This is a genomic window from Geodermatophilus sp. URMC 64 (genome assembly GCF_053502555.1).
The window spans coordinates 2474145-2698997 of record NZ_CP199955.1; the positions used below are offsets into that span (position 1 = coordinate 2474145).

Here is a 224853-nt window from a genome sequence, read left to right on the forward strand (position 1 = left end):
CTCGGGCAGAGCGCGGTACGTCGACCTGGACGCCGCGGCCAGCTCGCGCGCGCTGGCCGTCGTCGCCGAGCGGGTGGCCGAGGCGCTGCCGCTCTACGCCAGCGTCCACCGCGGCGCCGGCTACCTGTCCCAGGTGTCGACGGCGCTGTACGAGTCCGCCCGGGAGACCATCGGCCGGTTCGTGGGCGCGCGCCCGGACGACGTCTGCGTCTTCACCCGGCACACCACCGACGCGGTCAACCTGCTGGCCGGCTGCGTGCCCGCCGACGGCGCCGTCCTGGTGCTGGACTGCGAGCACCACGCCGACCTGCTGCCGTGGCAGCGGCGCGGACCGGTCACCGTGCTGCCGACCGGGCCGACCGTGGTCGCGACGCTCCGGTCGATCGGCGACGAGCTGGCCCGCCGCCCGTACGCGCTGGTGGCGGTGACCGGTGCGTCCAACGTGACCGGTGAGTCCCTGCCGCTGGCCGAGGTGGTCGCGCTGGCCCACGCCGCCGGCGCGCGGGTGTTCGTGGACGGCGCGCAGCTGGTGCCGCACCGCCTCTTCTCGCTGGCCGCCTCGGGCGCCGACTACGTGGCCTTCTCCGGGCACAAGGCGTACGCGCCGTTCGGGACCGGCGCGCTGGTCGGCCGGCGGGACTGGCTGGACGACGGCCCGGCGTACCTCGCCGGCGGGGGAGCGGTGGCGTCGGTGACCGTCTCGTCGACGGAGTGGGCCGCGGCGCCGCACCGGCACGAGGGCGGCTCCCCCAACGTGCTGGGTGCCGTCGCGCTGGCGGCGGCGTGCGACGCGCTCGCCGCCCTGCCGGCCGGGGCCCTCGAGCGGCACGAGCGGGAGCTGCGCGGTCGGCTCGTGGAGGGGCTGTCCGCGCTGCCCGGCGTCCGCGTGCTGCGGATCTGGCCGGACTCGGCCGAGCCGACCGGGATCGTGTCGTTCACCGTCGAGGGCGCCGACCCCGGGCTGGTGGCCGCCGTCCTCTCCGCCGAGCACGGCATCGGGCTGCGCGACGGGCGGTTCTGCGCGCACCCGCTGCTCGCCCGGCTCGGCGTCCCGGACGGCGCGCTGCGGGCCAGCGTCGGCGTGGGCAGCACGGCTACCGACGTCGACCGGCTGCTGACCGCGCTGGCCGCGTTCCTGACCGACGGCCCGCGGGCGGCGTACGAGCAGGCGGGCGGGCGCTGGCGGCCGGTGGACGACCCGCGCCCGGCGTCCGGGGGGGCCCCGGCCGCGCTGCTGCGCGCCGCGGGCTGCCGTCCCGTCGGCTGAGGCCGGGCTCAGCCGCGGCCGATGTAGGGCATCGCCGTCGCGTGGACGGTCAGCTGCGCGACGTTGGCGTCGAGCGGCAGGCTGGCCATGTAGACGACGGCGCGGGCGACGTCCTCGACGGCCATCCGCGGCTCGGGGCGCACGCTGCCGTCGGCCTGCAGCACGCCGCCGGCCATCCGGTCCGTCATCGCGGTCGCCGCGTTGCCGACGTCGATCTGGCCGCAGGCGATGGAGTACGGCCGGCCGTCGAGCGCGGTCGACTTGGTGAGCCCGGTGACCGCGTGCTTCGTCGCCGTGTACGCCGCCGACATCGGGCGCGGGACCTGAGCGGAGATGGACCCGTTGTTGATGATCCGGCCGCCATGCGGCTGCTGTGCCCGCATGACGCGGAACGCCTCGCGCGTGCAGAGGAAGACGCCGGTGAGGTTGACGGCCACGACGTCCTGCCAGTCGGCGAGGGAGACGCCGTCGACGGGGACGGCGGGGCCGAACCGGCCGGCGTTGTTGACCAGCAGGTCGACCCGGCCGTGCGCGTCGACGGTGCCGTCGAACAGTGCCCGTACGGCGGCCTCGTCGGTCACGTCCGTGGGCACCGGGTGCAGGCGTCCGGCGGGGCCCCGGGCGGCCACGGCTTCCAGCGCCTCGAGGCGCCGGCCGGCTAGCACGACCCGCCACCCGTCGGCGGCGAGGGCCAGGGCGGTGGCCGCGCCGATGCCGCTGCCCGCGCCCGTCACGACCGCGACCGTGTCCCGCACGCCACCCTCCTCGCCGCCGGCGCCCATCGTGGCAGCGGCGCGGCCGTGGGGCAGGCTGGAGCCGTGATGGGTGCGGACGCGGCGAGCGCCTTCCTGATCGGCCGCCTGGCGCAGGAGGGCCGGCAGCCGCTCGCCGTCCTCCGGGCGTCGTCCGGGCCGCTGCCCGGCGTCACCGGCGTGCACGTCTTCGCCGTGGAGGGCGATCGGCTCTGGCTGGTGCAGCCCCGCCTGCTGGGCGAGCCGGCGATCGCGTCGGTGCCGCTGCGCGACGTCGGCGAGGTCACCCTGCGGACCGGTTCCGGGCGCAACGGCCGAGAGGTCGTCTCGCTGCGGCTCCGGCTGCCCGCCGGCTCCCTGACGTTCCGGGCCCTGGACGACGCGGCGACGTGCGCCCGGTTCGTCGACGCGCTGCGCGACGGAGGCGTCGCGGTGTGACATGGCTCACGCTCGCGCGTGTCGCCACGGGGTATGGACGGACGTGCCACATGGTGGTCGGGGTCACACCCGACCCCGACTCCCTCTGAACGACCGGAGAGACCACCGATGCTCGATCCGACCCTCACCACGACGCCCTGCGACGTCGGCTGCCACGTCCTGTGCTGCGAGGCCTGCCACTGCGGCTGCCACGACGGCGAGGACTGAACCGCGAACGGTGCGGTCGCGGCGCGCTCCCGGTTGGGGGGCGCGCCGCGACTTTCGCTCAGGGCCGGAAGGCGGCGGCGGTCATTCCGACGCGGGCAGGCCCGGCGGGTTGGTCTCGGCGGCGTCGATCGACTCGCTGGTCAGCCCCCAGCGCTCGAGCACCTTCTCGTAGCTGCCGTCGGCGATCACGCCGTTGAGCGCCTCGGTGATGGCGGGGGCGAGTCCGTTGCCCTTGGCCGTGGCGACGGCGATCTCCGCGGTGTCCGGCCAGCCGCCGTTGAACTGCCCGACCACCGTGAACTCATCGGGCGTGGTCGCGGCCTTGTAGGCGGCGGTGGCGTTCGGCCCGAAGGTCAGGTCGATCCGGCCGGACTGCAGGGCGAGGGTGGTGTCGGAGTCGTTCTGGTAGTACTGCACGTCCACCGGCTCGAGGCCCTTGGCCTGGTTCGCCTCGTCCCACTCGAGCAGGATCTTCTCCTGGTTGGTGCCCGAGCCGACCGCGATGCGCAGGCCGGCGACGTCCTCGGGCTTCTCGATCCTGATCTCGGAGCCGGCGGTGGCGAGGAAGCCGAGGGTGTCGACCCGGTAGGAGGAGAAGTCGAACAGCTGCTTGCGCTCCTCGGTCACGGTGACGTTGGAGATGGTCACGTCGACGTCGCCGGACCGGGTGGCCAGCGGCCAGTTCTCCCACGCCGTGGGCACGATCTCGAGTTCCAGGCCGAGCGCGTCGGCGATCAGCTGGGCGGTGTCGGGGTCGCTGCCGATGGCGGTGGCGTTGTCGTCGGCGTAGAAGGCGAGCGGCGCGCTGAAGGGCGTGGTCGCCACCTTCAGGACGCCGTCGTCGACGATGCCCTCCGGGAGCAGGTCGATGGCCTCCTGGTTCGGCTCGGTGTGGACGCGGTCCTGGTCCGGGCTGGTGTCGACGACGAGCGCGGAGGGGCCGGCTGCCTCCTCGGCGGCGGCGCTCTCGATGTCGCTCGAGCTGGTGCACGCCGTCAGCGCCAGCGCGGCGGCAGCGGCCAGGACGGCGACGAGAGGCCCTCGTCGGGTACGCGTGATCACGGTCGTTCTCTCCTCGGCTGGGGCGCGCGGGCGCGCGCCACTGACGGGCGGCGCGGGCTGCGCCGTCCGGGGATCGGGGGGCCTTCAGAGGACGCGGGCCAGGAAGGCCTTCGTCCGTTCGTGCTGCGGGTCGTCGAGCACCTGCTCGGGAGGGCCGGACTCGACGATCCGGCCGTCGTCCATGAACACGACCCGGTCGGCCGCCCGGCGGGCGAAGCCGATCTCGTGCGTGACCACGATCATCGTGGTGCCGCTGCGGGCCAGGTCCTCGATGACGCCGAGCACCTCGCCGACCAGCTCCGGGTCCAGCGCCGAGGTCGGCTCGTCGAACAGCAGGACCGACGGCTTCATCGCCAGCGCCCGCGCGATGGCGACCCGCTGCTGTTGGCCGCCGGAGAGCTGCCGGGGATAGGCCTTCTCGCGGCCGGCCAGCCCCACGCGGGCCAGGAGCTCGCGGGCCTCGGCCGCCACCTCGGCGCGGGCCCGGCCCTGCGCGGAGACCGGCGCCTCGACGACGTTGTCCAGCGCGCTGAGGTGCGGGAAGAGGTTGAAGGACTGGAAGACGAACCCGAAGCGGGTCCGCTGCCGCAGCACGTCCTTCTCCTGCAGCTCGTGCAACCGGTCGCCGTCCCGGTGCGCCTTGCGGCGGTAGCCGACCAGCTCGCCGTCCAGGGCGACGAAGCCGCGGTCGACCTTCTCCAGGTGGTTGATGCTGCGCAGCAGCGTCGACTTGCCCGAGCCGGACGGACCGAGGATCACCGTGACGGTGCCCGGCTCGACGACCAGGTCGACGCCGTGCAGCACCTCCACGCCGGCGTAGGACTTGTGCACCCCGTGCACCTCGACCCGCCCGGGCCGGGTCTGGACGGCGGTCATCGGGTGCCGCCCAGCGCCCGCACCCGGGTGAGGCCGGCGCCGAGGTTGCCCCGCAGCCGCTGCAGCGGCGTCGGGGGCAGCGTGCGGACCGCGCCGCGGGCGTAGTAGCGCTCCACGTAGTACTGGATCACCGTCACGACCGTGGTCAGGACGACGTACCAGACGGCGGCGACGACCAGCATCGGCAGCACCCGCTGGGTGCGGCCGTAGATGACGCTCACCGTGTAGAACAGCTCGCCGAGGGCCAGCACGTAGACGATCGAGGTGCCCTTGAACAGGCCGATCACCTCGTTGACCGCCGTCGGCACGATCGAGCGCATCGCCTGCGGCAGCACGATCCGGGTGGTCTGCCGGCGCCGCGGGATGCCCAGCGCCGCGGCCGCCTCCAGCTGCCCCTGGTCGACGGAGAGGATGCCGGCCCGCACGATCTCCGCCGAGTACGCCGCCTGGTGCAGGCCCAGGCCCAGGATCGCCGCGCCGAACTTGTCGATCAGCGAGAGCGTGTCGAAGGAGAAGAAGCTCGGCCCGAACGGGATGCCGACGTCGAGGCTCTGGTACAGGTAGGCGAGGTTGTACCAGAGCAGCAGCTGCAGGATCAGCGGCACCGACCGGAACACCCAGGTGTAGCCCCAGCTCACCGCCTGCAGCAGCGGCGAGCGGGACAGCCGCATGAGCGCCAGCACCGTGCCCAGCGCGAAGCCGAGGACGGCGGTGATCAGGGTCAGCTCGATCGTCGTCACGACGCCGTGCACGATCGAGCGCTCGGTGACGTAGGCGCCGACGATGTCCCACTCCCACTTCGGGTTGGTGACCAGCGAGTGGACCACCATCGCGAGCAGGACGGCGACGACCGCGGTGGCCACCCACCGGCCGGGGTGCCGGGCGGGCACCACACTGAGCCGGTCGAAGGGCGTGCCCGTGGGCGGCGCGACCACCTCGGGACGGACCTCGAGCGCGGTCATGCGAGGTCTCCCTGCGTCTCGGGTGCGAGGTGCTTCTCGAAGGCGTACAGGCGCTGGTCGACCGGCAGGGCGCGCAGCGTCTCGGAGTCGGTGGGGCGGGGGACGGCGGGGTCGAACAGCGGGGTCCAGCCGGCGGCGAGGTAGAGCGCCTTCGCCTCGGGCTGGCGCGGGCCGGTGGTCAGGTACATGCGCGTGTAGCCGCGGACGGCGGCCCGCCGCTCCAGCTCGGCGAGAACGTGGCGGCCCAGGCCGCGGCGGCGGTGCAGGGCAGAGGTCCACATCCGCTTGACCTCGGCGGTGCCGGGGTCGGCGTGCCGGCGGAAGGCGCCGCCGGCGACCGGGGCGCCGTCCTGCAGGAGCAGCACCAGCTCGCCGTCCGGGGGCAGGAACTCCTCGGCGGGGTAGCGGGTGAGCTCCTCGGCGGCGCCGCCGAACAGGTCGCCGTAGCGGGTGTCGTACTCGACGGTGAGCTCGGCGAACAGCGGCGCGGCGAGCGGGTCGTGCGGGTGGACCGGCACCACGTCGAGTGCGGGTTCGACTGCGGTCATGCGGGAACTCCAGGAGGACGGCGCGACGGAACCGCGCGGGCGGACGAGTGCCCGGGCGCAGCGGGGGGGAGCGGCGGAAGGCCGGTCAGCGGGGCGTCAGCGACAGAGGGCGCTGTCGGTGCGCAGCAGGTCGACGGCCGGGCGGCCGACCAGGTCGATGGAGACGTGCCGCACGCGCGGCGTGCCGTCCGGTCCCACGGGATGCTCCTCGGTCGTGTACTGCGGTTTGCGAGCGCCTCGCGCGTTCGCCAGGTCGTCACCCGGGGCACCCCGTCGCAGTGGAGGGTTGCCGGCCAGCGAGCCGGGGCTTGATGCTGGCGCTCAGGACCTGCCGGGACCATAGGCCCGACCCGGGATAGTCGTCAAACTCGATCGGTTTGATAGATATTGGGCCGGGGAACAGCCTGCCGTCTGCCCCGGCGGCACGAGCGGGAGAAGGGAGCAGCCCGTGCACCGGACCGTCCTGGCCTCGCGGCGGCACGTCGACCTGCTCCGCACCGCCAGCGCACAGTGTCGTGCTCCGCGATCCCTGCGCCGCAGCCGCCGCCACGACCCGGAGACCGTCCCCGCATGTCCGTTCCCGCCCGTCCCCGACTGAGCTCCCGCCCCCCGACGCTGTGCGTCGTCGGCGCCGGCCCGACCGCCATCGGCGTCCTCGAGCGGCTGGTCGCCAACGCGCCGGACCTCGCCGACGGCCGCCGGCTGCAGGTGCACCTGGTCGACCCGCACCCGCCCGGCGGCGGGCGCGTCTGGCGGGCCGAGCAGCCCTCGCTGCTCTGGGCGAACTCGCTGGTCGCCGACGTCACCGTCCTGCCGGACGCCTCGGTCGAGGTCGAGGGGCCCGTGGGAGAGGGGACGACGCTCTGGCAGTGGATCGAGCGGTTCGCCCGCGGCCGTCCGGACCACGACCCGGTCGGCGCCGAGGCCCGCCGGCTCGGACCGACGTCCTTCCCCTCCCGGCCGCTGGTCAACGCCTACCTCGGCTGGGCGCTGGACACCGTCGTCGACTCGGCCGGCCCGTGGGCCGACGTGCAGCTGCACGCGTCGTCGGCCGTCGACGTCCGCGTCACCGACATCGGCGCCACCGTCGTCCTCGCCGACGGGCCGGTGATCGAGGCCGACGTCGTCCTGCTGGCCCAGGGGCACCTCGACGCGCACCCGACCCCGGCCGAGCGGGCGGTGGCGCACCGGGCCGCCGAGGCCGGGCTGACCTACCTGCCGACCGGCTACACCGCCGACCTGGACCTCTCCCGGCTCGAGCCGGGGCAGGACGTGCTGGTCCGCGGCGCCGGCCTGGCGTTCGTCGACCTCATGGTGCTGCTCACCAGCGGGCGGGGCGGCACCTTCGCCCGGGACGACGACGGGCGGCTGGTGTACCGCCCCTCCGGTCGCGAGCCCCGGCTGCACGTCGGCTCGCGGCGCGGCGTCCCCTACCGGTCCAAGCTCGGGTACGTGTGGCCCGGCCCGCCCGTGCCCCAGCGGTTCTTCACCCCGGCCGCGGTCGACGAGCTCTTCGGCGACCGGCTGCTCGACCTGCGCGCGGACCTCGCCCCGGTGATCGCCCGCGAGCTCGGTTGGGCGCACTACACCGAGCTGTTCCGGGCCCACCCGCAGCGCACCGCGATGCCGTGGGAGGAGTTCGCCGAGCGCTACGCCGCGTCGCCCGATGCCACGGCGCTGGTCGCCGAGGCGGTGCCCGATCCACGCGACCGGTTCGACCTGGCCGCGCTCGACCGGCCGCTGGCCGGCCGGCGGTTCGACGGCGCCGACGCCCTGCAGGAGTGGCTCCGGGATCACGTCCGCGCCGACCTCGCCCGCGCCGCCGACCCGGCGTACAGCATGGACGCCGCCGTCTTCACGTCGCTGCTGTTCTGCCACGGCACCGTGGCCGCCCTCGTCGGCGCCGGGCGGCTGACCCCCCGCTCGGAGGCCGAGGACCTCGGCGGCTGGTGGATGAACCTGTTCAGCTACCTGGCCAGCGGCCCACCGGCACCGCGGCTGGAGGAGCTGCTCGCGCTGTCCGAAGCGGGACTCGTCCGGTTCCTCGGCGCCGACGTTCAGCTCAAGCTCGACGACGCCGCCGGGGTCTTCCGGGCCCGCTCGGCGTCGCACGACGAGGTCACGGAGGCCCGCGCGCTGGTGGAGGCCCGGCTGCCGGTGCCGGACGTGACCGGCACGCCCGATCCGCTGGTCACCCGCTTGCTGCTGCGCGGGACGGGCACGGAGAAGCTGCTCGCCGACCCGTCCGCCGGGGGCAGCCGGGGGACCGGCCGGCTGCATGTCGACGCCGAGCACCGGGTGGTCAGCGCGACGGGCACGCCGCAGCAGCGGCTCTTCGCTGCCGGCTACTGGACCTCGGGTGGCCAGGTCGCCGCGTTCGCCCGGCCGCGGACCAATGCCCCGTTCTTCCGCCAGAACGACGCGCTGGCCCGCACCCTCTGGCGCGGCCTGACCGCCGCCCCGGTCGCCGCGGTGGAGGTGGCCTGATGACGACGCCTCCCGGCAGCACCGCCGACGCCTTCCGCGAGGTGATGGCCGGCGTGCCCACGCCGGTCTCGGTGGTGACCACGCTTGTCGACGAGCGGCCGCACGGCACCACGGTCAGGGCGTTCACGTCGCTGTCGATGACGCCCCCGATGCTGCTGGTCTCCCTCGGCCGCCGGTCGGAGCGCGCGCAGCTGGTCGACGGCGGCGACCACGTCGTCGTCCTCGGGAACGTGGTGCGCGCGACCGCCGACGGCGGGCCGCCGCTGACCTACCACGCCCGCACCTTCGGCACCCACTCGGTCGTCCCGGCCGCCTGACCACGCTTGGAGATCCCGTGACCCACCTCCACCTCGCCGTCGCCCTCGACGGCGCCGGCTGGCACCCCGCCGCCTGGCGCGAGCCCGACGCCCGCCCGCGGGAGCTGTTCACCGCCGGCTACTGGGTCGACCTGGTCGGCGAGGCCCAGCGCGGCCTGCTCGACTTCGTCACGCTCGAGGACGACCTGGCGCTGCAGTCCACCGACCGCACCGGCGACGACGCGCGCACCGACCGGGTCCGCGGCCGGCTCGACGCCGTCCAGGTCGCCGCCCGGGTCGCGCCGCTGACCGAGGGCATCGGGCTCGTGCCGACCGCCGTCGTCACGCACACCGAGCCGTTCCACGTGTCCAAGGCGATCGCCACGCTGGACTACGTGAGCACCGGCCGGGCGGGCGTCCGGGTCAAGGTGGCGTCGTCCCCGCACGTGGCCGCCCACTTCGGCCGGCGCGACCCGTCGGAGTTCGACCTGCGGGGGCTGTTCGACGAGGCTGCCGACTGGGTCGAGGTGGTGCGCCGGCTCTGGGACAGCTGGGAGGACGACGCCGAGATCCGCGACGTCGCCACCGGGCGCTTCGTCGACCGGGAGAAGCTGCACTACATCGACTTCGCCGGCCGCTACTTCTCGGTGAAGGGGCCGTCGATCACGCCGCGGCCACCGCAGGGGCAGCCGCTGGTGACCGCGCTGGCCCACCAGTCGATCCCGTACGAGCTGGTCGGCCGCAGCGCCGACGTCGGGTTCGTGACGCCGCGCGCCGCGGCCGACGTGGGCCCGATCCTGGACGAGATCCGAGCCGCGCAGACCGCGGCCGGCCGGTCCGAGGAGACCGTGCACGTCTTCGGCGACGTCGTGGTGTTCCTGGACGACGACGCCACGACGGCGACCGCCCGGCGGGCACGGCTCGACGAGACCGCCGGCGAGGAGTACCGCAGCGACGCGCTCGTCTTCGCCGGGTCGCCGGCCGAGCTCGCGGACCTGCTCGTGTCGTGGGCCGAGGCCGGGCTGACCGGCTTCCGGCTGCGGCCGGCGACCCTGCCGCACGACCTGCGGCAGATCACCTCCGGTCTGGTGCCCGAGCTGCAGCGGCGGGGGCTGTTCCGCACCGCCTACGAGGCCACCACCCTGCGCGGGCTGCTCGGCCTGCCCCGCCCCGCCAACCGATACGCGACCGTCTGAGGACATCCGATGCCGAAGCAGATCCACCTCGCCGCGCACTTCCCCGGCGTCAACAACACCACGGTGTGGAGCGACCCGGCCGCCGGCAGCCACATCGAGTTCTCCTCGTTCGTCCGGTTCGCGCAGGCCGCCGAGCGCGGCAAGTTCGACTTCCTGTTCCTCGCCGAGGGGCTGCGGCTGCGGGAGCAGAACGGGCAGATCTACGACCTCGACGTCGTCGGCCGGCCGGACACCTTCACCGTGCTGGCCGCCCTCGCCGCCGTCACCGACCGGCTCGGGCTCACCGGGACGATCAACTCCACCTTCAACGAGCCGTACGAGGTGGCCCGGCAGTTCGCCACGCTCGACCACCTCTCCGGCGGCCGGGCGGCGTGGAACGTCGTCACCTCGTGGGACGCGTTCACCGGGGAGAACTTCCGGCGCGGCGGGTTCCTCCCGCAGGACCAGCGTTACGACCGGGCACGCACGTTCCTGCAGACGACGATGGAGCTGTTCGACTCCTGGCGCGGCGACGAGATCGTGGCCGACGCGTCGTCCGGGGTTTTCCTCGGCGATCCGGACGCCGGGCGCTTCGCGCACTCGGACGCCCATTTCGACATCTCGGGTCGCTTCGACGTGCCGCGCAGCCCGCAGGGCCGGCCGGTGATCTTCCAGGCGGGCGACTCGGAGGAGGGGCGGGAGTTCGCGGCGTCGTCGGCCGATGCCATCTTCAGCCGGCACTCCACCAAGGAGGCGGGCCAGGCGTTCTACGCCGACGTCAAGGGTCGGCTGCCGAAGTACGGACGACGGCGGGAGGACCTGCTGATCCTGCCCGCCGCGACGTTCGTCATCGGCGACACCGACGCCGAGGCCGCCGAGCTCGCGCACGAGGTGCGCCGGCAGCAGGTGTCCGGGCAGACGGCGCTGCGGTTCCTCGAGCAGGTGTGGAACCGCGACCTGTCCGCCTACGACCCGGACGGGCCGCTGCCCGACGTCGACCCGGCGGTGGGGGAGGACCACGTCGCGAAGGGGCGCGCGCAGGTGCGCATGTACCGCGACCCGCTGGCCACCGCGCGGCAGTGGCGTGAGCTCGCCGCGGAGAAGGGCTACTCGATCCGGGAGCTGATGATCGAGGTGCAGAGCCGGCAGTCGTTCATCGGCAGCCCGGCCACGGTGGCCGCGACCATCGACGACCTGGTGCAGTCCGACGCGGCCGACGGCTACATCCTCGTTCCGCACATCACACCCGGCGGGCTGGACCCGTTCGTCGACCGCGTCGTGCCCCTGCTGCAGGAGCGGGGCGTCTTCCGCGCCGACTACACGGGGACGACGCTGCGCGACCACCTGGGCGTGGGACCGGCCTAGACGATCAGCGGCAGGCGCGGGTCCGGGTGGTCGCGGCGTCCCGACGCGGCCCGGACCCACGCCTCGTCGTCGGTCAGGTCGGCGGGCCGGCCGGCCACCGTCCGGCGGGCCAGCAGTTCGTCGAGGATCCGCGCGGTGAGGGCGATGCCCTCGGGAGTGGCGACCGTCGGCCGGTCGAGCGCGTCGGTGACGTCGATGCCGTGGACGACGGCCTCCACGACGCGGGTCGGCACCCACTCCTCGAGGGTCATCAGCGCGAAGAAGCCGGAGCCGATGGTGGTGCGGTCGTGCTCGCGGATGCCGTCCAGGCTGCGGGCGAACGTGCTCTTCGTCTGCCGCACCAGGCTCTCGCGGGTCTGATCGGCGGCGTGCTTGACGGCGTAGTCGTAGACGACCGGGGCGACCTGGCTGCGGTCGGCGATGAAGAAGGACACCCGGTCCCGGCCGGGCTGGCCCTCCTGCACCGTGTTGAGCAGGTTGAGGGTGAGCCCGATCGAGATGTCGATGTGCCCGACGAGGTCGGACACCCGCCAGTGCGGGACGCCGCCCTCCGGGACCAGGTGCGTCTGCCGCGTCCAGTCCTCGTCGGTGAGCCCGTCCAGGACGGCGGACACCGCCGCCAGCTCGCGCTCCAGCAGGTCGGTCATGGGATCCGTCATCGGAGGGCCCCTTCCGCGCACGGGTGGGCCGGGACGCTCGTCGCCTCCTGTGCGGCTGTCAAGGGTGCCGGCTCACCAGTCGCCGTCCGGCGGGGTGAACTGGCTGACGGTGAACTCGGCCCCCTCGGGGTCGCGCAGCAGCGCGGTCTTGGTCCACAGGCTCTCGTCGGAGCGCAGCACGGTGGCGCCGAGGCGTTCGGCGGCGGCGGCGCTGTCGTCGCGGTCCTGGACCGTGAAGGTCACGTGCCACTGCGCCGGCTCGCCGGGCTCGACCACGAGCAGTCCGCCGATCACGTCGGCGAAGCCCGCCGGGGCGGAGGCCTGGCGCTCGTGGATCCCCGGATCGACGGTCGCCGCGAGGAGGTCGCCGTAGCCAGGCACCTGGATCATCGTCCCGGCGCCCTGCTCCATGTCGACGGCGACCCAGCCGAACAGCGGCGCGTAGAAGGCCATCGCCGCGTCGCGGTCGGGGGTGTGCAGGTCGCTGAAGTTCCACGTCGCGGGCGCGTTGGTGAGCTGCGCGCCGAGCCGCCGGCCCGCCTGCCACAACCGGAACCGGGCTCCGAAGGGATCCGCGCAACTCGCCCCCCGGCCGGCCGGTCCGGCGTCGGCAGGCGGGGCGAGGACAGTTCCGCCCCGCTCGGGGACGGCGGCCACCGTGGCATCGACGTCGTCCACGGCGACGTAGGTGTTCCACTGCGCCATCGAGCCGGCCCGCGCCGGGGCCAGCGCGGCGACGTCCCGGCCGTCCAGGGTGGCGATCAGGTACGAGCCCGGCGCGTCCGGTGGCATCGCGTCGGTCAGGGTCCATCCGAAGAGCCCGGCGTAGAACGCGCGACCGGCGTCGAGGTCGGGCAACTCGCAGTCGATCCAGCAGGTCACGCCGTGCGGGTAGGTCCGTTGCTGGGCCATGGTCACCTCCGGAGTGGTCGGCGGGGAGGCTAACGACGGGTGCCGACAGTCCGGGTCGCTCGACGCGGGCCCCCGACGGAATCTGTGGACAGCCGCTTGACCTGGGGGTTCAGGTCGTGCAAGTTGCCGTTCAGAGGTATTCTTCGTACGTCTGTTCGAGTGGCGAGGAGGTGTCGTGAACGGCGTGCTGACGGCGCTCGAGGAGCGGGCCTCCGACGACCTCCACGCACAGTCCTCGACGCAGCTGCTCGAGCGGACCCGCGGCCTGGTCGAGGTGATCAACCGGGCGCAGGCGGAGCTGGCGCGCACGGTGCGGACCGCGGACAGCAGGCAGGTGTTCGCCGGGGACGGGATGGCGACCGCGCAGTCGTGGCTGCGCGGGCACTGCCGGCTCTCGGGTGCCGCCGCCGCGCAGGTGGTGCGCAACGGCCGGGCGCTGGAGCAGCTGCCCGCGGTGGCCGCGGCGCACGCGGCCGGGGAGCTCACCGCCGATCAGGTGGCCGTGATCGCCAGGATCACCGGGCCGCGGGCGGCCGCGCTGATCGTGCAACGGGACGGCGACCTGGCCGGCATCGCCGGCGTGCTCGCCCGCTTCGCCGCCGGGCACAAGCACGAGGAGCTGGTGCGGCTGGTGCACACCCTGCTCGAGCGGCTCGACGAGGACGGCCCCGAGCCCGATCCGACCGAGGAGCGGTTCCTGTCCTTTGCCAAGCACGCCGACGGGTCGGGCACCGGCCGCTTCCACCTCGACGCCCTCGGCATGGAGAAGCTGCAGGCGGCGATCGAGTCGATCCTGCAGGCCCACCGGCCCGCCGGCGACGAGCGCACCCGGTCCCAGCAGCAGGCCGACGCCCTGGTCCAGCTCTGCGACATTCACCTCGGCTGTGGCACGCTGCCGCTGCTGCGCACCGTCAAGCCGCACGTCGCGGTCAAGATCGGTTCCGCCGACCTGGCCGACCCGGAAGTCGGCAGGGGTGCGGCGAGCCTGGGCTTCGGCGGGGTGGTCTCCGCCGCCCGGGCCCGGCAGGTCGCCTGCGACGCCGAGCTGCGCCGCTACCTGCGCACCGCCGAGGGTGAGCTGCTCGACCTGGGCCGGGCCCAGCGGCTGGTCACCCCGGGCCTGCGCACGGCGGTCGAACTCCGCGACGAGACCTGCGTGTTCGCCGGCTGCGGAGCGCCGCACCACTGGTGCGAGGTTCATCACGTGATCCACTGGCTCTTCGGCGGCGAGACCGACCTGGAGAACTCCGGGTTGCTGTGCGAGCGGCACCACACCCAGGTGCACCACGGCTTCCGGATCGAGCGAGATACCGCCGGCCGATGGCACACCTACCGCCCCGACGGCACCGAGATCCTGGTGATCCGGCCACCCGCCGACGACCCGAGGCTCGCCCGCGCCGGGTGAGTCCGCTGCGGTGTGAACAGCACGGCGCCCGAGCCGAACGCCCGACCTGAAGGGTGCATGCCGGCGCGGCCGTGCGCGGGCAACCTGAGCCGGACCCGGCGATGAGCGGCGCGCCGATCTCCGGTCCACCCTGCATGACGCACGAGACGGTCATCTCCGCGGACGGAACGTCCATCGCCTACGAGGTCTTCGGTTCCGGCCCACCTTTGATCACGGTGTGCGGGGCGACGTGCGACCGCGCCCTCATGCGTCCCACTGCGCAGGCGCTCGGTTCGCACTTCCGGACCGTGAACTACGACCGCCGAGGTCGCGGCGACAGCGGGGACACCTTTCCCTATGCGATCGATCGCGAGATCGAGGACATCGCCGCACTGATCGACGAGGTCGGCGGCTGGGCCCACCTCTACGGACACTCCTCGGGAGCCGGCCTGGTCCTCCATGCCGTCGCGGCTGGCGTGGCCGCGCGCGCGTTCGTCCTCCACGATCCGCCCTACTCGCCCGAGGACGAGACGGCGCAGGACGAGGCGCGACGCTACGGGCGTACCCTCCGCGACCTGCTCGGGGAGAACAGGAACGCGGAGGCGATCGAGACGTTCTGCCGCCTCACCGGGATGCCTGACGAGATGATCGACGAGATGCGGGCGACATCCCGATGGGCGGAGCTCACCGCGCTCGCGCCGACGCTGGCCTACGACTCAGCGGTGATGGGTGACATCGAGACCGGGGGCGAGGTCCCGGAAAGCCTCGCAGCCCGAGCGACACGGCCCGGCCTCGTCCTCGTCGGCGGCGACAGCCCGCCGTTCATGCGAGAGGTGAGCAGGCGACTGGCCGACCTGCTGCCCGACGGCCGTCACCGGGTCATCGAAGGTCATGGCCACGTCGTCCCGCCGCAGGTGCTCGCCGCCGTGCTCGCGGAGCACCTGCGCGGGGGCGAGGACCTCCTCGATCAGCGGTAGCAGTAGGAGTCGCTGGACGCGTCGCCACCCTGCAGGCGGGTCTGGTGCGGCCGCAGCCCGCGCCAGTCGTCGCCGGCCGGGAAGAAGCGCTCGTCGATGCTCAGCCCACCCGCCGAGGCGTCGGTGTCGATCTTCGCCATCCACGAGCCGACGCCGGCGGGGAAGAACTGGTCGTCCCAGGCGCCGTAGAGCGAGTTGGTGATGTAGATGCGGCGGCCGTCGCGGCTGACCTCGACCATCTGCGGGCCGCCGGCCAGCGGCTGGTCCGGCGCCGCCGGGTGCGCGGTCCGGCGCACGATGCCGCCGAGGTGCACCGAGCCGACCTCGCGCGGGTTCGCCGGGTCGGAGACGTCGTACTGCTTGAGCTCACCGGTGCCCCAGCACGAGACGTAGAGCATCTTGTCGTCGACCGAGAGATCGATGTCGGTGACCAGCGGCGGAACGGCGCCGAACGGCTTGAGCGCCGGCGGGAGGTCGTCGGGGTCCGCCGGCTCGGCGGGGATCGTGATGACCTTCTCGGCCTTCCACTCCTCGCCGTCGCGGAACCAGCGCCACACCGAGGCGGAGAGGTCCGCGGTGGAGACGACGACGCCGACGAAGCCCCACGTCGCCTCGGGGTCGTGCGACGGCCGAAGCTCCAGCACCATCTGGTGCTCGGTACCGAGGTCGACGGTCTGCTGGTGGCGGCCCTCGGCGAGGTCCCAGAAGTGGAGCGCGTGGCCGTACTTGCCGCCCAGCAGCAGCTCGGGCACCAGCCCGTTCTCGACCATCGCCGGCGTGCCCCACTCGCTGGAGATCAGCGTGTTCTGGTTGAGGTGCCACCAGGCGTCGTAGGCCAGGTACTGCGGCCCACGGTCGGTCTCCCAGGCCCGCAGGACCTCGAAGGTGTTGTGGTCCAGGAGCGCGATACCGCCAGGACCCTCGGCCCCGTCGGCGCCGCCCAGACAGGTGAGGAAGACGCCGTCGGGTCCGCAGTGCAGGGTGTGCGGCCGGGAGTAGCCGGCCTTCTCGGCCAGTTCCTTGGCCTCGATCATCTTGTGCAGGCGGGGTGAGCGCGGGTCCGGGTGGGTGTCGTAGACATGGATGTTGGAGCTGCGCAGCCCGGGCAGCAGCAGGTACCGGCGCTGCAGGCCGTCGGAGCCCATGTCGTGGCCCTCGTGCTTGAGTGCGCTGGAGCAGGCGTTCCAGCCGAAGTGGTGCAGCTCGTCGCCGATCGTGTGGTCCAGGTCGACCCAGCCCACGATCTGCCCGTACGTCGGTGACGCGGCATCCGTGTCGAGAACGGTCAGCGCGTCCGGCTTCTCGCCCGCGCGGTCGAACGCCACCACGTAGGCGAGCTGCTCGGTCGGCGCCGCGATCGCCTCGGAGGGGCTGCGGTAGAAGGTCGGGTCCATCTGGTGTGTCGACGCGGTCATCGCCGGCCACTCCTCGCCTGCTCGGGCTGGGTTTTCCCGACCAAGCTAGTGCGGAATCACCGCGGCCGTCCATGGCCGCGGAGCGCCGTTCTCAGCAGCCCGACGGGGCCTCGCGTACTCGCCCCTCGACCAGGCAGGTGACGCCGGCGACGTGCGAGCGCGCACCGTCGAGATGCGCCTGGACGTGCTCGAGCACCGAGCTCTCCCCGCGTGGCAGGGTGACCAGGATCGGCCGGTGCGCGCGGACGGCGGGGTGCGCGAACGCCTGTCCGACCAGGCGGGCGCCGATGTCGGCGGACAGCCCGGGGGCGTCGGCCCAGAAGTCGACGACGACCCGCTCCTGCTCCTCGGCCACCTGCGCCTCGGCGAGCCGGCCGGCGTCGGTCACCACGGAGACGCCGGTGCGGCTGGTGAGCAGCTCCCACGGGCGGCCGTCCGGTGCCTCGCCGCGGATCCGGCGGGGGAACGTCGCGACCGGGCTGGGGGCGACCACGACAGCGGGCATGCGCTACCTCCGGCAGCGGTAGGTGCGAACAGGGGACCGAGGCGACGGCACGGCATCCCCGGCGAGCCGTCAGTGAGCTCGGTGCGCACCAACCGTGCCGAACGACGCGCCCGGGGGGCAGGGTCCTTCGTCCCGGCTCACCCGAAAGGTCAATCACACCGGATCGAGCCGTCACCGCGTCGCCCAGCGGCGGGTGGGCGCGGCCAGGTGCAGCGCGAACCCGACGAGGTTCAGCGACTGAAACAGGTAGGCCTCCGTCTCGTGCACCCAGAGGATCTTGTAGACGCCGAAGCAGAACAGCGCCGACAGCAGAACGAGCCCGACGACCCAGCCGCGCCGCGAACCGCGCAGCAGGCCGAACCCGCCGTACCACCAGCCGACGAGGGCGGCGGAGAACGCGGGGACGGCGACGTACGCCCAGGGGCCGCCCTCCAGGAACGAGAACACGATCCCGGCGACCGCGGTGACGCTGCCCAGCAGGATCGAGAAGACGGCGGAGACGGCCGGCAATACGGGGATCCGGGGGCGCGTGGCCGGCGGGGTGGGGACGGCGCGGGTGGTGGTCACGGAGCTTCTCCTCATCGTTCGCCGGGGCCGATCCCCGGATGGCGCCGACGTTCGCCGTCCCGCCGTCCCGGACGGATCGGCGCCCGCGTCCCGATGCAGGTCGGGACGCGGTGTCCCATGACGCCGGGACATCCGTCGGCCACCATGACCGCGTGCAGTCGACGGTCGTGGTGGAGCAGCGCCGGGCACCGGCGCTCGCCCCCGTGCTGGCCGCGGTGCTCGTCGCCGCCGTCGCGGTCGAGCTGATCGCGCCGGCCCTCGGCCCCGGCGGCTACCGGACCGGCTGGCTGTGGTGGACCTCCGGGCCGGTCGCGGCGGCGGCGTTCGGCACCCCCGCCGTGCTGCTGCTGCGCCGCGACCCCCGGTCGGTGACCGGCGCCTGGCTGGCCGTCGTCGCCGTCCTCAGCGTGGTCGCCCAGGCGGCCGCCGCGTGGGCGTGGCTGGCCCTGGTCGGTCGCCCCGAGTGGGACCTGCCCGGCGGGGAGCCGCTGCTGTGGGTCGCCGGGATCGCGTGGCTGCCCGGCTACTTCCTGCTGCCCACCGTGCTGCTGCTGCTCGCCCCGGACGGCCGGCTGCCGGGGCCGCGCTGGCGCCCGGTGCTGGCCGGCGCGCTGGTCGCGATCGCCCTGGTGACGGTCCTCAACGCCGTGACGCCGTACCGCACCGGCGCGGGCGTGGACACGATCATCCCGGACCAGCCGGCGTCGCTGACCAACCCGCTGGCGGCGCCGGCGCTGGCCGGGGCGCTGGGCTGGAGCGTCGCGCTGCTGCCGCTGTCCGCCGCCGCGGCCCTGGCCGCGCTGGTCGTGCGGTGGCGCCGGGCCGGCGACCGCGAGCGCCGGCAGCTGCGTGTGGTGCTCACCGGCGCGGTCGCCACCGTCGTCCTGATGGCGGCCACGTTCGCGGTGCCGCACCCGTGGTTCCTGCTGGTCGTCGCGCTCGCCCTGGTGCCGTACCCGCTCGCGCTCGGGGTGGCGGCCGCCCGGCACGGCCTCTTCGACCTCGACCTCGTCGTCCGCCGGTCGGTCGTCTTCGGCCTGCTCAGCGGGTGCGTCGTCGCGGCGTACGTGCTGGCCATCGTGGGCCTCGGCGGCGTCCTCGGCCGGACGACGGGGGCGCCGCTGGTCGCCACCGCGGTCGTCGCGGTCGGCGCCGCGCCGCTGCACGCGTGGCTGCAGCGCCGGGTGGACCGGTGGCTCTACGGCCACCGCTCCGACCCGGCCGGCGCGGTCCGGGGGCTCGCCGAGCGCTGGCAGGCCGGCACCTCCCTCGACGACGTCGCCTGCGACCTCGCCACCGGGCTGCGGCTGCCTTCGGCGCGGATCTCGACCGCGTTCGGCCCGGCCGGCGCGTGGGGCACCCCGCGCGAGCCGCTCACCCGGGTGCCGCTGCGGCACGCCGGCACGGTGGTCGGCGAGCTCGTCGTCGGCACCCGCGAGCCGGGCCGGCCGCTCCCGCGCCGCGACGTCGCCGCGCTGGAGGAGATGGCCACCTACGTCGCGGTCGTCGTCCACGCGCTGGCGCTGACCGAGGACCTGCAGCGCTCCCGCGAGCGGATCGTCGTGGCCCGCGAGGAGGAGCGCCGCCGGCTGCGCCGCGACCTGCACGACGGCCTCGGCCCGGAGCTGGCGTCGATCGCGCTGCAGCTGGAGACCGTCCGCGACCTCGCCGACGGGCCGGGCACGCCGGCCGGGGCACTGGTCGAGTCGCTGCGCGGGCAGCTGCGGGGCGTCCTCGGCGAGGTCCGGCGGATCGTCGACGACCTGCGCCCGCCGGTGCTCGACGACCTGGGCCTGGCCGAGGCGCTGGCGCAGCTGGGCGGCCGGTTCACCGGCTCGAGCACGGAGGTGGACGTCGACGTGGCCGACCTGCCGCCGCTGAGCGCGGCGACCGAGCTCGCGCTGCTGCGCATCGCGGGGGAGGCGCTGACCAACGCCACCCGGCACGGCCGGGCCACCCGGTGCGCGGTGACGCTGGCCGTGGAGGACGGGCTGCTCGCGCTGACCGTCAGCGACAACGGCCGCGGGCTGGCCGGCGAACCCGAGCGGCCCGGGGTCGGGCTGGCCTCGATGCGGGAGCGGGCGCTGGAGCTCGGCGGCTCGTGCACCGTGGAGTCGGTTCCGGGGGAGCGGACGACGGTTCGGGCCCTGCTGCCGCTGGAGCGGACGTCGTGAGCCTGCGCGTGCTGGTCGCCGACGACCACCCGCTCTACCGCGACGGCATCGTCGCGGCGCTGGCGGCGATCGGCACCGCCGAGGTCGTGGGCACCGCCGCGGACGGCGAGGAGGCGGTCGCGCGGGCGCTCGAGCTGCGGCCCGACGTCGTCCTCATGGACCTCTCGATGCCCGGCGTCAACGGCGTGGAGGCCACCCGGCGGATCACCGCGGAGTGCCCGGAGGTCGCCGTCCTCGTGCTCACCATGCTGGAGGGCGACGACTCGGTGCTCTCCGCGGTGAAGGCCGGCGCGCGCGGCTACCTGGTCAAGGGCGCCGACCGGGCGGAGATCGCCAGCGCACTGGACGCCGTGTCCCGCGGCCAGGCGGTGTTCGGCAGCGGCGTGGCCGAGCGGATGCTCGGCCGGCTCACCGATCCGCCCCGCCGGGGCGCCTCCGCGGTGTTCCCGCAGCTGACCGAGCGGGAGGCCGAGATCCTCGACCTGCTCGCCGAGGGCCTGGGCAACGCGGCGATCGCCCGCAAGCTCTTCCTGTCGGAGAAGACGGTGCGCAACCACGTCAGCAACGTGCTCGCCAAGCTCCCGGCGGCCGGTCGGCAGGAGGCCGCCGAGATCGCCCGCGCCGCGCGCCACTGACCGCGCGACACGATGATGGCCTGCGTCACCGGGTGCCGGGGCGCGGCCGGTGCCGGACCTCTGACGCGGAGGAGCAGGCCTGTGTCGACCAACCCCCTCGTGCGCAACGGCTGGTACGTCGGCGCCTGGTCCGACGAGGTCGGCCGGACGCTGATGCAGCGCTGGATCTGCGGCCGGCCGGTGTGCTTCTACCGGCTCTCCGACGGCAGCGTGAACGCCATCGAGGACCGCTGCCCGCACCGCCGCTACCCGCTGTCCCTCGGCCGGCTCGAGGACGACGTCATCACCTGCAACTACCACGGCTACAAGATCGACGGCTCCGGCACCTGCGTCGGCGTCGCCGAGCAGCCGGACACGCCGCGGGCCTCCGTGCACCGCTTCCCGCTCGTGGAGCGCGACGGCATCGTGTGGATCTGGCCCGGGGACGCCGACCGGGCCGACCCCGCCGACATCCCCGACGTCTCGTGGCTCTCCGACGAGAACTGGACCCACGTGCACGGCGTGGTGCCGCTGAGGTCCCGGCAGATCCTGCTGGTCGAGAACCTGCTCGACCTGACCCACGAGACGTTCCTGCACCCGGGCAGCATCGGCAACGCCGCGGTCGCCGCGACCCCGATCGACGTGACCAGCGAGGGCAACCGGGTCTCCTTCGTCCGGCACATGATCGGCATCGAGGCGCCGCCGTTCTACCGGTCGTCGATGGGCGTCACGACCGACATCGACCGGTGGCAGGACGGCGACTTCTACGCTCCCGGTGTGTTCGTCCTGAACATCCGGATCGCGCCGACCGGCACCGAGGAGCCCGAGGGCTTCCACATGAAGGTGCTCTACGGCATGACGCCGGAGACCGAGACGACGACGCACGACTTCTTCGCCCTCGGCCGCGACTACAGGACCGACGACGCCGAGCTGTCGAGGTTCCAGCTGGACCAGCAGCTGGCGGTCATGCAGGAGGACGTCGACGCCCTGGAGATCCAGGAGGTCATGGTTGCCTCCGACCCGGGCATGATCGAGTCGTCGATCCGCTCGGACGTCGCCGGCATCCGCAGGCGGCGGCTGGTCGAGAAGATGGCGAAGGCGGAGGCCGCCGCGGCGGGCCCGGCATCCGGGGCTCCCCCGGGCCGCCGTCCCCATGCCGCGGCGGTGGCCGGCCAGTGACGACCTACGTCCTCGTCCACGGCGCCTGGCACGGCGGCTGGTGCTGGGACCGGGTGGCGCCGCTGCTGCGCGCCGCCGGCCACCAGGTGCACGCGCCCACGCTCACCGGGCTCTCCGAGCGGTCGCACCTGCTCTCGCCGCTGGTCGGGCTCGACACCCACGTCGAGGACGTCGTCCGGCTGATCGACACGCTCGGGCTGACCGACGTCGTCCTCGTCGGGCACAGCTACGCCGGGCAGATCGTGACCGCCGTGGCCGACCGCCGGCCCGACGCGGTCGCGAAGCGGGTCTACCTCGACGCGTTCGTCGGCGCCGACGGCGAGGCGGCGCGCGACCTGCTGCCCGGGACCGTCGAGCACCACTGGGCGGAGTCGGCGGCCGAGCAGGGCTTCGGCTGGCTGGTGCCGGTGCGCAAGCTGTCGGTCCTCGGCGTCACCGAATCCGCCGACGTCGACTGGCTGACCCCGAAGCTCACCCCGCACCCGTGGAAGACCTACACCGACCGGCTGCACCTGACCGGGGCCGTCGACCGGGTGCCGGCCGCGTTCGTCGAGTGCGTGTCGTGGATGCGGGTGTTCGCCGCCCAGGCCGACCGCGCACGGGCGCGCGGCTGGCCGGTGCACGAGCTCGACACCGGTCACGAGGCGATGGTCACCGCCCCCAAGGCGCTGGCCGACGTCCTGCTCGAGCTGGCCGTCTGACTGCAGGAGGAGAAGCCGTGGAGTTCCTCGTCCGGTCCGAGAACCGGCTGCCCGCCGACACCCCGCCCGAGCGGCGGGAGGAGCTGCGGGCGGGGGAGCGCGCGCGGGCGATGGAGCTGCGCGCGGCCGGGATCCTCAAGCGGCTGTGGCGGGTGCCCGGCCGCAACGCGACGATCGGCCTCTACGAGGCCGCCGACCCGGCCGAGCTGCACGACGCGCTGATGTCGTTGCCGATGGCGCCGTGGCTCGACGTGCACGTCGAGGCGCTGGCCACCCACCCCCAGGAGCGCAAGTGACCACCCGCGAGCTGCGCATCTCCTTCCGCCAGCACGACGGGGAGATGGTCGGCCGCTGCTGGTGCGGGCGGACCTTCACCAGCCCCCACCCACGGGAGCTGTGGGAGTGGCTCGACGACCACGAGCACGAGCACGAGCACGCGCCCGCGCCCGCGCCCGCGCCGAGCCCGGCGGAGGTCCGGTCGTGACGCGCTTCGAGGTGCCCGGGACGCCGGTGTTCGACGGGCAGACCAGCCGGCGCGGCTTCCGGATGAACAAGCTGTTCATGAGCCTGCGCGACGCGGCCGCCCGGGAGCGGTTCCTGGCCGACGAGGCCGCCTACTGCCGCGAGTTCGGGCTGACCGCCGAGCAGGAGAAGGCGGTCCTGGACCGCGACTGGCAGGCGATGATCGACCTCGGCGGCAGCATCTTCTACGTGTACAAGCTGGCCATGATGGACGGCCGGTCGATGCAGTACCTCGGCGGCGTGTTCAGCGGCATGACCGAGGAGGAGTTCGTGGCGGCGATGCGTTCGGGAGGACGGCGGGATGGCTGAGGTGATCTGGGGCCTGGCGACCTCGCACGTGCCCTCGATCGGCGCCGCGATGGACCGGGGCAGGACCGAGGACCCGACCTGGAAGGCGCTCTTCGACGGCTACGCCCCGGCGCGGGCGTGGCTGGCCGAGCACACGCCGGACGTGGCGATCGTCGTCTACAACGACCACGCCAACGGCATCGACCTCGACATCGTCCCGACCTTCGGGATCGGCACCGCGGAGCGCTACGAGGTGGCCGACGAGGGCTTCGGCCGCCGCCCGGTGCCCGACGTCGTCGGCGACCCGGACCTGTCCCTGCACCTGCTGGAGAGCCTGGTCGACGAGGGCTTCGACCTCACCGTCTTCCAGGAGCTCGCCGTCGACCACGGGTTCACCGTGCCGCTGTCGGTGTGGACGCCGGACCCCGGCGAGGCCTGGCCGTGCCCGGTGATCCCGCTGCTGGTCAACGTCATCCAGTACCCGCAGCCCACGGCCGCGCGCTGCTACGCCCTCGGCCAGGCCCTGGGCCGGGCGATCCGCAGCTACGACCGCGACATCACGGTCGGGATCCTCGGGACGGGCGGCATGTCGCACCAGCTGGCCGGCGCCCGGGCGGGCTTCATCAACCCCGAGTTCGACGCCATGTGGATGGAGGCGATCGAGAAGGACCCCGCCCGGCTCGCCGCCCTCTCCCGCGAGGAGCTGATCCGGCAGGCCGGCTCCGAGGGCATCGAGCTGATCATGTGGCTGATCATGCGCGGCGCCCTGAACGAGCAGGTGGCGAAGGTGCACTCGCACTACTTCGTGCCGGCGTCCAACACCGCCGCCGGCCTTGCGCTCTTCGACAACCGGGCGCCGGTCCTCGCCTGAGGCCCATAAGAACGTACAGCCGGCACACAGCTTCGGCACGGCCCGCTTTCACGCCGCTCGCTCACGATCGCTGCACACGCAGTGACGCAGAGGAGTGACGTGAGCGAGAACGACAGCGCCCACAGCGGTTCGCGCCGGGAGCCGGGCACCACACCACAGCCGGCCCCGGCGCCCACCTGGCAGCCACCCCAGGCGCCGCCGCAGGCCGGCCCGACGCCGGAGCCGCCCCGGACCGGTCGCGGCCGGGCCGCGGTGGCCGCGGCCGCCCTCGGCCTCGTGGCCGCCGGCGGGCTCGGCGGCTTCGTCATCGGGCAGGCGTCGTCCGGCAACGCCGCCACCGACACCGGGGTCGTGCAGGACGTCGACCCGAGCCAGGAGGGCGGGGTTCCCGGGCAGTTCCCCGGCGACCACGGCAGCCGGCCGGACTTCGGCACCGGCACGCCGCCGGACTTCGACGGCGACGTCGACGGGGACGACGACGGCGCGGCGACCGCGCCCGACGGCACCGATCAGGGCACCGCCGGCACCGACCAGAGCACCACGTAGCCGTGGCCGTCGTGACCGCGCCGTACGCCTCGGTGCCCGCCTCGGCGTACGGCCCGTCCTCATCGCGGGCCCGGCTCGACGCCGCCGTCCGCACCGGCGCGGCCGTCGCGCTCTGGCTCGGCCTGCTGCTGGTCACCTACTGGTGGGCCGCCGGCGGGGGAGTGCAGGACCTGGCGGGCTGGGAGACCGGGCTGACCTCGGCCGGCCGGCTGACCGGGCTGCTCGCCTCGTTGCTGCTGCTCGCGCAGGTGCTGCTCATGGCCCGCGTGCCGGTGCTCGAGGCGGCGTTCGGGCAGGACCGGCTGGCCCGGCTGCACCGCCTGACCGGGTTCACCTCGTTCACCCTGATGCTGGCCCACCTGGTGCTCATCACCTGGGGCTACGCGGCCGGCGAGCTGACCCGGACACCGGCGACGCTGTGGGAGCTCACCGTCGACCACCCGGGCATGCTGCTGGCCGTCGCCGGCACCGCCTGCCTGGTCATGGTGGTGGTCACCAGCGTCCGGGCGGCCCGCCGGAAGCTGCGCTACGAGTCGTGGCACCTGCTGCACCTCTACGCCTACCTCGGTGTCGGGCTGGCACTGCCGCACCAGCTGTGGACGGGGCAGGAGTTCCTCACCTCACCCGCGGCGACGGTGTTCTGGTGGGGCCTGTGGATCCTGGCCGCGGGCGCGGTGCTGGTCTGGCGGATCGGCCTGCCGCTGGTGCGCAGCGCGCGGCACCGCCTGCGGGTCACCTCCGTCGTCCCCGAGGACGACGGCGTCGTCTCCGTCTACCTGACCGGGCGGCGGCTGGACCGGCTGCCGGCCCAGGCCGGGCAGTTCTTCTCCTGGCGCTTCCTCACCGGACGCGGCTGGAGCCGCGCGCACCCGTACTCGCTGTCCGCCGCACCGGACGGCCAGAGCCTCCGGATCACGGTCAAGGAGCTCGGCGACGGCAGCGCGCAGCTGCGCGACCTGCGCCCGGGCACGCGGGTGCTCGTGGAGGGCCCCTACGGCCGGCTCTCCGCCCGCGCCCGCACCCGCCGAAAGATCGCGTTCGTCGCCGCCGGCGTCGGCGTCACGCCGCTGCGCGCGCTGGCCGAGGGGATGGACTACGCGCCGGGTGAGGCGGTGCTGCTCTACCGCTTCCCGGAGCGGCCGCTGCTCGAGCGGGAGCTGTGCCTGCTGGCCGCCGAGCGGGGGCTGGACCTCGTCCGGCTGCCCGGCCACCGGCGGGCCCCCCGCTCGTGGCTCGGGACGGGCATCGGCCCGGCCGACGACCTGACCGCGCTGCGCTACTGGGTGCCGGACATCGCCGAGCGCGACGTCTACGTCTGCGGCCCGGAGGAGTGGGCCGAGGACGTGCGCCGCACGACCGAGGCCGCCGGGCTGCCGCCGGAGCGCTTCCACGTCGAGAGCTTCGGGTGGTGACCGGCGTGAGACGCATCGTGCTGTGGGCGATGAGCACGCTCACCGTGCTCGTCCTGCTGTTCGGCTACCGGACGTCGACGTCGTCGCAGCTGACGACGGGGGCCGTGGTCGCCGCTCCGGACGCGGGCTCGGGCTTCTCCGCGTCCACGGAGCCGGGCACCGCCGACTCGGGCACGGGGCGCACCGTGACCGGCCCGTCGGCCGACACCCGGTGGGGCCCCGTCCAGGTGCAGATCACCGTCGCGGACGGCGTCCTCACCGACGTGACCGTCGTCGACTACCCGCGCGAGCTCGGCAAGGACCGGCAGATCAACGCCCGCGCGCTGCCGGTGCTGGTGCAGGAGACGATCGACGCGCAGAGCGCCGACATCGACATGGTCACCGGCGCCACGGTGACCAGCGAGGGCTACCTCGAGTCGCTGCAGGGCGCGCTGGACGAGGCGGGCCTGTGAGCGCACCGGCGGTGGCGCCGCCGGTGGCCCGCTTCGCGGAGCAGGTCATGGGGATGCCGATCAGCCTGGCACTGCGCGGCCCGCACGCCACCGACCGCCGCGTGCTCGCGGCGTGGGCCGAGGTGGTGGCGGTGCTCCGGGAGGTCGACCGGGTGTTCAGCACCTACCGCGCCGACTCCGCCGTCTCCCGGCTGGGCCGCGGCGGGCTCGCCCTCGCCGACTGCCCGCCCGAGGTGGGCGAGGTGCTCGCGCTCGGCGCCGCGGCCGAGGCGGCGTCGGGCGGGGCGTTCGCCGTCCGCCGGGCCGGGCCGGACGGCGCCGTCGTCCTCGATCCGAGCGGTGTGGTGAAAGGGTGGGCGGCCGAGCGCGCCGCCGCCGCGCTGCGGGCGCTGCCGGACACCGACTTCTGCCTCTCCGCCGGCGGGGACCTGCTCTGCCGCACGCTGGACCCCGGCGCGCCGCCGTGGCGGATCGGCGTCGAGGACCCGCACGACCCGAGCCGGCTGGTCGCCGTCGTCCCGGTGCACACCGGCGCCGTCGCGACGTCCGGGACGGCGCACCGCGGCGCGCACCTCGTCGACGCGCGCACCGGCCGCCGTCCCCTCGGGGTCGCCTCGGTCACCGTGGTCGCGGCGTCGCTGACCGACGCGGACATCGATGCCACGGCGGCCTATGCGCAGGGCACCGACGCGGCCCGCTGGCTGGACACCCGGCCCGGGCGGGCCGGGCTGGTGGTCTGGGCCGACGGCTCGACCACCGTCTTCGGGGACCGGGAGATCGTCTAGGCCGGGCGGCCGCGGCCCTCGCGCAGCAGCTTGACCAGCGCGTTGGTCGAGGAGTCCGAGTCGTACTCCGGCGCGCCCTCGCTCTGCAGCATCGGCGCCAGCTGGTTGGCCATGACCTTGCCGAGCTCGACGCCCCACTGGTCGAAGGGGTTGATGCCCCAGATCACGCCCTGGGTGAAGACCCGGTGCTCGTAGGCGGCGACCAGCTGGCCGAGGGTGGACGGCGTCAGCTTCGGCGCGACGATCGCGTTGGACGGCCGGTTGCCCGGCATGACGCGGTGCGGGACCACCGCCTCCGCCGTCCCCTCGGCCGCGACCTCCTCCGCCGTCCGGCCGAAGGCGAGCGCCCGCGGCTGGGCGAGGAAGTTGGACAGGAACAGGTCGTGCATGCCGTCCAGGTCGTGATTGGGCTGCGCGAAGCCGATGAAGTCGGCCGGGACCAGCACCGTGCCCTGGTGCAGCAGCTGGTAGAAGGCGTGCTGGCCGTTGGTGCCCGGCTCGCCCCAGACGATCTCGCCGGTCGCGACGTCCACGCCCGAGCCGTCGAGCCGCACCGACTTGCCGTTGGACTCCATGCACAGCTGCTGCAGGTAAGCGGGAAAGCGGGCCAGGTACTGCGAGTACGGCAGCACGGCCTGGGTCTGGGTGCCGAAGAAGTCGATGTACCAGACGCTGATCAGGCCCAGCAGCGCCGGAAGGTTCTCCTCCCACGGCGCGGTGCGGAAGTGCTCGTCGACGGTGTGGAAGCCGTCGAGCAGCGCCCGGTAGTGCTCGGGGCCGATCGCGACCATGAGCGACAGGCCGATCGCCGAGGTGAACGAGTACCGGCCGCCGACCCAGTCCCAGAAGCCGAACATGTTGGCGGTGTCGATGCCGAATTCGGCGACCTTCTCGGCGTTGGTCGAGACGGCGACGAAGTGCTTGGCGACCGCCTTGTCGTCCCCGCCCAGCCCGTCGACCAGCCAGCGCCGGGCCTCCGTGGCGTTGGTCAGCGTCTCCTGGGTGGTGAACGTCTTCGACGCGACGATGAACAGCGTGCTCGCCGGGTCGAGGTCGCGGGTGGCCTCGGCCAGGTCGGTCGGGTCGATGTTGGAGACGAACCGGAAGGTGATCGACCGCTCGGAGTAGTCGCGCAGCGCCTGGTAGGCCATCGCCGGGCCGAGGTCGGAGCCGCCGATGCCGATGTTCACCACCGCGCGGATCCGCTCGCCGGTGTGCCCGGTCCACTCGCCGCCGCGGACGCGGTTCGCGAAGTCGGCCATCCGGCCGAGGACCTCGTGCACGTCGGCCTGCACGTCCTGCCCGTCGACGGTCCGCCCGCCGGTCGCCGGGTCCCGCAGGGCCACGTGCAGGACGGCGCGGTCCTCGGTGGTGTTGATGTGCTCGCCGGCGAACATCGCCTCGGTGCGCTCGCGCAGCCCGGCCCGGTCGGCGAGGGCGCCGAGCAGCCGGACCGTCTCGCGGGTCAGCCGGTTCTTGGAGTAGTCGAGGGTCAGGTCCCCGGCGCGGACGACGAGGCCGCTGCCGCGGTCGGGGTCCTCGGCGAACAGCTCCCGGAGGTGGCGGTCCCGGATCTCCCCGTGGTGCGCCGCCAGTGCCTGCCACTCCGGGGTCTCGCTGATCCGCATGCGCCAACCCTTCCGCACGGGCCGTCGGGCGGCCACCGATGACTTCCCGCGCGGCGGACGGTCCGAACCGGTGCAGGCGAGGAGAGGACGGCGACCATGGGAACGACCGGACCGCTGGACACCGAGTTCAGCGCCGTGCTGCGGCAGAGCCCGGCCAAGGGCGGCTGGACCTACGTGCAGATGGACGGCTCGGCCGAGTACTTCGGCACCCGCGGCCTGGTGAAGGTGCGCGGCACCGTCGACGGGCACCCGTTCCGCAGCTCCTTCATGGCGCTGGGGGACGGGACGCACAAGCTCCCGGTGCGCGACGACGTGCGGCGCGCGATCGGCAAGGGCCCCGGCGACACCGTCACCGTCCGCCTGGAGGAGCGGCTGGCCTAGAGCGCCGCCCGCCCGCCACGATGGGCGGACGGCGGAAGGGGAGCGGCATGGGCGGCGGCATCTACGACACCGACGGGACCGACCCCGAAGAGGCGACGGGCCTGCTCGAGCCCGAGGACACGCTCACCGACGACAACGCGCTCGACACCGGCTGGTCCCCGGCCGACCGCCCCCGGGCGGTCACCGACTGGGGCATGACCGAGCGCGAGGAGTCGGCCGGCGAGAGCCTCGACGGGCGCCTCGCGCGCGAGCTGCCCGACACCGTCGACGAGGACGACGGTGACGGGCTCGGCGACGTCGTCGGCACCGACGGCGAGCTGCGCGACGACGAGGTCGGCGACCGGCGCGCCGGCCGGCTCAGCGAGGGCGACGACGGCTACGGCGACGACGAGCCCGAGCTCTGGGCCGAGGACGACGGCATCGACGGTGCCGGGGCGTCGGCCGAGGAGGCCGCCGTCCACGTCGTCCGCGACGACGACCGCTGATCCGCGAGGGTCAGGCGGCCTGCAGCGGCGGGTGCGCCTCGGCGGCGGAGCCGTGGGTGAGGGAGAAGCGGAGCTCGAGGAGTTCGTTCACCGCCGACTCGGCGGCCTCGCACGCGGTGACGATCTCCCCGCACGGTGTCAGGTAGAAGCGCGCGCGGGCCACGTTGAGGTCGGTGAAGGCGGCGAGGATCCGGCGGTCGATGTCGGCGACCAGGTCGACAGGCTTCGGCATGGCAACTTTCCAAGATGGGGAGCGTCGGCCCGTGTGTTCGACCCGTGGCTCGTCGCGCGCTGACTACCCCCTCCGCGGCCGCTTGACGCTTTCTCGCGCGGGCGGATCCGGGTAAGGCTGCGCGCATGGGAGCGCGCAACGCGGCGGTCGCGGCCGCGGACCAGTGGATCGACCCCGACGACGGCGTCCGCTATCCGGCCGGTGAGGTGCACGCGTGGGAGCGGGGCCGCAACGAGACGGTCTGCGGGCTGGCGCTGTCCCGGTCCCGGCTGACCCGCTTCCCGCACGTCGGCTGGGCCGACGTCCAGCCCGAGTCCGGCCGGCACGCGGAGGGCGTGCAGGCCGTGTGCCGCCGCTGCCGGGCCGCCCAGGGCGGCCGCCGTGACGAGCGCGGCTGGACGCGGACCAACCCCCGTCCCTGAGCGCGGCCCTCAGAGCTCCTGCACGTCGAAGGTCCGCGACGGCGCGACGAACTCCTCCTGCGCGTCGACCAGCAGGATCTCCCGGGACCCCGCCGCCTCGGTGCGGGCGAGCAGCCCGAACACCGACGCCGCGGCCCGGCCGAGGGCCGCGCCGGCGGAGCGCGTCTCCAGCCACGCGGCGAGGAAAAGCGCCGCGATCGCGTCGCCGGCCCCGTTGACCGACACCGACAGCCGGGGCGTGCGGACGCGGTAGTGCCGCCCGCCCTCGGAGGCCAGCAGGTCGACGGCGTCGTCCGGGGTGTCGTCGGTGATCAGCGACGTGGTGAGGACGACGCGCGGTCCCAGCGCGTGCACCGCCGCGACGGCCTCCCGCACCTCGGCGAGCGAGCGCGTGGCGGCGCCGGCCAGCAGGTCGAGCTCGAAGTGGTTCGGGGTCACGATGTCCGCGGCGGGGACGGCGACCTCGCGCAGCAGCTCCTCGATCCCGGGCCGCACGAACACCCCGCGGCCGACGTCACCGATGACCGGGTCGCAGCAGTACACCGCGGCGGGGTTCGCTGCGCGCACCTGCTGCACGGTCTGCACGACCGCGTGCCCGATGTCGGCCGAGCCGAGGTACCCGGACAGGACGGCGTCGCAGCCGCCCAGCACGCCGCGGTCGGCGATGCCCGCCACGATCTCCTCGACCGCCTGGCCGTCGAAGACCCGGCCGCGCCACTCGCCGTAGCCGGTGTGGTTGGAGAACTGCACCGTGTGCACCGGCCACACCTCGATGCCGAGGCGCTGCAGCGGGAACACCGCCGAGGAGTTGCCGACGTGCCCGTACGCGACGTGGGACTGGATGGAGAGAACGGACGTCACGGGCGGCAACGGTGGCACACGGGCTACCGGGCCTGCTCGGCGCCCGCCGCGTCCGCCACCGCCGCGCTGATCAGCTCGCCGATCTGGCGCTCCGCCCGCTCCCGGTCCAGCCCGAGGCCGGCGAGCACGCCGGTGCCGTCCTCGGCGTCCAGCAGTGCCAGCAGGATGTGCTCGGTGCCGATGTAGTTGTGCCCGAGCCGCAGCGCCTGGCGGAACGTGCCCTCGAGGACCGACTTGGCCAGGTCGTCGAACGGCACCATCTCGGGGGCCGGTGCGGCCGCGCGGGCGGGCAGCGTCCTCTCCGCCACCTCCCGCACCCGGTCCAGCGACAGTCCCTGTGCGACCATGATCCGGCCGGCGATGGCCTGCGGCTCCGCCAGCAGCCCGAGCACCAGGTGGCCGATGGCGATCCGGTCGTTCCCGTGGGCCTTCGCCTCGTTCTGCGCGGTGACGACGACGTTGCGGGCCCGCGGCGTGAACCGGCCGAACCCGGCGTTCGGGTCGAGAGCGGCGGACTCCGCGGCGCCGCGCTGCACGAACCGCTTCTGCGCGGCCTGCTTGGTCACGCCCATGCTGGCCCCGATCTCGGTCCACGAGGCGCCGGTGCGGCGGGCGCGGTCGACGAAGTGGCCGATCAGGGCGTCGGCCACCTCGCCGATGTGGTCGGCGACGAGCACGGCGTCGGTCAGCTGCTCGAGCGGATCGGTGTGCGCGGTGGTGATGGTCTGGATGAGGTCGTCGAGCCGGACGGCGCCGGACAGCGGGGGTTGCGTCATGTCGTCAACCCTAGGTTGACGGTGCGCGGCCGTCAACATCGGGTTGACGCCCGGCTGGTGCTGGTCCGGAGCGCGGGTCCGGGTGGAGGCTGGCCGCCATGGCGGACGACGGACCGGACCTGCGGGCGCTGCAGCCCTTCGTCGGGCACTGGAGCGTGGCGGCCGAGTTCCCGTCGGGGGACGTGTCCGGCGTGCGCGGGTGGACCACCTTCGAGTGGGTCCTCGGCCGGCGCTTCCTCGTCCAGCGCTCCGGCGCCGACCACCCGGACGCCCCGGAGGTGCACGCGCTGATCGCGCCGGACGACCGCCGTCCGGACGGGTTCGTGCAGCACTACTTCGACTCGCGCGGCGTCGTCCGGCTGTACGCCATGACGTTCGACGGCAGCACGTGGACGCTGACCCGGCTCGAGCCCGACTTCTCGCCGCTGGACTTCCGGCAGCGGTTCACCGGCACGTTCGCCGACGGCGCGGACACCATTCGCGGGCGGTGGGAGACCTCCGACGACGGCGTCGAGTGGCGGCTGGACTTCGGGCTCACCTACCACCGGACGGCGTGACGCGGGCGTTCGGCGCGGCCGCGGCGCTCAGCGGCGGGTGAGCAGGGCGGCGATCTCGTGCGCCGACTCGACGGTCGGCGCGCCGGCGAGGGCGTGCTGCAGGACCCGTTCCTCGCGCAGGTGGGCGCGGGTCGCGCGGTGGCGGGCGAGGGCGGTGCGCAGGCGGTTCATGGCGGGTTTCTCTCTCGGATTCAGGAGGCGGCGGCCACGGGGGCGGGCGCGATCGGGCTGCGCACGGTGTAGACGCCGGAGTCGGGGGTGAGGGTGGCGCCGGGCAGCAGCCGGCGGATCAGCCGGACCATGCGGTCGTTGTCGGCCTGCACGGTCGCGGTGAGTTCGCGGATGCCGCGCCGGGCGGCCAGCCGGGTCAGCTCGCCGAGCAACTGCCGGCCGAGGCCGACGTTCTGCCAGTCGTCCTCGACGACGACGGCGAACTCGGCCGACGTCGGATCGGTGGGGGAGCGGTCGTAGCGGGCGACGCCGACCACCTCGCCCCCGACCACGGCCACGACCGCGTCGCGCGCGTCGTGGTCGACGTGCACCAGGTGGTGCACCAGCGACGTCGGCAGCCGGTGCACCGGGGCGTGGAAGCGGCGGTACCGGGTCTCGGCCGACAGCCGCGGCCAGAGCCGGTAGAAGCGCTCCTCGTCGTCGTCCTGGATCGGCCTGGTCGCCACCGCGATGTCCATGTCGGACCTCCTGGGTTCGTGCTATGAACTCTGCTCCCGTGGAGCTTGGTTCGTCAAGCGAACTCAGAAGATTTATGCTGGGTCCCGTGAGCGAGCTGCTGGAGCTGGACCGGTCGCGGTGTTCGGTCGCCGGGACGCTGGCCGTCGTCGGTGAGAAGTGGAGCCTGCTGGTGCTGCGCGAGGCCTTCCTCGGGGTGCGCCGGTTCGCCGACTTCCAGCGCATCCTCGGGGCGCCGCGCGCCGTCCTGACCGACCGGCTGGCCACCCTGGTCGACCAGGGGATCCTGCGCCGCGTGCCCTACCAGGCCGAGGGGGAGCGGCAGCGCCACGAGTACCGGCTGACCCGCAAGGGGATCGACCTCTACCCGACCCTGGTCGCGCTCATGGAGTGGGGCGACCGCTACCTGGCCGACGGCGCCGGGATGATGGAGCTGCGGCACCGCGACTGCGGCGCCCCGGTGCACCTCACGCTGACCTGCGAGGACGGGCACGCCCTCGACAGCGCCCGCGAGGTGACCCCCGTCCCGCGCTGACCGGGGTCAGCCGGAGCGCCGCCACTTGCGGCCGTCGCGCCGGATCAGCTCGCGCGCCTCGGGCGGCCCCCAGGTCGCGGCCTGGTAGAGCGGGATCGGCCGCGCGTCGGTGTCCCAGTACTGCAGCACCGGGTCGACGATCTTCCAGGACCGGCTGACCTCGTCGGCCCGGATGAACAGCGTCGGGTCGCCGATCAGCGCGTCGAGGATGACCCGCTCGTAGGCCTCGATCGCCTGCTGCTCGAAGCTCTCGTAGGAGAAGTCCATCGAGGCCTTCTGCACCCGGAAGGCGTGGCCGGGGACCTTCGCGCCGAAGCGCAGGGAGAGCCCCTCGTCGGGCTGGACGCGGACGATCAGCGCGTCGGGTTCCAGGTCACCGGAGCTGCCCGGGAACAGCGGCAGCTGCGGCGGCCGGTGGAACTCCATCGCCACCTCGGTGACCCGCGCCGGCAGCCGCTTGCCGGTCCGCACGTACACCGGCACCTCGTTCCACCGCCAGTTGGCGACCTCCAGGCGCATCGCCACGAACGTCTCGGTGGAGCTCAGCGGGTCGACCCCCGGCTCCTCGCGGTACCCGGGCATGAGGTCCTCGCGGGTGCCGCCGCGCGTGTACTGCCCCCGGACGGCGTTGGCCGCGATCTCCGCCTCCTCCTCGAGCGGCCGGATCGCCCGCAGCAGCTTCACCTTCTCGTCGCGGATCGCCTCCGGGTGGAAGGACGTCGGCGGCTCCATGAGGAACAGCGAGAGCACCTGCAGCACGTGGTTCTGCACGATGTCGCGCATCGCGCCGGTGGTCTCGTAGAACCCGCCCCGGTCGCCGACGCCGAGGGTCTCGGCGACGGTGATCTGCACGTTGTCGACCCAGGTCCGGTTCCAGATCGGCTCGAAGATGGAGTTGGCGAACCGCAGCGCCAGCAGGTTCTGCACCGTCTCCTTGGCCAGGTAGTGGTCGATGCGGAAGATCTGCTCCTCGGTGAAGGCCGAGGACAGGTCGCTGTAGAGCTCGCGGGCGCTGGTCTCGTCCCAGCCGAACGGCTTCTCGATGACCGCGCGGACGAACGAGTCGCCCTCCGGCACGGAGAGGCCGGCCTTGCCGAGGCTGAGCGCGATCGGCCCGAACAGCCGCGGCGGGGTGGAGAAGTAGTAGACGCGGTTGCCGCCGGTGCCGCGCGACCGGTCGCACTCGCCGAGCACCTCGGCCAGCCGGGAGTAGGTGGCCGGATCGTCGTAGCCGCCGGACACGTACCGCGCCCCGGCGGCGAGCTCGGCCCAGCGCGCGTTGTCGGCGCCGGGCACCTTGTCCCGGCAGTAGGCCGCGAACTCCTCGTCGCTCATCGGGGTGCGGGCGACGCCGATCAGCGCGACCTCCGGCGGCAGGCCGCCGTACTCGGCGAGCCGCTCGAGGGCGGGCAGCAGCTTGCGGGCGGTCAGGTCGCCGGAGGCGCCGAAGATCACCAGCGCGCAGGGAGGGGACCGCCGTTCCTGGTCGGTGCTCATCTACCTCTCCCCCGTCAGGGACGACGACGGCCATCGCGCCGTCCGTGCGGTCTTTCTACCGTGCCCGCATGGCCTTCGGGATCCCGGTCCGCGTGGCGGGCGCCGTCGCCGCTGCGGTCGCCGTCGGCGCGCTGCGGCAGTCCCCGCTGCTCGCCGCCGTGCTGGCCCGCGTGTCCCGGCCGGTCCTGTTCGCGGTGCGGACGACGGCGCCGCGGGTGGCGCTCACCTTCGACGACGGGCCGCACCAGGAGCTGACCCCCGCGCTGGCCGGCGTCCTGGCCCGGCACGGGGCGACGGCGACCTTCTTCCTGCTCGGCTCGCACGCCGCCCGGGAGCCGCGCCTGGTCGCCGATCTGGTGCGCGCCGGGCACGAGGTCGGGAACCACCTGTGGGACGACCGGCCGAGTGCGCTGCTGTCTGCCCGCGACTTCCGCTGCCACCTCGCCGCGACCGACACCGTGCTGCGGCGGGCCGGGGCGCGGCCGGTCTTCCTGCGGCCGGGCTCGGGCTGGATCCGCCCCGGCATGCTGCGCGCCGCCCGCCGGTACGGCTACCGGACGGCGCTGGGCAGCATCGCCGTCCGGGATCTGGAGGTGCGCGACCTCGACCGGGAGCTGCGCTTCGTGCTCCGGCGGGTCCGGCCGGGGTCGATCGTCGTCCTCCACGAGGGCTACGACGAGCGCGCGGGCGTCGTACCGCTCACCGACCGGCTGCTGACCGCGCTCGCCGAGCGCGGGTTCCGCCCGGTCACCCTGTCGGAGCTGGCCGGATCGCGCGCACCATGACCCATGGCCTTCGACCCGGACCGGCTGCTGCGGCTGTGGACCGACCACCTCCCGGACGACGACGCCGCGGCCGCGGACGCCTTCCGCGAGCTCTACACCGACCCGGTGACCGTCAACGGCTCGCCGCTGACCGCCGCGGACCTGGTCGCCCGGGCCCGCGCGCTGCAGGGCGTGTTCGAGGCCCCCGAGCGCGAGGTCCTGGACGTCGTGGAGGGGGACGGCAAGGTGGCCCTCGCCTTCCGGATGGCCGGGCGGCAGGTGGGCACGCTGAACACCGCCGCCGGTCCGCTGGCGCCCACCGGGCAGCACCTGGAGCTGCGGATCATCGACGTCCTGACCCTCACCGACGGCCGGATCAGCGCGATCCGCATGGTCGCCGACGAGCTCGGGGCGCTGGCCTCGGTGGGCGCCGTCCGGCTGCCGCTGTGAGGGTCAGCCGGTCTGTTCCAGCGTGAAGCGGACCGTCTGCAGGCGGATGCCGTCGCCGTCGAAGACGAACGTGTCGACGCCGTCGGAGCAGCGGGCGGCCTTGGACACCGCCGACCACGTGATGAACAGCGCGTCGCCCTCGAAGATCTGCAGCGGCACGTCCCAGGTGGCCTCGGGCAGGGCCTTCAACAGCTCGGTGAAGGCCTCCCGGACGCCGTCCTTGCCCCGCCGGACACCTTCCGGGGTGATGAACACGGCGTCGTCGGTGTAGTCGGCGACGATCTCGTCGACGTCGCCGGCCATCAGGGCGCTCGCGTGGTGGGCGAAGATCTCCTGCGGGGTGCGGGCCATGCCGTTCTCCTCGGTCTCGGGCGGGGCGACGGTGCGGGCGCATTCTCCGGCGGGGGAGGGGGCCGGCACCAGGGCCGAGCCGGAACGGGCCGGCGACCGTGCTCAGCGCGGCTCGGGGTCCCCGAGCACCTCACGCAGGCGCTGCGCGAAGGCGTCCGGCTCCCCGTGCTGGCCGTACTCGCCGCCGAGGAACCCGCCGTGACCGCCGGGGAAGACGACCGGCTCGGACCCGAGCGCCGCGGCGACCGCGTCCGCGCCGCGCGCCGCCATCGTCTGGCCGGAGGCCGCGCCGCGGGCGATCACGATCCGGGTGCCGGCTGTGCGCAGGGCGTCGACGTCGGGCTGGTAGCCGGTGCAGGTGCGCAGGTTCTGGCCCAGGAGCGCGTCGTCCCGGCCGCCGTCGTCCTCGGCCGGCAGGCCGAACTGGGCGGGGTCGACCGGCGGGTACCGGTAGCCGTCGGGCAGCACGCCGTCGTGGCCGGCGAGGACCATGAACTTGGCCATCGCCGGGCCCATCCCGCTGCGCTGATAGGTCCGGTGCATGTCCTCGATCGCCGCGGTGAGGGCGTCGCGGTCGGGCAGCACCCGGGCCAGCGGGGGCTCGTGGGCCACCAGGGTGCGCACCTGCTCGCCGTGCTGCGCCACCCATGCCAGGGCGTTGACCGCGCCGCCGCTGCTGGCGAACACGTCGACCGGCCCGCCGCCGATCGCCTCGACGATCAGCCGCAGGTCGCCGGCGTGGTGGTCGGGCGTGATCTCGCCGGAGCCGTCGGTGCGGCGGCTGCGCCCGGTGCCCCGGGGGTCGTAGGTGACGACCGTCCGGTCGGGGAAGTGGCCGGCCAGCGTGCCGAATCCCTCCGCGCCCATCGGGGAGCCGATCAGCAGCAGGGGTATCCCGTCGTCGAGCGTGCCGCGCACGTCGTAGGTGAGGGTGGCGCCGGGGGCGTCGAGGGTGTGCGTGCTGATCGCGGTGGTCATCGTCGACTCCCTGCGCATGGAAGTGGAGTGCGGTACAGCCGTGTCGACCGTCGGCCGCACCCGATCTCATCGGTGTGGCGGCCGTCGTCCCCGTGGCTAGAGTCGCCGGGATGGCACGGCCGACCGCGCAGGTTTACCGGCGCTTCGGTGAGGTGGACGCGGCCGGGACCTCGCCGCTCTACGAGCGCGTCGCCGTCGCCCTGAGCGAGTCCGCCGAGGCGCTGCGCGCCATCGAGACCGCGCCGGCGCGCACGCGTCATCCCACCGTGATCCTCGCCGCGCTGCACGACCTCGCCCTCGCCGGACGTGCCCCGGCACTGGCCGCTGCCTATGCCGCTGGGGACGGCGACGCCGCTGCTCGCGCGGCGATCGACGCGCTGCTGCGGATGACCGACTCGGTCGTGGCCGTCGCCGTCCGCCGGAAGGTGCGGGCCGACGAGACCGGACGCTGCGCCGTGCTGTACCCCGCCATCGCGGAGGCGGCGCGCCGGGTGGGCGCGCATGCGGTCGGGCTGATCGACGTGGGCTGTTCGGCCGGGCTGAATCTCACTGTGGATCGCGTCGGCATCACGTACAGCAACGGACAATCGCTGGGCGACCCGTCGTCTCCCGTGCAGCAGTCGGCGTCGATCGTCGGCGACCGGCCCGTCCCGACCCGGGCGATACCCGACGTCGTTGCCCGGATCGGCGTCGACCCGGATCCGATCGACGTGACCGACGCGGACGACGCCCGGTGGTTGCGCGCGTGCCTGCCGCCGGATCAGCCGGAGCGGATCGCGAGGCTCGAAGCGGAGCTGGCGTTGGCGACTACGGCCCCGCCCCTGCTGCTGCGAGGAGACGCCGTCGACGTGCTGCCCGACGCCCTCGCCCGTGTTCCCGCGGACGCCCTGCCCGTCGTCACCACGACCTGGGCGCTGTCGCGCTTACCGCTCGAACGCCGCCTGCGCTTCCTCCACCGCCTCGACGAGGCGGCGACCGACCGGCCGGTGGCGTGGGTGTCGGTGGAGGGGGTGGGCGTGGCGCCGGCGATACCGACGTTCGGCGATCGCCGCGCCTCCGGCCACAGCATCATCGGGCTGGCCGTTTTCGAGCACTCGGCTCTGCACGCCGAGGCCGTCGGCCGCTGCTGGTCGCGGGGTCGCCTGCTGGCGTGGCTGGCCGACGCTTAGTAGTTCGTCGGCGCAACCGTCACTGGGGATGACGCCGCAGCCACATGCGCATCCGGATCGGCCACCGCTCCGAGATACGCGGTCTCGTGGCTATCCGGCCCGGGAAGCCACGAGACCGCGCATCTCGCCGCGCGGATGGGCTGTCCCTGAGGCGCCTTCAGGGCGCGGATCGCGTCGAACGCGCCAGCGCTACCGAGCCGACGCCGCGGCCGGTTCGAGGGCGGCCCGGCAGCGGACGGCGTCGAACGGCTGGCCGGAGCTGTCGAACAGCGCCGCTGCCGCGGTGTACAGCCGGGCGGCCTCGACCGAGCGCCGTCGCCACTCGCCGTCGGGTACGGGGGGCCGTCGACGGCCACGCGGAAGCCCGCGAGCAGCTGCGCGGAGACCTCGCGAGCCCGGCCCCTAGACCGCCTCGGCGGTGGCGTGGAGGCTCTCCAGGAACTCCAGCTCGTCGACCATGGTCGATGACAGCTCCATGAGCAGCCGGCGGATGCTGGGCAGGTCCCAGTCGTGGGCGGCGATGCGCTCGACGACCCGCAGCATCGGGAGCGACAGCGCGTCCCGCTGGCTCGCGGAGCCGGCCAGCGCCTCGAGCTGCGCGCGCCCCGGGTGCGGCGCGGCCAGCACCGCGCCGGCCAGCAGTTCCGCGTCGCGCAGCGCCGCGGTGATGCCGTGGGTGGACAGCGGGTCCTTCCAGTAGCCGGCGTCGCCGACCAGGGCCCACCCTGGCCCGTACGGGGTGCGCAGGTGGCCGGGGACGCCGCGGACGTGCCGGATCCGCCCCACCGCGCGGGCCGCCGACAGCGGGGGGCCGAGCGGGCCGGGACCGGCCAGCGCCCGCAGCGCGCCCTCGGGTCCGCGCTCGTCCACGAGGGGCCGCACCGTCTCCGTCCGGCCGCCGGCGAACACGCACGTCAGCCCGTCGTTCGTGGGGATCGCGCCCACGCTGACCCCCGGGCGGTAGAGCCAGGAGTAGCCGTCGACCGGGAGGCCGGCGACGTAGCCGTAGACGATCTCGGTCGCCGCCGTCCCGGTGAACCGGTACGGCGCCGCGACCGCGTCGGCCACCAGCGAGGCCCGGCCGTCGGCGCCGATCACCAGCGGCGCGGACTCCAGCCGCAGGTCGCCGTCCCGGTCGCGCAGGGCGACCCCGGTGACCCGGCCGTCCGGGCCGCGCAGCAGCCCGGTGACCGGGGTGCCGTGACGGACGACGGCGCCGGCGCGGACGGCGGCGTCGACCAGGATCGCGTCCAGCACGGTGCGCCGCGGGGCGTAGAGCGCGTCCACCCCGGAGCCGGGCCGCACCGAGACGGTGACCTGCTCCTCGCCGTAGGAGAACTCGATGCGCCGGATCGGCGGGGTGCCGGCGGCGCGGACCTCGGGCAGCACGCCCCAGCGGTCCAACTGGAGGACCCCCGCCCGCATGAGCGCGTGGGTCGAGACGGTGTCGCTGCCCGGCCGCGCGCGGTCGACGCACAGCACGCGCATCCCGGCCCCCGCCAGCAGCATCGCCGTGGACGCACCGGCGACGCGCGCGCCGACGACGACGGCGTCCCACCGGGGGCTCATGCCGCACGCTCCATCGGGCGCGTCGCGCCCAGACCGTCGAGCACGCGGTCCACGACCAGCGCGGCGTCGTGCCGCACGCCGTCGAGGAAGGTGGAGCTGCGGCGGGTCTGCCGGCGCATGCCGACCACGTGCAGCCCGGGCGCCGCGGTGCTGCCGGCGACGTGCCGGATCTCGCCGGCGGCGTCGAGCACGGGCACGTGCAGCCACGGGTAGCTGCGGCGGTAGCCGGTCGCCCAGACCACCGAGCCGATCCCGGCGGCGGCCAGGTCCAGCTCGGCCGGCGCCGCCGAGGTGTCGGCAGCGGTGGGCGCCGGCGGGGGCGGGTCGAGCTCGTCGTCCAGACCGACCGCGCGGGCGTAGGCGTCGATCCGGCGCAGCTGCGCGGCCAGGCGCGCGTCGGCGTCCGCCGCCGTCCTGGCGAGGTCCGGGCCGAACCGGACCCGGGCGCCCTCGATGCCGGCCAGCCGGCCGCCGAGGACGACCCCGCGCCCCTGCAGCGACGGCAGGTCGACGTCGCGCCGGTCCGGGCGCCCCACCAGCTGCAGCGACGGCTCGGACGCGGCCCGCCCGGCCGGCGCGACCCGCTGGTCCAGGACGCCCATGACGGACAGCCACCAGGCGATGTCCATGCCGCGGTAGGTCCGCGGCAGCCGGGTGTGCGCGCCGACGGCCAGGACGACGGACCGGCCGGTCGCGGCGATCTCGTCGGCGACCTGGACGCCGGACGCCGAGGCGCCCACGACCAGCACGCCGCCGGGAGGCAGCGCGGCGGGGCTCGCGTACGTGGCCGCGGTCTCCTGGGCGATGCCCGGGTCGAGGCCGGCCCCGGCGGCGGGCACGAACGGCCGGTCGCACCAGCCGGTCGCGACGACGACCGACCGGGCGCGCCAGGAGCCGGCGGAGCTGTCGACGCGGTAGCCGCCGGGAGCGGGCCGGACCGACTCGAGCTCGGCGCCGGGGACGACGGGGGCGGCGAAGGACCGCGCGTAGGCGGTGAGGTAGCCGGTGACCTCGCGGGCGGTCATGAACCCGGTCGGGTCGTCGCCGGCGTAGGACCAGCCGGGCAGCCGGCTCATCCAGTTCGGGGTGAGCAGCCGCAGCGACGCCCAGGGGCGGGAGCGCCAGCTCTCAGCGGGGCGGCCGCGGTCGAGCACGACGTGCTCGATGTCCGCGTCGGTCAGCAGCCGGCTGACCGCCAGGCCGGCCTGGCCGGCACCGAGGACGGCGACGGGGACGGAGGTCATCGCAGGCTCCAGGAGGAGTGGGGCGGCCGGCCCGGACGGCGGGCCGGCCGCTGGGGGACGAGCAGGGAGGCCGATCAGCGGGTGGTGACGTCGACCCGGACGTCGGTGCCGTTGGAGAGCACGTCCCAGACCGCCGAGCGGCGGCGGGACTGCTCGACCAGCGCGGCCAGCTCCTCGGGGGAGGCGTCGCCCTCGACGGTGAAGTGCACGCGGATCTGCGTGTAGCCGTTCCGGACCTCGTCGGACAGGCCGAGGATGCCGAGCAGGTCGATGTCGCCCTCGACGGTGGACTCCACCTTGCGCAGGTCGATGCCGCGCGCGGAGGCGATGTTGGCCATCCCCGCGGTCAGGCAGGCGGCGATGGCGTGCAGCAGGAACTCGACCGGCGTCGGGGCCTTGCCCGTGCCGACCAGCACCGCCGGGTGGTCGGCGTCGTAGACGAACGGCTCGGTGCGGCTGACGTCCTCCTGCCCGGCGCCGTAGAAGACCTGGATGGTGCTGCGGCTGTTCGTGCCGCTGATCCAGGTGTTCGTCGCGCGGAACCGGAAGTCGGCGAGCTCCGGAGCGCCGCGGACGGCGTCGATGGTGGCGAACAGGGTGGGGACGTCGACGCCGTTGCGGGCGGGCCGGCTCATGGTCTGCGTCATCTCGGGCTGCTCCTCGGTGCGGGAGGATTCGGGACGGCGCGGACGCTAGGGAGGCCGCCTTCCCCGGCCCTTCCGCCGCGGGGACGCCGCGCGCCGGCCGCGGAAGGTCCGCGGAAGGAGCGACCGGCACGGTCCGTCCACCGCGAAGGACAGGAGGCGGCGTGACATGCGCGTGGGGGATTGCGCGAGCCGGACGAGGACGGTCCGCGCCGAGGACATCGAGCTGTTCACCCAGCTCACCGGGGACACCAACCCGGTGCACTACGACGCCGAGCTCGCGGCGCGCTCCCGCTTCGGCGGCATCGTCGTCCAGGGCGGGGTGACCAGCGGGCTGCTCAACGCGCTCGTCGCCGAGGACCTGCCCGGCCCGGGCAGCGTCTTCCTCACCGTGCAGTGGAACTTCCGGGCGCCGGTCCGGCCCGGCGACGTGCTCACCGCCCGCGCCGAGGTGACCAGCGTCCGCGAGGACAAACCGGTCACCGGCCTGGCCACCACGATCACCAACCAGGACGGCGTCGTCGTCCTCGACGGGACGGCGGTGGTGTGGCGGGACCCGGTGGTGGCCGCCGAAAGCTGAGGGCCGCTCGACCGGTGCCGGAACGCGTTCGGCTGTACGGTCCATCCCAACCGTTCGAGGGACGCCGATGGCACTGCTGCGCCGAATCGATCCCGCCCGCGCGCTGCGGGCGGGCATCCGGCTGGCCACGACCTCGGCCACGGTGGCCGCCGTCCCCGCCGTCGTCACCGCGGGCCTCGTCGGCGACACGGCGCGGGCCGGCGTGCGGACCGCGCGCTCGGTCGCGCAGTCCGCCGTCCGGGCCGTCGGCACCGTCGTGACCGGTGCCGACCCCATGCCCGACGGGCACGTGCACTCCCTCATCGATGCCGCCCGCGGCATGGTCGAGCCGCCGACGACCCGGTCCTCGCCGCGGGTCTGGGCCGACCGCGGGCACGTGCAGGTCGAGCTGTGCGCGCCCAGCCCCGAGGATGCGCCGGAGACCCGCCGCATGCTGCGGCGCGCGCTCGAGCGCCTCGACGGGGTCTCCTGGGCGACGGTCAACGAGGTCGCCGGGCGCGTGCTGGTCGCCGTGGACCAGCGGCGGATCAGCCCCGAGGACGTCGTCGACGTCGTCACGGCCGTCGAGCAGGCCCGGGGCGCCCGAGGCATCTACCCGCTGCGCGAGGACCACCCGGCCGACGTGGAGCCGGTGCTGGCCGCGCTGCTCAACGCGGCCGTCGACGTCGTCGGCGTGGGGATGGCCTACGCGGGCAAGTTCCTGCCGATCCCGGCTCTCAGCCGGCACGTGACCCTCGCCGTGGCGCTGCTCGACAGCCAGCAGTGGATCAAGACCCGCCTGGCCGACCGGATCGGGCCGGTCGGCACCGACCTGGTGTTCACCGGCACCAGCGCGCTGCTGCACTCGCTCACCCAGAGCCCGACCGTGCCGGCGCTCAACGCGGTCGCCGCCGTGCAGGAGGCGCTGGAGACGCGGGCCCGCCGGCAGGTCTGGTGCCGGCGCGAGCACGAGCTGTGCGGCCCCGAGCCGGAGCAGCCGGACGACGACGAGCAGACCGACGCGCGGCCGGCGCCGGGGCAGCGCCCGAGCCCGCTGCCCGACGGCCCCATCGAGCGCTACCGGTCCCGGCTGGGCCCCACGGAGCTGGTCGCCGCGCTGGCGCTGCTGCCGCTGACCCGCCAGCCGGGCCGCTCGGCGGACCTGATGAAGGCGCTCACGCCCAAGGCGGCGATCCAGGGCCGGGACTCCTTCGCGGCGACCCTCGACCTGCTGCTCTGCCGGCGCGGCGTGCTGCCGATGGACGGCTCGGCCTACCGCCGGCTCGACCGGATCGACACCGTCGTGGTCGACGGCGACAGCCTGTGCACCGGCCCGCCGGTCGTGCTCGAGGCGACCGCCGAGGCCGACGGGTGGGACGACGCCGCCGTCTGGTCAGCCGCGGCGCGGCTGCTGGGAGCCGACGACTCCGACGAGCGGGTCGCGCGCAACGGCCACGCGCTGCGCCTCGGCCCGCCGCGGGAGTCGCCGGACGCGCCCGGCGGGCAGTTGCGCGCCGTGTACGAGGGACGGCGGCGGGTCGGCACGGCCACCGTCGCCGCCGAGCTGGACCCGCACGCCGAGGCGCTGCTCACCGCCGTGGGCCGGGCCGGGCACCGCCTGGTGCTCTCCGCGCACGTCGGCACGCGGGAGATCGCCGGCCTCGCCGACGAGGTGCCGGACCCCGGCGAGCCCCTGCTGAAGACGGTCCGGCGGCTGCAGGACGACGGCCAAGGCGTGCTCCTGGTCTCCGACGCCGACGGGCACGCGCTGCTGGCCGCCGACGTCGGTGTGGCGCCGGTCCGCCCGGGGCGCGCACCGGCCTGGGGCGCGGATCTGGTGACCGGGCCGGGGCTGGCCACCGCCTGCTCCCTCGTGTCGGCCACCGTCGACGCGCGCAAGGTCAGCCGGCGGGCGGTGGAGAGCGGGCTGACCGGCAACGTGCTCGGCGCCCTGCTCGCCGCGGTCGGCAGCGCGCGGTACGGGCAGGCCAAGGCCACGGCGCCCGGCAAGTCCGCGATCATGATCACGATGGCCGACGGCACGTGGACGGCGGTCCGGGTGGCCCGGCGCCCGCCGCCCCCGGCGACGGTGCACACGCCGTGGCACGCGCTGGACGCCGAGGACGTGCAGCGCCGGCTGGCCGACCTGCCCGACGAGCCGGAGCGGGCACCGTCGCGGCTGCCGTCGGTGGTCCAACGGGCGGCCCGGCGCCCCGCGCTGCAGCTGCCGCTGCGCTACGCCCGCACGGTGGGCGCGGAGCTCGCCGACCCGCTCACCCCGGTGCTGGGCACGGGTGCGGCGGCGACCGCGATCCTCGGCGAGGCCACCGACGCGATCCTCGTGGGCAGCGTGACGGTCGGCAACGCGCTGATCAGCGGGTGGCAGCGGCTGCGGGCGGAGACCGCGCTGGAGTCGCTGCTGCTCGAGCAGGACGTCTGCGCCCGCCGGGAGTCCGACGGCGGCCCGGAGGAGGTGCCCGGCAGCGCGCTGCGGGTGGGGGACGTGCTGCTCGTCGAGGCCGGCGACGTCGTGGCCGCCGACGCCCGGCTGCTGGAGGCCACCGATCTCGAGGTCGACGAGTCCAACCTGACCGGCGAGTCGCTCGCGGTGGCGAAGTCGGTCCCGGCCACGCCGGGCGCGGAGGTCGGTGACCGGACCTGCATGCTCTTCGACGGCACGACGGTGGTGGCCGGGTCGGGGCGTGCGGTCGTCGTCGCGGTCGGCGAGGCCACCCAGGCCGGCCGGGCGGCCCGCGCCGCCGGCGGCGCCGCCCCGCCGGCCGGCGTGCAGGCGCGGCTCGGTGAGCTCACCCGCAAGGTGCTGCCGCTGACGCTGGCCGGCGGCGCGGCGGTGACCGCGCTGGGCGTGCTGTGGCGCCGTCCGCTGCGCGACGCGGTCCGCGACGGCGTGGCGGTCGCGGTGGCCGCCGTCCCGGAGGGGCTGCCCCTGGTGGCGACCGTGGCGCAGCAGGCCGCGGCGCAGCGGCTGTCGCGGCGCGGCGCGGTGGTCCGCAGCGCCCGCGTGCTGGAGGCGCTCGGCCGCGTCGACACGGTCTGCTTCGACAAGACCGGGACGCTCACCGAGAACCGGCTGGCGGTCACCCGCCTGGTGCCGTGCGCCGACGGCGACCTCGACGAGGACGGCCTGCTCCGGCTCGCCGCCGCCGGGATGGGCTCGGGCGACGAGGCCGCGCACGAGACCGACCGCGCCGTCCTGGAGGCGGCCCGGGAGCGCGGCGTGCTGCCCGACGGCGAGCCGGAGGCGAGCCTGCCGTTCGCGGCCGGCCGCGGGTTCTCCGCCGCGCTGCGCGACGGCCGGCTGGTGGTCAAGGGCGCCCCCGAGGTGGTGCTCCGCCGCTGCGGCGCCGCCGACGAGGTGCGCGACCAGGTCCAGGGCCTGGCCGGCAAGGGGCTGCGGGTGCTCGCGGTCGCCGACCGGTCGCTGGACGGCGAGCCCGGCGATCTGCAGGAGGCGGCCGAGGACCTGACGCTGCGCGGCCTGGTCGCGCTGGCCGACACGCTGCGCGACTCCTCGGTGGCCGCCATCGAGCAGCTGCGCGCCTCCGGAGTGCGGGTGCTCGTCGCCACCGGCGACCACCCCGAGACCGCCGCCGCGATCGCCGCGCAGGCGGGCATCCCCGACGCCGACAAGGTCGTCACCGGCGGCCAGCTGGCGCGTGCCACCGACACCGAGCGCGCCCGGCTGGTGCAGGAGGCGGCGGTCTTCGCCCGGCTCTCCCCGGAGCAGAAGGTGCTGCTGGTCGGCGCGCTGCGGCGGACCGGCGCGACCCTGGCGATGACCGGGGACGGCGTGAACGACGCCGCGGCGATCCGGCTGGCCGACGTGGGCGTCGGGGTGTCGGGGGCCGAGTCGCCGGCCGCGCGCACCGCCGCCGACCTGGTGCTCACCGACCTCGACCTCACCCGGCTGGTCGACGCGATCGCCGAGGGCCGGGCCATGTGGGCGCGGGTCCGCGACGCCGTCTCGGTGCTGGTCGGCGGCAACGCCGGCGAGGTGTCGTTCACCGTGCTGGGCACCGCGTTCGGCGGCCGCGCCCCGCTGAACACCCGTCAGCTGCTGCTGGTCAACCTGCTCACCGACATGTTCCCGGCGCTCGCCGTCGCGGTCGCCTCGCCGCGGGTCGCCAACGGCGACGACGGCGAGGGACCGCTGGCCGGGCATCCGCTGAAGGCGGTGCTGGAGGCGGGCCCGCACCGCGACTTCACCGCCGAACTGCGCCGCATCGTGCTGGTGCGCGGCGCGGCGACCACGGCCGGGGCGACCGGCGCGTGGGCGGTCGGCCGGCTCACCGGCCTGCGAGGGCGGGCCGGCACGATGGGCCTGGCCGCGCTGATCGCCACCCAGCTCGGGCAGACCGCGTGGATGGGCCGGCGCAGCCCGCTGGTGCTGGTCACCGCTGCCGGGTCGCTCGCCGTCCTCGGGGTCGTCGTCCAGACCCCCGGCCTGTCCCGCTTCTTCGGCTGCACGCCGCTCGACCCGCTGTCCTGGCTGGTCGTGCTGGCCTCGGCCGCGGCGGGCACCGCCGGCGCCGAGGTGGTGCCGGCGGTGCTGGCCAAGCGACGCACCGCGAACGACTCCGCAGGAGGTGCCCCGATGACCCAGCCAGGCGACGAGCAGCCCCGCCCCGACGACCGGGCCCGGGACGACGAGGAGCGCGACGTCCGGCACGCCGGCGGCGGGCGGACCGCGGGGGAGACGTCGGTCGACGACGACCTGGGCCGCGGCGACTGATCCCGCTCAGGCCCCGCCGAGAGCCGCCCGCGCCTCCTTGCCCACCTCGTCCATCACGGCCCGGGCCTGGTCGAGCACGCCCGACATCCAGAAGAAGCCGTGGATCATGCCCTCGTAGTTGCGGTAGGTGACCTGCACGCCGGCCTCCTGCAGCCGGTCGGCGTACTCCTTGCCGTCGTCGCGGAGGGGGTCGTAGCCCGCGGTGAAGATGAACGCCGGCGGCAGGCCGCCGAAGTCCCGCGCTCGTAGCGGCGACACGTAGGGGTTGTCGGCGTCGGTCTCGCTGCGCACGTAGTGCTTCCAGAAGTACTCCATGCTGCCGCGCTGCAGGAGGTACCCCTCGGCGTTCTCGTGCGCCGACGGCCGGTCCCAGCCGTAGTCCAGCGCCGGGTAGATCAGCAGCTGGTAGGCGATGCGCGGCCCGCCGTGGTCGCGGGCCTTGAGGGCGACCGCGGCGGCCAGGTTGCCGCCGGCGCTGTCGCCGGAGACGCCGATCCGCCGCGGGTCGATGCCGAGCTCCTCGGCGTTGTCGAAGACCCACTCGGTGGCGGCGTAGCAGTCGTCGAAGGGGATCGGGAACTTGTGCTCCGGCGCCTTCTGGTAGTTCACGGCGACGATCACGCAGCCGGTGCGGTTGGCCATCGCGCGGCTGGCGGAGTCGCAGATGTCGATGTTGAGCACCACCCAGCCGCTGCCGTGGAAGTACAGCAGCGCCGGCAGCGGCCCCTCGCCCTCCGGGCGGTAGATCCGCACGGGCAGGTCGGCCGTCGGTCCGGGGATGTACGTGTCGGTGACGGCCGCGACGTCCTCCGGCTCACCGCCGAGGTCCTTGAACGCCCGGGCGGCGATGCGCGCCTCGGCGGGCGTCAGCGCCTCGAACGGCTGGGCTCCGGCAGCGGCCATGCCGGCCAGGAGGGCTTCGCACTGGGGGTCGAGGGCCATGCTGCGTTCCTCTCGCGCAGTCGGGGGACGGGGATCCGACCCTGGCGCGGTCGCGGAACGCTGTCAATCGCCGGGCAGCACCCGCACCTCGGCCGCCGGCAGCGTCGTCCACCAGCGGGCGTAGCGGCGGTAGACGGCGGGGTCGCGGCCGGCGAGCAGCGCGGTCAGTCCACGCGCCTCCTCCGCGAGCCCGTCCCAGGCCGCCTCGGGCAGGGGGTGGAACGCGGTGGCCTCGATGCCGCCGTCCACGGGGCGCCACACGCCGGCGACGTGGCCGTCGACCAGCAGGGGAGGCAGGACGTCGCCGTTGCTGCGCATCACGAGCGTGCGGTACTCCGGCGGGATAACCCGGCTGCGGTCCACGTGGCCGAGCAGCACCAGGTCCCACATGCCCAGCAGCCGCGGCGGTGCCGGGACGTCGTCGTCCGGCAGCGGCGCACCGGGGACGTCGAGCAGCTCCTTGCCGTCCGGTCCGGCGTGGCGCACCAGCTCGTCGGACAGCGCGGCGAATGCCGCCCGGGTGCGCGACCGAGGCAGGATCGCGAACTCGGTGAAGTCGGCCTCCGACGCCGGACCGAAGGCAGCCAGGTACCGCCGCACGAGCACCGGCATCAGCTCCTCCGGCTCGGCCTCGTAGGGCGGCGCCGCCCGGTACACCGGCTTGGTCCCGAACGACCACGGCTTGCCCGCCAGGACGTGCCACAGCGGCGCGAAGGTCCGCAGCGCCCACCACACCCCGCGGGTCGGCGCGCCGTCGACCTGCCCGGCGAGGAACTCCTCGATCTCCGCGGCGCTGCGCGGTTGCGCGGTGAACTCCAGCAGCCGCGGCACCAGGGCGTCGGCGTCGTCCTTGGTGAGCCCGGACGACGTGAACCGCGGATCGCCCAGCCGCGACGCCCGCAGCGGGTACCACATCGCGTTGTGGAAGGCCGGGTAGTCCTCGGCGTGCACCGCGTGCAGCGTGATCCGCATCAGCTGCGCCTTGACCAGGGTGGCGTCGGCGAACGCGGCGTCCAGCTCCGACGGATCGAAGTCGGCGACCCGGTTCCACAGCGCCAGGTACGGCGACGCGGGCTCCTGCGCCTGGAGCCCGACGATGCGGCGGACGGCGTCGGGCACCCCGAGGGGCTCACGGCGCAGCAGCAGCTGCCGGGCGAGCAGGGCGCGGTTGAGCTGCCGGGCGGTGAGTGCCATCGCCGCGTCATCCTGCCTGTTCTGCTCAGACCGGGGGAGGAGGCGAATCCCGACGCACGCTCGGTCATCTGCTCGCGGGGATGGCGATGACACGACCGCACGCGATCGTCTGGATGGGTCCGCCACGCTGTTCATGCAGGCGCGAACGACGTCCAGATCGTTCGTACCGACCGGTACGCCGGTCGCTATCGGCAAAGTCGATGGCCCCAAAGATCCGGTGTTGCGTCTGCATGCCCGTCGCCGGGCTTCATTGCACGGCATGTCCAAGAACCGAGGTCTGGGAGCCAGCGCTTGATCCGGCGCCGTTCATCCCCGCTGTGAAGACAGGTTTGGAGGAACCGGCGCCTCGGTCATGGCCCCTGCAATTCCGACCATGCTTTCGTCCTCCAGCCCCCCGGAGTCCCCTTCGAACAAATGGTCACAAGGATGACCCTCGCGTTGGACCTGATGCATCAAGTACGGCACAGCTGGCCACCAGGTCCCGTCGCCGTATGGATCGGCGAGGACGCGTCCGAGCACGACTTCTCGCCGCGTCGCGGTCAACTCCTCCACCATGCTGCCTGGAATGATCGGCCAAGTCTGGACGTGGACTTCTCGGCCGGCGCACTGCGTCGTCAGGGCGAAGGATCCTTGTGAGTTCAGTTCGCTGATCGGCAAGCGGTCGTCCCGAGCCAGCACGAGATCGACACCGACCCGGAGTAGGTCGAATCTACCCGCTGGGAATGGAGCCACTACAGAAGTCTCCGTGGATTCGTCCGGCACCAGAGTTGACTGGTCCCACACAATTTGACCGAACTGGATGAGCTCCGGTGGCGTCAGTTCGGTTCCAGCGTTGGACCGAGCGCCGGGGCCGTAATTGGACCGAGTCACCGCGTCCACCTTGACAGAATCCATCGCCGACCCAGAGGGATTCACGGAGGAGACAGCGGATCCGGAGAGCGTGTACAGGGATCCGATGAGTCGGACGCTGGTGGTACTGATGTTCTCTACCGTGATCACAAGGGTGGTGATGGCCTGACCGTTGCTTTCCTCGATCTTTCCTATCTCGGCCTTGATCGACACGCTGGGCACTGCATGCGTAGGTAGATAATGGGCTGAGTACCAGGCCAGCGGAAGCGCCACCACTGCTGCGGTGAGGGTCGCTGCTGCACCGATCCACGCGGCACGGTCTCCTCTTCCCCCTCCGCCCGGGGCGGGATCTCCGCGAGGCATGTCCGAACTTCGGGCAAGCCGGAGGGTCAGGATCGCAACGGTTGCTGTGGCCCCTGAAAGGACCGCGACCCAGACGAGGTGGGGCTGCCGCGGCCACGGCCTCATGACCGCGGTGACCGCCCAAAGGCTGATCAGAAGAAGAGCGAGCGCAGCGACGCTGCCCCCGCGCCTGGCCCTGCTTCGCTTCGTCAAACCTGCTGCTATGGCAACGAGTGCCAGGAGGCCCGCGGCCAAGAGCACGGCCCCCGTGAGTCGCGCGGCGATCCCTGCAGCGGCGACCATGTCGTAATAACCGATGACCGTCACGGCGAGAGCTGCTAAAGCGAGTATGAGCAGGCATGCTCCCCAGCGGATCGCCCACGTCGGCCACGTCCCGTCCTGGTCGTGAGTTGATGGCGTGGCTCCTGGGTCGCCCGCTTGGACGTCCGCACCCATCTGGGAAGGTGCGTGTTCTTGGTCGCTCATGTGTGAACTCCCTTGTGGAAGCACCGACGCGGTCCGTGCTGCGATGGAAATGCCGAGTCACGAATGTAGTCAAGCCGCCGCGGGGGTCAGACTGGCACCTTGTGGACTGTGCCGCCAGAGGCTTTCCCGGGTGCCGATCGTTCTGGTTGACTCATCCCAGGAGCGCAGGGCTGTCAGGTGTTTTGCTTCCCGCCGAGGTGATCCGAAGAGAAACCAGGTGGACCGGGGTCACGGAAGGCAACGTCCACCGATGCGGTCCGGGGTCGCCGTGGCCGTGGCCGATTCAACCGGTCGGGTCCCTTGGTGACATGCTTTCTTTTCCCCGCATGGGCGATGATCTCCCACGTTCTTTGACCATTCCCTCCATCAGGCTGGCTGCGCTGGCTCTGTAGCTTCCGCTCGAGACGACGGGCAACTGCCGCGGAAGCCGCCTGGGGACGCACAAGTTCCAGTCCCGCAATGTCCAGGAGATGCCTGGAACCCGCGGAGGTCACCCGGCCGTTCTCGCGGGTATGGAACTCACCTGCCCGAAGTGCCACGGCCCGATGCGCACCTACGAGCGCAACGGCGTCCACGTCGACCAGTGCGCGGACTGCCGCGGCATCTTCCTCGACCGCGGCGAGCTCGAGCGGCTGATCGACGCGGAGAACGCCTGGCACGACCAGGACCGGGCGGGCAGGTCGTCGTCCGCGTCGTCGTACTCGTCGTCGTCCGGGCACGCGGGGGCCGGTGGCGGGTTGGGGGCGGTGGTCAACGAGGTGCTCGGCGCCACCCGCGGCCACAAGTCCAGCAGCTACAGCCACGGCTACGACGAGTACGGCCGGCCGTACGGCCACGGCCACCCGAAGCGCAAGAAGTCCTTCCTGGACCAGCTGTTCGACTGATTCGCTGACGGGGTGACCGAGAACCCCGGCATCGACCCGTCAGTCCCGCCCAGCGGCCCCGGCTGCGTGGAGTGCGAGGCCGTCGAGGGCTGGTGGCTGCACCTGCGCCGCTGCGCGCAGTGCGGCCACGTCGGCTGTTGCGACTCCTCACCGGCGCAGCACGCTAGCGCGCACGCCCGGTCCTCCGGGCACCCGATCGTGCGCAGCTACGAGCCGGGGGAGACCTGGTTCTGGGACTACACCCGGGAGGAGTACGTCTCGGGCCCGGACCTGGCACCCCCGGCCGCGCACCCGATCACCCAGCCGGCGCCCGGTCCGGTCGGTCGGGTGCCGCTGGACTGGCAGCGGCACCTGCACTGACCTTCGGCGCGTACCGCAGGTGCAGGACGCCGGTCGGCAGGGTCCGGCTGCCCAGCAGCTCGAGCGGCACGGTCGGCGTGTCCTCGAACAGGCGCCGGCCCCTGCCGACGGCGATCGGGTGCACCAGCAGGTTCAGCTCGTCGACCAGGCCGCCCGCGAGCAGCCAGCGCACGGTCGTCGCGCTGCCGGACATCCCGATGTCGCCGTCGGTCCCGTTCTTGAGGTCCTGCACCCGGCGGACGGCGTCCTCGCCGCCCAGGACCGTGGTGTTGCTCCAGAGCGGGCCCTCGATCGGGCGGTGGGTGAGCACGTACTTCGGCAGGCCGTTGATGTGCGAGGCGAACGGGACGTCGTCCCCCTGGGACGGCCAGTACGCCGACCACTCGTCGTAGAGCCGCCGGCCCATCAGCATCGCCCGCGTGGTCTGCATGCTCTCGCCGACGACGCGACCCATCTCGTCGTCGAAGTAGGGGAAGTGCCACTCGTTCGGCGCCTCGACGACGCCGTCGAGGGCGATGAAGAAGCTCGAGACGATCCTGCCCATGTCGTCCTCCCGGGGTGGCCGGCGGGTCGACAGTCCAGACGCCCCGGCTACCGCGAAGTCATCGCTGCCGGTTCGGTGAGCGGCAGCAGCACCTGGAAGCGGGTCTCGCCGGGGCGGGAGTCCACGCGCAGGTCGCCGCCGTGGCGGTTGACCACGATCCGCCACGAGACGTCCAGGCCGAGGCCGGTGCCCTGGCCGACCGGCTTGGTGGTGAAGAACGGCTCGAAGATGCGCCGGCGCAGCTCCTCGGGGATGCCGGGGCCGGTGTCGGCCACCTCGACCAGCGCGCAGTCGCCGTCCCGGGCGGTCCGCAGGGTGAGGGTGCCGTGGCCGTCCATGGCGTCGAGCGCGTTGTGGATCAGGTTGGTCCAGACCTGGTTGAGCTCGGCGACGTAGGCTGGCACCGGCGGCAGGCTCCGGTCGTACTCCCTGACGACGGTGACGCCGGAGGGGATCTTGGCGCCGAGCACCACCAGCGTGGCGTCGAGCCCGGCGTGCAGGTCGGTCTCCTGGTGCGGGCTGCGGTCCATCTGCGAGTACTGCTTGGCCGCGTCGACCAGCGCCGAGATGCGGTGCGTGCTCTCCCGGATCTCCGCCATCAGCATCTCGGTCTCGACCGTGTAGGCCAGCCACCGCAGCGCCGGTTCGAGGAAGCCCTCCTCGACCGCGTCGGCCACCTTCTCCAGGTCGGCCGGGCCGAGCCCGGCCGGGACGAAGACGGCGGCCAGGTTCCAGGGCTCGGCCACGTCGCGCTCGTCGAGCCAGTCGCCGAGGGCGTCCTCGCGGTCGGCGCGGTCCAGGGCGGTCAGGTCGGGCGCGCTCGCCAGCCCGGCGACGAAGGTCTCCTGCAGGTCGGTGAGGCACCGCAGCACCCGGCCGTCGATCCGCCCGTCGGCGAGCATCGCGAGCTTGTGCCGCATCCCGGCGAAGCGGTCCTGCAGCGCGGCGGCGGCGCGGGCGGCCGCGGTCGCGGGGTTGTTCAGCTCGTGGGTGAGCCCGGCGGTGAGCTTGCCCAGCGCGAGCAGCCGCTCCCGCTGACCGACCAGTTCGTTGCTGTTGCGCACCCCGACGAACAGCCCCTGCAGCAGGTGGACGGCCATCGGGAACCACTGCCGGAAGATCGTGGCGAACTCGGCGGCAGGCAGCGCGAGGAAGCGGCAGTCGGTCACCGCGCGCACGGTGGCCGGATAGGTCTGGCTGATCTGGTCGCCGAAGTAGAACTGGACCGCGCCGGAGTAGACCCCCGGCTGCGCCGTCCGGACCGTCTCCACCTCGTCGTTGCCCACCCGGCGCGACATCGTCATCGTCCCCGAGAGCAGCACCCAGAAGCACTCCGCCGGCGCACCCTCGGCCGAGACGACGCTGCCGGCCGGGTGCTCCACGACGTCCCCGTGCTCGGCGACCCAGCCGAGCTTCTCGTCGTCCAGGTCGGCGAAGAGGAACAGCTCCCGCAGCTCGGCCGGGGTCAGGTGCTCGTTCATCGCTCCTCCAGGTACCGGTGCACGAGGGTGACGGCCATGGCGCCCTCGCCGACGGCGGAGGCGACCCGCTTCACCGACGCGGCCCGCACGTCCCCGGCGACGAACACCCCGGGCAGGCTGCTCTCCAGGAAGTACGGATCGCGGTCGAGGGACCAGCCGGGCGGCCGTCGGCCGTCGGCGAGCAGGGCCGGGCCGGTGGGGATGAACCCGCGCTCGTCGCGGATGAGGACGCCGTCGAGCCAGTCGGTCCGCGGCGCGGCGCCGATGAAGATGAACAGGTGGCTCGCCTGGAGGGTCTCCTCGGCGCCGGTGGCCGCGTCGCGCACGGTGAGCCGCTCCAGGTGCCCGTCGCCGTGCACCCCGGCCACCGACGTCCCGGTGTGGACCTCGATGTTGTCGATGCCGGCGAGTTGCTCGATCAGGTAGTGCGACATCGAGGCCTCCAGGGAGGGGCCCCGGACCAGCAGGCGGACGCGCTTGGCGTACCGGGAGAAGAACACCGCGGCCTGACCGGCGGAGTTGGCCCCGCCGACGATGAAGACGTCCTGGTCGGCGCAGTCGGCCGCCTCGGTCATCGCGGAGCCGTAGTAGACACCGCGCCCGGTCAGCTCCCGGCACCCCGGCGCCTCGAGGCTGCGGTACATGACGCCAGTGGCGAGGACGACGGCGTGCGCGGCGATGCTCGTGCCATCGTCGAAGTGCACCGTCCGCGCCGAGCCGGTCGACTCCAGCGCCACGACGTCGCGGGCGGTGAGCAGCTCCGCGCCGAACTTGACGGCCTGCCGGCGGGCGCGGTCGGCCAGCTGCGCACCGGACACCCCGTCGGGGAAGCCGAGGTAGTTCTCGATCCGGCTGCTCTGCCCGGCCTGGCCGCCGGTGGCCCGCTTCTCCACCAGGACGGTCCGCAGCCCCTCGGAGGCGCCGTACACCGCCGCGCCGAGGCCGGCCGGGCCGCCGCCTATGACGACGAGGTCGTAGAAGTCGGTGCGGGGGTCGACGTCGAGCCCGACCGCGGCGGCCAGCTGGGCCGCCGAGGGCGCGCGCAGCACCTGCCCGTCGGGGGTGAGCACCACCGGGACGTCGTCGGCGGTGGCGCCGGCCGCGGCGAGCAGCCGCTGGCCCTCCGGCTCCTCGGCGCTGTACCAGCGGTAGGAGACGGCGTTGCGGGCCAGGAAGTCGCGGGCCTTGTACGAGGGCGCCGACCAGCGGTGGCCGACGATGCGCACGTCCTCGACCGGGGCGTCCGGGCTCTCCTCCCAGGCCCGGATCATCGCGTCGACGACCGGGTAGAGCTTCTCGTCGACCGGTTCCCACGGCTTGAGCAGGTACTGGTCGACGTCCACGACGTTGATCGCGCGGATCGCGGCGTCGGTGTCGGCGTACGCGGTGAGCAGCGCGCGGCGGGCACGGGGGAAGACGTCCATCGCCTGCTCGAGGAACTCGATGCCGTTCATCTGCGGCATGCGGTAGTCGGCCAGCAGCACGGCCACCGTGTCGCCGCGGAGCTTGAGCTCACGCAGCGCGTCGAGGGCCTCCGCCGCCGACGACGCGCGCAGGACGCGGTACTTCTCCCCGTAGTGGCGGCGCAGGTCCCGGGCGACGGCCCGCGACACACCGGGGTCGTCGTCCACGCTCAGCAGTACGGGTCTGCCCACGTCGTCCTCCCGTCAGGGTCTGTCGCCTGCGGGGCGCGGGGGGCGACGCCGCTCGGCGTGCGGCGACGGTGCCGACTTCGCCTCCATCCTGCTCGGCGCGCGGGGGAGCCGGAACCCTTTTAGCCTGCCGCCGTGACGCGGCGGCTGGTGGTGATCGGGGGCGACGCGGCCGGCGGCAGCGCGGCGTCGCAGGCGAAGAAGCGGCAGCGCGACCTCGACGTGGTCATGTTCGAGCGCGGACGGGCGACGTCGTACTCGGCGTGCGGCATCCCGTACTGGATCAGCGGCGCGGTCGCCGACGAGGCCGCGCTCGTCGCCCGCACGCCGGAGCAGCACCGGGCGGCCGGCATCGACGTCCGCATGCGCACGGAGGTCATCGGCATCGACCTGGACCGCCGCGCCGTCCGCTGGCGGGACCTGGACGGCGGCACCGAGGGCACCGAGCCCTTCGACGACCTGGTCTACGCGACCGGCAGCGTGCCGATGCGGCCGCCCGTGCCGGGCATCGACGCCCCCGGCGTCTACGGCGTCCAGGTCCTCGACGACGGCGTCGCCCTGCGGGCCGAGCTCGACAGCGGCCGGGTGCGCCGCGTCGTCGTGGTGGGCGGCGGCTACATCGGGCTGGAGATCGCCGAGGCCTGCCGGGTCCGCGGGCTCGACGTCACCGTCGTCGACATGTCGGCCACACCGGTGGGCACCTTCGACCCCGACGTCGGGCAGTTCATCGCCGACGCGGTCCGCGACGAGGACATCCACCTGGTCCTCTCGGACGGCGTCGCCGCGATCGACGTCGGACCGGACGGGCGGGCGCGGGCGGTGGTGACCGCGAGCGGCCGGGAGCTGCCCGCCGACCTGGTCGTCCTGGGCCTCGGCGTGCGCCCGAACGTGCGCCTGGCCCAGGAGGCCGGCATCCCGCTCGGCACCTCCGGCGGCATCGCCGTCGACGCGCGGATGCGGACCCAGGCGCCCGGCGTGTGGGCGGCCGGCGACTGCGTCGAGTCGCGCCACCGGCTCTCCGGCCAGCGGGTGGTCGTGGCGCTCGGCACGCACGCCAACAAGCAGGGCCGGGTCGCCGGCGTCAACATCGGCGGCGGCTACGCGACGTTCCCCGGTGTGATCGGCACCGCGATCACCAAGATCTGCGACACCGAGGCCGCCCGCACGGGGCTGTCGACGGCGGAGGCCGAGGCGGCGGGCTACTCCTTCGTGACCGCCGTCGTCGACTCCACGACGAAGGCCGGCTACTTCCCGGGCGCCACGCCGATCCGCGTGAAGATGATCGCCGAGCGGCGCAGCGGCCGGCTGCTCGGCGCGCAGATCGTCGGCCGGCGGGCGGCGGCCAAGCGGATCGACGCGCTGGCGATCTGCATCTGGAACGAGATGACCGTCGACGAGATCCTCTCCCTCGACCTGTCCTACGCCCCGCCGTTCTCGCCGGTGTGGGACCCGGTGCTCATCGCCGCCCGGAAGGCCTTCGAGGCCGTCGAGGCCGACGTCCGGGAGCTGTAGCCGTGGACGCGGTCCGGGTGTACGTCGCGCTCGGCGACTCCATCTCGATCGACGACTACGCGGGCGGCCCGGGCCGCGGCGGCGCCAGCCTGCTGTTCCGCAACCGGGACGAGGACTTCCCCGACTGGCGGGGCGGCGACCTGGTGTCGGCCGACCCGGCCGTGCGCTTCGCGCTGCTGGCGACCGACGGCGCGACGACCGCGACCGTGCTCGACCGGCAGCTGCCGCGACTGGCGGGGCTCGGCGTCCGCCCCGACCTGGTCACGCTGACGATCGGCGGCAACGACCTGCTGGCCGCCTACGGGGACACGGGAGCGGCGCACCGGGTGATCGCGGCGGTCCGGGACGGCGTGGACCGCGCGCTGGCCGGCATCGGGGCGCACCTGGCCGACGGCGGCCGCGTCGTCCTCGGCACCGTCTACGACCCCAGCGACGGCACCGGCGACACCGCGCGGCTGGGGCTGCCTCCGTGGCCGGAGGGCGTCGCGGTCATCGGGCAGCTCAACGACGCGCTCCGGGAGGTGGCCGCCGGGCACGGCGCCGCCGTGGCGGAGATCGCGCGGGAGTTCCACGGCCACGGCCTCCTGGCCGGGGACCCGACCCGGCCCGAGCCCCGCCCGGAGCAGCGCGATCTGTGGTTCTGCTCGCTGATCGAGCCGAACGCCTGGGGCGCCGACGGCGTGCGGAGGGCCTTCTGGGCGGCGCTGAACGGCCCGGTCTGAAACCGGGTAGGAGCACCGCCGTGCCGACGCGGCGGGCCTTCCTCCTGGCCGGTGCCGCGGTGCTCGCCGGCTGCGGCATCCGGTGGCCGCCGCCGGACAGCGGCGGCGCCGCGGTGCTCCGCGCCCGCCCCGCGGCCACCGTGCCGGAGCCCGGTCCGCTGGCCGAGCCGGGCACCCATCCGCTGGGCCTCGTCCGCGACCGGGACCCGCTGCTGCACGTGCCACCCGGGCTGCCGCCGGGCCGCCCGGCGCCGCTCGTGGTGTCGCTGCACGGCGCCGGGGGCGACGCCGCCGCCGGCCTGGGCCTGCTCGAGGCCGTCGCCGACGAGCGCGGGTTCCTGCTGCTCGCGCCCGCCTCACGGGGCCGCACGTGGGACGCCGTCGGCGGCGTGTTCGGCCCGGACGCCGCGCTGACCGACCGCGCCCTCGAGCAGGTCTTCTCGGGCGTGCCCGTCGACGGCGACCGGCTGACGGTCGCCGGGTTCTCCGACGGCGCCTCCTACGCCCTGGGCCTCGGGCTGGCCAACGGCGACCTGTTCGGCCGGGTGATCGCCTTCTCGCCGGGGTTCGCGCCGATCACCCCGCGGACGGGCCGGCCGGAGGTCTTCATCTCGCACGGGACCGAGGACGGCGTCCTGCCGCTCGCCGAGACCAGCCGCCGGATCGTCCCGGCGCTGCGCGAGGACGGCTACCGCGTGACGTACCGGGAGTTCGACGGTGGGCACGAGGTGCCACCCGACATCGTCCGGGAGGCGGCCGACCTGCTGGCGTGAGCCGCGACCCTAGGCTGCCGGACCATGCCGCTGTTCTCCTTCGAGGGGCGCAAGCCCCAGGTCCACCCCGACGCCTGGATCGCCCCGACGGCGACGCTGATCGGCGACGTCGTCGTCGAGGCCGGCGCGTCGGTCTGGTACGGCGCCGTCCTGCGCGCCGACTTCGGCCGCATCTGGATCCGGGCCGGCGCGAACATCCAGGACAACTCGGTGCTGCACGGCGGCGACGACCCGGAGACCGACATCGGCCCGGGCGTGACGGTGGGCCACATGTGCGTCGTCCACGGGGCGGTGATCGGCGCGGAGGCGCTGATCGGCAACGGCGCGACCGTGCAGGACGGCGCCCGCATCGGCGCCCGCACGCTGATCGGCGCCGGCAGCCTGGTGCCGCCGAACGCGGAGATCCCCGCCGAGGTGATGGCGCTCGGCGCGCCGGCGAAGGTGCGCGGTCCGCTGACCGCGGGCGCGGCCTTCTGGGTCGACGGCAACCCGTCGATCTACCAGGAGCTGGCCCGCCGGCACGCCACCGGGATCGAGCAGGTGGGGTGAGCCCGGTGGACCTCGACCGGCACCTCTACGGGGACCCGGCGGCGCCGGTCCGCGTCGTCGAGTACGGCGACTTCGAGTGCCCGTACTGCCGGGCGGCCGCGCCGGTGCTGCGCGAGCTGGTCGACACCTCGGGCGGGCGGGTGGCGCTGGTCTTCCGGCACTTCCCGCTGTTCACCGTGCACGCCTTCGCGCTCACCGCGGCGCTGGCCGCCGAGGCGTCCGGCGACCGCTTCTGGGCGATGCACGACCTGCTCTTCGCCCACCAGGACCGGCTGACCGACGCCGACCTCGCCGGCTACGGCGCCCAGGTGGGCGCCACCGGGGTCGTGGGGGCGCCCGCGCAGGCCTTCCGGCCGGCCGTCGAGGCCGACTACCGTTCCGGCGTCGCGGCCGGGGTCCGGGGGACGCCGACGCTGTTCATCGGCGACCAGCGGCACACCGGCGCGCCCCAGCTGCGGGACCTGCGCGCCGCCGTCGGCCTCGGCTGAGCCCCGGCTGAATCAGGCCAGCGTCGGGTCGCGCCACGGACCGACCGGCAGCTCCGGCGGCTCGACGTCGTCCTCGATGGTGCACAGCGGCAGCCGCTCGCCCAGGTAGCGCAGCAGCAGTGACCCGATGACCGCCGCTAGCAGCGAACCGGCCAGCACCCCCACCTTCGCCTCCTGGCGCAGTGCCTCGTCGGTGAAGGCCATCTCGGTGATGAACAGCGCGATCGTGAAGCCGATGCCGGACAGGGCGGCGCCGCCGATGAGGTGGCCGTAGCGGACCCGACCGGGCAACTGGCCCCAGCCCGACCGGAGCGCCAGCCCGGCGCCCACCGAGATGCCGAGCGTGTTCCCGAGCAGCAGCGCGGCCACGACGCCGATCGTCACGCTCGACGTGACCGCGGCGGACAGCGACTCGCCGTCCAGCCGGACCCCGGCGTTGGCCAGCCCGAACAGCGGTACGACGAGAAAGGCGGAGAGCGGGTGCAGGTCGTTCTGCAGCCGGTCGTTCGCCGGGACCGTCGCCCGCGCCGCCGCCGTCGCCAGCCGCGCGCGGGAGGCCTCGGCCCGCTCCAGCAGCGCCCGCCCGTAGAACTGCAGCCGGTCCCGCTGGTCCTCCTCCACGGGGGTGGCGGGGACGATGAGACCGACCAGCACACCGGCCAGCGTCGCGTGCACCCCGGAGGCGAACACCGCGCACCACAGCGCCAGCCCGACCAGCAGGTACGGCGCCAGCTGCCACACCCCGACCCAGCGCAGTCCGAGGAGCACGAGGACGAGGACACCGCTGGCCACGAGTGCGGGCACGGACACCGACGGGGTGTAGAAGACCGCCATCACGGTGATCGCGCCGATGTCGTCGACGATCGCCAGGGTCAGGAGGAACACGCGCAGCTGGTCGGGGCAGCGCGGGCCGAACAGCGCCAGGACGCCGATGAGGAACGCCGTGTCGGTCGACACCGGGATCCCCCAGCCGGCGGCCGCCGGCCCGGATCCGACGAAGGTCAGGTAGACGAGGGCCGGCAGCACGAGCCCTCCGACCGCGCCCAGCGCCGGGACGATCACTCTGCGTCGGTTGCGCAGCTCCCCGACGGTGACCTCACGGCTGATCTCCAGCCCGACGACGACGAAGAACAGCGAGATGAGTGCGTCGTTGACCACGTGCCGCAGGTCCAGGTCCGCCGTCCAGTCGCCCACGCGCAGGGAGACCTCGGTGGACCAGAACGCCTCGTAGCCGTCGCCGGGCAGGTTCGCCCACACCAGCGCCACCACGGTGGCGGCCAGCAGCAGCACCGCGCTTCCGGCCTCGTCGGCGAGGAACCGGCCGAAGCTCGCCGACCGGTAGGGCCGCGGGACGCTGATCCGCAGCGCCGGCCCGGGGCGGGAGGGGGCGGGGAGCTCCGTGGTCACCCGCCGATCCTCCCGCCCGGGAGGACGAGTGCGTCAGTGCTTTGTGGCGAGATCCCGCTCGGCGGCCTCGGCGTCCCGCTGACCCGGCCCGGCGTTCGTGCCGGACTCCGGTTGCTCGTGCTCGTCGAGCATCGTCGTCTCGTCGAACGGCGCCTCGCCGGAGAGCGCTGCGTCGAGGCATCCGCGGTCGAGCTGATCGGTCCAGGTGGCCACCAGCACCGTGGCGACGGCGTTGCCGGCGAAGTTGGTCAGCGCCCGCGCCTCGGACATGAACCGGTCGATGCCGACGATGAGGCCGACGCCGTCCAGCAGCTCCGGCCGGTGCGCGGACAGGCCGCCGGCGAGGGTGGCCAGCCCGGCGCCGGTGACGCCGGCGGCGCCCTTCGAGGCGATGATCATGAACAGCAGCAGGCCGATCTGCTCGCCGATCGACAGCGGGTCGCCGAGGGCCTCGGCGATGAACAGCGAGGCCATCGTCAGGTAGATGGCGGTGCCGTCGAGGTTGAACGAGTACCCGGTCGGGACGACGATGCCGGCCACCGGCTGGCTGACGCCGGCGTGCTCCATCTTCGCGATCAGCCGCGGCAGGGCCGTCTCCGACGAGGACGTCGACAGGATGAGCAGGAACTCCCGGCCCAGGTAGCGCAGCAGCGTGAAGATGTTGACCCTGCTGACGAATCTGAGGATGAGCCCCAGCACGATGAACACGAACAGCGCGCACGTGACGTAGAAGCCGATCATGATCACGGCGAGGCTCTTCAGCGCCTCCCAGCCCGTCTCGCCGACCACCGCCGCGATGGCGCCGAACGCGCCGATCGGGGCCACCCACATGATCATGGCCAGCACGCGGAAGACCAGTTTCTGGAAGAAGCCGACGGCGCGCAGGATCGGCTCGCCGGAGCGGCCCATCGCCTGGATGGCGAAGCCGACCAGCAGGGCGATGAGCAGCGCCTGCAGCACCGAGCCCTCGGTGAGCGCGGAGATCAGGGTGGTCGGGATCAAGCCGAGGATGAAGTCGGTCGTCCCGCCGCTGGCCTCGGCCTCCCCGGCCAGGTCGGCGCCCTGGCCGCGCAGCTCGTCGGAGAGCTGCAGCCCGTCGCCCGGGTGCAGGAGGTTGCCGACGACGAGGCCGATGGCCAGCGCCACGGTCGACATCAGCAGGAAGTAGCCCAGGGCCAGGCCGCCGATCCGGCCGACCGCGGCCGCCTTCCGGATCGCGCCGATGCCGAGCACGATCGTGCAGAAGATGATCGGCCCGATGAGCATCCGGATCAGCGCGACGAACGCCGTCCCCAGCCACTTGAGGCCCACGGCGAAGTCGGGAAAGGCGAACCCGACGACGATGCCGAGGACGACGGCGGCGATGACGGCGATGTAGAGCCAGTGCGTGCGGTCCCGGCGCTTGGTCTCCGGGGAGTCCGTCGATGCAGGGTTCGCGGCCATGGGCCAACGCTGCTCGGGGCCCGGGTGACCCGCAACCGGGAGTGCGGAATGCTCTGGTTCCCCGCTCCCGCGACCGAGAAGAGGCGTGCATGTCGCTGCTGTCCACCGTCGCCGAGGCGCTCGGCGCCGGCCGCGTCGAGATCGTCGACCTCACCGCGCCGCTGTCGGCCGGGACACCGGTCATCCAGCTGCCCCCGGAGTTCGCCCAGACGGCGCGCTTCGAGCTCGAGGAGCTGTCCCGCTACGACGACCGGGGCCCGGCCTGGTACTGGAACAACTTCCGCACCGGCGAGCACACCGGGACGCACTTCGACGCCCCCAACCACTGGGTCACCGGCAAGGACGGCGAGGACGTCGCGTCGGTGCCGCCGTCCCGGCTGGTCGGCCCGGCCGTCGTCCTGGACTTCTCACGGGAGGCTGCCGAGAACCCGGACTTCCTGCTCGAGGTGGACCACATCCGGCAGTGGGAGGCCACCCACGGCCCGCTGCCCGAGGGCGGCTGGCTGCTCTACCGCACCGGGTGGGACGCGCGGTCGGCCTCGCAGGAGGAGTTCCTCAACGCCGACGAGACCGGCCCGCACACGCCCGGGGTCTCCCCGGCGTGCGCCCGCTGGCTGGCCGAGGAGGCACCGATCATCGGGGTGGGCGTGGAGACGGTGGGCACCGACGCCGGCGCGGCGCACTCGTTCGACCCGGCGTTCCCGTGCCACGCGGCGCTGATGGGCAGCGGCAAGTACGGGCTCACCCAGCTGCAGAACCTGGCGCAGCTGCCGCCCACCGGCGTGCTACTGGTGGCCGCGCCGCTGCCGATCGTCACCGGGTCCGGAGCGCCGGCGCGGGTGCTGGCGCTCGTCGAGCGCTGATCCGTCCGGTGAACGTCGCGGAGGCAGTCGGCGGGGCACTCGTCCGCTGCGGGATCTCGCAGGTCTTCGGCGTGGTGGGCTCCGGCAACTTCGCCGTCACCAACGCGATGGTCGCCGCCGGGGCGCGGTACGTCGCGGCGCGGCACGAGGGCGGCGCGGCGACGATGGCCGACGCCTACGCCCGGATGAGCGCCGGGGTCGCCGCGCTCAGCGTGCACCAGGGCTGCGGGCTGACCAACGCGATGACCGGCATCACCGAGGCGGCCAAGAGCCGGACGCCGCTGGTCGTCGTCGCCGCGGAGGCCACCTCGCCCCGGTCGAACTTCTTCGTCGACCAGGCCGGGCTGGCCGCGGCGGTGGGTGCGGTGCCGATGCGGATCACCGCCGCCGGCACGGCCTCCGCCCAGGCCGCGGTGGCGGTCGCCACGGCCGTGCACGAGCGGCGGGTGGTGCTGCTCAACGTGCCGCTCGACGTGCAGGCCGAGGACGCGCCGGACCGGCCGGAGCCGCGCATGCCGGCGGCCCGGCCGGTCGCGGCGGTCGACCCGGCGGACGTCGACCGGCTGGCCCGGGCGCTGGCCGCCGCCGAGCGGCCGGTGTTCGTCGCCGGCCGGGGCGCCCGGGGTGCGGGCTGCCGGCGGGCGCTGGAGGAGCTGGCCGAGCGCTGCGGCGCGCTGCTGGCGACCTCCGCGGTGGCCAAGGGCCTGTTCACCGGCAACCCGTGGTCCCTGGACGTCTCCGGCGGGTTCGCCTCGCCGCTGGCCGCCGAGCTCATCTCGGGCGCCGACCTCATCGTGGGCTGGGGCTGCCAGCTCAACATGTGGACGATGCGGCACGGCCGGCTGATCGCCGACGACGCGGTCGTGGTCCAGGTCGACGTCGATCCCGACGCGCTGGGCGCCCAGCGGAAGGTCGACATCGGGATCCCCGGCGACGTGCGGGCCGTAGCCGTGGCGGTCTCCGGCCAGCTGGCCGACCGGGCGCAGCCGGGCTACCGGTCGGAGGAGGTGCGGCGGGCGATCGCCGACCGGATCCGCTGGCGCGACGTCCCGTTCGAGGACGGCGGGCGCGAGGGGCTGGTCGACCCGCGCGCCCTCACCGCGGCCCTGGACGACCTGCTGCCCGCCGAGCGGGTGGTCGCCGTCGACTCGGGCAACTTCATGGGCTACCCGAGCATGTTCCTCGACGTCCCCGACGAGTTCGGCTTCTGCTTCACGCAGGCCTTCCAGTCGATCGGGCTGGGCCTGTCGACGGCGATCGGCGCGGCGCTGGCCCGCCCCGACCGGCTGCCCGTGGCGGCGCTCGGCGACGGCGGCGCCCTCATGGGGGCCTCGGAGCTGGAGACGGTGGTGCGGCTGGGCCTGCCCATGGTGGTGGTCGTCTACGACGACGCCGCCTACGGCGCCGAGGTGCACCACTTCGGCCCGGACGGCGCCCCGCTGGACACCGTGCGCTTCCCGGAGACCGACTTCGCGGCGATCGCACGGGGCTACGGGTTCACGGCGGTGACCGTGCGGTCGGTGCCGGACCTCGCGCCGGTCGCCGACTGGGTGCACGGCCCGCGCTCGGCGCCGCTGCTGATCGACGCGAAGGTGACCCGGCACGAGCCCTCGTGGTGGCTGGAGGAGGCGTTCCGCGGCCACTGACGCGGGGTCAGCGGCGCGGGGCCAGCGGCGTCACAGGTTCCGGCCGCAGGTCGGCCAGGCGCCCGGGCCCTGTACGTCGAGCACCCGCTCGGCGACGGCGATCTGCTCGCTCTTGGTGGCGAGGTCGGCGCGTGCGGCGTACTCGGCGCCGCCGAAGGCGTCCCAGGTGGACTGCGAGAACTGCAGGCCGCCGTAGTAGCCGTTGCCGGTGTTGATGCTCCAGTTGCCGCCGGACTCGCACCGGGCGACGGCGTCCCAGTCGTGGGCGTCGGCGGGCGGTACGGGCGCGTCGCCGTCGGAGCCGGTCGACGGGGGAGCGGACGGCGCGGGGTGCTGCTGCTCGCCGGAGGTCTGCCGCGGTACGGAGGGCTGCTGTGGTACCGCGGTCCGCTGCTGCTCTGCGGTCCGCTGTGCCTGCAGGGCGACGAGCGCGGTCCTCGCGTCGTCGAGCTCGGACTGCAGTGCGGCCTGCTGCGCCTGCACCGCGGCGGCGGTCTGCCGGGCCTCGGCCTCGCCCTTGACCGCTTCCGCCAGGTCGGCGGCGGCCTGTTGCTCGAGCGCGGCGGCGTCCGTCAGCGCGGTCCCGGCCGCGGCGGAGGAGTCGGCCGCCCGCTGCTCGGCAACGGTCATCCGGTCCAGGACGTCGGACCTGCTGCGACCGGCGGCATCGAGGAGGGCGGCCCGCTCGAGCATCTGCGCGGGATCGCCGGAGCTGAGCAGCGCCTCCAGGCCGGGGGAGGTGCTGCCCGCGATGTAGCTGCCGCGGGCGAAGGCGACGACGTCGGCGCGGGCATCGGCCAGGTCGTGCTGCGCCTGCTGGGCAGCGGCCTGCGCGGTGGCGGCGGCCGCCTGAGCGCTCTCCAGGCTCGCCCGGGTGGCGTCGTACTGCGCGCGGGCGGCGGCGGCCCGGCCGTGCGCGGCGTCCAGGGCGGTGTGGGCGGCGCCCTGCCGGACGAGGATCTGCGCAACCTGCGCTGCGGCGTCGTCCGCGGCCTGTTGCGCGGCGGCGAGCTGCCCGTCGGAGGGGTCGGCCGGCCGGGCCGACGCCGTGCCGGCGACGACGACGGGGCCGAGGGCCGCGACGACGCCCACGACGGCCATGCGAGCGGCCAGGCGGCGCCGTACGGACAGCCGGGTCCGAAGTGCCTCGCTCAGGCCCGCCACCTCCTCCGTCGAACCGGGCATCCAGGGGACGGATCGGGCCGACGTGGCGGCTTCTTGAGGAGGGTCTGCGGAAATCGCCCGTGCGAGGGGGATCGGGCGGAACGAGCCGGGCATGTCGGCTCGTCGACATGGGGACGAGCCGACATGTGCCGTGATCTCGTCCCGCCTCCATGATCACCTCGGCTGCAGCGGTGCCTCCCGGTCGTGGAGACACCGCTGAGCCCGAGGTGATCATGGAGAGCCGGATGAGGGGAGAGGTCGACAGCCAGGTGGCTAGAAGGGTGGCGGGTCGTCGGCCGGGTCGGGCGGTGGCGGTGGTGGCGGTCGCCGGCGCATCGCCCACGGTCGGGTGGTGCGGGTGACGCCGGACGGGGTGGTGACGTGCAGCGTGCCGTCGGGCTCCATGACGAACAGCCAGCCGCGGAACAGGGTCTTCAGCCGGTGATGGGTGCGGCACAGGCAGCACAGGTTGGTGCAGTCGGTCGGCCCGCCGCGGGAGTGGGCGACGCCGTGGTCGTGGTCGGCCCAGCCGACCCGCTGCCCGCAGAACGGATGCCGGCAGGTGCGGTCGCGGGTGCCGATGAACTCCCGCTGCGCGCCGGTCGGGGTGTAGCTCTCGGTGGCCGCCGGCGGGTTGAGCCCGTCGCCGCGGCGGACCAGCCTCTCCAACTCCTCCCGGCTCACCGTGGCGAGCAGCCGGCCGGTCGCGTCGGTGGTCGCGAAGGTCAGCGACCCGCCCCCGGGGGTGTGCAGGCCGAGCGCGCCGATCCGGCGCAGCAGCCCGGCCAGGTGCGCCGGGGTGATGGCGAAGCCGTTGACCTCGGCCGGCCGGCTGCTCGTCCCCTCCAGCGCCTTCAGCGCGGCGGTGATCGTCAGGCTCGCCCGGGCACCGTCCGCGCCGATCGCGGCGCCGCGCACGAGCAGGGAGAACAGCTCGGCGCGCAGCTGCCCGATCGGGCGCGGATCGCCGTCGGCCTTGGCCTGCTGGGCCAGGGTGTTGAGGAAGTCGAAGCCCTCGGCGGCCTCCTCGGCCGGCAGCTCCGCGCCGAGGGTGGCCCCGCCGTCCGGGCCGGGCTCGACGAACACATCCGCGTTGCGCTCCGCCAGCGTGCGGCCCTCGTCGGCCGAACCGGGGTCGAGTGCGAGCAGCACCTCGAGGATGCGCCGCTTCAGCGCGGCGAAATTCAGCCCGGCCGCCTCGGGCAGCACCACCGCCTCCACCCGGGCGGCCAGCGCCGGGCGGATGTGCTCCAGGGTGTCGGCGAGGATCTGCGCCCGCCGCTCATCCAACTCGCCCCGCCGCAGCGCGGCGCCGGTGGCCGGCAGGCGGTGCCGCCAGCTCCAGGCCCGGCGCAGCCTGTGCGCCGCGGTACCCCGCCCCACCCCGAGCACCAGGCCGAGCTCGTCGGGAAAGAACTCGCTGATCCCGGGGAACTCCGGCTCGGTCTGCCGCCAGTCCCGGCTCCGCGCACCCGGATGGTCCTCCGAAGGGTCGTCGTCCTCCGGCCGGTCGGCGGCGAACCCCAGCATCAGATCCGCCTCGCGGGCGGCCAGCCGGGCCCGCTCGCCCTGCAGGCGCTGCAGCTCGGCCGCCTTCTCCTCCGGGGACAGCGACGCCACCGGCGCCGGCCGGGCGACCGCCGGCCGCCAGGCCACGTCGACCACGATCTCCTCGAAGGAGTGCGGCGCGGCGGTGGTCATGGCCCCGAGCTACGGACCACCTACGACAGTTTCGGCTCGCTGAGCAGGATGTTTCCGCAGGGATCGGCGGCGGAGGCAGGAGGGCGGGAGACCACCTGTCCGACCCGAATCCTTCGCTAGGGTCGGGCTGACATTCACCCCGAGCGGAGGGGAGTGCGTCATGGCGTCGATCTCGGAGCGGGAGAAGCGGGAGATCGAGGCGGCCAACGCCTCCGGCAACACCCCGGTCGTCTTCATCCACGGCCTCTGGCTGCTGCCGAGCAGCTGGGCCAACTGGGCGGACTTCTTCGCTCAGGCCGGCTATGCACCGCTGACGCCGGACTGGCCGGACGATCCGGAAACGGTCGTCCAGGCCCGGGCGGAGCCGGAGGTCCTGGCCAAGAAGACGCTGAGCCAGGTCGCCGACCACACCACCCAGGTCATCGACGCCCTGGACAGGAAGCCGGTGGTGATGGGGCACTCGACCGGCGGCCTGCTCGCGCAGATCATCGCGGGTCGGGGCCTCTCGGCAGCCACGGTGGCGATCGACCCCGGGGTCTTCCGCGGCGTCCTGCCGCTGCCGGTCTCCGTGCTCAGGGGGGTGGGCCCGTTCCTGGCCGACCCGCGCACGCGCGGGCGCGCGATCACGCTCACGTTCGACCAGTTCAGGTACGGCTGGGCCAACGCGCTCGACGAGAAGGAGGCGAAGGAGCTGTACGACACCTACCACGTCGCCGGCTCCGGGATCTCCCTCGTGCAGATGGGCAACGCGAACCTCAACCCGTGGACGCAGGCGAAGGTCGACACGAAGAACCCCGACCGCGGCCCCCTGCTGATCATCGAGGGCGAGCAGGACCACACGGTGCCGTGGGCGATCGCGAACGCCGCCTACAAGCTGCAGCGGCGCAACCCGGGCGTGACGGAGATCGTGAAGATGCCGAACCGGGGCCACTCCCTCACGATCGACCACGGCTGGCGCCAGGTCGCCCAGACGGCGCTCTCCTTCGTCAAGCGGTTCACCTGAGCCGCCCGCTCAGGCCGGGTCGACCCGGTCGACGACCTCGTAGTGCGCGATCGACGAGGACCCGGGCCGCAGGTAGCGCTCGTCCTCCGGGTAGAGGACCGCCGCCTCGACGTCGTCGCCGGCGAAGGCACGGACCGCGTCCAGGGAGTCCCACATCGACAGGGCGACGAAGCGGGTAGCGTCGCCGTCGTCGCGGCGGAGCAGCCACGCGCCGCGGTTGCCGGCGGTCTCGCCGTACTCGCGGAAACCCGTCTCACGGATGTAGTCGGCGTAGGTGTCGGCGTCGGCCCGCCGGACCTCGCCCGTCCAGACGCGTGCGATCACGGTGCGTTCCTTCCCTCGCTGAGGTTCAGGCTCATGACGCGATCTTGGCGGCGATGACGAACGCCCCGCCCGTACGCTGCCCGCCGTGACCGATGACCGGCCGGCACAGGTGGCGGACGTGCACGAGCTCGCGCTCGGCCTCCCGCACGTGACGGTCGTGCACGGGTCGCAGGGCAACCCCGTCTACCAGGTGGGTGGCAAGTCGTTCGTCTTCTTCCGCACCCCGCGGCCGGACGCCGTCGACCCCGAGACCGGGGAGAAGCTGCCCGACGTGATCATCTTCTGGGTGGAGTCGGAGGCGGACAAGCAGGCGCTGGTCCAGGACCCCTCGACGCCGTTCTTCACCACCCCGCACTTCGACGGGCACGACTCGGTGCTGGTGCGGGCCAGCCGGCTCGGCGAGATCACCCGGGGGGAGCTGGCCGAGCTGGTGCAGGACGCCTGGCTCGCCCGGGCCTCCGCCCGCCGGCGGGCCGACTGGCTCGCGGCGCACGGCCTGCCGTAGCGCGCTCAGTTCCGGCTGCGTCCGCCGTCCACCCTCCATGGACGACGACGCGGCGCAGGTCCGCGCGCTGATCGAGCGGTGGGCGGACGCGGCGCACGAGGGGCGTCTGGACGACGTCCTGGCCGACCACGCGGCCGACATCCTGATGTTCGACGTCCCGCCGCCCGACGACGGCGTGCGGGGGATCGAGGCCTACCGGGAGACCTGGCCGCCGTTCTTCGCGTGGCAGCGCTCGGGCGCGACCTTCGAGCTCGTCTCGCTCGAGGTGACCGCGGGGGAGGACGTCGCGTTCGCCGCCGCGCTGCTGCGCTGCGGCACGCCGGAGGAGCACGCCGAGCACCCGGAGCGGCGGCTGCGGCTCACGGTCGGGCTGCGCAAGGACGGCGGCCGCTGGGTCGTCGCGCACGAGCACCACTCGTTCCCGTCCGGTTGAGCGGCGCCCCGCCCGGGCACAGGGCGCCCGTGGCGGTGGTCAACGCGCTGATCGAGCGCCCTCCGGAGCAGGTGTGGGACGTGCTGGCCGACGGGCACGCGTACGCGGACTGGGTGATCGGCACGCGGGAGATCCGCGCGGTCGACGACGGCTGGCCGGACGTGGGGACGTCGATCCACTACACCGTCGGCTGGGGGCCGCTGGCGCTGCGCGGGCAGACGACGGTGCGCCACGTCGAGAAGGGCCGGCGGCTGGGGCTGGAGGCCGACGCCGGCCTGCTGGGGTCGGCGCGCATCGTCATCGACCTCGACCCGTGGGGCGACGGCACCGTGGTCGTCCTCGACGAGCACCCGCTGCGCGGCCCCACGTACTGGCTGCACAGCGCGGTGTCCGAGACCGTCCTGCTCGTGCGCGGCCGCCCGATGGTGAACCAGCTGGCCCGGCTCGTGGAGCGCCGGCACCCCGCGTGATCGGACCGAGCGGCGATCGGCGCCCGTGACCCGGTCCTCCTGCGGATCGCGGGACGAGGCGGAGCCGCTGCACCCTCCGGTACGCCACCGCGAGCGCACCCCTTGTCCGGGCGAGCACCGCGAGGGATCGTCGTGGTGCAGCCGTGGCCGTCCCGGATCCGGAACGTCCCCGGCCGCTCCGAGAGGTGGAGCGCCATGTGGTGGGCGATCGTGGATGTCCTCGCGTTCCTGCTGGTGACCGGGCTGGTGGCGGCTCTCGCGAGAGCGGAGACCGCCCGGTGGGAGGACCGCCACCGGGCGCACGTCGTCCCGCGCCCGGTGAGCCCGGGTGACCCGGGCCGGCGGCTGCGCGGAGCGGCCCGGTTGCGCTCCCGGCTCCGCTTCGGGCACCTCCGGGACTCCGGGCGCGCCCCCGTGCCGGCCACCGACCGCCCGGCCGCGACGGCGCGGCGGCTGCGCTCGCGCCGGCGGTTCCCCGTGTTCGTCCACCGGCACTCCGGTTCCGAACGCGTGGACGGCGGTCAGCGGCCGCCGGGCTGACGCCGTTCCTCCTGGGCCGCGTACGTGTCGAGCAGCCGGCGGGCCTGCTCGGCCGCGGCGCCCTCCTGCGCCAGGCCGGTCCGGAAGGAGTCCAGCTTGGCCTGCCCCGCGGGGAAGGGCGGCAGCAGCGGGACGTCGGCGTCGGTGAGCACCTCGAGGACGACCGGCCGGTCGGCGGCCAGCGCGCGGTCCCAGGCCGCGCCGAGCTCGCCGGGGTCGGTGACCCGGATGCCGGTCAGCCCCAGCAGCTCGGCGTAGCCGGCGTAGGGGAACGCCGGCAGCGACTGGCTCTCGTCGAAGCGCGGATCGCCCTCCATCTCCCGCTGCTCCCAGGTGACCTCGGCCAGGTCGCGGTTGGCGAGCACGCACACGACGAACCGCGGATCGGCCCACTGCCGCCACCGGTGCGCGACGGTGACCAGCTCGGCGTTGCCCAGCATCTGCATCGCGCCGTCCCCGCTGAGGGCGACCACCGGCCGGTCGGGCCGGGCCAGCTTCGCGGCCAGCCCGTACGGCACCGAGCAGCCCATGCAGGCGAGCGTGCTGGACAGGTGTGCCGGCACGCCCTCGGGCAGCCGCAGCTGGCGGGCGTACCAGTAGGTCACCGAGCCGACGTCGACGGCGACCTGCGCGTCGGCGGGCAGTCGGCCGGACAGCTCCGCGACGACGCGCTCGGGGTTGACCGCGTCCGCGTCGGTGCCGGCGCGCTCGGCGGCCAGCTCCCGCCACGACCGGACGGCGTCCTCGACGTCGTCCCGCCACGCGCGGTCCGGGCGCTCGCCGAGCAGGGGCAGAAGCGCCCCCAGCGTCTCCGCGGCGTCGCCGAGCAGCGGGACCTCGATCGGGTAGCGGTTGCCCAGGTGCCGGCCGTCGACGTCGATCTGCACCGCCCGTGCCTGCCCGGGCGGCGGGTAGTACTCGGTCCACGGATCGTTGCTGCCGACGACCAGCAGGGTGTCGCAGCGGCCGAGGACGGCGCCGCTGGCCGTCGTCCCCAGGTGCCCCATGACACCGGCGGCGAACGGCAGCCCCTCGTCGACGTAGGGCTTGCCGAGCAGGCTGGTGACCACGCCGGCGCCGAGCCGCTCGGCGACCTGGGCCACCTCCGCCTGCGCCGCCCGGGCGCCCTGGCCGACCAGCAGCACCGGCCGCCGCCCGGCGTTCAGCAGCTCGGCGGCGGCCCGCAGGTCGTCGTCGTGGGGGAGCACCCGGCCCCGCGCCGCGGTCGGCGCGGTGACGACGACGCCGTGCTCCTGCTCCTCCTCGGGCGCCGGCTCCTGCTGCACGTCGTGCGGCAGGATCACGACGGCGGGGGAGCGGGTCGCCAGGGCGGTGCGGAAGGCCCGGTCCAGCACCAGCGGGAGCTGCTCGGCCGTCGTCGCCACCTGCGCGAACTGCGCGGCGACGTCCTTGACCAGCGAGAGCAGGTCGATCTCCTGCTGGTACTCCGAACCGAGCACGGTCTGCTGCTGCTGGCCCATGACCGCGACCACGGGGACGCCGTCGAGCTTGGCGTCGTAGAGGCCGGTCAGCAGGTGCACCGCGCCGGGGCCCTGGGTGGACAGGCAGACGCCGACCCCGCCGGTGTACTTGGCGTGCCCGACCGCCATGAACGCGGCCGCCTCCTCGTGCCGGGCCTGCACGAACTCCGGCTCGCCGGCGCGGCGCAGCGCGCCCATGACCGCGTTGATGCCGTCCCCGGAGTAGCCGAACACCCGCGGCACGCCCCACTGCCGCAGCCGCTCCACCACCAGGTCGGCCACCAGCCGCTCGCTCATGCGTCCTCCGTCCGGCGGCGGCGGGCCCACGCGCCCGCCGCGCCGGCCAGGGCTACCCCGGCGACGGCGACCGCACCCCGGGCGCGGCGGCGCTGCGACCGTCCCCAGCCGCCCCGCGGCTCGGCCGGGCCGTCCACCGGGGCGAACAGGGCACCGGGATCCGCCGGCGCCGGCGGCCCGGAGCCCAGCAGGTACCGGCGGCCCAGCTCCGCCGAGAGCCGGCCCACCGCGCCCGGCGCGACGGCGTAGGGCAGCGACAGCAGGTTGAGCGCGCCGACCCGCACCGCCCGCCGCGGCCGGACGGCGAGGGCGAGGATCCGCCGGGCCACCCGCTCCGGCTCCACCACCGGGGGCAGCGGCCGCAGCTGCCGGCCGGTCCAGTTGCCCGACGCCCGGTTCGTCGGGGTGTCGACGAAGGCGGGGTAGATGCCGCAGACCGCGATCCGCGAGTGCACCGCCAGCTCCGCCCGCAGCGCGTCCGTGAGGCCGGCCAGCCCGAACTTCGCCCCGCTGTAGACCGCCGTCCAGGGGCTGGCGATCCGGCCGCCGATGGACACCACGTTGACGATCACCGCCGGACCGTCCTGCCGCAGCATCCGGGGGACGGCGGCGGCGCAGCCGTGCAGCGCGCCGAGCAGGTCCACCTCGACCAGCCGCACCGACGCCTCGACGGGCACCTTCTCGAACGGCCCCCACAGGCTGGTCCCGGCGCCGTTGACCCACACGTCGATGCGCCCGAACCGCTCGACGGCGGCGTCGGCCAGCCGGTCGACCGCCGCGGCGTCGGTGACGTCGGTGGGGACGGCGAGCACGTCCGCGCCCAGCGCGCGGCAGCTGTCCGCCGCCGCCGCCAGCCGCTCGGCGCCCCGGGCCGCGAGCACGAGCCGGGCGCCCTCGCCGGCGAAGGCCCGCGCCGTGGCGAGGCCGATGCCGCTCGAGGCGCCGGTGATCACCACGACCGCGCCGGTCAGCCGCACTCCCTGCACGTGTGCACCCTGCACCCGGGCGGCCTCCGCCGAAAACCAGTGGCGCCCCGATGACTTCCGCGCGCCAATTCCGTCAGAGGGGCAGAGGAGATTCCGGGGGCGCGGAAGCCGCCCTTGACCTCCAGCGCACTCGAAGTCCGACGCTGGGCGCTCCGGCGCGCGGAGAGGAACAGGACATGACGCGGTTGGCGATCGAGGCCACCGGCCTGACCAAGTCGTTCGGCAGCACGCAGGCGGTCGCGGGCATCGACCTGGCCGTGCCGGCCGGGTCGATCTACGGCGTCCTCGGGCCCAACGGCGCGGGCAAGACGACGACGATCCGGATGCTGGCCACGCTCATCGCGCCCGACGGCGGCACCGCCCGGGTGCTGGGCCACGACATCGTGGCCGAGGCCGACGCGGTCCGCGGCGCGGTCAGCCTCACCGGCCAGCTGGCCTCGGTCGACGAGGAGCTCACCGGCCGCGAGAACCTGATCCTGCTGGGCCGGCTGCTGGGCCTGGGCCGGGCGGCGGCGCGGGGGCGGGCCGACGAGCTGCTGGAGGCCTTCGGCATCGCCGAGGCCGCGGGCCGGCTGGTGAAGCACTTCTCCGGCGGCATGCGGCGCCGGCTGGACATCGCGGCCAGCATCGTGGTCACCCCCGAGCTGATGTTCCTCGACGAGCCGACCACCGGCCTGGACCCGCGCTCCCGCAACCAGGTGTGGGAGATCGCCCGGGCGCTGGTCGCCGGGGGGACGACGATCCTGCTGTGCACCCAGTACCTGGAGGAGGCCGACCAGCTCGCCGACGGCCTCGCGGTCATCGACTCCGGCCGGGTGATCGCGGAGGGCACGCCCGGCCAGCTGAAGAGCTCCGTCGGCGGCGGCTCGCTGCACGTGCGGCTGCTCGACCCCGGCGACCGGCCCGCGGCCGCGGCCGTGCTGGAGCAGGTGGTCGGGCCGATCCTGCTCGAACCCGACCCGGCCGCGCTGTCCGCGGCGTGCTCCGATGCTGGACGGGCGGCCGCCGGGATCGCGGAGCTGGCTCGCGCCGGCCTCGGCCTCGCCGACTTCGCCCTCGCCCAGCCCAGCCTCGACGAGGTGTTCCTGGCCCTCACCGGTCACGCGGCCGAGGAGCCGGAGCCCGCCCTGGAGGAGCAGCCGTCATGACCACTGCCACCACGACCCCCGACTCGGCCGACACCGCCGCCGTCCGCCGGGCGATCGCGAGCACCGCGCGCCCGCCGCGGCCCGGGCCGCTCGCGACCGCGCTCACCTTCGGCTGGCGCGGCATGCTCAAGGTCAAGCACGTCCCCGAGCAGCTGCTCGACGTCACGGTGACCCCGGTGATGTTCGTGCTGATGTTCACCTACCTGTTCGGCGGCGCGATCGCCGGCTCCACCGGCGCGTACCTCGAGTACGTGCTGCCCGGCATGCTGGTGATGTCCGTGCTGTTCACGACCGTCTACTCGGGCGTCGCGCTGAACACCGACATGACCAAGGGTGTCGTCGACCGGTTCCGGTCGCTGCCGATCTGGCGGCCGGCCCCGCTGCTCGGGTCGCTGCTGGGCGACAGCGTCCGCTACGTGATCGCCGGCACGGTGATCATCGTGCTGGGCCTGGCGCTCGGGTACCGGCCCGACGGCGGAGCGCCCGGGACCCTGGCCGCGCTGGGGCTGGTCGTCGTCTTCTCCTTCGGCCTGTCCTGGGTGTTCTCGGTGCTCGGGCTGCTGCTGCGCTCGCCGAACGCGGTCATGAACGCCGGCTTCATGGGGATCTTCCCGCTGACGTTCGTGTCCAACGTCTTCGTCGACCCGGCCACCCTGCCGGGGCCGCTGGAGGCCTTCGTGGACGTCAACCCGATCTCGATCCTGGCGACGGCGTCCCGCTCGCTCATGACGGGCAGCCCCGACGTCCCGGCGATCCTGGTGTCGCTCGCGGTGGCGGCCGTGCTCGCGCTGGTGTTCCTGCCGCTGACCACCCGGCTCTACCGCAGCCGCTGAGCCGGCCGGCCACGGCGGCCGGGCGGTCAGTCGCCGACCGTGGCCAGGAACTCCGGCGCCCGGCGAGCCGGGTCCGCGGTCTCGAACGCGGCGGCGAGGTCGAGCAGGTCGGCGTCGTCCCACCGGGTGCCGATGAAGGAGATGCCGACCGGCAGCGCCTCCTGCGGCCCGGCGAACCCGGCCGGCACGGTCACGCTCGGGTAGCCGGCCACGGCGGCGGGGCCGGAGGTGCTGTAGACGAACTCGTCGGCGGCCTCGTCCTCGCTGAAGTAGCGGGTGATCCAGCCGGGGGTGTTGGTCAGCCCGACGATCGCGACCAGGTCGTCCCCGGGTCCCGGCCCCTGCGCGAGGGTCTCGTCGATCGACCGGCGGGCGAGGTCGCGGATGGTGTTCCGCGTCTGGCGCACCGCCGGGTCGTCGGCGGGCAGCGGCGCCGCCAGCGCCTGCTCGAAGAGCTCCTGGCCGAAGAACTTCAGCTCGGCCGGGTCCTGCGCGTTGAACTCGACCAGCCCGGCCAGGTCGGCCGGGTGGTCGCCGGGCGTGGCGGCCAGGTAGGCGTCGATGTCGCGGTGGAACTCCGCCAGCAGCGCCGGGAGCTCGCCGTCCCCGATCTCCTGCTGGAACGGCAGCGAGACCGGCACCGTGGTCGCCCCCGCGGCCTCCAGCTCCTTGACCGCGCGCGTGTACACGTCCTCGGTGACGTCGTCGACGGCCTCGGACTGCTCGGCGGACAGCTCCCACACCCCGATGCGGGCGCCCTCGAGCTCGTCGGTGTCGAGGTCGGCGAAGTCCGCGTCGAGGTCGGCGGGGGTCTCCGCGGTGGCGGCGTCGGCCGGGTCGGCGCCCGCGAGGACCGACAGCAGGATCGCGGCATCCACGGTGTGCCGGGCGATCGGGCCGGCGGTGTCCTGCTCCGCCGAGATCGGCACGATCCCGTCCCGGCTGACCAGGCCGAGCGTCGGCTTGAGGCCCACGACCCCGGTCTGGCCCGACGGGCAGACGATCGACCCGTCGGTCTCGGTGCCGACGGCGACCTGGGCCAGGGACGCCGCGACCCCGGCCGCCGAGCCGCTGGAGGAGCCGCACGGGTTGCGGTCGAGGACGTAGGGGTTGTTCGTCTGCCCGCCGACGGCGCTCCAGCCGCTGGTGGAGTTCTCGCCGCGGAAGTTGGCCCACTCCGACAGGTTGGCCTTGCCGATGATGACCGCGCCGGCGTCGCGCAGCCGGCGGGTGATCGTGGCGTCGTCGGGCCGGCTGCCCAGCAGCGCGTTCGAGCCGGCCGTCGTGGGCAGGCCCGCGGTGTCGACGTTGTCCTTGAGCAGCACCGGGATGCCTTCCAGCGCGCTGCGCGGCCCCGACTCCGCGCGGACGCGGTCGCTCTCCTTCGCCTCGGCGACGGCGTCCTCGTTGACCCGCAGCACCGCGCCGAGGTCGCCGTCCAGGGCGTCGATGCGCTCCAGGTAGCTCTCGGTGAGGTCCACGGCGGTCAGCTCGCCGGACTCCAGCTGCTCCTGCAGCTCGGGGATCGTGGCGGCGTCCAGCTCCTGCCCCGGGACGGTCCGGGCGGCGGGCCGCAGCTCCGTGCCGCAGGCGGGGACGACGAGCGTGAGGACGGCGACCAGGCCGAGCCGGCGCAGCCGGCGGCGGGCGGGCGGGACGGCGGACACGGGACCTCCACTGCTCGGCGGGCACCGCAAGCCTCCCTCCTGGACCCTGCCCGCGCGCGGAGAGACCGCCCGCCGCCGTGAGCTACGCGGCGGGCACCAGCTCGTCGATCGAGCGGACCTCGGTCTCCAGCGTGCCCCGGCGGACGACGAGCAGGTCGCCGTTCGCCAGCTCCTGCCAGTCCCGCCCCCAGCCGCTGGAGGCCACGACGACGGCGTCGTCGGTGACCCGGTAGCGCAGGTCGTAGTAGTCCGGGCCCTCGTCGAACTCCTGCGACGCCGCCGTGTTGACGCGGGAGACGGCGTAGAGCGCGTCGGCCGTGAGCAGCAGGCAGTTGAGGCTGGTGAACTCCGTGGTGGCGGCGATCTCGGCGACGGTCCCGGCCAGCGCGTCGCCGGGCGCCGCGCCCTCGCGCATCCGGGAGTGGACGGCGAGGAAGAACCGCTCGCTGTCGGTGTCGCCCCGGCGCCTGCGGCGGGCCCGGCGGGGGAGCAGCCGGTCCAGCGCCCCCGGCGGCTTGATCGAGCCGTTGTGCGCGAACGCCACCCGGCCATCGGTGAACGGATGGGTGTTCTCCCGGCGGACGCTCAAGCCCAGGGTGGCCCACCGCAGGTGCGCCAGCCCGAGGTCGGCGCTGCCGTTGCGGGCGCGATCGGCGAACTCCGCGCTGCTGCGGGCGGCGTCGGCCTGCTTGCGCACCTCGACGCCCCGGCGGGTGCTGCGCGCCAGCCCCCAGCCGTCGGCGTGCTTGCACGACAGCTCGGTGAACGCGTCGAGGTCCTCCTCGCCGAGCAGGTCGAGGAGCGAGGTGGGCACGCGCGCGGCCCAGCCCAGGAGTCGGCACATGGGGGAGGTCGTCTTCCTCGAGAGGTGTCGCCGCGGCCGCGCCGCCGACGGTCGGTCCTGCCTTCCACGATGCCGCGCTCCCGGCGGGGAGTCCGGCTTCCGCGCCGAGGCGTTGCTCACCGTCCCCAGCCGTCCCGGGGGCACCAGGGTTAGCGTCGGCGGCATGAGCGCGCTGCGGGTGGCCGTGCTGGGTCCGGGCGGGGTCGGCGGGCTGCTCGCCGGCCTGCTCGCCCGCAGCGGCGCGGACGTCGTCTGCCTGGCCGGCGCGAGCACGGTGGCCGCGCTGGCGCGGGACGGGATCTCGGTCAGCAGCGCGCTGTTCGGCGACTTCGCCGTCCCGGTGCGGGCAGCCGAGCGGCTGGCCGAACCGGTCGACGCCTGCCTGGTCACGGTCAAGGCCACCCAGCTCGACGCCGCGCTGGAGCGGCTGCCGGCCGACGTGCTCGGCGACGCGCTGCTCGTGCCGTTCCTCAACGGCGTCGAGCACGTCGCGCTGCTGCGCGACCGCTGCCCGGCCGCCGCGGTGGTCGCGGGGACGATCCGCGTGGAGTCCAGCCGGACGGCGCCGGGGCACGTGCGGCACGACAGCCCGTTCGCGCGGGTCGAGCTGGCTCCGCGGCCCGAGGCGGCGGCCCGCACCGAGCCGCTCGCCGCGGCGCTGCGGACGGCGGGGGTCGAGGTCCGGGTCGTCGGCGACGAGGTCGCCGCGCTGTGGGGCAAGCTGACCTTCCTCGCCCCGTTCGCGCTGCTCACCACGCACGAGGCCGCTCCCGTCGGCGAGGTCCGCGACCGGCGCGGCGACGAGGTGGCCGCCGCCGTCGCCGAGGCGGCCGCCGTCGCGCGGGCCGAGGGGGCGCCGGCCGACGCGGACGCCGTCGTCGCCTTCTTCGGCACGCTGCCCGCCGGCATGCGCTCGTCGATGCAGCGCGACGCCGAGGCCGGCCGGCCGCTGGAGCTGGAGGCGATCGGCGGCGCCGTGCTGCGCGCCGCCGACCGGAACGGCATCGACGTCCCGGTGACCCGGCGGCTGGTCGCCGACCTGCGCGCCCGCTACCCGAGCAGCGCCACGGCCCCCGCGACGACGGCGTGGGCGCAGCCGCCGAGCACGACGACGCGGGCCGTCGAGCAGCCGCGCCACGCCAGGACGCCGCCCAGGACGACGGCGGCGAGCACCGCCGGGTCCGGCCGCACCGACCCGCGGCCGCCCAGCACGCCGAGGACGACGAGCGCGGCGACGGCGCCGGTGCCCGCGTGCCGGAGCAGCTCCGCCGTCCGCTCGGAGAGGCCGAACCGCCCGACGGCGAGCACCGGCAGCAGCCGGAAGGCCAGGCTGAGCGCGCCCACCACCAGGACGACGGTCCACAGCGCGCTCATGACCGCCGCCCGGCCAGCGCGCCCGCGAGCGCCGCGGCGGCCATCGCCGGCAGCAGCTCGAAGCCGGGGACGACGAACCGCGCGGCGACCGCGGTGCCCACGGCGGCGACCACCGCGGCGACCCCGCCGGGCAGCCGCAGGTGCGGCGCCACGAGCACGACCAGGCACAGCGGGACGGCGACCGCCAGGTGCCGCGCCAGCCCGTCGACGCGGCCGACGACGGTGCCGAGGGTGACCGCGGCCGTCCAGCCGACGGTCAGGGCGGTCGCCGCGCCGGCGTAGTGGACGCGGGCGCCGACGACGTTCCCCGTGCGGCGGCGCTGCTCGGCCAGCGCCCAGGTGGGCTCCACGATCGTCGCCGCGCCGAGGACCGTCGCCCACGGCCGAGCGCCGGCCCACAGCGGCGCCAGCCCACCGCTGTAGACCAGCAGCCGGGCGTTGACCAGCGTGGCCACGACGACCGCCGTCCACACCGGGGCGCCGTCGCCGAGCAGCTGCAGCACGGTGAGCTGCGCGCTGCCGCCGTAGAGCAGGAGGGTGCCGGCCCAGGCGGCGACGGGGTCGGCGCTGGCGGCCACCGCCGCGCCGACGCTGACCCCGAAGGGCGTGAGGCCGACCAGGAAGGGCACCGCCGCGCGGGCGCCGGCCAGCCACTCGTCCGCGGTCCGCGTCGGGCCCGGGACGGAGATCGTCGTCATGCCGCGAGGGTGGCGGGCCGGCCTTCCGGCGCCCTTCCGCGCCGCTTGCAGCCCTCTGACGCGGCGGAAGGCGGCTACTCGGCGAGGTGCGCGCGGATCGCGGCCACCACCATCCGGTGGTCGGCCAGCTGCGGCAGGCCGGAGACGACCACGGCGCCGACCGGCCCGACCGACCGCACCAGCACGGGGAACGCGCCGCCGTGCGCCGCGTACAGCTGGGGGTCCAGGCCGAACTCCTCCTCGAACGTGGTGCCGCGCTCGATGCTGGCCTGCCGCACGTAGAGGCTGCTGTGCCCGAACCGCTGCACCACCCGGGTCTTGCGCTCGATCCACGAGGCGTTGTCCGGCGTGGCACCGGGCAGGGCGACGTGGAACAGGCGGTGGCCGTTGCGGGAGATCTCGACGGCCACCGGCGCGCCGTCCCGGCGGGCGGCGGCCACCAGCGCCGACCCGAGGTCCCACGCGTCGTCGTTGGTGAAGGAGGTGAACTGCAGCTCCTGCTCCTCGGCGGCGAGCTCGGCCACGGACGGGAAGTCGTCGGTCATGGCTCGTTCCTACCGGGTCCTAGGGTCGGCCCGTGGACGACGACCTCACGGAGGCGGTGGACCGCACCGCCGCCGCGACCCGCTTCTCGGGCGTCGTCCGGGTGGACCGCGCCGGGCGGCCGCCGTTCGCCCGGGCCTACGGGTTCGCGCACCGCGGCCTGCGGATCCCGAACACCGTCGACACCCGCTTCGGCATCGCCAGCGGCACCAAGGGGCTCACCGCGCTCGTCGTCCTGAGCCTGGTGGCCGACGGCGTCCTGTCGCTGGAGACGACGGCGCGCTCGGTGCTGGGGCCGGACCTCCCGCTGATCGACGACCGGGTGACCGTCGAACACCTGCTGGCCCACCGGTCGGGCATCGGCGACTACCTCGACGAGTCGGCCACGACGTCGTTCACCGACTACGTGCTCGACGTCCCGGTGCACCGGCTGGCGTGCACCGAGGACTACCTCGCCGTCCTCGACGGCCACCCGCAGGTGTCCGCGCCGGGGGAGCGGTTCGCCTACAACAACGGCGGCTTCGTCGTCCTGGCCCTGATCGCCGAGCGGGCGGCCGGCGCGTCCTTCCGGCGGCTGGTCGCCGAGCGGGTCTGCGGGCCGGCGGGCATGGCCGACACCGCGTTCCTGCGCTCGGACGAGCCGGCCGCGCGCACCGCGCTGGGCTACCTGGAGGCCGAGGGGTTGCGGACCAACGTGCTGCACCTACCGGTCCGGGGCAGCGGGGACGGCGGCGTCTTCACCACCGCCGCCGACGTCCACGCGCTGTGGCGGGCGCTGTTCGCCGGCCGGATCCTGCCGCCGGATCGGGTGGCCGAGATGGTGCGGCCGCGCAGCGAGGTCCCCGGGGAGCGGATGCGCTACGGCCTCGGCTGCTGGCTGCACCCGACCGGTCCGGCCGTGATCCTCGAGGGCGCTGATGCCGGCGTCTCCTTCCGCAGCGTGCACGACCCCGAGCGCGGGCTGACGCACACGGTCCTGTCCAACACCACCGACGGCGCCTGGCCTCCGGCCCGGCTGCTGCGCGAGCGGCTGACGCCGTGACGGGCCGGACTGCCCGGGGCCGGAGGTCCTAGGGCCCTGCGCGCGACGGGTCCGCGGGCCCAGGGTGGGGGAGTGGAGACGCGGGCCCCGGCGCCGGCGGGGACCGGCCCCGCCGGGCTGACCGCGGCCGAGGTCGCCGAGCGGGTCGCGGCCGGCGCCACCAACACGACCACCGTGCGGACCAGCCGCACCACCGCGGAGATCGTCCGCGCCAACGTCTTCACCGTCTTCAACGGCCTGCTGGCGACCCTGTTCGTGCTCGTGCTGTTCACCGGCCGCTGGCAGAACGCGCTGTTCGGCGGCGTGGTGGTGGCCAACGCGCTGATCGGCATCGTGCAGGAGCTGCGGGCCAAGCGGACCCTCGACCGGCTGGCCGTGCTCAACGCCCCGCGGGCGCGGGCCGTGCGCGACGGCGCGGAGCGGGAGCTGCCCGTCGAGCAGGTGGTGCTCGACGACCTGCTCGTCCTCACCGCCGGGGACCAGGTGCCGGTCGACGGGGTGGTGCACGACAGCGCGGGGCTGGAGGTCGACGAGTCGCTGCTGACCGGCGAGTCGGAGGCGGTGGCCAAGGCGACCGGCGACCAGGTGCTCTCGGGGTCGATCGTGGTGGCCGGCCGCGCGCGGGTGCAGGCGACCGCCGTCGGCGACGGCGCCTACGCCGCCCGGCTGGCCAGCGAGGCCCGCCGGTTCACCCGCACCTTCTCCGAGCTGGTCGCCGGAACCAACCGGATCCTGCGCTGGATCGCCGTCGGCCTGGTCGTCGTCGGCCCCCTCGTGCTGTGGAGCCAGTTCCAGACGGCGGACAACCGCGGCTGGAAGGATGCGGTGACCGGCACGGTCGGCGCGCTGGTCGGCATGATCCCCGAAGGCCTGGTCCTGCTGACGACGCTCGCGTTCCTGGTCGCCACGGTCACCCTCGCCCGGCGGCGCACGCTGGTGCAGGAGCTGCCCGCCGTGGAGGGCCTGGCCCGCGTCGACGTCGTCTGCCTGGACAAGACCGGCACGCTGACCCACGGGGACGTCGCGTTCGACCGGCTGGAGCCGCTCGGGGACGCCGACGGTGCGCCGGCCGCCCTGGCGCTGCTCGCCGCGGCCGACGGGCAGAACGCCACCGCCGCCGCGCTCGCGGTCGCCTTCCCCTCGCCGGACGGGCAGCGGGTGGCGGACGCGGTGCCGTTCACCTCCGCCCGCAAGTGGTCCGCCGTCCGCACCGAGGCCGGCACGGGCTGGGTGCTGGGCGCGCCGGAGATGGTGCTGCCGACCCCGTCGGCCGGGGAGCAGGCCGCCGCGCGGGCGCGGGCCGACGCGCTGGCCGCGGAGGGACGGCGGGTGCTGCTGCTGGCCCGCTCCGCCGAGCCGTGGCCGGTGGGGGACAGCGAGGCGCGGCTGCCGGGCGGGCTGCGGCCGGTGACCCTGGTCGTGCTCGCCGAGCGGATCCGGGACGACGCCGCTGACGTGCTGCGCTACTTCACCGAGCAGGGCGTGACGCTCAAGGTCATCTCCGGCGACAACCCGCGGACCGTCGGTGCGGTGGCCGCGGCGGTCGGCGTCCCCGGGGTCGGCGGGGCGGCCGACGCCGTCGACGCCCGGACCCTGCCGGAGGACCCGGACGCCATGGCCGCGGCGGTCGAGGCGCACGGCGTCTTCGGCCGGGTGACGCCGCACCAGAAGCGGGCGATGGTCGGCGCGCTGCAGCGCCGGGGGCACGTGGTCGCCATGACCGGGGACGGCGTCAACGACGCCCTGGCGCTCAAGGACGCCGACATCGGCGTGGCCATGGGCAACGGCTCGCCGGCCACCCGCGCCGTGGCGCAGCTGGTGCTGCTCGACGGCCGGTTCGCCCACCTGCCCCAGGCGGTGGCCGAGGGCCGGCGGGTGATCGCCAACATCGAGCGCGCGGCCAACCTGTTCCTGGTCAAGAACGTCTACAGCCTGGTGCTCGCCCTGATCACCGTGCTCACGCTGGTGGCCTATCCGCTCGAGCCGATCCAGCTGACCCTCATCTCGATGGTCACCATCGGCGTCCCGGGCTTCTTCCTGGCGCTGGGCCCCAACCTCCGGCGGTACGTGCCCGGCTTCCTGTCCCGGGTGCTGCGCTTCTCCGTGCCGACGGGGGTGGTCACGGGGGCCGCGGCGTTCGGCGGTTACGCGCTCATGCGGCAGCTCGGGCCCGGCTCCAGTGTTGCCGGCGCCCGGACGACGGCGACGCTCGTCGTGCTCGGCATCGCGCTGTGGACCCTCGTCGTCCTGGCCCGCCCGCTGGTCATGTGGAAGCTGGCGCTCGTCGCCGCGATGGCCGGCCTCGTCGTCCTGGCGTTCGGCGTGCCGGTGCTGCGCACCGACGTCTTCCTGCTGGCGCTGACGCCGTCGACCTTCCTGGTGGCCGCGCCGCTGGCCGCGGCCGGCGCGGTGCTGGTGGAGCTGGTGCACCGGTTCTCCGGCCGGGCCGGGCACCCCGAGGCGACTACGCCGGGCGGGCGTCGAGCGAGGTGACCAGCGCCCGGAGCGTCGCCGGGTCCTCCTGCTGCATGCCGCGGACCAGCCGCTCGGCCACGCCGGCGCGACCGTCCAGCGCTCGTAGCAGCGTGTCGCGCAGCGCCCGCGCCGGCCGCGGCCGCAGGTGCGCGGCGCGGGCCAGGCGGTCGGCCGCGTCCTGCACCTTCCGGACGGCGGGCCGCCGGCGCGCGGTGTAGGCGGTCAGCGCCGGGTCCAGGCCGCTCGCGCGTTCGAGCTCGGTGACCAGGACGGCGGCGTCGACCAGCGCGCTGTTGGCGCCCTGCCCCGCGTTCGGGGCCATGGCGTGGGCGGCGTCGCCGAGCAGGACGCGGCGGCCGTCGGACCACCGCGCGCAGTCGACCCGGACCACCTCGTTGACCAGCAGCTCGTCGAACCGCTCGACGGCGTCGAACACCGGCGCGGCGACAGGCAGGGCGGCGGACCAGGCGTTTCTCAGCGCGGGGAGGTCACGGGCCGCGACCGCGGCGCGGACGGCGGGGGCGGTGGCCGAGGCGTAGAAGTACTGGGTCGTGGCGTCGACGGGGGCGCCGCCGAAGAGGCCGCTGGGGCTCCAGTACTCGCCCGCGAACCCCGCGCCGTCGCGGGGGACCAGGCCGCGGAGGTACACGTTCCCCGTGCTCCGCACGCGGGCGCCGAACGCGCCGGCCGACCGGACGGCGGAGGAGACGCCGTCGCAGCCCACGAGGAGGTCGGCGGTCGCGCGCTGCACGTCTCCCGGGGTCAGCTCGGCGCCGAGGCGCAGGTCGATGCCGGGCTCGGCGCGGACGGCGGCGAGCAGCACCTCGTGCAGCGCGCTGCGACGGACGGCGAGCATCGTGTCCAGGCCGGGGCCGAAGTCGGGCACGTGCAGGGAACTGAGCGGCCGGTCGTCCGTCGTCCGGACCGGCACGCCGTCGGCGGTGGCGTACCCGCCGGTGCGCAGCGGCCCGTCGACGCCGAGGCCGGACAGCACCGCCAGTCCGTTGGGCTGCAGCAGCAGCCCGGCGCCGACCGCGGCGATCTCCGCGACCCGCTCGTGCAGGGCGACCGCGGCTCCGGCCCGGGCCAGCAGCAGCGACGTCGCCATCCCGCCGATGCCCGCGCCGACGACCGTGACGCGCAGTCCCGCGAGGTCCATGCCGCGATCCTGGCCGGGCTCCGCCCGCGCGGCGAGATGCGCGGTCTCGTGGCTTCCCGGGCCGGATGGCCACGAGACCGCGCATCTCGCGGCGTGGCCACCGAGTCTCTCCGAGTGGGCCGCTCAGTCGCGGGAGCGGGCGCGGTGCTCGAGCACGGCGAGCGTGCCGGCGGCGAGCAGCAGCGACCAGACCAGCTGGACGGCGACGAGCGCGGGCGTGGGGCCGCCGCGGAGCAGGACCAGCAGCCACGGCAGGGAGCCGACGACCGCGACGTCGGCGCCCTGCACCAGGGTGGCGCCGACACCGACCGGGGCCGGCCCGAACGGCGTGGCCATGACCGGACCCGACCAGTCCAGCTCCGGCCGGTACGCGGCACGGACCGCCGCGGCGGCCCAGACCGGCGCGGTGCCCAGCCCGAGCGCCGTCCACAGGAGGACCGCTCCGGTGCCCAGCCCGAGCAGCAGCCCGGTGAGCGTGCCCACGGCGGCGGTCAGCGCCAGTGGCACCACGGTCCGCGCCCGGAGAACCGCAGCGGCCGACAGCGGCAGCAGCCGGTCCAGCTCCGGGCCGCCTGCGCCTGCCGCCCCGGCAGGCCGGCCGCCACCGCGGCGAGTCCCCAGCCCGCCAGGCAGCCGACCCAGACCGCCACGGGCAGCGCGCCGAGCCCCTCGGTCCGCGCGATCAGCACCGGGACGGCCACGGCGGCGGCCAGCTGCCCGAGCTGCCACCGGCCCCGGGCGAGGGCGGCGAGGTCGCCGGCCACCAGGGCCTGCACCGGCCCGCGCACCCGCCCGAAGCGGCGGCTGCGCCGCGGCGCCCGCGGCCGCGCGGACAGCGCCCGGCCGAGGTCCCGGGTGTCGAGGCTGAGGAACGAGGTGGTCGCGTACTGGACGGTGACCCCCGTGGCCCGAAGCCGGCCCGCATCGAGCCGGCCGAGGCCGTGCGCGGCCGCACCCAGCAGCAGCGCGGCGGCCGCGACCAGCACGCCAGCGGCCCAGGCCGGGGGAGCGGGCACCCCGGGCAGACCGGGAAGAGCCGCCCCCAGCGCGCCCGCGGTGCCCGCGCCGGCGGCCACGACGGCGGTCAGCACCGCCACCGCTGCCGCGAGCGGGCCCAGCCGGCCGCCGCGTCCGCGGGTCTGCAGCAGCGCGGTCGCGCCCACAGCGGTCGCCGCGGCCGCCGCTGTCGCGCCGACGCCGGTCAGCACCGAGCCTGGCGTCGGCGAGGACGGCACCGCCAGGACGAGGGGCAGCGCCAGCACGACCGCGGTCACGACGACGGCCGCCGTCGTCCGGCCGAGCTCGCCGAGCAGCAGGCCCCGCCGGTCCGCCGGCAGCGGCAGCCACCAGGCGGCCGCGGCCGGCGTGCTGCTCACCGGGCCCAGCCGGTCGAGCACCAGCACGAGTGCGGCCAGCGCCAGGACGGCGCCCACGGCAGTCGCCGCCACCCCGCTCAGCGCCGTGCCCGCGATCGGGGCGGGGGCAACCACGAGGTCCTCCCGCAGCGAGGCGAGGGCCCCGCCCGCGACCGCGATGCCGACCGCCACCGAGGTCAGCACGCCGACGGCATCCCCGACCCGGGCCAGCAGGGTGGTGTCCGCGCGGGCGGCGGCGGCCCGGCGGGTCGCCCGGCGGACCGCGACGCCGCTGAGCTCCGCCCCGGCGTCCGCGACCGGACCCACGGCGACGGTCACAGCCGGTCCAGGAAGTTCACGGCCCCGGTCGCGTCGAGGAGCCGGCACTCGTCGTCGTCCACCACCAGCACCTCGTCGGCCAGGGCGTCGACCAGGGCGGGGTCGTGGCTGGCGAAGAGCACCGCGGCTCCCGCGTCGCGCCGCTGCGCCAGCCGCGCGGCCAGCCGGGTGCGCATGCCGGCGTCGAGCCGGCGCTCCGGCTCGTCGAGGACCAGCAGCCTGGCCGGGCGCACGAAGGCCGCCGCCAGCGCCAGGCGCCGGCGCTGGCCGGAGGAGAGCGCCGACGGCAGCGAGTCGACGCGCTCGGTGAGGCCGAACGCGTCCACCTCGGCGGCGACCACCTCGTCGCCGTCGGCCACACCGTGCCCTCGGGCGGTCAGCAAGCAGGTGCTCGCGGCCGGTCAGCGCGGCGAAGAAGGCGTCGTCGTCCAGGACGGCGGCGACGTCCCTGCGGAAGCCGGCCTGCCGCTCGTCGACCGCCGCCCCGCCGTAGCGGACCGTGCCGGCCAGCGGCGGGAGCAGCCCCACCAGCGTGCGCAGCAGCGTGGACTTGCCGGCGCCGTTCGGACCGACCACGCCCACCGCCCGGCCCGGACCCACCCGGAGGTCGACCCGCGCACAGACCGGGACCTCGCCGTAGCCGACGAGCAGGCCGTCGGCGGCGAGCACGCCGTCCGGGCCGGTTCGCGCAGTCATCCCGCGGTCACGGTAACCGGAGCGCGCCGCCACCGGCCGGAACGGCCGGCGAGGCCCCGCGGTGCGATGCCCGCGGGGCTCACCAAGAGTGGCGCGGCGTACCTGAACGGCGACACCGTGCCGATCGCCCGTGCCGTCCATCACGAGGGGGGAGCGACCTGGTTGCCCGCCCCTCGTGGGAGGACGAGCATCCCGGGGGCACTCGGCGGTGTGCTGCACCGCGGAGTGCCCGAGGTCGGTGCAGGGGATCTGCTCCCTGCGGGCTCAGCGCGTCGGCACGGATCCCCTTCCCGTCCTGGCGAGGCAACGACCGTCGATTGCGGTCGGGCTCATCGCCACGACGGCGCGTGAGCCTGACCGTGGGAGGTGTGAGGCCATGCTCGGCGAGCGACTGGGTGAGTGCTCGGGCAAGTTCACAGGCATCAGGGTCCTGCCGTCGGAGGGCCAGCAGGTCTGGCTCGAGGTGTCCTTCCAGGGACGCGGGACCCTCGTGGGACAGGAGATCACGGACACCGGCACCTACCGTCAGACCTTCCGCCCCAACGGGGTCCTCTCCGGTGAGGGCCACGTGCTGATGATCACGGACAGCGGAGACGTCGCCGACTGGGTGGGCGGCGGCGTGGGCCGCCAGACCGGCCCCGGCTATCAGGCCAGCTTCGGTGTGTGGGGAACGTGCCCGTCGGCCACGGGAACACTGAGCCGCCTCGCCGAGGTGATGAACGTCATCGAGTACGAGGTCGAGGAGGACGGCAGCTACCACTGGACGATGTGGGCATGGACGGGGGCCGGTGTGCCGTCGATCCCGCGGCAGGAGGCCCCGGCAGGCGCCATGGCCTGACAGCGCAGGCGCGCCGCTACGTCCTCGAGTAGGTCGCTGACAGGAACAGGCTCCCGTTCAGCGCGTGCTGCGCCGCGGCTGACGTCGCCCGGTGCACCGCCGCCCGCCGGCGGCGCAGCACGGCCAGGCGCGCCAACTCGCGAGACGGGGAGAGCGTTGCCGGCTGCATGGACCCAGCGTGACCGCACTCACATGACTGGTCGATCCCCAGAATGTGGCAGGGTCTTTGGGCCCTCCGCGGATGCTCGCGGTGCCCGGCGACGCCTGGCGACTGGCCGGAACGAGCGGCCGCGCACGATGCTGCGCCCATGACTTCGACGCTGCTCCGCGGCGGCTGGGTGATCCCGATGGCCGCGGGCTCCGAGCCCTTCCGCGGCGACGTCCTGATCGAGGACGACCGGATCGCCGCCGTCGGCGCCGTGGACCCGCCGGACTGGGCCGAGGTCGTCGACGCCCGCGCCCGCATCGTGCTGCCGGGGCTGGTCGACACCCACCGGCACCTGTGGCAGAGCGCGCTGCGCGGCATCGCCTGCGACTGGACGCTGGGGCAGTACTTCGCCCGGATGCGCGGGCGGTTGGGCGGGCACTTCCGGCCCGCCGACACCTACGCCGGCACGCTGCTCGGCGCGGTCGAGGCGCTGGACGCCGGCGTGACCACGGTCGTCGACTGGTCGCACAACATCAACGGCCCCGAGCACGCCGACGCCGCGTGGCAGGCGCTGCTCGACGCCGGCGGCCGGGCGGTCTTCGCCTACGGCGGGAGCAACGACCAGGCGCTGCGCCGGGACCTCTCACCGCACACCCGGGACGTCGCCCGCCTCCGGTCGGGTCCCGGCGCCGACGACACGGCCCGCGTCACCCTGGCCATGGCGGTGCGCGGGCCGGAGTTCTCCGACGCCGACACGGCGACGGAGGACTGGGGCCTGGCCCGCGAGCTCGGCCTCCCGGTCACCGTGCACGTGGGCGGCGGGCTGACCGGCGCTCGCGGCCACGTCGCCGAGCTGGGACGCCGCGGCCTGCTCGGCCCCGAGACGACCTACGTGCACTGCAACATGCTCTCCGACGGCGAGCTGGACGCGATCGCCGCCACCGGGGGCCGGGCGTCGGTGGCGCCCGAGGTCGAGGCCAACATGGGCCACGGCCCGGCGGCGACCTCCCGGCTGCGCGCGCGGGGCATCCCGACCGGGCTGTCCGCCGACGTGTGCACCAACGTCGGCGGTGACCTGTTCGGCGCCATGCGGGTCGCGCTGGCGCTGGAGCGCGGCGCCGCGCACGCGGCCGCCCTGGCCCGCGGCGAGATGCTCGACCGCGTGCCGCTGACCGCCCGCGACATGCTGGCCATGGCCACCCTCGACGGCGCCCGCGCCTGCGGCCTCGACGACCGGATCGGCAGCCTCGAGCCGGGCAAGCAGGCCGACGTGCTGCTCCTGCGCGCCGACGCGCCGAACCTGGCGCCGGTCAGCGACCCCGTCGGCGCGGTGGTGCTCGCCGCGACGACGGCCAACGTCGACGGCGTCCTCGTGGCCGGCCGCTGGGTCAAGCGCGACGGCGCCTTCCTCGCCCGGGACCTGCGCGCGGTCATCGGGCTCGCGGCCGCGTCGAACGAGCACCTGGTCGACGCCGCCGGCGTCCGCGGCGAGGAGTGGTGCCCCCCCGCCGCCCGGACGCCGTCGGTACGGATCGGCTGACCGGATGCCGGCCAAGCCGCTGCCCGACGTCCTCGCCCCCGACCTCGACGTGCTCTTCGTCGGCATCAACCCGTCGCTGCTGTCGGCGGCGCGGGGGCACCACTTCGCCCGGCCGGGCAACCGCTTCTGGCCGGCGCTGCACCTGGCCGGGCTCACCCCGCGCCGGCTCACGCCGGACGAGGACCGCGAGCTGCCCCGCTACGGGCTCGGCGTCACCAACCTGGTCGACCGTCCCACCCGGACGGCGGCGGAGCTCGCGCCGGCCGAGCTGCACGCCGGCGCCGACGCCCTGGTCCGGCTGGTCGCCGAGCACCGGCCGCGCGCGGTCGCCGTCCTGGGGGTCACCGCGTGGCGGCTGGCCTTCCGCCGGCCGAAGGCGGGCCTGGGGTTGCAGCCGGAGCGGATCGGCGGCGCGGAGACCTGGGTGCTGCCCAACCCCAGCGGGCTCAACGCCCACCACCAGCTGCCCGACCTGGCGCGGCTCTACGGCCAGCTGCGCGGTCCCGCCCGATCATCGGGGATTTCGGGCGCTCCTCCGGCCTGACCCGCTCTGCCAGACTTTCCCAGGGCGAGGAGAGGGGGAGCCGTCATGAGCGAGGCACCTCCCGCAACGAGTCTTCCGCGCACGTCGAAGCTCGCCCCGGAGCCGAATCCGGACGACTGGGCCGGAGACTTCCTGCGCCTCATGGACCGCGAGGAAGACGCCAGTCTGGGCAGACGCATCGTCGTCGTACCGGACGGCAACACGCTCTACGCACTGCAGCGACTCTGCGTCTCGGATCAGGTCGCCCGACGGTGCCTCACCGCCCGTTACGTGATCTCCGGTCCGGCTGCTCTCGGCACGATGCTCGCGTCGTTCGTCAGCGACGTCGAGGCCGTGCGCAGCCGGCAGCCGGTCACCCTGGGCGACCTCGTCGACCAGGAGCAGGGTGCGCACTGGCTCCGCTTCGCCAGACGGGTGGCCGCGTCGTCTCCGTGGTCAGGCCTCGTCGACGAGCGGCTCCCGCTCGCGCGCTCGGCCGGACGGCTGACCCTGAGCGACCCCGGTGACCTGTTCTCGGCGATCGGGCCGCCGACCGGATACGCCTCCGCGGATGCGTCGACGCCGGTGCTCGCGCCGGACGAGTGCCTGGTGCTTCTCGTGGACGGCGACGACGTCCTGCAGCACGTCACCGACATCGTGAACGTGCTGCCACGCGGAGTCCTGCTCGTCCTGACGAGCCCGCCCGAACGGGAGCTCGACTGGCTGACCGAGCTGATCGGCCCGGTCACGCGGCTGCCGCCGTTCCCGGGCCCCCGGCCGTCGCGGGATCGGATCACCTACGAGGCGAGCGCGCTCGCGGCCGATAGGCCCGCCGACGTCGACGCCCTCGGCATGACCGGCCTCGCGTCGACCACCGCGAAGCTGCTGATGCATGAAGGCACGGGCCCGATATGCATCGGAGTCGAGGCCCCCTGGGGGAAGGGGAAGTCCTCGTTCCTGCGGTTGGTGCGCGGCGAGGCCGAGCGACAAGCGGCGAGCGATCCGACAGGCAGGCGATTGCTGTCCGTCGACTTCAACGCCTGGGTCTACAACAACGCCGAACAGGCATGGGCGGGCCTCGCTGTCGAGGTGATCGCGGCCGTCGAGTCCGCGTTGACCCGCCGGCAGCGACTCGTGCTGCGCTGGAGCTACGCGTGGCACCACCGGCGCGCGGGCCTCGTGGGGGCGGGAACGGGCGCCGCACTCGCGATCGGGCTCGCAGTCCTGGTCGCGGTGCTCAGTGGGTGGGACGTCGTCACCGCCCAGACGGACGACCCGATCCTGCTCACGCTGACCGCGGTCAGTCCGGCCGTCGTCGGTCTGCTCGTTCTGGTGGGAGCGGCGTACCGGCTCACGCGGCCGGTGTCGCAACGGGTGCACGAGTACCTCGCACGGCCCGACCACGCCGTCCGCCGCGGGTATCAGAACGATGTCGTCAGCGATCTCCGCTTCACCCTCGCCGCCCTGCGTCGCCACAAGAAGGAGCTGCGAGTCGTGGTGATGGTCGACGACCTGGACCGGTGCGCCGAGGACAAGGTCGTCGAGATCCTGCAGGCGATCAACGTGGTGCTCGCACAGAGCGACGTGTACACGCTGCTGGCGATCGACGGCGACATGGTCCGCCGCGCCGTCTATCGCCACTACCGCGACTCCGCGGAGGCGGACCTCCCGCCCGAGTACCAGCTGGACGAGGACTTCCCGCACGAATACCTCGAGAAGATCGTGCAGTTCTCGATCCACCTGCCCCCGACGAGCGGAGCGACGCGGGCCGCCTACGTCCGATCCCTGTTCACGGTGCCGCCCGCGCCGGAGCCTGCGACCACTGCCGTCGCGTCGCCCCACCCCTCGGTGGGTGGCCGGGTCAAGCAGGGACTCGAGATCGACATGTCCCACGTCGCGCCGCCGACGCTGGGCGAGTTCGTCGACGTGCCGATGGCGGACACCCTGGCGGAGGCGGACGCCATGGCGCTGTACCACCGGCTGCTCGACGACAACGCCCGGGAGATCAAGCGCGCGGTCAACGTGCACCGCTTCGTCAAGATCGCGCTGTACCGGACCGAGAGCCCGCCGTCCGAAGAGATCCAGCGACGGCTGGTGCTGTGGGTCGTGCTGTGCCTGGCCGACCCCAAGGCCGTGGGTGCCCTGCTGCGCAGGGACGACGTCGCCACCCTGGACGGCGATCTGCTCGACGCGTTGCGGGAGCCGTTCGCGCAGCGAGGCATCGAGGCCGTCCCGGATCGGTTGCCGGCCTCGGACCTGCCGCTCTTCATCGCCGCGGCCAACCTGATCCAGCTAGTGGGCCCGGACCGCGCCTGACACCGGCCTTCGGCGTAACCGTCCGGCGCAGCGCCGCGATCGCGGCCGTGGCGCCGAGCCGCTCGAGCGCGGCCAGCCCGCGGGCCCGCTCCGCCGCGATCCCCGTCAGCACGCGCTCCACGGCCTCCTCGTACCGCTCGCCCAGAGCCGCCCAGGCGGCGGCCGCGTCCAGGGGGCGCCCCGCGAGCCCCGTCGCCCACGGCCCGATCGCGTCCGCCGGCACGGTCACCGGGTGACCGGCGCGCTGCAGGTACCGCAGCAGCTCCGACCGGCTGCCGCGGTGCCCGGCCGCCGCGGCCTCGCGCAGGACGTCGGCGGCCAGCTCCGGCATCGCCGCGACGTCGCCGCGGAGCCACGCCAGCTCCACCTCGGCCGCGGCCACCGGCCCGGCCACGAAGATCTCGCTGCGCACCTCCGGCGCGGCGTCCGCCGCGCTCAGCACCGCCGCCGCCCCCGGATCACCCCGGCGACCGAGCAGCCGGGCGAGCAGGCAGCGGGCCTGCAGGCCCATCGCCGCCGGGTCGCCCGGGGTGGCGAGCAGGGCGCGCAGCCCGGCGATCGCTTCGTCCCACCGTCCGGAGCCGGCCTGGACGGCGGCCCGGGTGAGCCGCAGGCGGTACTCCCCGCCGAAGAACTCGCACTGCTCGGCCAGCCGCAGGCCCAGGTCGACGTAGCGCTCGGCGTCGGCGAACCGGCCGAACCGGTAGGCGCTGCCCGCCGCGTTGACGCACGCCCGCACCCGCAGCTCCAGGTGCGGGTCCTCGGAGGCGAGGCGGATCGAGCGCTCCAGGTCGGCGGTGCCGCGCTCGTCGCCGTCGGCGAGCCGGCCGCTGCCCACGTAGAACAGCGCCTGGCAGCGGATCTCGTCGCTGTCCGCGCGCTCGGCCAGCTCCAGCGCCTGCTCGGCGTAGCGGGTGCACTCCGCCCCGGGCTCGGCCACGATGCCCACGGTCCCGAGGTTGCTGTGCGACCGCGCGAGGCACGCCAGGGCCGCGGCCCGCCGGACGTCGTCCCCGCCGTTCGCGAGGGCCGTCACCGCCGCCGCGGCGGCGTCCCGGGCGGCCAGCGGCCCCCGGGCCCAGAAGGCGGCCTTCGACAGCACGATGAGGGCGTCGGCGAGCAGGGGGACGTCGTCGGCCTCCCGCGCCACGGCCACGGCCCGCGACGCGCTGGCGAACGCCTCCTCGAACCGGTTGAGGTAGTACAGCGACGACGCGTGGTCGGCCAGCAGGCGGCCGAGGGTCCCGGGCGGCAGTCCCGACCCGGCCTCGATCACGACCTGCAGCGTGGCCGCGGCTTGGCGGTAGGCGCCGGCCCGCACCGCGTCGGCCGCCGCCTTCGGGCCGATGTCGACCAGGACGTCGGGCCGCCGTCCGGCCTGGGCGTGGTGGACCACCCGGGCGAGGTCCGGCACCGGCTCGCGCAGCAGCGCGTCGAGCACCTCCCGGTGGGCGGCGACGAGCTCCCCGGACGTGAGGGTGGAGAGCACCGCGGCGCGCGCGATCTCGTGCCGGAACCAGACGTGCGCCGCGTCCCCGGAGAGCACGCCGGCCCGCTCGGCCTCGAGCAGGGGTGGGAGGCGGCCGTCGGCGAGGTGCTCGGCCAGCGTCCGGCCGACCCGCGAGGGGACGACGGCCAGGCGCTGGACGAGGTGCTGCGCCTCCGCGGACACGCCGGCCAGCCGCGCCAGGACGGCGTCCCGCACGGTCGCGGGCAGGCCGCCGTCGCCGGCCGCGAGGATCTCGGTGACGTAGAAGGCGTTCCCGCGGGTGACGCGGTGCACGCGCCGGGCGTCGGCGGCGGACCCGGCCAGCGCGGCGACGGCGTCGAGGCTGAGCGGGCGCACGGGGATCCGCAGCAACGCCGTGCGGGGCAGCGAGCCGAGGACCTTGCGCAGGGGATGGGCCAGCCCCAGCTCGTCCTCCCGGCAGGTGAGCAGCAGGAGGGCGGGCAACCCGGCAACGCGGCGGGCCAGGTGACGGACGGCGTCGACCGTCGCGTCGTCGGCCCAGTGCACGTCCTCCAGCGCGAGCAGGGTCGGCCGGGCGCCGAGCAGGCGGGTCAGCGCGGGGAAGACCGCCTCGGGCTGCCCGCCGGCGGCCAGGGCGTCGGCGAGCTCACCCGGGACCGCCTGCGCCAGGTCCCGGAACGGGTCCAGGGACCGGGGCGCGAGCAGGTCGTCGCAGCCGGCCTGAAGGACGGCGACCCGGCCGGCGACGCGGGCGACCAGCTCGGCGAGCAGGGCCGTCTTGCCGCTGCCGGCCTCGCCGCTGAGCAGGACGACGAGGCCGCGGCCGGTCGCGACCGTGGCGTCCACGGCCGCGGCGAGCCGGTCGAGCTCGGCGTCGCGCTCGACCAGCCGCGGGCCGTCCGCGGGTCGTAGCGCCGCAGCGCCTCGGCCCCGTTGCCCGCGTCGACGGCACGGCGCAGCAGGGCGAGGTGGGCCTCCTCGTCGGCCGGGGCCAGCTGCAGGACCTCCTCCCAGCGGCCGGCGGCGCGCAGCAGCGCCAGCCGCGAGTCGCGCACCCGCGCCCGCGGTTCCCGGGCCCACGGCTCGTACTCGTCGTCCGGGAGCAGCTCGTCGGGGGCGAGCGCGACGGCGGCCGCGCAGGCGGCGGGGCGGCTCGCGGACGGCTCGGCCAGGGCCGCGGTGGCGGCGGCCTCGAACCGCTCGGCGTCCACCGTGACCGGCCCGCCGGGCAGCAGCGCCACCCAGTCGTCGCGCAGCGCCACGCCCTCGGGCGTGCCGAGGGTGCGGCGGGCGTAGTGGGCGGCCTTGTGCAGCCGCGGGCGGGCCTCGTCGAGGAGCAGGCCGGGCCACAGCGCGTCGACCACCCGCTCGCAGGGCAGGCGGTGGCCCCGGGTGAGCGCCAGCAGCTTCACCAGGGCGGCGGCGTCCCGGCGGGGGAAGGGCGGCAGCGCGACGCCGTCCCGGCGCACCTCGAAGCGGCCGAGCAGCCGCACCTCGATCGTCCCGTCAGCCATGTCCGCCGTCCGGCCCGCGCCTCACCCGGCCCGCGTCGCGCGCAGGAGCAGGCCGAGCGCGAGCCCCAGCGTCGCGTGGCCGACGACCCCACGGGCGTGGCTGACCAGGGGATAGGAGGTCAGCAGGGGGAGGGACGTGCCCTCGTCGACGACGAGGAAAGCCGCCGCGCCGACGGTGAGGCCCGCGGCGAGCGGCGACATGCCGCGCCGGGTGAGCGCCGCGGCGAGCACCCCGTAGCCCACGCCGAAGCTGCGGTGCACCGCGACGCCGACCCGGCCGGCGGCCTCGTCGTCGAGCGACCGGCCGACCACCCGCCCGAGCTGCCTGCCCAGACCGACCAGCGTGCCGCCCGGGGCCAGCTCCTGCTCGCGGCGCTTGGACGTCTCGCTCTGGCGCCGGTAGAACGCCGTGGTCGCGACGTCCATGGTGCGGCTGGCGACGTAGCCGGCCAGCGCGCCGGACCACGGGGACGGGGAGCGCGGGGTCACGGGGCACCACCCTCTCGCCGGAGGCGGGATCGCGGGCAGTATCCCGGCCCAGCGCCCTCCGCGGGAACGATCGGCCCCCTCCGGGACCGGCGCAGCGGCAAAGACAGTCAGTTCTGGTCATGCCCGGCGAGGTGCTGCCGGGTCAGGCTGACGGCGTGCGATCGACGCCCTTTGCCGAAGGCCGGGTCCAGCCCGGCACGCGGATGCTCCTCGTCGCGTTCGCGGGGCTCACCCTGCTCGCGGTCCAGGCGCTGCTGCTCTCCCCGCCGACGCCGGCGGAGCCGTTCGCCTGGCGCATCGACCGGCCGGCGACCGCCGGCTTCCTCGGCGCCGCGTTCGCCGCGGGCTGCGTGCTGTCGGTGCTCAGCCTGCGGCGCCGGCGGTGGGCCGACATCCGCGTCCCGGTGATCACCGTCGGCGCGTTCACCGCGCTGACCCTCGTCGCGACGCTGGTCCACGCCCACCGGCTGCTCCTGACCGAGGGCGGCACCGCGACGAAGCTGACCGCCTGGGTCTGGCTCGGCGTCTACCTCGTCGTCCCGTTCGCCTGCCTGGCGGTCATCGGCCGGCAGGAGATCGTGCGCGGCCCGGCGCCGGAGGTCCGCCGGCCGATGCCGGCCTGGCTGGCCGCGGTCCTGGCCGTGCAGGGTCTCGTGCTGGGGGCCGCGGGGACGACGCTGTTCGCCGGCAACCTGACCGTCCACCACCACGACACCGCCGTCACCGGCCCCTGGCCGTGGCAGCTGACGCCGCTGTCCGCCCAGGTGATCGGCGCCTGGCTGCTCGCCTTCGCGCTCGCCGCCGCCCTGGCCATCGCCGAGCGGGACCTCGACCGGCTGCGGGTGCCGGCGGCGGCCTACACGGTCTTCGGCGTGCTCGAGCTGGTCGTGCTGGTCCGGTACCGGTCCGAGGTCGACGCCGGCGACCCGCGGCTGTGGGGCTACGTGCTCCTGCTCGTCGCCGCCGTCCTCACCGGCGGCTACGGGTGGGCGGCCGCGCGGCGGCCGGCCGGTCAGGGCGCCCAGATCCTCCCGGCCGCCGGCCGGGCGGACGACGGGGACGGCCGGCCGGCCAGTTCCGCCACGAGGGCGGCGGCCGCGGCGAGGTCGAGCGCGCTGCCCTCGGCCACGGCGGCGGCGTACCCGTCCGCTGAGAGCGCCGCCTCTGTGTCGGCGACGTAGCGCCGCCCGTCGACCGGGTCCATGCGCCGGGGGTCGTAGCCGATCCGGCGGGCCAGCGTGTCGACGGCCCCGAGCAGGACGGCGGCCGAGCGCGGGTCGCCCGCGGCGGTGACCGCCCCGGCGGCGGTGAGCAGCCCGGCGAGGGTCGACGTCCGGTCGCCGTCGCCGACGGCCAGGGCGACCGCCCCCGCGACCGCGTCGAGCGCCTCCACGGCGCGGCCCACCTCGATGAGCACCTTCGCGCGGATCCACAGCGCCGAGCACTCGGCCCACGTGTGCCCGAACCCCCGCGCCAGCTCGGCGGCGCGGTCCAGGTGCTCGAGGGCGGCGTCGGGGTTGCCGTCGGCCCGGGAGAACTGGCCGAGGGTCATCGCGATCTCCGACCGCACCCAGTCGATGCCGCACACCTCCGCGACCGCCATCCCGCGGGCCACGTCGCGGGCGGTCTCGTTGTCCTTGTCGACGTGCCCGAGCAGCGCCCGGACGAAGCCGCGGAGCACCAGGGCGAGGGCGAGGATGCCCTCGTCCTCCGGCGCGATCTCGATGATCTCGTTGGTCCGCGCCCAGATCGACGCCACATCGCCGGTGAGGTAGGCCAGCAGCGCGTCGCCCAGCAGGCCCTGCATCCGGACGCCGACCGGCGCGTCCGGCGCGGCGGTCAACGCCTCGGCCAGCCACTGCCGGCCCTCCTGCACGTGGCCGCGCCGGTACCACCACCAGCCCAGCGAGCCGGCGATGCGCAGTGCGATCGCGCCCTGCCCGGTGGCCAGCGCGTGCGCCATCGCCGCGCGCAGGTTCGGCTGCTCGGCATCGAGCCGCAGCCAGCTCGCCGCGCCGTCCCGGCGGCGCAGCGTGGGCTCCAGCCGCGTGGCGAGGTCGGCCATGAAGGACGCGTGCCGGTCGCGGAGCACCCGGCGCTCGTCGTCGTCGACGAGCTGGTCGCCGTACTGCCGCAGGGTCTCCAGCATCCGGTAGCGGCCCCGGCCGTGGTCGACCTCGACCAGCGACTGGGCGGCGAGCGCGCGCAGCGGCTCCAGGGTGCCGCCCGGCCCGTCGGGGCCGGCCACGGCCTCGACGGCGTCCGCCGCGAAGCTGCCGTGGAAGACCGACACGGCACGGAACACGGCCAGCTGGCGGGCGTCGAGCAGGTCGACGCTCCACTGCACGGTCGCGGCCAGCGTGCGCTGGTGCGGCCGGGCCGTGCGCCAGCCGCCGGAGAGCAGGCCGAACCGGTCGTCGACGCGCGCCGCGACCTCGGCCAGCGGCAGCGTGGTCAGGCACGCCGCGGCGAGCTCGACGGCCAGCGGGAGCCCGTCCAGCTCCGCGCACACCGTGCCGACCAGGGCCAGCTCCTCGGGCGAGGGGTCGGCCAGGTGCGGCGCGGCCAGCCGGGCCCGGTCGAGGAACAACCGGACGGCGTCGCTGTCGGCGTCGCCGGCGGGCATGGGGCCGCACGGCACCACCGCCTCGCCGGGCAGGCCGAGGGGCTGGCGCGAGGTGGCCAGGACGCGCAGCTCCGGGCAGCGGGCGATCAGCGCCGCGACCACGTCGGCCGCGGCGTCGACGACGTGCTCGCAGTTGTCCAGGACCAGCAGCAGCGGGCGGCCCTGCAGCGCGGGCACCAGCGCGGGAACGGCGTCCCCGGCGGTGAGGGTGACGCCCAGCGCGCTCGCCAGCTCGCCGGCGACCAGGTCGGGGTCGGCGACGCCGGCGAGCTCGACCAGCGTGGCGGGCAGGCCGGCGGCGGCCTTCCGGCGGGCGGCCTCCAGGGCCAGCCGCGTCTTGCCGCTGCCGCCCGGGCCGACCAGGGTCACCAGCCGCTGCGCGGCCAGCGTCGCGCCCAGGACGTCGAGCTCGCGCTCCCGGCCGATGAACGCGGTCAGGGGCACGGGGAGGGTCTCCGGACGGGCCGGCTCGGGAGCAGGCCGCGGTGCCGGGACCGGCGCCGCCGCGGGCGCAGGCGCCGGCCGGGACAGGCCGGGGTCCTGCCGGAGCATCCGCTCGTGCAGGGTCTGCAGTTCGCGGCCCGGGTCGACGCCCAGCTCGTCGGCGAGCAGCCGGCGGCCCTCGTCGTAGACGGCCAGCGCCTCCGCCTGCCGGCCGGCGCGGTAGAGCGCCAGCATCAGCGAGCCGCGGAGGCCCTCGCGCAGCGGCTCGGCCCGGACCAGCCCGCGCAGGTCCTCGACCAGCTCGGCGTGCCGGCCCAGGCGCAGGTCGAGGTCGGCGGCCAGCTCGCGGGCGTCGAGTCGCAGCTGCTCGAGCCGCGCGGCCTCCTCGACGGCGAAGGTCTCGGCGACGTCGGCGTAGGCCGGGCCGCGCCAGAGATCCAGCGCCTCGCCGACGGCCGCGCGGGCGCCCTCGAGCTCGCCGCGCTCGGCGCAGCCGCGGGCCTCGCGCAGCAGCGCGGTGAAGCGGAGGGCGTCGACGTCCTCCGGAGCCACCTCCAGCCGGTAGCCGGGGTCGCGGGTGACCAGCACCTGCCACGCGCCGGGACCGGTACCGGGCTCGAGCTCGCGGCGCAGCTTGGAGATGACCGCCTGGAGCGTGCCCAGGTACGCGGCCGGCGGTGAGCCGTTCCAGACCCGCTCGACGAGCACGTCGAGCGGAACGGTGGCGCCGGCGTCGACCAGCAGGGCCGCGAGGACGGCGCGGTGGCGGGGCGTCTGGCGGGGGACCGGCCGGCCGTCGTGCCAGACCTCCACCGGCCCCAGCACCCGGAAAGATCTGGAACTCACGCGCGGAGGATATGCGGTTGGACCGACTCCAATGGTGGAACGGCACCGTGTTCCCGCCGGTCGGGGGCACGGCAAGGGCGTGCCAAGGGCGCGCCAAGCGTGGCCGCGCAGGCTCTGCGCCGACCGTCCCACCCGGCCGAGGAGCCCCCCGTGACCGCCGCACCGCCCGCCCGCCCGCTGCCCGCGGCGCGCCCGCCCCTGTCCGAGCTGGCCGGCCTGCTGCGCGGGCGGCTGCGGCCGCCCGCGGTCGGGGAGGGGGCGCCCGGTCCGCTCGCCGTCGTCGAGGTCGCCAGCGCGGACGACGTCGCCGCCACGGTCCGCTTCGCCGGCCGGCACGGGATCGAGGTGGCCGTGCAGGCGACCGGCCACGGCGGCGGGATCCCGCTGGACCAGACCCTGCTCGTGCGGACCGCGCAGCTGGACGAGTGCACCGTGCATCCCGAGGGCTGGGCCCGCGTCGGCGCCGGCGTCCGCTGGCAGCAGGTCCTCGACGCGGCCGCGGTGCACGGCCTGGCCCCGCTCACGGGCTCCGTGTCGGGGGTCGGGGTGGTCGGCTGCACGCTCGGGGGCGGGCTGGGGCCGGTCGCCCGCGCCTACGGGCCCTCGTCCGACCGGGTCCGCGCCTTCGAGGTGGTCACCGGCGACGGCGCCCTGCGGCGGGTCACGGCGCCCTCGGACCCGGACCTGTACTGGGGGCTGCGCGGCGGCCGGGGTGCCCTGGGCGTGGTCACCGCCGTCGAGTTCGACCTGCTGGCCGTCGACGAGCTCTACGCCGGGGCGCTGCGGTTCGACGGCGCGGACGCCGGTACCGTGCTGCACCGCTGGCGCACGTGGTGCGCCGGGCTGCCCCCGCAGGCGACCACCTCGTTCGCGCTCGTGCGGGACCGGGAGACCGGGCGGCTGACCGCCGCCGTGCGCTTCGCGTGGGTCGGCGATGCCGACGCCGGAGCCGCCCTGCTGGCCCCCGTGCGCGCGTGCGCGGTGCCGCGGGACGACGGCGTGCGCGTGCGGCCCTACACCGAGCTGGGCGAGATCCACGACGCCCCGCACGCACCGCGCGCCCTCACCGAGGCGCAGCTGCTGCTCGACGCGCTGCCGGAGGAGGCCGCCGACGCGCTGCTCGCCGCGGCCGGTCCGGGCTCCGGCTCACCGCAGCTGCTCGTCGAGCTGCGCCAGCTCGGGGGGGCGATCGCCCGGGTGCCGGAGCGGGCCAGCGCCCTCGCGCATCGCGACGCGGCGTTCAGCCTCGTCGTCGACGGGCCTCCTGCGCCCGGGGTGGCCGAGCACGCCGCCGGCGTGCTCGCCGCGCTGGGCCGCTGGTCCACCGGCCGCGGGATGGCCACGTTCGGCCGCGAGGAGTCGCCGGCCGAGCTGGCGCGCGTCTACGACGCGGCGACCCTGCGGCGGCTCGCGGAGCTGGCCGGCCGGTACGACCCGCACCGGATCCTGGCCGGCGCGCGGGGACTGCACTCCCTCGCCGCCCGCTGACCGCGCCGCGGTGCACGCGCGACGGCGGCGGGGCCCGGGAGGGGCACCGCCGCCGTCGGTCGGCGGGCGTTCGCTCAGGGCGCGGCCGCCAGCGCCGGGGTCTCTCGCGTGGCGGCCGTGCCCCCGTCGCCGCCGGTCGCGTCCCCGGCCTCGTGCTCGTCGAGCATCGTCGCTTCGTCGAACGGCGACTCACCCGACAGCGCCGCGTCCAGCTGGGCGCGGTCGAGCTCCCGCGTCCACGTGGCGATCAGCACCGTGGCGATGGCGTTGCCGGCGAAGTTGGTCAGCGCCCGCGCCTCGGACATGAACCGGTCGATGCCGACGATCAGGCCCACCCCGTCGAGCAGCTCGGGACGGTGCGCGGACAGGCCGCCGGCGAGGGTGGCCAGCCCGGCGCCGGTGACGCCGGCGGCGCCCTTCGAGGCGATGATCATGAACAGCAGCAGGCCGATCTGCTCGCCGATCGACAGCGGGTCGCCGAGGGCCTCGGCGATGAACAGCGAGGCCATCGTCAGGTAGATGGCTGTGCCGTCGAGGTTGAACGAGTACCCGGTCGGGACGACGATGCCCGCGACCGGCTGGCTGACGCCGGCGTGCTCCATCTTCGCGATCAGCCGCGGCAGCGCCGTCTCCGACGACGAGGTCGAGACGATGAGCAGGAACTCCCGGCCGAGGTAGCGCAGCAGCGAGAACACGTTCACGCCGGCCGCTGTTCGCAGCAGCAGGCCGAGGATCCCGACGACGAAGATCACGCACGTGGCGTAGAAGCCGAGCATGAGGACGGCAAGGCTCTTCAGGGCGTCGACGCCGGTCTCGCCGACGACCGCGGCGATCGCGCCGAACGCGCCGATCGGGGCCACCCACATGATCATGGCCAGCACGCGGAAGACCAGCTTCTGGAAGGAGCCGACGGCGCGCAGGATCGGCACGCCGGAGCGGCCCATCGCCTGGATCGCGAAGCCGACCAGCAGGGCGATCAGCAGCGCCTGCAACACGGAGCCCGACGTCAGGGCGGACACCAGCGTGGTGGGGATCAGGCCGAGGACGAACTCCGTCGTCCCACCGCCCTGCTCGGCCTGGGCCGCGAGGTCGGTGCCCTGGCCGCGGAGTGCCTCGGTCACCTGCAGCCCCTCGCCGGGGTGCAGGAGGTTGCCGACGACGAGTCCGATGGTCAGTGCCACGGTCGACATCAGCAGGAAGTAGCCGAGGGCCAGCCCGCCGACGCGGCCGACCTTGGCCGCCTGCCGGATGGAACCGATGCCCAGCACGATCGTGCAGAAGATGACCGGCGCGATGAGCATCTTGATCAGCCCGACGAACGCCGTCCCCAGCCACTTGAGCTCCGTGGCGAACGCGGGAAAGACCAGGCCGACGACGATGCCGAGTACCACCGCCGCGATGACGGCGAGGTAGAGCCAGTGGGTGCGGTCGCGGCGCCGCGGCCGCGACGCCGGTGGGGGTGCGCTGACGGAGGCCATGACTGCTCCTGCGGAGTCTGCCGGGGGAATCCCGGGGTGGGTCGGCCCGGTGTGAGCCGTGCCTCACCCTCGGGCGCCCGGTGACTCCGGTCACGTTTGCGTTCATAGCGTTCACGGCAGACGGCGGGACACTCCCAGGCGTGCGAATCCCCGCGTTCGTGGCGCGGCCGGGCACCGGCGAGACCAGCCTGGCGGCCCGGTTGCTGCTGCTCCAGGCGCTCGTGGTGCTCGCCGTCGTGCTCATGTCCAGCGCCGTCGCCTACACCGACGCCCGCTCCGACGTCCGGCGCGACGCGGAACTGCGGACCACCGCGATCGTCGACAGCCTCACCACCTCACCACTGGTCCTGCAGGCGGTCACCGCCAGCGACCCGACGGCGGTGCTGCAGCCCTACGTCGAGCGGATCCGGGCGGAGACCGGCACCTCCTTCATCACGGTCTTCGCCCCCGACCGCACGCGGTTCACCCATCCCGACCCGGCCGAGATCGGCCGTCCCTTCCGGGGCACGATCGCACCCGCGCTGGCCGGCCGGACGTTCACCGAGACCTACACCGGCACCCTCGGGCCGTCCCTGCGCACCACCGGACCGGTCCTCGACGACCGGGGGCGGGTCGTGGCGCTCGTGTCGGCGGGCATCACGGTCGCGGCCATCGGCCGCGACCTCACCCGCGACGTGCCGGGCATCGTCGGGACGGCGCTCGTGACCCTCGCCGTCGGCGCGCTCGGGAGCTGGGTGCTCAGCCGCCGGCTCCGGCGCCAGACGCACGGGCTCTCCCCGGGGGAGCTGGCGCGGCTGGTCGACTACCACCACGCCGCCCTGCACGCGGTCCGAGAGGGGCTCCTGCTGGTCGACGACGAGGGCCGGGTGCAGCTGGCCAACGACGAGGCGCGGCGGCTGCTGGGAGTGGCCGACGACCCGACCGGCCGGCGCGTCGCCGAGCTGGGCCTGCCCGGGGAGCTGACCGAGGCCCTGACCGGCCGGCGCGCCGTGACCGACGAGGTGTTCCTGGCCGGCTCGCGGGTGGTCGTCGTCAACCAGGCGCCCACGTCCCCGGACGGCGGCTCGACCGGCACCGTGGTCACCCTGCGGGACCGCACCGAGCTGCAGGCGGTCACGGGCGAGCGGGACAGCATCCGGGCCTTCGCCGAGTCGCTGCGCGCCCAGGCGCACGAGGCCGCCAACCGGTTGCACACCACGGTCTCCCTCGTCGAGCTGGGGCGGCCGCAGGACGCCGTCGAGTTCGCCACAGCCGAGCTGGCGACGGCCCAGCGGCTGACCGATCGGGTCGTCGATGCCGTGGGCGAGCCCGTGCTGGCGGCGCTGCTCCTCGGCAAGGCGGCCACCGCCCACGAGCGCGGCGTCCGCCTCGACGTCGATCCCGGGACGGCCGTCGGTGCCACCGGCCTCCCGGGCGGCGACCTGGTCACCATCGTCGGCAACCTCGTCGACAACGCGATCGACGCGGCGCTCGCGGGGGAGCCACCCCGGGAGGTGCGGCTGGCCGCCTGGGAGGAGGACGGGCGGCTGGAGATCCGGGTGGAGGACAGCGGTCCCGGGCTGTCCGAGGAGCAGGTGACGCGCGTGTTCGAGCGCGGGTGGACGACGAAGGCGTCCGCCGAGCCCGGAGCTCCCGGCCGCGGCCTCGGGCTGGCGCTCGTCCGGCAGGCCGTGCTGCGCAACGGCGGCACCGTGACCTGCCGCCCGGGGCCGGGCGCCGAGTTCTGCGTCTCGCTCCCGGTCGACGGCCGGCGGGGGCGGCCGCGATGATCCGCGTGCTCGTGGTGGAGGACGAACCGGTGGCCGCCGAGGCGCACCGCGCCTACGTCGACCGCACCACGGACTTCACCACCGTCGCCGTCGCCGGCACCGGCGGGCACGCGCTCGCCGTGCTCAGCCGTACGCAGGTCGACCTGGTGCTGCTGGACATGAACCTGCCGGACACGCACGGCATAGAGCTGTGCCGCCGGATCCGCGCGGCCGGCGTGGACGTCGACGTGCTGGCCGTGACCTCGGCGCGCGAGCTGTCCACCGTCCGGGCCGCGGCCGCCCACGGCGTCGTCGGCTACCTGCTCAAGCCGTTCACCTACCCGGCGCTGCGCGACCGCCTGGAGGCGTACGCGAGGTATCGGGCGCAGCTCGTCCGGGGAGGCGACGCGAGCGGGCAGTCCGAGATCGACCGGGTCCTGGAGGCCGTGCGTCCCGCGGGGACGGCCCCGCTGCCGAAGGGCATGGGCCGCGAGACGCTGGACGCCGTGGTCTCCGCGATCCGGGCCGCCGACGGGATCTCGGCCACCGAGACCGCCGAGGCGATCGGCGCCTCGCGGATCACCGCCCGCCGGTACCTCGAGTACCTCGCCGACACCGGACTGGTCGACCGGTCGCCCCGCTACGGCGGCACGGGCCGCCCGGAACTCGAGTACCGCTGGCGACCGGGGAGCCCTTAGCTCTCCGCTGCTCGCCGCGCTCGGCGCCGGCCTTCAGCCCGGCGGTGAACCGCACCGGCCCCCGGTACTCGCCGCCGAGTTCCTCGCCGATCGACTCCTGGTCGCCATCGTCGTCGCCACCGTGTTGTCGCCGTCGTGCTCACTCGCTGGACCGGGGCTCCCAGCCGAGCGCGGGGCCGAGCTTCGTGGCGATGTCGGTGAGGATCTGCACGTAGTCCTCGTGCTCGAAGCTGAACGGCAGCGCGAAGGCCACCTCCCTGACCTCGCGGAAGGCGGCGTTCGCGTAGAGCGCCTCGGCGATCTCGTCCGCGGTGCCGAGCAGGTCGGGCGCGAACAGCAGGCCGGTCGGCCCCTGCGGCGTCCCGATCCGGGGACTGCGGGCCTCGACGTAGGCCCGGTACTTCGCGCGCTGCTCCGCGGTGGCGCTGTCGGTCGGGATCACCACCAGCCCCTGCGAGACGCGGGCGGCGTCCCCGTCCGGATGGGCGGCGCGGAAGGCGTGCACGTGCGAGCGCTGGATCTCGGTGAAGTCGGCCGAGTCCACGGCCTTGACGACGTTGCTGGTCAGGAAGTTCATGCCGTGCTCGCCGGCCCACCGTGCGGAGCTCTCGCTGCCGCCGCCGTACCACATCCGCGCCGCCAGGCCGGGGGAGTGCGGCTCGACCCGGTCCGACCACTCCTCGACGACGCTCTCCCGGCCGCGGAAGGACGCGGCCCGCTCGCCCCGGACGAACCGCAGGAGGCGCGCCACCCGCTCGTAGGAGAAGTCCTCCACGTCGGCGGTGTCCGGGTAGAGGGCGCCCTTCACGTCGTCCCAGTGCATCGGCGGGCCGACGCTCACGCCCGGATTGAGCCGCCCGCCGGAGAGGACGTCGACGGTCGTGAGGTCCTCGGCCAGCCGCAGCGGGTTCTCCCAGCCCAGCGGGATGACGGCGGTGCCCAGCGCGATCCGCCGGGTGCGCTGGGTCGCGGCGGCCAGGACGGCGACCGGCGAGGAGATGCCGTACTGCAGGTGGCGGTGCCGCACCCAGGCGCTGTCGAACCCGAGCCGCTCACCGAGCTCGATGACCGCCAGCGTGGTCTCGTGCCCCGGTCCGGGATCGGCGCCGTCGAACAGGCCGATGGTGAGGAAGCCCAGCTTCTCCAGCGGGACCGAGGGATCGGGCATGCGGCACTCCTTCGTCGGGTCGCGCCGAGTATCTCCGCCCGCGGCCGGACCTCCTCCTGGCATCCATCCCCTTCCGCCGGCGAGGACGCGGGACGCGGGACGGGTGGGACGACCGGTCGTCGGGTAGGAGCCGGGGGTCCGAACGGCCGATCGGCGGCTCCGAGCCGCAGGATCCGGGCGACGCTCTCCAGATCGAGGAACCCGCACATGGCGCGCAACACCGTGTCCCGCTCCCTCCACGACGTGGGGCTGGCCGCCTGGTTCGGCGGCACGCTGGCCAACGCCGTCGCCCTCAACCCCGCCTCGGCAGAAGCAGGGTCGGCGTCCCGGACCGGCGCGGTGGCCAACGCCGGCTGGGACCGGTGGACGCCGGTGAACGCTGCGGCCATCGGCGCTCACCTCGTCGGCAGCGTCGGCCAGCTGCTGGGCAACCGCGGGCGCGTGGAACGCCAGAAGGGCGTCGCCGCCATGTCGCTGACCAAGACCGTGCTCACCGCCGCGGCCCTGGGCGTGACGGCCTACAGCCGGGCCCTCGGCCAGATCGTCTCGCAGGGCGGCGCGGTCCCCTCCAAGAGGGCGACGAAGCCCAGTCGCCGCGCGCGGGGCGAGGTCAAGGCCGCCCAGCAGAGGCTCGACCAGCTCCAGTGGGTGGTGCCCGCGCTCACCGGCGCGCTCGTCGTCGTCAGCTCCTACGCGGGGGAGCAGCAGCGCGCCTCCGAGGTGCTGCGCGGAACGCAGCAGCTGGGATCCGCCCTGACCGGCGGCCCCGCGGTCGGGACGGCGGGGCCGGTGGCCACCGCGGACGGCACCGTCTGAGCGGAGTCCTCCGCCGGGAGGTGCGCGACCTCACGCCGTCCCTCAGCGGATGCCCCCGCCCCGGTCCTAGGCTCGGGGCATGCCGCATTTCGACGTCGTCGTCCTCGGGGCCGGTCCGGGCGGGTACGTGGCCGCCATTCGCGCTGCACAGCTCGGCAAGAGCGTCGCTGTCGTGGAGACGAAGTACTGGGGCGGGGTGTGCCTGAACGTCGGCTGCATCCCGTCCAAAGCCCTGCTGCGCAACGCCGAGCTCGCCCACCTGGTGCGCGACGAGGCCAAGACGTTCGGCATCTCCGGTGAGGTCACCTTCGACTTCGGTGCCGCCTTCGACCGCAGCCGGACGGTGGCCGACGGCCGCGTCAAGGGCGTCCACTTCCTGATGAAGAAGAACAAGATCACGGAGTTCGACGGCTGGGGCGAGTTCACCGACCCGCACACCCTGCGCGTCGCGCTCAGCGGCGGCGGCGAGGAGACCGTCACCTTCGACAACGTGATCATCGCGACCGGCACGACCACCCGGCTGATCCCGGGCACCTCGCTCTCGGAGCGGGTCGTGACCTACGAGGAGCAGATCATGACCCGGGAGCTCCCGGGGAGCGTGATCATCGCCGGAGCCGGCGCGATCGGCGTCGAGTTCGCCTTCGTGCTCCGCAACTACGGCGTGCAGGTCACCATCGTCGAGTTCCTCGACCGGGTGCTGCCGCTGGAGGACGAGGCGGTCTCCAAGGAGCTCGCCAAGGCCTACCGCAAGCTCGGCGTCGACGTCCTGACCTCCACGAAGGTGGAGAAGATCGACGACTCCGGCGACTCGGTGACCGTCACCGTGTCCAACGCCAAGGGCACGCAGGAGCTCAGGGCCGACAAGGTCATCCAGGCGATCGGCTTCGCGCCGCGGGTCGAGGGCTACGGCCTGGACAAGCTCGGTGTTCAGCTGACCGAGCGCGGCGCCATCGCGATCGACGACCACATGCGGACCAACGTGCCGCACGTGTACGCCATCGGCGACGTGACGGCGAAGCTCATGCTCGCCCACGTCGCGGAGGCCCAGGGGGTCGTCGCCGCGGAGACGATCGCGGGCGCCGAGACGATGACGCTCGAGTACCCGATGATGCCGCGGGCCACGTTCTGCTCCCCGCAGGTGGCCAGCTTCGGCTACACCGAGGCCCAGGCCCGCGAGCTCGCCGACGAGAAGGGCTGGAAGGTCAAGGTCGTCCAGTTCCCCTTCACGGCCAACGGCAAGGCCCAGGGCCTCGGCGAGCCGGGCGGGTTCGTCAAGCTGATCGCCGACGAGACCTACGGCGAGCTGCTCGGCGGCCACCTGATCGGCCCCGAGGTCACCGAGCTGCTGCCCGAGCTCACCCTCGCGCAGAAGTGGGACCTCACCGCGCTCGAGCTGGCCCGCAACGTGCACGCCCACCCGACGCTGTCCGAGGCGCTGCAGGAGGCGTTCCACGGCCTGACCGGCCACATGATCAACCTCTGAGTTCGCTGTGGGTCGGCGGCGGCGAGTGGACAGCCGCCGCCGGCCTCGTGCATGATTGGTTGCAGTAGGGGAGTACCCCTCCGCGGAGCGTCGTCAGTACGGCCTGGCACCAGGCCCGGCGCGACCGGCCCGGAAGACGTCCGGGTGGGGGAGACCTGCCGACCGTCGGGTTGGAGGACTCCCGCCATGAGCACCGCTGTTTCGTCGACCGTCCCTGTTGCTGTCGCGCCCGAGAGCGTCCCCGTCGCGCCCGATAACTGGGTGACGCCGACCTGGGACGAGGTCGTGCGCGAGCACTCCGCCCGGGTCTACCGGCTGGCCTACCGCCTCTCCGGCAACCAGCACGACGCCGAGGACCTCACCCAGGAGACGTTCATCCGGGTGTTCCGGTCGCTGGCGAACTTCTCGCCGGGCACGTTCGAGGGCTGGCTGCACCGGATCACCACGAACCTGTTCCTGGACATGGTGCGGCGCCGGCAGCGGATCCGGTTCGACGCGCTGCCGGAGGACACCGAGCGGCTGCCGGGCAGCACGCCCAGCCCGGAGCAGGTGTACGCCGACACCCACCTCGATCCGCAGATCCAGGCGGCGCTGGACGCGCTCTCGCCGGAGTTCCGCGTCGCCGTGGTGCTCTGCGACATCGAGGGGCTGACCTACGAGGAGATCGCGGCGACGCTGGGCATCAAGCTCGGGACGGTGCGCAGCCGCATCCACCGCGGGCGGGTGCAGCTGCGCGAGGCGCTGGCCCACCTGGACCCGCGCCGCGCCGCCGCCGTCCCCGGCGACGGGGCGGCGTAGTCGCCCGAACCGCAGCGCGGCAGGATGGCCCGATGGAACCGGACTCCGGGCTGGAACCGGATCGGGAGCCCAATCTCGACGAGTTCCTGCTCGCCCGCATCGCCGAGGACAAGCGGATCGCCGTCGACGCGGCCGAGGGCAGCGGGCAGCAGCGGTGGCACCACGGCGACGGGGCGCTCGGCTCACTGCCGCCGTTCGTGGCCGAGCACGCCGCCCACCACGACCCGGCGCGGACCATCGCCGAGTGCGCGGCCCGGCGGCGGCTGGTCATGGCCTGCCGCGACATCGGCCCCGACCTGCACTTCCTCGGTGCTCGGCCGCACGGCCTGGCCGACTTCTTCCTCACGCCCTCCGACCAGCACCAGCTGGCCGCGCTGACCCTGGCGCTGCTCGCGCTGCCCTACGCCGAGCACCACGACTACCGGCCGGAGTGGCGGCCCTGAGCTATCCGGCGCCCAGGGCCGCCGGCACCGGCCGTTCGGCCGGTCCCCGCGCGGCCCGGCGCAGCGTCTCGGCGTAGAGCCGCTCGTAGCCGTCGGCCATCACCGCGGGGGAGAACCGCCGGCGGGCGGTCGCCGCGCACGCCTCCGGGTCCAGCTCGTCGAGCCGGCCGAGCGCCGCGGTGAACCCGGCCTCGTCGGTCGCGAGGAACCCGGTGACTCCCTCGTCCACCAGGGAGGGCAGGCAGCCCCGCGCCATGCCGACGACCGGCGTCCCGGCGGCGAGTGCCTCGCAGACCGCGGTGCCACCGGGCTCGGCCCACCGGATCGGGAACAGCGCCGCCCGCGCGGACCGCAGCAGCCGGCGCTTCTCCTCGCCGTCCACGCTGCCGATCCAGCGGGCCCCGTCCCCGAGCAGGGGAGCGACGTGCTCGCCGAACCAGCGGACGTCGGGGTAGCCGTGCAGCGGGCTGGAAGGGTCGGCGAGCGCGGCCGCGAGCGCCGAGGCGTTCGGCTGACCGCCGACCGGGCCGGCCAGCACGAGCGGCACCCCGGCCGCGCGGCACGCCCGCACCGCGATGTCGGTGCCCTTCAGCTCGCACAGCCGGGCGAGGACGAGGACGTGGTCGCCGCGTTCCTCCGGGGCGGCCGGGGGCTCGTCCGGGATCGGCACCGACAGGGGGACGGCGCCGAGCGCCTGCCGCCGCAGCAGCGCCGGGCCGCGGGCGAGCTGGCTGTCGGAGACGCCCGCGTAGAACACCCGCCCGCCGCCGTCGAACGCCTCGTAGAACGCGGCGTTGCGCCGCAAATCCCAGTGCAGCGTGTGCAGCACGGGCGGCGCCGCCGGGCCGAGTGCGGCGAGCACCGCCGGGCCGACCACCTCGACGTGGCTGTGCACGAGGTCGAAGGGGACGCCGGCCGCGGCGTGCCGGCGCAGCTCGGCCACGACCGCCTGCTCGTGGGCGTGCGCCAGCCCGGTGACCTCGGAGTACGGGGCGGCCAGCCGCCCGAACTGGCCGGTGCCGAAGGCGGCGACGCACCCGTCGGCGGGCTGCGTGCTCTCGCCGACGGTGGCCAGCACGACCGTGTGCCCGCGGCGGCGCAGCTCCGTGGTCAGCGTGGCGACGACGTTCTCCAGCCCGCCGTAGCCGCGGGGCGGCACCGGCAGCCACGGGCCGGCGTCCATGAGGATCTTCATGCGGGCCGGCCTGGGGTGTCGATGCCGTGCAGCGCCCGGTACTCGGGCACCGTGCACATGGGCGGGCGCTCGATGACGCCGACGTCCCAGGCCACCGCCTCGACGTCGGCGCCGTCCCGGACGAACTGGACCAGCTCGTCGCCGGGCACCGGCAGGCTGTGGCAGCGGGCCAGGGCGGTCTGCAGGATCTGCCCGGCCATCCGGCCCAGCGCGGCGTCGGACTGGTGGCCGTGCCGCCGCGTGCCGAGGTCCACCTGGGCGAGCGCGTCGATGCCGGCGAGCTCGGCCAGGTCGATGAGCAGGCCCAGCTCCACGCCGTAGTGCGAGACGAACGGCACCTGCTCGAGCAGCCGGCGCCGGCCGGCGTACTCCCCGCTGAGCGGCTGGACGAAGCCGGACAGGTGCGGCCACAGCGCGCCCAGGAGCGGGCGGGCGGTGAGCTCGGTGACCCGGCCCCCGCCGGTCGGCACCAGCCCCTCGGTCGTGGCCAGCGGCCGGTCGTAGAGCCCCTTGACGTAGCCGACGGAGGGGTCGGTGATCAGCGGGCCCAGGAGCCCGACGACGAACCCGGGATCGAAGTCGTGGACGTCGGAGTCGAGGAAGACCACCAGGTCGCCGTCGGTGACGAACAGCGACTTCCAGAGCGCCTCGCCCTTGCCGGGCACCCGCCCGTGCGCGGGCAGGACGTCGTCGACGTGGACCACGCGCGCCCCGGCGGCCGCGGCCACGGCCGCCGTCCGGTCGGTCGAGCCGCTGTCGACGACGACGAGCTCGTCGACGAGCGGGACCCGCTCGACGAAGGACGACCGGATCGCCTCGACGATGGCGCCCACGGTCGCCTCCTCGTCGAGGGCCGGCAGGACGACGCTGACCGTGCCGCCGTCGCGCCGCTTGGCCTCGAGCAGGCCGGCGGCGCTCCAGCTGGAGGCGCGATAGGTGCGGCGGGCCAGCCAGTGCGTGATCTCGCTCCGCATGCCCCGATCTCCTTCCGACGACGCTGTCGTGGCCGTGGTTCCCCCCGGAGGGGGCTCAGACTGGTGCACGACCCCGCCGGTTGTCTCGTGATCGGCGCGCGGCATCTGTGGCCGGACCCGGGGTCGAGGCGGCAGGATCCCCGCCCATGACGGTCCGGGCGGGGCTCATCGGTGCAGGTGCGGTCGGCTCGCGGCACGCCCGCACGCTCGCCGCCATGGACGACGTCGAGCTGGTCGGCATCTGCGATCCCCTGCGGCCGGCGGCCGAGGCGCTGGCCGAGACGCTCGACGTCCCGGTGGCCGACGACCCGGACGACCTGCTGCGCACGCGCCCCGACGCCGTCTGGCTGTGCGTGCCGCCGTTCGCGCACGGCGAGCTGGAGCACTCCCTGGTGCGCGCCGGGCTGCCGTTCTTCGTGGAGAAGCCCCTGGCAGCCGACCTGGCCGTCGCCCGGGACGTCGCCGCCGCGGTCGCCGCCGCCGGACTGCCGACCGCGACCGGCTACCACTGGCGCTACCTCGACACCGTCGGGCGGGCCGCCCGGGCGGTCCGGGGGCGGGCGGTCCGGCTGGTCGCCGCCCGGTGGTGGGGCGCCACGCCCGCCTCCCCGTGGTGGAGCCGCGAGGAGCTCTCGGGCGGGCAGGTGGTCGAGCAGGCGACCCACGTGCTCGACCTGCTCCGGCTGTTCGCGGGCGAGGTAACGGAGGTCGTCGGTGCGGCGGCGCCGTCCTCGGCGGAGGCGCGGGACGTGCCGGACGCGACCGCCGCGGTGCTCCGCTTCGAGTCCGGGGCCGTCGGCACGGTGAGCACCTCCTGCCTGCTGCCGTCGCCGACCGCTGCGGGCCTGGACGTGGTCACCGACGCCCTGTCGGTGCACCTGACCGAGACCTCGCTGCGCATCGCCACCCCGGAGGGCGACCAGTGCGCCGCGCCGGAGGTGGACGCCCGGCGCGCCGTCGACCGGGGCTTCGTCGACCTGCTCTCCGGCCGGCCGGCGCCGGCGGGGCTGGTCGACGTCGCCGAGGCGCTGCAGACCCACGCCCTCGCCGTCGCCGTCGCCGAGGCGGCCCGGATCGGCACCGCCGTCCCGGTCGGGGCGCGGTGACCCGTCGTCACCCCGGTGGCGGGTCGCCGGCGCAGAGGATGACGTCGTGCCCGCCGAACTCGGCCTCCAGCCGCACGGTCGCCAGCCGCGCCGGGGCGAGCTCGACCAGCCGGGTGCGGGTGACGGCGTAGCACCGGTAGCCGTCCCGCCGGCAGAGGTCGGCCAGCAGCGCGCGCAGCTGCGGCGTCCCGGCCAGCACCTCGACGAACAGCGCCGGGCGCTTGTCCCGGAGGTGGTCGCGGGCGGCCGCGAGCAGGAGGTGCTCCTGGCCCTCGACGTCCAGCTTCACCAGGTCGGCGCCGGCCACGAGCGCGCGCACGTCGACCGCGGGGACGTCGATCACGGTGGTCACGTCCCGCGTCATGCCCGCCGGCAGCTCGGTGCCCGGTCCGAGGAAGGCCACGGTCGGCGTGGCCAGCTGGTCGGCCGGCACGCGCAGCTGCACCGGCCCGGCCGCCGGACCGGGCACCGCCGCGGCCTCGACCAGCTCCACGGAGCGGATCCCGTTGAGGGCCAGGTTGGCCCGGCAGATCTCCGCCGAGAACGGGTGCGGCTCGACGGCCACGTGGCGGATCCCCGGCGCCGCCCGCGCGGCCTGCACGGTGAAGTAGCCGACGTTGGCGCCGAGCTCGAGCACCGATCCCGCCCGGCGGCAGAAGCGCCGCCACCACGGCAGCAGCTCGGGCTCCCAGCCCTGCGTGCCGTACCAGTAGAGCTGGGCGAGCACGAGGGAGTCGGCGGCGACGAAGGCCAGCTCCGGGTCGTCGGCCAGGCGGAAGCTCGTCACGGCGCGGGGGATGCCGCCCTCCCGCAGCGCGCGGAGGACCGCCCGGCGCAGCACCCCCGGGCGGTCGGGCAGCGGACGGCGCAGCGCGTCGGCGACCGGCAGCGGCAGCCGGCCGACGACCGAGCGCGCCACCGGGCGGAGGGCCACCTGGGCGCGCATCACGGCCGGGCCGCGGCGGCGCGCAGCTCGCCGAACAGCCGGGCCGCGCTGTCCTCCCAGGTCGGGAAGGTCGCGGCCCGCCGGGCGGCCGCCGCGGCGAGCGTGGCCCGCAGCGACTCGTCCGCCGCCAGGCGGAACAGCGCCGTGGTGAGCGCGGCGACGTCCCCCGGCGGGACGACGAGGCCCTCCTCGCCGTCCCGGGCCAGGTGCGGGAGGTTGCCCGCGGCGTACCCGACGACCGGCAGCCCGGCCGCCATCGCCTCGCCGAGCACGGTGCCGTAGGGCTCGCGGAGGCTGGCCAGGGCGAAGACGTCCGCGGCGGCGTAGAGGGCCGCGACGCCGTCGACCGGCAGCGGCCCGTGCACGACCACCCGGCCGGCCAGCCCCGGATCGGCGAGCCGGTCGCGGACCCGGGCGGCGTAGCGCGGCTCGGCGTCCGGGTCCCCGACCAGGTGCAGGGTCACCGCGTCGTCGGGCAGCCGGCGCACCGCCTCCAGCAGGTCGAGCAGGCCCTTGCGGGCCACCCAGTTGCCGACCGACAGCACCGCCGCGCGCCGGCCGCGCCGCAGGTCGCCCGGCGCCGGGCCGGGCGCGGGCGCCACGTCGCGCCCGGGCGGGACGACCCGCAGCCGGTCCTTCGGCAGGCCCGCCGCGGCCAGGTCGTCGGCGAGCGCGGCGCTGGCCGCCAGCAGCGGGTCGGCCGCGCGGTAGGCCCAGCGGTCCAGCACCGCCTGCACGGCGGTGCGCAGCGGGCCGGCGTCGATCCCGCCGGGCGGCTGGTGCAGGATCGCCGCGACAGGGACGCCGAGCCGCAGGGGCAACCAGGGCCCCAGGTACGCCGCGGCGATGCTGTCGAGGAGCAGGACGTCGGGCCGCGGGCGCACCGCCCGCCGCAGCACCCGCAGCCCGGCGGCGACCGGCAGCGGGAAGGGCGCGTCGGGCACCGAGACGAACCGCACCCGCGCCCCGAACCGCGGGGCCAGCGCCGCGATCCGCTGGTGGTACAGGTAGCCGCCGGTGAGCGTGCCGGGGTCGCCGAGCGTGACCAGCGAGACCATCAGCTCGTGCGGATCGTCCATGTCGCGCCCACCCCGTTCGGCGCCGGCGGCCTGCTGGGCGGCGGTGAACGCTACCCGGTCGAGCTGGCCCGCGCCCTGGCCCGCCATGCCGAGATCGACCTCGTGACCTTCGGCCCGCGCCCGGGTCTGGTCCGCGATCCGTCGGGCGTGCGGGTGCGCACGTTGCGCCCGCTCGGGCATCTGCGCCGGCACCCGGTGCACCCGCTCGCGCCGCAGCTGCCCTGGGCGCTGGACGGCGCCGACGTCGTCCACACCCACCACACCCGCAGCGCGCCCAGCCGGATCGCCGCCGTGGCGGCGCGGCTGCGGGGGCAGCGGCTGGTGACCACCGACCACGGCCTCGGCGGCGGCGGGTGGCTCGGGCTGCTGCCCGCGCTGTTCGACCGGTTCCTCACCGTCTCCGCGTTCTCCGCGGCGGTGCTCGGCGTGCCCGCCGACCGGACCCGCGTCGTGTACGGCGGCGCGGACCCCCGGCGGTTCGCCCCGGATCCGCGGGTGCGCCGCGACGGCGTCCTCTACGTCGGGCGGATCACCCCGCACAAGGGCGTCGACCGGCTGATCCGGGCACTGCCCGACGGCGCCCGGCTCACCGTCGCCGGCAGCGGCGGGCACGACCCCCGGCCGCCGGGGCGGGACTACCCGCGGCTGCTGCGGGAGCTGGCCCGCGGCCGGGACGTCGCCTTCCCCGGCCCGGTCGCCGAGGACGCGCTGCCCGCCCTGCACCGGAGCGCGGCCGTCTTCGTCCTGCCCACCGTCCGGGAGGACTGCTACGGCCGGCACTTCGCCATCTCCGAGCTGCTGGGCCTGTCCGTGCTCGAGGCGATGGCCAGCGGGACGCCGGTGGTCGCCAGCCGGCTCGACGGCCTGCCGGAGGTGGTGCGCGACGGCGAGACCGGCTTCCTCGTGACCCCTGGCGACGTCGCCGAGCTCCGGGAGCGGCTGGCCCAGCTGCTCGGCGACCGGGCGCTGGCCGCGCGCATGGGGGAGCGGGGCCGCGAGGTGGTGCTCGAGGAGTTCACCTGGGAGGCCTGCGCCCGCCGCTGCCTGGCCGCCTACGCCGAGCTCGTCCCGCCCAGCGGCGCGGTGTAGCCCCCGAACGCGTCGGGGTTCTCCCACACCCGGACGGCGAGCGTCGCGCCGGGCAGGGCGCCCAGCGCACCCGCGAGCTCCCCGTGCAGCCAGCGGGCGAAGGCCTCCACGGTCACCGCCTCGACCGGCACGATCCCCTCCAGGTCCTGCCCGTCGACCCGCGCGGCGGCGCCGCGCAGCGCGTCGTCCAGCACGTCGAGGTCGACGACCATGCCCCGCTCGTCGAGGTTCTCCCGGCGGACGACGACGTCGAACCGGTAGTCGTGCGAGTGCCGCTCGCCCTCCGGCGGCGGCATCCCCGGCATGACGTGGAAGGCGCGCACCCCGAACCCTGTCCCGGTCTCGTACATGCGGCTATGGATAGCGCAGCGCGACGTGCAGGACACCCGGAGCGCGCCGGTCCAGCAGCTCGTAGGCGCGCGCGGCCTCCGCGAAGGGCAGCTCGGTGGTGGCCAGGGCGGTCAGCGGCAGCTCCTCCAGCAGCCCGGCGGCCGTGCGGCGGCGCCGAGCGACGTCCCAGCGGCCGGCGAGGACGGCGGGGATCGTCGACACCTGGCTGCTCCGGATGGTCAGCCGGCGCCGGTGGAACTCCGCGCCCAGTGGCAGCGCAACCTCCTGCCGGCCGTACCAGGACCCGACCAGGGCGGTGCCCTCGTGCGCGAGCAGGGGCAGCGCCCCGGCCAGGGTCCCCGGCGCGCCGGAGAGCTCGACGACCAGCGGCACGCCGCCGGCGGGGACGCGGGCCGGCAGCTCCTCCGGCGCGACCGCCGTGATGCCGAGCGAGCCGGCCAGGTCGCGCCGCTCGGCCAGCGGGTCGGCGGCCAGGACGGTCGCGTCGGCCCGCCGCAGCAGCAGCGCGGTGAGGACGCCGACCGCGCCCAGCCCGAGCACGACGACGGTCTCCTGCGCCACCTGCCCGGCGTCCAGGCTCAGCTGCAGCCCGGTCTCCACCAGCGGGAACAGGGTCGCGGTCCGGGGATCGGTGCCCGCCGGCAGCGCGACGACGTCGTCCCCGGGGACGACGAAGCGGTCCTGGTGCGGGTGGAAGACGAAGACCAGCGTGCCCGTCGGCACCGAGTCCGCCGAGCCCTCGACGGTCCCCACGCAGCTGTACCCGTACGGGAACGGATGCCGGAACGTGCCGCCCAGCGCGCCGATCCGCTCGTCGAGCGGCAGGTCGGGGTCGAGCAGGCCGCGGTAGCACAGCAGCTCCGTGCCGGTGCTGATGCCAGACGCCAGGGTGCGCACGAGCACCTCGCCGGGGCCGGGCTCCGGGACGTCGACCGGCGCCAGCTCTACCTGGCGCGGGGCGGTGAACAGCAGCCGGGAGGCCTGCACGCCGATCGACCTCCGTTCCGCAGACGGGTTCGTTCCGGGTCGGGCGACGGTAGCGTGCGGAGCCCCGTGTGCGCGCCCGCGAGGAGAGGAGTGCAGATGGCCGAGATGTCGTCGCAGCGGCAGCCCGTCCGGGAGGTGGCCTCCGCGCCGATCCCGACGCCGTACGGCCAGTTCCAGGCGCACGCCTTCGAGACGCCGTCCGGGCACGTGCACCTGGCGATGGTGGCCGGCGACATCGGCGACGGCTCCCCGGTGCTCACCCGGCTGCACTCGGAGTGCCTGACCGGCGACGCGCTCGGCTCGCTGCGCTGCGACTGCGGTGTCCAGCTGCGCTCGGCGCTGCGGACCGTCGCCGCCGAGGGCCGCGGCGTCGTCCTCTACCTCGGCGGGCACGAGGGGCGCGGCATCGGTCTGGTCGACAAGCTGCGGGCCTACGTCGAGCAGGACGCCGGCGCCGACACCGTCGACGCCAACCTGCGCCTCGGGTTCGCCGCCGACCTGCGCACCTACGACGACGCCGCCGAGGTGCTCCGGCAGCTCGGCATCCGGTCGGTCCGGCTGCTGTCGAACAACCCGGCGAAGGCCGCCGGGCTGGAGCGGGGCGGGGTCGCGGTGGAGTCGCTGCGCGGGCTGGGCACCGCCCCGCACCGGCGCAACCGGTTCTACCTGGAGACCAAGCAGGCGCGCCTGGGCCACCACCGGCCGACCGGCCACGGGCTCGAGGAGCTGCGCGTCCCGCCGGTCGACGTCGGCCGCCTGCTGGGGCACCAGCAGCCGCGCGCCGACCGGCCGCACGTCGTCGTCAAGTACGCGCAGACCCTCGACGGGCGGATCGCGACCGCCACCGGCGACGCCAAGTGGATCAGCGGCGAGCCGGAGCGCCGGGTGGCGCACGCGATGCGGGCCGGCTGCGACGCGGTGCTGGTGGGCGCGGGCACGATGCTGCAGGACGATCCGCAGCTGACGGTGCGCATGGTGCCGGGGGCCTCGCCGCTGCGCGTGGTGCTGGACTCGGCGCTGCGGACCCCGCTGGACGCGAAGGTGCTCTCCGACGACGCCGCGACGCTGATCCTCTGCCGGCCCGACGCCGACCCGGACCGGCGGCGGCAGCTCGTCGCGACCGGCGTCATGGTCCGCGACGTCCCGGGCGGCCCCGGGGGATTGCGCATCGACGGGGTGCTGCGGCTGCTGCGCTCCCTCGGGGTCGCCTCGCTGCTGGTCGAGGGCGGCGCCCGGGTCATCACCTCGATGCTGCAGGCGCGCGCGGCCGACCGCGTCGTGGTGTCGGTGTCCCCGACGATCATCGGCGCCGGGGTGGACGCGGTGGGGCAGCTCGGGATCGGCCGCGTCGCGGACGGCATCCGCCTGGTCAACCGGTCGGTCTTCGTCGCCGGCGAGGACCTCCTGCTCGGCTTCGACGTCGAGCCCGCGGCCGGCCTGCGGGCGGAGGCGGCCCCGCCGCCCGAGGGTTGGAGCGGCGGGGCCTGACCACCACGGGCTCCCCGGGAAGCCGCGATGGCTACCCCGAGTCTCCGGCCGTCCGCCGCGGACGGCGAACCGGTGACGTGCCGTATCGCAGAGCCGTGCGGCCCTGCGTCGGTCACATCGCCCGGACGTTCTCCGCCTGCGGGCCCTTCTGGCCCTGCGTGACGTCGAACTCGACGCGCTGCGCCTCGTCCAGGGAGCGGTAGCCGCTCCCGGTGATCGCCGAGAAGTGGCAGAAGACGTCGGGGCCGCCGCCGTCCTGCTCGATGAAGCCGAAGCCCTTCTCCGCGTTGAACCACTTCACTGTGCCCTGAGCCATGTCGTTCTTCTTCCGTGCTGGGGTGTCCGGCCGACGGTCGTCGCCCGGCGACCGCCGCACCGACCGGCAGGACCGAGAGGAACGTCAGGCAGAGACGACTGCGGACGTTCGAGAACGAAGCAGAGGTACGACAGCGATCCCGTCCGACTGTACGGGCTGCGAGCCCGGAGGAGGCTGCCTGCATGGACATCACCACGGTCAACGACCGGCACCTCTACCAGGCGCGGGTCGTGCTGCGGGACGCGGCAGATCCCGACGGCCAGGTCGAACTCCCGGAGCGAGTCGTGCGGTTCGGCCCCGCCGGGTGGCTCACCGTCGTCGACAGCACGGGCCAGGACGTCGACATCGAGCTCTATCCGACCGGCCGGGTCCTGGCCGTCACCGAGCTCCGGGAGGTCGGTGACGCACCACCCCGGACCTGACGGAGCGTGGCGCCGACCGCGCCGTCACCAGCGCAGTGGGTCGGTCAGCCGTGACTGCGCCGTGCGGCAGGCGCGGCAGTTCCCCCACGTGACCAGGGCCAGCGCCGACGTGGGCGAGCCGCACTCGGGGCACTCCTCCGGCTCCTGCGACCGCTCCCGTGCTTCCGTGATCGTCCGGGACCGCTCTTCGTGGAGCGTCTCGTCGCCCCGGCAGGGACAACCGAGGTGAGCTTCTGCGCAGCGTCCGAGGTGTGTGGCGATGGGTTTCTCCTCCGGTCCCGGCGGACGTTACCCCGGTGCTCGCCCGCCGGGGGCGGCCGCCGCGCCGCTGCGGCCGCGCAGTTCCCGGCCGGTCAGGCGTGCAGGCCCTCCCCGAAGCGCGCGCAGCTCTCCTCGATCGCCCGTTGCGCCGGCCGGCGACACCGTGCCCATGTCGAAAAGCCGTGGACCAGGCCGTCGTAGCACTGCACGTGCACCTGTACGCCGGCGGCGGCAGCGGCTCCCTGCTTGACGTGTGAATTGAATCGCCATTCAATTCGTGACATGGGTCGCATCGCGGGCGCCACCGCGGCCGGCACCCGCGAGCGGCTGCTCCGGGCGGCCGCCGACGTCTTCGCCCGCCGCGGCTACGAGGGCACCCGTGTCGTGGAGATCGCGGAGGCGGCGGGGCTCTCCAACGGCGCCCTGTACGCCCACTTCGGCTCCAAGGGGCAGCTGCTCGTCGACGCCCTGCGCGTGCACGGGCGCCGGCTGCTCGCCGACCTGGTCGCGGCCGATCCGGCCCGCCCGATCCGCGACGTCCTGCTGCAGACCGGCCGGTCGCTGCGGCGGCGCCGGGAGGAGCCCGACGACCGGCTGATGCTCGAGGCGCTCATCGCCGCCCGCCGCGACGAGGACGTCGCCGGGCCGATGCGCGGCTACGTCCGCGAGCGGGCCGACTGGCTGGCCGGCCTGGTCCGCGACGCCCAGCGGCGCGGGGAGGTCGATCCGTCGCTGCCGGCGGCGGCCATCGCGCACTTCTGCCTCGCGCTCGCCGCCGGGACCGCGCTGGTCGGCCCGGACCTCCACGACGTGGACGACCAGGAGTGGGCCGCGCTGCTGACCCGGCTCGTGGCCGCCCTCGCACTGCCCACCGCCGCACAGACGGGAGCCGCGCCATGAGACTCCGGATCGACCGGGACCGCTGCCAGGGGCACGGCCGCTGCTACGACCTCCAGCCGGACCTGTTCGGCGAGGACGAGGAGGGCTACGGCGTCGTCCTCGGCGACGGGCGGGTGCCGCCGGGCCGGGAGGACGACGGCCGGCTGGCCGTCGCCAACTGCCCGGAGCAGGCGATCGACGTCCTCGAGGAGGCCTGACATGACCGTGGACGACCGCTCCCTGGACGACTTCCACCACGTCCGCCCCGATCCGGCACTGGGCACCCGCAACGACCCGGTCACCGGTCCGGTCTCGGACTGGACGACGGACTTCTCCCACCTCGAGCCCGAGTACGCCCAGCGCGCACCGGAGATCTGGGACGACCTGCGCGCGCGGTGCCCGGTCGCGCACACCGACCGGTTCGGCGGGGGCTGGCTGCCCACCCGCTACGAGGACGTGGCCGCCATCGCCTACGACACCGACTCCTTCTCGTCGCGGGCGATCATCATGAGCAACTTCCGGCCGCCCCGGGACATCGCGCCGATCGGTGGGTCGCCGCCGATCTCCTCCGACCCGCCGTTCCACCACGACGCCCGCAAGCTGCTGCTGCCGGCCTTCACGAAGAGCGCCGTGAGCCGGCTGGAGCCCGCGACCCGCGCGTTCTGCGAGTCGCTGGTCGACGGGTTCGCCGGACGGGACGTCGTCGACGCCGCCGCCGAGTACGCCCAGCACATCCCGATGCGGGTCATCGCCGACATGCTCGGGTTCCCGCCGGAGGACGGCCCGCAGTTCGCCCGGTTCGTCGAGAACACCCTCGAGGGCGTCAACCTGCCCCCCAAGGAGCGCATCGACCGGATGGGGGAGCTGTTCGAGTACCTCTACGCGCAGATCCGCGACCACCTCGCGCACCCGCGCGAGGACCTCACCTCCTACTTGCTCGACGTCGAGCTCTACGGCCGCAAGCTGGAGCCGCAGCACGTCGCGGGGACGATGTCGCTGCTGCTCATCGCCGGCATCGACACCACCTGGAGCGCGATCGGCGCCGCGCTGTGGCACCTGGCCGGCCATCCGGAGGACCGCCGCCGGCTGGTGGCCGAGCCGGAGCTGATGCCGACGGCGATGGAGGAGTTCCTGCGGGCCTACGCGCCGGTGACGATGGCGCGGCTGGTCCGGCGGGACATGACCTGGCGCGGCGTCGACATGAAGGCCGAGGACTGGGTGCTGCTGCCCTTCCCGGCGGCCAACCGCGACCCGGAGCAGTTCGAGCGGGCCGACGAGGTGGTGATCGACCGCCAGGTCAACCGGCACGCCGCCTTCGGGCTCGGGATCCACCGCTGCGTCGGCTCGCACCTGGCCCGCATGGAGCTGCGGGTCGCGCTCGAGGTGTGGCTGGCGCGGCTGCCGGAGTTCTCCCTGGCCGACCCCGCGGCGGTGACCTGGTCGACCGGCCAGATCCGCGGGCCGCGGGTCCTGCCGCTGCGCCTCGGCTGACCGGCCGGGCGGGGCGTCAGCCGGAGGAGTGCCAGGTGCGGTCGTGGGCGAGGTGGGCGTCGGTCAGGCCGTTGCGGAAGAACCGCTCGTAGTACGGCTGCTCGACGTGGTGGGCCTGCAGCCACACGCCGGGCACGTGGATGGCCTCGACGTGCGCGGGGAACCGGCCGTGCGTCTCGTGGATGTAGGTGCAGATGTCCCGGGCGCAGGCGATGACGTCCTGGCCGTAGTCGCTGGCCTGGTCCAGGTACTGGGGGCCGAAGTCGTCCTTGTAGATCCGGCGGAACACCGAGGCGTCGCTGTAGATGCCCTGGCGGCCGAACTTGTCCGCGATCACCGCGTCCACGGCCGCGGCCATGCTCGGGTAGTTGGGCGGGCACATGGCCCGGATCAGGTGCTCGCCGCCGTGCCGCAGGCCGACGGGGTGCGCCCGCAGGGCGGCGACGCGGGGGAGGGGCACCTGCCAGCGCAGGACGTCGGCCGGCTTCCAGCGCGGCACCACCCAGTCGAAGCCGAGCATCGGTCCGTACCGGTCGCGGAACTTGGGATCGCCCAGCAGGACCGGTGGCGAGATGCTGGCGTGGATCCACGCCCCGAGCCCCATGGCGTCGGCGGCGAGCATCAGGTTCTGCAGCAGCAGGTCGGCCTCGATCTGGGTGCGCATCCCCCAGATCGCGCCGAGCGGCAGCTTGATGTCCTTGTTGAGGAACCCGGAGCGCACCCAGCGCTTGACCCCGGCCAGGCGGTAGAAGTTGCGATCGTCCACGATCGTCGGTCGCGCGCCGGCCGGCTGGGTGAGCAGGTACATCATCCCGTTGATGTACTGGCGGGACAGGTCGACGACGGGGAACAGGATCGTCGTCCCGGGCAGGTTCGACAGGAACCGGTTGGAGTCCAGGTAGGCCGGGAAGTCCCGGTTGCCGCCGGGGACGTCGATGCGCTGGTCGGACAGGCGCACCTTGGCCGCCTCCGCCCGCGCCAGCAGCACGTCCGGGTCGAGCGGGGAGCCGCCGTCCTCGGGCGGCGGCAGCTTGCGCAGGAAGTACGTGCCGCTGTCGTTGATCAGGAAGAAGTGCGTGCCCTGGGCATTGTCCGGGCTGCCCGCCGACCGCCCGGCCATCGTGAGGTTGGGCTTGGCCATGATCGGGCTGTCGTTGCGGGGGTCGTTGAACGGCCGGTCGGGCATGGTGAGCCCGGTGCAGCCGGTCAGGGCGATGAGGACGGCCTGCTCCAGGGCGGTCAGCGGCACCCGCTCCTGCTGCGACTGGTAGCTCATCGAGCCGGCGCGCACCGAGCTGCCGCGGCTGACCCGGTGCGTCCGGCGGCGCCAGAGGACCTCGAGCAGCGAGCGGTCGGCGAGCGCGTCGAGCCCGGGGTGTCCGGCCCGCGTCTGGGAGCTCACCGGGACCGCCCGGCCGCGGCGGCCTGCAGCCGCGACTCGTAGGCGCGGTCCACCGGTGGGTGACCGACCGGGCGCCACGGGGCGAACGCGCTGCGGTCGCGCGGCAGCACCGCCGCCAGCTCCGGGCAGTGCCGCAGGATCACGCTGGTCATCCCGTTGCCGGCGATCCAGTCCATGCCGAACGGCGTGTAGACCTCCGGCCGGAAGTCGACGGTGAGGAACCGGTCGCTCTGCAGCCGCCGCGAGGCCATGAGGATGAAGATCCGGAACGCCGTGTCGGAGAACCCGAAGCCGGGGGGCGGGGTCTCGGCGAACAGGCCCACCATCGTGTCGACGTCGTCGATGCGGTCGCGGTACACGTCGCGGAGCAGCTCGGCGTCCTCCTCGCTCGCCGTGAGGTCCGCCCACCGCTTGACCCGTGGCTTGTGCAGCCCCGCGCGGAAGTCGTTGTAGCGCGGCACGCCGCGCCGCCGGGTCCGCACCAGGTCCACGACCGACAGGTCGATCCGCTCGCCGCCCCGGTCGAAGTCGGTCAGCGACCGCGGGTAGTTGTGCAGGGTGATCGCGCCCGGGTTGGCCCGGCCGAACGAGTACAGCGCGTTGGTCAGGCCGAGCGCGCGCATCTCCTCGTCGGCCAGCGTCCCCTGGATCTCCGGGAACGCGCGCCGGGCCAGGACCTCACCGGTGCGGTGGTCGAGGTAGCAGTAGTCGTCGGGCAGCAGCGGGTGCATGCGGTAGACGGTGACGAAGTCCTCGGTGAGCGAGTACGGCACGCGGTGGTGGTCGGGCAAGGTCCGGGGGATGCCGACGGTGGCGTGCACGTCCATCAGCCACAGGCCCAGGCGCGTTCGCCAGTCGCCGTCCGGCGGGCCGTTCCAGTTGCTGTTCATGGCCAGCTCGAGCGCGCGGGTGCCGAGGATCGCCGGGGTCCACTCGACGGTGTGGATCTTGGCGATGAGCGCCGAGACGATGAGCCGGGCGGTCCGGTAGACGCGGTCGTCGCTCCAGCCGCGGTAGTGCGCGCGCAGCTCGTCGCAGAGGACGTTGTGCTCCCGGGCGAAGAGGGTGTGCATGCCGGACAGGCCGAGCCACCAGCTCTCGTTGAACCCGGTGACCTCCATGCCGGTGAGGTCCTCGGGCAGGTATCCCTCGGCGGTCAGCCGCAGCTTCGGTCCCTCGCGCAGCGCGAGGGCCTGCGCGGCATCGGTCCCGTAGACCTCCGAGCCGTCCCACCAGTGGGACGCGTCGTTGCCGAACACCAGGTGCCCGGCGCCGGACCCGTCCTCGCGGTGCCGGTTCCCGGCGATCCGCATGTACGGCTCGGGAGCGCCGCCGGGCACGTTGATCCAGCCGTCCATGCCCTCCGGTAGGGGCACCCGGACATCGCGGGTGCCGAGCGGGAGGCGGGCGTGGTTGACCCAGTCGTGCACCTGGAACTGGATCCACGCGGCCGCCAGCAGGTTGAGCGAGCCCGCCGGCAGGAACCGGCGGCGCACCAGCAGTTCCCGGCTGACGGTGATCGGGTTGGGCACGTCGTCGAGGTCGGGGCGGGGGTCCGGCGGCAGGTTGCGGCCGAAGGCGGTCCCGACGGCGCCCATCGCGGGTGCGGAGAGGTCGTTGTCCTGGCCGTCGAAGGTCCGGCTCACCCGGTCCTCCTCCGGGGGCGGCGCGGGCACCGGGCGGGCCACGGGCGGCGCCTCCCGCGGCTCGACGTCGATGAGGTTCCTCCGGCGGAGCACCTCGCGGAACGCGGTGAGGTTCAGCAGGCTCAGCCGGACCGGCAGCCGGTGCCACGGCAGGAACCGGTTGAGCGCGCCGAACCCGGCGGTCGCGCCCGCCAGGAGGAGCCGGTTGCGCAGCGGCAGGTCGGTCCGCCAGCGCTCGCCCAGCCGGTGGGCCGCGCTCGCGTCGTAGGCCGCCTTGCGGGCACGGTTGAGGTTCCCCAGCGGCCGGAAATCGTCCGTGGTGTTCCACGGGTTGAACGCCATGGCCTCGATCGCGCCGGCCCGCACCCGCTCCGTGGCGTCGGCGACGTCCCGGGCGCTGATGGTCAGGACGGCGACCGGTTCGGGGGGCGACACGTCCTCGGACCACTCGACGGCCGTGTCCTCGATGGGCGTCGACCGGGGGTCGCGGTACCGCTGCACGCACAGTTCGAGCCGCACGTCGCCCGCGGACAGCCGGCCGGCCGCCTCGTTCGAGAGATACGCCGGATCGGTCCGGGACGGCGGCGGCGCGGCCGGCGTCCCGGCGGCCGGGCGCAGCAGGTACCGGACGGCGAGGTCGCCGCCCCAGCGGATGGCGCCCCGGCTCCAGTAGGTCTCGGTGAAGACGCTGCCGACCTTCCGCCGCCGGCCCTTCTGCACGTTGCGGACCATCCGGATCGTCTCGAGCGGGCCGCAGCGGAACGCCAGCCGGACCAGCCCGAGCAGCCGCGCCGCCGTCCCGCCGGCCGTCGCACTGGCGAACGCCACGAACTGCCGCGCGTCCCGGGCGTGTGACACCGGGAAGTTGGTCATGAGCAGGTCGTGCTGCTCCTCCGGCGAGACGGTGATCCGCAGCGCCACCCCGCGGAGGTCCTTCGCGAAGTCCGGCTGACCGGTGCCCGCGGCGTTGGAGAACCGGACGGCGGTGGGGTAGACCGCCCCCGGCTGGGCGAAGCCGGCGCGCAGCTCCGCGGGCAGGTCGAGGAACCGCAACTGCGCGTCGGCGACGGCCATCGTCGGCTTGGCGTGGAAGGCCCGGTCCACCCCGTGGGGGACGCCGTCGGCGCTCGCGGCCCGCTGGTTCTTCAGCTGGACCTGCATGATCTCCCACGCCAGGTCGTCGAACAGCCGGCGTTCGGCCTCGGCGCTGCCGCCGGCGTACTCCTCGGTCCAGGTGGCGGTCATCGGGTCCTCCGGTCCAGGGTCGGCGCGCTGCGGGCGGATCAGTCGTCGGACTCGTCGCGGAACCGCTGCTCGACCATCTCGACGAGACCGTCGATCACGCCGTCCGGCGAGGGGCTGTAGTGGGGCACGGCCCAGCGGGTGATGCGGGCGTCGATCACCGTCGGCCGGCCGGAGGCGAGGGCCGCGGTGAACGCTGCCTCGAAGTCGTCGAGCTCGTCGACGGCGTAGCCGTCGGCGCCGCAGGCGCGGGCGTACGCGGCGAAGTCGAGGTTCTCGAACTCGACCAGCGCGCTGCGGCCGTACGACGACAGCTGGTAGAGCTTGATCAGCTTGAACTGGTCGTCGTCGAAGATGACCCAGATGACCGGGATGTCGTGCTCCACTGCGGTCATCAGCTCGAAGCCGGCCATGTTGTAGCAGCCGTCCCCGCACCCGACGACGACGGTCCGGTCCGGGTGCGCCAGCTTCACGCCGAGGGCACCGTTGGTGTGCCCCGCCATGGGCCCGAACTCCCCGGCCTTGCGGAAGGCCTGGCCCTCGTCGAGCTCCACGTAGTACCCGAGCCACGCCAGGTGCGCGCCGGCGTCGGCCAGGAGGATCGCGTCCCGGGGCAGCCGCCGGCCCATGACCTGGGCCATCTTCCCGGGGTGGATCCGCCGGGACGGCATCAGGATCGTGCGCGCCTCCCAGTCCTGGCCCTCGACCTCGCGGCGGGGGACGGGGCCGACCCGCTGGTCGAGGGCGTCGGTGATCGCCGCGACCGCACGCCGCGCGTCGGCGAGCAGGGTGTAGGCGGGCTTGTAGCCGCTGCGGCCGAATTCGGCCTCGGAGATGTTGACCTGGACGAGGACCTTGTCGTCGAACAGGTCCTCGCGGTAGTTGAAGGTGGCGTGCTGGGTGAAGGAGTTGCCGACGGCCAGGACGACCCGGGCCTCGCGGAACGCCTTCCAGGCGCTGGCGTGACCGCTGTCGGCGAAGACTCCCACCGCGAGCGGGTGGCTCTCGGGGACGATGCCCTTGCCGTCGAGGGTGGTCACCAGCGGGATCTGGAACCGCTCGATGAACCGCCGGACCTCCGCGTGGGCGCCGCTGCGGACGGCGCCGAAGCCGGCCAGCAGCACGATCCCCTCGTCGTGCTCGATCGCCTCGGCCAGCACCCTGGCAACCGTGTCGACCGCGGCCGGATCGGGCAGGACCTGCGGTACCCGGAGCCGGACGTCGTGGTAGTTCTCGACCTCCACACCGCGCTCGGTGAGGTCCTCGGGCACGTGCAGGTGCACCGGCCCGGGCTTGCCCGACAGCGCGACGTTGACCAGGTCCTCGACGACGTCGGACGTGTCGGCGATGTTCTCCAGGAGGACCGACTTCTTGGTCGTCGCCTCGAACATCTTCCGCGAATCCGGCGTTCCGCCTTCCCCGGACGTCTCGTTCAGCGAACCCCGCCCGCTCCATTTCCGATCGGCATATCCGGAGACGGCGAACACCGGATAGGAATCCGACAACGCCATGGCCAGACCGGAGAACAGGTTGAACGCGCCGGGCCCGGCCGTGGCGAAGCAGAAACCGAGCTTGTCCGTGAACATGGAATAGCCGCAGGCCATGAAGGACGCTGCCTGCTCGTTGCGGGTGATGACCGGACGGATCCTCTCCGACGCCTCCAGGGCGATCATCAGCCCGGCGGCGTTCTCGCCGGCGCCGCCGAATGCGGCCTCCACCCCGGCCGACTCGAGTCCCTTGACGATCGCCTCGTACACGCGCACGGCCGGTCCCCCTGCCTCGTCCCGGGGGTGCACCGCCGCCCCGCGCACGCGGGCACGGTGCGGAAGGAGCGCCCGGATCGATGGTCTGTCTGGCCGGCCGACCCCTGACGGCGAGCCGGCCCGCCTTGCGGACGCGGTGCCACGTCATCAGGCGAAGAACGGCTCGGATCGCTTTCCTGGTCGGTGTCGGACCGTTTACGCATTCCGGCAGGTCACCGCGTCGTCGCGGAGCCTGCTCGCCCCGGAACGGCACTGTCAACAGCCATCGGCGCCATTGCCGGAATGGCGACGGAGAATTGACGCGCCGGTGACGCCGCGGTGACGCTGCACCTCGGCCGGGACCGCGGTCAGCGGGACACCGGCCGCCAGCCCTCCCGGGAGAGCAGGTCCAGGATCGTGCTCGAGGACGCGGGGGCCACCCTCACCTCGGGGCTGTCGTCCCCGCTCCGGGGCACCGGCGCGGGCGAAGCGCCGGCCCTCGGCGCCGCGGTGTGGGCCACCGGCGCCGTCCCGGCCTGCTCGGCATCGACGGTCGCCAGCTGCTCCGGCGCCGCCGCCGCCGTCCCGGCGGGCTCCGGCGGCTCCGGCCCGGTCAGGGGCGCGTGCGCCCGGAAGGTGGTCGTCCGGTCGGCCGTGTCCCGGTCCAGCACGCGCAGCATGACCGACGTCAGGGTGGGGCTGTCGTCGTCGAACCCACCGTGCGAGCGCGAGTCCGAGCGGCTCCGCGCGGGTGCCGCGGACGGGGCCCACACCAGCTCGCCGCCGATGTCCGCGACGGCGCCGTTGACGCTCGTGCCCTCCACCGGGGTGGCCGCGAAGTGGATCATGCCGACCAACGGCACCTCGGTCGCTGTGGGGTGGCGCTCCAGCGCCCGTGCGACGAGGTACAGCAGCGACTTCTGGTAGACGTTCCGGCCGCTGAGGCCGACGACGTCGTCCAGCTCCCGGTCGGCGCTGAGCCCGAAGGAGGCGAACCGCCCGACCCGACCGGCGCGGAGGTGGGGGAGTACCTGGCGCACCCAGGTGTCGGTCCGGAGGGCCGCCGCGAGGTAGGTGAGGCCGTGGACGGAGATGTCGGCCTCCACCAGCCGGTCGAGCACCCCGGCCAGGAAGATGGAGCCGGCGCTGTGACCGACCAGATCGACCTGCACGCGCGCGCCCGGCGGGCAGGAGCGGATGTAGTCCGCCAGCCGGGCGACCGTGAGGGACGCCCCCGGCAGCTCGGCCATGGCCCGCTCGGCCACCGGCCCCGCGGACGGCCACGCCGCGGCGGGGATCGGCGCGGACGCCCGCGCCGCGTTCTCCTTCATCTCGTCCCACATCCAGCGGGCGTTGGTGCGGGCGAACCGCTCGACCAGCCGGTCGAACTGCTCCACGAGGTCGATGCCGATGCCACCGGCCGGCGTGCGGCCCTCCATCGCGTCGGTCAGCTGGTCGACCAGGGTCTCCACCGGGCCGGACTGCCAGGCGAAGGTGATCGGGTACACCCGGTTGTTCAGCCACCAGTTCAGCTGTCTCTGGGCCAGGGCCAGGCCCTCGCCCTCGCTGGTGAGGCCGCCGTGCGCGTAGAGCAGGACGCGGCGCACGGTGCCGTCGTCGCCGTCGGCGGGCCGGTCGGCCCACAGCTCGTGGTAGCGCGCCATGTGCTCGACGACTCGATCGATCTGCGCGGGGCTGCTGACGAAGCGGCCGCCCGTGGACAGCCGCCCGTCGTTGCCCAGGTTGACGACGTGGCGGGTCAGGCGGTGCAGGTCCGGGCCGGGGCCGTCGGCGATCGCGCCCCCCGTGACGGTGACCGTACGGGCGTGCTCCCGCACCCGGACGACCGAGCGCACCCCCGGGCGCGCCACCCACGCGTCGTACGCGGTGTCCAGCCAGTCGTCGTAGGGCAGGGTCGCGAACCCGCTGCGCCCCCACTCCCGACCCCAGGAGTTCTGCACCAGGAAACCGGTCTCGTTGTAGCCGACGATGCAGAACGCGTGGCCGCCGAGCTGCCGGGCCCCGGGGGGCCGCTCGATCACCCACATCCGCTCCTCGCCTCGCTCCACCGGCGTCGGGCGGGCCCAGCCCTCGTGGATGGCGGCGGAGGCGGCGACGGCGGACAACTCGGTGACCGCGGACTGCAGGTCGTCGAGCCGTGCGGTGTTCACCCGGTAGAACGCCCCCATGGGCCGCTGCAGCGCGAGGTCGCGCAGCCGGGGATCCTGGTCGAAGTCCGGCTCCGGTGCGGTGTCCAGCCCCGGCCACTCGGAGTCCGGCAGAATCCCGTGGTAGTACCAGCCCTTGAGGGCGCCGCGCAGCGACGAGCCCTCGTCGGCCTCGCCCTGGAACTCGTCGTACCGGCGGGCCAGCCGGTAGAGCATGTACGGGCTGACGTGCGTGCCGTCGCTCCCGGCCGCGAGGACGGCGTTGATCATGGCGGCGACCGCGTGCCCTGTGCAGGAGTTGCCCTGCTGCGTGAGCACGTACCGGTCACCGGGGCGGCCGTCCTGCGTCGGGGGCAACGGCGTCAGGCGGGGCCGGTAGACGAGGTCGCGCTCGTCGAACACGTCCGGCTGGACGTTCGCCCGGAAGCTGCCGTGCGGCAGGTCCACGACTCCGGGGGACAGCGTCTTCGGCACGTCCCTCACCTCGCACTCGTCCGGGTGGACTCGGGGGGACCCTCGGGGCTCGACGCGCCGAGCGCGGGAGCCGGCTCGGGTCGGGATGGGCGGGCAGCGTGCCAGAGCGCCGGGCGGCTGTCGAGCGGCGCCATGCCCGCGCGTCCGACGCGGTGACGCGCCGGTGACGGTGCGGTCACGGTGACCCGGTTGCATGGCCGCCGGTGCCGCGGGCGCGCGCGCCGGGCACGGGACAGGAAGGGCTGGCGTGAAGGTCTACGAGGCGATCGTGCGGGGGCTGGAGAGCGCCGGCGTGGAGGTCGCGTTCGGCGGCAACGGCGAGAACATCGCCGGCCTCGCGCTGGCGCTCGAGGACGCCGGGCACCTCCGGCCCGTGCTGACCCGCCACGAGCAGGCCGCTGCGTTCATGGCCTGCGGCTACTCGATGTTCACCGGCCGGCTCGGGGTCTGCTTCGCCACCGTGGGACCGGGCGCGTTCAACCTGCTGACCGGTCTGGGCATGGCGCTGTCCGACTGCTACCCCGTGCTGGCGGTGACCGGCTACGTGGCCCTGCCGTGGCGCGGGATGGGCGCGGTGAACGACACCTCCGGCCTGAACGGCACCCCGGACTCGCAGGCCATGTTCGCGGCCACGACGAAGCGGTCGTTCCTGCTGACCGACGCGGCCGACACCTGCGACATGCTGGAGGAGGCGGTCAACACCGCCCTGGCCGGCCGGCCCGGCCCGGTCCACATCCACGTGCCGCAGAATCTCACCGAGCGGGGCGTCGAGGTGGGGAACTACCACGACGTCCGGGTCCGGGTGGAGCCGGTCCGGCCCGATCCCGCGCGGGTGCGGGAGGCCGCGACCGTGCTGGCCGAGGCGCTCCGGGCCGGACGGCGGATCGTCGCGCTGGTCGGCTACGGCGCCGTCCAGAGCGGCGCCGGGTCTGCGGTGCGGCGCTTCCTCGAGCGCTTCCAGATCCCCCTGCTGACGACGCTGGACGGCAAGGGGATCGTCTCCGAGAGCCACCCCCTGTGCGTCGGGGTGTTCCACGAGAGCGGCCACGCCAGCGCTCTCAAGGCGTTCCGCGAGGCCGACGTCGTCGTCGCGATCGGGAACTCCCTGAGCCAGCACGCCACCTTCGGGCTGCGCGAGGACCTGTTCGCGGGCAAGGTGCTGGTCCGGATCAACATCGACGAGCGGGAGTTCGACAAGCTCTACCAGGCCGACCACGCGCTGGTCGCCGACGCCCGCCTCGCCGTCACCGCCCTGACCGACGCCCTCGACCCGCTGGTCGGCCCCCTCCCGGAGCGGACGGTGGACGGCCGCGACTACGAGGCCCGCCACCTCCCGCAGCTGACCAAGGCCATCCACCCGGGCCGGTTGGCGCAGCGGCTCGGCCGGATGCTGCCCCCGGACGCGATCCTGCTGGCCGACGCCGGCGCGCACCTGGCGTGGCTCGGCTACTACGTCGAGCTGGAGGACGGGCAGAACTTCCGCAAGTGCGGCTCCTTCGGGCCCATGGCGGGGCACACGAACGGGGCCATCGGTGTCCAGCTGGCCCACCCCGGCCGGACGGTGGTCGTGGGCTGCGGGGACGGCTGCTACGCGATGTCCGGGTTCGAGCTCCTGACCGCCGTCGAGCACGACGCCCCGGTGATCTGGGTGATCTTCGACGACAGCGAGTTCAAGCTCGTCAAGCTCTACCAGCTGGCCACCTACGGCCGCAGCGGCCTGGTCGAGTACCGGACCCCGGATTTCGCCGCCTACGCGCGGGCCTGCGGCGCCGACGGCTACCGGGTGGAGGACCTCGAGGAGTTCGAGGAGGCCTTCGCCGCAGCCCTGGCGGCGCGGCGGCCCACCGTGATCGACGCGCGGATCACCCGCTGGGCGCTGCCGCACTACTACCCCTCGCCGCGCGGGCTGGTGCACGGGGTCGTGGAGGAGCTCGAGAAGCGGTTCGGGAAGGACTGACCAGCGCGCCGCGACCACCGGTCGCACGGCCTGGAGAGGGAGGCCCGCATGAAGACCGTCATCCCTGATGCGCAGATCGACCGGCTGACCGTCGGCCGGATATCGGTGGGGCAGCTCGATGCCGGCCCGGTCCGGGTCGGCCGGCTGGTGCTCAACGACGCCCGGACCTCCGTGCGCACCGGCACGGCGGCATTCCGCAACCTCCGGGTGGAGCTACAGCTCGAGCTGCGGCTGCGCTGGACGGTCAGCGTGGACCTCGGGTTCCTGGAGAAGACCTGGGACGGGACGATCGAGCTCGGGGTGCAGAAGCCGACCATCCGGGTCGGCGACCTCACGCTGCCCGGTCTGCAGCGGCTGGACCTCACTCTCGCCTCCGTGGCGGTCGAGGACCTGCGGGCGGACGTCGGCGTGCTGCAGAACCTGACCCTGGGCGGAGCCACCGCCGAACAGGTCCGGATCAGGGACCTCACCGCGCCGCTCCAGGACGTCACCCTCACCGGCTTGGGCCTGGGCGGGATATCCCTCGAGGGGCTCGGGCTGCCGGCCGCGGCCGCCGGCGCGACCACCATCGCCCGCCTGGTGGGGGAGGCCCTGCCACTCGGGACGATCACGGTCCCCGCCGTGGATCTGCCGGCGGCCGGTGCCGGCCGGGTCATCGCGGGGGGTCTGGACACCACTGCGGTGTCCAACCCGATCGACTTCACCGCGGACACCGGTCTGCTGGACGTGACCCTCGAGGTGGTGCCGGCGAGCCGGCTGCTCGCCGACGAGCTCCTGCTCGACGGCGTCGAGGTGGCGCTCGGGATCGGCTCGGTCGAGCTGCACGACGTCGTCCTGCCGTACCAGCTGCTCGATCTGACCCTGTCCGACATCGGCGTCCAGACCGTGGACGTGCCCAAGATCCAGGTGGCCTGAGATGAGCGACCCCCAGCGCGCCGTCGTGCGCGTCCAGGTTCCGAAGGTCTCCAACGTGATCGAGATCGGCGAGATACTGCGGGCGCTCCGGGACGTCGCGGCCCGCGAGGCCACGCAGGCCCCCGGCCGCGCAGCGCTCTCGACCGACCGCTCCGGCGACCTGGGCCGGGTGCAGGACCTGGCCGGTGAGCTCGCCGACCTGATCGACCGGATCCCGGACTTCCCCCGGCGGCCCCCACCGTCCTGATCTCCCGTCCCCGCCCTTCTCGCGAGCAGGAGGCCCCATGCAGACCGTCGTCCCGGAAGCCAGGATCGACCGCGCGCACGTCGCCCGGGTGGGCATCGGCCGCCTGGAGCTCGGTCCGCTCAGCGTCGGCGAGCTCATCGCCGGCGACGTCCGGATGGGGATCCGATCCGGTCGGGCGGAGCTGCGCGGTGTGCGCGTCACCGTCCAGCTGCGGTTCTCACTGCTGTGGTCGATCCGGGTGCCCCTGCCGTGGCCCTTCGACGACATCGTCATCACCGAGCAGGAGAGCTCCCTGGGGCGGATGGACCTGCCCTTCGCCTTCGGCGACGCGGACATCCCGAGCCTGCAGGACATCGACCTCCGGATCCCGCGGCTGAGCGCGGCGGGTGTCGTGACCCAGGCCGACCCGGTGACTGGAGTGGAGTTGACGGACGTGCAGGCCGAGGGCGTGCAGCTGGTCGACCTGACGCTTCCCTCGGCCGGGTTCACGTTCGCCGGCCTCGCGCTGACCGCGGTGAACGTCAACGACGTCGCCGTCCCGGCCGCGGGGGTGCGCACCGTGGCGGTCCGGCAGGTGCGCGGCGCGCCGGCCCGGCTGCCGGCCTTGCGCCTGCGGGGTCTCGACCTGCCGGCGGCCTCGGCCGGCGACGTCGGCAGCGGGCCGATCGACCTGACCGTCAATCGCAGCCAGCCGCTCGACACCGTGCCGGTGCCGCTCGGCGTGCTCACCGCGGCGCTGCGGGTGCGGGCCGGGGCCCGCACCCAGGTCGCGCAGATGCGTCTGTCCGGGGTGCAGGCCGGCGCGAGCGCCGGCACCGTCGAGCTGCGCGACGTCACGGTGCCCTTCAGCGCCGGGCAGCTGACGCTCGCCGACCTCGGACTCGACACCCTCGAGATCCCACTGCTCGGGGTGGCCTGAGATGCCTCCGGACCCACGCCTGCCGGAACCGGAGCCCGCGGCGACGATCCGCCCGCCCGACGAGCCCCCGGCCCAGGTGCCCCTCGCGTTGAGCGACGTCCTGGAGCACCTGATCAGGGGCGCCGAGAGCCAGGCCCAGGTCTCCGCGAGCACCCGGGCGGAGGCCGGGATGGCCGCGCCGCAGGTGGACGAGCTCAACCGGCGGCTGGTGAACGTCGGCCGGCTGGCCGGCGAGCTGCGCGCCGAGCTCGCGGCCCTCGAGGCGCTGCGGCCCCCCGACCGCCCCGTCATCACCTGACACTGGAAGGACCGGCCCGGCGGTATCAGACCCGCAGCCCGCCCCTCTGGTGGGCAGAGGGGTGCCGCAGGGAACGGCACCGGAGCTGTCAGGGGGGATGCCTCGTGGACGGCGGACCGGCGCAGGTGGGACTGCTGGGCGGCTTCCGGCTGGATCTGGCCGGGACGACGGTGCGCGACCTGCCGCGGGGGGCGCAGCGGCTGGTCGCCTACCTCGGCCTGGCCTCCTCCCCGGCGCGGGCGGCCGTCGCCGGTCAGCTGTGGCCGGAGGTCCCCGAGGGCCAGGCGCACGGCAGCCTGCGCACGGCCCTCTGGCGGCTGCACCGGGTGGCGCCGGACCTGGTGGACTCCTCCGGCGGCGCGCTGACCCTGGGACGGGACGTGCGGGTCGACGTCCGCGAGACCGGCCGGTGGGCCCGGCTGGTGCTCGACCCGCGCGGCGGGGTCCCGGAGCAGGTGCCCGGCGACGAGGAGCTGCGGTGCGAGCTGCTGCCCGGGTGGTACGACGACTGGGTGCTGCTGGAGCGCGAACGGCTCCGTCAGCTGCGGCTCTACGCCCTGGAGGCGCTGGCCGGCAAGCTGGCCCGGGCCGGGCGCCGCGGCGAGGCCGTCGAGGTGGCGCACGCGGCGATCCGGATGGAGCCGTTGCGGGAGACCGCGCACCGGACGCTGGTGGGCATCCACCGGGCCGAGGGCAACCTCGCCGAGGCGCTGCGCGCGTACACGGCGTTCCGGGAGATGCTGGACCGGGAGATGGGCGCGTCGCCGTCCCCCCTGATGGAGCGCGCCGTGGCCGGGCTGCCGCTGCCGGCTCCGGGCACGGTGGTGGCGCTGCGCGCCGGCCGTCCGTCGTCCGGCCGGCGGAGCGCGGCGGCCGGGGTCGGATGAGCCGGTGCCCGGCGGAGCCGACGTCGACGCCGATCACCTCGTCGCGCCGGCCAACGGTCGGCGGGCCGGCGACGGCGCATCGAGCAGGTCCCTCAGCGACCGGGTGTTGCGCAGCCGCTGCAGGGACCGGGACCGGGTCGGCCCGATGCTGCCCACGGGCATGCCCAGGCGCCGGCTGATGTCCCGGTAGCTCGGCGGCGGGTCCAGGGTCAGCAGCACCAGCAGCTCGCGCTGGAGGTCGGGCAACTCCGCCAGGCCGTCGCGCACGGCGCGGTCCCGTTCCGCCCGGAGCAGCCCGGCGTCCACGTCCGTCCGCTCGTCCGCCGGCTGTGGGCCGCTGTCGCCGAACGGGTCGAGGGGAGCCGCCCGGCCTTGTCCCCGCGCGAGCCGCAGGGCCTCGTGCCGCGCGGTCGCGGCGATCCACCCCGGCAGGGCGACCGGTTCCCGGATGCGGTCGAGGTGCTCGAGCAGCCGCAGCCAGACGGTCTGCGCGACGTCCTCGGCGTCCCTGTCCCCGAGCCGGTAGCCGCGGGTCACCGAGCGCACGAGCGGGAGGAAGCGGTCGACGAGGGCGGTCCAGGCATCCCGGTCGCCCCGGCGCGCGCCCTCGACGAGGACGGCGGCGCACTCCTCCCAGGCCGGGCGCTCGACGGGTGGCGTCCTGATCGCAGCCATCTCGATTGCAGCCATCTCGGCCTCCTCGTCGTGCTGTCCCTCGGCGTCACTGTCGAACGCCGCGACGGGGCACGTCCAAGCCCTCTCGGGGCAGAGGTGACGGGGTGGGGGAGGAGCGCCGGGGCGCGCACACGGGACCGCGGGCGCGGGACCTCCAGCGCTGGAGGTCCTAGCCTGGTGGTCCGGTCGGGCGCAGCTGGGGGAGACGGTGCTCGAGGACGATCTGTCGCAGGTGCTGAGGAACGTCGCCGCGGACGCCCGGCCGGCGACGCGGGAGAAGATCGCGAACAGCCCGGAGACCCGCGCCTTCCTCGAGGTCGGCCTGCTGCTGCTCCGCGACGACCTGCTCGACCACCGCGGCCCCGATCTGCTCGACGACCACGACGCCGGGACGCGGCTGTTCGCCGGGCTCTCCCAGGCGCGGCTCGTCGAGCGCGCGGAGCGGGAGGGACGCGGCGACGACCGCCCCCTCGTCCTCACCGTGGGCATGTTCCGCGACCGCTGGCGGTACAAGAGCCGGTACACCGAGGACCTGATCGCCTACCTGCTGCGACCGGCGCGCCTCGAGCAGCTCATGCTCGAGACCCGCGAGGTCGCGGTCACGCTGGCGCGCGACCGGAGCTTTCCCGAGCTGGTCCGGAGGCTGGCCGGCGCGGTCATGGGCGCGACGCTCGACGACCCGCTGTGGAGTCTGCAGACGATCATGTGGGTGGCGCTGCCCAACCACCCCCGCGTGCAGGCGTTCCTGAAGGCGCGCTACGAGCAGTGGATCGCGCACTGGGCCTCGCTCTACGAGGAACTGGCCGAGCACTTCGGCCTGCGTCTGCGGCCCGGGTACGGGTGGTTCGACCTCGCCGAGCTGATCAACGCCGTCGCCGACGGCGCCCGGCTGCGCGCCCGCGCCATGGGCTCGGTGGCCACCCTGTCCAACGGGGACGACGTCGTCGTGGGCGCCGTGCACGCGCTGGTGCGCGCGCTGCTGGTCCCCGCATCGGGAGCGGAGGAGCTGCCGACGGGCTGAGGCGGCTGCAGCGCTGAGCTCGCGGGGCGCCCCGGTATCACGGCGCGGCCTCGGACCTCTTCCTGCCAGGGTCCCGCTCCGGGACCGGCCGGGCTCCTCCGGGCGGCGTCGTCCGGAGACCCGTGGTCCGCCGACAGGAGGATCGTCATGACCTTCGACGCTTCGCCGCCGGTCGCTCCGCCGCAGCGCGGTGGCTTCCTCGGCTTCCTCACGACCCTTCCGGGGATCCTCACGGCGGCGGCCGCCGTCATCACGGCCGCGACCGGCGGCATCTACCTCACCCGTGGCGGCGAGGAGACCCGCCCCGACGGGGGCGCGACGTACAACATCAACGTCGACGCCGCGCCCGTCCCCGAGGGATCCGGCCAGGTCGACACCGCCGAACTGACCGGCGGACTCGCCGGCGTCTCCGTGGACAGCGAGGTGGACGCGCTGATCGCCGACTGCGCGAACGGCGACGGTGGCGCCTGCCAGACGCTGCTCGACCTGCTGGCGCAGGAGTGCTCGCAGGGGTTCGGGATCAGCTGCGACGTCCTGTACTGGGTCTCCGAGGTGGGGTCCCCGTACGAGGCCTACGGCGCGACGTGCGGCGGTCGGTACGACTGGACCTACGCCGGCGCGTGCAGCGAGCTGTGACCGGGAGCCCGGTCCGCGCCGGGGACCCCGGCGGGGAGGGGCGACCCTCCTCCGGCGTCCTCGGCCGGGCCGTCGACCGGCCGGTGTTCTGGTGGAGCGCCGGGGCCGTATTCCTGGTCAACGCCGGCTTCTCGGCCGGCGAGGGCCGGTGGGCCGTCGCCCTCCTCCAGGTGCTGACCTGCGTGTGGGCCGTCGTGGCCGGCATCGCGGCGCGGCAGGCACGGCCGGCTCGGGGCGAGCCGGGTCGCCCGGCCTGATCCGCTCAGCCGCCGGCGAGCAGGGCGCGCACCGCGTCGATGTCGTCCGCCTCGGCCGGCGTCTTGTCCGGGCGGTAGCGGACCACCCGGGCGAAGCGCAGCGCGACACCGCCGGGGTAGCGCGGGCTGCGCTGGGCGCCGTCCAGGGCGATCTCGACGACCAGCTCGGGCCGCAGCAGCACGCCCCACTCGTGCTGTTCCCGGGCCAGGCCGGGGAAGGTGCGCGTCTGCCAGTCCAGCAGCTCGTCGGTCATGCCCTTGAAGGTCTTGCCGACCATGACCGGCGCGCCGCCGTCGGGGTCGCGGGCACCCAGGTGGATGTTCGACAGCTGCCCGGTCCGCCGTCCGTAGCCCCACTCCGCGCCGATCACCACCAGGTCGAGGGTGTGCACCGGCTTGACCTTCTGCCACGCCCGGCCGCGGCGGCCGGCGGCGTAGGGCGCGCCGAGGTCCTTGACGACGACGCCCTCGTGGCCGGCGGCGAGCGCCCCCTCGAGCACCCCGGCCGCCTGCTCGGGGGTCGGCTTCCGGACGCCGGGCATCCGGAGCGCGGCGTGCTCGTCGGCGGCCAGCAGCTGCGCCAGCGCATCGAGCCGCACGCGCAGCGGCTCGTCGAGCAGATCACGGCCGTCGAGGTGGAGGACGTCGAAGAAGAACGGGCTGAGCAGGACGGTCGCATCGCCTCCCTCCCCGCCCGGCCCCGCGCTGCCGAAGCGGCTCATCGTGTCCTGGAAGGTGCGCGGCCGGCCGTCGTCGTCGAGGGCGAGGGTCTCCCCGTCGAGGACGACGGACCGGCACGGCAGCGCCCGCACCCGCTCGGCCAGCTCGGGGACGGCGTCGGTCACCTCCCGCAGGGTGCGGGTCCACACGCGGACGACGTCGCCGTCCCGGTGCACCTGGATCCGGGCGCCGTCGAGCTTGTGCTCGACCGTGACGTCGGCGCCGAGGTCGGCCAGCGCGGCGTCGAGCGACGAGCCGGGACTGGCCAGCATCGGGTGCACGGGGCGACCGACCCGCAGCCGCTCGGCCTCGAGCGCGGCCACCCCGCCGCCGAGGGCGGTGGCCGCGGTGTCGGGCAGGCTGCCGGAGAGCATGTACGCCCGGCGGACGGCGGCGGCCGGCACGCCCGCCGCGCCCACCACGGCGTCGAGGACGACGCCCTCGAGGGCGCCCTGGCGCAGCTCGCCGGTGAGCAGCCGGACCAGGAACCGCTGCTCCTCGGCGGTGGCGGCGCCGAACAACCCGGCCAGCAGAGCCTCCCGACGGGCGGTCGATCCGGGGCCGGTGGCCGCCGCCAGCTCGCCGAACGCCTCGTCGACCCCGGTCACCGTGAGGGCGGGATCCGCGACCGGGTCGTGCGCCAGCCGGGACAGGGTCCGCCAGCCGACGCCGAGGCGGCTCTGCAGCGGCTCGCCCGACAGCCACGCGGTGACCGGCCGGATCTCCCCGGCGTCGGCCTTGCGCAGCGCCTGGGCGATCGCGGCCGCCTTCGCCGTCCGGGCACGGGTGGCCGCGACCGCGGCGGAGGCGGCGACCACGTCGGCGAGCAGCACGGCGCCATCGTCGCAGGTCCAGCGCCCGCGCATTGACGACCGGCGTTCTCCGGACGAGCATGCCCGCGAGCACGGGGGCCTGGCGACGAGAGGCCGGCCATGACGACCGCACCTGACGTGCTGGTGGATCCCGCCGCGCTGCGGGAGCAGGTCCGGGACAAGTACCGGGAGGTGGCGGCCGATCCGTCGCGCCGGTTCCACTTCCACACCGGACGCGAGCTGGCCCGGCGGCTCGGCTACGACGACGACGCGGTGGCCGCCCTGCCGGACCGGGCTGTCGAGTCGTTCGCCGGGGTGGCGAACCCGTTCGCGCTGCGGCCGCTCGAACCCGGCGCCCGGGTCGTCGACGTGGGCTCGGGCGCCGGCTTCGACTCCTTCCTCGCCGCCCGGCAGGTCGGGCCGGACGGCCGGGTCGTCGGGGTCGACATGACCCCGGAGATGGTCGAGAAGGCGACGGCGACCGCGGCCGAACTCGGGCTGACGCAGGTCGAGTTCCGCCTCGGCCTCGCCGAGTCGCTGCCGGTGGAGGACGGCTGGGCAGACGTCGTCCTCTCCAACGGCGTCATCAACCTCTGCGCCGACAAGCGCGCCGTCCTCTCCGAGATCCGCCGGGTGCTGCGGCCGGGCGGCCGGCTGCAGTTCGCCGACATCGCCAACGGCCGCCCCGTGCCGGAGGGGGCATTGCGCGACATCGACCTCTGGACCGGCTAGATAGCCGGCGGGCTGCCCCGTGCGGGCTGGCAGAAGATCCTGACGGAGACCGGCTTCACCGACCTCGCCGTCGGCGACGCCGTCGACACGTTCGGCGGCGCGGACGGGGAGCGGAACGCCCGGGCCTACGAGGTCTACGGCTACCCCTTCCTGGCCCGCAGGCCTGGGTAGCAGGGTTCCCACAGCCGGCTTCCGGTCCAGGCACAGGCAGGGAGCCGACCGTGGAGCCATGAGCACCTTCGGCGCCCTGCTCGGCACGCTCCTGCTGCTGGTCGAGCTTGTCCTCGTCGCCCGCGTGGTTCTGGACTGGGTCGGGGTGCTGGCCCCGGGCGGGACCGGCGCGTCCCGTGCCCGGGCGGTGACCCATCGCCTCACCGAGCCGCTGATCGCCCCGGTGCGCCGCGTGCTGCCGCCGCTGCGGGTCGGCGGGCTGTCGATCGACCTGGCGTTCACGGTCGTGTTCCTGGCCGTGGTGGTCCTGCGTGCCCTCGTGGTCAGGGTCTGAGCCGAGTCGCTAGCGTCGCGGCAGGGCCCGGACCGGAGGTGCGCGATGGCGACGACGTCCACCGAGCGGCGAACGGCGCTGGCGCGACTCCTGCCGGACGGCGCGCTGATCACCGACGACGCCGTCCTCCTGGGGCTCTCCTCCGACGAGGCGGAGTGGGCCGACGTCGGCCGCGCGGCCGGAGCCGTCCGCGCCCGAAGCGTCGCGGAGGTGCAGCAGGTCGTCGCCACCTGCGCCGAGCTGGGCGTGCCGGTGGTCACCCGGGGGGCGGGCACGGGGCTCTCCGGCGGCGCGAACGCCGTCGACGGCTGCCTGGTGCTGGACCTCTCGCGGATGAACCGGGTGCTGGAGATCGACCCCGACGACCTGGTCGCGGTGGTCGAGCCCGGCGTGGTCAACGACGACCTCAAGGCCGCGGTGGCCGAGCACGGCCTCTGGTACCCGCCCGACCCGGCCAGCGCGCCGTGGTCGACGATCGGCGGGAACGTGGCGACCAACGCCGGCGGGCTGTGCTGCCTGAAGTACGGCGTGACCCGGGACTACGTGCTGGGCCTGCAGGCGGTCGTCGGCGGTCCGGCGGGGGCCTACGGCACGGCCGTGCGCATGGGCCGGCGCACCACGAAGGGCGTCGCCGGCTACGACCTGACCGGCCTGATGGTCGGGTCGGAGGGCACGCTCGGCGTGGTCACCGAGGTGACGCTGCGGCTGCGGCCCGCGCCGTCCGCCGCGCCGCGGACCGTCGTCGGCGCCTTCGGCTCGCTGGTCGCCGCCGGCGAGGCGGTCGCGCTGGCCACCCGCCGCAAGCTCACGCCGCTCGCCCTGGAACTGCTCGACGGGCCGACGCTGCGGGTGGTCGAGGAGTGGAAGCACCTCGGGCTGGAGGCGGACGCCGCCGCCCTGCTGCTGGCGAAGATCGACACCCCGGGCGCGTCGGGGGAGGAGGAGGCGACGGCGATGGCCGCCGCCTTCCGCGAGGCCGGTGCGCTGTGGGCCGAGCAGTCCAGCGACGACGCCGAGGCTGAGGCGCTGTTCGCGGCCCGGCGGCTGGCCTACCCGGCGTTGGAGCGCCTCGGCCCGGTGCTGACCGAGGACATCTGCGTGCCGCGCTCCGAGGTGCCGGCGATGCTGCGGGACGTCGAGGAGATCGGCGCGCGGCACGGGGTGCAGATCGGGACCATCGCGCACGCCGGCGACGGCAACCTGCACCCGTGCATGATCACCCCGCCCGGGGACGACGACGCCCGCCGGGCCGCAGTCGCGGCCTTCGACGACATCCTCACCGCGGCGATCGCCCGGCGCGGGACGGTCACCGGGGAGCACGGAGTCGGGCTGCTCAAGCGCGGGGGCATGCGGGCCGAGCTCGACCCCGGCGCGCACGCCATGCAGGAGGCGATCAAGCAGGCGCTGGACCCGCTGGACCTGTTCAACCCCGGCAAGGTCGTGGGCGAGCCGTAGCGGAGGCCCGGTGTTCCGTTCCGTCCCCGTCGCGGGCGGCGCGCTCTCGGTCGAGGTGCTGGCCGGCGACACCGACCCCGTCCTCGCCGTCCACGGGCTCAGCAGCAACTGCAGGCTGTGGAACTGGCTGCGCGCCGAGGCCCCGGAGCTCGCACTCGTCGCGCCCGATCTGCGGGGACGGGGCGCGAGCGTGCACGTCGGCGGTCCGTCGTCCGTGGCCCGGCACGTCGAGGACATGATCGCCGTCCTCGACGAACTCGGGCTCGACCGGGCGAGCGTGTGCGGGATGTCGATGGGCGGCTTCGTCGCGGTCGCGCTGGCCACGGCGCACCCCGACCGGGTGCGCGACGTCGTCCTGGTGGACGGCGGGTTCCCGATGGCGGTCCACGAGGGGCTGACCGAGGACGGCGTCCGCGCGGCGTTCGCCGCCCAGGCGTCCCGGGTGGACAGGGACTTCGCCGACGTGCGGAAGTACGCCGACTTCGTCCTGCCCGGCATGCCGCTGCTCGACCGCGACGACCCGCTGCTGCTCGACTACCTGTCGCACGACCTGGCCGACGGCCGGGTGCGGCTGGATCCCGACGTGCTGGTCGCCGACGCGATCGACACCATCCTGGGCACGTCGCCGTGGCGGCAGCTGGACCGGCCCACCCGGCTGGTCCACGCGCAGTGGAGCACGGGACCCGACTCGCCGCCGGCCTATCCGCCGGAGCGGGTGGCCGCGTTCGCCGCGGAGCTGCCCGCCCTGGAGGCCACCGAGCTGGTCGAGGGTGTCGACCACGCGGCCAGCATCATGACCCGCCGTGGCGCCGCGGTCGTGGCCGCCCACCTGCGCACGGCCCTGCAGCGCGCGGCCTGACCGGGGGTCGCCGTACGCATGCTCCTGGCGGTAGCCGACAGCGGGTGTGCCCGCATTAGCGGAGCGGTGAGTCGGAGCGCCGTCGCGTTTCCGCGGAAACGCGACGAGCCGTTGACCTGCGACTTCTGTCAGCGGCCCGATCTACAATTCGAACATGCATTCGATGACGAAGAAGCCCGGGGCGGTTCAGGACGACGCCCCCTGCGAGCACCCGTCCGGCTCACCGTTGCCGGAACTGGCGCGGGCGATCACCGGCGGCGCGGTGCGGATGGCCGCGGCCACGGCGGCCTGGCTGCGACTGGTCGCGGAGTTCGACGAGCGCGGCGGCTGGCACGGTGCCGGCATCACCTCCTGCGGGCACTGGCTGTCCTGGCAGTGCGGCCTCTCACCCAACGCCGGACGGGAACACGTGCGAGTGGCCCGGGCGCTGCGCGCGCTGCCCCTGATCGAGGCGGCGTACACCGCCGGCCGGCTGTCGTACTCGAAGGTCCGGGCGCTGACCCGGATCGCGGCGGCCGACTGCGAGGCGTCGCTGCTGGAGTTCGCGTTGTCCGCGACCGCGTCGCAGACCGAGCGGTTCTGCCGGCAGTGGCGGCGCATCGAGGACGCCGAGGCCGGCCGGCGGCCGGAGGAGGGCATGTCCTTCCAGACCTGGACCGACGACGACGGGTTCATGACGTTCAAGATCCGCGTGCCGACCGAGCAGGGGGCCCCGGTGATGGCCGCGATCGACTCCCTCGCCGAGCGCGACGCCCGCCGGGAACGCGCCCAGGCGAAGAGGGCCCAGGCGCAGCACGAGCGGACCCGCGCCGCCGGAGGCACCGTCGACCATGACGTGGCCGAGCGCTGCACGGAGGACGTCGCGGCCGGGCTGGCCCGCGAGCGCACCGCCGCCCGCCGCGTCGCCGCCTTCGCCGCCCTGGCCGAGGCGCGCGTGCACCTGGATCGCCGCGCGGGGGATCCGCCGCGGCGAGAGGTGGTGGTGCACGTCGACGCCGACGTGCTCGCCGACGACGCCGCCGGCCGCGCCTTCTTCGAGGGAGGTCCGGCTCTCTCCGGCGCCCAGGCGCGCAGGATGCTCTGCGAGGCGACCGTGGTCACCATGCTCGAGCGCGGCCGGGAGCCGTTGGGGGTCGGCCGCCGCAGGCGCCGGGCGACCCGGGCACAGCGGCGGGCCCTGCTGCGTCGAGACGGCGGCTGCGCGCGGCCGGGCTGCCCCGAGATCCGCATCGAACGACTGCACGCCCACCACCTGCGGCACTGGCTGTTCGGCGGGCGCACCGACCTGGACAACCTGGTGCTGCTCTGCGACGCCGACCACGGCCTGGTCCACGACCTGGATCTGGTCATGACCCGCAGCGACGGGTGGCTGATCGTCACCACGCCCGACGGGCGGCGGGTGTGGGGCGGCGGGGACGCGGGCTTCCAGGCCGGTCTGACCGGCCTCGACGCCAACCGCACCGCCGACGAGGACCCGTTCGTCGGCGTCCACCCGATCGACACCCGGATCGGCCGCCGACCGGCCGACGCCCCGGCCGTCGACCGCCGCTCCGAGCCCACCGCAGGTGCGCCGCTGGCCAGGCGCCCGGCGCGGGGCCGTGGCCTTCCGCGCGACCGGTTCCCGCACCGCCGCCGAAGCGCACCCACCGGACGTCCCGAGGGCGTCCGGCGGCCCGGCGGCCGACGCGCCGGCCGGCGCACCTCCTTCGCGGCGCCTGCCCCGGCCTCCCCGGCCCGAAGGGCCGCCCGGATCGGCGCGGCCCTCTTCCCCGACGGCCCGCCCGATCTGCCCGACACGATCCAGGACCGCACCGACCGGCTCGACATGGCCTATGCCCTCGGCGTCCTCATGGGCAACCGCGAGCTCGTCCGACGGCTGGCGGCCGAGACAGGAGGTGGCGAACCGACGTGAGGGTCCGCCGCGTTTCCGCGGAAACGCCGGTCAGCGGGACACGCCGTCCAGGTAGAACCAGCGTCCGTCCTCGCGCACGAACCGGCTGCGCTCGTGCTGGACGCCGGCCGCCCGGTCGGCCACGTACGCCGCCCGGAACTCGACGGTGCCCTCCCGGTCGAGCATGGCGCCGGCGGTCGTGGCCACGATCTCCAGCCCGGTCCAGCGCACGGCCGGGTCCAGCTCGAGCGTGCGCGGCCGGGTGCGCGGGTGCCACGTGTCCAGCAGGTAGGCGGCGTCGCCGACCACGAACGCGCTGTACCGCGAGCGCATGAGCTGCTCGGCGGTGCCCGCGGTCGCCGTGCCGTCGTGCAGCCGGCCGCAGCACTCGGCGTAGGGCAGGCCGGTGCCGCACGGGCAGCGTGTCGGGGTCACCCGCCGAGTCTGCCGGTCAGTCCTCGGCGAGCCAGACCGCGGTGTCGGGCGGCAGGGCGACGCTGCGGTCGGAGGCGGGCAGGTGCGGCGTCGAGGCGAGCAGCACCGAGCCCGTCGAGCGGACCAGCACCGTCTCGGCGCCCATGTTGACCACGCACCGCACCGTCCGCCCGTCCCCGGTGCAGCGCACGGTGAGGACGTCGCCGTCGCGCTGCACGGTGGCCTCGCCCGAGCCCAGTGCCGGGTGCTCGGCCCGCAGCGCCAGCGCCCGCCGGTAGAGCTGCAGCATCGAGCCGTCGTCCCGCGTCTGGCGCGAGACGGCGTGGCGGTGCCAGCGCGAGGGGATCGGCAGCCACGGCTCGGCCGCCCCCTCGGGCGAGAAGCCCACACCCGCGGAGGCGTTCCACGGCATCGGGACCCGGCAGCCGTCGCGGCCGGCGCGGGCGCCGCCGCTGCGGAAGAAGATCGGGTCGCGCTTGGCCTCGTCGGGCACCGCGGCCTGCGGCAGCCCCAGCTCGTCGCCGGCGTAGAGGTAGGCCGAGCCGGGCAGCGACAGCAGCAGCAGGGCCGCGGCGCGGGCCCGGGCGGTGCCGAGCTCCCCACCGCCGAAGCGGGTCACCAGGCGGTCCTTGTCGTGGTTGCCGAGGACCCAGGGCACCGAGGCGCCGACCGGCGCGAAGGCGTCCAGCGCGGACCGCACGCCGTCGGCGAAGGCCTCGGCCGACCACGGCGACTTCAGCAGCCGGAACGAGAAGGACTGGTGCAGCTCGTCGGGCCGCGAGTACAGCGCCACCTCGTCGAGGTCGGCCAGGCAGACCTCGCCGACCAGCATGGTGTCCGGGTACTCGTCGCAGATCGACCGCCAGCGCCGCCAGACGTCGTGCACCTCGGGCTGGTTCCAGGTCATCGCCTGCTCGGGCCCGTGCCCGAACAGGGTGGGGGAGTAGAGCCCCGGGTTGTCCCGCAGCTCCGGGTCCTTGAACAGCCCGTAGGCGACGTCCACGCGGAACCCGCTCACGCCCCGGTCCAGCCAGAACCGCAGCGTCTTCTCGAAGTCGGCGGCCACCTCGGGGTCGCGCCAGTTCAGGTCCGGCTGCTCGGGGGCGAACAGGTGCAGGTACCACCGCCCGTCCGGCGTCCGGGACCACGCCGGCCCGCCGAACAGCGACTGCCAGTTGTTCGGCGGCTCCTCCGACGGCGGGGCGAAGTGGTAGCGCGCCGCCTCGGGGGAGTCGGGGTCGGCGAGCGCCGCCTGGAACCAGGGGTGCTGGTCCGAGGTGTGGTTGGGGACGACGTCCAGCACGACCCGCAGGCCGAGCTGCCGCGCGTCCTCCACCAGGGCCTCGAGGTCCGACACGTCGCCGTAGTCGGGATCGACCGCCCGGTAGTCGGTGACGTCGTAGCCGCCGTCCGCACCGCCCGAGGGGTAGTGCGGGTTGATCCACAACGCGTCGACGCCGAGCCACGACAGGTACGGCAATCGCGAGCGCAGGCCCGCCAGATCGCCGATCCCGTCGCCGTTCCCGTCGGCGAAGGAGCGCAGGTACACCTGGTAGACGACGGCCGTCCGCCACCAGGGCGTCGACGACCGCGGGGACGGGACCCGTCGTTGGGCCGCGGTCCCCGCACGGATCATCCGAGCGGACACGTGCCCACCATCGGCAGATGAGGCGCCCCGGGTCCCTATTGGGAATGCCGAACAATTGCGAGAGTCTTGGCAGATTCCGCCAGATCCGCAGGTCGTCAGCCTGCGGTCAGGACTCGTGGTCCCGTTCGGTGGCCGGCGTGGGCCGGTCAGCGGCCTCGTGCCCGGGGTCCAGGTGGGTCACCTGCGAGAGCCGCAGCGGCCGGAACGGGCCGCCGGCGGAGACCTCGAGCGGGGCCACGACGAGGCAGACGTGGTCGCTGCCCTCGTCCAGGACGGCGACCCGCTCGGCGGTGAACCGGTGCGGGCAGCCGCGCAGGACCGGCACGCCGCCGGGCCCCGGGTCCCAGTCGCACCGGGCGAACTTGTCGACGTCGTCCCCGGACACCGTGCCGAACAGCCGCGGCAGGTCGTCGTCGACGTCCTCGGCCAGGAAGTGGACGGCGAAGTGCCGCGCGTGCAGCGCCACCCGGAACGTGTGGTTGGCCTTGGACAGCCAGACCACGTACCGGGGCGGCGTGATGCTGCACTGCGCGGAGAAGCCCACCAGGCAGCCGGCCCGCTCGCCGCCGGACACCGCCGTGACGATCGTCATCGCGGGGTCCAGGTGCGCGACCAGGGTGGCGAAGTCGCCGTCGTCCTCGCTCAGCTCGGCCTCCCTCCCGCGACGGGTGCGGGCCAGAGTGTGCACCCGGCCGGCGCGGAACGGCGAGGAAGCCATCCGCGGCAGCCCTTCCGAGCCGGGCGGTTCGGTGATGTGCTCCCCCTCACACCCCGACGCACCGCCCCTGGGAGGACGACGCGATGACGCAGACGCTCGACTCGCCCCCGCTGACCCCGCAGCAGCGGGCCGAGACCTGGCTGTCCGGGCTGGAGGACGCGCTGCGCGCCCGCGACGTGGCTCGTGCCGCCGGCATGTTCGCCGCCACGAGCTTCTGGCGGGACCTGGTCTCCTTCACCTGGAACATCACCACCGTCGAGAACCGGGCCGGCGTCACCGAGCTGCTCACCGAGACCCTCGAGCGCACCGACCCGACGGCCTTCGCCGCCGAGGAGCCGGCCGAGGAGGCCGACGGCGTCACCACCGTCTGGTTCACCTTCGAGACGGCGGTGGGCCGCGGCCGCGGCCTGGCCCGGCTCATCGAGGAGGACGGCGAGACCAAGGCGTGGACCTTCCTCACTTCGCTCCACGAGCTCAAGGGGCACGAGGAGCCGAAGGGTGCGCGCCGGCCGATGGGCGCCGAGCACGGGGTCAACAAGCAGCGGCTGACCTGGCTGGAGCGGCGGGAGAAGGAGCGGGCCGAGCTCGGCACCGCGGTGCAGCCGTACGTGCTGGTCGTCGGCGGTGGCCAGGGCGGCATCGCGCTCGGCGCCCGGCTGCGGTCGATCGGCGTGCCGAGCCTCGTCGTCGACAAGCACCCCCGGCCCGGCGACCAGTGGCGCGGCCGCTACAAGTCGCTCTGCCTGCACGACCCCGTCTGGTACGACCACCTGCCCTACCTGAAGTTCCCCGACACCTGGCCGGTCTTCTCGCCCAAGGACAAGATCGGCGACTGGCTCGAGTCCTACGTCGAGGCCATGGAGGTGCCGTACTGGACGAGCACCGCCGTCACCAGGGCCAGGTACTCGCCGGAGAAGGGGGAGTGGACCGTCGAGCTCGAGCGCGAGGGCGACCCGCTGACCCTGCGGCCCAAGCACCTGGTGCTGGCCACCGGGATGTCGGGCAAGCCGAACATCCCGGAGATCCCCGGCCAGGACGTCTTCCGCGGCGACCAGCACCACTCGTCGGCCCACCCCGGGCCGGACGCCTACGCCGGCAAGCGCTGCGTCGTCATCGGCAGCAACAACTCCGCCTTCGACATCTGCGGCGCGCTGTGGGAGCACGACGCCGACGTCACGATGGTGCAGCGCTCCTCGACGCACATCGTCCGCAGCGACACCCTCATGGACATCGGGCTCGGAGCGCTCTACAGCGAGGAGGCGGTGGCCAACGGGGTCACCACCGAGAAGGCGGACATGATCTTCGCCTCGATCCCGTACCGGATCATGCACGAGTTCCAGATCCCGCTGTACGACCAGATGCGGGAGCGCGACGCGGACTTCTACGAGCGGCTGGAGGCCTCCGGCTTCCGGCACGACTGGGGCGACGACGGCTCCGGGCTGTTCATGAAGTACCTGCGCCGCGGCTCGGGCTACTACATCGACGTCGGCGCCGCCGACCTGGTCGCCGACGGGCACGTCAAGCTCGCGCACGGGCAGGTGGTCCGGCTCACCGAGGACGCCGTCGTCCTCGAGGACGGCACCGAGCTGCCGGCCGACCTGGTGGTGTACGCGACCGGGTACGGGTCGATGAACGGCTGGGCCGCCGACCTGATCGGCCAGGACGTCGCCGACAAGGTCGGCAAGGTCTGGGGCCTGGGATCGGGGACGACGAAGGATCCCGGCCCGTGGGAGGGCGAGCAGCGCAACATGTGGAAGCCGACCCAGCAGGAGGCGCTGTGGTTCCACGGCGGCAACCTGCACCAGTCACGGCACTACTCGCTCTACCTCGCCCTGCAGCTCAAGGCCCGGTACGAGGGCATCCCGACCCCCGTCTTCGGCCTGCAGGAGGTGCACCACCTGAGGTGAGGACCACGGGATCGGAGGCCGGCGCCTGTGCTCGTGACCACAGGCGCCGGCTCGAATTGACGCACCCCCGCGACCGCAGGATGCTCGCGCCGTACCGAGCCGGAGCAGTCGGCAACACGGTCGGATCCGGCTCCTGGCCCGGGCACAGGGATGCGCCCAACCGCGAGGGGGAGTCGTGACCGCGACACAGGTACGCACGGCCCGGACCGGCGAGAAGCTCGTGGGCCGGGTGGCCTTCGTGACCGGCGGTACGAGAGGCATCGGCGCGGCGATCTGCCGCAGCCTGGCCGCCCAGGGGGCCGAGATCGCCGCCGGGTACAGCGGCAACACGCAGGCGGCCGAGGACTTCTGCGAGAGCTTCTCGAAGGACTTCCCGGACAGCCACTCCACCGTGCACCGCGGGGACATCGGGTCGGCCGACGACTGCCGCCGCACGGTGCAGGAGGTCATCGACCAGCACGGCCGGCTGGACATCCTGGTGAACAACGCGGGGATCACGGTCGACCGCACGGTGCTGAAGATGACCGACGAGGACTGGCGGCGGGTCATCGACGTCAACCTCTCCGGCGCGTACTACCTGTCGCAGGCCGGGCTCAAGCACATGGTCGAGCGTGGCAGCGGGCGCATCGTGATGATCTCGTCGGTCATCGGGGAGATCGGCGGCATCGGGCAGGCCAACTACGCGTCGGCCAAGGCCGGGCTGCTCGGCCTCACCAAGACCCTCGCCCGCGAGGCCGCGATGCAGACCCAACGGTCCGGCAACACCGACGGGATCGGCATCACGGTCAACGCCGTGACCCCCGGCTACACCGCCACCGAGATGCTGGCCACCATCCCGGAGAAGGTGCTCGAGGGCCTGCGGTCGAAGATCCCGATCGGCCGGCTCGGGGAGCCCGAGGAGGTCGCCCGCGTCGTGCACTTCCTGGCCGCGGACGCCTCGTCGTACATCACCGGCCAGGTGTGGGGGGTCAACGGCGGCCTCGACATGTAGCCCGTCCGCGACATCGACCGTCGACGTCGCGACCGCGACAGGGAGGGGGCGCGCGGGTGTTCCACCGCATCGCCGTGGTCAACCGGGGCGAACCGGCCATGCGGCTCATCCGGGCCGTGCGGGAGCTCGACGCCGAGCACGGCACGCGGACGCGCGTCATCGCGCTGCACACCGAGGCCGAGCGGCGGGCCACCTTCGTGCGCGCCGCCGACGAGGCCGTCCTGCTGCGCGAGACCGGCACGGGCAGCCCGTACCTCGACCACGAGGAGCTCGCCCGCGCCCTGCGCGCCAGCCGGGCCGACGCTGCCTGGGTGGGGTGGGGTTTCGTCGCCGAGGACCCGGCGTTCGCCGAGCTGTGCGCCGACCTGGGCGTGACCTTCGTCGGGCCGCCGCCCGAGGCCATGCGCCTGCTGGGCGCCAAGATCGAGGCCAAGGTGCTCGCCGAGCAGGCCGGCGTGCCGGTCGCGCCGTGGAGCGGCGGGCCGGTCGCCGGGCTCGAGGACGGCCGCGGGCACGCGGCGACGATCGGCTACCCGCTCATCGTCAAGGCGCGCAGCGGCGGCGGCGGGCGCGGCATCCGGGTGGTGCGCTCCGAGGCCGAGCTGGAGGACGCGCTCACCCGCACGCAGGCCGAGGCGGAGCGCACCTTCGGCGACCCGGTCGTGTTCATGGAGCGGCTGGTCGAGGGCGGCCGGCACGTCGAGGTGCAGGTGATCGCCGACCGGCACGGCACCGTCTGGGCGCCCGGCGTCCGGGACTGCTCCGTGCAGCGGCGCAACCAGAAGATCCTCGAGGAGTCCGCCTCCCCGGCGCTCTCCGACGAGCAGGACCGCTCGCTGCGCGAGTCCGCGATCGCGCTGGTCAAGGCCGCCGGCTACGTCGGGGCGGGGACCGTCGAGTTCCTGTATCAGCCCGACGAGCGGCTGTTCACCTTCCTGGAGGTCAACACCCGGCTGCAGGTCGAGCACCCGGTCACCGAGGAGACCACCGGCCTGGACCTGGTGAAACTGCAGCTGCACGTCGCCGAGGGCGGCCGGCTCGAGGGGGAGGCGCCCCCGGCACGCGGCCACGCCGTGGAGGTCCGGCTCACCGCGGAGGACGCCGAGCAGGGTTTCGCGCCGGCCCCCGGGCGGGTGGAGCTCATGCGCCCGGCCACCGGCCCCGGCGTGCGGGTCGACAGCGGGTTCGGCGAGGGCGACGTCATCCCGCCGCAGTACGACTCGATGATCGCCAAGATCATCGCCTGGGGCCGGGACCGCCCCGAGGCCCTCGCCCGGCTGCGCGTCGCGCTGCGGGACACCACGGTCGTCCTGCGCGGCGGGACGACGACCAAGTCCTTCCTGCTCGACCTGCTCGACCGGCCGGAGGTCGTGGCCGGCACCGTGGACACCGGCTGGCTCGACCGCACGGGCAGCGAGGCCGCCGCCCTGCCGATCGGCGACGCGTGGGTCGCGCTGGTCCAGGTGGCGATCGACGTGTCGGAGGCCGAGGAGGCGGGGGAGCGGGCCGCGTTCCTCGCCTCCGCCCGCGGCGGGCGGCCGCGCGCCCCGCACGAGGTGGGCCGCCCCGTTGAGCTGGGCTACCGCGGGCAGGTCTACCGGTGCACGATCGCCAAGACCGGCCGGGACCGCTACCGGGTGGAGCTCGACGGCCGCTACGCCGACGTCGAGGTCGACCGCCTCGGCCCGCTGGAGACCCGGCTCGCGGTCGGGGACCGGCGCTGGTCGGTCGTGGCCGTCCAGGGCACCGGCTCGCACCTGGTCGAGGTCGACGGGGTCGCCCACCGGGTGACCCGGGACGCCGGCGGCCTCGTGCGCGCCCCGGCCCCGGCCGTCGTCGTCGCGCTGCGCGTCGCGCCCGGCGAGGAGGTCGAGGCCGGCCAGACGGTCGCCGTCGTCGAGAGCATGAAGATGGAGACGCCGGTGCGCGCGCCGTTCGCCGGCCGCGTGCGCGAGCTGCTGGTCCGGGCCAACGCCCAGGTCGACGCCGGCGCCCCGCTGCTGTTCGTCGAGCGGACCGGCGGGGACGCCGAGGAGGTCACCGGCGAGCGGGTCGCGCTGCCCGAGCCCGACGCGCCCACCGCGCACGCCCGGGACCGCGCGCTGTCCCTGCTCGCCGCGCTGCAGGCGCTGATCACCGGTTACGACGTCAGCGGCCGCTACGCCCGGGAGCTCATCGCCCAGTACGACACCGCCCGCGGCGAGCTCGCCGACGACGAGGAGCTGCTCCACGGGGAGCTCGCCGTCCTCACCACGTTCGCCGACCTGGCCGAGCTCTCCCGCAACCGCCCGGCGAGCGAGGAGGAGGAGGCCGACCAGCAGGTCCACAGCCCGCGGGAGTACTTCCACGCCTACCTGCACTCGCTGGACGCCGACCGCGAGGGCCTGCCGGAGAGCTTCCGCGCCCGGCTGCTGCGCGCCCTGCAGCACTACGACGTCCAGGACCTGGAGCCGGGGCCGGCGCTGCAGGAGGCGGTGCACCGGATCTTCCTGGCCCAGCAGCGCACCGCCGACCAGCTGCCCGCGGTGCTGGCGCTGCTCGACCGCTGGCTGTCCGCGCCGGCGCCGTCCGGTCCCGCGCGCGCCGAGGTCGGCGACGTCCTCGACCGGCTCGTCGTCGCCACCCAGCTGCGCTACCCGGCCGTGGGCGACGTGGCCCGGGCAGTGCGCTACCGGTACTTCGAGGAGCCCGTCGTCCAGGCCAACCGCCAGGTCGTCCTCGAGGAGGCCACCCGGTTGCTGGCCGAGCTGGAGGAGGCCGGGGCGCGCGGCGACGGCGACGCGTCGATGCGGCGCGTGGAGCAGCTGGTCGAGAGCCCGGAGCCGCTGATCCGGTTGCTGGCCGAGCGCGCCGACCGGCGGACCGACGTCCCGGACCCGGTCCTCGAGGTGCTGACCCGCCGCTACTACCGCAGCCGGGACCTGGAGAACGTTCGGTCCTTCCTGCTCGACGGGCACTCCAGCGTGACCGCCGACTACGACCTGCTCGGCACCCGGCTGCACCTGGTCGCCCTGATGGCGCCCGTGGGCGACCTGCCGACCCTGCTGGCCGCCGTGTGCCGGATGGCCGGCGACGTGCCCGACCCGCAGACCCTGCTCGTGGACCTCTACCTGTCCTGGCCGGACCGCCCGGCCGACCCCGACGCGCTGGCCGCGCAGGTGCACGGCCTGCTCGGCGACCTGGCGCCGCTGCCGGTGGTCCGGCGGGTCACGGTGACCGTCTGCACCCCGGCCGGGGACGTCGAGACGGTGACCTTCCGGCCCGGGCCGGAGGGGCTCGCGGAGGACCGGCTCGTCCGGGGCATGCACCCGCTGACCGCGCAGCGGCTGAACCTGTGGCGGCTGAAGAACTTCGACGGCGAGCGCGTGCCGTCGGCCGAGGACACCTACCTGTTCCACGTCACGGCCAAGGACAACCCGAACGACGAGCGGTTCATCGCGATGGCGGAGGTCCGCGACCTGGCCGCACTGCGCGACGAGACCGGCGAGATCGTCGGGTACCCGACGGTCGAGCGCCAGCTCACCGCGTGCCTGGACAGCCTGCGGCGGGCGCAGTCGCGGCGGCGCTCCCGCCGGCCTCTGGAGCACAACCGCGTCTTCCTCTACGCCTGGCCCTCGATCGAGGTCCCGCTGTCGGAGGTGGCCACCTTCGCCCGGATGGCCGCGCCGCTCACGGTCGGGGCCGGCCTGGACCAGATCATGCTGTTCGCGCGGCTCCAGGAGCCGGGCGGGACGCCGCGCGAGGTGGCCCTGCGGTTCTCCTACCGGCCCGGCACCGGGGTGCAGCTGCAGCTCACCGAGCGGCCCACCGAGCCGATGCGCACGCTCGACGACTACACCGAGAAGGTGCTCAGCTCGCGGGCGCGCGGCGCGGTCTACCCCTACGAGCTGAGCAGCCTGCTGGCCGGTCCCGACGGGACCTTCGTCGAGCACGACCTGGACGACGAGGGCCGGCTGGCCCCGGTCGACCGGCCACCCGGCCGCAACCGGGCCGGGATCGTCGTCGGCGTGGTGACCACGCCGACGAAGCGCTACCCCGAGGGCATGACGCGGGTGGTGCTGTTCGGCGACCCGACCAAGCAGCTGGGCACCGTCGCCGAGCCGGAGTGCGCCCGCGTCATCGCCGCGCTGGACCTCGCCGAGGAGCGCGGGCTGCCGGTGGAGTGGTTCGCGCTGTCCTCGGGAGCGCGGATCTCCATGGACAGCGGCACCGAGAACATGGACTGGGTGGCCCGCGCGCTGCGCCGGATCATCGAGTTCACCCAGGCCGGCGGCGAGGTCAACGTCGTCGTCGCGGGCATCAACGTCGGCGCCCAGCCGTACTGGAACGCCGAGGCCACGATGCTCCTGCACACCAAGGGCATCCTGATCATGACGCCGGACAGCGCGATGGTGCTCACCGGCAAGCACTCGCTGGACTACTCCGGCGGGGTCTCCGCCGAGGACAACTTCGGCATCGGCGGCTACGACCGCGTGATGGGCCCCAACGGCCAGGCGCAGTACTGGGCGCCCAACCTCACCGCCGCCTGCGAGGTCCTCTTCCAGCACTACGAGTACGCCTACGTCGCGCCGGGGGAGCGGTGGGCGCGGCCGGCCGACACCGGCGACCCGCGGGACCGCGACGTCCGGGAGTTCCCGCACACCCACCCGTCGAGCGACTTCAGCACCGTCGGCGACATCTTCTCGGCGACCGCCAACCCGGAGCGCAAGAAGCCGTTCGACATCCGCACGGTGATGCGCGCGGTCACCGACACCGACCACCCGGTCCTGGAGCGGTGGGCCGGCATGGCCGACGCCGACACCGCCGTCGTCCAGGACGCCTACCTCGGCGGGCACCCGGTCACGGTGCTGGGCATCGAGTCGCACCCGATCCCGCGCCGGGGCTCGTTCCCGGCCGACGGCCCCGACCAGTGGACGGCGGGCACGCTGTTCCCGCGGTCGTCGAAGAAGACCGCGCGGGCGATCAACGCGGCCAGCGGCAACCGTCCGCTGGTCGTGCTGGCCAACCTGTCCGGCTTCGACGGCTCCCCGGAGTCGCTGCGCAAGATGCAGCTGGAGTACGGCGCCGAGATCGGCCGGGCGCTGGTCAACTTCGACGGCCCGATCGTCTTCTGCGTCATCTCCCGCTACCACGGCGGTGCCTTCGTCGTCTTCTCCGGCGTCCTCAACGACAACATGGAGGTCCTGGCGGTCGAGGGCTCCTACGCGTCCGTGATCGGCGGGGCCCCGGCCGCCGCGGTGGTCTTCACCCGCGAGGTCGACAAGCGCACCGCCGCCGACCCCCGGGTGCGGGAGCTGGAGGAGGCCCTCGGCTCGGCCGACGCGGTCGAGCAGGGCCGGCTTCGGGCCGAGCTGGCCACCCTCCGCGCCACCGTCCGCTCGGAGAAGCTCGGCGAGGTGGCCGCCGAGTTCGAGGGCGTCCACGACATCGCGCGAGCCCAGCGGGTCGGCTCGGTGCACGCGATCATCCCCGCCGCCGAGCTGCGCCCCCGCCTCATCGCCGCCGTCGAGCGGGGGATGGAGCGCGCGGCCCGGAGCTAGGCCCACCGCGACGTCCGACGGTCAGAAAGGACCACGATGAAAGCCTTCGTCCTCAACCGGCACGGTCGCCCGGTCTTTCCCTCGAGCGTCATGCCGCAGCTGGACTTCTCGACGATGGAGTCCCTCGAGCAACTCGACACCGTCATCCGCCGCGACTTCGAGACCAAGGCCCCGAGCGGCACCGACATCCTGGACAAGGTCCGCACCGACGCCTACGACAGCCGGTACGCCCTGATACGGGACCTCGCGCTCAACCTGTTCTGGGCCAACCGCTTCTCGATCACCATGTACGACAAGCGGCCGACCCGGTGGGCGGACGTGCCCCGCAACCGCACCGACGTGTTCCTGCCGGTCCTCGAACCGTGGGAGGACGGCGAGACGAAGGTGGCCGCCGTCGAGTCGGCCTACCCGGCGCTGCCACCGAAGTGGGACGCGGAGGTCGAGGACCGCATCTTCGGCGTCCTGTTCGACGTCTTCGCCAACCGCAAGCACCACGCGACGACGCTGCCGGCGGTCAAGCCGACGGTCGCGGAGTTCCTCGAGCAACCGGGCAACCTCACGTTCCGGCTGCCGCGCTACGACCCGGACTACCCGGTCTACGACTACGACGACATCCTCGACTGCTGCGAGGAGGTGCCCGAGCTCGAGGCGCTGCACCGCTGGGCGATGATCCTGCACAACCAGTACCCGTGGGACCGCGCGGCCGTGGAGCTGGCCCGGGCGGACGAGCTGTCGGACGACGACTACGTGGTCGCCTTCCACCCGCGGGACGTGCACGTCCGGGACTTCCTCCGCCGGCTCTCCGCCGGGGCCACGACCCGGCCGGCGCCGGTCGCGCGGGAGTCGCGGCAGCCCGTCCGGCCCTTCCCGGCGGTGGACGTGCGCCGGTCGTTCACCGTGATGCCGAAGTTGGAGTGCCTGGTCGCGGTGCACGGCGACCAGGTCTGCACCAACGACGACGTCGTCCGCAACTCCGCCTACAGCTGGTCGCCGATGAGCGCCGACGAGATCCGGGAGAAGACCGGCGTCGAGGAGCGGCGCTACACGTCGCTGAGCCTGGAGGAGCTGGCGCTGCAGGCCGCCGAGGCGGCCCTGGACAAGGCGAAGCGGGGGCCGGAGGAGATCGGCGCCGTCCTGGTGTGCACCTGCACCAGCTCGCGGCTGATCCCGTCGCTGGCCACCTACCTCTGCGGCCAGCTCGGCATCTACCAGACGCACGCCGCCTACGACATCGTCGCCGCCTGCGCCGGCATGCCCTACGGCCTGGCCGAGGCGATCCGCATCCTGCAGGAGGTGGAGCGGCCGGTCCTGGTGGTCTGCGCCGAGAAGTTCTCGGACAAGATCGGCAACGTCCGGCCGTCGCGGATGCTGTTCGCCGACGGGGCCGCCGCCATGGTGGTGGGCCCGGCCGCCGAGGGGGAGGCGCCCGACGTCGACTTCCTGCAGACCTACGCCAGCGGCCCGGCCAGCGAGGTGAACTCGATCATCTGGCCCAACCCCGAGTTCGACAACAACATCACGGTGTTCGGCCCGCAGGTGAAGGCGCTGGCCGGCCGCTACCTCGCCCAGATGATCGAGGAGATCGGCGCCCTGCCCGACCCGGACGGCAGGGCCGCGTCGCTGCTGGACAGCGTCGACCTGATCGTCCCGCACCAGGCCAACAAGACGATGGTGCTGCAGCTCGCCGAGCGGGCCGGGCTCGGCGCCGACCGGCTGTACTTCAACATCCAGACCACCGGCAACGCGTCGTCGGCGAGCATCCCGCTGGCCATCCACGACGCGGTCCGGGACGGCGTCATCACCGAGCCCGTCCGCGTCTTCGCGCCCGGGTTCGGCGCCGGGGCCGTGGCCGGGTACGCCGTGATGCGGGTCGATCCCGCGGTGGTGGAGGTCCAGGGCGCGCAGGCGCGGAACGTGGTCGCCGAGGAGCCGGTGTTCGCGGAGCCGGCCGAGCACGGGCCCGCGTCGGAGGAGGTCCGGGAGGCGTTCGCCTGAGCGTCCGTGCGGTCCGCGCCGCGGACGGGACCCGGTTGTCGGCCTGGTGCAACGACGGCGACGGGGCACCGGTGCTGCTGTGCAACGGCCTCGGTGCCCCGCGGGAGGCGTGGCCGGGCGTCGTCGCGCCGCGCAGCGGCTTCCGTGTGGCGACCTGGGCGCACCGCGGGCTCAGCGGCTCGGAGCGGCCGACGGACCCGGCGCGGATCCGCGTCGAGGACCACGCCGACGACGCCCGCGCGGTGCTCGACGCGTTCGACATGCCCGCGGCGACGCTGATCGGCTGGTCGCTGGGGGTCAACATCGCCTTCGAGCTGACCCTGGAGGACCCGGCCCGCGTGCTCGGCGTGCTCGCCGTGGCCGGGGTCCCCGGGGGCTCGTTCTCGTCGCTGTTCGCCCCGTACGGCGTGCCGCGGCGGCTGCGCGCGCCCATGGGCCGGTGGAGCAGCCGGCTGCTGCCGGTGATGGGGCCGCTGCTGCCGCCGATCGCCGCGAGCCTGCCTCCGTTGACCGACCTGCTCTCGCCCGGCGCGCTGCGCGGGCCGGCGCACGAGGCGGCCCACCCGGGGATGCTGGGCGCGGTGCTGCGCGAGTTCTCCCGCCACGACTGGGCCTGGTACCGCCGGCTCGCGCTGGCCGTCGCCGAGCACGCGCCGCTCGACCTCGCGCCCGTGCGCTGCCCGGTCACCTTCGTCGCCGGTCGCTACGACTCGCTGGTGGACGTCGCCGACGTCCGTGCCGCGTGGCGGACCGTGCCCGGGGCGCAGCTGCACGTGCTGCCCGGGACGCACTTCCTCCCGCTGCAGTACCCCCGGGTGATGGTGACGGAGCTGCGGGCACTGACCGGGGCTACGCGCGGGTGACGGTGAGCTCCACGGCGCCGTCGTTGTTGCCGTAGAAGCCGAAGGCGTCGTTGGGATAGCCGTGCAGGTAGCCGCTGCGGCGGGTCTCCTCCGTGGTGCCCTCGCCCACGAAGGCCTTCTCGTCGGGGTGGGTGACGGCGCCGGTGGCGTCGGTCTGCTCGTTCCCGACGAGCGCGACCAAGGACAGCCACGGGTGCGCGGGCTCGCGGCGGGCGCCGACGAGGCCGGCCTCCGGGTTGTGCAGCAGCCCCCGCAACAGGCCCTGCGCGGCACCGATGAGGCCGCTGGCCACGCTGCCGAACCGGTGCCGGCCCCCGGTCTCCCCGGCGGGGCCGCAGGCGTCGCCCGCGCTGGACCAGCGGCCGTCCGCGGCGAAGCGGTAGCTGCCGGGCTCCAGGTACAGCCCGGTCGCCGTCCACGACCGGTCGGCCGGCACGGTCACCGTGGCCGTGTCGCCGGCGGCCGACAGCGTGCGGGTGCGGCGGTAGCCGGTCGCCCGCTGCCGCTCGTAGGCCGACCCGTCGACGTCGGGATCGGGCCGGCCGGCGTCGATCCGCGGGACCGCCCGGGGACGCGGCTGCATCGTCACCTCGAGCACCGCGCCGGCCGCCCCGTGCCACTCGCCGTGCAGCGCGCCCCCGGCGTCGGGCCGGAAGCCGGCGATCCGGCTGCGGTCGAACGTCAGGCCGATCGCGGCCGTCGCCTCGCGCATCATCCAGTCGAGGGCCCCGTCGGACAGCCCGGTGTCGGCGTGCCCGCCGCCCACGTCGGAGTGGTCGCCCGGGAACCACACCTGGCGGACGTCCTGGTCCGGCGGGATGTCGCGCCACAGCGTCGGCCGGAACGGGCCGCGCATCTCGTCGAGGGAGACGGCGTGCCGGCCGTGCGCGATGTGCGGGTCGAGGACGACGTCGAGGAACTGGTAGCGCTCGCGCGAGCCGCCGATGTCGGGGATGCCGACGTAGGCGGGGATGCCCAGGGCGCCGACGGTGTCCCAGACGCCGACGAGGTCCACCGGGATGCCCGGGTCGCCGGCGCGGTAGGCGAAGCGCAGGCCGGCGTCCCAGTCCGGGTCGTCCGGTCCGGTCTTCAGCGCGCGGTAGTGCGCGTACGCCCGGTCGACCGCGTCGTCGACCTGCTCGGCGGTGAGGCCGCTCCCGTCGACCAGCCCGACCCGGCCGATCATCCCGGCCAGGCTGCGCGCGGTGTACGCGCCGCGGCTGAACCCGAACACCGCGATGCGGTCGCCGGCCCGGAAGTGCTCGACCAGCCACCGGTAGCCACCCGTGATCGCCTCGTCCAGCCCCGCCCCGGTCAGGCCGCCCCGCAGCCGCTCGAGCAGGTCCGGGGAGACCCCGACGCCCTTGACGTAGAGGGGGTCGGGGTCTCCGGGGTCCGGCACGATCGCGCGGTGCAGCCGGGCCACGTTGCTGTCCTGCGCCACGTCCTGCCACGTGCCGTCGCAGCAGACCGACAGCCTCCTGGCCACGCGCCCGGGCCGCTCAGGCCGGCCGGCGGTCGCGGACGTAGGAGCCGGGGGCCGGCTCCAGCGGCGGGTGGCCGGCGCTGCCGAGGTCCGTCGGTGCGGCCACCTCGTCCCCGGTGTGCTCGTGCAGCCAGTCGGCCCACGGCTCCCACCAGCTGCCCGTGTGCCGCTCGGCCGAGGCGCGCCACGCCTGCGCGTCCCCGACCGGCTCGCCGCCGGTCCAGTAGTGGGCCTTCGGGTTGCCCGGCGGGTTCACCAGGCTCTGGATGTGGCCGCTGTAGCTCAGGACGAAGGTGCTCGGGCCGGAGAGCAGCTGCGTCGTCCGGTAGCAGCCGTCCCACGGGGTGAGGTGGTCGGTGAGGGCGCCGGTGACGAAGGTGGGCACGGTGATCCGGCTGAGGTGGACCGGCGTCCCGAGGACCTTCAGCGCCCCGGCCTTGACCAGCGCGTTGTCGCCGAAGATCTCCAGGAACTGCTCGTGCAGCCGGGCGGGCAGGTTCGTCCCGTCGGCGTTCCAGGCGAGGATGTCGAACGCCGGCGGGTCCTCGCCCATCAGCCACTCGCTGACCAGGTAGTTGAAGATCAGGTCGTCCGGGCGCATCCAGGTGAACACCGCCCCCATCTCGCGGGCGCTGATCACGCCCTTGCGGGTGGAGTTGCGGCGGGCCATCTCCAGCAGCCGGGGGCCGGAGAAGGCGCCCAGCGGCGCGCGGCTGGAGAAGTCGAGCAGGGTGACCGCGTAGCTGGCGGCGGACACGCGGTCGTCCGCGGTGGCCGCGAGGTGGTTCAGCGCCGTCGTCATGACCTGGCCGCCGGCGCACAGGCCCATCGTCACGACGTCGGGGGAGCCGGTGACCTCCCGGGCCACGTCGACCGCGTCGAGCACGCCCTGGGCGTAGGTGTCCAGGTCCCAGTCGGCCTGCTCCTTGGTCGGGTTGCGCCAGCTGATCATGAAGACCTGCAGGCCCCGGCTGACCGCGTACTCGACCATGCTGCGGCCCGGCCGCAGGTCCAGGAAGTAGAACCGGCCGATCGGCGGCGGCACGATCACCACCGGGCGCTGCCGGACCCGCGGGGTGGACGGCGCGTACTGGATCACCTCGATGACGTCCGTGCGGGCGACGACGGCGCCGGGGGAGATGCCGAGGTCCTCGCCGACGGTGAAGGCGCTGCGGTCGACCTGCCGGGGCAGCCCGCCGTTGCGCACCAGGTCGTGCAGCATGTGGCCCGCGCCGCGCAGCACGCTGCGGCCGGCGGTGTCCCAGGCACGCTTGAGGGCGGCCGGGTTGCCGAGCAGGGTGTTGGTCGGCGCGACCGCGCTGGTCCACGCGTTGAACAGGAACTTCGCCTGCTCGACCTCGCGCCAGTCCGCCCCGCTGGCCTCGTAGTCGGCGACCAGGCGGTCCAGGGCGCCGGTCACGGCGACGTAGGACTGCGCGAGGCGCTTGTAGCCGGGGTGCACCGACCACGCCGGGTCGGCGAACCGGCGGTCCCTGGGCGACGGCGCCAGCTCGTCGGTGCCCCGCAGGATGCGCATGGAGTCCTTGCCGAGCCGCGCCGCCTCCCGGGCCAGCGGTCCCGGCCGGGCCAGCGTGGCCAGCGCGCCGCGGACCATGCCGCGGGGCGTGGGCAGGCCGACGGGTTCCGCGCCCTCGACCGAGGACAGCGCCTCGTTCTCGGTCTGCGGTGCCGGATCGGGTGCGCCCTCCACGGAGCGGAGCCGGCGGGGGCGCGGAGTCTCGGTGGCGGTCATCCTCGACCTTCCTGTGACACGGATCACACAGTGTCGGAACCGTAGCGCACCCGGCCGACGACCTCGGCGAGGCGCGCGTCCGTGACGGGCCCGTGACGGCCGCCGGGGATCCTGCCCCCGTCCGAGAGGGGGACGACATGGCCGATTCGATTGCTCCGTGGCCGCTGGTCCGGCAGGGCGCGCGGGAGCACCCGGTGCGGACGCTGCAGCACCTGCTGCGGGCACGCGGGAAGACCGTGGCGGTCGACGGCATCTTCGGCCCGAAGACCGATGCCGCCGTGCGCGCGTTCCAGGACGAGAAGAACCTCACGGTCGACGGCATCGTGGGCCCGCGGACCTGGTCGGCGCTGATCATCACGGTGCGCAGGGGCAGCGAGGGCGATGCGGTGCGCGGCGTCCAGGAGGAGTTCCAGTTCCGCAACGAGTCCGGGGACCCGAGCAAGGGCCTGCAGATCGACGGCATCTTCGGCCCGAAGACCGAGCAGGCCGTCCGCGGCTTCCAGCAGGCGCTGTCCACCGACTACCCCGAGGTGACCGTCGACGGCATCGTCGGCCCGGTCACGTGGCGGGCGCTGGTCAGCGGGATGCTCTCCTTCTGACCGAGCAGGTCAATCCAGGTCGTCGGGCCCCGGGCCCGTGCCACCCGAGTCGCGCAGCGGCGAGGCGTCGGGCAGGTCGTCGTCCGGGGGCTCGGCCGCCACCGGCCCCTCGGCGTAGAGGGTGTCCGGGTCCCGGGGGTCGATCTCGCGCCCCGGCTCCCGGTCCGCGGGGCCGGTCATGCGCCGTCCCGGTCGCGCCGGACGACCGGGCGACGGCCCTTGATCGTGGCCTGCCGCAGCGCCGTGATCACCGAGCCCGCCGCGGCCTCCGGGACCTCCACGACGGAGAACCGCTGGGCGATCTCGATGGCCCCGATGTCGCGGCCCTGGAGCCCCGCCTCGCCGGTGATCGCGCCCACCAGGTCGGCCGGGCGGACGCCGGCGCTGCGGCCGAGGCCGACGAACAGCCGGGTCACGCCGGCGGCGGGCGCGCGGCCGCCGCCCCGGTCGTCGCGCCGTCCGCGCCGGTCGTCGCGGCCGCCGTCGCCCCGCCGCGGGCCGCTGCGATCGGGCCGCAGCGTCACGTCGGGGATGTCCTCGTCGTCGTCGCTGCCGCCACCGGCCTCGTGGGCCAGTTTGACCGCGGCGAGGGCGACCTCCACGACGTCGAACTCGTCGGTGAGCGTGTCGACGACGGCCCGGAAGTGCTCGAGGTCGTCCTCGAGCAGGCTCTCGCGCAGCGCGGCGCGGGTCAGCTCCAGCCGACGGGCGCGCAGGTCGGCCACCGTGGGCAGCTTCTCCACCGCGATCGGCGCCTTGGTGACCTGCTCGATCGTCTTGAGCATCCGGTGGCCGCGCGGCTCGACCAGCGTGATGGCGACGCCCTCCCGGCCGGCCCGGCCGACCCGGCCGATGCGGTGCACGTAGGTCTCCGGGGCGGAGGGGACGTCGTAGTTGACGACGTGGGTCAGCTGGTCGATGTCCAGCCCGCGGGCGGCGACGTCGGTGGCCACGAGCAGCTCCGCCGTCCCGGCCCGCAACCGGCCCATGACGCGGTCGCGCTGCTCCTGGCTCATCCCGCCGTGCAGCGGCTCGGCGCGGTAGCCGCGGCCGTTGAGGGTCTCGGTGAGGGTGTCCACCTCGTCGCGCGTCCGGCAGAACACGATGGCCGCGGTGGGCGACTCGACGTCGAGGACCCGCCCGAGGGCGGCCGGCTTGCTGGCCCGGGGGACGACGTAGGCGGTCTGCCGCACCCGCGGCGCCTCGCCGGTGGCCGCCCGCTCCCGCGCCACCTCGATGCGGACCGGGTCCCGCAGGTACCGGCGGGCCAGCGCGTCGAGGCGGCGCGGCAGGGTCGCCGAGAACAGCACGGTCTGCCGCTCCTCCGGCGTCTCGTCCAGGATCGCCTCGAGGTCCTCGGCGAAGCCCATGTCCAGCATCTCGTCGGCCTCGTCGAGGACGACGGTGGCGATCGAGCCCAGCCGCAGCGTGCCGCGCCGGACGTGGTCCAGCGCCCGCCCCGGCGTGGCGACGACGACGTCGACGCCGGCGTCGAGGGCGCGCAGCTGCCGGCCGATCGGCTGGCCGCCGTAGACCGGCACGACCCGCGCGCCGAGCTCCTTGCCGTAGCGGTAGAGCGCCTCGGAGACCTGGATCGCCAGCTCGCGGGTCGGGACCAGGACCAGGGCGCCCGGCTCGGGGTCGCGGCGGCCGGCGGGCAGCCGCTGCAGCAGCGGCAGCGCGTAGGCCGCGGTCTTGCCGGTGCCGGTGGCTGCCTGCCCCTGCAGGTCCTCGCCCTCGATCAGCGGCGGGACCGCCTCGCGCTGGATCGGGGTGGGTTCCTCGTAGCCGAGGCCGGCCAGCGCGGTCAGCAGCTCGGGCCGCAGCCCGAGGTCGGCGAACGTGCCGCCGCTCTCGTCGTCCTGCTCGGCGCCGGTCATGGCCCCATCCTTCCCACCCCGGGCAGCGACCGACTCGCCGGGTGGCCGCCCGGAGGCCGACGTTAGGGTGGGCGCGCCATGCAGAGCAGACCGACGGGACAGGCGCTCCCGGCACTGGGCCTGCCCGCGCGGGCGGTCAGTTCGCTGGCCGCCGCCGGGGTCACCACGGTCGAGGACCTGGCCGGGCTCACCCGGCGGGAGCTCGCCGGCATCAAGGGCCTCGGGCCGGGCATGATCGCCGCCATCCGGCGGGTCGTCCCCGAGCCGGGGACGCCGCACCCGATCGAGGACGAGGCGCCCGCCGCGCCGCCCATCCCGTCCTTCGCCTCGCTGCGCGAGCCCCGCCGGCGGAGCGCGGTCGACCTGCTGGTCCCCGGAGCGCCGCCGGTCGCGGCCGAGCCGTCGCCGCCGTCCCCGCCGTCCCCGGCGCCGCGGCCCGCCGAGTACGCCGACCTGCTGCGCCTGGCGGTGCGCCTCGTGCGGTGGTCGGTCCGCGAGCCGGTGCGCTGCCTGGGGCGGTTGCTCGGCCGCTAGCACCGGGATGTCGGCCGCGTCGGCGACACTGCGGGGGTGAACCGGGTCGTCCTGCTGCGCCGCGGCGAGGGCGCCGTGGAGGCCCGTGAGTGCACCGACGACGGGACGCCGGCCGGGGAGACGCGGCTGGCCGCGGGCGAGCTCGCCGGGTTCGTCCGGGATCGGGAGCGCACACCGGTCCGGTGGGTGTGGGACGACACCACGCGCTGGTACCCGCCGCTGCTCGGGGCCGGCGTCCGCGTCGAGCGCTGCACCGACCTGCGGCTGACCCACGCGGTCCTCCGTCGCTCGCCGTTCGTCGACCAGGCCGTGCTCACCGGCGAGGACACGGCGGGCTGGGACGCGCTGGCGCCGGTCACCGCCCCCGAGCCCGGCCTCTTCCCGCTCGAGGACCCGGCCGACCGGCTCGACCCGCTCGCCGAGCTCGACCGCCAGCAGGCGGCGCTGGCCGCGTCGGGCGAGCGGGGCCGCCTGGGCCTGCTGCTCGCGGCGGAGTCCTCCGGCGCCCTGGTCGCCGCCGAGATGACCCACGCCGGGCTGCCGTGGCGGGCCGACGTGCACGAGCGCCTGCTCACCGACCTGCTGGGCGCCCGGCCGCCGGCCGGTGCGCGGCCGCCGGTGCTGGAGGGCCTGGCGACGGAGGTCCGCGCCGCCCTGCGGGTGCCCGACCTGAACCCGGACTCGCCCGGGGAGCTGCTGCGCGCGCTGCAGTCCGCGGGGCTGCCGGTGCGCGACACCCGCTCGTGGACGCTCGAGCAGCTCGACCACCCCGCCGTCCCCGCGCTGCTGGAGTACAAGAAGCTGGCGCGGCTGCTGCAGGCCAACGGCTGGAGCTGGCTGGAGACCTGGGTGCGCGACGGCCGGTTCCGCTCGTACTTCGTGCCGGGCGGCGTGGTGACCGGGCGGTGGGCGTCCAACGGCGGGGGAGCGCTGTCGGTGCCGATCCAGGTGCGCCCGGCGGCGATCGCGGACGACGGCTGGCGGTTCGTGGTCGCGGACGTCGCCCAGCTGGAGCCGCGGGTGCTCGCCGGTATGAGCGCGGATGCGGCGCTGGCCGAGGCAGCGCGCTCCACCGACCTGTACGAGGGCATGGTGGCCGCCGGCGCCGTCGCCTCGCGCGCGGAGGCGAAGCTCGGCGTGCTGGGGGCCATGTACGGCGGCACCCGGGGCGAGAGCGGCCGGATGATGCCGCGGCTGGCCCGCCGGTACCCGCGGGCGATCGGGCTGGTGGAGGAGGCCGCCCGGGCGGGGGAGCGCGGCGCGGTGGTGCACACCCTGCTCGGCCGGGGGTCGCCGGCGCCGACCGGTGGGTGGGCCGAGCGCGCCGTCGAGCTCGGGGAACCGCCCGACGAGGGCGGCTCCCGGGAGGAGCGGGACCGCTCCCGCCGCGCGTGGGGGCGGTTCACCCGCAACTTCGTCGTCCAGGGGACGGCGGCGGAGTGGGCCCTGTGCTGGCTGGCCGACCTGCGCAACCGGCTGTGGCGGCTCGGCGGCGCCGGCCGGGTCGAGGAGCGGCCGCACCTGGTGTTCTTCCTGCACGACGAGGTCGTCGTCCACACGCCCGAGCACCTGGCGCCGGACGTCGTCGACGCGGTCCGCGGCGCCGCGGCGACGGCCGGCCGGCTGCTGTTCGGCGACTTCCCGGTCGACTTCCCGCTCGACGTCGCCGTCGTCGCGTCGTGGGCCGACGCCGGCTGACCCCGGATCGGCAGGCCGTAGCACGCTTCCGCCGTCAAGGCGGTAAGCCGCGACGTGCATCACCCGACGAATCGACGGCCCCTGATTGTCACGACTGCATAACGGCTCTACGGTGAAGAGGTCCGGTCGGTCATCACGTCCCCACCCGGGGAGTCCGAGCGGACGCCGCCGAGTCGCCCACCGTTCGGCCACGAGCAACGGGCGAGCCGGGGACCCACCGCAGTACTGGGGTGAATCCTGCCCGTGGTCGCTCTGCGTCCACCGGCGGTAGGGCTGCTTCCCGCCCGAACCCGTCAGCTAACTCGGTAGGCGGCTGACGGAAGAAACGGAGAGCCGCCCCGATGGTGCGCGCTTGCCCTGCTGCCCGACCCCGCACGGCCCGGTACCGCCGGATCCGGGTGCGCCCGCGGATCTGATCGTCGGCGGCCCCCCTTGACGCCGCCCGCGCAGGCCCACCACCCCGAGCACCCTCGCTCGACCGGCTGACCAGCCGCTTCCTGGTGCGCCCGCGCCGCCCTGCCCGCATCCCCTCGCAGTGCGCCCCTGCGCCGCTGCGCCCGTACCTCTCGGAGCACCCCTCCCCATGGACACCCGCACCACCACCTCCGGCCGGGCCCGCCGCGCGCGCCGGCTCCCGCCCGCCGCCGTCCGCCGTCCCGGGCTGTACCTGGGCGTCGCCACGGCCGGCGCGCTCATGGTCAACGTCCTGTTCGGCGCCGACCCGGCCGCCCAGGCCGAGGCCGGGACGTCGGAGTCGGTCAGCGTCGCCCAGGAACTCGGCCTGAGCGCCCAGTCGGGCGCGGTCGCCCCCGCCGAGGACCTGCAGCCGCTCGAGGACCTCGCCGCCAGCCGCAGCACCCGCGAGGCCGAGCAGACCGCCGCGCAGCAGGCGCAGGCGGCCGCCGACCAGGCCGAGCTCGACCGGCAGAAGGCCGAGGCCGAGGCCAAGGCCCGCGCCGAGGCGGAGGCCAAGGCCAAGGCCGCCGCCGAGGCCCAGGCCCAGGCCCGGGCCGCCGCTGCCCCGGCCATCGCCCCGGAGCCGGCCCAGGAGGTCGCCGGGACCGCGGTCACCGCGACCGCGCACATCTCCAACACCGCGGGCAGCGTGAAGCCGCAGGTGCAGGCCGCGGCGAACGCGGTCGTCTCCAACGTGCCCGGCGCCGGCGACATCACCCTCGGCGGCACCCGGCCCAGCGCGACCGACCCGCACGGGCACCCGTCCGGTCTGGCGCTGGACTACATGGTGCTGTCCGACACCGCCCTCGGGAACGCGATCGTCCAGTACCACATCGACCACTGGGACGAGCTGGGCGTGGAGTACCTCATCTACCGGCAGCGGATCCTGCAGTCGCCGGGCGGCTCCTGGGAGGGCATGTCCGACCGGGGGAGCGCCACGGCCAACCACATGGACCACGTCCACGTGAACTACCGCTAGGACGGGTCAGCCCCCGTACGGCCGCGTGATGATCTCCAGCATGTGGCCGTTCGGGTCCTTCCAGTACACGCCCCGGCCGCCGTCGTTGGTGTTGATCTCGCCCGGGTGCCGCTCGAACGGATCGGCCCAGTGGTCCAGGCCGCGGGCCCGGATCCGCCCGAAGATCTCGTCGAACTCCTCCTCGGAGACCAGGAACGCGTAGTGCCGCGGCTGGGCGACCTCGTCGTCCTGGAAGTCGAGCGAGACGCCGTTGTCGAGCTCGACGACCGCGAACGGGCCGAAGTCGGTCGGCGGCTTGCGGCCCAGCAGGTCGGCGAGGAAGGCGGCCGACTCGTGCCGGTCGCGGGCGGCGACGATGGTGTGGTTGAGCTGGACGGGCATCTGCGGCTCCCTCCGACGGCCGTGCGACGGCGAGCAGCCAAGCACGTCCGGGGCCGTTCCGGGAGCGGTCGGCTCAGCGGACGGCGGCGGCCACCTTCGCCGCCGCCTCGGACACCGCGGACCCGACCTTCGCGACGTCGGCGTTCTCGTCCACGAACACGACCGCCAGCGCGGCGCGGGCCCCGCCGTCGGGGCCGAGCACCGGGGCGGCGACGGAGCGCAGCCCGGCGATCACCTCGCCGTGGGAGCTCGCCCAGCCGACCCGCCGGGCCTCCCGCAGCGCCTCCCGGTCGTCCGGGGACGGCGGCTCGGGCATCAGCAGCGCGAGACCGGGGGCGCCGCGGCCCACCGGGTGCCGGGTGCCGGGCCGGTAGACGACGTGCGCCGCGGTGTCCTGCGGCTCCACGCTCGCGACGGTCACCGCCTCGTCGCCGGAGCGGATGACGAGGAAGGCGGTCATGCCCAGGTCGGCGACCAGGGCGTTGAGCCGGGGGAGCGCCGCGGCCTGCAGGTCGGTCCGCACGCCCCGGCCGAGCGCGGCGATGCCGAGGCCGAGCCAGTAGTGCCCGGCGGGGTCCCGCTCGACGAGCTGGTGGTCCTCCAGCGTCCGCAGCAGCCGGTAGGCGATCGAGCGGTGCAGACCGACGGAGGAGGCGATCTCCACGATCGGCTGCGGCGCGCTCACGCTCGCGAGGTGCTCGAGGATCCGCAGGCCGCGGTCGAGCGTCTGGGACTGCGGTGCGCTCTCGGTCATCGCGCCGCCTCGATCCGGCCGGTGACCTCACCGAACGCGAGGCGTGCTCCGTCCCTGCCGGGAGCGGTGGCGGTGATCGTGACGACGTCGCCGTCCTCGAGGAAGGTGTGCGTCGAGCCGTCGGACAGCGTCACCGGCTCCTGCCCGCCCCAGGACAGCTCGATGAACGAGCCGCGCTGGTCCTTCGCCGGGCCGCTGACGGTGCCGGAGGCGAACAGGTCGCCGGTGCGCAGGCTGGCGCCGTTGACGGTCATGTGCGCCAGTTGCTGGGCCGGCGTCCAGTACATCCCGGCGAACGGCGGGCAGCTGACCAGCTCGCCGTTGAGCCGCACCTCGAGGGTGATGTCCAGGCCCCACGGCTCGGTGTCGGCGTCGTCGAGGTAGGGCAGCAGCGGCACGTCGCGGGCCGGCGGGCGCACCCGCGCCGCCTCCAGCGCGGCCAGCGGTACCACCCACGGCGAGACCGAGGTGAGGAACGATTTGCCGAGGAACGGCCCCAGGGGCACGTACTCCCAGGCCTGCAGGTCCCGCGCCGACCAGTCGTTGACCAGGCAGACGCCGAAGACGTGCTCGGCGACGTCCCCGAGCGGCACCGGGGTGCCCAGCGCGGACGGCGTGCCGACGACGAAGCCGACCTCGGCCTCGATGTCCAGCCGCTGCGACGGCCCGAAGGTGGGCGCGTCGTCGGTCGGTGCCTTGCGCTGCCCGGAGGGCCGGACGACGGGGGTCCCGGAGACGGCGACCGTGCCGGCGCGGCCGTGGTAGCCGATCGGCAGGTGCTTCCAGTTCGGGGTCAGCGCCGCCGAGTCCGGGCGGAACATCCGGCCGAGGTTCTCCGCGTGGTGCTGGGAGCTGTAGAAGTCGACGTAGTCGGCGACCTCGACCGGCAGGTGCAGCGTGACCTCGGCGCGCGGCAGCAGGTGCGGCTCGATCACGCGCCGGTGCGAGGGGTCGGTCAGCCACGCGGTGACCTGCGCGCGCAGGTCCCGCCAGGCCCGCGGGCCGAGCGCCAGGAACTCGTTGAGCGACCCGGTGCGGTGCACCGGGTCCTCGGTCACGCCGGCCAGGTCCAGGACGAGGTCGCCGACCGCGATGCCGGTGCGCCGCGGGCCGCCCCGACTGGAGAAGATCCCGTAGGGCAGGTTGGCGAGGCCGAAGCCGGTGTCGGCCGGCAGGTCCAGCCAGGTCACGTGTTCGGCCCCCGGCCGGACCAGGTCCAGGCGTACTTCCCGTCGTCGGCGGCGGTGCCGGCCTCCCCGAGGTCCAGCGGGCGGAAGGTGTCGACCATGACGGCGAGCTCGTCGAAGAACTCCACCCCGAGCGCGCCCTCGACCGCGCCGGGCTGCGGGCCGTGGGAGTGCCCGCCCGGGTGCAGCGAGATCGAGCCCTTGCCGATACCCGAGCCCTTGCGCGCCTCGTAGTCGCCGTCGACGTAGAACATGACCTCGTCGGAGTCGACGTTGGAGTGGTAGTAGGGCACCGGCACCGCCAGCGGGTGGTAGTCGACCTTGCGGGGCACGAAGTTGCAGATCACGAAGTTGTGGCCCTCGAAGACCTGGTGCACCGGCGGCGGCTGGTGCACCCGGCCGGTGATCGGCTCGAAGTCGGCGATGTTGAACGCGTAGGGGTAGAGGCAGCCGTCCCAGCCGACGACGTCGAACGGGTGCTCCGGCACGACGTGCACGGTGCCGGCCAGCCCGCCGGGGCCGGGGCCGCGGTGCTTGACGTAGACCTCGACGTCGCCGCCCTCGCCGAGCAGCGGCTCGGCCGGCGCCCGCAGGTCGCGCTCGCAGTACGGCGCGTGCTCGAGGAACTGCCCGTAGCGGGACAGGTAGCGCTTGGGCGGGGCGATGTGGGAGTTGGCCTCGATCGCGTAGGTGCGCAGCGGCTCGTCCCCGGTCGGGATCCAGCGGTGCGTGGTGGTGCGCGGCAGGATCACGTAGTCGCCCTGCCCCACCGTCAGCGCGCCGAACGTCGTCTCGACGGTGGCGCTGCCGCGCTCGACGTAGACGCACTCGTCCCCGGTCGCGTTGCGGTAGTACGGCGAGGTCGCCGAGGAGACCGCGTAGGAGATGCGCACGTCGCCGTTGCCCAGCACCAGCCGGCGCCCGGTCACCGCGTCGGTGGCCTTGTGCTCCTCGCCGGGGAACAGGTCGTGCAGCTTCAGGTGCCGGGGCACCAGCGGCGCGTTCGGCGTCAGGGACTGGTCGGGCAGCTCCCACGGCCGGGCGTCGACGATCGCCGACGGCACCCCGGAGTGGTAGAGCAGCGAGGAGTCCGAGGAGAAGCCCTCCTCGCCGACCAGCTCCTCGGAGTAGAGCTTGCCGTCGGGACGGCGGAACTGGGTGTGCCGCTTCGGCGGGACCTCGCCCGCCTGCCGGTAGAACGCCATGGAAGTGCCTCCTTCAGGAAACCGGGACTTGCGGCCCCCGTGCAGGGTCCCGCCGCGAGCTCGCGAGGGGCGGGGGGCACGGGGGTCCTTCGTGGGCGAGCAGCCGGGACACCGCGGGGGCGACGTCGGCGGAGCGGGTGAGCACGGCGGCCACGTGGGCGTCGGGCCGCAGCACCCAGATCTCGTCGGCGCGGGCGCCGAGGGCCTCGCGCAGCACGGGGGTCGGGTCGAGGTCGCGGATGCGGTGCACGGCGACCGGCACATCCGCCGGCAGCGCCTGGGGGAGCGCCGCGTCGTCCCCGACCAGCACGGTGATGCCCTCGCGGGCGAGCTGGCGCAGCCGGACGACGTCCGGCCGGCCGGGCACGGTGACCGGGCAGTCGGGGACGAGCACGCCCGGCGCGGGCACGGGGACGTCGCCGCGGGCCGGCCGGCCGGGGAACGGGCGCCGCTCGTCGGGGGTGGTGAGCGGGGAGTCGACGTACCAGAACGGCTCCGCGAGCCGGCCGGAGTTCACCTCCGCCCGGGCCGCGGGGTCGGTCGCGGCACGCTGCAGGACGTCGCGGCGATGGCGGGCCTCCTCCTCGGTGCCCGGGACGAGGAAGCGCATGGTCGCGGTGGTGACCTCGATGTTCTCCAGTGCCGCGGCGTGCCGCTCGTCGTGGTAGCTCTCCAGCAGCGACTCCGGCGCCCAGCCGCGCAGCACGAACGCGATCTTCCAGGCGGCGTTCTCCGCGTCGAGCACGCCGGAGTTCAGCCCGCGCGCGCCGAACGGCGCGACCAGGTGCGCGGCGTCGCCGGCGACCAGCACCCGGCCGACCCGCATCCGGTCGACCACCCGCGAGTGGAACCGGTAGACCGACTTCCACACGATCTCGTAGTCGCGCTCGCCGATCACCTGGCGGATCCGCCGGTCCAGGGAACCAGAAGCCTCCTCGGCCGCGAGGTCGAAGTCCGGCGGCACCTGCCAGTCGATCCGGAACGTGGAGTCCGGGCACGGGTGGATGAGCACCTGCCGGCCGGGGTTCCACTCGGGGTCGAAGTAGAACCGCCGCTCGGTCTCCCACCCCGGCAGGTCGGTGCGGATGTCGCAGATGAGGAAGTAGTCCTCGAACGACTCACCGGGGAAGGTCAGCCCCAGCATCGACCGGATGTCGTCGCTGCGCGGGCCGGGGCAGGCGACGGCGTACGAGCCGCGGACGGTGGCCCCGTTCGCGCAGATGACCGTGACCCCGGTCCCGTCCTGCTCGATGCCCGTGACCCGGTGCCCCCACCGGACGTCGATCCGGGGCTCGGCGGCGATCCGCTCGTCGAGCAGCGCCTCGGTCTCGCACTGCGAGATGTTCACGAACGGCGGGAACGGCGAGCGGCCGCGGTCGGCGAAGGTGAAGCTGAACAGCTCGGCGTCGCGGTGGAAGGTGCGCGCGGTTGTCCAGGTGACGCCGCGGCGGGCGATCTCGGTGCCGACGCCGACGGTGTCCCACACGTCGAGCACGTCGCGCTGCTGGCAGATCGCCTTGCTGCCGATCAGGTCGCGCTCGGGGCGGCCGTCGAGGACGACGACGTCGAGCCCCCACCGCGCCAGGAGCAGGGCGGTCGTCTGCCCGACCGGGCCGCAGCCGAGGACGAGAACCGGGTCGCTGGTGGGCGCCGTGGTCATCGCGGCTCAGCCCTGCAGCTCGTCCCACACGGCGCGGTCGCGCTCGGCGGTCCAGATGACGGGGCGCTCGACGCCGGAGAACTCGTCCCACAGCCGGGAGACGTCGAAGGGCAGCGTGTGCTCGAAGATCGGCCAGGCGCCGTACTTCGGGGCCAGCGCCTCGTGCGTCGCCTCGAACGCCGCCTTGAGGGTGCCGCCGGCGCGGTGCACCTCGCCGACGGTGCGCTGCATGGTGAGCAGGAAGTCGCGGGTCTGCTCGATGGCGGCGTCCACCTGGTCCCGGCCACGGGCGATCGCGCCGCGGCCGCCGATCAGCTGCCGCGCCTGCAGGGCCTTGATCCGGTCGAGGGTGCCGGCGGCCCAGTCGAAGTGGAACGCGTCGCCGGTGTAGAGCGCGGCCTGGGACTCGACCAGGTCGCCGGCGAAGACGATCTCCTGCTCGGGCAGCCAGGCGACGATGTCGCCCTCGGTGTGGCCGCGGCCGAGGAACTCCAGGACCAGCTCACCGCGGTCGCCGCCGAGCTCGATGGTCAGCCTGTCCCGGAAGGTCAGGGTCGGCCAGGTGAGGCCGGGAATCGACTCGGGCTCCTCGAACAGCCGCGGCATCCGGCCGAACTCGCTCTCCCAGTCCTGCTGGCCGCGCTCGGCGATCAGGTGCCTGGTCTGCTCGGAGCTGACGATCACCTCCGCGTCGAACGCGCTGGCGCCGAGCACGCGGACCGCGTGGTAGTGCGAGAGCACCAGGTAGCGGACCGGCTTGTCGGTGTGCTCGCGCAGCTTGGCCAGCCAGCGCCGGGCGGCGACCGGGGTGGCCAGCGCCTCGAAGCAGACGAGGAAGTCCTCGCCCTCGATCGCGCCGAGATTCGGGTCCCCCTCGGCGGTCAGTGCGTACACGCCGTCGGCGAGCACCTCGAGGGTCTGCTCCTTGACGCCGAGGTCGGCGGACGAGGCGAACGGCTTGGCGGCCATGACGGGGGCTCCTCGGGGTGTTCTATATCAGGACATGCTCTCCATCTATCGGTTCCACGCTACGGGCGTGTGTCCCGGAGCACAAGACCGGGTCCCGTTCATCTTGGACCCGCGGCGCCCTCACATCGGTCCCCGAGCGGGCACACAGCGGGCTCATGGGCGCGGACCCCACCGTCGCACCCGTCCACGACGGCCTGGCCCCGGGAGGCGACGATGGAGAGCACGACGAAGAGGCGTCGGTGGGGGACGGCGGCCGGCCTGGTCGCCGCGGGTGCGCTGGCCGGCGGCATCGTCGCCGGCACGCTGAGCGCCGGCGCGGACCAGGGCGGCACCGGCGCGGCCGGCTCGACGGCCGCGGCGGACCGTGACGGGCACCGCGGCGAGCGGCCGCTGACCGGCGACACCAGGGACCGGGTCGAGGCCGCCGTGCTGGCCGAGTACCCCGGCGCGACCATCGTCCGCACCGAGACCGACTCGGAGGGCGTCTACGAGTCGCACGTCGTCACCGCCGACGGCCAGCAGCTGATCGTGCAGGTGGGCGAGGACTTCGCCGTCACCGGCACGCAGGACGACCACCACGGCCGGCGGTAGGACGGGCGACCGGCTGACCCGCGGGTCGCTCAGCGCCCGTCGAACGGGACGTGCAGCCCGCCGAAGAGCTCCGCGACCATCTCGGCCCGGCTGGCCACCCCGGTCTTGGCGAAGACCCGGCGGAGGTGGGTGGACACGGTCCACAGGCTGATGTCGAGGGCGTCGGCGATGGCCCGGTTGGTCGCCCCGGCCGCCACCATCCGGGCGATCTGCAGCTCACGGGGGCTCAGGCAGTACCCGTTGCCGGCGCCGGGATCGATCACCAGCACCGCCCGGATCCCGTCGTGCTCGAGGACCGCTGCCCAGCCGGCTCCCGGCACCACGGTCAGCTCCAGGGTGCCGTCGAGCACCTGCGCCTGCAGCACCTCCAGGGACCGGGCGAGCCGTTGCCGCACCTCGCGGTCCGGGTCGGCTCCGTCGTCGGTGGGCGGTCGCGGTCCGACGCGGGCGGCCGACGGGTGGACACCCCGTCCGGGACGTCTCGGGCTGGGGACGACGAGGCGGTCCGGGGCAGGAGCCGTTCCGGACATCAGCGCCTCCCGCCTGGTGAGCCGGATGCCTGCGTCTCCTCGGGAGAATCGAACTCGGCCGGAGCCGAAATCGTGGCGGACCGGCCCGGCGTGTCACAAGGGACTTGTGACCGAAGCCGATCGGCCCTCGTGCCCGTCGCCGGGCCGGGATCGGCGAACAGCCGGACCAGGAGATCGACCCCCGACACCCACTCCACGAGGTCGAGGTGCTCGTCCGGACCGTGGGCCGAACCGCCGGACGTGCCGAGACCCAGCAGGACCGGCGTCCGGGCGAACGTGTGCGTCAGCGGCCCGACCGCCGGCAGGCTGCCGCCGGAGCGGAGCAGCCGCACCGGGCTGCCGACGGCTGCCCGGCAGGCGGCGTCGAGCGCGGCCAGGGCGGCTGCGGCCGGCACCGCCTCGTGCCCGGCGTGCGCCGCCCGTGCGGTCACCGCCAGGCGGACACCGGCCGGGGTGGCCGCCCGCGCGGCCTGCCGGAGCAGCCGCAGCTGCGCGCCCGGATCGGCCGTCGGGGGCAGCCGGACGTCGAGTTCCGCGCAGGCCCGGGTCGGCACGGCCCGGGTTCCCGCGCCGGCGGCGAGCCGCAGGACCGACAGCGCGGGCAGTGCGGTGATCCGGCGGTCCAGGTCGCTGCCGGCCGTGGCCCGCCCGGCGACGGTGGCGGCGACCTGCGCGTCGGAGCGCTCGCGCAGCCGGGGGTTCCGCAGCGGAGCGGAGGAGCCGGCGGGGAGCGCGGTCGAGAACCGGCCGATCACCCGGCTGAGCACGACCCCGGGGTCGACCACCGCCCCGCCCAGCCGGCCGGGGTGCACCGGGGTGCCGCCGGTGTCGACCGCGACGGTGAGGTCGAGGTGCCCCCGCTGGCTGACGGTCACGCTCGGGACGCCGTCCGGCGCCCGCTCGGTGTCGCACACCAGCACGAGGTCCGGCCGCACCGCGCCGCGCAGGGCGGCCAGGGCGTGCCCGAGACCGGGGCTGCCGACCTCCTCGGCGCCCTCCGCGACCACCCACACCGTGCTGGGCGGCCCTCCGGCCCGGCGCCAGGCGTCCAGCGCCGCGACGGCGGCCATCAGCTGGCCCTTGTCGTCGTTGGTGCCGCGGCCCAGCATCAGCCGGCCGCGCACCACCGGCCGGAACGCGGCGGCGGTCCACCCCGGCCCCGGCGCGACGACGTCGTAGTGCCCGTACACGAGCACGACCGGGCTCCCCGGCGGCCCGCCGGCGCGGGCCACCACCAGGGGAGGGGCACCCGGCGCCGGGATCCGCCGCACCGCCGCACCGGCCGCCCGGAGCAGGTCGGCGAGCACCGCCCCGGCGCGCAGGACCGCGCCCCGCCGGCGGGGGTCGCCGCTGATGGACGGGACGGCCACCCAGCGGGCCAGGGCCTGCAGGTGCTCCTCCCGGCCGCGGCGGGCCTGCCGCAGGGCGTCAGCGACCGCCCGCGTGCGCTGCCCGCGGCTCGGCGGCGCGGCGACGGGCACGGGCACGGGCACGGGCCCGGCCGGTCAGAGCCGCCCGGCCGGCGACCGCGCCGGGCGCGCGGTGCGACCTCCGCGGTAGGTGCCCAGGCCGCCCCGCCGCGGATACATGGGCGGACGGCCGGTCATCGGCGGGATGAGCGCCGGGCTGCGCTCGGCGTAGGCCGCCGCCACCCCCGACTGGCCGAGCTGCTCCCACGGCAGCACGCGGTCGCTGCCGGTGCGCCGGGCCAGGCTCATCGCCTGCGCCGAGGTGAGCCATTCCTCCGCCGGTTCGGCGATCTGCATGAGCAGTGCCTCGAACTGGCCGCGGCCGGTCTCCATCACGTGCGGCCCGGACAGCCAGCGCAGCACGTCGCGGCCGGTGACCGCCATGCGCTGGCGCGGGCTGCTCTGCAGCCGTTCGTCGAAGTAGCGGATCAGGACCTCGTCGACGACGTCCCACGCGTTGTCGGCGCCGAACAGCTTCTTGACGTCCTCGGCACCCAGGATCCGGAAGCACTCGTCGAGCAGCTGCATGACCTCGACGCGCAGCACGTTGAGGTGGCCGAACGAGGTGAACTTCAGGTTGTTGCGCAGGTCGAGGCCGGCCCGCCGGACGACCGCGATGGAGCCGAAGCTCGGGTCGATCGCCCGCTCGCGGATGACGTCGCTGATGCGCTTGTCCCGCCAGAACAGCGTCACCTGGTTGACGAAGTGCGCGAACAGCATGTGGAAGTCGGTGTTCGGCCGGCTCTGCCCCGCCCCGAGCCCCGCGCCGTAGCCCAGCACCCTGCGGTAGGCCGCGATGCGGTCGTTGCGGGTGTAGCGCAGCACGTCCCGGCGGTCGAACTGGTACAGCCGGTAGGCGCCGTCGCCCCCGGAGAGCCGGACGGCGCCGGCCTCGAACAGCTGCTTGAGCTTCTGGACGACGCGGAAGACCCCGATCTTCTCGTGCTGGTAGATGTAGTAGAGGTCGCCGACGGCGACGATCCGCTCGGAGTTGACGTTCTCGTCGTAGGGGACGACCCCGGGCGGCACCTTGACCTGGCCGAAGCGCTGGGCGGCCTCGGGGCCGACGCCGACCAGCTCGGCCAGCCCCTGGTCGGGCGGCCGCGGGGCGGCCGCCTCGGTGACGGTCAGGGCCTCGACGAGGGCGTCGATCTGCCGGTTGAGCTCCTCGGCCAGCGCCGGGTTGGAGACCAGGCTGCCGGAGAGCTGCTCAGCGACCTGCTCGCGCAGCGCTTGGACGCGGTCGAGCCGGTCCTGGTATTCGCGTTCAGACAGCATCGGTCCTCAGCCCCTACTCGTCTCCGCCGCCGGTGCCCGGCTGATCCGGTCGCTCGGCCGCGCCGCCGTCGTCCGCCGGGGTCTGGTTCTGCGCTTCCGCGGCTGCCCTGTTCCTCGCACGGGTCGCGGCGCCCTTGCGTGCGGCCTCGCTGCGTGCCTGCGCGGTCCGGGCGGTCGCCCGCGACGCCGACGTCCGCGAGGCGGCCCGCGGGTTCGCCCGCCGCCGGGCGCCCCGGCCGTCCCCCTGCCCGGCGGCCGTGCCGTCGGCTGGGGATTCCTCGGCCGGGGATTCGTCGGCCGGGGACTCCTCGGCCGAGGACACCGACTCCGTCATGGGCCGGTCCAGCACGGCGGTCGCCGAGGCGGCCGGCGCGGGCACTCCACCGACGCCGAGGCCGACCACGCTGGTCGGTGCCGCGCCGGTGCCCGCCGAGCCGGTCGCGACGCCCTCCGTCGTCCCGTGCCCGGGGTTCTCGGTGGAGCCCCGGGTCGACGCCACGCGCGCCGCCGCGACGGAGACGTCGTCCAGCAGGCGACGCATCTCGTCGGGATGGGCGGTGAGCCACTCGATCCTGCTCTGCCGTCGCTCGTCGTCCTGGTCGACGGGGGAAGCTTCCGGCACGAGGAACGGGTTCGTGATGGGCAGCAGGTCGTTGTCCGTCTCCGACCAGTCGGGCCGCTTCCCGTCGACCGGCCCGCCGGCGGGCCAGGTCCGGACGGGGGGTGCGGCGATGACCTGCCCCGTCTCGCCGTCGAGCACGCCGATCGGCACGCTCTGCGCCGGCGCGACGAGGGTCGTGCCGATGGGCAGGTCGCTGATCCGCCGCGGGCCCTGGCCCCAGTCCAGGTACACCGGCAGGTCGCTGTCCGCGAAGATCGCCGTGAGGCTGTCGTCGTCCGCCGTGGCGGACCCGGTCCGCGGCAGCACGGCGTGGCCCAGGTCGGCCGATCCGGGCTGCAGGAAGATCGGCAGGTAGGTGGCCCGGAAGTTGGCCCCGCGCACCTCGACGCGGAGGAAGCATCCGCCCGTCACCCGCTCGATCCGCGCGAACTCGACGTCGAAGAGCACGATCCCGGGGAAGCGGCTGATCCGGGAGGACGTCTTGAACACCTCCGTCAGCAGCCGGGAGAGGCCGGCCACCGCGATCCGGGTGCGCGCGGCGAACAGGCCGCTCGGGAGCCGGTCCGGGTCGAGGGGGATGGCGTGCAGCACGTCCTCGACCTGCAGGCGCGTCGTGCCCTTGGCCGGCGAGCCGCCCTCCGGGTCGCCGATGACGGACCCCAGGCCGGCCGTGAGCGTCTCCAGCAGCTGCTTGGCCTCCGGCGCGAAGGCCGTGAGGATGCCGTCGCGGCCGGCCTCGCGCAGGTAGAGCGGCCCGTCCTCGGTCAGGAAGCGGCGGGCCCAGGAGAGCAGCCCGTCGAGCGTCAGCCCCGACCCCGGGCCCCCGATCGTGATCGTCTGCCGCTCCGCGGGGCCGACCAGCGCCGAGTCCAGCACCGCCTCGACCTCGTCGACCTGCTCGGCGGCGGCGGCCAGCAGGCGGTTGACGATCACCAGGTCGGTGCCCAGGAACCCGTTCCCGGCGCCGCTGCCGAGGAGCTGCTTCTGCGACTCCCACGAGCGGCGCAGGTCGAGGACGAGGTCGACGAGGGTCCAGAACGACGTGCGCAAGGACTCCTCGTCGGGACTGTTGACGTTGAGGTCGATCAGGCCGAACCGGTCGCGCAGCGCGCCGAGCTGGCCGGGCACGGTGTCCGGCGTGAGCGCGGCGAGCCGCTGCAGCGCCTTCGGGTCGTACGCCGTGGTGCCGAGCGGCCCGAGCAGGATGTCGAACGCGCTGTCGACGATCGCCTGCCGCGGTCCGCCGAGGTTGCCGAGCTCCTCCACCAGCCGCCCGAACCCGTGGCGGACGAGCATCCGGAACGCCTCGCCGTCCTCGGGGTCGAAGTCGTTGCGCAACGGCTTGAGCGCGTCGAGGAGCTTCGACGCCTGGTCCATCGCCCCCCGCGCGCGGGCGTACAGCGACGCCTGCCCGCCGGTCACCCCGCCCAGGTCGGCCTGCACGGCGACACCGCGCGGGACGTACCGGCTCTCGATGTGCCCCTCCACCTCCTGGAGCTGGAAGGACGCGCGCAGGGCGGCGGCGAAGGCCTGGGTGTCCTGGGTGCGCGGGCGCCAGCCGAGCACGGTGCGCAGCACCGAGGTGACGAGCGGCCCCTGGTCCTGGCCCGCGATCGTGGGTGGGGCGGAGGTCCCGGTCCGGGCCGCCGCCTCGGTCGTCAGGACCGGGAAGACCTGGTCGACGTCGACCACGGAGACGTGGCCATCCTCAGCAGCAGTCACGGGAGCCTCCTGTAGGGGTCCGGTGCGGACGGGGTCTGTCGCGGTCCGGGGATCGCCGCGGCCAGCTGGCAGATCTCCTGCCAGCCTGCGTCGACCGCCACGGCCACCGAGTCGAAGGGGTCCACGCACCGGGCGGCGGACTGCTCGACGCTGCGCCGCCAGGCCGGCCAGCCGCCGCCGCGCGTTCGCGCCGCGGCCCGCAACTGGGCGACCGGCTCGTGGCCGCGCACGTCCCGCCAGTAGCGGACCGACGCCTCGTGGAGGGCGGCGGCGATCTCGGGGAGCGCGGTGACCTCCGGGGTCGTGCCCTGTGCGGCCAGCCGGGTCCGGGCGTCGGCGACCACGCCCTGGATCTCGCTGACGCTCTCGACCAGCTGGTCGGCGACGGCCAGGCCCTCGCGCTCCGGCTGGTCCTCGCAGACGATCAGCACCAGCTCGCCCACCGCCGTCCACAGCTCCTCGACCGCTGCCGAGAGCTGTGCGACGGCGCGCTGCACGGTCACCGCGCTCACCTCCGCGACAGCTCGACGTAGAAGTTGCGCATGAGCACCTCCGGTGCCGCCAGCTCGCGGTCGAGGGCGGTGCGCACCGCGCCGATCAGGAACCGCTCGGGGACGACGCCGGGGTCGGTGCCGGTGGCGAGCCGGGTCGCGGCCTCCTCGATCATCAGCTGGTGCCGGGGCTCGAAGGTGATCACCTCGCGCAGGCTCTTCCCGCCGAGCGAGGGGAACCGGGTGAAGCACACCGCCTCCACCACGAGCGGCACCGCCTCCTGCCGGCTGCGCAGCACCGCGGCCGGGATCGTCGTCCCCTGGGTCGACGGGTAGAGCCGCTGCCATGCCCGGCGCAGCACCTCGGCCCGCTCGGGGAAGCCCATCCGGCTCAGCAGCTCGCAGGAGAGGAACGTGCGCAGGTACGGCGTCGGGTGCACGCCGTGCGGGGAGTAGGCGAGGACCTGTTCGGTGGACCGGCCGATGACGTCCATCAGCGAGGCGACGAAGGCCTCGCCGCCGAGCAGGCAGCCGAGCATGTCGCCGAAGATCTCGCGGTTCCAGCGCGCCCATACGCGGCACACCGCCTCCGGCAGGCCCGCGGCCCGCAATCGCCGCAGCACCGCGGCCGGGACCGCGACCTGCAGCTGCAGCTCGTTGTGCAGGTTGTGGCTGACCTCGTGCAGGATCGCGCCCATCGTCCACGGGTTGACCAGGCGGTGGTAGGGCAGCTGGACCAGGGGGAAGGGGTTGAGCTGCCGTCCCAGCCGGCGCAGGGGGATCCCGCGGCGGTAGGTGGCGGGGGAGAAGCCGGTGCGCATGTAGGAGAACGGCGGCGGCGCCGGGATGCTGCGCGCCGAGCCCAGGTGCATGTAGACGTGCTGGTAGCAGTCGAGCGCGATCCGGTCGCAGGCCACCAGCCACTCGCCGTACACGCTCTGCCGCTGGCCGAACAACTCGAAGTAGAAGTCCCACACCCGCTCGAGGGCGCGCACCCGGTCGTGGGCCCGGCTCTTGAGCTCGAGCACGCGGGCGTAGCCGTCGCCCGCCTGCTCCCGGTCGGCCTGACCGGCGACCTCGTCCAGCTCCGACACCGCCCGCTGCAGGGGGCGGCGCAGCGTCGCCAGCAACCGGTTCACGGCCTGGATGTGGCCCTCGCTCGGGCGCGCGATGCCGGTGCCGAACTCGTCCCGGCGGAAGTCGCGCAGCGCCTCCAGGTGGCGGCGGACGTTGAGCGACTGGCCGGACAGGTACGCGGTGAGCACCGACGGCGGACGGGACGGGACCGCTCTCCCGTCCGCCCGCGCTCGGGTGGGGATGGTGGGAGAGCGCCCCGCCTCAGCGAGTGCGGCGGGCACGGGACACCGCGCCGGTGGTCCGCCGGCCGGCCGCGCGGCGGCGGCGACCGTAGGCCGGCACCCGCGCCCGGGTGCCCGCTCCGCTCCGCTGCGCGCGGCGGCGGTAGCGCCGGTCGAACACGCCCACCGCGCCCAGCGCCCGGCGGCAGGACTGCGGCGACCCGAGCACCCGGCCGGTCATGCGGGCCAGCGTCCGCACCGTCGTCTGGGCGTCGATCGGGCGACCGGTCGCCGCCTGGTCGGCGAGGCTCTGCGCGGTGCGCTGCAGGACGACGGGCATCGCCTGCACCAGCCGGCGGGTGGCGGGGTCGCGGCGCAGCCGGCGGACGATCCGGGTGGCCCCGCGGATCAGCGAGGGCGCGTTGCGGGCCACGATCGAGGCGGCGCGGGGGATCAGCCGGGCGGCGATCGGCACCAGCGCGCCGATGAACGCCTCCGCCTCCTCCTCGCCCTCCGCCGCGGCGGCGTTGCGGGCCAGGTGCGCCATGAGCTCGGCGTCGCGGTAGATGCGCTGGACCGGGTTGACGAAGGCCTCGTCCTCGAACTCGTCCTCGAACTCGGTCTCGCTCTCCAGCTCGGCCTCGACCTCGTACTCGAACTCGTACTCCTCCTCGCGCGCCCCCTCGTCCTCGCCCTCGCCGAGCAGGCCGCCGACGCTGCGGGCGATGCCGCCGAGGGCGCCGAGGAAGGCCTCGTCCTCGAACTCGTCCTCGAGCTCGCCCTCGTCCTCGGTCTCGAACTCGTCCTCGAGCTCGGTCTCGAGCTCGGTCTCGAGCTCGCCCTGGATGGCGGGGTAGCGGTGGTTGACGGCAGACGTCATGGCGGATCTCCCGGAGGGTCGGGTCGGATGGGAGGGGATGTGTCGGCGGGTCAGCGGCCGCGTCGGCCGCTGACGCTGATGGGGCGACCGGCCGGCGTGGCACCCCGGGGCACCCGGACGTCGCTGACGACGCGGACGGTGCGGGGCGGCTGGCCACCACGTGCGGGCACGCGGACGGGGGTCACGACGCGGACGAAGCCCGGCCGGGGCCGCGACACCCCGCGCGCGGTCGTCACGCCGGTGCGGGTGGGCTGGCGCCGGATGACGGTCGCCCGGCCCGGGTACCGGCGGCCGTCGAGGAGCGCACCGGACCGGGAGGGGCCGTAGCCCCAGCCCGGGGCGCGCCGGTGCCGGCGGACGTGCGCCAGGCCGCGGGCGTGCCGGCGCAGGACGGCGGAGCGGGCGCCCGCACCGCCGAGGACCCGCTGGGCGGTCCGGCCCATGACGGCACCGACGTCGGCGGGGCCGGTGCGCACGCCGCGGGCGACGCGACGGGCCAGGGTGCGACCGCTGGCGTCGACGATGCCCGGCAGCAGCCGGACGGCCGAGCGGGTCCGCGGATCCCGCCGCAGCAGGCGGGTGACGACGGCGGCTCCGCGCAGCAGCGCGGGGAGCATCCGCTCCAGGTCACGGCGGTCGCGGGCGGACAGCGAGGCATACGCGGCGACGCCGGCGAACGCCTCGGCCTCGGCCTCGGACTGGCTGGACGCGGCCTGCGCGGCGAGGTACTCGGCGAGGGACTGGCCGCCGGACAGGGGCGCCGAGGCCATCTCCTCCAGCTCCGCCTCCAGCTCGGCCTCGAGCTCCCCCTCGAGCTGGGAGACCGCCGCGCGGGCGATCATGCCGGCGGCCGGACCGCCGACGGCCGTGGCGACCAGCGGGCCGACCTTCTTGACGATCGAACGGAAGACCGGGCTCTTCACCATCTTCCGCAGCCCGCGGCCGATGCGCTTGAAGAACTCCTCCGCCTCGTCCTCCAGCTCGCCCTCGATCTCCCACTCGTCCTCGGCTTCCTCCTCCGACTCGCCGAGCAGGCCGCCGACCGCGCGGGCGATGCCACCGAGGAAGGCCTCGTCCTCGTCCTCGAACTCGAGTTCGTCCTCGAGCTCCGCCTCGAACTCGTCCTCGAGCTCCAGCTCGCCCTCGCTCTCGTCCTCCCACTCCGCCTCGGTCTCGCCCTCGCCGAGCAGACCGCCGACCGCGCGGGCGATGCCACCGAGGAACGCCTCGTCCTCGTCCTCGAGCTCCGCCTCGTACTCCTGCTCGAACTCCAGCTCGTCCTCGAACTCCGTGGCCAGGCTCGTCATGGCGGTCTCCTCGCTGGTCCGGCGGTGCTGCGCTCACGGCGCGCTGCCGCCCATGGCACCCCGGCCGGCGGGGGGCCACCAGTCGCAGGAGTGGGGGAGACTCGTCCGTGCGTCGGGGGTCCGGGCTACCCCGGGTGGGCCAGCCCGGATGCGGTAGCGCGTGCCGGGTAGCCCGGCCGTGGTCACCGATGCCGACTCGCGCGCACGGGGTAGCTCGGCCGGGCGACGCAACGCCAGGTTCCCGCCCGCCGTCCGGGCGCCTGTCCTGCTCGGGCTCAGGGGGCCGTCCAGCGCAGCGGCAGCCGCTTGACCCCGCGCTGGAAGTTCGACCGCAGCAGCGCCGGCGGGCCGTCGTGCTCGAGCGTGCCGGTGCGGCGCAGCAGCTCGCCGAACAGCGCGCGCATCTGCACCTTCGCCAGCTGGGCGCCGAGGCAGAAGTGCGGCCCGTGGCCGAAGGACAGGTGCGGGTTCGGGGCGCGGCGGACCTCGAAGCGGTCGGGGTCGGCGAACACCGCCTCGTCCCGGTTCGCGGAGGTGAAGGAGACGACCACCTTGTCCCCGGCCCGGACGCGGACGCCGCCGAGGTCGGCGTCGGTGGTCGCGGTGCGGCGGAACACCATGACCGGCGTCCACCAGCGCAGCATCTCGTCGACCGCACCCGGCAGCAGGGCCGGGTCGGCGCGCAGCGCGGCCAGCTGCTCGGGGTGGGCCAGCAGCGCGGTCAGCCCGCCGGGCAGGCCGTTGCGCAGGGTCTCGTTCCCCGCGACGGCGAACAGCCAGAACATGTTCTCGAACTCGGCGTCGCTTACCGCTCCGCCGTCCTCGTCCACCTGGGCCAGCAGGATCGACATGACGTCGCTGCCGGGCGCGCGGCGCTTCTCCTCGGCCAGCAGCCGGGCGTAGGCGTAGAGGTCCGGCATGCCGGCGCGGGTGCGCGGGTCGGGCATCCGCCCGTCGGCGTCGGGGGAGGGGCGCACGGTCAGCGCCTCCCGCGCCATCGCCGTCCCCCCGCTGCCGTCGAAGACGGCGGAGACCGCGTAGTCGGGGTCCTGCCAGCCGATCACCCGGTTGGACCAGTCGAAGAGCAGCCAGCGGTCCTCGGCCGGCACGCCCAGGACGTCGGCCAGGGTGAGCAGCGGCAGGTCGGCGGCGACGTCCTTGGCGAAGTCGCAGCGGCCCTCGGCGGCGCCGTCGATCATCCGGTCGACCAGCCCGGCCGCCGTCGCCTCGATCGAGGCGGTCAGCGCGGCGACCGCGCGCGGGGTGAACGAGCGCGCGAGCAGCCGCCGGAGCCGGGAGTGGTCCGGCGGGTCCATGTTGAGCATCATCCGGCGCACCCACGCCAGGTCCGCGGCGTCGCGGATCTGGGTGGCGCCCAGCCAGGAGGAGAAGGTGGCCGGGTCGCGCAGCACCCGCTCGACGTCGCCGTGCCGCAGGACGAGCCAGAAGCCGGGACCGGCCGGCTGGCCGTGCAGGGCGGGTTCCTCGACCCAGGTCACCGGCGACTCGGCCCGCAGCCGGCGCAGCAGCTCGAACGGCGGGCCGTCCTCGTAGGTGGCCGGGTCGACCAGCGGCACGGTGTCCACCGATGTCTGCATGGCGCCTCCCGGCCGCGATCCTGTCAGGAGCGGAGCCCCGCCAGGAACCGGTCCCGCGCCGGGCCTACGTGGTGACCGGCGTGGCTTCCTCGGCCGGCACGGGGACGGCCGGCACGGCGCGCGGCAGGCCGAGGTCGTCCATGGCCTGCTCGTAGCACTCGTGCAGCAGGTGGAGGCGGGCGACGAGCCGTCGCACGTAGTCCTTGGAGGTGGACACCGGGGTCGGCTCGTTCATCAGGTCCCAGAACAGCCAGGACAGCTCCTCGCCCCCGCCGCACCACACCTCGGTGGCCGGCGAGAACGACGACCCGAGGGCGGCCGCGAACCGGCGCGCCACCGCTCGGCGCAGCCGCGCGGACTCCTCGCGGAAGCGGGCCTGTTCCTCGCGGCGCCGCCGCCTGGCCGGGGCCGATCTGCGCGCGGTGCGGTCCTTCGGCGGCGGCGCCACGGCCAGGCCGATGGCCCGCCCGAGCAGCGGGACGAGCAGGGGGCGGTCGGCGTCGCACAGCTTGTCGTTGGCGCCCCGCAGCACGGCGGCCAGCTCGCGGTCCACGCAGCCCGGGTCGTCGGTGAACGGTCCGCCGGCCAGCAGCGACGTGAACTCCATGAAGCAGGCGCCCCGCGCCGGGTTCCGGTGCTTGCCCCGGCTCAGCAGCGGCATCGCGTCCGGCACCCTGGCGCCGGTCGGGAAGTCGGCCATGGCCCTCTCCTGTTCGAGGTCGGTCGGCGGCGCGGCGCGCGGGCGCCGGGCGGCGGAGCGGTGGTCGAGCAACGGGTTCACCTGCTCCCCGACGGGTGGGACGCCGCCCGGCGGCTGCAGCCCGTGAGCGGGTTCGGCCGGATGCGAGGCCCCCTCGCAGGTTCCCCCCGCGATGCGCGAAAAGGTAGGTGGTGGTGCGTCCGGATCCGGAAAGAACTGCCGGCGATCCCGCTTCCAGGGCGCCGGTCGGCTGACCGGCGCCCTGCCGCCCGATCTGCGCGGGACGGACCACGGCCCTAGCCTGTGGCCCATCGCCAGGCCGATCGTCTGACCAGGGGGCGTCATGGCCGTCTTCCGGATCCTCGAGGCGAAGGCCCGCCCGGGCAGCATCGACCGCGTGGCCGAGCTCCTCGTCACCCAGAACGACCGGGTGGTCGCCTCGGCGCCCGGCGCGCTGTTCTCCCAAGCCCTCCGCAGCGGGGACCAGGTCCTGGCCGTCTCCAGCTGGGAGACCGCCGAGGACATGCAGCGCTACCTCGACCAGGACGTGACCCGCGAGTTCTACCGGGCGCTGCCGGAGCTGCTGATGGGCACGCCGAGCATCCGGACCTACGAGGTGATCGGAGACGGGAACGCCGCGCGCGGATGGGGTGGCCGGCCGTGAGCTGGTACTACCCGAAGGGCTGGACCGACCAGGAGGACGGCGTCGAGCAGGTCGTCATCCACTACGTGAACACGCCCCCCGGCCAGTGGCCCGACTGGTCCTGGGGGCACGAGTCCCGGGTGCTGGAGGACCGGGGCGGCTTCCCGCGCAACCGGCTCAAGGTGCTGCGCATGCCGCGCGAGGTCTGGGACATGGACAACGGGTGGAACACCCCCGAGTACCGGTTCCACTACTACTTCGAGGTCTTCCAGAACGGGCACCGCTGGACGACCGACCTGTTCAGCGAGGACATCGTCTACCGCGACCTCGAGTACGTCGACGAGCAGGGGTGGACGACGAACATCTGCATCTACTGGTCGGTGGGGGACTGGGTCGCGCCGGTCTACAGCCCGATGGAGGACCCGCGGTTCCCGGCCGACTCCGACTTCCGGTCGACGAAGTACTACTCGTACTGGGACAAGGAGCGCTTCCACCACGAGAAGTTCCACATGCTGCAGGCGATGGAGCGGCCGCACCGCTGGCAGTCCCGCATGTACGGGCCGCGCGGGGCCTCGCTCGTGCAGCAGTACCACGTCGGCCGGATGTACCCGCCGCACGAGAAGGACGAGTTCTGGCTGGGGCCGGACGGCCGGTCCGCGCCGGGTGGCGACAGCTGGTGGGTGCACCATCTCTAGGACGGGATCTGCGTGACCGAACTGACCGCGGCCCTCTCCGAGGCCCGCCGAGCCGAGACCGAGCAGCTGTTCGCCCTGCGCAAGACCTGGTTCGACCCGGCGCCGGGGATCGAGATGGTGCAGCTGCACTTCGCCTGGACCGCACCCGGCCAGGAGCCGGACTGGGAGTCGGCCGACTCCCGCGTGCTGACGCCGAACGAGACGTCCCCGGGCCTGCGGACGGCGGTCATCGAGGCGCCCCGGCAGTTCAACGGGAGCCGCGAGTACCTGCTGCACCACTTCTTCTACGTCGTGCGGGGCACCGAGTGGCTCAGCTCCCCCGTGTTCACCGAGGAGATCGTGACCCGCGAGGTCACGTTCACCGACGAGGACGGCCGGTGGACGCACGTCGGCATCGCCTGGGGCGTCTCGCCGGGCGACGCCCGGCTCGCCGCGCCCAACTACACCGCCGCGGCGATGGACGGGCTGGCCTTCGAGGACGCCGGGGCCGGCGCACCGCCCGAGCCGGCGCCGATCTACGAGTTCGTGCAGGCCCAGCCGCTGCCGCACGTCTTCCGCGGGTTGCTGTGGGGGCCGCGCGGAGCCGACGTCCGGTACGCCTTCCACCTCGTGCGCGCCGGGAGCCCTCTCGCCGAGGAGGACACCGAGGTCTGGGACGACGACGGCGGCAAGGGGTGGACCCTCACCCTGTAGCAGGATGGGGCCCGCCATGCCGACCCCCGCTGACCTGCCCCTGACGTGGATCACGCCTGTCGGTGCGCGGACGACGGGCGGCCGCGTCCGCTACCAGGGTCCGCTGGCGGGCGCCGACCGGCCGCTGTCCCTGCACCTCGGCTTCGACGGCGCGGGGCCGCCCTTCGAGGCGGTCCCGATGGAGCGCGCGGACGACGGCACCTGGACCGCGGAGATCCCGGACGCCGCCGGGCACGTCGTCCTCGACTGCGCGGTCGCGACCGACGGGTTCGACTGGGACAACAACGCCACCGCCAACTACCGGCTGTGGCTGGACCTCGACCCGGTCGACGCGCACGTGCACGCCCGGGTCCGCGGCCTGGAGCCGATGGGCTTCGACAGCCTGCGGGTGGCGCTGGCCTCCGGCGGCATGACCCACGGCCTGGTGTCCTGGCAGGACAACCGGTTCGTCGACGAGGTGGCCGACGGCGTGCCCTGGCTGACCCGGCTGGTCTGGGTGAGCCCCGGGGGACCGGGCGTCGACGACGTCCGCCGCCGGCTGGCCGACGGCGCGGTCGGGCTGAAGCTGCACCCGTCCTACGACGACTACCCGGCGGACTCGCCGGGACTGGACCCGTTCCTGCGGGTGGCCGCCGAGGCCGGCGTGCCGGTGACCGTGCACACCGCGCCCGGCCCCTCGGACCCCGACCTCGTGCGCCGGCTCGCCGAGCGGCACCCCGACGTGCCCTTCGTGCTGTACCACACCTTCCTCGGCCTGCCGGAGGGCCGGCGGCGGGCGGCACGGCACGCGCAGCAGCTGCCCAACCTGCACCTGGAGACCTCCTGGTGCGGCTCGGCGGAGGTGGAGCGGCTGATCGGCGAGGTCGGCCCGGACCGCGTCCTGTTCGGCTCCGACGCCGCCGTCGACGGGCCGGCGCACTTCGTCCGCACCCCGCCGAACATCGAGCTGTCCGAGAACTACAACGGCAGCCTGCTGCGCCTCGCCCGGCGCCTCCCGCCGGAGACGCTGCGGGCGCTGCTGGAGGACAACACGCGGCAGCTGTTCCGGCTGCCGGCGCCGCGCCGGGCAGAGGCGGTCCCGTCGGTCCCCGAGGGGGCGGATCCGCTCGTCCTCCTCGGCGACGCCCTGGAGCAGGCCGAGCGCGTGGTCGCGGCGGTCCGGCCGGAGCAGCTGCGGCTGCCCACGCCGTGCACGGACTGGGACGTGCAGGAGCTGCTCGGGCACCTCACCGCCGTCGCGCGGCGCGCCGAGCGGGTGGCCGCGGGGCGGCCGCACACGACCGTGCCCGCGGTCGTGGCCCCCGACGCCCGCCGCGGCTGGGCGCCGCGGTTCGCCGGGGACGCGGCGAAGGCCCGGGCGGCGTGGGCCGACGGACCCGCCGACGTCCTCGCTCCGTGGGGCCGGCTCCCGGCACCCGTCGCGCTGTCCGGGTTCGTCCTCGAGGTGGTCGCGCACACCCACGACCTGGCCGTCAGCACGGCGTACGCGCAGCCGCTCGATCCGCGGCTCGCCGACGCGGCGCTGCGCGCGGCCGAGCGGCTGGTGCCGGCCGACCTGCGGGGCGACGGGTCCGCCTTCGCCGACCCGGTGCCGACGTCGTCCGCCGACGCCTACGCCCGCCTCGCCGCGTTCCTCGGCCGCGCCTGGCCGTGAGCCGCCGGGCGGGCTGTCGTCAGGCGTCGAAGTCCACGGTCACGGCGTCCGACAGCGGCACGGTCTGGCAGGTCAGCACGTAGCCGGCCTCGACCTCCTTCGGCTCGAGGGCGTAGTTGCGCCGCATCTCCACCTCGCCGTCGGTCACCCGCGCCCGGCAGGTGCCGCACACGCCGCCCTTGCAGGCGAAGGGCAGGTCCGAGCGGACCTTCTGCGCGGAGTCCAGGACGGGCTCGTCGCGCGGCAGGGCCAGCGTCGTCGACCGGCCGTCGAGGACCACGGTGACCTGGCTGCTCGGGCCGGTGACGGTCTCCTCGTCGCCGCGGACCGGCTGGGGCGGGACGTCGTCGACGTAGAACAGCTCCTGGTGCACCTTCTCGGTGGGGACGCCGAGCTCGGCCAGGAGCGCGCGGGCGTCCTGGACCATCCCGTGCGGGCCGCACAGCCACCAGTGGTCGACGTGCTCGGCGTCCACCAGGTTGTCGATCAGGGTGCGCAGCCGGGCGCCGTCGAGCCGGCCGCTGGTGAGCTCCGCGTCCCGGGGCTCCCGGGAGAGGACGTGCACCAGCTGCAGGCGGGGGCCGTAGGCGTCCTTCAGGTCGGCGAGCTCGTCGGCGAACATCACCGTGTTGGTGCGGCGGTTGCCGTAGAAGACGGTGACCGTCGACCTCCCGTCGCGCAGCACGCTCGCGGCCAGCGACAGCGCCGGGGTGATGCCCGAGCCGGCGACGACGAAGACGTGGTCGGCCGGCACGGACAGGTCGGCGGTGAAGGTGCCCGACGGCGGCAGCACCTCGATCTCGTCGCCCGGCTCGACCTCGTGCACCAGGTAGGAGGAGAAGAAGCCGCCGGGGACCTCGCGGACGCCGACCCGGGGCGCGGCGCCGATCGGGGCGCAGATCGAGTAGGAGCGGCGCTCGTCGCGGTCGCCCTCCACCCGGCGCAGCGTGAGCGCCTGGCCCGGCTTGAACCGGTAGTCCTCGGCCAGCTCCGCGGGGACGTCGAAGGTGACCGCGACGGCGTCGTCGGTGAGCCGCTCGATCTTCGCGACCTTCAGCGGGTGGAACTGCGGGCGGCGGCGGGTCGGCGCGCTCACTGTGTCCATGGTGCCGCTCCGCGGTCGCTCCGCTCCTCGCTCGCCGGCGCTCGCTGCGATGCTCACTCCCTGTCGCGTCACTAGATCTCCTTGACGTGCTCGAACGGCTCGCCGCAGGCGCGGCAACGGCGCAGGGCCTTGCAGGCGGTGGCGCTGAACTCGCTCTGCTCGACCGTGTCGGGGGAGCCGCACTGCGGGCAGGCGGCGGTGCGGCGGGTCGGGCCGAGCTGCAGCGGAACCGGGCCGGGGGAGCGGACCGGCGCCGTCCCCGGCGGGGCGATGCCGGCGGCGGCGAGCTTGCGCCGTCCCTCCGCGCTGATCCAGTCGGTGGTCCAGGCGGGGGAGAGGACGGTGCGGACGTCGACGTCGGCGAACCCGGCCGCGTGCAGCGCGTGCACCAGGTCGGCGCGCATGACGCCCATCGCCGGGCAGCCGGTGTAGGTGGGGGTGATCTCGACGACGACGGTGCCGTCCTCGTCGCGCACGTCGCGCAGCACGCCGAGGTCGGCGAGCGTGAGCATCGGCAGCTCCGGATCGGTCACCGTCTCCGCCACCGCCCGGGGATCGGTCAGGACGGCGCTCACCAGGTGGCCGCCGGGTGCTGACGGGCCAGGCCCTGGAGGGTGCCCAGCAGCTCGGCGAACTCCGGGCCGTGCTCGCCGACCCGGCCGCGGGGCGACGCGTCGGCCGGCCACCCGGGCACCCGCAGGGTGGCCCGCTCGAGGACCTGGGTGAGCACCTCGCGCACCTCGTCGCGGACGTCGGCCGGGTCGACCGCGACACCGGCCGCGGTGAGCCGGCGCTCGACGTCGGTGGCCGTGAAGACGTCGCCGAGCAGCGGCCAGACCGCGTCCGCGCCGGCCTGGGCACGGCGGTGCGACTCCTCGGTGCCGTCGCCGAGCCGCAGCACCCAGCGGGCGGCGTGGTCGCGGTGGTAGGCCAGCTCGTTGACGCCCTTGGCGGCGATGGCGGCGACGACGGGATCCCGCGACCCGCGGAGCCGGGCGAAGACCGCCAGCCGCACGGTGGCCGCGACCAGCAGCCGGATCATCGTCCGCGCGAAGTCGCCGTTCTCCGCCTCGACCAGGCCGGTGTTGCGGAACTCGTCGGGGTCCCGGAAGTAGGCCAGCGCGTCCTCGTCCGGGATGCTCTCGGTGGCTGTCTGGCGGGACCGCCCGAGGACGCCGGCCGAACCGGCCCGGGCCAGCAGCAGGCGCGCCTGGCCGAGCAGGTCGAGGGCGACGTTGGCGATCGCCACCTCCTCCTCGAGCTCGGGCGCGTTGGTGATCCACTGCGTCAGCCGCTGGGCGAGCACGAGCGCGTCGTCGCCGAGCATCAGGCAGTACGCGCCCAGGTCGGCGGCGTCGACGCCGTCGGGCACCGTCGTGTCGACGCCGGCCAGCGGGTCGTCGAACCCGGTCCCGAACGCCCAGTGCCCCGCGTCGTCGTGCGCGTTCGCCAGCGAGTCGTAGACGGTCTCTTCGTGCACGGAAGCTCTCCCGGTTCGGTGCGGCCCCCTCCCAGGGGCCCACGCCGAGCTTGCGAGGCGTGGGGAGGGAGGGGGTCCTTCACATGTGGGGGACGTTCTCGGGGATCTCGTAGAACGTCGGGTGGCGGTAGACCTTGTCGCCGCTCGGGGCGAACATCGGGTCCTTCTCGTCGGGGCTCGAGGCGGTGATGTCGGCCGACTTGACCACCCAGATGCTCACGCCCTCGTTGCGCCGCGTGTACAGGTCGCGGGCGGCGTGCACGGCCATCTCGTCGTCCGGGGCGTGCAGCGAGCCGACGTGCACGTGGTTGAGCCCGCGCTTGCCACGGACGAACACCTCGTACAGCGGCCAGTCACGCCGGCTGACCGCCGGCTTCGGCTCGACGGGGACGTCGGCCGAGGTGGGGATCGCGCCGTGTCCGCCTTCCGCGGTGACCTCGCTCATGCCGCCGTCCCTTCGTGCTTCTCCGCGTAGGCCGTGGCGGCCTCGGTGACCCAGGCGTTGTCGTCGCGGGCGGCCTTCCGGCGGGCGATGCGCACCGCGTTCATCGGGCCGCCGCCGGAGACGACCCGCTTGAAGTCGTCCCAGTCGATCGCCCCGAACCGGTAGTGCCCGGTCTCCGGGTCGAGCGAGAGCTCCGGGTCGGGCAGCGTGACGCCGAGGAACTCCGCCTGCGGCACGGTCATGTCGACGAAGCGCTGCCGCAGCTCGTCGTTGGTGTGCCGCTTGATGCCCCACGCCATGGACTGCGCGGTGTTCGGGCTGTCGGCGTCCGGCGGGCCGAACATCATCAGCGACGGCCACCACCAGCGGTCGACGGCGTCCTGCACCATGGCCCGCTGCTCGGGGGTGCCGCGCATCATCGTCATCAGCAGCTCGTAGCCCTGCCGCTGGTGGAACGACTCCTCCTTGCAGATGCGGATCATCGCCCGGGCGTAGGGCCCGTAGGAGGAGCGGCACAGCGGCACCTGGTTGCAGATCGCCGCGCCGTCGACCAGCCAGCCGATGACGCCGACGTCGGCGTAGGTCAGCGTCGGGTAGTTGAAGATGGAGCTGTACTTCTGCTTGCCCTCGATGAGCTTGTCGGTGAGATCGGCGCGGTCGGCGCCGAGCGTCTCGCTCGCCGCGTACAGGTACATGCCGTGGCCGGCCTCGTCCTGCACCTTGGCCAGCAGGATCGCCTTGCGCCGCAGGCTGGGCGCGGCCAGCAGCCAGTCGCCCTCGGGCTGCATGCCGATGATCTCGGAGTGGGCGTGCTGCGCGATCTGGCGGATGAGCGTCTTGCGGTAGCCCTCCGGCATCCAGTCGCGCGGCTCGATGCGGTGGTCGGCGGCGATCGTCGCGTCGAACCGGGCCTGCAGCGCGGTCTCGTCGGGGGCGGGCCGTTCCAGGGTGGGCGCGGACATCTCGTTCCCTCGGGCTCGGGCCATTTACTGACCGGATGGTCGGTAATGAGTCTGCACGATGGTGGCCCGCGACACAAGTGGCTCGCGGGAGGGGTTGACAGCCGGCCGTCGGAGGGAGTTGGTTACCTGACCATCCGGTCGGTATTTGTGGACGACGCCAGCCGGTCGGCGACGACGCTGAGGACGACGGAGGCCCGTGCGATGACGGCTGCTGCCAGCGACACGAACCGGCGCGTGGGATCCGCGCCCGACCCGGCCCTGCTCGAAGACGCCGAGCGCCTGGGTCGAGACGAGCTGCGCGCCCTCCAGCTGGAGCGGCTGCAGTGGACCCTGCGGCACGCCTACGAGAACGTGCCGCACTACCGGCGGGCCTTCGATGCCGCCGGCGTCCATCCCGACGACTGCCGCGAGCTCGCCGACCTGGCGAAGTTCCCGACCACCAGCAAGGCCGACCTCCGGGACAACTACCCGTTCGGCATGTTCGCCGTCCCGCAGGAGCAGGTCCGGCGGGTGCACGCCTCCTCCGGCACGACCGGGCGGCCCACCGTCGTCGGCTACACCGAGAAGGACATCGACACCTGGGCCACCGTCATGGCCCGGTCGATCCGCGCCGCGGGCGGCCGCCCCGGCGACAAGCTGCACAACGCCTACGGGTACGGGCTGTTCACCGGCGGGCTCGGCGCCCACTACGGCGCGGAGAAGCTCGGTTGCACGGTCATCCCGATCTCCGGCGGCATGACGCCGCGGCAGGTGCAGCTGATCAGCGACTTCGAGCCGCGGATCATCATGGTCACGCCGTCCTACATGCTCACGGTCATCGACGAGTTCGAGAAGCAGGGCCTCGATCCGCGGCAGAGCAGCCTGGAGATCGGCATCTTCGGCGCCGAGCCGTGGACCGAGCAGATGCGCCGGGAGATGGAGGAGCGCACCGGCATCCACGCCGTCGACATCTACGGGCTGTCGGAGGTCATGGGCCCCGGCGTCGCGCAGGAGTGCGTGGAGACCAAGGACGGCCTGCACATCTGGGAGGACCACTTCTACCCGGAGGTCCTCGACCCGGCCACCGGCGAGGTGCTGCCCGAGGGCGAGCGCGGCGAGCTGGTGTTCACCTCGCTGACCAAGGAGGCCATGCCGGTCATCCGCTACCGCACCCGCGACCTCACCCGGCTGCTGCCGGGCACCGCCCGGCCGGGGATGCGCCGGATGGAGAAGGTCACCGGCCGCACCGACGACATGATCATCCTGCGCGGGGTCAACCTGTTCCCGACGCAGATCGAGGAGATCGTCCTGCGCACGCCGGGGCTCTCGCCGCACTTCGCGCTGGAGCTGACGACGCGCGGCCGGATGGACCACCTGACCGTTGAGGTGGAGGCCCGGCCCGACTGCCCGCAGGAGCGCAGGGACGTCGCCGGCCGCGAGGTGGCCGAGGCGGTCAAGGACACCGTCGGCGTCAGCGTCGAGGTCGTGGTCGTCGCCCCCGAGACGCTGGCCCGTTCCGCCGGCAAGCTGCAGCGGCTGTTCGACCACCGGGAGCGTGCGTGACGGCTACCGAGAACGCGGCCCCGGCCCGCCGCGGCCGGCCCGGGCACTCCCTGGACTCGCTGCTCGACGTCGCGGTCGCCGTGTTCAACGAGCGCGGCTACGACGCCACCAGCATGGAGGAGCTGGCCGCCCGGCTCGGGGTCACCAAGTCGGCGATCTACCACCACGTGCCGAGCAAGGTGGAGCTGCTGCGGCTGGCCCTCGACCGGGCGCTGGACGCGCTGTTCGCCGTCACCGAGGAGCCCGGCGCGACCACCGGGCCGGCGATCGAGCGGCTCGAGCACGTCGTGCGGGGGTCGGTGCGCGTGCTCGCCGCCGAGCTGCCGTTCGTCACCCTGCTGCTGCGGGTCCGCGGCAACTCCCCGGTCGAGCAGGAGGCGCTCCAGCGACGGCGCCGGTTCGACCGGATCGTCACCGACCTGGTCCGTACGGCCGCGGAGGAGGGCGACGTCCGGCCGGACGTCGACCCCGCCGTCACCAGCCGGCTGCTGTTCGGCACCGTCAACTCGCTGACCGAGTGGTACCGCCCCGACCGCGGCCTCGACGCCTCGGCCCTGGCCGAGGCGGTCGTCGCCACCACCTTCGACGGCCTCCGCAGGCCCTGACTCGGGGGTGCTTTTGCCCGAAAACGCACCTCGAGAGGAGCACCCCATGACCGCACCGCTGCTCGAGAGCTACGCCGCCGGCCGCTGGTACTCGGCACCCGACGACGGGACGCCGATCGCCGACGCCGTGACCGGCGAGACCGTCGCCCGGATCAGCAGCACCGGGCTGGACATCCCGGCCATGCTGGCGCATGCCCGCACGGTCGGCGGCCCGGCCCTGCGCGAGCTGACCTTCCACCAGCGCGCCGGCCTGCTCAAGCAGCTGGGCCTGCGGCTGATGGCGGACAAGGACGAGTTCTACGCGCTGTCCCGCCGCACCGGCGCCACCGACGGCGACAGCGCCGTGGACGTCGACGGCGGCTTCGGCACGCTGCTGTCCTACGCGTCCAAGGGCCGCCGCGAGCTGCCCGACGACACCGTCGTCCTCGACGGCCCGGTCGAACCGCTCGGCAAGCGCGGCACCTTCGCCGGCCAGCACCTCTACACCCCGCTGCGCGGCGTCGCGGTGCAGATCAACGCCTTCAACTTCCCGGTCTGGGGCTTCCTCGAGAAGCTCGCCCCGGCCTTCCTCGCCGGCGTCCCGACGATCGTGAAGCCGGCCAGCCAGACCGCCTACCTCACCGAGGCCGTCGTCCGGACGATCGTGGAGTCCGGCCTGCTGCCCGAGGGGTCGGTGCAGCTGCTGGCCGGCAGCCCGGCCGGGCTGCTCGACGGGCTGGCCGGGCAGGACCTGGTCTTCTTCACCGGCTCGGCCGCGACCGCGCGCAAGCTGCGCAGCCACCCCGCGGTGGTGGCGAACAGCGTCCGGTTCAACGCCGAGGCCGACTCGCTCAACTGCGCCGTCCTCGGGCCCGACGCCGGCCCGGACACCCCGGAGTTCGAGCTGTTCGTGGGCCAGCTGGTCACCGAGATGACGGTCAAGGCCGGCCAGAAGTGCACCGCGATCCGCCGGGCCTTCGTGCCGCGGCAGTTCGTGGACGACGTCGTCGCGGCGACCCGGGAGCGGCTGGCGCAGGTGGTCGTCGGCGCGCCCGGCGCGGACGGCGTCACCATGGGCGCCCTGGCCGGCCTCGACCAGCGCGAGGAGGTGCTCCGCTCGCTCAAGGCGCTGCGCGGCGTCGCCGAGCTGGTCGCCGGCGACCCCGAGCACTTCGAGGTGGTGGGCGCCGACCGCGACCGGGGCGCGTTCCTGCCGCCGCTGCTGCTGCGCTGCGACGACCTCACCGCCGCCGAGCCCCACGACGTCGAGGCGTTCGGCCCGGTCAGCACGGTGCTGCCCTACGACGGCGTGGCCCAGGCCGTGGAGCTCGCCGTCCGCGGCCAGGGCAGCCTGGTCGGGTCGATCGTGACCCACGACCCCGCGGTGGCCCGGGAGTTCGTGCTGGGCGCGGCGCACGCGCACGGCCGGATCCTGGTGCTCGACCGCGACGACGCCGGGGAGAACACCGGACACGGCTCCCCGCTGCCGGTGCTCGTGCACGGCGGCCCCGGCCGCGCCGGCGGGGGCGAGGAGCTCGGCGGCATCCGCGGGGTGCTGCACCACATGCAGCGCACCGCCGTCCAGGCCTCGCCCGACCAGCTCACCGCGATCGGCGGCCGCTGGGTGACCGGGGCGCAGCGCCGCGACGACGGCGTCCACCCGTTCCGCAAGTCGCTGGCCGAGCTGCGCATCGGCGACTCGATCACCGCGGGGCCTCGGGCGGTCACGCTCGAGGACATCGAGCACTTCGCCGAGTTCACCGGCGACACCTTCTACGCGCACATGGACGAGGAGGCCGCGGCCGCCAACCCGCTCTTCGGCGGCCGGGTGGCGCACGGCTACCTGATCGTCTCGTGGGCGGCCGGGCTGTTCGTCGACCCGGCCCCGGGCCCGGTGCTGGCCAACTACGGCGTGGACAACCTGCGCTTCCTCACGCCGGTCAAGCCCGGGGAGGAGCTGACGGTCACCCTCACCGCCAAGCAGATCAGCCCGCGCGGCGGGGCCGACCACGGCGAGGTCCGCTGGGACGCCGTCGTCGTCAACGGCGAGGGCAAGCCGGTGGCGACCTACGACGTCCTCACGATGGTGGCCAAGACCTGGCCCCCGGCCGCCGGGAGCTGACGCCGCCTCGTCAGTCGACGTCAGTCGATGACGAGCCAGAGCGGAGCGACCTCGGGGCCGCGGTAGGGCTGCTCGCTGCCCTCGTTGCGGTCGTCGGGGCTGATGCCGACCTCGGCCGTGAGGTCCTTGCGGACCGCGAACGGCCGCAGGTCCGGGTGGGCGTCGTCGCGCAGCGAGACGATCAGGTGCCACGGGTACGCCGGGTCGTGCAGCCGGAAGTCGACGAGGGAGAAGTTCGCCGGCTGCCGGCGGTGGACGTGGAACGGCGCGACGGCCTCGAGCCCCGAGTCCTCGATCCGGCGGTGGACGTCGAGCAGCTGGGCGGGGTCGGCCACGACGCCGGCGTCGTCGTAGGCGCGGAAGTACGCGCCCTGGGCCTCGAAGGCCGGCCGGAGCGCCGGGTCGTTGCGCCGGTTCCTCGACGGGTCGAAGAACACGACGTCGGCGGCGGTGAAGGGGAAGGCGGGGTCGCGCGGGTCGGCGAGCAGCAGCCCGAAGGACGTCAGCCCGGCGACGTGCGCGGTGGCCGCGGTGCCGACGATCCGGCCGAGGAGCAACCGGGAGAGGCGCACCGCCTGGTCCGCGGCGACGGGCGGGGGAGGGGCGAGCAGGGTCTGCATGATCGGCTCCGGCGCAGCGGTGGGACGACGACGCAGGAAGGACGCCGCCGGGCCGGCTCCTGATACGCGCGGGCGCACAGGTATCAGCCGCGGCCGGCCGGACCTCCTCCTCGGTGTCCGCAGGAACCGAGGGAGTTGGCCATGACCGACACCACCATCGCCGCCACGAGCCCCGAGACGCAGGAGATCAGCCGCATCCCGGCGATCCCGAGGCCCCGGGAGAGCGCGGAGAACCGCCGCGACCGCGCGGTGCCGCCGGAGTGGCTGGCCTACGACTACGGCTATCCCGCCGTCGGGTACGCCCTGGCGCACCTGACCCTGCTCGGCGGGCGCGGGACCCCGTCCGACGGATGACGGGAGCCGGCCCGCCGGCGCTCAGGCGCTGAGCGGGCGGCGCAGCAGGCGCAGCCGGCGGCGCTCCCGCTCGGACAGGCCGCCCCAGATGCCGAAGCGCTCGTCGTTGCCGAGCGCGTACTCGAGGCACTCGGTGCGCACCGCGCAGCCGACGCAGACCCGCTTGGCCTCGCGGGTCGAGCCGCCCTTCTCCGGGAAGAAGGCCTCCGGGTCGGTCTCGGCGCACAGGGCGTCCAGCCGCCACGACTCGTCGCCCGTGGAGGGCGCCGACCACGGCTCGTCGACGGGGGCCTGGCTGAGCAGGGTCAGGTTGGGGCGGGAGAAGGAAGACACGGGAAGCTCCTCGAAGGACGACGGGGCGCACCGCCTGTGACGGACCGGTACGACCTGATTGCTTCCCGTGACGTTACGGAGTGCCCTCGGGTGGCCGCACTGGCACAAGCTGAGCGAAACCCGAGCGAAGTATTGGCGGAACCTGTCGGTCCGCTGCCTGCTGCAGGCGTGTTGCCGTGCGCGGTCACCAGGCCTGCTCCAGAAGCGCCGTGACCGCGTCGACGTCGAGCGGCCGCGGGTTCGGATAGGGCTGCGCGACGACGCGCTCGGCGATGCCGCGCAGCTCCCCGCGCGGGACGCCGAGGGCGCCGAGGGTCGTCGGGCCGTCGTGCGCGCGGGCCAGCGCCGAGACGGCGCCCACCGGGTCGGGCCCGGCGATCCGCGCCAGCCGGGCGGCCGCGGCCGGGGCGGCGGGCAGGTCGAAGGCCATCACGTGCGCCAGCAGCAGCGTGTGCAGCTCGGCGTGCGGCAGGTCGAACGCGCCGCCCAGGACGTGCGCGAGCTGGTGGTGCAGGCCCATCCGGGTCTGCGCCAGGCAGATGCCGGCCAGCCACGCGGCGGACTGCAGCCGCTCGCGGCCGGGCAGGCCGCCGGGGTCGGCGAGCACCTGGGGCAGGGCGGCGAGGATGCCGTCGATCGCCTCGGTGGCCAGCGCGTCGGTGATCGGCGAGGCATCCGGCGCCCAGAGCGCCTCCACCGCGTGCGCCAGCGCGTTCATCGCGCTGGTCCGGGTCAGCCCCGGCGGCATGGACAGGGTGAGCTCGGGGTCGTAGACGACCGTGCCGGGGGCCAGGGCGGGGTCGCGCCGCGTCGTCTTCGCGCCGTTCTCGGTCTCCCCGAGGACGGGGGTCACCTCGGACCCGGCGTAGGTCGTGGGGACGGCGACCTGCGCGACGCTGGTGCGCGCCGAGACCGCCTTGGCCAGCCCGATCGCGGACCCGCCGCCGATCGCCACCACCGCGTCGACCCCCGCGGAGGCGACCAGCGCCATCGCCTCGGCGGTGACCTCGACGGGGGTGTGCACCACCGGCCGGCCGAACCGCGCGGCCAGCCGGTCGCCGAGCCCCTCGGCGACCCGGTCCGCGGGCGCCGCGGCCGACCGGGTCGCCACCAGCAGCACCCGCCGCGCGCCGAGCCGCGTGACCTCGTCGGGGACCGCGCGCAGCGCTCCGGCGCCGATCAGCACCCGGGTGGGCAGGAACTGGTGCACGCGCATCGGAGCATTGTGTCCGCTACTCCACCTCCGCCTTGCGCGTCGTGAACGGCAGTACGAGCCGGGAGGGGTGGAGGGCGTCGCGGTAGATCTTGTGCGTGACCGGGCGGCCCACCGGCAGGTGGAAGGCGTCCGGCGGCAGCAGGGAGTTGTGGGCGTCGGCCAGCGGCTCGTCGTTGGACAGCTCCACCACCAGGCGGTGCCCCGGCCGGAACGTGGCCGCGAACGGGTAGAGGCGCAGCACGTACTCCTCGATCGCCCCCGGCTCCACCGGCACGGCACGGGTGTGCGGGTGGTACGGGTTGCCCTCCGTCGTCCGCTCGTCCAGCTCGCGGTGCGACGCCTTGAGGAAGCCGGTGGTGATCAGCTGCCGGCTCCCGTCCGGGGCGGCGTCCCACAGCCGCAGGATGAAGTTGGTGTCCGGCTGGTCGATCTCGGCGAACAGGTGCGCGGCGCCGGTGCCGATCAGCTCGGCGTCCTCCGCGAAGGGAGCGGTGCTCCAGCTCAGGATCTGCACCGTGTCGGTCACCGTCAACGGCGCCTGGTAGAAGCCGTCGGGCGCGGCGTGCTCGGGGCCCATCGGCTCCGGTTCCCCGGAGAGCGTGCCGCGCGGGCGCAGGTACAGCGACCGGTACTCGACGTCCTTCGGCGGCCACTGCTCGCCGGTGACCACCTCGCGCGAGCCCTCCACGAAGACGCGCACGGCGGGGGTGTCCATGACCCCGTTGTCGACGCCCTTGAGCCAGTACTCGTACCAGCGGAACATCTCGTCGTGCTCCTCGACCCAGGGGCGCGACTGCATCGGCGGGTAGGAGCCGATGTCCAGCTTCTTGGGGCCCGCCAGGACGTCGAACAGCTCGATGTGGCCGTCCACGGTCCAGCCGCGGCCCTGGTTGATCTGCAGGTACACCGGGATGTCGATGTTCGCGGCCAGGTTGACCGGGTTGCGCTCCTCGTACCAGTCGCCGTCGAGATCGTTGAGGACGATGTCGAACCAGGCCTCGTGGTGCGCCGGGTAGTGCAGCAGGTGGACGAGGTTCGGCCAGGCGGCGACGTCGGGATCCTGCAGGCGCTCGGCGACGCGCTCCCCGATCTCCTCCGGGGAGTACGTCTCGAGCATCCGCGACCGGATCCGGTCGGTGAAGGCCCAGCCGGAGTCGCCACCGCGCCCCTCGCGGGCCGCGCGCGGCATGAACCACATGACCCCGCCGTGATAGGTGGTCTCGTAGAAGTCGAAGTGACCGCCGGAGACGAAGATCGCCTTGAGGTGCGGCGGGCGCTCGGCCGCGGCGAGCACCTGCATCGAACCGAAGTAGGAGATGCCGATCATGCCGACGTTGCCGTCGCACCACGGCTGCTCGGCGACCCACTCGATGACGTCGTAGGCGTCCTGGCCGAGCGGCACGCCGCCGGCGTTGTAGTTGCCGATGTGCTCGCCCTCGGAGGCGCCGGAGCCGCGGAGGTCGCCGATGACGTGGGCGTAGCCCTCGCCGACCACGCGGGCGATGTCGCCGGCCTCGATGCAGCCGTCCCACATCGGGCTGGGACGCCGCTGCGGCGGCATCGTGAGGGCGAGGGCCTGCAGTTCCTTGCCGTACGGGCTCAGCGCGACCAGTGCCGGGCGCGGCGTGTCCTCGACGCCGGTGTAGACGTCGGCGGCCAGGGTGACGCCGTCCCGCATCGGGACGCGCAGGTCCTTGCGGACGGCGATCTCCTGGCCGCCGGCCTCCAGCAGCCGGATGTCAGCCATGGGTGTTCAGCACCTCCGTGCGGTAGCCGTGGAGCGTCGTGAAGAACGGGGAGGGCTCGAGCGTGGGGTCGCCGGTGTAGCCGAGCTCCTCGGCGACCCGGGCGAAGGGGGAGTAGGGGGAGTCGGTCTCCTGCACGCCGCAGCGGGTCGCGGCGTCGGCGACGCGGGCCTCGATGTCCAGGCTCTCCGAGAGCGCCCGGCGCGCCTGCGCACGGTCGAGCTCGACCCCGTAGGGCACCCCCTCGGCCGTGCGGTAGGGGTGCCCCAGGTAGAGGTGCCGGGGACGGACGACGTCGCGCAGGTGCTCGAGGCTCGCCCGGTAGGCGGCCGGGTCCTCGTAGCCGGGGAAGCCGTTGGCGGCGCCGTGGACCTGCACGGCGTCCCCGACGAACACGTCGTCCTGGCCGTCGACGACGTACGCGACCGACCCGGGTGTGTGGCCCGGGATGGCGTGCACCGAGACCGTGACGCCGCCGCCGAGGGACAGCGTCTCGCCGCCGCGGACGAGCACGGCCGGCTCCATCTCCCCGGAGATCGCGCCGGCCGCCATCGCCGTCTGCCTCACCTCGCCCTCGGGATCGCGCAGGTACCGCTGCCGGACGTCGAGGTAGCGGTCGACGTGGGCGCGCCGGGAGCGCAGCAGCGGCGCGTCGGCCTCGGAGATCACCACCTCCGCGCGCCGGCCGGTGAGCTCCCACAGCGCGTGCGCGCCGCCGACGTGGTCGACGTGGCCGTGGGTGAGCAGGATCCAGCGGACGTCCTCGATGCGGCGCCCCAGGGCCGCGAGCGCCGGCGCCATGCCCTCGGCGGGGGAGGAGGCGACGCCCGTGTCGACGACGGCCGGCTCGGGCGCGTCGAGGAAGAAGCTGTAGAGCCCGAAGCGGCCCCAGGGGGAGACCAGGGGGTGGACGGCCACCATCGCGCTCAGCTCCGGTCCAGGAACTCGGCGGTCTCCCGGAACGCCCGGCCGTACTCCGGGATCCAGGAGAAGTGCTGCACGAAACCGTGCCCGGCGCCGCTGTACCGGCTCACCGTCGCGGCCACCCCGGCCTCGGCCAGCCGCCGGCCGTAGAGCTCGCCCTCGTCGCGCATCGGGTCGTGCTCCGCGGTGATGACGAGGGCCGGGGGCAGCCCGGAGAGGTCCCGGCGCTTGATCGGGGAGACGCGGGGGTCGGCCGGGTCCGCGCCGCTGTCGAGGTAGAAGGCGTTGAACGGCCTCAGGCCGGCCGTCTCCAGGCCGTACCCCTCGGCGTTCTCGCGCAGCGACGGGTAGCGGTCGACGTCGAAGTCGAGGTCCAGGGACGGGTAGAAGAGCACCTGGTGGGTGATGCGGTCGAACCCGTCGTCTGCGGCCATCGCGGCGACGACGGCGACGAAGTTCCCGCCGGAGCTGTCGCCGGCGATCGCGAGGGTCCCGCCGTCCCACGCCAGGCGCTCGCCGTTCTCGGCGGCCCACCGGACGACCGCGTAGCAGTCCTGCAGCCCGGCGGGGAACCGCCCCTCGGGCGCCCGGCGGTAGCCGACGGACACGACCTTCCGCCCGGTCTCCCTGGCCAGGGCCCGCGCGACGTGGTCGTGGGTCTCCAGGCTGCCGAGGAAGAACGCGCCGCCGTGGAAGTACACGACCAGGCCGTAGGCGTCCGCCTGGACCGGGGTGTAGATCCGGACGGGCACGCCGCGCGCGGTCGTGTCCTCGACCGAGTGCAGCGGCAGGCGCTCCTCGACCGGGGGCACCTGCGCCTCCTCGGCCGCGCGCAGCGCTGCCGGGTCGAGCGGGCCCGGGGGCGGCGCGGGCAGGGTGGCGAGGACCTCGGCGATCGTCGGGTGCAGGGTCATCGGGCGGCGACCTTCTGGCCGGGGAAGACGTCCTCGAGCTCGTCGGCGGTCCACCCGTTGCGGGAGATGCGCTGCAGCTCGTCGGTGACCGGCTTGCGGGCCGCCTGGTACGCGGCGAGCGCCGCGGGGACGGAGTCCGCGTCGCGCAGGGCGTCGACGAGGGCGCCGGCGTCCAGGATCGCCGAGTTCGCGCCCTGGCCCTGGTGGTGCAGCATCGCGTGGGCCGCGTCGCCGATGAGGACGACGGAGTCCGAGTGCCAGGTGTCGACCGGGTCGATGTCGTAGACCGCGCGCACGTTGACGGCGTCGAGGTCGAGGTCGCGCGCGATGTTCACGATGCGCTCGTCGAAGCCCTCCACCTTGGCCAGCAGGTCGTCCTTGGTGACCTGCGGCGCCCAGGTGCTGTCCGGGTCCAGGGAGGTGACGTCGAACGACAGGCCGCCCCGGTGGCGCAGCGGCAGCAGGTAGACCTTCGTGCCCCGGCCGATGTACATGCGCAGGTTGTCGTCGACGACCAGTCCGTGGGCGTCGTCGGCGGAGATCACCACGCGGTAGGCGTGCTCCCCGGAGAACACCGGCTCGGCGTCGCTGAACAGCTGGGCGCGCACCGTCGACCTGATGCCGTCGGCGCCGACGACGAGGTCGGCCTCGACGGTCTCGCCGTTCGTGAACGTGAGGACGGAGCGCTCGCCCCGGTCCTCGACCGTGGTCAGCTTGCAGCCCAGGCGCACCATGCCCCGGGGCAGCACGCCCACGAGCGCGTCGATGAAGTCCCCGCGGTGGATCAGGTGGGTGTGCGTCGGGACCTCGTAGTCGTCCATGCCCGGCCACGAGTCCTTCGCGATCGGGTCGCCGGTGGCGGTGAGGATCTCGAAGTAGTCGCTCGGCGAGCTCACCGCAGTGATCGCGTCGAAGATCCCCCACTGGCGGAACCGGTCCATGGTGGAGGGACGCAGCCCGATGCCCGCGCCCACTTCCCGGATCCGGTTCGCCTGCTCGTAGACGGTGACGTCGGCGCCGAGCAGGCTCAGGCCCTTGGCCACCGCCGCGCCGCCGTAGCCCGCGCCGACGACGGCGATCTTCAGGTCCTCGATGTCCATCGTGCTTCTCTCTTCAGTTCCGGATGGCCAGGAAGCCGGCGGGGTTCTCGACGAAGATCCGGTGGATCGTGGCGTCGTCGATGCCTTCGTCGCGCAGGTCGGGGATGAGCTGCTCGTAGATGTAGTTGACGGTGTGGCCCTCGACGCCGGGCCAGCCGAGCGGGCTGCAGTTGGCGTCGGCGGAGGCGAGCACCTGGTCGGCGTGCCCGTCGCGGACCAGGCGGAGGAAGTGCTCGAGGCGCTCCCGGCGGTGCCGTCCCCAGAACGGCGGGTCGGGCAGCTCGAGGTCGTAGCCGAAGGTGTCGAAGCCGATCCGGCCGCCGCCGCCGAGGATCGCCCCTTCGTTCACCTTGCCCTGGCTGACGCCGTCGTCGGCGTGCCCGAAGAGCACGCGGTCGAGCGGGAGGCCCTCCTCGGCGAAGACCGCCAGCGCCGGCTCCACGTCCACCGCGAGGTGGGTGAAGATCGGCACCCCGGTGAGCAGCGCGGCGCGGGACGCTGCGCGGTAGATGCGCAGGTCGAGCTCCCTCATGCGGAAGCCGCGGCTCACGCCGACCTTGATGATCCCGGCCCTGCTGCCGGTGTCACCGATGCCGACGGTGATCTCGTGGACGAACTGCCGCATGAGGTAGTCGACGCTGGCCTCGGCGAAGAAGCGCAGCGCGGTGTCGCCGCCGACGAAGCCGGTGCACGCGACGATGTGCACGCCGGTCTTCGCGGACAGCGACTTGTAGTAGTCGACGTCGCGGCCGTTGCAGATGCCGGTGGCGTCGACGAAGGTGCCGCCGCCGTACTGGTGGAACCGGCGCAGCTTGGGGACGGTCTCCTCGTAGCGCTGCTCGGGGGTCTTCCACCACTGGGTGTCCAGCTCCGAGCCGGGCATGCCGTAGCCGATGTGCTCGTGGACGGCGACCAGGCCGAGCTCCTCGGGCGCCACCGGGCCGAGGACGGTGTTGACGCGGGACATGTGCTCCTCCGCTCTCTCAGCGCACCGTCAGCAGGTCGCGCGGGTTCGCGACCAGGAGGCGCTGGATGTCCTCGCCGGCGACGCCGTGCTGCGCGAGCAGTGGGACGAACGCGGTGAGCACGTGCGCGTACGGCAGCTCGTAGGCCGGCTGCCCCAGCGCCTTGCCGATCGCGTTGCACGAGAGCAGCACCCGGTCCGCGTGGCCGGCCGCGACGAGCTCGGCGACCAGCGCGGCGCGATCGGCGTCCGGCACGACGTCGTCGTCGTCGTTCAGGCCGACGTGGTCGACCGCGACGTAGGCGCCGCGCTCCGCCACGGCGGCGGGCCAGCCGGCCGCGACGGCGTCCCTCCGGTCCAGGTCCCCGACGACCACGCGGCCGGCCGGCAGGCCCTCGTCGAGGACGACCTGGAGGTCCTCGAGCGCATCGGCGCCGTAGCGGATGGAGACCGGGACGCCGGTGGTGAGAGCGGCACGGGCGGCCCCGCGGAGGAGGCTCTGGTCGGTCGGGGTCGTCCCCGCACGGGTGGCCGCCGTGGCCACGAGTCCGGCGGCGCCGCGTCGCTCCACGCGGGGGACCACCATGCCCTCGGTGACCTCCCGGGCGAAGAGGTCGGCGAACCTCTCGGCCGGCCAGGGGGTCGGTGGGTCGGTCTGCGGGGTGAGGAAGTAGCCGCCGAGGTTCTCCTCGGGCCCCATGCCGGTCGAGGCCACGAGGTGGACGCCGGTCGAGCGGGAGAGCGCCTCGTACAGCCGCACGTCGCGGCCGTGGAACATGCCGGTGCTGTCGACGACCGTCCCGCCACCGGCCTCCCGGAACGCGGTCAGCTTCCGGGCGACGGTCCGGAAGATCTCCGCCCGGTCGAAGGGGATGTCGTACGCGTGCTCGGCGCCCGGGACCACGGAGAGCAGGGACTCGTGGACGGCGACGACGCCCAGGTCGGCGGCGGGGACGGGCCCGAGGACGGTGTTGACGATGTTCATGCGGCGGCTCCTACTGCGGCTCGCGCGAGGAGGCGCTTGAGCCTGGCGGGCGGGGTGGGGTGGTTGAGCGCGACGACGGTGCGCGGCGCGGTGGCGTCGGGCCAGGCCAGCAGCGCGGAGCCGGCGTCCAGCGAGCCGTCGAGCAGGGCCGGCTCACCCCGGGGACGGAGGGCCCCGACCAGCTTGACGTCGAGACCGAACTGCTCGGTCCAGCAGTACTGCGACGGCCGGTAGGGGGCGGCGGAGTCCCCGTGCAGCAGCGCGCGGACCGCGGCGCGGGCCTGCTCGACGGCGTTGGTCCAGTGCGGCGAGCGGGTCAGCCGCCCGTCGCCGTCCGCCATCACGGCGACGTCGCCCGCGGCGACGACGTGGCGAGTCACCCGGCAGCGGTCGTCGACGACGACCCCGCCGTGCAGCCGCACCCCGGAGCCGGCGAGCCACTCGACGTCGGGCACGTCCCCGACCGCCGAGACGACGAGGCCGGCCTCCAGGCGGCTGCCGTCGGCCAGCTCGACGCCGGTGACGCGCGGCGCGCCGAGCAGCCGGACGCCGCCGTCGGTCACGACGATGCGGACGCCGGCCCGCGTGGCCGCCGACCGCACGTGCGCGCCGACGACCGTGCCGAGCAGCCGGTCCAGCGGCGGGGCGAGGTCGACGAGGGTGACGTCCTTGCCCAGCGCGGCGGCCGTCGAGGCGATCTCCGTGCCGAGGAACCCGCCGCCCACGATGAGCACGGAGGAGGCCGCGGCCAGGTCGCCGCGCAGGCGGGCGCAGTCGCCGTGCGTGCGCAGCACCCGCTCGTCCTGGTCGGGCGTGCCCAGCCGGCGGGCGCGGCCGCCGGTGGCGAGAACCAGGCCGTCGTAGCGCACCGGCCCGGCGGGGGTGCGCACGCTCCGCGTGGCCAGGTCCAGTCCGGTGGCCGGGGTCCGCAGGCGCAGATCGACGTCGTCCGCGAGGGGTGCGAGGAGGACGTCGTCGATCGACTCGGTGCCGGCGAGCACGCCCTTGGACAGCGGCACCCGGGTGTAGGGCGGCACGTCCTCGTCGCTGAGCACGGTGATCCGGCCGTCGAAGTCCTCCATCCGCAGCATCTGCACCGCGGTCAGCGCCGCGATGGACCCGCCGACGACGACGACCTTCCGCACGCTCACGGCTCGACCCGCAGCGCTGCCACGGGGCACACCCGCGCCCCGGCCTCGGCCCCGCGCTCCATCTCGTGCGGCACGACCTCGTGCCGGAGGACGACGACGGCCTCGTCGTCGAGGTCGTAGACCTCGGGTGCGGTGTCGGCGCACAGGCCGTGCCCCTCGCAGCGCTCCCGGTCCGCGGCGATCCTCATGCCGGCACGACCTCGAGGACCGGGAGCTTCTCGATGCTCCGGGTGATGTTGCTCGGCACGCGGACCTCCTCGCCCACGACCAGGCGCTGGACGCGGGTGACGAGCGCCTCGATCACGGCGTGCGCCTCGAGCCGCGCCAGCCCCTGGCCGGCGCAGCCGTGCGGGCCGTAACCGAAGGACAGGTGGTCGACCGGGTTGCGCTCGACGAGGAAGGCGTCCGGGTCCTCGTAGTGGCGCGGGTCGTGGTTGCCGGCACCCAGGAGCAGCGCGACCTGGGAGCCGGCCGGCACCGTGGTGCCGTCGATCTCGACGCCCCTGGTCACGTGGCGGCCCCAGGCGTGGATGGGGACCCAGAAGCGGAGCACCTCGGCGAAGGCGGCCGGCACGAGGGAGGGGTCCTTGCGCACCAGGTCGAACTGGTCGGGGTACGCCCCGAAGAGGGCGACGACGTTGCCGATCGCAGCGATCGTCGTGTCGACCCCGGCCCCGAGGTACTGGTGGATGATGTGCCCGGCCGTGTTCGGCGGGATGTCCCCGCGGGCCTCGGCGTCGAAGATGCCGCGGCCCACCGAACCGGGCGCGAGGTCGTCGGCGGTGACCCCGGAGCACCAGGCGTAGAGCTCACCGGCGATGGGGAAGCTCTCCGCCGTCCGCTGGTTCATCGGGCCGATGACCTGCATCGCGGCCTGGCCCCAGCGCAGCATGTTGTCGCGGACGCGGCCGGTGAAGCCGATCAGGTCGGCGACGACCGCGAGCGGGAAGGCGCGGGCGAGGGCGTCGATCGCCTCGAACGAGCCCTGCGCGACCAGGTCGTCGACCAGGGCCGCGGCCTTGGCGTCGATCGCCGTCTTCAGACCCCGCAGGGCCCGCGGGGACAGGTTCTCGGTCAGCGTCGCCCGGAGCGTGCTGTGGACCGGCGGGTCCGAGGCGAGCGAGGTGCCCTGCAGGGCCTCGTTGACCATCGGGTTGAACCCGATCGTCCGCGACGAGAAGGTCTCCCAGTCGCCGAGGGCGCCGCGGATGACGTCGTACCGCGTGAGGGCGTAGACGTCGTTCACCGGCAGGTGCACGACCCCGCCCAGCTCGCGGAGCCGGGCGTAGCACGGGTACGGGTCGAGCAGGACCTCGTCGGCGAAGAGGTCGATGTCAGAGGTGGGGACGGCCATCGTCGTCACACCCCGTCCGTCGCCAGCGGTCGCACGGCCGGGGGCTGCTCGCCGGGGAGGTCGGGGTGCAGCGGGTCGTGGAGCGACTCCGCCGACGGCTTGGTGTCGCGACCGCGGCCGGACAGGCCGACCAGCGTCAGCAGCGCGGCGACCAGCGCCGCGATCGCGCAGACGGCGAACGCCGTGGAGAACCCGCTGCCGAGGGCGTCGAGCGCCAGGCCGTGGGCCGCGGCGCCCGGCGCCTCCGGTGGCAGCCCGTTGACCGCGAGCGGTCCGCCCGCCTGGAACACCCCGGTGGCGGCACCGGCCTGGTCCGGGGACAGGTCGGCGGTCGCGAGCGCGGCGCCCAGCTTCTCGCCGGCGGTGCTCAGCGCGACGGCGCCCACGATGATCGGCCCCAGGGCGAAGCCGAGGTCGCGGAGCAGGTTGGTGGTGGCGCTGGCCATGCCCGCCTGGTGCAGCGGCACGGTGTTGATCGCCACCGCGGTGAACGAGCTGACCGAGAGGGCGAACCCGACGCCGATCAGCAGGGCGGGCGCCACCATCGGCAGCAGGCTCGTGTCCTGCACCTCCAGCCCGGAGGCGAGCCAGGCGCCCACCGCCATGAGCGCGAAGCCCACGGTGAGCAGCCAGCGGGCGCTGACCCGCGCCAGGAGCCGCGAGATCACGGGAATGAGCACGAAGGCCGGAGCCTGGATGAGCAGCAGCGGCAGGCCGACCCGGGCCGGCGCCTGGTGCTGGACCGCGCCCAGCCAGATGCTGAACGCGAAGCACGACCCCAGGAAGGCGAACATGCCGACCACGGTCACGACCGAGGCCACGGAGAAGGCCCGGTTGCGGAAGATGTCCAGGTCGAGCAGCGGCGTCGCCGCCCGCCGCTCGACGACGACGAACGCGGCCAGGAACACCACACCCACCGCCAGGGCGAGCAGGATGTGCGGCCGGGTCCAGCCGTCCTCCGCCCCCTGCACCAGCGCGTAGAGGACGGCGATCAGCCCGATCGCGAAGGTGACCTGCCCGGCGACGTCGAGGCCGCGGCCCTCCGGCGCGATCGACTCCGCCGACAGCAGCCGGGTCGCGACGACCGTGACGACGGCCAGGCCGGCGACGATGAGGAACGACCCGCGCCACGAGCCCACCTCGGCGAACACCCCGCCGAGCAGCGGGGAGACCGCGGCGCCGGCCGAGAGGAACCCGGCCCACAGGGCGATGCCGCGGGCCCGGGACTCGGGCGTGTGCGTCACCGCGGCCACGAGAGCCAGGGATGCGGGGAACATCGCGCCGGCGGCGAGGCCGTTGAGCGCGGCGCCGACCCACAGCACCTGCACCGTGGGGGCGACGGCGCTGACCACGGAGCCGATGACCAGCAGCGCGGCGCCGTACATCTGCAGCCGGCGCCGTCCGAACAGGTCACCGAGCGCGCCGAAGGTGAGCTCGAAGACGACCACCGCGATCATGAACGCGGCCGTGATCCAGGTGAGCTGGGAACCGGTGGTCTGCAGGTCGGACTGGAACAGGCCGTTGAGCGATGCCGGCAGGGCGTTGGCGACCTGCGCCACCAGCACCGCCACGCAGGCCGCGACGAGGGTTCCGGCGACGCGGGTGGGCCGCGTCCCCGGCGGGGACGGCGGCGCGGTGACTTCGGGGTTCGTTGCCATGGCTCTCTCCTTCGAGAGTCGGGACACGACCGGTCGACGGTCGGATGAGGCATGGGGGTGGTGGCCGTGCCGGCGGTGTGTGCCGGTCATGAGAACGGTGTGCACCATGTCATCTAGATTTACATCGTGTCAAGGAAAAGGTCGCCGTGTATGGCTGGGGGCAGGTGGACTGCCATACGCTGGTCGCCATGACGCACCGACCGGCCGCGGGAGGCTGACGTGGCGGGTCTGCGTGCGGCGCAGAAGGAGATGACCCGCCGGCTCCTGCTCTCCACGGCGCTGGAGCTGTTCGAGGCCAAGGGCTTCGCGGCGACGACGGTCGACGACATCGCCGCCGCGGCCGGGACGACACGGGTGACCTTCTACGCGTACTTCCCGTCGCGCAGCGACCTGATGAGGGAGCTGATCGCCGAGCTGAACTCGATCCTCGAGCGGATCAGCGACCCCGGGCACGGCACCACCGAGAACGCGCTGGTCGCCGCCGTCCGCGAGGGCACGCGGGAGACCATCGGGGCGTGGCTGCTCGAGCGGTCGAAGCAGTGGGACACGATCCGGCCGTACACGAACGCGGCGTTCGAGGCGGCCGCCGTCGACCCCGAGCTGCGCGGGCTCGTCGACCAGTGGATCGAGGAGGTCGCGTCGGACATCGAGGACGGCCTGGACCAGGCCGGCCGCTTCGAGCAGGGCACGCGGCACATGCGCGGCGTGCTCGCCTTCGCCCAGCTCGACCACGTCGCCCGCACCTGGGCGCGGGGGCGCGACCGCGCCGAGCTCGACGCGATGATCGAGGTGCTCACCGACAGCTGGTGGCGGTTGCTGTCCGACGACGGGACCTCGGCGGGGGAGCGGCCGGGCCGCCGCTGACGGAACGGGCAGCCGGCGTCAGCGGGCCAGGAAGTGCACGCCCAGCCAGAGCCACGCGATCAGCACGGTGGCGCGGCCGCCGGTGGTCCGCATGGCGGCGCCCAGAGCCTCGGCCGCGGTCGCTGGGCCGAGGCGACGCCGGGCGCAGCCCTCCAGCGCCAGCGCGACGACGAGGAGGGTCACGGCACCGGCGACGCTCGCCGCGGTGCCGCTCACGGGGCGTACGGCCGGCGCCGCGGGCGGGCGAGCAACCACGCGCCGCCGGCCAGCCAGCACACGGTGGCCGCGCCGCGCAGCACCGGGTGCGCGAGGAGCGGATCCGCCAGATCGCTGACCGTCGGGACGTCGGCGGCCGCCAGCGTCGCCAGCTCCCACGACACCACCGCTGCTCCCCACGCCAGCCAGGGCAGGCCCCGGCGGCCCACCGGTGCAGCGGCCTCTCCGGACCGGCGGACCAGCCCGAGGACGACCACGACCCCGCCTGCGGCCCCGACCCCGAGCAGCGCACCGAGGGACAACTCGCCCGCCACCGCGACCGCGGCGACGCAGGGCACAGCCACGGCGGCGGACATGAGCACGCGCGCGACGGGGGAAGACCTCACCCGTGCATGCTCGCCCACCCGGCCGCAGGAGAGCCGTCGCCTTCGCCGCCGCGCTCGCCCTGGGCCTCGGCGCGTGGAACAACCTCGTCATCACCCGGCTCCCCGGCTCACCCGCCTCCTACGTGCCGGCCAACGTCGCGGCGACGGGACTGGTGCTCCTGGCCGCCCGAGCCATCGGCCTCTCCTGGGCCGAGGTGGGCCTCGACCGGACGCGGCTCCGGGCCGGCCTGGCGTGGGGCGGCATCTGCGTCGCCGGAGTCGTCGCCGGCTGCGCGGCCGGCCTGGCGGTCCCTGCGCTCCGGCCGCTGTTCGCCGACGCCCGGCTCGCCGGGGCCGACGGCGGTGACATCGCGTACCAGGTGCTGGTCCGGATCCCGTTCGGCACCGTGCTGTGGGAGGAGACGGCGTTCCGGGGGGTCCTGCTCGCCGCGCTGACCCGGGTGCTGCCGGTGCCTGCCGCGATCGCCGGCTCGGCCGCCGTCTTCGGGGTGTGGCACATCCGTCCCACGCTGAGCGCGGTGGCGGCCAACGATCTGGCCGAGGGACCGCTGGGCCGCGGCCTGACCGTGGTCCTCGGCTGTGCGCTGACCGCGGGAGCCGGAGTGCTCCTCGCCTGGCTGCGGACGCGGAGCGGGAGCCTGGTCGCCCCGCTGCTGCTCCACCTGGCGACGAACGACGTCGGCACGCTGGCCGCCGCGGCGGCGCACCGCCTCGGTCGGGTCAGCTGACGGTGTGCCGGACCGACCCCGGGGGAGCGGCCCGCGAGGCGGGGAGTGGTCAGGACGGCGTCATGCTCCCGGTCCGCACGTAGCGCGCGTGCCAGCTCAGCGCCTCCTCGAGCAGGTGGGGGGTCTGGCGGCCGAACGCGCCGTGCATCGCCCGCTCGAAGTAGTCCTCGAGCATCGGCCGGTAGTCCGGGTGCGCGCACCGGTCGATCAGCACGCGGGCCCGGCGCCGCGGCGCCAGCCCGCGCAGATCGGCCAGGCCCTGCTCGGTGACGATCACGTGGACGTCGTGCTCGGTGTGGTCGACGTGGGAGACCATCGGCACGATGCTCGAGATCGCGCCGCCCTTCGCCGTCGACGGGGTGACGAAGAAGGAGATGTAGGCGTTGCGGGCGAAGTCCCCGGAGCCGCCGATGCCGTTCTGGATCCGGCTGCCCATGAGGTGCGTGGAGTTGACGTTGCCGTAGAGGTCGGCCTCGATCACCCCGTTCATGGCCAGCACGCCGAGCCGCCGCACGAGCTCGGGGTGGTTGCTGATCTCCTGCGGGCGCAGCACGATCCGGTCCCGGTAGTACCGCGCGTTGTCGTTGAAGTCGGCGATGGCGTCGGGGCTCAGGGAGAAGGCGGTGGCCGAGGCCATCGTGAGCGTCCCCTCCTTCAGCAGGCCGAGCATGCCGTCCTGGATGACCTCGGTGTAGGCGGTGAGGTTCTCGAACCGCGACTGCGCCAGCTCCGCCAGGGCCGCGTTGGCCACGTTGCCCACTCCCGACTGGACCGGGAGCAGCTCGGCCGGCAGGCGGCCGCGCGCGACCTCGTGCTCGAGGAACTCGATGAGGTGCCCGGCGATCCGCCGGGAGCTCTCGTCGGGCGGGGTGAAGGGGGAGTTGCGGTCGGGGGCGTCGGTCTCGACGACGGCGACCACCTTGTCCGGGTCGCAGCGCAGGTGCGGCTCGCCGATCCGGTCACCGGGCGCGACCAGGGGGATCGGCCGACGGTTCGGGGGCAGCGCGGTGCCGTAGTAGATGTCGTGCATCCCGTCGAGGTCCGCGCTCTGCCAGGAGTTGACCTCGAGGATCACCGCGTCGGCCTGATCGATCCAGGTCTTGTTGTTGCCGACGGACGACGAGGGCACGAGGGCACCGTCCGCCGTGATGCCGCTGACCTCGACCAGGGCCACGTCGAGGTGCCCGAGGAAGCCCATCCACACCAGCTGAGCGACGTGGGACAGGTGGACGTCGATGTACTCCATCGAGCCGTTGTTGATCTTCTCGCGGCTGACCGGATCGGACTGGTAGGGCAGCCGCAGCTCGATCCCGTCGGCCGCCGCGAGGGCGCCGTCCAGCTCCGGTGCGGTCGACGCACCGGTCCAGACGTTGATCCGGAAGCGCGCGCCGGCCGCGTTGGCCTCGGTGATCCGCCGCGCGAGGGCCAGCGGTACCTGCTTGGGGTACCGGCGCCGGTGAACCCGCTCATCCCGACGGTCGCGCCCGGTTCGATCATGGCCGCGGCCGCCTCGGCGGGCACGACCTTGCGCGCCAGCCCCGGGTGCCGGATCCGTCCGCTTCCCCCCATGGCCGATCCCCTTCCCGCCGTGCGCTGTCGGGCTCCGCGCACCTACCCGGGCGGGGTCGGCGCTACCCGGCCGTCGTCCCGAGCCGGCGGCGCACCACGGCGGCCTGCTCCTCGGAGCCGATGAGCGCGCCGATGGCGTCCTGCTCGGCCTGCAGGCCCTCCGCCAGGTCGACCCGGCCGGCCAGGTCCACCAGCCGCTTCACCGAGCGGGTGGCGCTGCGGCTGTGCCCGGCGATCTCGGTCGCCAGGGCCAGCGCCTCGGCGAGCGGGTCCGCGGCCTCGCGCGTGGCCAGGCCCAGCCGGACCGCGTCGCTGCCGGTCACTCTGCGCCCGGTGAGCGCGAGCTCCTTGGCGACGTCCCGGCCGACCAGCTCGGGCAGCAGCTGCGTGCCGCACATGTCCGGCACCAGCCCCCACTGGATCTCCATGACCGACAGCTGCGCGTCGGGGGCGACGATCCGGATGTCCGCGCCGAGGGCGATCTGCAGCCCGCCGCCGAAGGCGAACCCGTGCACGGCGGCGACCACCGGCGCCGGGACCAGCGACCAGACGTGCACGGCCTGCTGGCCCAGGGCCCGCGCGGCGCCCAGCGCGGGCCGGGGGACGACGACCCGCCCGGCCCCGCCCTCGGCCATCGCGGCGAACGAGCCGAAGTCGAGCCCGGCGCAGAAGGCGCGGCCGGCGCCGGTGAGCACCACGGCGCCGACGTCGTCGCGCTCGATCAGCTCCGTGCCGACGGCCACGAGGGCCTCGAACATCGCCGGGTCGAGCGCGTTGAGCTTCTCCGGCCGGTCCAGCCGGACGACCGCCACGCCGTCGGCCACCTCGAGCGCCACCCGGCGCTGCTCGTCGTCCACCGCCGCTGTCTACGGGCGGGGCGGCGGCGCTGTCAAACGCTGGTCAGCGGCAGAGCTCAGGTCCCGCAGAAGGTCCGGTACGCGCCGAAGTCCTGCGGGGCCGGGGCGGCGTAGCGGTCGAGGCCGGGGCGCTCGTCGTAGGGGGCGGTCACCGCGTCGAGCAGCCGCTCGAGCGGCGCGAGGTCGCCGTCGGTCGCGGCGGCGAGGGCCTCCTCGACCAGGTGGTTGCGGGGGATGTAGACGGGGTTGACCCGGTCCATCGCGTCGGCGTCGGGCTCCAGGGCCCGCCACCGCGCCAGCCAGCCGTCGAAGCCGGCCAGGTCGAGGAACAGGTTGCGCGCCGGGTCGACGTCGCCGCGGGCGGCGCCGGCGAGCGCCCGGTAGGACGACGTGTGGTCGACGTGGTCCTGCTGGAGCAGGGCGAGCAGGTCGTCGACCAGCGCCGCGTCGTCGGCGCCGTCGGGCAGCCCCAGCTTCGCCCGCATGCCCGCCGACCACGCCGCGCTGTACTCCCGCCGGAACCCGCCCAGGGATTCCTGCGCGAGCGCCACCGCCTCCTCCTCGTCGTCGGAGAAGAGGGGGAGGAGCGCCTCCGCGAAGCGGGCGAGGTTCCACTCGGCCACGAGCGGCTGGTTGCCGTAGGCGTAGCGGCCGCTGTCGTCGATCGAGCTGTAGACCGTGGCCGGGTCGAAGGCCTCCATGAACGCGCACGGCCCGTAGTCGATGGTCTCTCCCGAGACCGTCATGTTGTCGGTGTTCATGACGCCGTGGACGAACCCGAGCAGCATCCACCGGGCGACGAGCGAGGCCTGGGCGGCGACCACCGCCTCGAACAGCGCCACAGCGGGGCGCTCGGCCTCCGCGGCGGCCGGATGGTGGCGGGCGATCGCGTGGTCGGTGAGCCGGCGCAGCAGGTCGAGGTCGCCGGTGGCCCGCGCGTACTGGAAGCTGCCCACGCGCAGGTGGCTGGCGGCCACCCGGGCGAGCACGGCGCCCGGCAGGAGCGCCTCGCGCCGCACCTGGCGCCCGGTCGCCACCACGGCGAGGGAGCGGGTCGTGGGGACGCCGAGGGCGTGCATCGCCTCACTGACGACGTACTCGCGCAGCATCGGGCCGACCGCGGCCAGGCCGTCGGCGCCGCGCGAGAACGGCGTGCGCCCCGAGCCCTTGAGGTGCAGGTCGCGCAGCCGGCCGTCGGCGTCGACGAGCTCGCCCAGCAGCAGGGCGCGCCCGTCGCCGAGGCGCGGGGCGTACCAGCCGAACTGGTGCCCGGCGTAGGCCTGCGCCACCGGGGCGGCGCCGCTCGGGACATGGTTGCCGACCAGCAGGCGCACGCCCTCGGGGCTCGCCAGCCAGGCCGGGTCGAGGCCGAGCTCGGCGGCCAGCGGCTCGTTGAGCACGAGCAGCCGTGGATCGGGCGCCGGATCGGCCTGCCAGGGGAGGGCCAGCTCCCCGAGCTCGCGGGCGAAGCGGTCGCCCAGGGCGACGGTCGATGCGGGTGCGACGCTCACCGCATCGAGACTACGGCGCGGACAGCGCCGGCCGCCGCGGATGCGACCGGCTACCCGATGTCGCCCGCCCGGGGACAGGGGGCGGGGACGCGAGCAGCTCGATCCCGCAGCCGGCCAGCGCGACGGCGAGCTGCCGGAGCGTCTCGCCGTCGGGATCGGCGGCCGGCTGCGCGCACGGGCCGGTGAGCTTCCAGCCGGGCGTCTGCGTGACGAGCAGCCGTGCGCCGGCCGGGCCGGTCCGGAACGACCGGCGCACGCCGCGCGGGACGTACACGGCCGCGCCGGGGCCGAGCACGGCGTAGTCGTCCCCGGCCACGGCGAACGTCGCGGTGCCGCTGAGCACCACGAACGCCTCGTCCGCCGCGTGGTGGACGTAGGCCGGCCGGTCCGGGGACGGCGAGGCGTCGACGAGCAGGGACGAGAAGGCGCCGCTGGTCAGGTTCACCGGCACCACCTCGGAGATCCGGTCGCCCCACGGCGTGCGGACGGCCGTCTCCGGGTCCGCGGCGAGGTACACCGGCTGCCGGCTCGTCGACGTCACCCTGGCTCCTTCGGTACGGGTCGGGACGACGTCGAGCCTCCGGGGCGGCCGGGGTCCGCGGAACGGCCAGCACCCACACACCACCCGCACACCGCGTGTCTGCGGGGGACGGCGCCCAGGGCATGTCTGACGGATCTCCAGCCTCGGTAGCACCGCCCAGGCGGCGCCCCGCTGCGTTCGAGGGATCGCTGGATACAAACCCGGTATCCAGCGACCCCTCGGCCTTGCGGTGCATCCGCCTGGACGGCGCTCCCGTCGGCATGGATCCGTCAGACACGCCCTAGCATCTGCCCGTGCCGGTGACGGGGGCGTCGGAAGCGGGGGACACGTCCTTCGGGGAGCGGCTGCGCGCGCTGCGCGAGGCGGCGCGGATGACGCAGGCGGAGCTGGCCGACCGTGCCGGGCTGAGCGTCAACGGGATCAGCGCCCTCGAGCGCGGGGTGCGGCGGCGGCCCTATCCGCACACGGTCCGCACGCTGGCCGGCGCCCTCGCGCTCTCGGACGCCGACCGGGAGTGGCTCTTCGACGGCGGAGCCCCGGAGACGGCGCCCGCCGCGGTGCTCGGCCTGCCGACCCCGGCGACGTCCCTGATCGGGCGGGCCGGCGACCTCACCGAGATCGGCGCGCTGCTGACCGCGCCGTGGCCGCGGCTGCTGACGCTGACCGGCCCCGGGGGCGTCGGCAAGACGCGGCTGGCGATCGAGGCGGCGCGGCGGGCGGCGCCCCGGTTCCGGGACGGCGTCGCCTTCGTCCCGCTGGCCCCGGTCGCCGAGGCCGGCGCGGTGCCGGCCGCGGTGGCCCGTGCGCTGGGCCTGCGCGAGCTGCGGCCGGGGGAGGCCGATGCGGTGGCGCCCCTGATCGAGCTGCTGCGGCCGCTGCAGCTGTTGCTGGTCCTCGACAACTTCGAGCACCTCACCGCGGCCGCGGGCACGGTCGCCGACGTCCTCGCCGGCTGCCCGGAGGTCACCGTGCTGGTCACCAGCCGTGCCCCGCTCCGGGTCCGGGGCGAGCAGGAGCGGGTGGTCGAGCCCCTCCCGCTGCCGTCGACGACGCAGGACCCCGCCCCGGAGGACGTGACGGCGTCGGCCGCCGGCGAGCTGTTCGTGTCCCGGGCCCGCGCGGTGCTGCCCGCGTTCGACGTCACGCCGGCCACCGCCGGCGACATCGCCGCGATCTGCTGGCGGCTGTCCGGGCTGCCGCTGGCCCTCGAGCTCGTCGCCGCCAACGTCCGGATCCTCTCGCCGTCGGCGCTGCTGCAGCGGCTCGACCAGGCGCTGGCCACCGGCTGGACGCTGGACCTGCCGGCCCGGCAGCGCGGGCTGCGGACCACCCTGGACTGGAGCTTCGACCTCCTCGAGCCGGTGGCGCGGGCGCTGCTCCCGCGGCTGGCCGTCTTCGCGGGCGGCTTCGACCTGGAGGGTGCGGAGGCGGTGGCCGCGCCGGCGGTGCCGCCCGCCGACGTCCTGCCCGCGCTCGGCAACCTCGTCGAGCACTCGCTCGTCGCCGCGGTGCACGACGCCGCGGGGGACGTGCGGTACTCGATGCTGGAGCCGATCCGCCAGTACGCCGACTCCCTGCTCGCCGAGGAGGACCGGCCCCTGGTCACCGCGGCGCACGCCGCCCGCTACCTGCGGCTGGTCGAGGAGGCCTATCCCGCGCTGGAGACCGACGCGGCGGTCGACCGGCTGCGCCTGCTCCGGACCGAGGACGGCAACATCCGGCACGCCATCGCCGAGTCGCTGCGGGCCGGCGACGCGGCGACAGCGGCCCGGATGTGCTGGGCCATGTGGCTCGCGTGGTGGCTGCGCGGCGGCGACCGGGAGGGCCGGGAATGGGCCGAGACGGCGCTGCGCACCGACCTCGACGACACCGTCCGCGCCATGGCGGCGACGACGGCCGCCGCGCTGGCGTACGTGGAGAGCGACTACAGGGTGGCCGCCGACCGGTGGGCCGAGACCCTCGCGTGCGGCCGGCGCTCGGGCGAGGTCGCCATGCAGGCCAACGGCGTCGCCGGCCTCGGCCTGGTGGAGATGGCCACGGGGGAACTGGCGCAGGCGGAGCAGCACCTCCGTGAGGCGCTGGAGCTGGCCGAGCGCGCCGACGCCGACTGGCTGCGCTCGCTGCTGTTCGTGTGGCTGGGCACGGTCCGCCTGGTCACCGGGGACCCGGGCGCCGCGAGCGGCCTGTTCGAGCGGGGATTGGCGGCGGCGCGTCGGCGGGGCGACCGGCTGGTCACCTACGTCGCCCTCTACAACCTGGCCCAGGCGGCGACCACCGAGGGCCGCTTCGACGTCGCCCGGGGCATGCTGCGGGAGGGCGTCGTCCTGTCGGGGGAGACGGGGGACCGGGCGAACACGGCCTACTTCCTCGACGCCCTCGCCGTCCTCGAGGGGCAGGCCGGCCGGTGGGAGCGCGCCGCGCTGCTCCTCGGCGCCGCCGAGGCCGCGCTCGGCAGCTCCTGGGGCAGCGGTTACCACTACTACCTGCCGGATCCGGAGCTCAAGGAGAGGACGCTGGCCGGCGGCCGCGCGGCGCTGGGGACGGCGTTCGACGAGGCGCTGCGCCGGGGACGGGACCTGCCGCCCGAGGTCGTGCTCGACCAGGCGCTGGCCGACGCGGCCGGCCGGCCGGCGTAGGGGGGAGGCCCGACGTGGAGCAGCGCAGCCTGGGGCGAGGCCGGGACGGCGTGCCGGTCGTCGGGCTGGGCACCTGGCGGCGGCTCGAGGCGGCGGCCGAGGACG

Annotated in this window: 212 protein-coding genes, 3 pseudogenes and 2 riboswitches (2 of these 217 running past the window's edge); of the genes and pseudogenes, 104 read left to right on the top strand and 111 right to left on the bottom strand. The window is 74.7% G+C overall.

Annotation, left to right across the window (positions count from 1 at the left end; all coding sequences use genetic code 11):
- Positions 1-1267, top strand: partial view of an aminotransferase class V-fold PLP-dependent enzyme gene (locus ACWIYF_RS12155; RefSeq protein WP_448628391.1) — the 3' portion only. Its footprint begins 92 nt before the window's first position; only the last 1267 of its 1359 coding nucleotides appear in the window; the start codon falls outside the window, past its left edge; the stop codon is at positions 1265-1267.
- An 8-nt stretch (positions 1268-1275) separates the two neighbouring features.
- Here ACWIYF_RS12155 and ACWIYF_RS12160 read toward each other — a convergent pair whose 3' ends face one another.
- Positions 1276-2022, bottom strand: coding sequence for an SDR family oxidoreductase (locus tag ACWIYF_RS12160; RefSeq protein ID WP_448628392.1), 747 nt, complete (start codon positions 2020-2022; stop codon positions 1276-1278).
- A 66-nt stretch (positions 2023-2088) separates the two neighbouring features.
- On the opposite strand from ACWIYF_RS12160, the gene ACWIYF_RS12165 reads away from it, so the two are divergent.
- Positions 2089-2457, top strand: coding sequence for a hypothetical protein (locus ACWIYF_RS12165; protein WP_448628393.1), 369 nt, complete (start codon positions 2089-2091; stop codon positions 2455-2457).
- 288 nt (positions 2458-2745) lie between these two features.
- On the opposite strand, the gene ACWIYF_RS12170 is transcribed toward ACWIYF_RS12165, so the two are convergent.
- The 4 genes from ACWIYF_RS12170 to ACWIYF_RS12185 form a co-directional block, all read right to left on the bottom strand.
- Positions 2746-3726, bottom strand: coding sequence for an ABC transporter substrate-binding protein (locus tag ACWIYF_RS12170; RefSeq protein ID WP_448628394.1), 981 nt, complete (start codon positions 3724-3726; stop codon positions 2746-2748).
- A gap of 84 nt (positions 3727-3810) precedes the next feature.
- A complete protein-coding gene (locus tag ACWIYF_RS12175) occupies positions 3811-4602 on the bottom strand; it encodes an amino acid ABC transporter ATP-binding protein (RefSeq protein WP_448628395.1) in 792 nt (263 codons plus the stop codon).
- A complete protein-coding gene (locus tag ACWIYF_RS12180) occupies positions 4599-5564 on the bottom strand; it encodes an amino acid ABC transporter permease (RefSeq protein WP_448628396.1) in 966 nt (321 codons plus the stop codon). The genes ACWIYF_RS12175 and ACWIYF_RS12180 overlap by 4 nt, the downstream gene beginning before the upstream one ends.
- Positions 5561-6112, bottom strand: a complete 552-nt coding sequence (locus tag ACWIYF_RS12185; RefSeq protein ID WP_448628397.1) for a GNAT family N-acetyltransferase — start codon at positions 6110-6112, stop codon at positions 5561-5563. Before ACWIYF_RS12185 ends, ACWIYF_RS12180 begins: the two co-directional genes overlap by 4 nt.
- Before the next feature lie 217 nt (positions 6113-6329).
- A riboswitch (SAM riboswitch) is annotated at positions 6330-6441 on the bottom strand.
- A 119-nt stretch (positions 6442-6560) separates the two neighbouring features.
- Here ACWIYF_RS12185 and ACWIYF_RS12190 point away from each other — a divergent pair.
- The 5 genes from ACWIYF_RS12190 to ACWIYF_RS12210 are packed head-to-tail and all read left to right on the top strand — an operon-like array spanning position 6561 to position 11435.
- Positions 6561-6710, top strand: coding sequence for a putative leader peptide (locus ACWIYF_RS12190; RefSeq protein ID WP_448628398.1), 150 nt, complete (start codon positions 6561-6563; stop codon positions 6708-6710).
- The gene (locus ACWIYF_RS12195) at positions 6683-8599 is read left to right on the top strand and encodes an FAD/NAD(P)-binding protein (RefSeq protein ID WP_448628399.1); all 1917 of its coding nucleotides are present in this window, start codon (positions 6683-6685) and stop codon (positions 8597-8599) included. The genes ACWIYF_RS12190 and ACWIYF_RS12195 overlap by 28 nt, the downstream gene beginning before the upstream one ends.
- The gene (locus tag ACWIYF_RS12200) at positions 8599-8916 is read left to right on the top strand and encodes a flavin reductase (protein WP_448628400.1); all 318 of its coding nucleotides are present in this window, start codon (positions 8599-8601) and stop codon (positions 8914-8916) included. Before ACWIYF_RS12195 ends, ACWIYF_RS12200 begins: the two co-directional genes overlap by 1 nt.
- A 17-nt stretch (positions 8917-8933) precedes the next feature.
- Positions 8934-10091, top strand: a complete 1158-nt coding sequence (locus ACWIYF_RS12205; protein ID WP_448628401.1) for an LLM class flavin-dependent oxidoreductase — start codon at positions 8934-8936, stop codon at positions 10089-10091.
- A 9-nt stretch (positions 10092-10100) separates the two neighbouring features.
- Positions 10101-11435: an NtaA/DmoA family FMN-dependent monooxygenase gene (locus ACWIYF_RS12210; RefSeq protein ID WP_448628402.1), complete on the top strand. Its 1335-nt coding sequence runs from the start codon at positions 10101-10103 to the stop codon at positions 11433-11435.
- On the opposite strand, the gene ACWIYF_RS12215 is transcribed toward ACWIYF_RS12210, so the two are convergent.
- Both ACWIYF_RS12215 and ACWIYF_RS12220 read right to left on the bottom strand, forming a co-directional pair.
- Positions 11432-12094 carry a maleylpyruvate isomerase N-terminal domain-containing protein gene (locus ACWIYF_RS12215; RefSeq protein ID WP_448628403.1) on the bottom strand — a complete coding sequence of 221 codons (663 nt, stop codon included), beginning with the start codon at positions 12092-12094 and terminating at the stop codon, positions 11432-11434. The two genes, ACWIYF_RS12210 and ACWIYF_RS12215, sit on opposite strands and share 4 nt — an antisense overlap.
- Positions 12095-12166: 72 nt before the next feature.
- Positions 12167-13006 (bottom strand): VOC family protein, encoded by an 840-nt coding sequence (locus ACWIYF_RS12220; RefSeq protein WP_448628404.1) that lies wholly within the window; start codon positions 13004-13006, stop codon positions 12167-12169.
- A 175-nt stretch (positions 13007-13181) separates the two neighbouring features.
- On the opposite strand from ACWIYF_RS12220, the gene ACWIYF_RS12225 reads away from it, so the two are divergent.
- Together ACWIYF_RS12225 and ACWIYF_RS12230 are read left to right on the top strand one after the other, a co-directional pair.
- Positions 13182-14411 (top strand): DUF222 domain-containing protein, encoded by a 1230-nt coding sequence (locus ACWIYF_RS12225; protein ID WP_448628405.1) that lies wholly within the window; start codon positions 13182-13184, stop codon positions 14409-14411.
- A gap of 101 nt (positions 14412-14512) precedes the next feature.
- Positions 14513-15367: an alpha/beta fold hydrolase gene (locus tag ACWIYF_RS12230; RefSeq protein WP_448628406.1), complete on the top strand. Its 855-nt coding sequence runs from the start codon at positions 14513-14515 to the stop codon at positions 15365-15367.
- Here ACWIYF_RS12230 and ACWIYF_RS12235 read toward each other — a convergent pair.
- From ACWIYF_RS12235 to ACWIYF_RS12245, 3 genes are all read right to left on the bottom strand, one after another.
- Positions 15358-16782, bottom strand: coding sequence for a selenium-binding family protein (locus ACWIYF_RS12235; protein ID WP_448628407.1), 1425 nt, complete (start codon positions 16780-16782; stop codon positions 15358-15360). The genes ACWIYF_RS12230 and ACWIYF_RS12235 overlap by 10 nt on opposite strands.
- A 91-nt stretch (positions 16783-16873) precedes the next feature.
- Entirely contained in the window at positions 16874-17287 is a 414-nt protein-coding gene (locus ACWIYF_RS12240) for a hypothetical protein (protein WP_448628408.1), read from the bottom strand.
- 171 nt (positions 17288-17458) lie between these two features.
- On the bottom strand, positions 17459-17854 hold the full coding sequence (locus tag ACWIYF_RS12245; RefSeq protein ID WP_448628409.1) for a hypothetical protein: 396 nt from the start codon (positions 17852-17854) through the stop codon (positions 17459-17461).
- Between the two features lie 152 nt (positions 17855-18006).
- Here ACWIYF_RS12245 and ACWIYF_RS12250 point away from each other — a divergent pair, with 152 nt between their 5' ends.
- The 12 genes from ACWIYF_RS12250 to ACWIYF_RS12305 all read left to right on the top strand — a co-directional run bounded on the left by ACWIYF_RS12250 (position 18007) and on the right by ACWIYF_RS12305 (position 27398).
- Positions 18007-20028: a histidine kinase gene (locus tag ACWIYF_RS12250; protein ID WP_448628410.1), complete on the top strand. Its 2022-nt coding sequence runs from the start codon at positions 18007-18009 to the stop codon at positions 20026-20028.
- Positions 20025-20663 carry a response regulator gene (locus ACWIYF_RS12255; RefSeq protein ID WP_448628411.1) on the top strand — a complete coding sequence of 213 codons (639 nt, stop codon included), beginning with the start codon at positions 20025-20027 and terminating at the stop codon, positions 20661-20663. Before ACWIYF_RS12250 ends, ACWIYF_RS12255 begins: the two co-directional genes overlap by 4 nt.
- Positions 20664-20744: 81 nt before the next feature.
- The gene (locus ACWIYF_RS12260) at positions 20745-21821 is read left to right on the top strand and encodes a Rieske 2Fe-2S domain-containing protein (protein ID WP_448628412.1); all 1077 of its coding nucleotides are present in this window, start codon (positions 20745-20747) and stop codon (positions 21819-21821) included.
- Positions 21818-22522: an alpha/beta hydrolase gene (locus tag ACWIYF_RS12265; protein ID WP_448628413.1), complete on the top strand. Its 705-nt coding sequence runs from the start codon at positions 21818-21820 to the stop codon at positions 22520-22522. Before ACWIYF_RS12260 ends, ACWIYF_RS12265 begins: the two co-directional genes overlap by 4 nt.
- Positions 22523-22539: 17 nt before the next feature.
- Positions 22540-22818, top strand: coding sequence for a muconolactone Delta-isomerase family protein (locus ACWIYF_RS12270; RefSeq protein WP_448628414.1), 279 nt, complete (start codon positions 22540-22542; stop codon positions 22816-22818).
- Positions 22815-23006 (top strand): hypothetical protein, encoded by a 192-nt coding sequence (locus ACWIYF_RS12275; protein WP_448628415.1) that lies wholly within the window; start codon positions 22815-22817, stop codon positions 23004-23006. The genes ACWIYF_RS12270 and ACWIYF_RS12275 overlap by 4 nt, the downstream gene beginning before the upstream one ends.
- Positions 23003-23353 carry a protocatechuate 4,5-dioxygenase subunit alpha gene (gene ligA / locus ACWIYF_RS12280; RefSeq protein WP_448628416.1) on the top strand — a complete coding sequence of 117 codons (351 nt, stop codon included), beginning with the start codon at positions 23003-23005 and terminating at the stop codon, positions 23351-23353. The genes ACWIYF_RS12275 and ligA overlap by 4 nt, the downstream gene beginning before the upstream one ends.
- Positions 23346-24203, top strand: coding sequence for a class III extradiol dioxygenase subunit beta (locus ACWIYF_RS12285; protein ID WP_448628417.1), 858 nt, complete (start codon positions 23346-23348; stop codon positions 24201-24203). The genes ligA and ACWIYF_RS12285 overlap by 8 nt, the downstream gene beginning before the upstream one ends.
- A 99-nt stretch (positions 24204-24302) precedes the next feature.
- Positions 24303-24749: a hypothetical protein gene (locus ACWIYF_RS12290; RefSeq protein ID WP_448628418.1), complete on the top strand. Its 447-nt coding sequence runs from the start codon at positions 24303-24305 to the stop codon at positions 24747-24749.
- Between the two features lie 2 nt (positions 24750-24751).
- Positions 24752-26161, top strand: a complete 1410-nt coding sequence (locus ACWIYF_RS12295) for a ferredoxin reductase family protein (RefSeq protein ID WP_448628419.1) — start codon at positions 24752-24754, stop codon at positions 26159-26161.
- Between the two features lie 5 nt (positions 26162-26166).
- Positions 26167-26613: an FMN-binding protein gene (locus ACWIYF_RS12300; RefSeq protein WP_448628420.1), complete on the top strand. Its 447-nt coding sequence runs from the start codon at positions 26167-26169 to the stop codon at positions 26611-26613.
- Positions 26610-27398 carry an FAD:protein FMN transferase gene (locus ACWIYF_RS12305; RefSeq protein ID WP_448628421.1) on the top strand — a complete coding sequence of 263 codons (789 nt, stop codon included), beginning with the start codon at positions 26610-26612 and terminating at the stop codon, positions 27396-27398. The genes ACWIYF_RS12300 and ACWIYF_RS12305 overlap by 4 nt, the downstream gene beginning before the upstream one ends.
- On the opposite strand, the gene pgi is transcribed toward ACWIYF_RS12305, so the two are convergent.
- Entirely contained in the window at positions 27395-29026 is a 1632-nt protein-coding gene (gene pgi, locus ACWIYF_RS12310; protein ID WP_448628422.1) for a glucose-6-phosphate isomerase, read from the bottom strand. The two genes, ACWIYF_RS12305 and pgi, sit on opposite strands and share 4 nt — an antisense overlap.
- Positions 29027-29122: 96 nt before the next feature.
- Here pgi and ACWIYF_RS12315 point away from each other — a divergent pair, with 96 nt between their 5' ends.
- Together ACWIYF_RS12315 and ACWIYF_RS12320 are read left to right on the top strand one after the other, a co-directional pair.
- On the top strand, positions 29123-29407 hold the full coding sequence (locus tag ACWIYF_RS12315) for a DUF1905 domain-containing protein (protein WP_448628423.1): 285 nt from the start codon (positions 29123-29125) through the stop codon (positions 29405-29407).
- A 47-nt stretch (positions 29408-29454) separates the two neighbouring features.
- Positions 29455-29892, top strand: coding sequence for a DUF5709 domain-containing protein (locus ACWIYF_RS12320; RefSeq protein WP_448628424.1), 438 nt, complete (start codon positions 29455-29457; stop codon positions 29890-29892).
- 10 nt (positions 29893-29902) lie between these two features.
- On the opposite strand, the gene ACWIYF_RS12325 is transcribed toward ACWIYF_RS12320, so the two are convergent.
- On the bottom strand, positions 29903-30124 hold the full coding sequence (locus ACWIYF_RS12325) for a hypothetical protein (protein WP_448628425.1): 222 nt from the start codon (positions 30122-30124) through the stop codon (positions 29903-29905).
- Positions 30125-30249: 125 nt separating this feature from the next.
- Here ACWIYF_RS12325 and ACWIYF_RS12330 point away from each other — a divergent pair, with 125 nt between their 5' ends.
- On the top strand, positions 30250-30546 hold the full coding sequence (locus tag ACWIYF_RS12330; protein ID WP_448628426.1) for a hypothetical protein: 297 nt from the start codon (positions 30250-30252) through the stop codon (positions 30544-30546).
- A 9-nt stretch (positions 30547-30555) separates the two neighbouring features.
- Here the strand turns inward: ACWIYF_RS12330 and pdxY are convergent, their stop codons facing one another.
- Complete coding sequence (pdxY, locus tag ACWIYF_RS12335; RefSeq protein ID WP_448628427.1) at positions 30556-31407, bottom strand: pyridoxal kinase PdxY; 852 nt, start codon at positions 31405-31407, stop codon at positions 30556-30558.
- A 23-nt stretch (positions 31408-31430) separates the two neighbouring features.
- Positions 31431-32183, bottom strand: a complete 753-nt coding sequence (locus ACWIYF_RS12340; RefSeq protein WP_448628428.1) for a Clp protease N-terminal domain-containing protein — start codon at positions 32181-32183, stop codon at positions 31431-31433.
- A 98-nt stretch (positions 32184-32281) separates the two neighbouring features.
- On the opposite strand from ACWIYF_RS12340, the gene ACWIYF_RS12345 reads away from it, so the two are divergent.
- Positions 32282-32740 carry a hypothetical protein gene (locus ACWIYF_RS12345; protein ID WP_448628429.1) on the top strand — a complete coding sequence of 153 codons (459 nt, stop codon included), beginning with the start codon at positions 32282-32284 and terminating at the stop codon, positions 32738-32740.
- Between the two features lie 27 nt (positions 32741-32767).
- On the opposite strand, the gene ACWIYF_RS12350 is transcribed toward ACWIYF_RS12345, so the two are convergent.
- Positions 32768-32911, bottom strand: a complete 144-nt coding sequence (locus ACWIYF_RS12350; protein ID WP_448628430.1) for a hypothetical protein — start codon at positions 32909-32911, stop codon at positions 32768-32770.
- 20 nt (positions 32912-32931) lie between these two features.
- Positions 32932-33429: an N-acetyltransferase family protein gene (locus ACWIYF_RS12355; protein WP_448628431.1), complete on the bottom strand. Its 498-nt coding sequence runs from the start codon at positions 33427-33429 to the stop codon at positions 32932-32934.
- An 86-nt stretch (positions 33430-33515) separates the two neighbouring features.
- On the opposite strand from ACWIYF_RS12355, the gene ACWIYF_RS12360 reads away from it, so the two are divergent.
- A complete protein-coding gene (locus tag ACWIYF_RS12360) occupies positions 33516-33962 on the top strand; it encodes a winged helix-turn-helix transcriptional regulator (RefSeq protein ID WP_448628432.1) in 447 nt (148 codons plus the stop codon).
- A gap of 6 nt (positions 33963-33968) precedes the next feature.
- On the opposite strand, the gene zwf is transcribed toward ACWIYF_RS12360, so the two are convergent.
- On the bottom strand, positions 33969-35459 hold the full coding sequence (gene zwf / locus ACWIYF_RS12365) for a glucose-6-phosphate dehydrogenase (RefSeq protein WP_448628433.1): 1491 nt from the start codon (positions 35457-35459) through the stop codon (positions 33969-33971).
- Between the two features lie 68 nt (positions 35460-35527).
- Between zwf and ACWIYF_RS12370 the strand changes: the two genes are divergently transcribed.
- Together ACWIYF_RS12370 and ACWIYF_RS12375 are read left to right on the top strand one after the other, a co-directional pair.
- A complete protein-coding gene (locus ACWIYF_RS12370; protein ID WP_448628434.1) occupies positions 35528-36244 on the top strand; it encodes a polysaccharide deacetylase family protein in 717 nt (238 codons plus the stop codon).
- A gap of 3 nt (positions 36245-36247) precedes the next feature.
- Positions 36248-36673: an ester cyclase gene (locus tag ACWIYF_RS12375; protein WP_448628435.1), complete on the top strand. Its 426-nt coding sequence runs from the start codon at positions 36248-36250 to the stop codon at positions 36671-36673.
- Between the two features lie 3 nt (positions 36674-36676).
- On the opposite strand, the gene ACWIYF_RS12380 is transcribed toward ACWIYF_RS12375, so the two are convergent.
- Both ACWIYF_RS12380 and ACWIYF_RS12385 read right to left on the bottom strand, forming a co-directional pair.
- Complete coding sequence (locus tag ACWIYF_RS12380) at positions 36677-37024, bottom strand: nuclear transport factor 2 family protein (protein WP_448628436.1); 348 nt, start codon at positions 37022-37024, stop codon at positions 36677-36679.
- 102 nt (positions 37025-37126) lie between these two features.
- Positions 37127-38002 carry an alpha/beta fold hydrolase gene (locus tag ACWIYF_RS12385; protein ID WP_448628437.1) on the bottom strand — a complete coding sequence of 292 codons (876 nt, stop codon included), beginning with the start codon at positions 38000-38002 and terminating at the stop codon, positions 37127-37129.
- Between the two features lie 110 nt (positions 38003-38112).
- Between ACWIYF_RS12385 and ACWIYF_RS12390 the strand changes: the two genes are divergently transcribed.
- A complete protein-coding gene (locus ACWIYF_RS12390; protein WP_448628438.1) occupies positions 38113-39171 on the top strand; it encodes a DUF2332 domain-containing protein in 1059 nt (352 codons plus the stop codon).
- Positions 39172-39573: 402 nt separating this feature from the next.
- Here ACWIYF_RS12390 and ACWIYF_RS12395 read toward each other — a convergent pair whose 3' ends face one another.
- The 3 genes from ACWIYF_RS12395 to ACWIYF_RS12405 all read right to left on the bottom strand — a co-directional run bounded on the left by ACWIYF_RS12395 (position 39574) and on the right by ACWIYF_RS12405 (position 42631).
- Complete coding sequence (locus ACWIYF_RS12395) at positions 39574-40740, bottom strand: NAD(P)/FAD-dependent oxidoreductase (protein WP_448628439.1); 1167 nt, start codon at positions 40738-40740, stop codon at positions 39574-39576.
- Positions 40737-41984, bottom strand: coding sequence for a flavin-containing monooxygenase (locus ACWIYF_RS12400; RefSeq protein ID WP_448628440.1), 1248 nt, complete (start codon positions 41982-41984; stop codon positions 40737-40739). Before ACWIYF_RS12400 ends, ACWIYF_RS12395 begins: the two co-directional genes overlap by 4 nt.
- A gap of 74 nt (positions 41985-42058) precedes the next feature.
- A complete protein-coding gene (locus ACWIYF_RS12405) occupies positions 42059-42631 on the bottom strand; it encodes an OsmC family protein (protein WP_448628441.1) in 573 nt (190 codons plus the stop codon).
- A 166-nt stretch (positions 42632-42797) separates the two neighbouring features.
- Here ACWIYF_RS12405 and ACWIYF_RS12410 point away from each other — a divergent pair, with 166 nt between their 5' ends.
- A complete protein-coding gene (locus ACWIYF_RS12410; RefSeq protein WP_448628442.1) occupies positions 42798-43208 on the top strand; it encodes a MaoC family dehydratase in 411 nt (136 codons plus the stop codon).
- A gap of 67 nt (positions 43209-43275) precedes the next feature.
- Positions 43276-47940 (top strand): cation-translocating P-type ATPase, encoded by a 4665-nt coding sequence (locus ACWIYF_RS12415; RefSeq protein ID WP_448628443.1) that lies wholly within the window; start codon positions 43276-43278, stop codon positions 47938-47940.
- Between the two features lie 6 nt (positions 47941-47946).
- Here ACWIYF_RS12415 and ACWIYF_RS12420 read toward each other — a convergent pair whose 3' ends face one another.
- The 3 genes from ACWIYF_RS12420 to ACWIYF_RS12430 form a co-directional block, all read right to left on the bottom strand.
- Positions 47947-48882 carry an alpha/beta hydrolase gene (locus tag ACWIYF_RS12420; protein ID WP_448628444.1) on the bottom strand — a complete coding sequence of 312 codons (936 nt, stop codon included), beginning with the start codon at positions 48880-48882 and terminating at the stop codon, positions 47947-47949.
- 63 nt (positions 48883-48945) lie between these two features.
- Complete coding sequence (locus ACWIYF_RS12425; RefSeq protein WP_448628445.1) at positions 48946-50076, bottom strand: winged helix DNA-binding domain-containing protein; 1131 nt, start codon at positions 50074-50076, stop codon at positions 48946-48948.
- A gap of 306 nt (positions 50077-50382) precedes the next feature.
- On the bottom strand, positions 50383-51138 hold the full coding sequence (locus tag ACWIYF_RS12430) for a hypothetical protein (RefSeq protein ID WP_448628446.1): 756 nt from the start codon (positions 51136-51138) through the stop codon (positions 50383-50385).
- 1127 nt (positions 51139-52265) lie between these two features.
- On the opposite strand from ACWIYF_RS12430, the gene ACWIYF_RS12435 reads away from it, so the two are divergent.
- Together ACWIYF_RS12435 and ACWIYF_RS12440 are read left to right on the top strand one after the other, a co-directional pair.
- A complete protein-coding gene (locus ACWIYF_RS12435) occupies positions 52266-52637 on the top strand; it encodes a TFIIB-type zinc ribbon-containing protein (protein WP_448628447.1) in 372 nt (123 codons plus the stop codon).
- Positions 52638-52703: 66 nt separating this feature from the next.
- On the top strand, positions 52704-52997 hold the full coding sequence (locus tag ACWIYF_RS12440; RefSeq protein WP_448628746.1) for a UBP-type zinc finger domain-containing protein: 294 nt from the start codon (positions 52704-52706) through the stop codon (positions 52995-52997).
- Here the strand turns inward: ACWIYF_RS12440 and ACWIYF_RS12445 are convergent.
- The 3 genes from ACWIYF_RS12445 to ACWIYF_RS12455 are packed head-to-tail and all read right to left on the bottom strand — an operon-like array spanning position 52933 to position 56677.
- Positions 52933-53541 (bottom strand): dihydrofolate reductase family protein, encoded by a 609-nt coding sequence (locus ACWIYF_RS12445; RefSeq protein WP_448628448.1) that lies wholly within the window; start codon positions 53539-53541, stop codon positions 52933-52935. The genes ACWIYF_RS12440 and ACWIYF_RS12445 overlap by 65 nt on opposite strands.
- 47 nt (positions 53542-53588) lie before the next feature.
- Positions 53589-55022, bottom strand: coding sequence for an ATP-binding protein (locus ACWIYF_RS12450; RefSeq protein ID WP_448628449.1), 1434 nt, complete (start codon positions 55020-55022; stop codon positions 53589-53591).
- Complete coding sequence (locus tag ACWIYF_RS12455; RefSeq protein ID WP_448628450.1) at positions 55019-56677, bottom strand: FAD-dependent oxidoreductase; 1659 nt, start codon at positions 56675-56677, stop codon at positions 55019-55021. The genes ACWIYF_RS12450 and ACWIYF_RS12455 overlap by 4 nt, the downstream gene beginning before the upstream one ends.
- A gap of 132 nt (positions 56678-56809) precedes the next feature.
- Here ACWIYF_RS12455 and ACWIYF_RS12460 point away from each other — a divergent pair, with 132 nt between their 5' ends.
- Genes ACWIYF_RS12460 through ACWIYF_RS12480 form a run of 5 tightly spaced genes read left to right on the top strand, consistent with a single transcriptional unit; the run spans position 56810 to position 60718 of the window.
- Positions 56810-58186 (top strand): FAD-dependent oxidoreductase, encoded by a 1377-nt coding sequence (locus ACWIYF_RS12460; RefSeq protein ID WP_448628451.1) that lies wholly within the window; start codon positions 56810-56812, stop codon positions 58184-58186.
- Positions 58187-58188: 2 nt separating this feature from the next.
- Complete coding sequence (locus ACWIYF_RS12465; RefSeq protein WP_448628452.1) at positions 58189-58908, top strand: GDSL-type esterase/lipase family protein; 720 nt, start codon at positions 58189-58191, stop codon at positions 58906-58908.
- 20 nt (positions 58909-58928) lie between these two features.
- Complete coding sequence (locus ACWIYF_RS12470; RefSeq protein ID WP_448628453.1) at positions 58929-59681, top strand: alpha/beta hydrolase; 753 nt, start codon at positions 58929-58931, stop codon at positions 59679-59681.
- A 24-nt stretch (positions 59682-59705) separates the two neighbouring features.
- On the top strand, positions 59706-60230 hold the full coding sequence (locus ACWIYF_RS12475; protein WP_448628454.1) for a gamma carbonic anhydrase family protein: 525 nt from the start codon (positions 59706-59708) through the stop codon (positions 60228-60230).
- Positions 60227-60718 carry a DsbA family protein gene (locus ACWIYF_RS12480; RefSeq protein ID WP_448628455.1) on the top strand — a complete coding sequence of 164 codons (492 nt, stop codon included), beginning with the start codon at positions 60227-60229 and terminating at the stop codon, positions 60716-60718. Before ACWIYF_RS12475 ends, ACWIYF_RS12480 begins: the two co-directional genes overlap by 4 nt.
- Positions 60719-60730: 12 nt before the next feature.
- On the opposite strand, the gene nhaA is transcribed toward ACWIYF_RS12480, so the two are convergent.
- Positions 60731-62125: a Na+/H+ antiporter NhaA gene (gene nhaA, locus ACWIYF_RS12485; protein ID WP_448628456.1), complete on the bottom strand. Its 1395-nt coding sequence runs from the start codon at positions 62123-62125 to the stop codon at positions 60731-60733.
- Between the two features lie 33 nt (positions 62126-62158).
- Positions 62159-63568: a cation:dicarboxylate symporter family transporter gene (locus ACWIYF_RS12490; protein WP_448628457.1), complete on the bottom strand. Its 1410-nt coding sequence runs from the start codon at positions 63566-63568 to the stop codon at positions 62159-62161.
- Between the two features lie 89 nt (positions 63569-63657).
- On the opposite strand from ACWIYF_RS12490, the gene ACWIYF_RS12495 reads away from it, so the two are divergent.
- Both ACWIYF_RS12495 and ACWIYF_RS12500 read left to right on the top strand, forming a co-directional pair.
- On the top strand, positions 63658-64431 hold the full coding sequence (locus ACWIYF_RS12495) for a cyclase family protein (RefSeq protein WP_448628458.1): 774 nt from the start codon (positions 63658-63660) through the stop codon (positions 64429-64431).
- 8 nt (positions 64432-64439) lie between these two features.
- Complete coding sequence (locus ACWIYF_RS12500; RefSeq protein WP_448628459.1) at positions 64440-66077, top strand: thiamine pyrophosphate-binding protein; 1638 nt, start codon at positions 64440-64442, stop codon at positions 66075-66077.
- Positions 66078-66107: 30 nt separating this feature from the next.
- Here the strand turns inward: ACWIYF_RS12500 and ACWIYF_RS12505 are convergent, their stop codons facing one another.
- Together ACWIYF_RS12505 and ACWIYF_RS12510 are read right to left on the bottom strand one after the other, a co-directional pair.
- A complete protein-coding gene (locus ACWIYF_RS12505) occupies positions 66108-67262 on the bottom strand; it encodes a transglycosylase family protein (RefSeq protein WP_448628460.1) in 1155 nt (384 codons plus the stop codon).
- Positions 67263-67514: 252 nt separating this feature from the next.
- Complete coding sequence (locus ACWIYF_RS12510) at positions 67515-68942, bottom strand: DUF222 domain-containing protein (protein WP_448628461.1); 1428 nt, start codon at positions 68940-68942, stop codon at positions 67515-67517.
- Between the two features lie 160 nt (positions 68943-69102).
- Between ACWIYF_RS12510 and ACWIYF_RS12515 the strand changes: the two genes are divergently transcribed.
- Positions 69103-69945 (top strand): alpha/beta hydrolase, encoded by an 843-nt coding sequence (locus tag ACWIYF_RS12515; RefSeq protein WP_448628462.1) that lies wholly within the window; start codon positions 69103-69105, stop codon positions 69943-69945.
- Positions 69946-69954: 9 nt separating this feature from the next.
- Here ACWIYF_RS12515 and ACWIYF_RS12520 read toward each other — a convergent pair whose 3' ends face one another.
- The gene (locus ACWIYF_RS12520; protein ID WP_448628463.1) at positions 69955-70269 is read right to left on the bottom strand and encodes an antibiotic biosynthesis monooxygenase family protein; all 315 of its coding nucleotides are present in this window, start codon (positions 70267-70269) and stop codon (positions 69955-69957) included.
- An 85-nt stretch (positions 70270-70354) separates the two neighbouring features.
- On the opposite strand from ACWIYF_RS12520, the gene ACWIYF_RS12525 reads away from it, so the two are divergent.
- The 4 genes from ACWIYF_RS12525 to ACWIYF_RS12540 all read left to right on the top strand — a co-directional run bounded on the left by ACWIYF_RS12525 (position 70355) and on the right by ACWIYF_RS12540 (position 72217).
- Positions 70355-70774 carry an MmcQ/YjbR family DNA-binding protein gene (locus tag ACWIYF_RS12525; RefSeq protein ID WP_448628464.1) on the top strand — a complete coding sequence of 140 codons (420 nt, stop codon included), beginning with the start codon at positions 70355-70357 and terminating at the stop codon, positions 70772-70774.
- 37 nt (positions 70775-70811) lie between these two features.
- Positions 70812-71207: a nuclear transport factor 2 family protein gene (locus ACWIYF_RS12530; RefSeq protein WP_448628465.1), complete on the top strand. Its 396-nt coding sequence runs from the start codon at positions 70812-70814 to the stop codon at positions 71205-71207.
- A gap of 29 nt (positions 71208-71236) precedes the next feature.
- Positions 71237-71677: an SRPBCC family protein gene (locus tag ACWIYF_RS12535; protein WP_448628466.1), complete on the top strand. Its 441-nt coding sequence runs from the start codon at positions 71237-71239 to the stop codon at positions 71675-71677.
- 195 nt (positions 71678-71872) lie between these two features.
- Positions 71873-72217: a hypothetical protein gene (locus tag ACWIYF_RS12540; RefSeq protein ID WP_448628467.1), complete on the top strand. Its 345-nt coding sequence runs from the start codon at positions 71873-71875 to the stop codon at positions 72215-72217.
- Here the strand turns inward: ACWIYF_RS12540 and ACWIYF_RS12545 are convergent.
- Positions 72199-73995: a thiamine pyrophosphate-requiring protein gene (locus ACWIYF_RS12545; protein WP_448628468.1), complete on the bottom strand. Its 1797-nt coding sequence runs from the start codon at positions 73993-73995 to the stop codon at positions 72199-72201. The genes ACWIYF_RS12540 and ACWIYF_RS12545 overlap by 19 nt on opposite strands.
- Complete coding sequence (locus ACWIYF_RS12550) at positions 73992-74981, bottom strand: SDR family oxidoreductase (protein WP_448628469.1); 990 nt, start codon at positions 74979-74981, stop codon at positions 73992-73994. The genes ACWIYF_RS12545 and ACWIYF_RS12550 overlap by 4 nt, the downstream gene beginning before the upstream one ends.
- 176 nt (positions 74982-75157) lie before the next feature.
- Here ACWIYF_RS12550 and ACWIYF_RS12555 point away from each other — a divergent pair, with 176 nt between their 5' ends.
- Both ACWIYF_RS12555 and ACWIYF_RS12560 read left to right on the top strand, forming a co-directional pair.
- The gene (locus ACWIYF_RS12555; RefSeq protein ID WP_448628470.1) at positions 75158-76129 is read left to right on the top strand and encodes an ATP-binding cassette domain-containing protein; all 972 of its coding nucleotides are present in this window, start codon (positions 75158-75160) and stop codon (positions 76127-76129) included.
- The gene (locus tag ACWIYF_RS12560; RefSeq protein ID WP_448628471.1) at positions 76126-76962 is read left to right on the top strand and encodes an ABC transporter permease; all 837 of its coding nucleotides are present in this window, start codon (positions 76126-76128) and stop codon (positions 76960-76962) included. The genes ACWIYF_RS12555 and ACWIYF_RS12560 overlap by 4 nt, the downstream gene beginning before the upstream one ends.
- A gap of 26 nt (positions 76963-76988) precedes the next feature.
- On the opposite strand, the gene ACWIYF_RS12565 is transcribed toward ACWIYF_RS12560, so the two are convergent.
- Both ACWIYF_RS12565 and ACWIYF_RS12570 read right to left on the bottom strand, forming a co-directional pair.
- A complete protein-coding gene (locus ACWIYF_RS12565; protein WP_448628472.1) occupies positions 76989-78629 on the bottom strand; it encodes an amidase in 1641 nt (546 codons plus the stop codon).
- 82 nt (positions 78630-78711) lie between these two features.
- A complete protein-coding gene (locus tag ACWIYF_RS12570) occupies positions 78712-79473 on the bottom strand; it encodes a class II glutamine amidotransferase (RefSeq protein ID WP_448628473.1) in 762 nt (253 codons plus the stop codon).
- 163 nt (positions 79474-79636) lie between these two features.
- Between ACWIYF_RS12570 and ACWIYF_RS12575 the strand changes: the two are divergent.
- Positions 79637-80512 (top strand): annotated as a pseudogene (locus tag ACWIYF_RS12575) (ketopantoate reductase family protein); the annotation flags it as partial.
- An 11-nt stretch (positions 80513-80523) separates the two neighbouring features.
- Here the strand turns inward: ACWIYF_RS12575 and ACWIYF_RS12580 are convergent.
- The 3 genes from ACWIYF_RS12580 to ACWIYF_RS12590 all read right to left on the bottom strand — a co-directional run bounded on the left by ACWIYF_RS12580 (position 80524) and on the right by ACWIYF_RS12590 (position 82090).
- The gene (locus ACWIYF_RS12580) at positions 80524-80847 is read right to left on the bottom strand and encodes an AzlD domain-containing protein (protein ID WP_448628747.1); all 324 of its coding nucleotides are present in this window, start codon (positions 80845-80847) and stop codon (positions 80524-80526) included.
- Entirely contained in the window at positions 80844-81545 is a 702-nt protein-coding gene (locus ACWIYF_RS12585) for an AzlC family ABC transporter permease (RefSeq protein ID WP_448628474.1), read from the bottom strand. The genes ACWIYF_RS12580 and ACWIYF_RS12585 overlap by 4 nt, the downstream gene beginning before the upstream one ends.
- A 74-nt stretch (positions 81546-81619) precedes the next feature.
- Positions 81620-82090 (bottom strand): heme-degrading domain-containing protein, encoded by a 471-nt coding sequence (locus ACWIYF_RS12590; RefSeq protein ID WP_448628475.1) that lies wholly within the window; start codon positions 82088-82090, stop codon positions 81620-81622.
- 32 nt (positions 82091-82122) lie between these two features.
- Between ACWIYF_RS12590 and ACWIYF_RS12595 the strand changes: the two genes are divergently transcribed.
- Entirely contained in the window at positions 82123-83130 is a 1008-nt protein-coding gene (locus ACWIYF_RS12595; RefSeq protein ID WP_448628476.1) for a serine hydrolase domain-containing protein, read from the top strand.
- A gap of 72 nt (positions 83131-83202) precedes the next feature.
- Positions 83203-85623, top strand: a complete 2421-nt coding sequence (locus ACWIYF_RS12600; protein ID WP_448628477.1) for an HAD-IC family P-type ATPase — start codon at positions 83203-83205, stop codon at positions 85621-85623.
- On the opposite strand, the gene ACWIYF_RS12605 is transcribed toward ACWIYF_RS12600, so the two are convergent.
- The 5 genes and pseudogenes from ACWIYF_RS12605 to ACWIYF_RS12625 form a co-directional block, all read right to left on the bottom strand.
- The gene (locus ACWIYF_RS12605) at positions 85595-86764 is read right to left on the bottom strand and encodes an FAD-dependent oxidoreductase (protein ID WP_448628478.1); all 1170 of its coding nucleotides are present in this window, start codon (positions 86762-86764) and stop codon (positions 85595-85597) included. The two genes, ACWIYF_RS12600 and ACWIYF_RS12605, sit on opposite strands and share 29 nt — an antisense overlap.
- Before the next feature lie 123 nt (positions 86765-86887).
- The gene (locus ACWIYF_RS12610) at positions 86888-87271 is read right to left on the bottom strand and encodes a hypothetical protein (protein ID WP_448628479.1); all 384 of its coding nucleotides are present in this window, start codon (positions 87269-87271) and stop codon (positions 86888-86890) included.
- Entirely contained in the window at positions 87256-88458 is a 1203-nt protein-coding gene (locus ACWIYF_RS12615) for a DUF6297 family protein (protein WP_448628748.1), read from the bottom strand. The genes ACWIYF_RS12610 and ACWIYF_RS12615 overlap by 16 nt, the downstream gene beginning before the upstream one ends.
- The gene (locus tag ACWIYF_RS12620; RefSeq protein WP_448628749.1) at positions 88455-88841 is read right to left on the bottom strand and encodes an ABC transporter ATP-binding protein; all 387 of its coding nucleotides are present in this window, start codon (positions 88839-88841) and stop codon (positions 88455-88457) included. The genes ACWIYF_RS12615 and ACWIYF_RS12620 overlap by 4 nt, the downstream gene beginning before the upstream one ends.
- Positions 88842-88881: 40 nt before the next feature.
- Positions 88882-89064, bottom strand: a pseudogene (locus tag ACWIYF_RS12625) (ATP-binding cassette domain-containing protein); the annotation flags it as partial.
- A gap of 466 nt (positions 89065-89530) precedes the next feature.
- On the opposite strand from ACWIYF_RS12625, the gene ACWIYF_RS12630 reads away from it, so the two are divergent.
- Positions 89531-89992: a hypothetical protein gene (locus ACWIYF_RS12630; protein WP_448628480.1), complete on the top strand. Its 462-nt coding sequence runs from the start codon at positions 89531-89533 to the stop codon at positions 89990-89992.
- A gap of 16 nt (positions 89993-90008) precedes the next feature.
- Here the strand turns inward: ACWIYF_RS12630 and ACWIYF_RS12635 are convergent, their stop codons facing one another.
- Positions 90009-90161: a hypothetical protein gene (locus ACWIYF_RS12635; protein WP_448628481.1), complete on the bottom strand. Its 153-nt coding sequence runs from the start codon at positions 90159-90161 to the stop codon at positions 90009-90011.
- 139 nt (positions 90162-90300) lie between these two features.
- Here ACWIYF_RS12635 and ACWIYF_RS12640 point away from each other — a divergent pair, with 139 nt between their 5' ends.
- The 3 genes from ACWIYF_RS12640 to ACWIYF_RS12650 are packed head-to-tail and all read left to right on the top strand — an operon-like array spanning position 90301 to position 94519.
- Complete coding sequence (locus tag ACWIYF_RS12640; protein WP_448628482.1) at positions 90301-91680, top strand: amidohydrolase family protein; 1380 nt, start codon at positions 90301-90303, stop codon at positions 91678-91680.
- 4 nt (positions 91681-91684) lie between these two features.
- Positions 91685-92224 carry a G/U mismatch-specific DNA glycosylase gene (gene mug / locus ACWIYF_RS12645; protein ID WP_448628483.1) on the top strand — a complete coding sequence of 180 codons (540 nt, stop codon included), beginning with the start codon at positions 91685-91687 and terminating at the stop codon, positions 92222-92224.
- 45 nt (positions 92225-92269) lie between these two features.
- Positions 92270-94519, top strand: coding sequence for a P-loop NTPase fold protein (locus tag ACWIYF_RS12650; protein WP_448628484.1), 2250 nt, complete (start codon positions 92270-92272; stop codon positions 94517-94519).
- Here ACWIYF_RS12650 and ACWIYF_RS12655 read toward each other — a convergent pair.
- The 3 genes from ACWIYF_RS12655 to ACWIYF_RS12665 form a co-directional block, all read right to left on the bottom strand.
- Positions 94470-96836 carry an AAA family ATPase gene (locus ACWIYF_RS12655; protein ID WP_448628485.1) on the bottom strand — a complete coding sequence of 789 codons (2367 nt, stop codon included), beginning with the start codon at positions 96834-96836 and terminating at the stop codon, positions 94470-94472. The two genes, ACWIYF_RS12650 and ACWIYF_RS12655, sit on opposite strands and share 50 nt — an antisense overlap.
- Positions 96837-97525: 689 nt before the next feature.
- Entirely contained in the window at positions 97526-97993 is a 468-nt protein-coding gene (locus ACWIYF_RS12660; RefSeq protein WP_448628486.1) for a hypothetical protein, read from the bottom strand.
- Between the two features lie 1012 nt (positions 97994-99005).
- A complete protein-coding gene (locus ACWIYF_RS12665; RefSeq protein WP_448628487.1) occupies positions 99006-101909 on the bottom strand; it encodes a BTAD domain-containing putative transcriptional regulator in 2904 nt (967 codons plus the stop codon).
- 150 nt (positions 101910-102059) lie between these two features.
- Between ACWIYF_RS12665 and ACWIYF_RS12670 the strand changes: the two genes are divergently transcribed.
- The gene (locus ACWIYF_RS12670) at positions 102060-103397 is read left to right on the top strand and encodes an FAD-binding oxidoreductase (protein ID WP_448628488.1); all 1338 of its coding nucleotides are present in this window, start codon (positions 102060-102062) and stop codon (positions 103395-103397) included.
- 74 nt (positions 103398-103471) lie between these two features.
- On the opposite strand, the gene ACWIYF_RS12675 is transcribed toward ACWIYF_RS12670, so the two are convergent.
- Positions 103472-104875, bottom strand: a complete 1404-nt coding sequence (locus ACWIYF_RS12675; RefSeq protein ID WP_448628489.1) for a cation:dicarboxylate symporter family transporter — start codon at positions 104873-104875, stop codon at positions 103472-103474.
- Between the two features lie 140 nt (positions 104876-105015).
- Between ACWIYF_RS12675 and ACWIYF_RS12680 the strand changes: the two genes are divergently transcribed.
- Both ACWIYF_RS12680 and ACWIYF_RS12685 read left to right on the top strand, forming a co-directional pair.
- The gene (locus ACWIYF_RS12680; RefSeq protein ID WP_448628490.1) at positions 105016-106644 is read left to right on the top strand and encodes a sensor histidine kinase; all 1629 of its coding nucleotides are present in this window, start codon (positions 105016-105018) and stop codon (positions 106642-106644) included.
- Positions 106641-107321 (top strand): response regulator, encoded by a 681-nt coding sequence (locus ACWIYF_RS12685; protein WP_448628491.1) that lies wholly within the window; start codon positions 106641-106643, stop codon positions 107319-107321. The genes ACWIYF_RS12680 and ACWIYF_RS12685 overlap by 4 nt, the downstream gene beginning before the upstream one ends.
- 139 nt (positions 107322-107460) lie before the next feature.
- Here the strand turns inward: ACWIYF_RS12685 and ACWIYF_RS12690 are convergent, their stop codons facing one another.
- Positions 107461-108489, bottom strand: a complete 1029-nt coding sequence (locus ACWIYF_RS12690; protein ID WP_448628492.1) for an LLM class flavin-dependent oxidoreductase — start codon at positions 108487-108489, stop codon at positions 107461-107463.
- 207 nt (positions 108490-108696) lie between these two features.
- On the opposite strand from ACWIYF_RS12690, the gene ACWIYF_RS12695 reads away from it, so the two are divergent.
- The 4 genes from ACWIYF_RS12695 to ACWIYF_RS12710 all read left to right on the top strand — a co-directional run bounded on the left by ACWIYF_RS12695 (position 108697) and on the right by ACWIYF_RS12710 (position 112029).
- Complete coding sequence (locus ACWIYF_RS12695; protein ID WP_448628493.1) at positions 108697-109305, top strand: hypothetical protein; 609 nt, start codon at positions 108697-108699, stop codon at positions 109303-109305.
- 79 nt (positions 109306-109384) lie between these two features.
- Complete coding sequence (gene lpdA, locus ACWIYF_RS12700) at positions 109385-110788, top strand: dihydrolipoyl dehydrogenase (protein ID WP_448628494.1); 1404 nt, start codon at positions 109385-109387, stop codon at positions 110786-110788.
- 186 nt (positions 110789-110974) lie between these two features.
- A complete protein-coding gene (gene sigE / locus ACWIYF_RS12705) occupies positions 110975-111586 on the top strand; it encodes an RNA polymerase sigma factor SigE (protein ID WP_448628495.1) in 612 nt (203 codons plus the stop codon).
- Positions 111587-111618: 32 nt separating this feature from the next.
- The gene (locus tag ACWIYF_RS12710) at positions 111619-112029 is read left to right on the top strand and encodes a DUF6221 family protein (protein WP_448628496.1); all 411 of its coding nucleotides are present in this window, start codon (positions 111619-111621) and stop codon (positions 112027-112029) included.
- Position 112030: 1 nt separating this feature from the next.
- Here the strand turns inward: ACWIYF_RS12710 and ACWIYF_RS12715 are convergent, their stop codons facing one another.
- Positions 112031-113224, bottom strand: coding sequence for a glycosyltransferase (locus ACWIYF_RS12715; RefSeq protein ID WP_448628497.1), 1194 nt, complete (start codon positions 113222-113224; stop codon positions 112031-112033).
- The gene (locus ACWIYF_RS12720; RefSeq protein ID WP_448628498.1) at positions 113221-114198 is read right to left on the bottom strand and encodes a glucosyl-3-phosphoglycerate synthase; all 978 of its coding nucleotides are present in this window, start codon (positions 114196-114198) and stop codon (positions 113221-113223) included. The genes ACWIYF_RS12715 and ACWIYF_RS12720 overlap by 4 nt, the downstream gene beginning before the upstream one ends.
- Before the next feature lie 146 nt (positions 114199-114344).
- On the opposite strand from ACWIYF_RS12720, the gene ACWIYF_RS12725 reads away from it, so the two are divergent.
- Entirely contained in the window at positions 114345-115304 is a 960-nt protein-coding gene (locus tag ACWIYF_RS12725; protein ID WP_448628499.1) for a Gfo/Idh/MocA family protein, read from the top strand.
- A gap of 7 nt (positions 115305-115311) precedes the next feature.
- Here the strand turns inward: ACWIYF_RS12725 and ACWIYF_RS12730 are convergent, their stop codons facing one another.
- Positions 115312-116223, bottom strand: coding sequence for an FkbM family methyltransferase (locus ACWIYF_RS12730; RefSeq protein ID WP_448628500.1), 912 nt, complete (start codon positions 116221-116223; stop codon positions 115312-115314).
- A 26-nt stretch (positions 116224-116249) separates the two neighbouring features.
- Positions 116250-117329 carry a glycosyltransferase gene (locus ACWIYF_RS12735; protein WP_448628501.1) on the bottom strand — a complete coding sequence of 360 codons (1080 nt, stop codon included), beginning with the start codon at positions 117327-117329 and terminating at the stop codon, positions 116250-116252.
- On the opposite strand from ACWIYF_RS12735, the gene ACWIYF_RS12740 reads away from it, so the two are divergent.
- Positions 117315-118418 (top strand): glycosyltransferase family 4 protein, encoded by a 1104-nt coding sequence (locus tag ACWIYF_RS12740; protein ID WP_448628502.1) that lies wholly within the window; start codon positions 117315-117317, stop codon positions 118416-118418. The genes ACWIYF_RS12735 and ACWIYF_RS12740 overlap by 15 nt on opposite strands.
- Here ACWIYF_RS12740 and ACWIYF_RS12745 read toward each other — a convergent pair.
- On the bottom strand, positions 118382-118768 hold the full coding sequence (locus tag ACWIYF_RS12745; RefSeq protein WP_448628503.1) for a 6-pyruvoyl trahydropterin synthase family protein: 387 nt from the start codon (positions 118766-118768) through the stop codon (positions 118382-118384). The two genes, ACWIYF_RS12740 and ACWIYF_RS12745, sit on opposite strands and share 37 nt — an antisense overlap.
- 4 nt (positions 118769-118772) lie before the next feature.
- A complete protein-coding gene (locus ACWIYF_RS12750) occupies positions 118773-119756 on the bottom strand; it encodes a zinc-binding dehydrogenase (protein ID WP_448628504.1) in 984 nt (327 codons plus the stop codon).
- 96 nt (positions 119757-119852) lie between these two features.
- Between ACWIYF_RS12750 and ribA the strand changes: the two genes are divergently transcribed.
- Positions 119853-121244 carry a GTP cyclohydrolase II RibA gene (ribA, locus tag ACWIYF_RS12755; protein WP_448628505.1) on the top strand — a complete coding sequence of 464 codons (1392 nt, stop codon included), beginning with the start codon at positions 119853-119855 and terminating at the stop codon, positions 121242-121244.
- Positions 121245-121356: 112 nt separating this feature from the next.
- Here ribA and ACWIYF_RS12760 read toward each other — a convergent pair whose 3' ends face one another.
- Positions 121357-121560: a cold-shock protein gene (locus ACWIYF_RS12760; RefSeq protein ID WP_448628506.1), complete on the bottom strand. Its 204-nt coding sequence runs from the start codon at positions 121558-121560 to the stop codon at positions 121357-121359.
- A 182-nt stretch (positions 121561-121742) separates the two neighbouring features.
- Here ACWIYF_RS12760 and ACWIYF_RS12765 point away from each other — a divergent pair, with 182 nt between their 5' ends.
- From ACWIYF_RS12765 to ACWIYF_RS12780, 4 genes are all read left to right on the top strand, one after another.
- Positions 121743-121982, top strand: coding sequence for a hypothetical protein (locus ACWIYF_RS12765; RefSeq protein WP_448628507.1), 240 nt, complete (start codon positions 121743-121745; stop codon positions 121980-121982).
- A gap of 543 nt (positions 121983-122525) precedes the next feature.
- A complete protein-coding gene (locus tag ACWIYF_RS12770; protein WP_448628508.1) occupies positions 122526-123143 on the top strand; it encodes a TetR family transcriptional regulator in 618 nt (205 codons plus the stop codon).
- Entirely contained in the window at positions 123140-123340 is a 201-nt protein-coding gene (locus tag ACWIYF_RS12775; RefSeq protein WP_448628509.1) for a ferredoxin, read from the top strand. Before ACWIYF_RS12770 ends, ACWIYF_RS12775 begins: the two co-directional genes overlap by 4 nt.
- 1 nt (position 123341) lies before the next feature.
- Complete coding sequence (locus ACWIYF_RS12780; protein WP_448628510.1) at positions 123342-124613, top strand: cytochrome P450; 1272 nt, start codon at positions 123342-123344, stop codon at positions 124611-124613.
- Positions 124614-124629: 16 nt separating this feature from the next.
- On the opposite strand, the gene ACWIYF_RS12785 is transcribed toward ACWIYF_RS12780, so the two are convergent.
- The 4 genes from ACWIYF_RS12785 to ACWIYF_RS12800 form a co-directional block, all read right to left on the bottom strand.
- Positions 124630-126015: a hypothetical protein gene (locus ACWIYF_RS12785; RefSeq protein WP_448628511.1), complete on the bottom strand. Its 1386-nt coding sequence runs from the start codon at positions 126013-126015 to the stop codon at positions 124630-124632.
- Complete coding sequence (locus ACWIYF_RS12790; protein WP_448628512.1) at positions 126012-128906, bottom strand: peroxidase family protein; 2895 nt, start codon at positions 128904-128906, stop codon at positions 126012-126014. The genes ACWIYF_RS12785 and ACWIYF_RS12790 overlap by 4 nt, the downstream gene beginning before the upstream one ends.
- Positions 128907-128944: 38 nt before the next feature.
- Complete coding sequence (locus ACWIYF_RS12795) at positions 128945-130714, bottom strand: thiamine pyrophosphate-binding protein (protein WP_448628513.1); 1770 nt, start codon at positions 130712-130714, stop codon at positions 128945-128947.
- 299 nt (positions 130715-131013) lie between these two features.
- Positions 131014-133287 (bottom strand): C1 family peptidase, encoded by a 2274-nt coding sequence (locus ACWIYF_RS12800; RefSeq protein WP_448628514.1) that lies wholly within the window; start codon positions 133285-133287, stop codon positions 131014-131016.
- 247 nt (positions 133288-133534) lie between these two features.
- On the opposite strand from ACWIYF_RS12800, the gene ACWIYF_RS12805 reads away from it, so the two are divergent.
- The 6 genes from ACWIYF_RS12805 (at position 133535) to ACWIYF_RS12830 (ending at position 138510) form a co-directional block, all read left to right on the top strand.
- Entirely contained in the window at positions 133535-135244 is a 1710-nt protein-coding gene (locus ACWIYF_RS12805; RefSeq protein ID WP_448628515.1) for a thiamine pyrophosphate-binding protein, read from the top strand.
- Positions 135245-135292: 48 nt separating this feature from the next.
- The gene (locus ACWIYF_RS12810) at positions 135293-136159 is read left to right on the top strand and encodes a hypothetical protein (RefSeq protein WP_448628516.1); all 867 of its coding nucleotides are present in this window, start codon (positions 135293-135295) and stop codon (positions 136157-136159) included.
- Position 136160: 1 nt separating this feature from the next.
- Positions 136161-136406 carry a hypothetical protein gene (locus ACWIYF_RS12815; protein ID WP_448628517.1) on the top strand — a complete coding sequence of 82 codons (246 nt, stop codon included), beginning with the start codon at positions 136161-136163 and terminating at the stop codon, positions 136404-136406.
- 37 nt (positions 136407-136443) lie between these two features.
- Positions 136444-137325, top strand: a complete 882-nt coding sequence (locus tag ACWIYF_RS12820; RefSeq protein ID WP_448628518.1) for a hypothetical protein — start codon at positions 136444-136446, stop codon at positions 137323-137325.
- A gap of 1 nt (position 137326) precedes the next feature.
- Positions 137327-137623 carry a hypothetical protein gene (locus ACWIYF_RS12825; protein ID WP_448628519.1) on the top strand — a complete coding sequence of 99 codons (297 nt, stop codon included), beginning with the start codon at positions 137327-137329 and terminating at the stop codon, positions 137621-137623.
- Between the two features lie 104 nt (positions 137624-137727).
- A complete protein-coding gene (locus tag ACWIYF_RS12830; RefSeq protein ID WP_448628520.1) occupies positions 137728-138510 on the top strand; it encodes an AfsR/SARP family transcriptional regulator in 783 nt (260 codons plus the stop codon).
- A gap of 33 nt (positions 138511-138543) precedes the next feature.
- On the opposite strand, the gene ACWIYF_RS12835 is transcribed toward ACWIYF_RS12830, so the two are convergent.
- Entirely contained in the window at positions 138544-139200 is a 657-nt protein-coding gene (locus ACWIYF_RS12835) for an RNA polymerase sigma factor (RefSeq protein WP_448628521.1), read from the bottom strand.
- Positions 139201-139393: 193 nt separating this feature from the next.
- Between ACWIYF_RS12835 and ACWIYF_RS12840 the strand changes: the two genes are divergently transcribed.
- The 3 genes from ACWIYF_RS12840 to ACWIYF_RS12850 all read left to right on the top strand — a co-directional run bounded on the left by ACWIYF_RS12840 (position 139394) and on the right by ACWIYF_RS12850 (position 141099).
- The gene (locus tag ACWIYF_RS12840; protein WP_448628522.1) at positions 139394-140206 is read left to right on the top strand and encodes a hypothetical protein; all 813 of its coding nucleotides are present in this window, start codon (positions 139394-139396) and stop codon (positions 140204-140206) included.
- Between the two features lie 147 nt (positions 140207-140353).
- A complete protein-coding gene (locus ACWIYF_RS12845) occupies positions 140354-140842 on the top strand; it encodes a hypothetical protein (RefSeq protein WP_448628523.1) in 489 nt (162 codons plus the stop codon).
- A complete protein-coding gene (locus ACWIYF_RS12850; RefSeq protein ID WP_448628524.1) occupies positions 140839-141099 on the top strand; it encodes a hypothetical protein in 261 nt (86 codons plus the stop codon). The genes ACWIYF_RS12845 and ACWIYF_RS12850 overlap by 4 nt, the downstream gene beginning before the upstream one ends.
- A 5-nt stretch (positions 141100-141104) precedes the next feature.
- Here the strand turns inward: ACWIYF_RS12850 and ACWIYF_RS12855 are convergent, their stop codons facing one another.
- A complete protein-coding gene (locus ACWIYF_RS12855; protein ID WP_448628525.1) occupies positions 141105-142652 on the bottom strand; it encodes an ATP-dependent DNA ligase in 1548 nt (515 codons plus the stop codon).
- A gap of 99 nt (positions 142653-142751) precedes the next feature.
- On the opposite strand from ACWIYF_RS12855, the pseudogene ACWIYF_RS12860 reads away from it, so the two are divergent.
- The 5 genes and pseudogenes from ACWIYF_RS12860 to ACWIYF_RS12880 all read left to right on the top strand — a co-directional run bounded on the left by ACWIYF_RS12860 (position 142752) and on the right by ACWIYF_RS12880 (position 148094).
- Positions 142752-143534, top strand: a pseudogene (locus ACWIYF_RS12860) (methyltransferase domain-containing protein).
- Between the two features lie 58 nt (positions 143535-143592).
- Positions 143593-143868 carry a YggT family protein gene (locus tag ACWIYF_RS12865; protein WP_448628526.1) on the top strand — a complete coding sequence of 92 codons (276 nt, stop codon included), beginning with the start codon at positions 143593-143595 and terminating at the stop codon, positions 143866-143868.
- A gap of 45 nt (positions 143869-143913) precedes the next feature.
- Complete coding sequence (locus tag ACWIYF_RS12870; protein ID WP_448628527.1) at positions 143914-145323, top strand: FAD-binding oxidoreductase; 1410 nt, start codon at positions 143914-143916, stop codon at positions 145321-145323.
- 10 nt (positions 145324-145333) lie between these two features.
- Positions 145334-146182 carry an alpha/beta fold hydrolase gene (locus tag ACWIYF_RS12875; RefSeq protein ID WP_448628528.1) on the top strand — a complete coding sequence of 283 codons (849 nt, stop codon included), beginning with the start codon at positions 145334-145336 and terminating at the stop codon, positions 146180-146182.
- A gap of 154 nt (positions 146183-146336) precedes the next feature.
- Positions 146337-148094, top strand: coding sequence for a DUF222 domain-containing protein (locus ACWIYF_RS12880; RefSeq protein ID WP_448628529.1), 1758 nt, complete (start codon positions 146337-146339; stop codon positions 148092-148094).
- A gap of 30 nt (positions 148095-148124) precedes the next feature.
- On the opposite strand, the gene ACWIYF_RS12885 is transcribed toward ACWIYF_RS12880, so the two are convergent.
- From ACWIYF_RS12885 to ACWIYF_RS12895, 3 genes are all read right to left on the bottom strand, one after another.
- Positions 148125-148508, bottom strand: a complete 384-nt coding sequence (locus ACWIYF_RS12885; RefSeq protein ID WP_448628530.1) for a YchJ family protein — start codon at positions 148506-148508, stop codon at positions 148125-148127.
- A gap of 16 nt (positions 148509-148524) precedes the next feature.
- A complete protein-coding gene (locus ACWIYF_RS12890; protein ID WP_448628531.1) occupies positions 148525-150156 on the bottom strand; it encodes a glycoside hydrolase family 13 protein in 1632 nt (543 codons plus the stop codon).
- 106 nt (positions 150157-150262) lie between these two features.
- Entirely contained in the window at positions 150263-150874 is a 612-nt protein-coding gene (locus tag ACWIYF_RS12895; RefSeq protein ID WP_448628532.1) for a flavin reductase family protein, read from the bottom strand.
- 83 nt (positions 150875-150957) lie between these two features.
- Here ACWIYF_RS12895 and ACWIYF_RS12900 point away from each other — a divergent pair, with 83 nt between their 5' ends.
- From ACWIYF_RS12900 to ACWIYF_RS12920, 5 genes are all read left to right on the top strand, one after another.
- The gene (locus ACWIYF_RS12900; RefSeq protein ID WP_448628533.1) at positions 150958-152781 is read left to right on the top strand and encodes a flavin-containing monooxygenase; all 1824 of its coding nucleotides are present in this window, start codon (positions 150958-150960) and stop codon (positions 152779-152781) included.
- Between the two features lie 175 nt (positions 152782-152956).
- Positions 152957-153772, top strand: coding sequence for a 3-oxoacyl-ACP reductase family protein (locus tag ACWIYF_RS12905; RefSeq protein ID WP_448628534.1), 816 nt, complete (start codon positions 152957-152959; stop codon positions 153770-153772).
- 56 nt (positions 153773-153828) lie between these two features.
- Entirely contained in the window at positions 153829-159312 is a 5484-nt protein-coding gene (locus ACWIYF_RS12910; RefSeq protein ID WP_448628535.1) for an ATP-binding protein, read from the top strand.
- A gap of 36 nt (positions 159313-159348) precedes the next feature.
- A complete protein-coding gene (locus ACWIYF_RS12915) occupies positions 159349-161307 on the top strand; it encodes a 3-oxoacyl-ACP synthase III family protein (protein ID WP_448628536.1) in 1959 nt (652 codons plus the stop codon).
- Positions 161308-161378: 71 nt separating this feature from the next.
- Positions 161379-162170, top strand: a complete 792-nt coding sequence (locus ACWIYF_RS12920; RefSeq protein WP_448628537.1) for an alpha/beta fold hydrolase — start codon at positions 161379-161381, stop codon at positions 162168-162170.
- On the opposite strand, the gene ACWIYF_RS12925 is transcribed toward ACWIYF_RS12920, so the two are convergent.
- Entirely contained in the window at positions 162157-163659 is a 1503-nt protein-coding gene (locus ACWIYF_RS12925; protein ID WP_448628538.1) for a DUF2235 domain-containing protein, read from the bottom strand. The genes ACWIYF_RS12920 and ACWIYF_RS12925 overlap by 14 nt on opposite strands.
- Before the next feature lie 13 nt (positions 163660-163672).
- Positions 163673-165409, bottom strand: coding sequence for a PHA/PHB synthase family protein (locus ACWIYF_RS12930; RefSeq protein ID WP_448628539.1), 1737 nt, complete (start codon positions 165407-165409; stop codon positions 163673-163675).
- A 137-nt stretch (positions 165410-165546) separates the two neighbouring features.
- Here ACWIYF_RS12930 and ACWIYF_RS12935 point away from each other — a divergent pair, with 137 nt between their 5' ends.
- The gene (locus ACWIYF_RS12935) at positions 165547-166008 is read left to right on the top strand and encodes a peptidoglycan-binding domain-containing protein (RefSeq protein ID WP_448628540.1); all 462 of its coding nucleotides are present in this window, start codon (positions 165547-165549) and stop codon (positions 166006-166008) included.
- 9 nt (positions 166009-166017) lie between these two features.
- On the opposite strand, the gene ACWIYF_RS12940 is transcribed toward ACWIYF_RS12935, so the two are convergent.
- Both ACWIYF_RS12940 and ACWIYF_RS12945 read right to left on the bottom strand, forming a co-directional pair.
- Entirely contained in the window at positions 166018-166188 is a 171-nt protein-coding gene (locus ACWIYF_RS12940; RefSeq protein ID WP_448628541.1) for a hypothetical protein, read from the bottom strand.
- Positions 166185-167888, bottom strand: coding sequence for a DEAD/DEAH box helicase (locus ACWIYF_RS12945; protein ID WP_448628542.1), 1704 nt, complete (start codon positions 167886-167888; stop codon positions 166185-166187). Before ACWIYF_RS12945 ends, ACWIYF_RS12940 begins: the two co-directional genes overlap by 4 nt.
- Before the next feature lie 78 nt (positions 167889-167966).
- Between ACWIYF_RS12945 and ACWIYF_RS12950 the strand changes: the two genes are divergently transcribed.
- From ACWIYF_RS12950 to ACWIYF_RS12960, 3 genes are all read left to right on the top strand, one after another.
- A complete protein-coding gene (locus ACWIYF_RS12950; RefSeq protein ID WP_448628543.1) occupies positions 167967-168422 on the top strand; it encodes a DNA-directed RNA polymerase subunit alpha C-terminal domain-containing protein in 456 nt (151 codons plus the stop codon).
- A gap of 36 nt (positions 168423-168458) precedes the next feature.
- Complete coding sequence (locus ACWIYF_RS12955) at positions 168459-170120, top strand: bifunctional 3'-5' exonuclease/DNA polymerase (protein WP_448628544.1); 1662 nt, start codon at positions 168459-168461, stop codon at positions 170118-170120.
- Positions 170121-170276: 156 nt separating this feature from the next.
- Positions 170277-170447, top strand: a riboswitch (cyclic di-AMP (ydaO/yuaA leader).
- Between the two features lie 256 nt (positions 170448-170703).
- Entirely contained in the window at positions 170704-171555 is an 852-nt protein-coding gene (locus ACWIYF_RS12960) for a hypothetical protein (RefSeq protein ID WP_448628545.1), read from the top strand.
- A 6-nt stretch (positions 171556-171561) separates the two neighbouring features.
- Here the strand turns inward: ACWIYF_RS12960 and ACWIYF_RS12965 are convergent, their stop codons facing one another.
- The 6 genes from ACWIYF_RS12965 to ACWIYF_RS12990 all read right to left on the bottom strand — a co-directional run bounded on the left by ACWIYF_RS12965 (position 171562) and on the right by ACWIYF_RS12990 (position 177711).
- Positions 171562-171936: a VOC family protein gene (locus ACWIYF_RS12965; protein WP_448628546.1), complete on the bottom strand. Its 375-nt coding sequence runs from the start codon at positions 171934-171936 to the stop codon at positions 171562-171564.
- Between the two features lie 73 nt (positions 171937-172009).
- Positions 172010-172690: an IclR family transcriptional regulator gene (locus tag ACWIYF_RS12970; RefSeq protein WP_448628547.1), complete on the bottom strand. Its 681-nt coding sequence runs from the start codon at positions 172688-172690 to the stop codon at positions 172010-172012.
- On the bottom strand, positions 172687-173880 hold the full coding sequence (fahA, locus tag ACWIYF_RS12975; RefSeq protein ID WP_448628548.1) for a fumarylacetoacetase: 1194 nt from the start codon (positions 173878-173880) through the stop codon (positions 172687-172689). Before fahA ends, ACWIYF_RS12970 begins: the two co-directional genes overlap by 4 nt.
- Positions 173877-175082 carry a cupin domain-containing protein gene (locus ACWIYF_RS12980; protein WP_448628549.1) on the bottom strand — a complete coding sequence of 402 codons (1206 nt, stop codon included), beginning with the start codon at positions 175080-175082 and terminating at the stop codon, positions 173877-173879. Before ACWIYF_RS12980 ends, fahA begins: the two co-directional genes overlap by 4 nt.
- 13 nt (positions 175083-175095) lie before the next feature.
- Complete coding sequence (locus ACWIYF_RS12985) at positions 175096-176742, bottom strand: FAD-dependent monooxygenase (RefSeq protein WP_448628550.1); 1647 nt, start codon at positions 176740-176742, stop codon at positions 175096-175098.
- Positions 176743-176748: 6 nt separating this feature from the next.
- Positions 176749-177711: an MBL fold metallo-hydrolase gene (locus ACWIYF_RS12990; protein WP_448628551.1), complete on the bottom strand. Its 963-nt coding sequence runs from the start codon at positions 177709-177711 to the stop codon at positions 176749-176751.
- Between the two features lie 213 nt (positions 177712-177924).
- On the opposite strand from ACWIYF_RS12990, the gene ACWIYF_RS12995 reads away from it, so the two are divergent.
- Positions 177925-178302, top strand: coding sequence for a hypothetical protein (locus tag ACWIYF_RS12995; protein WP_448628552.1), 378 nt, complete (start codon positions 177925-177927; stop codon positions 178300-178302).
- A gap of 29 nt (positions 178303-178331) precedes the next feature.
- On the opposite strand, the gene ACWIYF_RS13000 is transcribed toward ACWIYF_RS12995, so the two are convergent.
- From ACWIYF_RS13000 to ACWIYF_RS13045, 10 genes are all read right to left on the bottom strand, one after another.
- The gene (locus ACWIYF_RS13000) at positions 178332-178697 is read right to left on the bottom strand and encodes a helix-turn-helix transcriptional regulator (RefSeq protein WP_448628553.1); all 366 of its coding nucleotides are present in this window, start codon (positions 178695-178697) and stop codon (positions 178332-178334) included.
- A 134-nt stretch (positions 178698-178831) separates the two neighbouring features.
- Positions 178832-180325, bottom strand: a complete 1494-nt coding sequence (locus ACWIYF_RS13005; RefSeq protein WP_448628554.1) for a M20/M25/M40 family metallo-hydrolase — start codon at positions 180323-180325, stop codon at positions 178832-178834.
- Between the two features lie 12 nt (positions 180326-180337).
- The gene (locus ACWIYF_RS13010) at positions 180338-181579 is read right to left on the bottom strand and encodes a hypothetical protein (protein ID WP_448628555.1); all 1242 of its coding nucleotides are present in this window, start codon (positions 181577-181579) and stop codon (positions 180338-180340) included.
- Positions 181580-181592: 13 nt separating this feature from the next.
- The gene (locus ACWIYF_RS13015) at positions 181593-183923 is read right to left on the bottom strand and encodes a hypothetical protein (protein ID WP_448628556.1); all 2331 of its coding nucleotides are present in this window, start codon (positions 183921-183923) and stop codon (positions 181593-181595) included.
- On the bottom strand, positions 183920-184426 hold the full coding sequence (locus ACWIYF_RS13020) for a hypothetical protein (RefSeq protein WP_448628557.1): 507 nt from the start codon (positions 184424-184426) through the stop codon (positions 183920-183922). The genes ACWIYF_RS13015 and ACWIYF_RS13020 overlap by 4 nt, the downstream gene beginning before the upstream one ends.
- A gap of 5 nt (positions 184427-184431) precedes the next feature.
- Positions 184432-185679, bottom strand: a complete 1248-nt coding sequence (locus ACWIYF_RS13025; protein WP_448628558.1) for a hypothetical protein — start codon at positions 185677-185679, stop codon at positions 184432-184434.
- A 73-nt stretch (positions 185680-185752) separates the two neighbouring features.
- A complete protein-coding gene (locus tag ACWIYF_RS13030) occupies positions 185753-186592 on the bottom strand; it encodes a hypothetical protein (RefSeq protein WP_448628559.1) in 840 nt (279 codons plus the stop codon).
- Positions 186593-186642: 50 nt separating this feature from the next.
- Positions 186643-187899 (bottom strand): hypothetical protein, encoded by a 1257-nt coding sequence (locus ACWIYF_RS13035; protein WP_448628560.1) that lies wholly within the window; start codon positions 187897-187899, stop codon positions 186643-186645.
- Between the two features lie 275 nt (positions 187900-188174).
- Complete coding sequence (locus ACWIYF_RS13040) at positions 188175-189497, bottom strand: cytochrome P450 (RefSeq protein WP_448628561.1); 1323 nt, start codon at positions 189495-189497, stop codon at positions 188175-188177.
- A gap of 64 nt (positions 189498-189561) precedes the next feature.
- Positions 189562-190197: a hypothetical protein gene (locus ACWIYF_RS13045; RefSeq protein ID WP_448628562.1), complete on the bottom strand. Its 636-nt coding sequence runs from the start codon at positions 190195-190197 to the stop codon at positions 189562-189564.
- Positions 190198-190540: 343 nt separating this feature from the next.
- Between ACWIYF_RS13045 and ACWIYF_RS13050 the strand changes: the two genes are divergently transcribed.
- Genes ACWIYF_RS13050 through ACWIYF_RS13065 form a run of 4 tightly spaced genes read left to right on the top strand, consistent with a single transcriptional unit; the run spans position 190541 to position 193882 of the window.
- Entirely contained in the window at positions 190541-190861 is a 321-nt protein-coding gene (locus ACWIYF_RS13050; protein ID WP_448628563.1) for an antibiotic biosynthesis monooxygenase family protein, read from the top strand.
- Positions 190858-191535, top strand: coding sequence for a hypothetical protein (locus ACWIYF_RS13055; RefSeq protein ID WP_448628564.1), 678 nt, complete (start codon positions 190858-190860; stop codon positions 191533-191535). Before ACWIYF_RS13050 ends, ACWIYF_RS13055 begins: the two co-directional genes overlap by 4 nt.
- 12 nt (positions 191536-191547) lie before the next feature.
- The gene (locus ACWIYF_RS13060; protein WP_448628565.1) at positions 191548-192228 is read left to right on the top strand and encodes a hypothetical protein; all 681 of its coding nucleotides are present in this window, start codon (positions 191548-191550) and stop codon (positions 192226-192228) included.
- A 16-nt stretch (positions 192229-192244) separates the two neighbouring features.
- Complete coding sequence (locus ACWIYF_RS13065) at positions 192245-193882, top strand: TIGR03086 family metal-binding protein (RefSeq protein ID WP_448628566.1); 1638 nt, start codon at positions 192245-192247, stop codon at positions 193880-193882.
- A 19-nt stretch (positions 193883-193901) separates the two neighbouring features.
- Here ACWIYF_RS13065 and paaE read toward each other — a convergent pair whose 3' ends face one another.
- The 5 genes from paaE to paaA all read right to left on the bottom strand — a co-directional run bounded on the left by paaE (position 193902) and on the right by paaA (position 197874).
- Positions 193902-194978, bottom strand: coding sequence for a 1,2-phenylacetyl-CoA epoxidase subunit PaaE (gene paaE, locus ACWIYF_RS13070; protein ID WP_448628567.1), 1077 nt, complete (start codon positions 194976-194978; stop codon positions 193902-193904).
- 80 nt (positions 194979-195058) lie between these two features.
- Positions 195059-195562 carry a 1,2-phenylacetyl-CoA epoxidase subunit PaaD gene (gene paaD / locus ACWIYF_RS13075; RefSeq protein ID WP_448628568.1) on the bottom strand — a complete coding sequence of 168 codons (504 nt, stop codon included), beginning with the start codon at positions 195560-195562 and terminating at the stop codon, positions 195059-195061.
- The gene (gene paaC, locus ACWIYF_RS13080) at positions 195559-196467 is read right to left on the bottom strand and encodes a 1,2-phenylacetyl-CoA epoxidase subunit PaaC (RefSeq protein ID WP_448628569.1); all 909 of its coding nucleotides are present in this window, start codon (positions 196465-196467) and stop codon (positions 195559-195561) included. The genes paaD and paaC overlap by 4 nt, the downstream gene beginning before the upstream one ends.
- Positions 196468-196546: 79 nt before the next feature.
- On the bottom strand, positions 196547-196912 hold the full coding sequence (gene paaB / locus ACWIYF_RS13085; protein WP_448628570.1) for a 1,2-phenylacetyl-CoA epoxidase subunit PaaB: 366 nt from the start codon (positions 196910-196912) through the stop codon (positions 196547-196549).
- Positions 196909-197874, bottom strand: a complete 966-nt coding sequence (paaA, locus tag ACWIYF_RS13090) for a 1,2-phenylacetyl-CoA epoxidase subunit PaaA (RefSeq protein ID WP_448628571.1) — start codon at positions 197872-197874, stop codon at positions 196909-196911. Before paaA ends, paaB begins: the two co-directional genes overlap by 4 nt.
- Positions 197875-198108: 234 nt before the next feature.
- On the opposite strand from paaA, the gene paaK reads away from it, so the two are divergent.
- From paaK to paaZ, 3 genes are read left to right on the top strand one after another with little or no spacing between them, the layout of a single operon-like run.
- Positions 198109-199416 (top strand): phenylacetate--CoA ligase PaaK, encoded by a 1308-nt coding sequence (paaK, locus tag ACWIYF_RS13095; RefSeq protein WP_448628572.1) that lies wholly within the window; start codon positions 198109-198111, stop codon positions 199414-199416.
- Complete coding sequence (locus ACWIYF_RS13100) at positions 199413-200021, top strand: TetR/AcrR family transcriptional regulator (RefSeq protein WP_448628573.1); 609 nt, start codon at positions 199413-199415, stop codon at positions 200019-200021. Before paaK ends, ACWIYF_RS13100 begins: the two co-directional genes overlap by 4 nt.
- Before the next feature lie 46 nt (positions 200022-200067).
- Positions 200068-202122 (top strand): phenylacetic acid degradation bifunctional protein PaaZ, encoded by a 2055-nt coding sequence (gene paaZ / locus ACWIYF_RS13105; RefSeq protein ID WP_448628574.1) that lies wholly within the window; start codon positions 200068-200070, stop codon positions 202120-202122.
- 20 nt (positions 202123-202142) lie between these two features.
- Here paaZ and ACWIYF_RS13110 read toward each other — a convergent pair whose 3' ends face one another.
- A complete protein-coding gene (locus tag ACWIYF_RS13110) occupies positions 202143-202742 on the bottom strand; it encodes a hypothetical protein (RefSeq protein ID WP_448628575.1) in 600 nt (199 codons plus the stop codon).
- Between the two features lie 141 nt (positions 202743-202883).
- Here ACWIYF_RS13110 and ACWIYF_RS13115 point away from each other — a divergent pair, with 141 nt between their 5' ends.
- Entirely contained in the window at positions 202884-203096 is a 213-nt protein-coding gene (locus ACWIYF_RS13115; protein WP_448628576.1) for a hypothetical protein, read from the top strand.
- 21 nt (positions 203097-203117) lie between these two features.
- Here ACWIYF_RS13115 and ACWIYF_RS13120 read toward each other — a convergent pair whose 3' ends face one another.
- The 12 genes from ACWIYF_RS13120 to ACWIYF_RS13175 all read right to left on the bottom strand — a co-directional run bounded on the left by ACWIYF_RS13120 (position 203118) and on the right by ACWIYF_RS13175 (position 215440).
- Positions 203118-203429 carry a WhiB family transcriptional regulator gene (locus ACWIYF_RS13120; protein ID WP_448628577.1) on the bottom strand — a complete coding sequence of 104 codons (312 nt, stop codon included), beginning with the start codon at positions 203427-203429 and terminating at the stop codon, positions 203118-203120.
- A 184-nt stretch (positions 203430-203613) separates the two neighbouring features.
- Positions 203614-204645 carry a maleylacetate reductase gene (locus tag ACWIYF_RS13125; protein WP_448628578.1) on the bottom strand — a complete coding sequence of 344 codons (1032 nt, stop codon included), beginning with the start codon at positions 204643-204645 and terminating at the stop codon, positions 203614-203616.
- 16 nt (positions 204646-204661) lie between these two features.
- Positions 204662-206392, bottom strand: coding sequence for a CocE/NonD family hydrolase (locus ACWIYF_RS13130; RefSeq protein ID WP_448628579.1), 1731 nt, complete (start codon positions 206390-206392; stop codon positions 204662-204664).
- Complete coding sequence (locus ACWIYF_RS13135; protein WP_448628580.1) at positions 206385-207311, bottom strand: MBL fold metallo-hydrolase; 927 nt, start codon at positions 207309-207311, stop codon at positions 206385-206387. Before ACWIYF_RS13135 ends, ACWIYF_RS13130 begins: the two co-directional genes overlap by 8 nt.
- 5 nt (positions 207312-207316) lie before the next feature.
- The gene (locus tag ACWIYF_RS13140; protein ID WP_448628581.1) at positions 207317-208228 is read right to left on the bottom strand and encodes an alpha/beta hydrolase; all 912 of its coding nucleotides are present in this window, start codon (positions 208226-208228) and stop codon (positions 207317-207319) included.
- A complete protein-coding gene (locus ACWIYF_RS13145) occupies positions 208225-209328 on the bottom strand; it encodes an FAD-dependent oxidoreductase (RefSeq protein WP_448628582.1) in 1104 nt (367 codons plus the stop codon). The genes ACWIYF_RS13140 and ACWIYF_RS13145 overlap by 4 nt, the downstream gene beginning before the upstream one ends.
- A 13-nt stretch (positions 209329-209341) precedes the next feature.
- A complete protein-coding gene (locus ACWIYF_RS13150) occupies positions 209342-210295 on the bottom strand; it encodes a phosphotriesterase family protein (protein WP_448628583.1) in 954 nt (317 codons plus the stop codon).
- A gap of 16 nt (positions 210296-210311) precedes the next feature.
- On the bottom strand, positions 210312-211277 hold the full coding sequence (locus tag ACWIYF_RS13155) for a phosphotriesterase family protein (protein WP_448628584.1): 966 nt from the start codon (positions 211275-211277) through the stop codon (positions 210312-210314).
- Positions 211274-212428 (bottom strand): NAD(P)/FAD-dependent oxidoreductase, encoded by a 1155-nt coding sequence (locus ACWIYF_RS13160; protein WP_448628585.1) that lies wholly within the window; start codon positions 212426-212428, stop codon positions 211274-211276. Before ACWIYF_RS13160 ends, ACWIYF_RS13155 begins: the two co-directional genes overlap by 4 nt.
- Positions 212425-212616 (bottom strand): ferredoxin, encoded by a 192-nt coding sequence (locus tag ACWIYF_RS13165; protein ID WP_448628586.1) that lies wholly within the window; start codon positions 212614-212616, stop codon positions 212425-212427. Before ACWIYF_RS13165 ends, ACWIYF_RS13160 begins: the two co-directional genes overlap by 4 nt.
- Positions 212613-213782 carry a cytochrome P450 gene (locus ACWIYF_RS13170; protein WP_448628587.1) on the bottom strand — a complete coding sequence of 390 codons (1170 nt, stop codon included), beginning with the start codon at positions 213780-213782 and terminating at the stop codon, positions 212613-212615. Before ACWIYF_RS13170 ends, ACWIYF_RS13165 begins: the two co-directional genes overlap by 4 nt.
- 5 nt (positions 213783-213787) lie before the next feature.
- Positions 213788-215440: an MFS transporter gene (locus ACWIYF_RS13175; protein ID WP_448628588.1), complete on the bottom strand. Its 1653-nt coding sequence runs from the start codon at positions 215438-215440 to the stop codon at positions 213788-213790.
- A 219-nt stretch (positions 215441-215659) separates the two neighbouring features.
- Here ACWIYF_RS13175 and ACWIYF_RS13180 point away from each other — a divergent pair, with 219 nt between their 5' ends.
- A complete protein-coding gene (locus ACWIYF_RS13180; protein ID WP_448628589.1) occupies positions 215660-216304 on the top strand; it encodes a TetR/AcrR family transcriptional regulator in 645 nt (214 codons plus the stop codon).
- Positions 216305-216322: 18 nt separating this feature from the next.
- Here the strand turns inward: ACWIYF_RS13180 and ACWIYF_RS13185 are convergent, their stop codons facing one another.
- Positions 216323-216520: a DUF6186 family protein gene (locus tag ACWIYF_RS13185; RefSeq protein WP_448628590.1), complete on the bottom strand. Its 198-nt coding sequence runs from the start codon at positions 216518-216520 to the stop codon at positions 216323-216325.
- Entirely contained in the window at positions 216517-216906 is a 390-nt protein-coding gene (locus ACWIYF_RS13190; RefSeq protein WP_448628591.1) for a hypothetical protein, read from the bottom strand. Before ACWIYF_RS13190 ends, ACWIYF_RS13185 begins: the two co-directional genes overlap by 4 nt.
- Positions 216907-216908: 2 nt before the next feature.
- Here ACWIYF_RS13190 and ACWIYF_RS13195 point away from each other — a divergent pair, with 2 nt between their 5' ends.
- On the top strand, positions 216909-217634 hold the full coding sequence (locus tag ACWIYF_RS13195; RefSeq protein ID WP_448628592.1) for a CPBP family intramembrane glutamic endopeptidase: 726 nt from the start codon (positions 216909-216911) through the stop codon (positions 217632-217634).
- Positions 217635-217683: 49 nt separating this feature from the next.
- On the opposite strand, the gene ACWIYF_RS13200 is transcribed toward ACWIYF_RS13195, so the two are convergent.
- The 4 genes from ACWIYF_RS13200 to ACWIYF_RS13215 are packed head-to-tail and all read right to left on the bottom strand — an operon-like array spanning position 217684 to position 222112.
- Positions 217684-219210 (bottom strand): acetyl-CoA hydrolase/transferase family protein, encoded by a 1527-nt coding sequence (locus tag ACWIYF_RS13200; protein WP_448628750.1) that lies wholly within the window; start codon positions 219208-219210, stop codon positions 217684-217686.
- A 55-nt stretch (positions 219211-219265) separates the two neighbouring features.
- Complete coding sequence (locus tag ACWIYF_RS13205; protein ID WP_448628593.1) at positions 219266-220060, bottom strand: crotonase/enoyl-CoA hydratase family protein; 795 nt, start codon at positions 220058-220060, stop codon at positions 219266-219268.
- Between the two features lie 56 nt (positions 220061-220116).
- Entirely contained in the window at positions 220117-221571 is a 1455-nt protein-coding gene (locus ACWIYF_RS13210; RefSeq protein ID WP_448628594.1) for a protein adenylyltransferase SelO, read from the bottom strand.
- Between the two features lie 10 nt (positions 221572-221581).
- Entirely contained in the window at positions 221582-222112 is a 531-nt protein-coding gene (locus tag ACWIYF_RS13215; RefSeq protein ID WP_448628595.1) for a cupin domain-containing protein, read from the bottom strand.
- A gap of 293 nt (positions 222113-222405) precedes the next feature.
- Between ACWIYF_RS13215 and ACWIYF_RS13220 the strand changes: the two genes are divergently transcribed.
- Complete coding sequence (locus tag ACWIYF_RS13220; RefSeq protein WP_448628596.1) at positions 222406-224748, top strand: ATP-binding protein; 2343 nt, start codon at positions 222406-222408, stop codon at positions 224746-224748.
- A 14-nt stretch (positions 224749-224762) separates the two neighbouring features.
- Positions 224763-224853: the start of an aldo/keto reductase gene (locus ACWIYF_RS13225; protein ID WP_448628597.1), read on the top strand. The gene runs 716 nt beyond the window's last position; only the first 91 of its 807 coding nucleotides appear in the window; the start codon lies at positions 224763-224765; its stop codon lies off the right edge, out of view.

Coding starts and splice junctions, on each gene's coding strand:
- ACWIYF_RS12165 (WP_448628393.1), top strand. CDS start 2,089: ATGGGTGCGGACGCGGCGAGCGCCTTCCTGATCGGCCGCCTGGCGCAG.
- ACWIYF_RS12175 (WP_448628395.1), bottom strand. CDS start 4,602: ATGACCGCCGTCCAGACCCGGCCCGGGCGGGTCGAGGTGCACGGGGTG.
- ACWIYF_RS12180 (WP_448628396.1), bottom strand. CDS start 5,564: ATGACCGCGCTCGAGGTCCGTCCCGAGGTGGTCGCGCCGCCCACGGGC.
- ACWIYF_RS12185 (WP_448628397.1), bottom strand. CDS start 6,112: ATGACCGCAGTCGAACCCGCACTCGACGTGGTGCCGGTCCACCCGCAC.
- ACWIYF_RS12195 (WP_448628399.1), top strand. CDS start 6,683: ATGTCCGTTCCCGCCCGTCCCCGACTGAGCTCCCGCCCCCCGACGCTG.
- ACWIYF_RS12200 (WP_448628400.1), top strand. CDS start 8,599: ATGACGACGCCTCCCGGCAGCACCGCCGACGCCTTCCGCGAGGTGATG.
- ACWIYF_RS12210 (WP_448628402.1), top strand. CDS start 10,101: ATGCCGAAGCAGATCCACCTCGCCGCGCACTTCCCCGGCGTCAACAAC.
- ACWIYF_RS12215 (WP_448628403.1), bottom strand. CDS start 12,094: ATGACGGATCCCATGACCGACCTGCTGGAGCGCGAGCTGGCGGCGGTG.
- ACWIYF_RS12220 (WP_448628404.1), bottom strand. CDS start 13,006: ATGGCCCAGCAACGGACCTACCCGCACGGCGTGACCTGCTGGATCGAC.
- ACWIYF_RS12230 (WP_448628406.1), top strand. CDS start 14,513: ATGAGCGGCGCGCCGATCTCCGGTCCACCCTGCATGACGCACGAGACG.
- ACWIYF_RS12235 (WP_448628407.1), bottom strand. CDS start 16,782: ATGACCGCGTCGACACACCAGATGGACCCGACCTTCTACCGCAGCCCC.
- ACWIYF_RS12240 (WP_448628408.1), bottom strand. CDS start 17,287: ATGCCCGCTGTCGTGGTCGCCCCCAGCCCGGTCGCGACGTTCCCCCGC.
- ACWIYF_RS12285 (WP_448628417.1), top strand. CDS start 23,346: ATGGCTGAGGTGATCTGGGGCCTGGCGACCTCGCACGTGCCCTCGATC.
- pgi (WP_448628422.1), bottom strand. CDS start 29,026: ATGCGGATCAGCGAGACCCCGGAGTGGCAGGCACTGGCGGCGCACCAC.
- ACWIYF_RS12315 (WP_448628423.1), top strand. CDS start 29,123: ATGGGAACGACCGGACCGCTGGACACCGAGTTCAGCGCCGTGCTGCGG.
- ACWIYF_RS12320 (WP_448628424.1), top strand. CDS start 29,455: ATGGGCGGCGGCATCTACGACACCGACGGGACCGACCCCGAAGAGGCG.
- ACWIYF_RS12325 (WP_448628425.1), bottom strand. CDS start 30,124: ATGCCGAAGCCTGTCGACCTGGTCGCCGACATCGACCGCCGGATCCTC.
- ACWIYF_RS12330 (WP_448628426.1), top strand. CDS start 30,250: ATGGGAGCGCGCAACGCGGCGGTCGCGGCCGCGGACCAGTGGATCGAC.
- ACWIYF_RS12340 (WP_448628428.1), bottom strand. CDS start 32,183: ATGACGCAACCCCCGCTGTCCGGCGCCGTCCGGCTCGACGACCTCATC.
- ACWIYF_RS12345 (WP_448628429.1), top strand. CDS start 32,282: ATGGCGGACGACGGACCGGACCTGCGGGCGCTGCAGCCCTTCGTCGGG.
- ACWIYF_RS12350 (WP_448628430.1), bottom strand. CDS start 32,911: ATGAACCGCCTGCGCACCGCCCTCGCCCGCCACCGCGCGACCCGCGCC.
- ACWIYF_RS12355 (WP_448628431.1), bottom strand. CDS start 33,429: ATGGACATCGCGGTGGCGACCAGGCCGATCCAGGACGACGACGAGGAG.
- zwf (WP_448628433.1), bottom strand. CDS start 35,459: ATGAGCACCGACCAGGAACGGCGGTCCCCTCCCTGCGCGCTGGTGATC.
- ACWIYF_RS12370 (WP_448628434.1), top strand. CDS start 35,528: ATGGCCTTCGGGATCCCGGTCCGCGTGGCGGGCGCCGTCGCCGCTGCG.
- ACWIYF_RS12375 (WP_448628435.1), top strand. CDS start 36,248: ATGGCCTTCGACCCGGACCGGCTGCTGCGGCTGTGGACCGACCACCTC.
- ACWIYF_RS12380 (WP_448628436.1), bottom strand. CDS start 37,024: ATGGCCCGCACCCCGCAGGAGATCTTCGCCCACCACGCGAGCGCCCTG.
- ACWIYF_RS12385 (WP_448628437.1), bottom strand. CDS start 38,002: ATGACCACCGCGATCAGCACGCACACCCTCGACGCCCCCGGCGCCACC.
- ACWIYF_RS12390 (WP_448628438.1), top strand. CDS start 38,113: ATGGCACGGCCGACCGCGCAGGTTTACCGGCGCTTCGGTGAGGTGGAC.
- ACWIYF_RS12395 (WP_448628439.1), bottom strand. CDS start 40,740: ATGAGCCCCCGGTGGGACGCCGTCGTCGTCGGCGCGCGCGTCGCCGGT.
- ACWIYF_RS12400 (WP_448628440.1), bottom strand. CDS start 41,984: ATGACCTCCGTCCCCGTCGCCGTCCTCGGTGCCGGCCAGGCCGGCCTG.
- ACWIYF_RS12405 (WP_448628441.1), bottom strand. CDS start 42,631: ATGACGCAGACCATGAGCCGGCCCGCCCGCAACGGCGTCGACGTCCCC.
- ACWIYF_RS12410 (WP_448628442.1), top strand. CDS start 42,798: ATGCGCGTGGGGGATTGCGCGAGCCGGACGAGGACGGTCCGCGCCGAG.
- ACWIYF_RS12415 (WP_448628443.1), top strand. CDS start 43,276: ATGGCACTGCTGCGCCGAATCGATCCCGCCCGCGCGCTGCGGGCGGGC.
- ACWIYF_RS12420 (WP_448628444.1), bottom strand. CDS start 48,882: ATGGCCCTCGACCCCCAGTGCGAAGCCCTCCTGGCCGGCATGGCCGCT.
- ACWIYF_RS12425 (WP_448628445.1), bottom strand. CDS start 50,076: ATGGCACTCACCGCCCGGCAGCTCAACCGCGCCCTGCTCGCCCGGCAG.
- ACWIYF_RS12435 (WP_448628447.1), top strand. CDS start 52,266: ATGGAACTCACCTGCCCGAAGTGCCACGGCCCGATGCGCACCTACGAG.
- ACWIYF_RS12445 (WP_448628448.1), bottom strand. CDS start 53,541: ATGGGCAGGATCGTCTCGAGCTTCTTCATCGCCCTCGACGGCGTCGTC.
- ACWIYF_RS12450 (WP_448628449.1), bottom strand. CDS start 55,022: ATGAACGAGCACCTGACCCCGGCCGAGCTGCGGGAGCTGTTCCTCTTC.
- ACWIYF_RS12475 (WP_448628454.1), top strand. CDS start 59,706: ATGCCGCTGTTCTCCTTCGAGGGGCGCAAGCCCCAGGTCCACCCCGAC.
- ACWIYF_RS12490 (WP_448628457.1), bottom strand. CDS start 63,568: ATGGCCGCGAACCCTGCATCGACGGACTCCCCGGAGACCAAGCGCCGG.
- ACWIYF_RS12495 (WP_448628458.1), top strand. CDS start 63,658: ATGTCGCTGCTGTCCACCGTCGCCGAGGCGCTCGGCGCCGGCCGCGTC.
- ACWIYF_RS12505 (WP_448628460.1), bottom strand. CDS start 67,262: ATGCCCGGTTCGACGGAGGAGGTGGCGGGCCTGAGCGAGGCACTTCGG.
- ACWIYF_RS12510 (WP_448628461.1), bottom strand. CDS start 68,942: ATGACCACCGCCGCGCCGCACTCCTTCGAGGAGATCGTGGTCGACGTG.
- ACWIYF_RS12515 (WP_448628462.1), top strand. CDS start 69,103: ATGGCGTCGATCTCGGAGCGGGAGAAGCGGGAGATCGAGGCGGCCAAC.
- ACWIYF_RS12530 (WP_448628465.1), top strand. CDS start 70,812: ATGGACGACGACGCGGCGCAGGTCCGCGCGCTGATCGAGCGGTGGGCG.
- ACWIYF_RS12540 (WP_448628467.1), top strand. CDS start 71,873: ATGTGGTGGGCGATCGTGGATGTCCTCGCGTTCCTGCTGGTGACCGGG.
- ACWIYF_RS12545 (WP_448628468.1), bottom strand. CDS start 73,995: ATGAGCGAGCGGCTGGTGGCCGACCTGGTGGTGGAGCGGCTGCGGCAG.
- ACWIYF_RS12555 (WP_448628470.1), top strand. CDS start 75,158: ATGACGCGGTTGGCGATCGAGGCCACCGGCCTGACCAAGTCGTTCGGC.
- ACWIYF_RS12560 (WP_448628471.1), top strand. CDS start 76,126: ATGACCACTGCCACCACGACCCCCGACTCGGCCGACACCGCCGCCGTC.
- ACWIYF_RS12570 (WP_448628473.1), bottom strand. CDS start 79,473: ATGTGCCGACTCCTGGGCTGGGCCGCGCGCGTGCCCACCTCGCTCCTC.
- ACWIYF_RS12580 (WP_448628747.1), bottom strand. CDS start 80,847: ATGAGCGCGCTGTGGACCGTCGTCCTGGTGGTGGGCGCGCTCAGCCTG.
- ACWIYF_RS12585 (WP_448628474.1), bottom strand. CDS start 81,545: ATGACGACGATCTCCGTCCCGGGCCCGACGCGGACCGCGGACGAGTGG.
- ACWIYF_RS12590 (WP_448628475.1), bottom strand. CDS start 82,090: ATGACCGACGACTTCCCGTCCGTGGCCGAGCTCGCCGCCGAGGAGCAG.
- ACWIYF_RS12605 (WP_448628478.1), bottom strand. CDS start 86,764: ATGGACCTCGCGGGACTGCGCGTCACGGTCGTCGGCGCGGGCATCGGC.
- ACWIYF_RS12630 (WP_448628480.1), top strand. CDS start 89,531: ATGCTCGGCGAGCGACTGGGTGAGTGCTCGGGCAAGTTCACAGGCATC.
- ACWIYF_RS12635 (WP_448628481.1), bottom strand. CDS start 90,161: ATGCAGCCGGCAACGCTCTCCCCGTCTCGCGAGTTGGCGCGCCTGGCC.
- ACWIYF_RS12640 (WP_448628482.1), top strand. CDS start 90,301: ATGACTTCGACGCTGCTCCGCGGCGGCTGGGTGATCCCGATGGCCGCG.
- mug (WP_448628483.1), top strand. CDS start 91,685: ATGCCGGCCAAGCCGCTGCCCGACGTCCTCGCCCCCGACCTCGACGTG.
- ACWIYF_RS12650 (WP_448628484.1), top strand. CDS start 92,270: ATGAGCGAGGCACCTCCCGCAACGAGTCTTCCGCGCACGTCGAAGCTC.
- ACWIYF_RS12675 (WP_448628489.1), bottom strand. CDS start 104,875: ATGGCCTCCGTCAGCGCACCCCCACCGGCGTCGCGGCCGCGGCGCCGC.
- ACWIYF_RS12685 (WP_448628491.1), top strand. CDS start 106,641: ATGATCCGCGTGCTCGTGGTGGAGGACGAACCGGTGGCCGCCGAGGCG.
- ACWIYF_RS12690 (WP_448628492.1), bottom strand. CDS start 108,489: ATGCCCGATCCCTCGGTCCCGCTGGAGAAGCTGGGCTTCCTCACCATC.
- ACWIYF_RS12695 (WP_448628493.1), top strand. CDS start 108,697: ATGGCGCGCAACACCGTGTCCCGCTCCCTCCACGACGTGGGGCTGGCC.
- lpdA (WP_448628494.1), top strand. CDS start 109,385: ATGCCGCATTTCGACGTCGTCGTCCTCGGGGCCGGTCCGGGCGGGTAC.
- sigE (WP_448628495.1), top strand. CDS start 110,975: ATGAGCACCGCTGTTTCGTCGACCGTCCCTGTTGCTGTCGCGCCCGAG.
- ACWIYF_RS12710 (WP_448628496.1), top strand. CDS start 111,619: ATGGAACCGGACTCCGGGCTGGAACCGGATCGGGAGCCCAATCTCGAC.
- ACWIYF_RS12715 (WP_448628497.1), bottom strand. CDS start 113,224: ATGAAGATCCTCATGGACGCCGGCCCGTGGCTGCCGGTGCCGCCCCGC.
- ACWIYF_RS12720 (WP_448628498.1), bottom strand. CDS start 114,198: ATGCGGAGCGAGATCACGCACTGGCTGGCCCGCCGCACCTATCGCGCC.
- ACWIYF_RS12725 (WP_448628499.1), top strand. CDS start 114,345: ATGACGGTCCGGGCGGGGCTCATCGGTGCAGGTGCGGTCGGCTCGCGG.
- ACWIYF_RS12735 (WP_448628501.1), bottom strand. CDS start 117,329: ATGGACGATCCGCACGAGCTGATGGTCTCGCTGGTCACGCTCGGCGAC.
- ACWIYF_RS12745 (WP_448628503.1), bottom strand. CDS start 118,768: ATGTACGAGACCGGGACAGGGTTCGGGGTGCGCGCCTTCCACGTCATG.
- ribA (WP_448628505.1), top strand. CDS start 119,853: ATGGCCGAGATGTCGTCGCAGCGGCAGCCCGTCCGGGAGGTGGCCTCC.
- ACWIYF_RS12760 (WP_448628506.1), bottom strand. CDS start 121,560: ATGGCTCAGGGCACAGTGAAGTGGTTCAACGCGGAGAAGGGCTTCGGC.
- ACWIYF_RS12765 (WP_448628507.1), top strand. CDS start 121,743: ATGGACATCACCACGGTCAACGACCGGCACCTCTACCAGGCGCGGGTC.
- ACWIYF_RS12770 (WP_448628508.1), top strand. CDS start 122,526: ATGGGTCGCATCGCGGGCGCCACCGCGGCCGGCACCCGCGAGCGGCTG.
- ACWIYF_RS12775 (WP_448628509.1), top strand. CDS start 123,140: ATGAGACTCCGGATCGACCGGGACCGCTGCCAGGGGCACGGCCGCTGC.
- ACWIYF_RS12780 (WP_448628510.1), top strand. CDS start 123,342: ATGACCGTGGACGACCGCTCCCTGGACGACTTCCACCACGTCCGCCCC.
- ACWIYF_RS12790 (WP_448628512.1), bottom strand. CDS start 128,906: ATGACCGCCACCTGGACCGAGGAGTACGCCGGCGGCAGCGCCGAGGCC.
- ACWIYF_RS12810 (WP_448628516.1), top strand. CDS start 135,293: ATGAAGACCGTCATCCCTGATGCGCAGATCGACCGGCTGACCGTCGGC.
- ACWIYF_RS12815 (WP_448628517.1), top strand. CDS start 136,161: ATGAGCGACCCCCAGCGCGCCGTCGTGCGCGTCCAGGTTCCGAAGGTC.
- ACWIYF_RS12820 (WP_448628518.1), top strand. CDS start 136,444: ATGCAGACCGTCGTCCCGGAAGCCAGGATCGACCGCGCGCACGTCGCC.
- ACWIYF_RS12825 (WP_448628519.1), top strand. CDS start 137,327: ATGCCTCCGGACCCACGCCTGCCGGAACCGGAGCCCGCGGCGACGATC.
- ACWIYF_RS12835 (WP_448628521.1), bottom strand. CDS start 139,200: ATGGCTGCAATCGAGATGGCTGCGATCAGGACGCCACCCGTCGAGCGC.
- ACWIYF_RS12845 (WP_448628523.1), top strand. CDS start 140,354: ATGACCTTCGACGCTTCGCCGCCGGTCGCTCCGCCGCAGCGCGGTGGC.
- ACWIYF_RS12865 (WP_448628526.1), top strand. CDS start 143,593: ATGAGCACCTTCGGCGCCCTGCTCGGCACGCTCCTGCTGCTGGTCGAG.
- ACWIYF_RS12870 (WP_448628527.1), top strand. CDS start 143,914: ATGGCGACGACGTCCACCGAGCGGCGAACGGCGCTGGCGCGACTCCTG.
- ACWIYF_RS12880 (WP_448628529.1), top strand. CDS start 146,337: ATGCATTCGATGACGAAGAAGCCCGGGGCGGTTCAGGACGACGCCCCC.
- ACWIYF_RS12895 (WP_448628532.1), bottom strand. CDS start 150,874: ATGGCTTCCTCGCCGTTCCGCGCCGGCCGGGTGCACACTCTGGCCCGC.
- ACWIYF_RS12900 (WP_448628533.1), top strand. CDS start 150,958: ATGACGCAGACGCTCGACTCGCCCCCGCTGACCCCGCAGCAGCGGGCC.
- ACWIYF_RS12915 (WP_448628536.1), top strand. CDS start 159,349: ATGAAAGCCTTCGTCCTCAACCGGCACGGTCGCCCGGTCTTTCCCTCG.
- ACWIYF_RS12930 (WP_448628539.1), bottom strand. CDS start 165,409: ATGACCGCCACCGAGACTCCGCGCCCCCGCCGGCTCCGCTCCGTGGAG.
- ACWIYF_RS12935 (WP_448628540.1), top strand. CDS start 165,547: ATGGCCGATTCGATTGCTCCGTGGCCGCTGGTCCGGCAGGGCGCGCGG.
- ACWIYF_RS12940 (WP_448628541.1), bottom strand. CDS start 166,188: ATGACCGGCCCCGCGGACCGGGAGCCGGGGCGCGAGATCGACCCCCGG.
- ACWIYF_RS12945 (WP_448628542.1), bottom strand. CDS start 167,888: ATGACCGGCGCCGAGCAGGACGACGAGAGCGGCGGCACGTTCGCCGAC.
- ACWIYF_RS12950 (WP_448628543.1), top strand. CDS start 167,967: ATGCAGAGCAGACCGACGGGACAGGCGCTCCCGGCACTGGGCCTGCCC.
- ACWIYF_RS12960 (WP_448628545.1), top strand. CDS start 170,704: ATGGACACCCGCACCACCACCTCCGGCCGGGCCCGCCGCGCGCGCCGG.
- ACWIYF_RS12965 (WP_448628546.1), bottom strand. CDS start 171,936: ATGCCCGTCCAGCTCAACCACACCATCGTCGCCGCCCGCGACCGGCAC.
- ACWIYF_RS12970 (WP_448628547.1), bottom strand. CDS start 172,690: ATGACCGAGAGCGCACCGCAGTCCCAGACGCTCGACCGCGGCCTGCGG.
- ACWIYF_RS12980 (WP_448628549.1), bottom strand. CDS start 175,082: ATGGCGTTCTACCGGCAGGCGGGCGAGGTCCCGCCGAAGCGGCACACC.
- ACWIYF_RS12985 (WP_448628550.1), bottom strand. CDS start 176,742: ATGACCACGGCGCCCACCAGCGACCCGGTTCTCGTCCTCGGCTGCGGC.
- ACWIYF_RS12990 (WP_448628551.1), bottom strand. CDS start 177,711: ATGGCCGCCAAGCCGTTCGCCTCGTCCGCCGACCTCGGCGTCAAGGAG.
- ACWIYF_RS12995 (WP_448628552.1), top strand. CDS start 177,925: ATGGAGAGCACGACGAAGAGGCGTCGGTGGGGGACGGCGGCCGGCCTG.
- ACWIYF_RS13010 (WP_448628555.1), bottom strand. CDS start 181,579: ATGCTGTCTGAACGCGAATACCAGGACCGGCTCGACCGCGTCCAAGCG.
- ACWIYF_RS13030 (WP_448628559.1), bottom strand. CDS start 186,592: ATGACGTCTGCCGTCAACCACCGCTACCCCGCCATCCAGGGCGAGCTC.
- ACWIYF_RS13035 (WP_448628560.1), bottom strand. CDS start 187,899: ATGACGAGCCTGGCCACGGAGTTCGAGGACGAGCTGGAGTTCGAGCAG.
- ACWIYF_RS13040 (WP_448628561.1), bottom strand. CDS start 189,497: ATGCAGACATCGGTGGACACCGTGCCGCTGGTCGACCCGGCCACCTAC.
- ACWIYF_RS13045 (WP_448628562.1), bottom strand. CDS start 190,197: ATGGCCGACTTCCCGACCGGCGCCAGGGTGCCGGACGCGATGCCGCTG.
- ACWIYF_RS13050 (WP_448628563.1), top strand. CDS start 190,541: ATGGCCGTCTTCCGGATCCTCGAGGCGAAGGCCCGCCCGGGCAGCATC.
- ACWIYF_RS13065 (WP_448628566.1), top strand. CDS start 192,245: ATGCCGACCCCCGCTGACCTGCCCCTGACGTGGATCACGCCTGTCGGT.
- paaB (WP_448628570.1), bottom strand. CDS start 196,912: ATGAGCGAGGTCACCGCGGAAGGCGGACACGGCGCGATCCCCACCTCG.
- paaA (WP_448628571.1), bottom strand. CDS start 197,874: ATGTCCGCGCCCACCCTGGAACGGCCCGCCCCCGACGAGACCGCGCTG.
- paaZ (WP_448628574.1), top strand. CDS start 200,068: ATGACCGCACCGCTGCTCGAGAGCTACGCCGCCGGCCGCTGGTACTCG.
- ACWIYF_RS13110 (WP_448628575.1), bottom strand. CDS start 202,742: ATGCAGACCCTGCTCGCCCCTCCCCCGCCCGTCGCCGCGGACCAGGCG.
- ACWIYF_RS13115 (WP_448628576.1), top strand. CDS start 202,884: ATGACCGACACCACCATCGCCGCCACGAGCCCCGAGACGCAGGAGATC.
- ACWIYF_RS13125 (WP_448628578.1), bottom strand. CDS start 204,645: ATGCGCGTGCACCAGTTCCTGCCCACCCGGGTGCTGATCGGCGCCGGA.
- ACWIYF_RS13130 (WP_448628579.1), bottom strand. CDS start 206,392: ATGGCTGACATCCGGCTGCTGGAGGCCGGCGGCCAGGAGATCGCCGTC.
- ACWIYF_RS13135 (WP_448628580.1), bottom strand. CDS start 207,311: ATGGTGGCCGTCCACCCCCTGGTCTCCCCCTGGGGCCGCTTCGGGCTC.
- ACWIYF_RS13140 (WP_448628581.1), bottom strand. CDS start 208,228: ATGACCCTGCACCCGACGATCGCCGAGGTCCTCGCCACCCTGCCCGCG.
- ACWIYF_RS13145 (WP_448628582.1), bottom strand. CDS start 209,328: ATGGACATCGAGGACCTGAAGATCGCCGTCGTCGGCGCGGGCTACGGC.
- ACWIYF_RS13150 (WP_448628583.1), bottom strand. CDS start 210,295: ATGTCCCGCGTCAACACCGTCCTCGGCCCGGTGGCGCCCGAGGAGCTC.
- ACWIYF_RS13155 (WP_448628584.1), bottom strand. CDS start 211,277: ATGAACATCGTCAACACCGTCCTCGGGCCCGTCCCCGCCGCCGACCTG.
- ACWIYF_RS13165 (WP_448628586.1), bottom strand. CDS start 212,616: ATGAGGATCGCCGCGGACCGGGAGCGCTGCGAGGGGCACGGCCTGTGC.
- ACWIYF_RS13170 (WP_448628587.1), bottom strand. CDS start 213,782: ATGGCCGTCCCCACCTCTGACATCGACCTCTTCGCCGACGAGGTCCTG.
- ACWIYF_RS13175 (WP_448628588.1), bottom strand. CDS start 215,440: ATGGCAACGAACCCCGAAGTCACCGCGCCGCCGTCCCCGCCGGGGACG.